Genomic DNA, 185,601 nt, shown 5'->3' with positions numbered 1-185,601 from the left:
GCTTTCGCGACAGAGTTACAGTCTGTTGGGTTTGACCGCTCCCCAACCCCACCTAGATTGCTTGATATAAAATCACTTTATTTTAAAGCAAATTCATAAAAAGCGACTTTGAAAGAGATGGTGCCGACTGCCGGGATCGAACTGGCGACCTACTGATTACAAGTCAGTTGCTCTACCAACTGAGCTAAGTCGGCTTGTTCTCTCAAAGTGGTGGCTATTCTATCAAATATTTTGACAGACGCAAGCCCTTTTTTGCTTTTTTTGCCTTTATTTTAACAAAAAATCCCAAGCACTTGATTATAATAGATTTTTTATTACGATTAAACAACCAATTTTATGATTCTTCATTAAACTATCTACTTTGTAATCCAAGAATATAAGCACTAGCTTCTTTTTTACTCACTATCTATTGCTTAATTCTCAAAATAATTATGTAAATTCATAAGCTATTAATACTGATAAGTTATAGCAAGTTCGATAAATACAGATAAAACTTGCCAATCATGTGCTGCTAAGATTTTATAGTGAGCTGACAATCACTTTTATCATTAGGCAGCACATGACTAGTATTACCTTATCATCAAAGACTGCCTATACCATGCCCGTATTAAATAACCATAACGCTAAGCCGATAATAATAATGGCAATAAACACCCATATAAACCAGCTGCCACTTGCTTTCTTTTCAACTTCTCCAGTATTAGCAGGGTTATCAAGCGCTTGATCGAGCGCATTGTTGCCTTTGGTACCTAAATCGCGAGGTTGACCTAGATTGGCTGTGCCCGAAAACTGTGACGTGGCTGCCTGTTTTGCACGCAGTACATCGGGATCCGCTTCTTCTTGCAAGACAGTTGTGGTGGTTTTATCATGCTCCAGCTCAACAGCTGATTGCATTATCTGTGTTTCATGTATAGGAGACGTTGTAGATGCTGATTCAGTCCCTACTAATGGCTCCGTTACAGGTGCTTCACGTAGCACGGCCTCATTGGGAATCACAGGCTCATCAGCTATGATAGGCTGCTCTGCTACTGATTCGTGATGAGCAACCACGCTAGGCATATCTGATTTTTCAACGGCAATAGAGTCTACTTCGCTGAGTACAGGTTCAGCTTTATCTGCGGCGGATAATATATCAGTAATACCTGTTTCTTTAATGACTGGCCCACCTGTCTTAGTGGCGCTATCCATTGGTTCTGCTTGCACAGCAGCAACAGGCGCAGCTTCTACAGCCAAGATCTCTGTGATAATCGTTTCTTTAACCACTGGCTCTGCTTCAACAATAGGCGCAATCTCAATATCAGGGCTCAACATCAACGTTGGTTTATCAGTCTCTACTTGCTCATGGATGACAATAGTAGAAACAGGGGCACTAACCTGAAAACTGAAGCTGGCGAATCCTAGTGTATCGCTGGTTGCTAAATGCTTCGATTCATTGGCGGCAATACGTTCATCATTGATAAATGTACCGTTTGACGACGCCAGATCTTTTACATATAGCTGACCATTTAAGATACTCAATTGCGCATGATTGCGTGACACTTCCTTGCTACCTAGCACCACATCGTTATCACTGCCTCGACCTACAGATAGGCTGTCAGTGACCGTTAATGTTAAGTCACCAAGTGCTTCTGTTAAGGCATTTAGCTGCCATGTGTTGGTTGCTAAGGCATTCATATTGTCCGTATCGTTTGTCATGTGATGACTCCTTATTTATTATTAAAAATTAAATACTTTTTATTAAATGATGCGTTAAATTATATGAGGCATTTATAGCTTTTTTATTGAGGAATAAAGCGTGGTTTTATGATACCGCCAAGCTTATTATAAGGAATGCTAAGCACTGGCATACCATAAGCATACGGACCAATAGCATAATGCTGATAACGAATATCAACGCCTTTATCCGTCAATGTCACGTTATCACTTAAAGTAAATGGCCAGTTTTTCTCGTAGTTTTTAGCATCTTTATCGACCGTTTTTACCCAGTCTTTATAAGCATTATAGGCAAGCGCCTTAAACTGTGATTTTTTACCACTTTGCAGCATATCTGCTAGCTTTACCTGCTTTTTGGTCTTTTGATCAAATACTAAGTATTCGCTATACGGCATGCCATGTGCGCCGCCAGTAAAGACATAAGAGCTTATCTCGAACGTCTCAAAATCACCGATATGACCCACATATTCAGGTGTCATCATTAGGCTGTAGGCAAATGCACTGTCTCTCGGTAGCTCATTAAGCTGTGAGGTAACAAAACCATCAAGGGCGCTTTTGACAGCGGTTGGAGTGGCCTTGATAGTGATAGGCGCAGATTCAGATGGTTTACTATTAACAACCAAAGTATTGATACGCTGATTGGCAATATCATTGATCCACTTGTGATTGGTCTTTAAATATTTAACTTCAATCTTAGGACAGTTATCACGCGCTGTACAGCTTTCTTGCACCTTGTCGGGTAACTGATAGTCCAGATATTCTGTGCTGCTAAAGAGGCTGCCAGCATGTGCTGAAATGCTTAAGGTGCCAAACAGCATTGCACCACTTAACAGAGATACTAGACGCAGCTTGCCAGCGCTCAGAGCCAATTGATTGAAAAATTCTGACTTACTAGTATGAGTTTGGAGTGCAGCTTTCATAGAGTCTCGTTAATATACAGATAAGGTTTATTGATATTCTACCGTAACATTCGCCTTGTATTGTAGGAACACTGTTTGTGTTTTTGCTTCAATCATAGTGATGAAAAGTAATAATATGCTATTTGATAAGCCAATAAAAAAGACACGATAACGTGTCTTTTAATATTGAAAATGTCGTGAATACCAACTGATTTTAATGCTCGCGCGTATTGCTAAAGGTCACTTCAGGATAGCGATCTTGCATCAGCTGTAAGTTCACCCGTGATGGCGCAAGATAAGTCAGATGACCCCCACCATCTAGCGATAGTTGGTCATGGGCTTTACGCTTAAACTTCGCTAACGCTACTTCATCATCACAATGAATCCAGCGTACTGTCGCAATTGATACCGGCTCAAAGATACATTGGACTTTGTACTCTTCTTTAAGGCGATGGGCAACTACTTCAAACTGTAGTACACCAACCGCGCCCAAAATTAAGTCGTTATTAATCTGCGGCATAAAGACCTGTGTTGCGCCCTCTTCACTCAATTGCTGTAGCCCTTTTTGCAGCGCTTTAGATTTGAGCGGATCCTTTAGGATAACACGGCGGAACAGTTCAGGCGCAAAATGCGGAATACCGGTAAAGTTCAGCTCTTCACCTTCCGTGAAACTATCGCCGATAGAGATGGTGCCATGGTTGTGCAAACCGATAATATCACCCGGATAAGCTTCTTCTAATGCTTCGCGATCGCCTGCCAAAAAGGTCAAAGCATCAGCGATACGTACGTCTTTACCCAGACGCACATGTTTCATCTTCATACCTTTTTCATACTTACCTGAGCAGACACGCAAGAAAGCAATACGGTCACGGTGGCGCGGATCCATATTGGCCTGAATCTTAAAGACAAACCCACTAAAGCTTGTCTCTGTCGCTGCCACTTCACGCTCATTGGTCGGATGCGCTTTTGGTGGTGGTGAGTATTTTACCAACGTATCAAGTACCATATTGACACCAAAATTACCCAGTGCCGTACCAAATAATACGGGCGTCATCTCTCCCGCTAAGAACGCTTCCACACTAAACTCTTCTAGTGCCATTTGTACAAGTTCAAGAGATTCTTCAAACGAGGCGAACATTAAAGCGCCTAAGCGCTCACGGATATCAGGATAATCATAGCCTTCGCGCGTCTCAGCGACCGTCATATCACCACCATGACCTTTCTCATAAAAATAGGTTTTATTTTCAGTCAGGTGATACACACCGACGAAATCTTGACCCATACCGATCGGCCACGTAAGAGGAATACATTTAATCTTCAGAACCGCCTCAATCTCACTAAGCAGCTCAAGCGGCTCACGGATTTGGCGATCGAGTTTATTAACGAAAGAAATGATAGGTGTATCACGCATCCGGCACACTTCCATCAATTTGATGGTACGCTCTTCGACGCCTTTTGCGCCATCAACCATCATCAGCGCACTGTCGACGGCAGTTAAAGTACGATAAGTATCTTCACTAAAGTCGGCGTGGCCCGGGGTATCAAGCAGGTTAACCATATGGTCTTTATACGGGAATTGCATCACTGATGTCGTGATAGAAATCCCACGCTCTTGCTCCATACTCATCCAATCTGATGTCGCGTGGCGGTCGGTTTTACGACCTTTGACCTCGCCTACTACTTGAATCGCTTTACCCCATAGTAGCAATTTTTCGGTCATCGTCGTCTTACCAGCATCAGGATGCGAGATGATGGCAAAGGTGCGGCGTTTGGCAACTTCTTTATTTAATTTCTTTGGATCTACGCTCATAATGAGTAACTTATCGTTAAATTTTGAAAGAAAAATAGCAAGATATAATAAAAGAGATAATATTAAATATGATGAATTTTGATGCGCGTATTGTAGCGGATTTACAGTCAAGATGCTATTTTTGCTGACTTTTATCAAGATGAAAGTCAGTACAATAAAACAATAAAAAAGGCGATAAAGTAGTATATCTAACTACTTTATCACCTCAATTTCGATTACTTAATATGTTTCAAGCATTATTATAACGAACTTATTTTCTATAACTATCTGCTATTTCTTTTGCTAAAAAGTCAGCGGCAACATCATTGTAAAGTGTACAATCAACTAATCCATTACGTTCATTTGCGTTCGGTCCAGTTGTGCCACTCGCAACATAATCAGTCTCGTATATACGGTTACTGGTGTTGTAGGCATAGACAACAGCACTGTAAATGTATTCCGCATCATTGTTTGTAGCAAAGAACTTAATCTGTGACGCTGTTTGACGATTACTTATTCCTACACCAAAGCCTTCTTTGGTTTGCGATGGACGATTGTCGTTAAAGCGATTTTTCGCGACATTAAGCCAGTCATTAAGCGTTCGATAGCTGGTTTCGTTTTTGGCATTAAAGGCTAAAAACTCACGCTCGCTGGTGGTTGCTGGTATATAACAGATAGAACCCTCTGGAAAGGCAATATTAACGTTATTAGCTGAGATTTCTGAGTAAGTATTTAAAGCGGTACGAATACCAGAGCTGTTTTTTGTATTGTTTCCAGCTTTATAGCTATCAGCTTTGCGTCCTGATAAATCCACTTTATTATAAGTAATTTTATAATCTACAACAGTATTGCTATTCTTAAGATAAATAGGACGTTTGACCGTAAGGCCATTCACCTCAATATATCTATTTTCTAGTGTTCCTTCAAAACTGTTCAGCAAAACTGTTTTATCGAGCGTATTAGTTCCTTGGCTACTATAATTCCCTATAATATTAACAACTTCGCTATTATGCTCTCCTGTGCGGTATTTTTCATTGATACGCGCGATATTGTTAGCGTTACCTTCAAAGCTGCTTACTATCAGCTCATTACTACTGCCCGAACCAAAAATAGCGTCTTCACCCTCACCGCAGCCCGTCAGCGCGAACGCCAATAACGAAAGTGCAATAGGTGTCATTATTAATTTATTCACTGTAGGGAATCCTTATTCTCAAAATGATTGAATCGATTTTTCATCTGTTTTCTATATAATTTTATGCACCTAGTTTACCCTACTGTAACTATGAGTTATAGCAGATTGACACTTTGGTTATTGAATGTCGAAATCTAAATTACAAATTTATACCATACTTTTACCGCGGCAATGCATGTCGAAGCTTATGGTCTGTTATGCTAAATGGGCTATTTTAAAACTAGCTATAACAAGACTTAAAAAACACTATCTAGAAAATGATAGACAATAATTCATATAAAAGGATAAATCATGGAAACCCTATATTCTACTAAAGCATCTGTAACTGGCGGTCGTGCCGGTAGCGCTAGCCTGCAAGACAGCGACTTGACCATTAATATGGTTGCACCTGGCTCTGGTAAAGATGGTAATAACCCAGAGCAACTATTCGCCATGGGCTATGCTGCTTGCTTTGATGGTGCACTTGCTGCAGTCAAAGGGGCAGAAAAAGCGAAATTTGACTCTACGACTGAAGTATCGGTAGATTTAATGAAAGGCGACGGTCTAGATTTTAAATTAGCAGTTAATATTCACGTAATTGGTGAAAATACAGAATTGTCTGCTGATGAATTCCAGCAATTGGTAGAAAAAGCCAATAAAGTTTGCCCATATTCTAAAGCGACTCACGGTAATGTCGATAGCGAAGTGACATCAGAAGTAAAATAAACCTTTGATATTTATAGTGCTGTTAAACTTAAAAAAGAACTCAGTTGATCTGGGTTCTTTTTTTATTGTCTGGCGTTTGAAATCGTCCACATCGTAACTCTCTATCTGCTTTATTCACTTTATTCGTTCATCATCCATTCGGCACACAGCGCTTTTATCGTTATAATGAAGGTATCTTTTTATTCAATACTTGCTACCAAATACTTGCTGCTCAACATTTAATAAGTGACTTTCTATGACTGCTAACGATCACAACTCCCACTCGCCCATCAATCCAAATACGCTACCGAACTTTGCGACGATGCCCAATGTGGCGACGATGGATACTAGCCATGTGGACAAAAACCAGCCACCTTTTATCTTGGTCGATGGCTCTTATTATCTGTTTCGCACCTATCATGCGCTACCAAAAACCATGCAAAATTCGCAAGGGCTAGTCACAAATGCCATACGCGGCACACTTAATGCGCTCCTAAAGCTGATGCGTCGCTATCATCCAACCCATATGGCGGTTTGTTTTGATACCAAATCACCAACCTTTCGCCATGCGATGTCAGAAGACTATAAAGCCAATCGTCCAAAAATGGATATCGAGCTTGCTGAACAAATTCCTTATATCCACAGTTTAGTCGCCGCTCTTGGGATTCCATTACTACGCATTGAAGGCGCGGAGGCAGATGATATTATTGGTACGCTTGCCTATCGGGCAGTCGCCGAAGGGCATCACGTGGTCATATCGACCGGTGATAAAGATATGATGCAGCTAATTAATGACTGCGTGATATTAGAAGACAGCTTTACGGGTAAAGTTACTGATAGCGCTGGTGTGGTCGAAAAATTCGGTATCAATCCTGAGCAAATGATTGATTTTTTAACCTTGATGGGTGATTCCTCTGACGGTATCAAAGGCGTGCCCGGTATCGGTAAAAAGACCGCCAAAGACTTGCTCAATGAATATGGCAATATCGACAATATGCTCAAAAATGTCGCCAATATTAAAGGACGTGCGGGCAAGAATCTGGTCGAATATGCCGATGATATTCCATTCAATGCGCAGCTGGCGACCATCGTCACTGATTTAGACATTGGTCAAGACTGGCAAGATTTAAAAATAAATACCGATCCTTGTGCCCATATAGATGAATTGCGTGATTTATATAATGAGCTTGAATTTAGAAACGAGCTGGCATCGCTTGATCACCCCAATCATCCAGCTAATGGAGCTCAAAGTGTCGCCCATAGTCAGGCTGATACTGAATCACAAGCGCAAATCGCTAAATCCCTCCAATCAAGCGCCATTAATGATATCACCGATAGTAAAAGTCACGATAGAGCTTGGCATACTATTTTGGACGAGCCTGCCTTCGACAGCTTGATTCAGTTATTAGAAGCTGCGCCGCATTTCGTTATTGATACCGAGACAACTAGTGTTTATTGGCGTCAGGCTAAATTGGTCGGCTTGTCTTTTGCTGTACAAGCGCACGAAGCTTATTATATACCACTAACCCATGCGCTAGAAGGCGACGAATTAACGGCAAATCAGCTCGACCGCGATACGGTATTAGCGCGTTTAAAGCCTATTTTAGAAAACCCAAATATCGGTAAAATCGGTCAGCATCTAAAATACGATGCCCATATTCTCAGCCTTTATGATATCGATCTAGTTGGTTCTATACACGAGCGTCCGAATAACTGGGCGATGGATACTATGCTTGCCAGCTACGTCATTAACGCGGCGATTACCCGTCACGGTATGGACGATTTAGCACGGCATTATTTGCAAACTCAAACTATCAGCTTTGAGAATGTCGCTGGTAAAGGCGCTAAGCAAGTAAGTTTCGATCAAGTAGCGATTGATATTGCTAGCGACTATGCTTGTGAAGATGCTGATATCACCTATCAATTATTCGAGCTATTTAGTCAAAAGCTTGCTGATGATGCCAATAACGCTAAGCTGCTACATGAGCTTGAGGTTCCAACTGCTGAAATACTCTGCCAAATGGAAGCAAATGGTATCTTAATTAAGCGTCCATTTTTAAACGAGCTGTCCAAGCGCTTTGACGAAGAAATCATTGTGTTAGAAAAACGCGCGTATGACGTGGCAGGCGAAGAATTTAACTTAGGCTCACCGAAGCAACTTGGCGAAATGCTGTTTGACAAGTTGGGCGTTCCGGGTGGCAAAAAGACCAAATCCGGTCAATATTCTACCGGCGAAGCAGTATTGTCAAAAATTGACCACCCATTAGTTGATATCACTTTAGAGTATCGCGGACTCTCTAAACTTAAAAGCACCTATACCGATGCGCTTGATAATGTCGCTGATAGCGAGACTGACCGTGTGCATACCAGCTATCACCAAGCATTAACCAGTACAGGGCGTTTATCTTCGACTGATCCCAATTTGCAAAATATTCCGATTCGTACCGCAACTGGTCGCTTGATTCGCCAAGCCTTTATTGCTCCAGAAGGTCGCGTAATATTAGCAGCGGATTATTCACAAATTGAGTTGCGTCTCATGGCACACTTCTCAGGCGATGAGAATTTAACCCGCGCCTTTAACGAAGGGCTAGATATTCATGCCGCTACGGCTGCCGAAGTACTTGGCAAGGATGTCGCTGACGTTACTGCTACCGAGCGCCGTAACGCCAAAGCCATTAACTTTGGTCTGCTGTATGGTATGAGCGCTTTTGGACTTGCCAAGCAGTTACAGATGAGCCGTAGTGAGGCGCAAGACTATATCGATATGTATTTTGAGCGCTACCCTGGTGTCAAAGACTATATGATTAATACTCGTGCCAGTGCCTATGAGCATAGCTATGTCGAGACAATATTGGGTCGCAAGCTTTACACCCCTGATATCAATCATAGTAATCGTATGGTTAAGCAAGGCGCTGAGCGGGCGGCGATTAATGCGCCATTACAAGGCTCAGCTGCTGATTTGATTAAGCTGGCGATGATTGCCGTCGACAAAGTACTACCAAAGCAACAAGCAAAAATGCTCCTACAAGTACATGATGAGCTAGTGTTTGAAGTCGATACCGATAAGGTCGATGAAATTAGCCAATTGATTACTGATGCCATGCAAGATGTCTTAACAGCGACGGCGGTTGAAAAAGGTTGGAACGTCAACTTTGCAGTGCCGCTATTGGTTGAGACGGACAGCGGTCAAAATTGGGATGAGGCGCATTAATCCCTTAGAAGGTTTTAATTAATTTTATAAACTTAATGCTATTTAAGATACTTGACACTGGTAGCGCAAACTAAAAAAACAGTCGCGTATTATCATTGTTGGTATAATAAACCTATCTTATTCCTTCACAAATTACCTTTTAGTCTAAAGTGAGCCGCCGCGCTCACTTTTTTTATTCTAAAAATCAGGAGCGCTTATTTTGGCTGCAGATGGCATTATCGAAATCCCCGGGATTATCTTACTGATAGTCTGTATATTACGTTGCACGCAGTACGTTCTACAGAGTAAGAGCAAGCAAGGTCTTTATTTTTGGCTGGCATCCGTATTGACATTTTTTGCAGTGATTCGTCGTGAGTTAAACTACTTACCCGAGCTGTTGATTGCCAGCGATTTTTCACTGCTAAATCACTCTTATGACTGGTGGGAAGATGCGGTTCTACTTATCACTTATCTGCTTATTATCGGTTTACTAGCGTATACATGGCGTTATCTGTGGGCAGTATTAAAATCGGTACCCGTTTATTTATATCTTATGATAGTCGGATTAGCATTATTAGAATATATGGGCGAAAATGCCATTATGATTCCTCAAGGTCTGGGAGAGATCGTTGAAGAAGTTGCAGAAACGGGCGTTTATGCGATTGCTTTGACCTACTTATGGCGTTTTAAACCGCTAGTATTTGAAGAAAAATTATCAGCTGATAAAGGCTATTCATCATGTCAAGCATAGCAATGACTGGTCAGGATAGCGTTTGTCTTAACGCTAACTTTTGCTAGATAATTTGCTATACTAAAAATTAGTGCATTTTTTAGGCATCATTCATCACCAATTATTAAGCGAGTCATTATGAATATACTCATTACAGGTGCATCACGCGGTATCGGCCTAGCGACAGCAAAACGACTGCTCGCTAAAGGTCATAGCGTCGGTCTTTTTGATATCGATACGCTTGAGCTTGAGCGTGCGATTAATGATAAAACCTTTAAAAAAGCACTCAAAGACAATCGTCTGGTTCATGGTCATCTAGATGTCACTGACCCTGAAGCGTGGGATACTGCCATCGACCATATGCTAGAGAACTTTGATAGTATTGATGTCTTGATTAATAATGCTGGCGTATTGGTAAGTGGCGCGTTGCCCAATACTGAATTGGATAAGCAATTGTCATTAATTGATATCAACTGTAAAGGCGTGCTTATCGGTTGTCATAAGTTAGCGCCGTATTTAGCGGATAGTAAAAATGCCAAAATTATTAACGTCTCTTCTGCCTCAGCGATTTATGGGCAATCTGAAGTAGCGCCTTATTCTGCCAGTAAGTTCTTTGTACGCGGTTTAACTGAAGGGCTAAATATCGAATACGCTGAACTGGGCATAAAGGTTATTGATGTGATGCCATTATGGGTGAAATCTGATATGACCAAAGACATCAGTGTCACCAGTATCGACCGTTTAGGTATTAACCTTACCGTTGACGATGTGGCTAAAACTTTGTGCAAACTAAGCGCTCAGCCAAATCGTAAGCTGTCACGGACTCACTATCCTATTGGCTTTCCCGCGAAAATGCTACATACAGCATCGCAAGTCGCTCCTGACTCCTTGATGCGCTTTATCAATAGTAAAATCGGTACCAAATAAAGCGGTATTATAAGCTACAGAATTCACATCAGAATATTTAAACGGCTACCAAATTAGGTAGCCGTTTTTTTGACTATAAAAAGGCTACTTCTTACATATTTTTAACATCCTGTGACACCTTACTACTAGAGGCAATGGAGATAAGCGGACAAAATAGCGATACGTCTACCTTTTAAACACTACTAGGCTTATTAATTATAAAAACTAAGGATAACAATATGGAACACTCAAAAACCCCACTACCAGAAGAAATGACTCATATCGAAAGCGATGACAGTCTTGATGATCCTGATAATCTTGATAACAGTAATAATGATGATCAAGAGAACCAACAAGTTGATTTAGACAATCCTATGTTACATGTCATCGATGAAGATGAATTTGAAGAGGATACAGGATTTAGAAGTTCGCAAGTTGGTGGTGATGCGACCCAAGGTCTAACACCTGTACACCATCAAAATATTGATGAATCACGCATTGATGAGTTGCTAGTCGAAGACCATCTAGATGACAGAAACTACCCCGATATTGTCAATATCGCTGACAGAGATGCGGCAAAATTAAGCAATGATAATGATTGATAAGGTATTCACTTTATAAGATTATGCATAGAAAATACCGAACGTAATGTTCGGTATTTTTTTGATTATTTATTTAGTGTTTATAGGTTTAGAGTATTTACGCCCAACCATCTAGCGTTCCCACCCAACCTTTTACCAATGGCGCACTCATTGCTTCCAACAAGTCTATATGTGCTTCATCAGCATTGAGCGCTGGAATATAATGATACTCTTGCCCGCCTGCATGAAGGAAGGTTTCGCGGTTTTCGATCGCCAATTCTTCCAAGGTTTCTAAGCAATCTGCCGAAAATGCAGGGCTAAGAATCTGTACCGAACGCACGCCCGACTTACCCCAGTCTTTAAGTACCACATCGGTATAGGGCTTAACCCATTCTTGCTTACCAAAGCGCGACTGAAAGCTGATAATCCATTCATCAGGTCCTAATCCTAACTCATGAGCGACTTGTGCGGCGGTACATTTACAACGTCTTGGATACGGATCACCTTTATCGGCATAAGGCTGAGGAATACCGTGAAAGCTAAACATAAGCTTTTCAGGTTTGCCATGTACCGCCTGAAAGCGGCGGATGCTATCTGCCAAGGCTTTGATGTATAAAGGATGAGCAAAGTAATCTTTAACTATCGTCATATTGGGCAAATTACGCTGCTTTAGCGACCATTTGGTCATCGCATCGTAAACAGCACCCGTTGATGTCGCTGAATACTGCGGAAATACTGGTAACATGACAAAATGGTCAACCCCTTCGCTACGCAACTTGTCCATTACATCAGGCAAACCTGGATTACCATAGCTCATCGCCGCGTGGACAGAGACGCGAAATGGCGTTGCACTTTCCGTTAAACGCGACTGTAACATCTCAACTTGACTGTTAAGGATATTACGCATCGGTGAGTCGCCATCCCAAATACTGGCATAGGCTTCTGCTACTCGTTTGGGGCGACTTGGCAGCACAAACAGATTGAGAATAATTGCCCATAAGAACTGCGGAATTTCAATGACGCGCGGATCTGACAAAAACTGCTTGAGATAACGACGGACGGCAGGCGCAGTCGGCTCATCTGGTGTACCAAGGTTGACAAGTAAGACAGCAATACGGGGAGGCAGTTCAGGTTTCATAGCAGCCCTGTTTTATAATTAAGTTGATTAGAAAAGCTCGATAAAAGATTGTTAAGACAATATTAAACAAGCATGCGCTTAGTGTAGCATTTTAACCCTTCATAACGCATTGCAAAAGCACCTTTATACAATTTGACACGCAGTTATTGCGACTTGCCTACGTCGATTGCGCCTAAATTTATAGCAATGACATATCATTTTTCCAATTGGCTAAATGATATAAAAACTAAGTGTAAAAGACTGCGCTTGAAGGTTGTACTCATATGCGCATCGCCCTACAATAGGCAAGCACATTGCCAAAGAAGCCGTGTAGATAAAAACCGTTAAAAAAACCATGTCGATCAAACAATCCAGCGACATAGTATCCTTTTTATTTTATTGATGATTGTTGTCTTGTGAGGTAGCTTTGAACGCACGCTCTGATAATACCACTGACCAGTCCGCTACAGATAAAACAAATACCACAGATGCAGGTAATACTAATGAATCATTGAATTCAGTAGGCATTGTTACGCCACAGACTTTCCATTTCGCTGAGCCATTAACCTTAGAGTGCAACCGCACTTTGCCCTCATTTGATTTGATATTCGAAACCTATGGTACGCTCAATAGTGACAAGTCAAACGCTGTTCTTATTTGCCATGCCTTATCAGGCAGCCATCACGCCGCCGGTTTTCATAACGATGATGATAAAAAAGCCGGTTGGTGGGACAATATGATTGGACCTAATAAGTCCATCGATACCAATCGATTTTTTGTTGTTTGCGTTAATAACATCGGTAGCTGTTTTGGCTCTACCGGCCCAACGACGATAAATCCTGATGGCAGTGACGCACAAGTATATGGACCTGACTTTCCACTGGTCACTATCAAAGATTGGGTCAAAACCCAAGCAATGTTATCAGACCGCTTAGGCATTGATGTTTGGCATGCCATCGTCGGCGGTTCAATGGGTGGTATGCAAGCGCTGCAATGGGCAGTGGACTATCCAGATAGATTAAAACGCTGTGTGGTGATTGCCTGTACGCCAAAGCTCTCCGCGCAAAACATCGCCTTTAATGAAGTCGCACGTCAGTCTATTTTATCAGACCCTGATTTTAAAGAAGGGCGCTACTTGCAGGCAGGTACTTATCCTCGTCGTGGGCTTATCCTTGCGCGCATGGTTGGGCATATCACTTATCTGACTGACGATGCGATGAAAGCCAAGTTTGGGCGTGATTTAAAATCTGGCAAGTTTATGTATGGCTACGACGTTGAATTCCAAGTCGAAAGTTATCTGCGCTATCAAGGCGAACGCTTTAGTGAAAATTTCGATGCTAATACCTATTTGCTCATGACCAAAGCGCTAGATTACTTTGACCCGACGCGGGATTATCCATCAGAGTCTGCTACAGACCTGTCTACGTTGCAGCCAGAATCGTTAGCAAACTCTATTGGTGATTCGGTAAAAGCTGATAATACCGAAGATGAATTAATAGAAACTCTAACCAACAGTACTGATATAAACAGTATTGAAGACAGCAATTACCAAGAACTTACCGCACTTAAAGCCGCCTTTGCTCATACTAAATGCCAATATTTAGTAGTGTCATTTACTACCGATTGGCGTTTTGCCCCTGAGCGCTCGCAAGAGATTGTCGATGCGCTGATGGCGACCGCCAAACCCGTTAGCTACATCAATATCGATGCGCCGCACGGCCATGACTCCTTCTTATTTGATATTCCGCGTTATATGGGCGCTGTTAAAGGCTTTCTAAATGCACCCTTTATGACTGACAACAAAAGCAAAAATAGCCAAAAAGAATCAGGAGTGCACTCATGAGAATGGATCATCAATTGGCTGAGCGCTGGATTGCCCCGCACTCACACGTGCTCGACTTAGGTTGTGGTAATGGCGAGCTGCTAGCACATTTACAGCAAAATCGTGGCGTGACCGGCTATGGACTTGAGATTGACGAGGAAAAAATCAATGAGGCGATTGCCAATGGTTTATCCATTGTCGAGCAAGACCTGAATGATGGCTTAGCACGGTTTGCCGATAATAGCTTTGATACCGTGGTCATGGCACGTGCGCTACAGGCAGTGAAGTCACCTGACCTGCTCTTGCTTGATATGTTGCGCGTTGCACGTGAAGCGGTGATTACCTTTCCAAACTTTGCTCATTGGCAAAACCGTATACATTTGGGTTTAAAAGGTATTATGCCAGTTTCAGAAGCATTGCCGTATGAGTGGTACAACACCCCAAATATTCATCTCTGTACCTTTAAAGATTTTGAGAAGCTGTGCGCGCAGCATGATATTCATATCATCAATCGCTTTGCGGTTAGTGATTCTGAAAATGCGCATTCAGCGCTAATGACAGCTTTGATAAGACAAGCACCCAATCTATTAGCAGATGTAGCAATTTATAGGGTTAGCAAACAAAAACCTGAATAATCCTAATTAATATCGATAATTTTTACCCTTTATCAAAAACGATATTGATGTTCATAAACATAGTTTTAACCTTAATCTAGTATTAAACTATTCTTACGCTTAAGTAACTCTATGATTTTGTTGAGGACAATGAGGTATAACTAAGCATTAAATCATGTAATTAGTATTTGAGTTTCGTAAGTTTGGGTGTTAAGCTAGCAAAATAGTGTCAATCGCACCCTGATAATGACCGTTCGTCAGCTTGATTGACCGCTATTGCCACATAAAACGATAAATTATATTGCTAATAATTAGGTCAGTAGTCACTGCAAGATATCGCCTAATTGTTATCACCGTTTAACTATCTTCAGCTTTAGCGAGAAAATGTTTAACGGGTCAACTCTTTGCTTATTAACTGCCTAATTTTGGAGCTGCTATGAAATTATTAAAAGCTGCGTTGTTTACCGCATTGTTTTCTTGTGCAGGTCTTGCCAACGCTGAGTTAATATCAAACGTGCCACTTGATACCTCACGTTTTGAGTTAATGCCTGTCAGTGAGTTATCTAATCGCGCGGCTCAAGGTAATGACCACGCTCAATTTTACCTAGCCAAGCGTTTGCAAAAAGGCGAAGGTATTGCCAAAAATACCCAACAAGCCGTTCAATGGTATACCAAAGCAGCTCAGCAAGGCGTTGCCCCTGCTCAGCTTAACTTAGCCATCATGTACTTGCGCGGCGAAGGCGTACAGCCTAACCTACAACAAGCACGCGGTTGGTTAGAAAAAGCCGCCATGCGTGGCGATAACCGTGCCAGCTATACCCTTGCCTTACTAGATGAGAAGCAAAAAAATCTAGTCGATGCTTATAAATGGTACGATTTGGCTGCACGTGACGGTATGCTTGATGAAAAAGTCCGTAACAAAGCCCGTGGCAAAATCGGTCAATTGGCATTGAACTTATCAACTGCTGATATCGCTAGCGCTCGTAGCAAAGCGGATACTTGGTTCCAGAGTAAATAAGTGATTTTTCAAGCGCTTATTTAATAAAAAAATCCAGCCTATAAGCTGGATTTTTTGTATTTATAGTCATACTCATTTAACAGGATTAGATAACGCTCACTTTCTTACCTCACGAGCCATCGTATAGAACTCTACATTAGACTGCATGTTCATCACGATTGCCATTCTATTAGACAAACCAAAGAACGCCGTAACACCACTAATGTCTAAAATATCTTCGTCATCATAACCGTGCTCTCGAAGTGCTGCATAATCTGAATCTTGAATCAGCTCTGGCGTCCGACATAGCTTGACAGAAAATGAGAGCATCGCTTTTTGCTTAGAGCTAATAGGTGCATGTAAATAATTGATGGCTATCTGGTCTGCTAACAATGGCTCTTTTGCAAACACACGCAGCAGGGCACCATGAGCGATGACACAATACTGGCAGCCATTCGCGGCGCTAGTAGCGACAATGATCATCTCTTTTTCAGCGGGACTTAATGTGCTCCCTTCTCGTTCCATAATGGCATCATAATAGGCAAAAAAAGCTCTAAACTCTGCTGGGCGGTAGGCTAGCGCTAAAAACACATTAGGAATAAATTTGGCTTTTTCTTGCACTGTAAGAATACGTTGCAGAATATCAGCTGGCAAGTTATCTAAATTCGGTACAGGATATTTGCTGATGGCTGGCTTAGTAGATACATTAATCGGTGTACTAGCTGGTTTACTCATATGTCATCTCCGTTGACGTTATTTTATTATTTACTTTCATGAGTCTACCTTTATAAATAGCTAATGAGTAGTCTAGAAAACCTTTAAGTACATACATCAGTCCCATATAAAACATTTAAAATCACTGCAAAATTTGTTAAACTACGCCCGCATTAGCCAAATCCACAATTGTGTTAGTGTTATAAGTTCATACACCCTTAAAACCCAATGCACTAGGTTTGCGACCTAGCCAGCAGGAGAAAAACATGAGTACCTCACAGACTGATAACGTTAAAGCACCAGCCCATGCAACCGAATATGACAGCGTCACTAATAATATCGTCGTTGCTGCCCTTTATAAATTCACACGCTTTGCTGATTTTGAGCAATACCGCGAGCTGATTTTAAATAATATGCTCGACAATGATGTCAAAGGCACCTTATTAATTGCTAGCGAAGGTATCAACGGCACCATTTCTGGCAGCCGCCAAGGGATTGATAACGTCCTTGAGTATTTACGTAGTATCGCCGCAATCGGCAGCTTTAACTTTAAAGAATCTTATACCGACGCTCAGCCTTTTTACCGCACTAAAGTAAAGCTTAAAAAAGAAATCGTCACCATGGGCGTAGAGAATATCGATCCATTACAGTCAGTTGGGCGCTATGTGAAGCCAAGCGACTGGAATGCACTTATCTCAGATCCTGACGTTATCCTGATTGATACGCGTAACGACTATGAAGTAAAGATCGGCACGTTTCAAAATGCCGTGAACCCAAATACGGAAACGTTTCGTGAGTTCCCAGAATACGTGGCAAAAGAGATGGACCCCGCTAAGCATAAAAAAGTCGCCATGTTCTGTACGGGCGGTATCCGCTGCGAAAAATCAACGGCATTTATGCGCGAGCAAGGCTTTGAAGAGGTTTATCATTTAGAAGGCGGCATCTTAAAATACTTAGAGGAAGTACCTGCCAGCGAATCTATGTGGGAAGGCGACTGTTTTGTGTTTGACAACCGTGTGTCAGTCAATCACAACTTAGAAAAAGGCAGCTATGAGCAGTGTTTCGCCTGCCGTATGCCAATTACCCAAGATGAGATGCACAGCCCTGCTTATATCAAAGGCGAGTCATGTCCACATTGTATCGATAAAGCCACTGACGAGCAAAAAGCGCGCTTTCGTGAGCGTGAACATCAAATGCAGCTGGCACAAAAACGTGGCGAAGCCCATATCGGTAGTGATGTGATTGATGTCATCGAGAAGCGAAAAGCAGCTAAAATCGAAGCACGCCGTCAAGCAGAGGAAGCCAATAAAACCAAAGCAGGGTAAAGTTAACGCCTATTTAAAAAGCGAAGCTAAAAAAAGAGAGGCCCCGTTAATCACTTAACGGGGCCTCTCTTTTTTATGCATTTAATTATCTTCGGATATCAATACTACAGGCTACTTTAGCTACCGCGATAGGTACTATAGCCGTATGCTGACAAAGTAATTGGCACATGATAATGTTTTTCGCCTTCGACATTGAAATTCACTTCAACATAAGGGTAAAAAGATTTTAGACCTTGATTTTGGAAATATGGCGTGGTCTCAAAAATCAGTTTATAAGTACCATCATGCGCTACGCCAGCTTCGTTAGGCAAAAAGGTACCAATACGACCATTGGCATCGGTCTTTTGGGTATTAACCAGTTTCCAGCTACCGCTCTTTTCTTGCATCATCAATCTTACATTCACATCTGGCGCAGGCTTACCAGTACTGATATCTAAGATATGGCTAGATAACTGATACTTATCTTGATCGCCTGCCGCATAACTCGCTGTCGCCGTCATAGCCAATACGCTACCAAGCGCAGCTGCCTTTATTATACTTGCTTTCATAAAAACCCTTATATAAGTTTGATTTGAGAATGCTAAACAGCAATGATAAAAATTCATTCACAAAGTAGTTTGATAAAAACACTTATCTATTAGCTATGATGAAATCTAAACACTAAGCACATTAGCAATACAGGCGTTTAGTATAAGTTATCATAGATACTTCATTGTAAAGAAAATGTTAATTTATATGATGAAGTTTTATGGTCAGTAATATTTGTGTTAACGAGTATTCAAACCAAAAAAAATGGCAGGCAATTTAATAAATTGCCTGCCATTTATATAACGATACTAAGTACTAACTAGCTATAACTTTTAAATAGACGAATAGGTGCTTAGAACAAAATACGCACTCGAATCGTTTCTTCGACATCTTTTAGCTGATCTAAAGCCGCGGTTGAGTCGTTATAATCAACATCCATGACGAGGTAACCCACATCACCTTCCGTCATCAAGCTCTGCGCTAAAATATTGATATGCGCTTCTGCAAATAGACGGTTGATCTGTGAAAGTACGCCCGGGACGTTTCTGTGGATATGTAACAGACGATGCGAGCCTTCTTTAAACGGTAAAGACACTTCTGGGAAGTTGACAGAAGTGGCGGTATCGCCTTGGTCAGAGTAGCGTACGAACTTATCTGCGACTTCTAGTCCAATATTTGCTTGTGCTTCTTGCGTTGAACCACCGATGTGCGGCGTCAAGATGACATTATCAAATTTACGCAGTGGTGACTCAAACTCTTCGTCAGCAGATTTTGGCTCTTTCGGGAACACATCAATCGCCGCGCCCAAGATTTTACCAGACTCAAGTACAGCAGCCAGATCATCAATCTCAACACAAGTACCGCGTGCCGCGTTAATAAAGTAGCTACCATCTTTCATGTGTGCAAACTGCGCCGCGCCCATCATATAGCGAGTACTTGGTAAATCAGGTACGTGCAAGGTGACGATATCCGCAGTCGATAGCAATTCTTCTAAACTGCTTACTTGTACGGCATTACCTAATGGCAATTTGGTCAAAACGTCATGATAGATGACTTTCATACCAAAGCTTTCAGCCAATACAGACAGCTGCGAGCCGATAGAGCCGTAACCGACGATACCGATAGTTTTGCCACGGACTTCATGTGAGTTGGTTGCAGACTTACCCCAACCACCGCGATGTACGGTCGCATTCTTTTCAGGGATACCGCGATACAGCATAATGGCTTCGGCAAGCACCAATTCAGCAACTGAACGGGTATTTGAATACGGGGCGTTAAAGACCGGAATACCGAACTCACGCGCAGCTTCCAAATCTACTTGGTTGGTACCAATACAAAAACAACCGATGCCGATAAGCTTATGTGCATGCTGCAGCACTTCACGCGTCAACTGGGTACGCGAGCGAATACCAATAAAATGAGCATCTTTAATCTTTTCAATCAGCTCGTCTTGATCCAATGCATGACTGATATTTTCGATGTTTTGATAACCAGCATCTTGCAACACCTTTAAAGCATTGTCGTGCAGACCTTCAAGCAATAAAAACCGGATTTTGTCTTTTTGGAGTGATAACGCCATGTGAGAACTGTCCTATAATTGTCTTATAAAAATCATCTGAGGGATAAGCTTGGATGAATGAAACGAAGAGAGCTTGGATATCTTACACAAAATTGGTCGACGATGTTAGCAGATTAGGTGAATTACCGGTTATCAAGCCTGAAAACTTTTTATGTTATAGTGAATCCTACTTTCTAAATCAAAAGCGTTAGCTTTTTTACGCTGCTTACCTCACTAAAGAGACAAACTCATAACGCCAGATCGTTGCCATGTCCATTAGATTGCAATAACATACATCACCGATATAATTTTAATTATATCTACCTTTATATAGACTTAGTCATAGCCATTTGGCTATATAATAACTCTTATAATAATCCCCTTTATACATAGCGCTCACGTTGATACCGAGATTTGACCATGACTTCTTTATCTAGCCAAACCCTATCTGAAACCCATGCAGCTACTGTTCAAATTATTCTGAGCACGTTATTTGATAGCCATCAATTTGACGCCAGCCAAATCAAAACTGATAGTGAAAGCCTCGAGCATTGGGGCAAAGACTGGACCAAGCATTTCGCGCCCGCTGCTGCAGCTATCGTATTCCCAAAGACCACCGAGCAAGTACAAACGATTGTATTACTTGCCAATGAACACAATGTGGTATTAACGCCAAGTGGCGGTCGTACAGGACTATCTGCGGGCGCGGTTGCCGCCAATGGTGAGATTGTCGTGAGTATGGATAAAATGAACCATATCGGACAGTTTTATCCTGCTGACCGTATGGTTGAGATTGAAGCTGGCGTCGTCACTCAGCAGTTGCAACAGTTTGCCGAATCAAAAGAGCTTTACTATCCTGTCGACTTTGCCTCAGCAGGCTCTAGTCAAATCGGAGGCAATATCGGCACCAATGCCGGCGGCATCAAAGTCATCCGTTATGGCATGACTCGCCAATGGATTATGGGTCTGACGGTGGTCACGGGTAAAGGTGATATATTGCAGCTTAACCGTGGTATGGTCAAAAACGCAACAGGTTATGATTTGCGTCAATTGTTTATAGGCAGTGAAGGCACGCTTGGGCTTGTGACCCATGCGCAAATCAAGCTTGAGCGTCAACCGCAAGATTTAAACGTTATGGTGCTGGGCATGGACAGCTTTAACGATGTCATGAATGTACTATCAGCCTTCCAAGCGAAGATTGATTTGACCGCTTTTGAGTTCTTTGATGATGTAGCGATTGATAAACTGATGGCACATGGTCAAGTACAAGAGCCATTTGAATCACGTACCAAGTTTTATACGCTATTAGAGTTTGAAGCGCCATACGAGCCGATCATGGATAAAGCCATGGCGATATTTGAAGAGTGCATGGAGCAAGGTTGGGTCGTCGATGGTGTGATGAGCCAAAATCTTGCACAAGCAGAAGAGCTGTGGAAGCTGCGCGAATACATCTCTGAAACCATTTCGGTATTCACGCCTTATAAAAATGACGTTTCAGTGTTAATAAGCTATGTTCCTGACTTTATCAATGAGATTGACCATATCGTCAGTAGCAACTATCCTGATTTTGAAGTCTGCTGGTTTGGTCATATCGGAGATGGCAATTTACATCTGAACATCTTAAAACCTGAGAATATGAGTAAAGACGATTTCTTTGCAGAATGCCAAATCGTGAATAAACACGTGTTCGAAACCGTACAAAAATATAGCGGTTCGGTATCAGCTGAGCATGGTGTTGGAATGACTAAAAAACCTTATCTACAGTATAGCCGCAGTGAGACTGAGATTGAGTATTTAAAAGAAGTTAAAAAAGTCTTTGATCCGAATAATATTATGAACCGTGGTAAGATTTTTGATATGTGAGTGTTCATTTAATTATGAATAATCTGACACAAAAAATGACGCTAAACATCAACGTTTAGCGTCATTTTTATATAGCCTACAGAATATTTTCGCTATCAATAATTATATATTTAGTAGTACAGACTATAAGAATAACAATAGCAGTGCTGCTACTAGTAATACGCTTAAAAAGCCTTGAACGATTAAGAAGGCTTGATGCGGGGCGGCGACATGACGCACCATGTTGCCAAGTGCATTGTAAGTAATGCCAGCAGCATTGATATGAGGCGGTGTATCAAACTCTTTGATGACCTTTAGAAACTGCTCAGTTTGTGCAGCGCTCCAATGATGCGGCGAAAATGGCAAAAATGGTGCGAGCTGTGTCGCTTGTTTTTTAGTCGCAGGCGACCATAGCCAGCGCTCCAAAAACAATAAGCGCATACGCCAATCAGAGAAGCTTCGCTGTTCAATGGTTTGCAATAGTAGTACTTGGACATCTTTATGACGTTTATCAGCAAAAATACTCTGCGTTAAATCAGCTACTTTTGCTTTTTCACCTTCAATACATTGTAAAAAATGACCATTACCATAACATAATGTCCCTGTGATACCTTGCTGCTCGTTATAATTGCGCGCATGACCTTCCACATCCTCAAATATCGAGGCATTCAAACGTGAGCTAAGCGTGAGACTGCTGACATAAAGCAGCTGTACCAATGCTATGTCTTCTATTTTATCTAATTTTTTGAATGCAGTGGTATGAGTTAAAGACATGATGAAAATCCTACAAAGTCACTTTTAAAAGTAACCGAACGAAAACCGTTGAATAAAATGGTACATAAGCCAATCGCATTGTCAGCTCACAAAAACCTAGCAAATACTTACAGCGTTTGACTGTTATTGACGCGTGAGCTTGATATTATAGCCATCGCGACGCATATCAAAGACTCAGTTGCTATATTTGTAGACTCATAAAGATGCTTTATTTAAAAAGGCACCTTATTAAAATAATACAAGACTATACTTCGATAACTTATTGTAAATACACAGATAAATGATTGTAGCGATTCTCAAAGCTTATTGATATGTTTTTATTAATATAATTGCACGAGAAACTGAGACATCAGACTTTGTCGCTACCCATACCCAATACCGTTATAAAAAATCAACCTAAATCTATGCACTAACGCATGTATTAAAAACACTTATCATCATACTTTTTAGAAACGACAGACAGGAAATTTATGAGCAAGATAGAAAAACCAGACGACTTTCATCTAACGATTGCTGAAATTAAGAAAAAAGACTATCCGCAATTAAAAGCCTTGATGGATCGCGTCTATGTCAACTTAGGCGGTGCATGGTCAAAAAACACGATCAATACTTTAATTGATGCTTTTCCAGAAGGACAGATTGCGCTATTTGATCACGATGAGCTGATTGGTATCGTCTTATCCATGCGCGTCGATTACACCAAATTTTCTAATCCGCATACCTATGATGACTTAATTGGGCAAAAAGAAATCATCAGGGACAATCCTGAAGGCGATGCCATCTATGGATTAGATGCACTTATTGACCCTGAATATCGTGGCTATCGCTTAGGTCGTAGACTTTATGACGCGCGCAAAGAGCTGTGCCGTCAGCTGAACTTCCGTGCTATTTTAGCCGGTGGTCGTATCCCTAACTATCATAATCATCAAGATTTGACGCCGGGTGAGTATATCGAGGCGGTTGCAGCGCGTGAAATCCATGACTCTGCGCTGTCTTTTCAGTTATCGAATGGTTTTATTGTTAAACGTATATTGACCGCTTATTTACCAGATGATAAGCAGTCTAAAGGCTTTGCAACCTTACTTGAGTGGGCAAATATTTATTATGAGCCAAAAGACTATAAACCTAATACGCGCAAATCTGAGGTTCGTATTGGCGGTATTCAGTGGCAGATGCGTGAAGTCGAGTCACCAGAAGAACTATTACAACAAGTAGAATTCTTCGTCGATATTATGGCCGACTACAACTCTGATTTTGCCTGCTTACCCGAATTTTTTAACGCGCCCTTGATGGGTTTGTGCGAGTCAACCGATCAAAACGTTGCCATTCGCTTTTTAGCAGGCTATACCGAATGGTTCAAAAACGAGATATCGCATCTAGCGGTCAGCTATAACGTCAACGTGATTACCGGCTCTATGCCGTACTTAGACGAAGAAGACACCTTATACAATGTCAGCTATCTGTGTCGCCGTGATGGTACAGTTGAAGAGCAACGCAAAATTCATATTACCCCGCATGAGCGTAGTGCTTGGGTCATTGAAGGCGGTGACGAAGTTAAGGTGTTTGATACGGATGCTGGTCGTATTGGGATTTTAGTCTGCTATGACGTTGAGTTTCCTGAGCTTGCACGTTTAATGGCACTTGATGATATGGATATTTTATTCGTACCATTTTGGACCGATACCCAAAACGGCTATCTGCGCGTACGCCACTGTGCCCAAGCGCGAGCGATTGAAAACGAATGCTATGTGATGATTTGCGGCTCGGTTGGTAACTTACCACAAGTTGAAAGCCTCGACATTCAATACGCGCAGTCATCCATCTTCTCGCCATCAGATTTTGCCTTCCCGCACGATGCGATTATGGCAGAAACGACGGCGAATACTGAGATGGTATTTTTCTCCGATGTCAATTTAGATAAGCTTATTCATGTCCGTAATGAAGGGTCGGTACACAATTTGCTAGATCGCCGTGACGATTTGTATAGCTTAAAATGGAAACGCAAAGCTAAAGTATCTGCCAGTAAGCTCACCGATGATGAGCTTCGAGAAAATTCAGGTAGTGTGCTGCTAGGCGACCCACTACAAGACCGTGCGCAAAAGTCTTAATTATCTCCATTAAAACCCTTAATGTATTGAGTAATACGGCTGACCATTCAGCCGTTTATTTTTATCTATTAAATATTATTAATAAAATCCATTTAGCAAAAAAGCAGCCATTATGACGACTGATATCGACAAGACGACTCAGAAACCTAAGAGAACAGCGCAGCAAAAAGCACTATCCACCCTTAAAACTTTATTATTATATGGTCTGATGTTTGCCATTATTTATACTGCCGTTAATTGGTGGCGTCAGCCGGTCATGCCAGCTAATCCACAACTACAGTTAACAGATTATCAAGGACAGAGCGTTGACTTGGCATCTATGAGTAAAAATAAACCTACGCTGGTTTATTTTTGGGGAACGTGGTGTCCGATATGTAGCGTGACTTCGCCGACTATCAATACCTTGGCAGTGGAAAATAACTATCCAATAGTCACTATCGCTATCAAGTCTGGCTCTAACCAAAAGCTAAATAGCTATCTTAATGAGCATAACTATAACTTTACGACGATTAATGACCAAGAAGGCGCTATCTTTGATGATTGGCAAGGACAAGTGACACCGTCTTATGTGATATTAAAAGATGGTGAAATGGCACAAGGACTGACTGGCATTCAGCCTCTATGGTCACTTAAATTGCGCTTGTGGTTGTCGTCTGTTTTCTAATTTTCTAGATCAAAAAGTCAGCTTCACTATGCTTATGGCATTTTTTAATATCTCTCTACTTTATCTTAAATAAATATAGCTAACCCAAGCTCATTATAGTTAATTCTAAATAAATCGATATATCTATACATTGATACATTCATAATACCGTGCTACTGGTGCTAATTTTCCTTGCTTGCTGTTCGCAGGTGTGACAGAGGCAGCGAAAAACCTACTCCAGTAGCACTTGTATTGGTTTTAAAGGAATTCAATTATAGCTGGCAAACATTTGTTATAGTAAACCTTCACTTAATCTTAATAATGGACTTGAGGTTTGAAAAATGAACTGGAAGAGTACTGATATCGCACTTGTTACGGCTACGTTAATCAGCATTTTAAGCATGACTTCAGCAAACGCCGAACTTAAAGATTATTATAATGAATGCATAAGCAAATATGAGACTATAAATAATTCAAGACTCTATGAATGTGCTGGATATGCCGATCCAAAATATAAAAGTGCCATGAATAAAGCTTACAATCAAATTTATAAATCGCTTAAAGTGAATGGACAAAACTCCAGTAATGCAGATAGTTTTGAAAAATCACAACTCGGTTGGCTAGATTATCGTGATAAGCATTGTGCTCTAGAAGGGAGCTATATTGGTAGTCCAGCACACCCGCTTTGTTTGGTTTCTAAAAACAAAGACCGTGCTGAAGAGTTAATAAGCTTCTCAGAGAATTTTTAACAGATATTTTTTTAAAATATATCAAAAACTGAATCTCAAACTAAAAACCTGCCAATCGAATGTTGGCAGGTTTTATTTAATTTAATAGAACACGCTTTGGCTAAAACGAACTGAACCTAACTAACGAAAGAAGCAAGCTGCTTATACTCATAACCCAGTGCTTCTGCCACGGCTTTATAAGTCATATGACCTTGCGTGGTATTAACGCCTTTTGCTAAAGCGGCATTATCATGACAAGCACCTTTAAAGCCTTTTTTAGCAAGAGCTTGGATATACGGCAAGGTAACATTAGACAAAGCAATGGTTGAAGTACGTGGTACAGCGCCAGGGATATTAGCCACCGCATAATGGATAATACCGTGCTTGGTATAGGTCGGTTTATCATGAGTGGTGATACGGTCTGTCGTCTCAAATAGACCACCTTGGTCAATCGCGATATCAATAATCACACCGCCATCAGCCATATCTTTGACCATCTCTTCAGTGACTAGCTTTGGTGTGGCTGCACCCGGAATCAATACGGCACCAATCACCAAATCGCTGTCTCTCACGCTATTGGCGATATTAACCTTGTTTGATATCAGCGTTTGGACATTGTTGCCAAACATCTCTGATAACTGTTTTAAGCGTTTAGGATCCAAATCTAAAATTGTCACACTAGCATGTAAACCAACGGCAATTTTTGCCGCTTCCGTACCCGATACACCGCCGCCGATAATAGTAACACTACCTTTTTTCACGCCGGGCACACCGCCAAGCAACATCCCCTTACCGCCATAAAAAGACTGCAAAAACTGCGCGCCAATCTGCGTACTCATGCGCCCAGCGATTTCACTCATCGGCGTGAGTAACGGCAGAGATTTATCGTCTAACTGTACCGTCTCGTAGCCGATTGCCGTCACTTTATTATCAATCAATACTTTAGCAAGCTCAGGCTCATTTGCCAGATGTAGATAGGTAAATAGGATTAAGCCGTCTGTTAAATATTGATACTCATCAGCTTGTGGCTCTTTTACTTTAACAATCAGCTCGACATCCCATACTTCAGCCGCGCTGTTGACGATAGTTGCGCCCACTTCTTTATAATTATCATCAGTAAATTGTGAGCCGATGCCAGCGCCTGTCTCAACGATGACTTCGTGACCATCATCAACCAAAGCACTAACGCCGCTTGGCGTTAGACCAACGCGATTTTCGTTATTCTTTGTTTCCTTGGGGATACCTATTTTCATAACTGCTCCATGTTATAGTGGTTTAAGATATTGATATATAAAAGACAAGCTTATAGCCACATGCGACGAGTATTATTTTTAATACGCGCAAAGGCGCTAGAGGCTATAAAAAACCTATATGAGTAGGCATGTATTACATTTCTTTAAGTCGAATTGAATCGGATATGATATGTGGTGCAGATTAAAATCAATGAATAAAAACAGTTAAATCAACAACGACGATAGACTACTGAGAGTAGGGATTATCGGAGGATAGTGATATGATGCTATCTTGCACACAAAGACAGCCTAGATATTGATTACTCAGTCTATTATCACCGTTATTATCCTAGCAGATATAAAATAAGTAGCAATCGCTCGTTAAATAAATTTTGTGACGATTTTAGCGGACGTAGAGACGATACTCGGCAGCTCTTTTTACCCCACTGTTTTTGTCATATAATAGCGAGTATTATCTACTCTCCATCCAATTATTACCTTACCTTTTGTAGCCAGCTTTACACGCACTTTTTAATTCAATTTACATTTTCATTACCATTCTAAAAGACGCCTTCTATGACTGATAAAAGTACTGATATGCCAAGCCAAGACTATAAAGACACTCTAAACCTTGCCGATACGCCATTTGCGATGCGTGCAAACCTTGCCAAACGCGAGCCAGATTGGCTGGCTGCTTGGGAAGCTGATGACGTGTATGGCAAAATTCGTCAGGCGCGTGCTGGGGCGACCAAATACATTTTGCACGATGGCCCTCCATATGCCAACGGACAGATTCACTTAGGTCACGCGGTCAATAAAGTACTTAAAGACATTATCGTCAAGTCAAAAACCTTATCAGGGTTTGATGCGCCTTATGTGCCCGGTTGGGACTGTCATGGTCTGCCTATCGAGCAAAAAGTCGAAGCTAAGTATGGCAAAGTTGGTCAAAAGGTTTCTGCAACCGAATTCCGTGGTCTATGTCGTGAATACGCCAGTACACAAATTGAGTTACAAAAATCAGATTTCAAACGTCTGGGTGTATTTGGTGATTGGGACAATCCCTATCTAACCATGAACTTCCACCAAGAAGCCAACATCGTACGTGCGCTTGCCAAAATTTATGACAATGGTCATGTGACGCGTGGCATGAAGCCGGTTAACTGGTGCTTGGACTGTAGCTCAGCGCTTGCAGAAGCGGAAGTTGAATACCAAGATAAAGTCTCCGATGCTATTTACGTCAGCTTCGATGTTTTAGACAGTGATAAAGTGGCAGCATTTGCTGAAATCGACGGCAATATCGCTGCTGTTATTTGGACGACGACGCCTTGGACATTGCCTGCTAACCAAGCAATTTCAGTACATCCTGAGCATGACTATAGTGTGGTCGCAACTGAAAACGGCAACTTACTATTGGCGACTGACTTGGTTGAGTCGGCGTTAAGTGAATTTAAACTTGATAATAAAGGTATTCTAGCTACCGTATCAGGTCGCGAGCTTGAAGGTCTACATGCTCAGCATCCGCTTATCGAAGCGCGCCAAGTGCCATTAATCTTGGGCGATCACGTAACGACTGATAGCGGTACTGGCTTAGTCCATACTGCACCGGGTCATGGTCTTGACGATTATATCGTTGGTCTAAAATATAATTTGCCTGTTGAAAACCCTGTCAGCGGTACGGGCGTTTATTTAGAAAGTGCAGCGGTATTTGCCGGTGAGCACATTTATAAAGCCAATCCACAAATCATCGCCACCTTACATGAAAATGGTCATTTAGTTAGTCATACCAAAATTGAACACAGCTACCCGCATTGCTGGCGTCATAAGTCACCGATTATTTTCCGTGCGACGCCGCAGTGGTTTATTAGTATGGAAACCAAAGGTTTACGTGAGCGCGCGCTTGCTGATATTCCTAATGTCACATGGACACCAGCATGGGGGCAAAATCGCATTGAATCGATGATGACAGGTCGCCCAGATTGGTGTATCTCTCGCCAGCGCACATGGGGTGTGCCGATTACTTTCTTTACCCATAAAGAAACGGGCGAGCTGCATCCAAATACGCTTGAGCTGATGGAAGTTGCGGCACAAAAAATTGCCGAGGGCGGCGTAGAAGCATGGTTTGATGCCAGTTGCGAGGATTTCTTAGGCGCAGAAGCTGCTGATTATGATAAAGCGACTGATACCTTAGACGTTTGGTTTGACTCTGGCACGACGCATTTTGCTGTACTTGAGCAGCGCGACGAGCTGACCAACCCTGCTGATATGTATTTAGAAGGCTCTGATCAACATCGCGGCTGGTTCCAGACTTCTTTACTAACATCAGAGGCTATGTACGAACGCCCGCCGTTTAAGCAAGTATTGACTCACGGTTTTGTCGTCGACGAAAATGGTCGCAAGATGAGTAAGTCACTTGGTAATATCATCACCCCGCAAGAAGAGATCAATAAAACGGGCGCAGATATGTTGCGCTTGTGGATTGCTTCGAGCGACTATCGTTATGAGATGAGCGCCGGTAAAACCGTCTTTAAGGGTGCAATAGATATGTATCGCCGCATCCGTAACACCCTGCGCTTCTTGCTTGCCAATACTGATGACTTTGATCCAGCCACCAATAGCGTTGATATCAATGAGCTGGTCAGCCTTGATAAGTTCATCATTGAGCGTACGCAAACGGTTCAAGCACAAATCATTAGTGCTTATGATGCGATGGACTTTCATCAAGTCACCCAGCATATCACCGCGTTTTGCTCGCAAGACTTAGGCAGCTTCTATTTAGATATTATCAAAGACCGCCAGTACACTACTCAAACTGATGGTCAACCACGTCGCTCAGCGCAAACAGCAATTTATCATATCGTCCAAGCACTTATTCGCTGGATTACGCCGATTTTGTCGTTTACTGCGCAAGAAGCGTGGGAAGTATTGTATGGCGCTAATAGCTATGTGTTCACCGAAGAATGGTACATTTTCCCAGAGTTTGAGCTAAGCGCTATTAGCAATGATGACTGGCAACGTATCATGCTCGCAAAAGATATGGTCAATAAACGTATCGAAACAGCGCGCGGTGAAAAAATCATCAATGCCAACTTATCAGCTGACGTCAATCTATATGCTAATGGTGCGATGCATGAAAGCCTAGCTAAGCTTGGCGAAGAGCTGCGTTTTGTCCTCATTACCAGTAATGCAACCTTAAAGCCTTTGAGTGCTGCTCCTGCTAATGTAGTAAACACCGATGAGCAAGCAGATAGTAGTAATACAGCCGCAGATTTAGTCGTTGAAGTGAACGCTGCAACGGGCACCAAATGCGTACGCTGCTGGCATATCCGTGATGACATTGGCACAGACAGCGCGCACCCTGAGTTATGCGCTCGCTGTGCAACCAACGTCAGCGGTGATGGCGAGGTGCGCTACTATGCCTAATTCAACGCCTAATCCCACGAACTTACCGGATGACAAACAGCCGCCTATCGACGTTGACAATACTCCAGAACCAGCTCACGCCACCACAGGTAGCTCATTGATGCCAAAAGGACGTTTAAATAAAGCGCCAAAGATGATGTCTAATGGTCGTCTTGCGCTTAATTGGTATCTGTTGTCACTGGTCGTAGTTATTTTTGATCAGTGGACGAAATGGTTAGCTAACACCAAGCTCACTTTCCTTGAACCAGTACCGGTGATTGAGCCGTTTCTCAATTGGACGCTTGCTTACAACTACGGCGCTGCTTTTAGCTTTTTGGCGGATGCTGGTGGCTGGCAAAAATGGTTTTTTGCAGGACTAGCGCTATTGATGTCGCTGTTCTTGATAGGCTATCTAGCTAAAGCGCCTCGACAAGCCAAGCTATTATCACTTGGCTTAGCCTTGGTATTAGGCGGTGCCGTGGGTAATTTAATCGATCGCTTATTACATGGTCACGTCATTGACTTTATCCATGTGCATTATGCCGACGTCTGGCATTATCCTATTTTTAATATCGCTGATATTGGTATCTGTATCGGTGTAGCACTGATTGTGATTGATATGCTATTTTTGGAAAAGAAGCGTGAAATTTAACGCCTATAACTCTAATTAGCTTATTAAAATATAGATAGCTGTCTCAATAAAAAAGGTGGGTTACGAATACGTAATTCACTTTTTTTTTGACTTTCATCTTTACTATTCGAAACCTATAACAACCCTTCCAAAAAATCTAAACCGCCACCCGCTAGTATAAATAACAACCCTGCCATATTAATAATGACGGTCAAATAATACGCTAAGCGAAACTCCGCTTTTTGTGACTTATGCCGCAAGTAAGTTTGCGCAACCATTGCCCCAACCCAGCCGCCAAGCGCACTTAACAGATGCAAGGTTGATTCAGGGGTGCGCCAATCGCCACTTTGAGCAGCTGCTTTGTCTTTGGCATACATCGCATAGGTTATGAATCCTAAAGCCACATACCAACCCACAACCAGCCAGCTTAGCTTATTCATGACCGCCAATAATATTAAGACGCCATAAAACCCAATACCAAGGAATAAACGCTTCTTTTGCCCTGCTTCAAATTCTGCTTGCGCACTGCGTTTATGATTACGCTGGCGAATTTGTTGATTCTTTTGCGCCATTTTTTGTTGTACAAAACCCAGCTCTTGCACCTCTTTTGCCTGCAGTCGTCTTTGATTATCGTAGCAAGCGGTAAAAACAACCTCTTCACCAATAGCAGGACGACGCTGGGCTTTAAATTCGCTGACATGAAAAAATACCGACTCGCCTGCTGTTGTTTCGATAAAGCCAAAGCCTTTATCATCTTGCCACTTTGTGACTCGACCTTGTTGTTTATTTGGCATGCTCACCTAATTTTTTAACATCAATTAATTTCGACAATTATTATATACTTTTCAGACGGATATAAAAAAGCTAAGAGCTTTACTCTTAGCCTTTTTACTACGTATAAAGTATTTTCTAATATATGGAGAATCATACCCCTCAAACAGCAGAGAAAGATATAAAGTAATCTCGATGATTTACTAGCTTTTTACTCTACAGCATTAGCTGATAAGAAAAGCGATTTTGATAAAGATGAGAAGAAGTCTTGATATATTTTAGGGTTTTCAATTGGCTTTAGGTTGTACTGCGCGTTTGCTCTAACGATTGTAGACTTGTTAGTAGATGAAGATCGTGCAGTTACCGTCATTCTAACCTTGTTACCATTATATAATCTGGTAGCTGAAACTGTACCAAGATCAGTGTCAGCTTTATCAATGACAAAGCTCAAGTCTTGTAACGTTGATATGACATTTCTGACAACAATATTTTTATCGCTAGTATCAAAAGATCTAGTTTGCATACTACGTAATTCTACTTGATTGTCTGCCCCTAAAATTCTAGCGTCATGGGTTGTAGCACAACCGCTAATAAGAGTTAGACCGGCTGTAAAGAAAGCTATTTTTAATAAGTTCATATTTCTTGAGCCTCTAAGAATACTGATTTGGATAGTTTGGTAAAGAACTCATTGTATAGCTCTTCTGTTTTCATTGTTTCGGCTCTGGTTTCTTGTCCCTGTGTGTTTATCACAATACGTTGGAAAGTGGCCCTAGCTAAATAACCGTTCTTATTATTTTTAGACGGCAACGTTACGAAACTAACTTTTATCTGTTGCTGGCTATCAATCGACATGTTTGCGCCGAGAAACACGGCTGCTAATACAGCACCTGCCATCTGCGCATTATTAGTAGCATCTACAGTTTTAGATGCAGTAACAACGCCAGATTTTGTTTCTGTCTCATCTATTGAATACCCCATGTCTTGCAACACGGCTACTCCAGCTGAAAGAAGTGCTATTTCATTGTTTGTTTCAAAAAATCTCGACTGCATTTGTCGATCTTGTAATGAAGTCTCTGCTACTTGGAACAAGTTTTCTGGTGCAGTTGTAGCACAACCTGTTACCCCTAAAGCGCAAGCAATAACTACGTATCTAAGCTTTTTCATTTAGTTTGCCTTTAGAATTTTGAGGAATGATAGGCAAAGTCTCTTACCAAGTTTTGCTCATCAAATTTTATTATGATGGTCAGTGTTCTTTGTGATCTAGAGGATGCTCCTGAACTAGTCTGTCCGCCAGCTAAAACAGCAAATACCCAGCCTGTACTTGATGATTGCACGGTATCTGTTGCTACTTTATCGTAAACCCAGACTTCTCTTCTTTGATCATCTGTAGACACCATGTTTGGTGAGCCAAGCGCTTGTAATACATCTGCGCCACTCATTCCAACTTTAATCTGTTTTTGGACAACACCCACAGATATATTACTGTTGCTTTGAACTTGCTCAGCATGCTGCGATGCAGAAACACAGCCGCCGATTGATAAAGCAGCAAGTAGCGTAAATACGACTTTCATTTTTCTTCCTTTAAAATTAATAAATAATTTAGCTATAAATCTCAACTCTCTATAGCGTTAAGCTTATTCAGTTATCTCAAAGAGATAAAGCTACTTAATAAAGCTTTTATAGAATACTTTATTCTTAAATTAGACAAACTTAGAGTGGTAACTAACTTGAAAACATAAATAGAAAGTAAAACCATGAAATTCTTAAAAATTAAGAATAATAATATTTCATCAATAATTTACATTATAAAAATAATATTAACATTTTAAGTACATTAAATAAACTTAAGTAAACAAAAAATTATTCTTAAAATGTAATTAAAGTTTTTATCTTGATATATAAGTATTTGAGCAATTCAAGTACTGCATCAGATAATTATAAAAATTATTTAGCTGTTTTAGCGTCTCCCAAAATCAGAATCGTGTTTAATCAAGCCATTATGATAAACTTGTCAATGTAATTAGCCCTATAAATCCTACTTAATGATGGATACTATTATCATGACCGACTCGCAATTTATCACCCCCAATGAAGATGTACGTATCACTTTTGGCAGCCTTGTTAAGCTGCATTTTGAAGTATCGCTCGAGAACGGTACGCTGATTGATTCTACTTTCAATCGTGATACGCCGGTGACGTTAACTATCGGTGATGAGAGCTTGATGCCCGGCTTTGAGCAAGTGCTAATGAATCTACGTGCAGGCGATACACGCTCCGCTCATCTCGAGCCAGAGCAAGCGTTTGGCGACTGGAATCCTGACAATATGCAACGTTTCAGCCCTACTCAGTTTGCCCTTATCGCGGACAATCCTGAAATTGGCATGCTAGTAGAATTTGAAGACAAAGGTAAAAATACTCTACCCGGCACGATTAGCGCCATCACTGATGACGAGATAGAAGTAGACTTTAACCATCCGCTTGCTGGACAATCCGTACTATTTAAAATCAAAATCTTTCAAGTAACCCCGCCTGGTGTCACTGGTATCAAGCTGATTTAGAATAAAGAATCATTTAGAATAAAATAAAAAAGGATAAATAGATGCAATATCAAACACTGCCACAACTCAATGAAAAAGTTTCTAAAATCTGTTTGGGAACGATGACTTGGGGACAGCAAAATAGCGAAAGCGATGCACACGAGCAGATGGATATGGCGCTTAGCGAAGGCGTAAATTTTTGGGATACCGCTGAGATGTATCCATCACCGCCAGATAAAAACAAGCAGGGTGATACCGAGCGCTTTATGGGCACGTGGTTTAATAAGACCAAACAACGCAACAAAGTCATTCTTGCCAGTAAAATATCGCCGATGGATTTTTTGCGTGATGGGCAAACGCGTTTTAATGCCGCACATATTAGTAGTGCTATTGATGGCAATCTTGAACGTTTGCAAACTGATTATATCGATATTTACCAATTACACTGGCCTGAACGTCAGACAAACTATTTCAGTCAGCGCGGTTATACCGAATCAATGGCAGCGCAGCCGCTTGATGATTTAACGCCATTTTTAGAGACCATCCAAGCGTTAAATAATGAGATTAAAAAAGGTCGTATTCGTGCTTATGGTTTATCAAACGATACCGCTTGGGGATTAATGCGCTACTTATGGGAAGCGGATAAAAACGGTTTGATTGCACCCATTACTGTGCAAAACCCATATAGTTTGCTTAACCGTTTATATGAAGTGGCGATGGCAGAGATTGCCCATCGCGAGAATGTCGGTTTACTTGCTTATTCACCGCTTGGCTTTGGCGTATTATCTGGTAAATATCTCGACGGCAAACGTCCAGCTGGCGCGCGTCTCACTATGTATGATCGCTTTGCCCGTTATAATAATGAGCAAGCACTATCAGCCACCGCTCAGTATGCCAAAATCGCAGCCGATGCAGGTTTGGATATGGCACAGATGGCATTAGCCTTTGTCAATTCGCGCTCGTTTGTGACCAGTAATATCATTGGTGCCACTTCTACCGAACAGTTAAAATCCAACATTGATAGTATCAATGTAACGCTAAGCTCTGAGGTATTAGCTGCTATCGAAGCCGTCCATACTCAGCAACCGAATCCTTCACCATAGTTTGATAGACGTAAAGCGTTTATAAATTAAGGCTTGGATATTTAGTAAGCAAAAAAAGGCACAAATCGCGAATATGTTCACTGCGATTTGCGCCTTTTTACACAATATTAACTAAGCAATTTAAAAATATAGCATTAAACTTTTGCTATTTTAGTCAAGACGCGCGAATGTAATTCAGCTAAGCCTTCTTGCATACGTGATTGTAATAAGTCCGTCAGCTGGCTTTTGGTCATATCTTTAGGATCGATCGCCTCTAGTGGTAAGACGTAAGCGGTGACATTTTTACTATCTAACACCTTCTTTAAGCTGTCTTTCATCGTCAGCTTGCCGTAATAAGGCAACTCCTCGCTTAAGGTACCGTCTTGATTGACATAAGCAATCACTAGCGGGCGTACAGGTACGTCAGCATCTATCGCCGCTTGTAGCAAGGTGCCATGAATGCGCTTGATTTTTTTGCCATCGGTGGTGGTTGCTTCAGGGAAGAATATAACCGAAAAGCCTTTGGTTAAAAAGTTAGCAATTTGCGACGCCACTGAACCGGCATCACCGGAGCCACGCTCGATAAATACCGTACCTGCCGCATGGGCTAATTTCCCAAAGATCGGCCAATCACCAATTTCGGCTTTGGATAAGAAAAAAGCAGGGCTGACGGTACCGACCACAGGGATGTCCATCCATGATACATGGTTAGAGACCCATAGCCCATGAAGTTGCTCCACGCGCTCAACGGCAATGACCTTGACGCCAAAAGAGCCTGCCATTTTGCGACAAAAAACTTGAATATAGCGTGGCAGTGTTTCGCGTGGTGGCTGCTTAAATGCCCCGATACGTTGGGCTGCGCGCATCCCACCAGCGATGGTGGTCGTCATGCCAGCAATTTGTTTGCCGCGTCCCAATTGTTGTTTGAGTGAGAAGCCTGACTTAGATTGGCTCATCTGTGTCCCTCGTGGTTAAAAACTTATGATTATATATTGTAAACAAACGCAATGAGTATAACAAAGTTTATTTAGTCAGTGACGACTTGTTCACTGAGTTATGAATGGTTTTTGTGAGTAATTTACCTCTGATGTCTCTCATTGATTTATTTTAGAAAGAATCTAGCACTGCTAGAATGAAATTCTGACCAATGATATCTGTAACATAAAATCATCACTAATTTTGTGAATACGCTTTAATATCAATTGATAAGACCACATATAAATAGTTATCTGAACGCGACTATTATGCTTATAATATTTATATTATCTTTGTTATATTTTATCGATAATTTATCCACTGTATCGAATAAAACTCAAATATTTAGAACAGTTATTTTGAATTAAGATTTAGAACCGATATGCAGAATAAGCAACGTTGCGATTTATTTACTTTATGGATAGGTGATACTCTTTGGAATATTTTGAAAGACATACCGGTGGCGAGCGCGCCATCATCGTACACTTAGACATCCGCCAAATTCAAGATCCTGATGATTTAGGTGAATTTGAGCTACTAGCAGATTCAGCAGGCGCAGACCGCTTAGCACTAGTCACAGGCTCGCGTGCGCGTCCCGATGCTAGATATTTCGTCGGTAGCGGTAAAGCAGAAGAAATAGCAGAATTGGTGCGCGAGCATGATGCGGATATCGTGCTTTTTAACCACAGCTTATCGCCATCACAAGAACGTAATATTGAAGCCTTGGTACAATGCCGCGTCCTTGATCGTACTGGACTGATTTTAGATATTTTCGCCCAGCGTGCACGTACCTATGAAGGTAAACTACAAGTAGAGCTGGCGCAGCTTAATCATTTATCGACGCGCTTGGTGCGTGGTTGGACGCATTTGGAACGTCAAAAAGGCGGTATTGGCCTACGTGGACCCGGTGAAACCCAGCTTGAGACGGATCGCCGCTTGCTCCAAGTACGAGTCACACAGCTTAAAAGTAGAATCGAGAAAGTTAGACAGACTCGCGCGCAAGGTCGAGCCCGCCGCCAAAAATCAGACGTACCGACTATTTCGCTCGTTGGCTATACCAATGCTGGTAAGTCTACTTTATTTAATCGCTTGGTCGATGAAAATATCTATGCGGCTGATAAGCTGTTTGCAACGCTCGACCCTACCTTGCGTCGTTTAGACTGGCAAGGGGTTGGACGCGTGGTATTGGTTGATACCGTAGGTTTTGTCCGTCATCTACCACATGAGTTGGTTGAATCTTTTCATGCGACCTTAGAAGAGACGCTAGAGGCTGATTTATTACTACACGTCATCGACTCCTCCAGTGAAGATATGCATGAGCAAATCGAAGCGGTCAAAGCTGTATTGGCTGAAATTGATAATGATGTGCCTGTGCTCAATGTCTATAATAAAATCGATTTAACCGATGAGCCTGTCCGTATTGGTTATGCCAGCGAAGGTCAACCAAATCGTGTCTACGTCTCTTCTCGTGAAAACCTGGGCATGGAAGAGCTGTCGTTAGCCGTGCAGCAGTTACTGACTGGCACCCTGACTACCTTTGATCTGACGCTACCCTATCATGCTGGGCAGTTAAAAAACGCCTTGTACGATTTAGGCGTTATTCAAGAAGAAAGCTATGATGACAGCGGTCATGAGTGCTTAACGATTCGCTTGCCAAGTGATAGACTGAGACAACTACTTGGTCAAGCCAATCTTGAGCCTTTAGATGTCTTGCCATTAGCACAAGCAACATTGCTGATGCCAATACTTGAAGAGTTTGAGCAGCCGGACGAAGTAGAAGAAAAAACCATGACGGACGCTGAAGAAAAAGCCTTTGCTGAATTTGAAGCATTAAATGCTGAAGATGAAAAATTGGTAGCAGATTTAAGTGTAAAAGATAGCCAAGCGCCCAAGTTGCAAAGCTAAGCTATTTCATCTATGTGTATGACTAGATCATAAAAGGACAGTATCGATTGATACTGTCCTTTTTTATATGTTATTCGCCTATCATGTCGCTATAGTTTTTTATTACCTGCTCAAGGAGAACCTAAGTCTTATTACCTTCTCACCTTTATTAGTTGGGTCACTCTATATATAATTACGCATATACTGCCTTCGTGGGTTTCTAACCACCACTCTTTTTAATCTCTAGTATATATCTGACATGGTCAACTTGCTTATGAAGTCTACCCATTCTTCAAAAATGCCCTTATGGATGGCGTTACTATTAACGCTCATCATGGTCATCACTGTGCGTGAGGCAGCGGTGATTGTCTGTCAGTGGGCAGGTATTGAAAAAGCCGCCAATATTGTCGGCTTATTAACGATGTTTTTCATTTTGATAGTTTGGCGATTTATAAAAGGAGTTCCAAGTTGGCTGACCCAAGCAAGTAATACCTTGCTAGTCGATAGTGGCTTTGCATTTTTGCCAGTCTCTGCCGGTGCAGGCTTGCTGTTATTTGGCTTAGGAGACGAGCTGTGGGGCTTTATGCTTACTATACTGATTAGCACACTAATACCGATTTGGGGATTTGCTGTATTGGCCAATCGTTGGCTAAATCGCGACGCTGATATGAAAGCTAATACCACTATCAACGAGCAAAAATGATAGCATTAAGCGCTATGAACAAAGGAATATTATGAGTTTTGATAGTATGTATGTGGCAACCTTTGCGGCGATATTACTGACTTTAGCCGCGCATATCATCGCTCGCATATTGGCACGCAAACTCTCATGGTTGCCGATGGTGATTACAGCATTGATACTGGTAGTTGTATTTTTATTTATTTTCCGATGGGATTACAATCATTATTATGGGGTTGCCAAACCCGTCTTTGATCATCTGTTAGGCTATGTCACGGTATTATTAGCAGTGCCTTTGGCAGCTATGAATTTCAAAGGCTTACCGATAAAAAAACTCTTCATCATTGTGGCGATGGCAAGTTTGATTGGTGCCTTATTACCGATGTCATTAGCATACCTATTGTCACTCAGTCACGATACCATACTTGCGTTTGCTAGCCGTTCAGTCACCACACCGATTGGACTTAGCATTGCAGATTTAATAAAAGCACCGTTGGCAATGGCAAACTTAATTATTATTGTTTCAGGTGTTATTGGTGGTACATTGGCGCGTTTCTTATTTCGTGGTATTGAAGATGACCGCGCTAAAGGCTTAGCGCTTGGTTTGGTCGCTCATGCGTTCGGAACTGTAGAAGCTTGGCAAATCAGTCATACAGCAGGGCGTTATGCCGCGTTTGGCTTGGCTGTTAACGGTTTGGTCACCGCTATCTGGGTGCCTATCTTTGTTACAGCAATGTCTATCTAAATACGTTTTAATATTTCATCCAATATGCAAACTTATCATGGTATTTCACTACTTTTTTGCCAGTATGAGCAATGGTAGCTCTCCTCTATTTTACCCTCATTTAAAATATCCTTTATTCACAGCTAAGCACGTGATCCATAAGCCGCTCTTCAATACCATATTGATTTCATTAAAAATTTTTACAATTTAAATATCTGTTTTGATGTTTTAAAAGGGCAATCAGATATAGTCCTAAGTTATTTTATGTTATAGTAAGCAACTATTATTTTTTGTATCTATTGCAATTGGTTTTGTTAACCATGGTTTTGCGTTGTAGCACTCAAGGTTAGTGACTATAAAATATTGCAGACAGGATAACCGCTTTGTTGCGCAAACCGATGCGTCCATGAGCAAGGCAATTTGCTACTACTCGATAAAAAGTGATAACCCTATGATAAATATTGCACCTCTAGTCACCCGCTGCTTGTCACCTATTTTACTCACCACCGTCGTCCTATCTAGTCTACCGATTGCCGCTCAAGCAGGCAATATGTACATCTATAAAGATAAAGGTGGTCAAGTACTCCTAACCAACGTCAATCCCAGTGGTAATTTTGATAAATTCACCAAAAAAGTAAAAGTCACTTATTATAAAGACTCTAATCTATATGATAGTGGAAGCAGCAGCGCTAGCAGCAATAACTATGGCAGTAGCTCTGCAAGCAGCAGCGGTACTCGCAACTCTTATGATAGCTATATTCTTGCCTCAGCCCAGCGCCACGGTGTCGATCCGGCACTTATGAAAGCCATGATGCATACTGAATCTGCCTTTAATCCTAACGCTCGCTCACCAGTCGGTGCACAAGGTTTGATGCAGCTGATGCCAGCAACGGCACGTCGATTCAAGGTGAGTAATCCTTGGAGCCCTGCTGATAATATTGAAGGCTCAGCCAAATATATCGCTTGGCTAATGAAACGTTTTAATAACAACGTAGAGTTTGCGGTTGCCGGTTACAATGCTGGTGAAGGTAACGTTGATAAATATAACGGCATTCCACCTTTTAAAGAAACGCGTAATTATGTCAAAAGTGTGATGAGCCGCTATCATAGTTTATATAAAAACGACTCAGGACTATCTGGCAATACGATGAATGCTAATAACAGCAATTCTACTAATACCAATAACGCTAGCGGCATGCAAAACGTCAGTTATGGCACCAGTAGTAATAGCGCCAGTTATGCCAATTCTGCTTATTTGGCATTACGTTAGTATTGATACTTGGCACCATACTAAACAGCTTAAAAATGCAGCATAAAAAAAGCCCGTTAAGTAAATAACGGGCTTTTTTGTGCGTGGCTGCTTCATAGTTATTAAATTAATATACGTGAAACGACTATAAAGCAAACCTATAAGTACTGAGCAAAAATATACTCAGTACTTATTGCATTCTAAAATTTACTTATTAGCTAGAGCTTGGGTTGCAGCAACTTCAGCAGCAAAATCTTCTTGCTTCTTCTCAATGCCTTCACCAACTTCTAGACGTTTGAAACCAAATACTTTTACGCCTTCAGCTTTTAGTACGTCACCAACTTTTTTCTCGTTGTCCATGACGTATGGCTGACGTAATAAAGTCACTTCTTCTAGGTACTTACGTAGGCCACCTTCGATCATTTTTTCAACGATGTTGTCAGGCTTGCCAGACTCACGTGCTTTTGCTTCAATGATATCTTTTTCGCGCGCTAATAAATCAGCAGCAACGTCTTCGTCATCGATAGCAACTGGGTTGAACGCAGCGATGTGCATAGCAAGGTTTTTACCAGTTTCTGCACTACCACCTTCATAAGATACCACTACGCCGATACGTAGACCATGGCGGTATGCAGCAATGTTAGCACCTTCAAGTACTTCAATACGGCGAATTTGGATGTTCTCACCGATTTTTTGAACCAAAGATACACGTGCTTCTTCAACAGTCTGACCATCGCCATACGGTAATGCAGAGATAGCAGCAACGTCAGTTACGTTGTTTTCTAGCGCAAGGTTAGCCGCTTTTTCTGCAAATGCCGTGAAGTTTTCATCTTTTGCAACGAAATCAGTTTGGCAGTTCACTTCTAACAAGAACGCTTTGTTTTCGCCTTGAGCGATAATGATAGCGCCGTCAGCTGCGATATTACCGGCTTTTTTAGCCGCTTTCGCTTGACCAGATTTACGTAGGTTATCAATGGCAGTTTCGACATCGCCGTTTGATTCTTCTAACGCTTTTTTACATTCCATCATGCCAAGACCAGTACGGTCACGCAATTCTTTTACCATTTTGGCAGATACTTTTACTTCTGACATAAGAGTTACCTTTTATTATGTAGGTGAATACTGTTATCTATGGAAGTGCAAAATCTTAAATGCACTTAAATTCTGTGTAACACTTTAACAATACTACTTTTGCTTAGTACTTTAACAATAAGGCATGACGAGTAACACTACATCATGCCTATTGTTTATATTTATGCTGTTAGTCATGTTATATGGCTGCTAATAGACAAACTATCAAGACAGCCTTACAACATTAAACCATATCTCTCAGCGATTTATTCTGCTGGAGTTTCCGCTTCTTCAGTTTGAGCATCAGCTGCTTCTTCAATAGCAGGTGCTTCTTGCTCAGCTTTACCACCAGCTTGAGTTTGTGCGTATTCTTTACCAGCGATGATTGCATCAGCCATAGAAGTTACGTACAAAGTCACAGCACGGATAGCATCATCGTTTGCTGGGATGATGTAATCAACGTTATCTGGGTTAGAGTTGGTATCAACGATACCAATAACTGGAATACCTAGATTTTTAGCTTCTTTGATAGCGATTGCTTCATGATCTACGTCTACAACGAAGATTGCGTCAGGTAGACCGCCCATGTCTTTAATACCGCCTAGTGAACGCTCAAGTTTTTCCATATCACGAGTACGCTCTAACGCTTCACGCTTAGTAAGCTTAGCGAAAGTACCGTCTTCAGCTTGTTTTTCTAGCTCTTTTAGACGATTGATTGACTGGCGTAGTGTTTTCCAGTTAGTCAACATACCACCTAACCAACGATGGTCAACATATGGCATGCCAGCACGTGCTGCTTGCTCAGCGATAACGCCGCTTGCTGCGCGTTTAGTACCAACAAATAATACTTTGTTTTTCTTAGCAGCTAAGCCGTTAACGTAAGTCAATGCTTCGTTAAACGCTTTTACAGTGTGCTCAAGGTTAATGATGTGAATCTTGTTACGGGCGCCAAAGATATATGGACCCATTTTTGGATTCCAAAAACGTGTTTGGTGACCAAAGTGAGCGCCGGCTTGTAATAGGTCGCGCATTTCGATTTTGGTTGGATTCTTTGTAGCCATGTTAAATGTCCTGTTGGTTGGGTTATGCCTCCACATCACAAAAACTGCCTATCTAGCGACACGCATTTGCTATGAGTTAGATGAAATAAAGCACCTAGCCGTGACGCAAATTAATCAAGTCGCCAAACACCCAGCAATTTTTTGCCATGATGTGTGTGTCATTGTTTGATGGGTTGATTGAAAAATTGAGCTAAGATTTGAATATACGAAATACTATATGATAAAAAATAGCTGGGCTGTATTTTATCATATAACGCTTAGTGACTGCTAGCGCTATATGGGCTTTAAGTGGATGATAATGCATAAAAAAACGACGTCTAAGCGTCGTTTTTTAATCAATTTAGAATAAGATTAAGCGATACTGATACCAATCACTGCTTTATAGCCTCGCCAAGTAAATGGCGTGACATAGCTTTGGCGGTCTTTTGGCAAATAAGGAATACTGGGTATACCCTCAATAATCTTGGGCGGTGAGATAATAAAATCAGCACCAAACTCGGTACGAGCATTACCAGAGATGGTATTTGCCATTTCACCAAGCAAATCCTTCATCATCGTTATGGAAGAATCGGGCTCTCCCATCGCTTTGATGACTTCTCGCAGCAGAGTGCTTGGAGCGCTGACATACACGCAGCCCTCAAGCGGTCCTGATATTTTAATCATGCCGCTATAATCATAACCGACTGCATTTTTATTACTATTCAAATAAGGCGTATCAAGCACCACAGGCTCATTATCAATCTGTGCGAAGAATGCACTGATTGAGCTTAAAAAGACGCCTAATTTCTCTACATTAACCATAATTCTTTATCATCCATATTTATCATCACGGGTTTGTGTATTTAATCTTGCAAACACACCACAATTTCCCCGACTTGAGCGCGCCAACTCACTGGAATGATAAAAGAACGTCCATTTTTTGGCAGAATAATACTTTGCGGTGAGCCTTTGCATACGAAAGGTACAGAAATGTGGAATTCTGGACCAAATTCATTACGAGCATTACCCGCAATCGTATTGGCAACCTCACCGACAAGATCTACCAGATTATCCTCACTTTTATCGGTCTCGCCCATACTATCTAAGATACTATGTAATAGCTCGCTGGTTGCAGAAAAATACACCACCCCTTTTTGTACCCCTGATATACCGATGACGCCAGTATAATCATGAACTTTAGGTTGTTGGTTTTCTAGCAAATAAGGCGTATCTACAATAAGCTCTTCATCACCAAACTGTTTAAAATAATTGGTAATAATACTCACAAAAATCTGTAACTTTTGCTCTTTCATAAGGTGTATTCTTTAATAAAATATTTACTTAAATTATTGGACAGTATTAGTCTTGTACCAACTCATACAAAGACTCTACCAGCTCTTCTTCTGAGAACGGTTTACACAAGAACCCACTCGCGCCTAATGACAATGCTTCAATACCAGTAGATTTATCAGACAAGGCTGATACCACTAAGATACGAACGTCAGGGTCGATAGCAATGATTTTTTCAATGCACTCAAGCCCGTCCATTTGTGGCATGGTTAAGTCCATAGTAACCACATCAGGACGATGAATATTGAATTTTTCTAGCGCTTGGACACCGCTGGTTGCCGTAGCAACCAACATAAACTGACCTGAGTCGTAAGCGCGCTGAATACGGTTTCGAATGATATTTGAGTCATCGACGATCATTAATTTATACATAGCTTGTTTATTGTCCTTAATTACGCGGCTGGCAAGGTAATGACGAAACGTGTCATTTTTCCAAGCTCAGTATTTACATTCAGCTTGCCGTTATGTTCTTTGACCAACGCCTTAATAACGTCTAGACCCACACCGCGCCCGCCATCTTCATCAGCATGCTCTTTGGTTGAAAAGCCAGAAGCAAACAAGGTCTTAAGCAAATCACCATGAGTCATTTGACTCGCTTCTTCTTGACCAAAACGACCATCGGCAATCAGCTTTTGACGAATGCCTTCGTAGTCAATACCTTGACCGTCATCTTGCAGAGCAATGATTAAGCTTTGATCGTCACGCTGCATTTCTAAATCGATACTACCGACCACAGATTTACCTGCTGACTGGCGCGCTTCAGGCGACTCGATACCATGTACCACAGCATTACGTAATAACTGAATGCTAATCTCTTTAATAGGCTGTTTGAGACGCTCAGGAATATTGATATTTGCTAAATTATGACCGTTAAGCTGTACTTGCTTACCTTGTCTGACCGCGATATCTTCAGCAAAATTTTGATAATAAGCCAAGTGCTCATCATCTGACTCATCATTTAAGTCAATCTCATTACCACCTTCAACGTTTATAGCTTTAAGAGCCATATTAGCTACTTGTGCTTGTGGCGCAGTCTTTATTGGTGCCACAGGTTTTGCATCACTATTTAAATTGCTATTTGAATTGTTAGCAGCGTTTGGCGTTGCTTGATTAATACGCTTACCTAAAGTTTCAATGGTATTCGATAAGCTGAGCAAGTCATCCAAATGTACCGCTAACTGTAAGAAGTTATTGCCCGATAATTTGCCTTGGTTTTGTAGCGCATCAAGCTTGTCTTCAGCGTCTGATGCAATCTTAGTAAAGCTATGCAATTTAAGTGCCGATGCCTCACCTTTTAGGCTATGCATTTCACGATAGATAGCATTTAGCTTACCTTCTAGCTCAAATTGCGAGCTACCAGGATTTTTCAAAATATTATTCATCTTCTCAATATGAGTTTTGGTATTGCTAATAAACTCGTTAATTATTTTTGGATTAACATTTAAGATGGTCGTCAGCATCTCAATCTGCATATCGTTTTGCGAGCGTTCTTTCTCTAAGCGCTGCTCTAAATAAACGGCATCTGAGACATCATTGACGTTGACCAAAATACGCGCAATGTCTTTATCTTCATAAACGCGTGAAAACTTAAAGTCTAAGAAACGACTGGTAGTACTGTCTTCTCCAGACGTATTGTGTAGCATGACTTTATGGAGTGGATTTAGAGAATCAACCAACTTTTCTTTGACGCGTGGGTTGTATAATTGCTCAATAAACTGGCGAGTAGTTTTCAAATCTTTATCTGAAATACGACCACGCAATACATCAGCAAAGTTCTCTCCTGACAATCTATCCGAACCGATAATGCCATTTAGAGCGCGAGAATGCTGCTGACCAATATTCAAATCTTTATCTAACAAGAACAGACCCGTATTAACCGTTTCCATGATTTCTTGTGTTTCGCGGCGCGCAGATAATGCTTCAGCATCAGTGTCACGCAGACGACGTACAAAGAAGAATACGAAAATTAGGAAGTAAGCAAAAATAGCGGCAACACCCAATACCTGAATGAGTCGGATAGTACTTGCTTGGCGTTCAGCGTTAATAAACACTTCATCGGTGAGCTGATCTAACGAATCGTTAATTAGTAGACTCGAGGTTTTTGCCTGTTCAACCGCTTGAATCAATTCATCAGATGAATCGACCATGATGTTGTCAGCGTCTTTAAGGTAAGTCTGAATCTTAGGCTCTAAAAGTAACCACTGCTCATTCGCCGCAGCAACTTTGGTTTGAGAGTTATTATTAATCTTCGGTAAGTCATAGCTTTTACCATCGACATCGGTAATTTCACCACCCTGTTCAATGGCAGTGATAGAGCTAGTAATAAGCGCTGTATTTTGCTCCAAACGTTCTAATACTCGTTGTATATGCGGCGAGTTGGTGTCTTCACCGTAGCTACTATCTAAGTCAAATAAATCCTTGATAACCGCTTGCGCACTATTAGCAACTTGGTTTGTTTTATCAATTAAGATCGTATTTCTTTCAAGTAAGCTTGAGGTATAAAAAGTAAAAGCTAGCAAAGCGCCAATCAAAGATAAAAACAGTGCAATCGAAATAATCAGACTGTGATAGCGCTTATTATCGACATTATGTGTGGTTGCCATCTTTATAGTCCCTTAGCTCGATTGCTGATTATTTGAAGTACTTTTAGTCGCAGGCTCAGTTGCACCTAGCCATTTTTGTTCAATCTCTTTAAATGTGCCTTTTGCTTTTAGCTTGGTAATGCCTTCATTTACAGTTTTGATCAGCTTGGTATTTTCTTTTGCCATTAACACTACTTGCTGTGCTGAAGGCGCATCTGCTGCTTCATAAGGTATAATCTTAACTTTATGTTCTGGATAACCTTTTATAATGTATTGCAAAACTGGCATATCATATAAGAACACATCAGTCTTACCTTGAACTAAGTCTTGATAAGCCAAAAATGCAGTAGATCTTGAAACCAGTTCAACTAAGCTACCCATCTCTTTTAGAGTGTCCTCTTCTTTAGAACCCTCTAAAGTACCTGCTTTTAGACCTTTAATATCGTTTAAATCTTTGATATCAAACTTTCCTTCCAAGTACATAATGGTAGCTGGATTAAAAAAGTACGGCGTTGATAGACCATATCTAACTGCTCGATCATCTTTATAAGAAATGCCTGATATAGCTAGATCACGTTTGCCCGATTCCACGCTATCGAACATGTCCTGCCACGACTCTTTATAGAATTCGACTTTAAAGCCTTGCTCTTCCCCAATGGCTCTAATCGAATCGACATCAGTGCCTTGCATGTTGCCATAATCGTCCTGAAATGAGAAAGGTGGTAAATCACCCGTCATTGCCACCTTTAATGTCGGTGCTGTATCAGGAAGTTTACTTACAAAATTGTCTTTATTTTCTGTTGTTGTACCAATTGCATTAGTGTTGTCTTGAGTAGATGAGTTACCACACCCAAACAACCCTACACTTAATATAATCGGTAACACTCGATATAATTGCTTCATTTATTATCCTTAAGCCTCAATTTTATTCAAAAAATCAGTTATAAAAACAATTCTGTAAATTTAAGTAAGATCGCAACAACACTTAATTACAGAAAATTACGTTAGATAATAAGCGAGCAACTCGACTAATGCAATCACTTTGTTTTGCTATACCATACAATTGTTTATAAGTAAGCATAAATATGTTTGTATTATAAAGATAAGGTTAAGTTAATTATTGAGAAACCTAACAGTAGCAGGTCTTGTACTAAAAATAATCTGAATTTTCCATATATAAAATAGGGCATAAAAAAAGCATTCAGACACTTAACGCGTACTGAATGCTTTTTTATAATGAATAACAATGAATTGAAGCTACCAGCTAATTAATCGGCATTATCTAGGTTTAAATTACGATCTATTTGCCAAATCAAATAGCAGCCAAGGCTCATCAGTGCAAACATCGCGATACCAATTTTCAATACTGGATTGACAGGAAATAAGTTTAATAATAGACCACCAAAGATACCCACTGAGAACATAAGTGAACCTTGTAACGCACTTGCCATACCGGCGCGGTGCTTTTGAAAAGCCAAAGCAATTGCTGAAGAGTTTGGCTGCGTCAAACCTAAACCAGCAATACAAAAGAAAATACAGGCTAAAACTAATAGCAACCAAGCATCGGTGCCAAACAAAATACCGAGGGTAAATAGTGCTCCGGCTGAAATAACTTGCATCATAGCACCAAAACGTAAAATACTTAAAATACGAAAACGGTTGGTTAGCCATTGGTTAAGCTGTGTCAATCCCACAAAGCCTGCCGCGTTCATCCCAAATAGCCAGCCAAAATGAGTGGCTGACATGCCATAGGTATCCATGATGAGCTCAGACGCCGAGCTAATATAGACAAACATTGCACCCATTAATAATCCGCCACCAATCGCTGGATAATTAAAGGTAGGATCTTTGAGCAACTCCCAGTATTGACTGAGTATCTCTTTAGCTGGACGCACATTACGGTTTTCTTCGCTAAGCGTCTCAAAAAAGAAAAATTTGGTGAGTAATAAATTGAGCATACCAAATGCCGCCAAAAACCAAAATATAGAGTGCCAACTAAAGAACTGTAAGAATACGGCGCCAAGTGACGGCGCTAATATTGGTGCCAAGCCCATTACCAATATCATGATAGAAAACGCTTTAGCAGTTTGTTTAGCGGTTAGGCGGTCACGAATCGCCGCACGGGTCACGACTGCGCCCACGCAAGCGCCAAGTGCTTGCAAAGTACGACCGGCGAACAGCACATATTCATTGTTGGTGGTCGCACATATAATAGAAGCAATCACATACAAGACCATACCTATATATAAAGGTTTGACGCGACCAACGCGGTCACTAAAGGGTCCATAAAATAACTGCCCAAATACCAATCCGATAAAGTAAGCAGGGACAGAGTTTGCCATAAAGGCTGTCGAGACACCAAAGTCATCCGCCATTGATGGTAATGCTGGCAGATACATATCAATGGATAAAGGCCCTACCGCAACGATAAGACCAAGCATCATAATCCAGGCGACAGGTAAATCAGCAGAGCGTACGCGGTCAGCAGCAACCGGCTTATTAGGAAAGGGAGATTTTGGGGCAGACATAGTTAAACCATTTGATCTAGTGATTGTTATTTTATTTTTATTGACGCACCGCTACGCAAGCAGACAGTCTTATATCGTACTGTCTGCCTAGATTTCAATAGATGTATCACTTTAATAAAACAAATTTTTTATCACTAAATCAATGATGCAACATAGCGCTGAGCTATCTAAAGGCTAAAATATTAGACTATCTTAACGGAATTGGCGTTTGCCAAATACCGTACTCGCTTGCTTGGCTTTTCTAAGGGCCAGTTTACGATTGCGCCCAAACATCATCTTTAATTGCCAGACTTTTTCTATATATAAAGTCAGCGCAGATTGCTCAAACATCGCATTGATAACACGCTTGCTTGCTAACACCGCATCTGGTGAACGTTGAGCAAATTCAGCAGCAAGTTGCTGCGCTTGCTCTAGTGGCGTCTCACTACAATGACTGACCAAACCTAAATCTTTACCCTGCTCGGCATCAATAATACGTGCGCTCATGGCAAGCTCTTTTAGAATATCAGCACGTACCACGCCAAAGCCAGATTGCGTCAAGCCCATGTCTGGCACCAAGCCCCATTTGGCTTCCATGATGGCCAACTGACACTCAGGATGGCTGATACGAATATCGCATGCCAGCGCTAGCTGTAAACCTGCGCCGATACAATATCCTTCAAGCACGGCAATAACAGGCACAGGTAATTCACGCCAAACAAGGCAAACGCGTTGAAACGAGCTCTGCCATGGTTTTATCAGCTCCCATAGAGCAAAGGCTTGGTTTTTTGGGTGATTTAAATCCCCTAGATCAATGCCTGCGCAAAAGGTGCCTTCAGCACCATTTAAAATTACTACCCGTATAGTTTTGTCTTTACTAATACGAGCAGCAACCGCTAGCAACTCTTCGACCACCTTAAAACTCATGGCATTCTTTTTTTCTGGGCGATTTATGGTTACAGTCAATATATTGTCAGTGCTACTGACTTGTAGTGTTTCATACTGGTAGGTGGCGATAGCGTGCATAATCATCCTTAATAATTGAAATAATAGCAGGTATATAGACTGATATTAACAGCCTTACTTCCACGCTACCTTATCAATATCTGACTGCTACGCTCCCTTTACCCTCTAATAATATGCAATCGTCTATTTAAATCATCTTCCAGTTCATATCATGCTCGCTTAATCGGTGATAGTTTAACTGCGTATAAGCCGATAAATCATGCGTTTGTAAGTTGTTTAAAGCCGTTAACAGCGCCTCGTAATAAGGCTCTAACATTACAAACTGTGCAGGCGTTGTATGTTGGATATTTAACAGGCACTTATCCTCTAAATCTTGACTGGCTTGGCGTAATTGAGGCACACCAGTATAACGACTACCACCTAATATACGGTGGGCAATCTGCGCCAGCATACTACGATCTCGCGCCTCCCATGCTTGGGTCAATGCCTGTTTTTCATCATTGATAGTATCAAGCATCATAATGATTAGTTTGGCAGCAAGATCTGGTTTATTGGCTGAGCGCGTCAGTGCATCTTGCCAATCTAAAATCTCCAAGCTATTAAACACAGAGGCGTTTACGTTATTATCTTGTGCCGAATAAGAGTTTTGTACCGAGCTTTCATCTACTGAAACTTCATCTTTATGGTCACTGAGCGTCTGCACAGGATAGGTGTCAAATACCGTTTGCTGTTGCTCTTGAAAGCGCAGATTTTCATAACGTGGCTGCGTTTCGCGTAGGGTTTCACGCCGATAATCTTCACGCGGCTGGCTATCACGCAAGTAATCATCACGTATTTTCTTTAGCGATAAAGGGCGCCGCACTCTTTTCTCATTGCTCATCTTAGCAGGTTTATGACTCTTAACCTGCTCTCTTCGAACTATTTGATAAGTAGGCGGTACAGCATTAGTAGGCGCAGATGACGAAGGTTGTAGCAGCGTATTTGATACTGAATCATTTTGAGAATTACTAGTTTGAGAGTCGATGATTTGTGGTCTTGATGCTTGCAAGTCGCTTGCTATACCAAGACTTTGTGTCTGCTCTGCATTATCTGCGGTTAATGGTGATGAAGAAGTACTGCGCCCTAGCCATTTCTGCAATACTTGTAGCAGCTGCGGCTGACTAATAGGCTTGCCAACATAGTCGTTGATACCACTAGCAATCAACTTGTCGCGCTCATCTGCCAGTCCATGTGCGGTGAGCGCAATAATGGGGATATGACTGTCTGCTGCTTCAATCTTACGAATTTGCCGTGCGGCTTCATGCCCTGACATACGTGGCATTTGGATATCCATAAAGATAAGGTCAATGCTGTCTTTATGCTGCGTATTACCCTTTTCTTCTATCGTAGCGTTTTCGATATGAAGCGCGTTGGCAGCTAGGGCTGGTTTACTGAGGTTATCGCGCGTGACTGCTTTTGAGATTTGAGTTTTTTTCGACAGACTCTGTTTTTCAGTTTTGACAGGTTTAATATTTTTCGCTTGTTGCTTACTAATCATCTCTATCGCATCAAAACCATTACTGGCGGTAATAACATGAATACCAAGCTCGCTCAGCAGTGCATCCAGTACCAGTAAATTTGGCAGATGGTCATCAACGGCTAATACAGTGACGCCCTTCCAACGTGGTTGCTGAATACCCGTAGGAGTCGCCCGCTTTTGCGTATCTAGCATCGCATAGAGCTGCCTTTTATCTAATGGTTCATATAAGATATTGGCATGGTAGCGATTGAGCAGTGCTTGGTCGGCGGCAACTTGATAACCAAATACCGCAAGCTTACCTTGATAATGCAGACGGATTTGCTTAAGCAGCGCCATCATATCGTCTTGGGTATCATCATCAACGATGACCCAATCCCAATAGTTACCGCGCTCTTTTAACGATTCGAGCAAGCCAGGTAACGAGTTGGCTTGGGTCAGTTTGATAGGTAGATGTTGCAAGCTAGCCTTTAGGACTTGTATAGATGCAGTATGGTTAATCCAAATAAGAACATTAAACTCATCGGTCGCACTTGCCAATGGCGCTAATACTGGCAATTCAATGGTCTGCCCTGTTGCTGCTTCTAATACATCGACATGTGCTGGCATCCGGAACCAAAATGTTGCGCCTTGATTTGAGATGTTCTCTTGCATATTGTCATAAAAACCAATATCACCGCCCATCAATCGCGTCAATTGCTTGGAGATGACCAAGCCCAATCCTGTGCCACCATATTGGCGCGTGATAGAAGGATCGCCTTGGCTAAAGCTTTGGAAGAGCATTTTTTGATCAGACAGCGAGATACCTTTACCACTATCTTGCACGCTAATCATCAAATAATTGTCTTGATAATCATCTAAACTAACGCGCACGACGACATCGCCGCTATCGGTAAACTTAATCGCATTACCAACGATATTGGTCAATACTTGCTTAAGGCGCAGGGCATCGCCATTGATACGCATCGGTACATCATTATAAAAGAGTACCGCCATGCGCAGACCTTTTTCTGCGGACACTGGCGACAGCATATCGACCACATCATAAATGGTGTCATAAAGGTCGAACTCATGACGATCAAGCACCAACTTGCCCGCTTCGATTTTTGAAAAATCAAGTACATCATTAACCAATGCTAATAAATGCGCGGACGATTTGCGGATGGTCTGTACATATAGGTCTTGTTCAGGATTGAGCTCACCATGACGCGCGAGCAAATTAATAAAGCCATCGATACTGTTGAGCGGCGTGCGTAGCTCATGGCTTATGTTGGCTAAAAATGCCGATTTAGATTGGCTGGTTGAGATTGCCGCATCACGCGCATTACGAATCGAGATATTCTGCATCTCCATCTCATCAAATGCTAGGCGCAAGTCATCCTCAGTTTGCTCTGCATGGTCTGTCAGCTCTTGAAAGCTGACATATAAACGGCGTAACGTTCTGACCAAATCTTGCTGTAGTAAATTTAGCTCACCGTTTGATTCAACGGGAATCGGCTGATAAAGGTTATCAACGTGAGTACGCTGTAATTGCAGACGCAGCTCATAAATAGGTGCTATCCAACGCTTTGAATAGATATTCAAACTTAATAGCAAGATTAAAAGGGTAAACAAACCCGTAATTACCAGCGCCATAGCGATACGGTAGCGCGCGATATACAGCGGCTCATTGTCCATATCAATCAACAACCATAGCTGCTGACCGTCAAACTCACCCAATATACTACCGTAAGCTGTTCCGATGGGCGTTGGCTGTTGCGCCAAAAAATTTGCCGACGGATTTATGGCAGGCCACGCCTCATTTGTACCATAGCCTACTGTCGCGAGTACCTCGTTAGCTTGATTGACAATAGCAATACGCTGGACATGTTGCTCCGCCCGCATACGCCCAAGTTTATCTTGAATACTCTCGAGCGTCTCCATTGCCACTTTTGATACTTTATCAGTGGTATTACCAGTCGCATTTTTATTATTGTTTTCTGACGTCTGTGTCTTGGCATCATTGTGCTCTAATAGCTCAGGAACAATCTCTGTAATCGTTGGCGCATAGCGGATAAGCACTGCCTCAGCCAACACTGCCTGCTCTGAGTTACTGGCACGCATGGTTTCATGAAACACCAAAATACCACCTACTGCCGCCAATAAGCAGATGGGCAAAAACACCAGTATCACCAGCTGACCATAAGCGCTACTGGTATCGAAACGTTTTTTATAAGCCATACTAGATATATTCTCCACTGCTGTTTTTGCGACAGATATTTTACACTGCTTTTATCAATTATTTATTTATCGTTGACCAATGACTACATATAGCTTTCGATTATCTTAACAGGATTCCATCAGTGGCGGTTAGACAATCCTCATTGAAGCTCTCTCCCTAAGGCACTGCTAAAACAAGATGATATAATGGTGCAAATTTTATTTATCATAATAAACACCTGACAGCCGCGTTGTATTCACTTATTATTGTTGACGCATTTAGCAATGCAGAGTTATTTAAGTTCTCGATACAACCATATATAGAATTATAAAAGCGCGACCGTTACCTTTAGAGCAGGGTTTTACAGACAACGGGTTACTATCTCGTTAAACTATTTAAAACTGATAGCACTTTTCAAATTAATAATACTTTTCAAACTGATATAACTAAGGATACTTTATGTCCGCTACGGCTCCGTTAAACGCCAGCTTTATTACTCAAATTACTGACCTTGCTGATTGCGTCGGTCAAACGCCGTTGGTCAAATTGCAGCGTTTACCTGAGCAAGAGCAGATTAACAATGGCGCTATCATGCTTGCCAAACTTGAAGGTAATAATCCTGCTGGTTCTGTGAAAGATCGTCCTGCCTTTAATATGATTTATCAAGCGGAGCTGCGCGGTGATATCAAGCCAGGTGATATGTTGATTGAAGCGACTAGTGGTAATACTGGTATTGCTTTGGCTATGGTGGCGGCGATGCGTGGCTACCCGATTACCTTGTTTATGCCAAGTAACTCAACCCAAGAGCGTAAGGATGCTATGACCGCTTATGGTGCAACGCTGATTGAGGTAGAAGAAGGCATAGAAGCCGCTCGCGATATGGCGCTACAGATGCAAACCGATGGCAAAGGTATTGTATTAGATCAGTTTAATAATCCTGATAATAGACAGGCACATTATCTGACCACAGGTCCAGAGCTTTGGACGCAAACCGAGGGTAAAATCACTCACTTTATTAGCTCTATGGGTACTACTGGCACCATTACCGGCGTGGCACAATATCTAAAAGAGCAAAATCCTGCCATACAAATCATCGGTTTGCAGCCGGATGAAGAAGCCTCTATCGCTGGTATCCGCCGCTGGCCCGCCGCTTATATGCCAGGGATTTTTGATGCCGACCTAGTTGATGAGATTATGGATATCGATCAGCGCGTCGCTGAAGTGTATATGCGGAAGCTTGCTAAAACCGAAGGGATTTTTGCAGGCGTCTCATCCGGTGCAGCAGCATGGGCAGCCACACAAGTTGCTAAGGCAAATCCTGATGCCGTTATTGCTTTTATTGTCTGTGACCGCGGTGATCGTTATTTATCGACCGGATTGTACAATGTTGATGATAGTGTTGACGACAGCTTAGATAACGTAAACTAAGATAATCTATATACAACGCACTCAATGTGTTTACTATAGCTTTATCAGCCCATAATCAGGTAGAGAACTCTATGTCACAAGCTTTTTCGTCTGACCCGATACTGGTCTTTGATATTGAGACAGTTGCCGATGTCGATGCTGCCCGCCGTATCTATCCGCAATTGGCAATGCTCAATGACGCAGACACGCTCAGTGCTTTAACTGCCATTCGCATACAAGAAGCGGGGCATGATTTTATGCGTTTACCATTACAGCGTATTGTCTGTATCTCTGCGCTGTATATCAAGGATGGAACATTTTCGTTATTTTCGCTTACTGCTGATAAATTTAGCGAAGAAGAAATTCTTGCTAAGTTTTTTCGCGCCTTTAATGATATTGCAAAACTACCTAAATTGATCAGCTGGAATGGCTCAGGTTTTGATATTCCTGTCCTTATTTATCGTGCCATACAATACAATTTGGCAGCGCCTTGGTTATTTGAAGAAGGCGAGCGTATCAAAAATATGCGTTTTGATAACTATGTCAATCGCTTCCATAGCCGCCATCTTGATTTGATGGATCGGTTTAGCCAATACGGCGCCAGTCGCCGCGAAGCAATGGATGTCGTTGCGAGCTTATATGGCTTACCCGGTAAGACGGATGTCGATGGTAGTATGGTTGGCGATCTGGTTAGTAATAATGAGTGGCAAATACTGTCCATATATTGCGAGTCTGATGTGATGAATACTTGGCTGATATATCTGCGTTGGCTACGCTTGACCGGTCAGCTGTCCTTGCCAGACTTTGCAGTTTGGCAGCAGCAAAGCCGCGATTATTTAACCAAATTTACCCAAGCTGATGGCACGCCTCGCCATCAGGCATTTTTGAATGATTGGGTTAGCATCTAAAAAACTTAGCAGATTTAACAGACTAACTTTTTGATAAATACTGTCTTTAAGCGATGATTATAGTTTTATGATCACCGCTTTTTTACTTTGTGAGCGCCTAATACCTTGGCTGCTTTCTATGTTAAAATTACTATTATTTTTAACACCTTCATTTTATAGGCAGGTTTATGCAACCCACCGATTCAAAGACTTTTAGCAATGTAGATGCGACCGAACAGGCAAATGAGACACAAAAAATTACGATTCCGCCTAATAAGAAAAAATCTAAACCCTCATCAAAGACACGTCGTCGTTTAAAAGATGCTGAGGCACTTCCCTTTACTATCGATGGCTTGTCGCATGATGGGCGCGGCGTTGCGGTATATGGTAATGGTTTTAGCGAAGCTGACGGTCATATCACTGACAAGCATGGCAAAAAAATCTTTGTCAGTTTTGCATTGCCGGGTGAAAGTGCGTTGGTCAAAATTACCAATAGCCGCACCAGCTTTGAAGAAGGCGATGCGGTGAGCATTACTGCCAATCCAAATCCTGAACGTACGGTACCGCCCTGCCCGCATTTTGGTGTCTGCGGTGGCTGTAACTTGCAGCATTGGCAGCCAGATGCACAAATTAACTTTAAGCAATCTGTCCTTGCTGAGATGTTGGTGCATCAAGCTAATGTTGCCCCTGATCAATGGCTTGAGCCGGTCGTCGGTGACCGCCTTGGTTATCGTACCAAAGCACGACTCGGCGTACGTTATGTCGTCAAAAAAGAAACGGCTTTGGTCGGTTTTCGCGAGCGTTCAAGTAATTTTTTAGCGGAGCTAAATGAATGCCATATCTTAGATCCACGTATTGGCTTTGAGATTGAAAACTTAAAAACCCTTATTAGTACTTTAGAAAGCCGTGACAAGATTGCCCAGCTTGAATTAGCAATGGGCGAGCATTTGCCAGAGCTACCTGATGGTAATCAACCAGTTGCACTGATTGTACGTAACCTCGAGCCATTGTCAGATGGGGATATCGACAAGCTCAAGGTATTTTTTGCAGCGCGTAATTGGCAGTTATATTTGCAATCAAAGGGTGCAGATAGCATCCAACGTATTGCTTTAAGAGATACAGATGATTTAAGCGAGCAGTTTGGCCGTTTATATTATCAATTGCCAGAGTATGATTTGACGTTTGAATTTATCCCTACCGATTTTACCCAAGTTAATCTATCAGTAAACCGTCAGATGACCAAACTTGCGTGTGACTTGCTTGATTTAAAAGCAGGCGAACGCGTGCTAGATTTATTTAGTGGTTTAGGCAATTTTAGCTTACCACTTGCACGCTTGGTTGGTGAAACTGGCTCAGTAGTCGGTGTTGAAGGTAGTGAGGCAATGACCGCACGTGCAGCTGATAATGCACGCCGCAATGGCATTAATAACACTGAATTTTATAGCCAAGATTTGACGCATGACTGTACGGATAAGCCTTGGGCTAATCAGGGGTTTGATGCACTACTTATCGATCCACCGCGTTCTGGCGCATGGGAGATTATGCAATATCTGCCTAAGTTTAACGCTGAACGGATTGTCTATGTTTCTTGTAATCCTGCTACGCTTGCTCGTGATACCAAAGCATTGCTCGAGCAAGGCTATCGTTTGACTCATGCTGGCGTGATGGATATGTTTTGCCATACGGGTCACGTTGAGTCCATTGCCCGCTTTGAAAAAGTCGCTGCTTAAACACTGTGTGATGGCAGCGTTTGGTATTAAACCATGACTTTTATAGCCATGAATAAATGCAAGATAACAATGATAGCTGTTTTATCTGCATAACGATGCTAACGCTATCATTACAGAGCCTTGCTTGATTTGTCATCGCAACATGCGATAATAATAACCACTGCTTTTATTATTTATAAAAACACAGTGAGTCTATGTACTCATGTTTCTATGCAAGATCCCTATAATTGATTTTATAGCTGCTAAAAAACGGATTTTTTAGCGGCTGTACTGATTTATAACTGACCATTTATCAATAGCAAGCTTATATCTAGCTCTAACACTGTAGATGGCGTTATTATCAAGTCAAATAGCTAAGAGGAGTGGGCTATGGTAAAAATTCGTGAAGGATTACCGCTGGTAGATGGACAAACCACGCAAGCCGATAGCGCAACTTTGGCGGCGCAACTGGTTGCGAGTCAACGCTCTCATCAGTCTGCCAATAGCTATGCCCAAATTCCACTGGATATAAAACATCAGCTCGCCACTCACAAACTCCATACTACCTTTGATCGCTCGGTTAATTATGCTTACTATAGTCATGACCCAAATCTTGAAAACGAGTTTTTAAGAAATAAAATCATTGATGAATCCGCAACGTTTTCTCAGCAACAGCTTGAAGCGATAGATTTAGATCAAATCAATATTGATGTACCTACTTGGCTTGACAATGTTGCTAAGCGTATTGGGCAAGAATCAGTGCCCAATCTTGGCGCTGCTTGTGAGTTTATCCGCAGGCATATGAATACTAGTGAGTCAGAGCGTTCAGGCGCTTACGTAACCGGTATTGGTATGACAGATATCCTAACTTACCTTTATCAAGATGAAGATGCCCTAGTCGCTGCTATGCTGTATCGTAGTGCGCGCAAATCAATTATCAGCCTTAGCGAAATCGAAAAAAAGTTTGGTGCTGACATCGCAACCTTGGTCAAAGATACCTTGGCGATGGGACAACTGTCTGAAATTATTGAAAATAATAAACGCTTAGAAGATCATTTCGTTAATAATCAGCGTGATCAGTTATCAAATATTTATAGTATGCTTATTTCGGTCACTAACGATGTACGTGTGGTATTAATTAAGCTTGCTGAGCGTACTTTTGCCATGCGCGAGCTGACTTTTTCTGATGAAGATCGGCAAAATCGTGTGGCGCGTGAAGTCATGACTATTTATGCCCCATTGGCACATCGTCTGGGTATTGCCCAGCTTAAATGGGAGCTTGAGGATTTAGCGTTTCGCTATCTTGCCCCTGATCGTTATAAAGAGATTGCCAAGCTGTTATCAGAAAAGCGTAGCGAGCGTGAATCCTATATTCAGCGCGTGCAAGATAAACTTAACGATTCTTTGGCAGCAGCCGGTATTGAGGGCGAAGTTTCAGGGCGCGTTAAGCACATTTATTCCATTTATCGAAAAATGAAGCTTAAAGGCTTGTCCTTTGATCAGCTATACGATATCCGTGCGCTACGTGTCTTGGTCACTAGTCCGTCAGACTGTTATCACGTACTTGGTCTGGTACATGGTTTATGGCGTTATATTCCTGAGCAATTCGACGATTATATTACCAACCCGAAGTCTAACGGTTATCGCTCCTTACATACTGCGGTTATTGCCGAAAATAAATCGCTTGAAGTACAAATTCGTACTCAAGAGATGCATTTTGAAGCTGAGCTTGGCATGTGTGCTCATGTCAATTATAAAGAAGGGCTAAAAAACAAAAAAGACAATTACCTTAATCAAAGAATCAGCTCTTTACGTCAATTGCTATCTATCAATAATCAGACGCGCACTTCCTCATTAACCGATGATGAGCTAGAGGAAGTTGAATTCGATGACGAAGAGCAATTGGTTGATTTTGATGAGCTCGAACGTATTTATATCTTTAGTCGTGACGGCGATATCACCGAGCTACCAAAAGGCGCGACGGTATTAGATTTTGCCTATTACGTTCATACGCAAGTCGGTAATCGTGCCCAAGCAGCACGCGTCAATCAGCGTTATGTACCGCTCACCTATCAGCTCAAAACCGGCGAGCAAGTTGAGATTATTACCAAGTCCTCACGTGAGCCCAATCGCGATTGGCTGGTGGCTTCACTTGGCTATATTCATACCAACCGTGCCCGCTCAAAACTGCGTCAATGGTTTAATAAGCAAGACCGTGATAAGAATATCGAAATCGGCCGTCAGATGCTGAGCAAAGAGCTTGAACGCTTATCAGTGCACCCTAATAGCATTGATTTAAACGACTATATCCAGCATTTTCATGTCAATAATACTGATGATATTGTGGTCGGTTTGGTGACTGGTGAAATTGGTCTCAATCAGCTGACCAGTCATATCTCTCGGCAGCTACATCTAGAACCTGAAAGGTCTGAAGAAGATTTTTCACCTATTATCGATAAAAGAGATTCAGGTAAACTTGATGCTTATAAAATCCAAATCGATGGCTTGGATAATATCGAAGTTGGTTTAGCGGGCTGCTGTCATCCCGTGCATGGTGAGCCTATCGCCGGCTACATTACTTTGTCGCGCGGTGTTAGCGTCCATAATCGCGGTTGCCCTGAGTATCTACGCTTAATAGAACGTGACCCTGAACGCGAAATTAAGGCAGCTTGGAAGGTTAAGTCAGGTCGCTATCAGCCAGTCGACATTCATATAGAAGCCTATGATAGACGTGGTTTATTAAAAGATTTGACCCAGATTATTGACAAAGAAAACGTCAATATTCGTCAAGTTGAAACGCTGAGTAATGATGACAATATTGCTTTTTTAAAATTTCATATCGAAGTTTCTGGGCTAGCACATTTATCAAAACTGCTTGCCAAGCTTGAACAGCAGCATGGTGTGTTACATGCTCGGCGTGCGGTTGCTTAATGACACTATTGATATCATTAATAGAAAAACTTCCAATTCTTAATAGAGATTATATAAAATACCATGCCTGAGTTACCAGAAGTAGAAACGACGAAAGCGAGTCTGACGCCATTATTAGGTCAAAAAGTCACTAAGGTAGAAGTATTCCAGCCCAAACTGCGTTGGTCGATACCTGATAATTTAGCAGACTTGGTTAATTACACGTTGGATAGCGTTGAGCGACGAGCAAAGTATTTAATCTTAAATTTTACGCCATTACCGGATAATAATATTTCTTCTATTCCACCTAAAGCATTGCAGCAACGACAACTTCTAGTGCATCTTGGCATGTCAGGTAGCTTGCAACAACACAGTCATGCAAGTGATAAGCGCAAACATGACCATTTGGTGATAAGCTTTATCGGTATCGATAATAACCAAACGCAGCTACACTACTATGACCCTAGACGCTTTGGTTCTATCTTATGGCTTGAGGATTATGGAGACAAACTATTAAACCATTTAGGGCCTGAGCCATTATCAGATGAGTTTACAGCGGACTATTTGTATCATCTCATCCAGCGCAGCGATAAATCTACTCAAATTCAAAAAACCACATCGACTAAGAAGCAGCCTATTAAACGAGCTATCAAATCAGTGATTATGGAACAGCAAGTTGTCGTCGGCGTAGGTAATATTTATGCTACTGAGAGCTTATATCTCTCAGGTATTCATCCTGCCACCCCAGCGAATCAGGTGTCATACGCACAAACAGTTATTTTAGTAGACCATATCAAAACGATTTTACAAAAAGCGATCAAGCTTGGTGGTTCAACACTGCGTGACTTTACGGTTGCTGACGGTCAAACAGGCTACTTCCAACAGACCCTAAATGTCTATGGTAGACAAGGCAAACAATGTCCGCACTGTGATTCGGTGCTAGAGAACATTAAGCTGAATGGTCGTGCTAGTGTTTACTGCCCTGTTTGTCAGCCTATCAATTAACTTGAAATTTTTTCTATGCAGAACTTAATATTGATTTCGGTAGGCTAGACCGAGACCATAGAGCAGTTCACCGCTCTTTAGCTACTAATCATTTGGAAAAAGTGATTAATAAACATACCCTCATATGCTGCGCATTTTTGTTGCTTATTAACCAACATATTGCTTTAATAGAGCCAGCACTTACATAAATAGTGCAAACCATTTATTTACCTGTAATATATATATATATATCATTTATCGTTGCTGTGATAATTTGGTTTATCTGAAAATATCGTAGCAGCTCTTCATCATACTATTTATGAGTTTTTAGGATATCATTATGACTGCTCAAGCTAACGTCAAACGCAGCGCAAAATATAAGCTATTATCTATTATGGTAAGTACTGGCTTAGTATTTGCTAGCATGCAACCTGCTTTGGCAGCGATAGAGATTGATGAAACAGATTTTGGTCCCTCTTATGAAACCATGGCGGTAGATACGATTGTTGGCAAGCCTTTACAGTTGGTTGCAGCGCTTGCAGGTACAGCCGCTTATATCGTCAGCCTACCCTTTTCTTTGATTGGTGGTAATGCCGACCAAGCTCAGCAAAAACTTTTCGTTGAGCCATGGGACGCTATGGGTCGCTGTTTAGGCTGTACTGTCGCAGAAGACAATTATTATAAATCACAGGTTATTAACAATAACGTCGTACGTATCGTGGTTGATCAACCGTCTGAGATTATCATTAATACCAATGATTATGTGGTCGTCAAACCTTAGGCAGAGTTACACTTCTACCCCTATATAGAAATCCGAATAAAAAAGGCTAACATGATGTTAGCCTTTTTGCTTTTTAACTAAAAATCAGTAAGCTAAGTCTACTTATTAATATTACCAAGCTTAGCACTGATTTCACGTAGCAACTGCACTTCCTCAGAAGGACCTGCTATCTCTTCCACAATCTCATCTTTACGGCGCAATCGATTGACCATTTTTATCATCATAAAGATAATGAACGCCAAAATTAAAAAGTTAATCAGTACAGTAATAAAACTGCCATATGCCAACACAGGAACGCCAGCTGCTTTGAGGGCGTCATAATTCCTCGCCACACCTTCAGGCGCATCGCCTAAGATAACAAACATATTTTTAAAATTAATTTCGCCGCCAGCAATAAAAGCAACGATAGGCATAATAATGTCCTCTACTAAAGAGGTTGTGATCGTAGCGAAAGCCCCACCGATAATCACACCGACGGCGAGGTCCATCACATTGCCCTTTAAGGCAAATTCTTTAAACTCAGATACCATACTCATAACTTTCCTCCTCAGAAATCTTATCTATCATAAGATAAGCGTATAAATCATAGATCTAGCCGATTTTAAACATTAACCTACAATGTGCTTATTATTTTAATAAACTATATTTGACCATTGTGTTTTTATTCTAGAGAAATTGCAAGACAAAAAAAAGCATAGAATGAGTCATATTTAACTCATTCTATGCTGTTTACTAGATATTGAATTTAATACCGATAGTGGCTATCAAAAATATCTATTAATACCGAACCAAATAATGTATTAACATTATTTATAGTCAAGTATTAAGCACCCTTCTTACGACCATAACGCTTACGTTCACTTTCAGTCAAATAGCGCTTACGCAGACGAATGGCTTTCGGTGTTACTTCAACCAATTCATCATCTTGGATGAATTCAAGTGCTTGCTCAAGCGTAAACTTAACTGCTGGAGTCAGCGTCAATGCTTCATCAGTACCACTAGCACGAACGTTGGTTAACTGCTTACCAGTCGTCGGGTTCACTGCCATGTCATCATTACGGGAGTTGAGACCAATGATCATACCTTCGTAAACTTCAAGCTGTGGCTCAGCAAATAACTTACCGCGTTTTTGTAGGTTAAATAAAGCAAAACCTAAGCAAACACCCTTCGCCATAGAAACCAAGACACCATTAGAGCGAGCACCAACCTCACCAACTTTCTGTGGACCATAATGTGAGAAGCTTGACGTCATGATGCCTGTACCTGAAGTCAGGGTTAAGAACTCAGAGCGGAAACCAATCAAACCACGGGCAGGCATAGTTGCTTCGATACGCATACGACCTTTACCATCAAGCTCCATATTAGTCATCTCGCCTTTACGCAAGCCAACCTGTTCCATGATAGGACCTTGATGCGCATCTTCGATATCGAAGACAACGTTTTCATACGGCTCTTGTAGCTTACCATCAACTTCTTTGACGATAACTTCTGGACCTGAAACGCCCATCTCGAAACCTTCACGGCGCATATTTTCGATCAATACAGATAGATGCAGCTCGCCACGACCTGATACTTTAAACTTATCAGGAGACTCTGTATCTTCAACACGTAGTGCTACGTTATGAATCAACTCACGCTCTAAACGCTCACGAATATTACGTGAAGTCACAAACTTACCTTCGCGACCAGCAAACGGTGAGTTATTTACTTGGAAGTTCATTGATACGGTTGGTTCATCAACCGTTAATGGCGGTAATGCTTCAACAGTGCTAGGATCACAAATCGTATCTGAGATATTAAGTGCATCGATACCAGTAATACAAACGATATCACCCGCTTGCGCATCTTCTACATCAATACGATCAAGACCATGATAGCCCATGATTTTTAGAATACGACCGTTACGAGTATTGCCATTTTTATCAATGACCGTTACTTGTGTATTGGTTTTTACTTTACCGCGCTGAATACGACCAATACCGATAACACCAACGAAGCTGTTGTAATCAAGGCTTGAGATTTGCATACGGAACGGCGCTTCAGCATCGACTTGAGGAGGCTGAACCACGTCAACGATCGTTTTAAACAGTGGTGTCATGTCTTCAGCCAAATTATCAGCTTCTAGACCAGCAATACCGTTCAATGCAGAGGCATAAACTACTGGGAAATCTAACTGCTCATCAGTCGCCCCAAGATTATCGAACAAATCAAAAATTTGATCCATTACCCAATCAGGACGTGAGCCTGGGCGGTCAATTTTGTTAATAACAACGATAGGCTTTAGGCCTTGCTCGAACGCTTTTTGGGTTACAAAACGAGTCTGAGGCATAGGACCATCGACACCGTCTACGACTAAAAGCACGCAATCAACCATTGACATAACACGCTCAACTTCACCACCAAAATCGGCGTGACCAGGGGTGTCGACAATATTGATACGGTATTCAGTACCATCAGTATCGTCAGTCCAACGGATGGCTGTATTCTTAGCCAAAATAGTAATACCACGTTCTTGCTCAATATCACCTGAATCCATTGCCCGCTCAGCAATGTTTGCTCGGTCGCCAAAAGTACCAGACTGATGTAATAGCTTATCAACCAAAGTAGTTTTACCGTGATCAACGTGGGCAATAATTGCAATGTTACGCAGGTGTTTGATATCGTTCGCCATATAAAATGCTCGTTTCGTCTTAAAAAATGCAGTAGCAGTAAGCACCGCTGGATAAGTTTTTGCCATTAATCAGATAAGTAGGATTACCCTATATCAAATGACTGTACAATGAGTAAAGCCATAAAATTAATAGAAGTAAAACAAAGACTTATGATGATAAATTCATCGTACAGATAGCTATGCTAGTGTACACTCTGTCAATTTACAAAGTGTCTGGGTCGCTAGTATAACATTATTGCATTATAAATTTATGTAATAACTCGATTTTATCAATACATAAATAAAAAAAAGCCACCTATTAGGTGGCTTTTTTGTAACTAAGAAATTATATAGTTATTACTTATTGAACAACCATATCTTTAGTTTGCTCTACGGTCATAGTTTTGTCACCAGTAATAATGGCATAAACACGACGGTTCATAGCGCGACCTTCTTCAGTGTTGTTATCAGCGATTGGTTGGTCATAACCATAACCAACAGTTGATAGACGGTTTGGTGCAATACCAAATTCGTTAGTCAACATAGATTTTACAGCAACAGCACGGGCTTCAGACAGACGTTGGTTATAACGTGCTGATGGACCAGTTTTAGACGCATGACCTTCAACACGAGCGGTAGAGTTAGGATACTCACGCATCTTCTCTGCTACTTTAGCGATTTCAGGTTTGTACTGGTTTTTGATAGCTGATTTATCGTTATCAAAGAATACACGTAGTTCCATTTTTAGCTCATCAGTAATATCTACTGGTACTGGGCAACCGCGCTCATCTACAACAACGTTCATTGGAGTACCTGGGCATGCATCGATGCTATCAGGTACGCCATCACCATCAGAATCAAGATCAGATTCTACAACAACGATTGGTGGAGTATAAACGTTAGGTTCTACCATTGGTGGAACCGCTACTGCAGGTGCTAAATGACCACCAAGTACTACTTCTAGACCGGCCAAAGCCATGCCTTCCCACCAGTTTTCATCAAAGTTATGAATCGCACGAGCTTCACCACGTAGGCTTAGCGCGTTATTTATGCGATACATAGCACCCAGACCTAGGTTACCAATGGTATCTTTAGAACCAGTAACGAAGTTACCTGCTGCATCTTCAAACTCAAGTTTAGACTGACCAGCACCAACTAAGATATATGGTTTAAGTGCGTTATCAGTATAACCAGTAAATTCCTCAGTACCAATCAAGAAGTTACCAGAGATCGTTTCTTGTTCAGCATCATAAGAACCAGTTAATCCTGGATTCTTACTTCCACCATCAGTATTTGATACACCGTATTCTACTTGAAACTGGGTAGAAGGAGTCAGTTCGATACCTAGTGCTGCACCAGTATACAAACCATCTTCTTTATAAAGGCCGCCGGTAGTTTCAGCTTGCTCATCAGAAGCACCTTCGCTGTAGTGATAACCAAGCAGTAATGGGCTGATAGTAACACCAGCGTTAGCTGCTAGTGGGGCTGCTGTAATGGCAAATAGTGCCAAAGCAATTTTATTTAATTTCATGAACTTCCTCCAAAGGATAATGTTAGTAATGCATTAAGCAAAACCGCTGCTCGAGATGCTTAGAAATAAACATCATTTACGAACTTAAAACTACAAAGCAAAACCAATTAAGCAGTAGCTTAGCCATTCTTAATTCAGATTACAACTTTTTTCGTAAACCAGCTACACATTATTACACGATAATGTCATAACTAAAACACATTCGCCTGCTTAACTTACTGAGAGCTAACACACTTTACATTCTTTATCTTTTGTATGTTAGATCGCAATAGATGATGAAACGATTCCTACCTATTGTTGCCACTCATTTTAATACAAGTAGTTAATTTTCTCTATTGTTAAAATCATCTATTCACGAATTGAAACATTCTTTGACACTAGACATATATTTGGTTTATATTACACCTTGTAATAGTGAACAATATTTCACTTACTATATTTAATAGTAATTTGGATATTTACTGTTGTGAATATTCAAATTACTAAAATCAACTGACCAATAAACATGAACAATTATCTCAAAATCATGATTAATAATTAAACCCATTTTAGCTATCCCTTTCATAATAGGTAGCAATACAATATGGTCAAATTATCTGAAAATTTTCTAAAGCCCTCTATATACTGTAACGAGCGAGGCTTTAGTTTAATAGAGTTGATAGTAACAGTTGCCATCTTAGCAATAATAGCGATGATTGCCACACCCTATATCTTAAGCCTATTAGCGAATATGGAAGCTAAACGTATCGCAGTGCAAATAGATACCACTCTGAAATTAGCAAAAGCCGAGAGTCATATTAGAAGACAAGATTTATTGGTTTGTTTATCTAATAGTGGTGGTCTTTGTCATAGAGACAGCTTTAAACAGTTATTACTATTCTCCGATAAAAACAATAATAACAATTTCGACGCGGGAATTGACTATCTAGTAGATGAACAGTCGTTAAACCCGAAATACAGTACTTTATATTTACGGGTTGGTAATAACCGTCACTATACTAAGTTTTGGGGCGATAGCGGCAGTCCTCGAGGGCATTTTGGACATATCAAATACTGTCCAACCTCAACCTACAATCACACCATGTATCAAATCTCATTTAGTCAAATAGGTCGTATTACTTATAAGCCCCATGAAAATTACCCGACCGGATGTGGTACTTGATAAAAGCTTTATATAAGCTGAGAATGAACTGTCGTAGCTGTTGCAATTATTCATGCATCGCCGTTTTCATCATAATAACGGCCTGCTCCATTCCCACAAACAATGCATCTGCTATCAAGGCATGACCAATATTTAGCTCATATATACCGTCAATTTGGGCAATTGCATTTACATTATCACGTGTCAGACCGTGACCGGCGTTGACCAACAGCTTACTATCCATTTTTTTAGCAATTATCACAGCATTTTTGATACGTTCAAGCTCTACACTTACTTTATCTACATCGCCTGCTAAACCTGCCTCAGCATAAGAACCTGTATGCAATTCAATAGCGTCAGCACCACAAGTAACTGCTGCCTCAATTTGCTTGTTTTCTGGATCAATAAATAGAGAAACTTTAATGCCTGCTGTTTGTAATTTACTGACATAATCTTTCAATAAATCTAGCTGTCCTGCTACATCAAGACCACCTTCTGTGGTCAGTTCAGCACGTTTTTCTGGCACTAGGCATACCCAATAAGGTTTGACTTCACAGGCAATCGCTAGCATTTCAGTCGTGGCTGCCATCTCTAGATTCATTCTCGTGGCCAACTGCCCTGCCATCTCATACACATCTGCATCTTGAATATGACGGCGATCTTCACGTAAATGGATGGTGATGCCATCGGCACCTGCTTTCTCACATAACAGGGCTGCCACTAACGGACTTGGGTAACTTACACCGCGTGCTTGACGTAAGGTTGCCACATGGTCAACGTTAACACCTAACAGTGGTTTGTTTGAAGTATTCTGTGAATTTTGCTCTAATGTAGTCGATAAAATCTTCGCTGTATCCGTCATAAAAAATCCTTTTATTTATAGTTAGATCATTTACTAAACATAGCTTGCAATATATTTACGATAAGTAACGTGTGGCGATACGCTATTATTCAAAACGCTTTATAGTTGATAACGCTGTTGCTGCTGCCAAAGTAAACGACTTTGTAGCGGTTGATAATCAAGCATATGATCAATCAACTGCCGATGCAAACGCGACCATGTGGTAAGCGTGCTATCACATAAACCTTGCTCTACCATCATCAAGATGTCCTTACCATTAAACACTGCCTGAGTCAGCATACTGTCGCTATTTTCTGTATTTAAGATTGGCACTAGACCTATATCAGGTAAAAATCGGTAAAATTGTTCAGGCTCAATAGGGTTTTCAAGGCTGTCTTGATATAACGTCAGTGAAAACCCTAACTCATCAAATAGATAGCTCTCAAACTGGCGCAAACATAAACGAAGCTTGTCAGCCGTTAAAGATTTTTTGAGCTCATATAGGCTATTTTGATAATGTTGCCATAATATTGGCATAGGATCTTCAGTAGGTAGTAAGCGCCATAATATCTCATTGAGATACAAGGCGGCATACTGGTTCTGACCTGTGATGCTTTCTTGATGCCGTAGTTCTGCATTCGTTACATCATCAGTTTCTTGAGAAACTAACTGTGCGACTGAACTAAAAGGGGCAATATTTATTTGGCTAAAGGTTTTTAGATCACGTTTGCCAGTCGCAAAGAGTTGTAACGGCATAAATAGTGGCGCGCCTTTTTTACCAACACCATGTATCACCCCATACTGCTGAGAAAATAAATAGTATAAGGCGCGCTTTTCTTGATAAGGGCGCTGGTGTAATAAATAACCAATTAACGCTTCGTTACGCATGGATTATTACCTCAGCTATAGTGAGCCCAACATAAAAGAGCGTTGCTATTAATATCCTAAACTGGTCAATGCGCGCTCGTCATCCGACCAGCCGCGTTTAACTTTCACCCACAGCGTTAACATGATTTTTTTATCAAACAAGAGTTCCATATCTTTACGCGCGTCCATACCGACTTGCTTGATACGTTGACCTTTATCGCCAATAACAATTGCCTTTTGACCGCTACGCTCAACATAAATAGTCGCATCAATAAAGGTACAAGCTTTACGTGGACGACCAGTTTTTGGATCAGTGTGAGCCGCTTCGTCTTTAAAACCATCAATTTGTACGGTTAAATCGTATGGTACTTCATCACCGGCGCTACGCATGATTTTTTCGCGAATGATTTCACTGGCTAAAAAGCGCTCTGAGCGATCGGTAATTTGTTCAGTATCATAAATTGGCGCAGCAACTGGCAAGTGTGATGCAATAACTTCTTGCAGACGATCTAAGTTTTGATTCTTTAATGCAGAAACTGGAACGATATCTGCAAAATCAAAGCTGTCATTAAAGGTTTCCATTAACGGTAAAACGCTGCCTTTATCTTTTAAAGTATCGGCTTTATTAATTACTAAAACTACAGTTAGATTGGTATCGCCAAGCTTTTGTAAAACCAGTAAATCATCGTCACGCCATTGGTCAGAATCAACCACAAATAAGACCAAGTCGACATCTATTAAGGCAGAGACAGCTGCTTTATTCATACGCTCATTGATAGCACGTACTTCGTTGCGATGAATACCTGGGGTGTCGACAAATACTGCCTGCATCTCATCATTAGACAAGATACCGTGGATACGATGGCGCGTAGTTTGTGGTTTACGCGAGGTGATAGAAAGCTTTTGACCCAATAAATGGTTCATCAAGGTTGATTTACCAACATTTGGGCGACCAACAATGGCGACATAGCCAGTTTTAAAGCCTTCAGCGGCAAGTTTACCAGTATCTGGTGAAAAAAATGCTTCGATTGCTGAATCGTTATCTACTGCGTTACTTTCTATTGTATCGTTTGTCACTACTCTATCTTCTACTACATTATTTTGGCTTGTATTCAGGTCAGTATTTTCGGTCATATTTGTGGCATTATCTTCATTATTTAATGGCAAGTCAGTGTGATTGCTCATAGGGTAATCCTGTGGAGGTTATCGTCAGTCAAACTGCTGTATACATATATAGCATAAAACAGCAGCACTGCTATTTAGTTAAAATCTATTCACTTAAAATCATTGGCTATCGCAATACTAATCTTTTAAAAAATGAGTATTTTAAAATGAAAGATAGTATAAAACTAGCTGCGCTTTTTAGGCACGCCTGGTAATTTATGAAGCTGGTTAATCATTAACTCTGCCGCTTTTTGCTCAGCGATACGGCGACTTTCGCCAGATTCAATGATATCAGGACAGTTAAGAATATTTACCTGACAGCGTACCACAAATATCTGATGCGGGGCATTGCCGCGTGTTTCCATCAACTCATAGTATGGCAAATCAAATTGCTTCGACTGCAACCATTCTTGTAAACGGCTCTTAGCATCTTTTAAAGCTTTTTGGTCGTTGACATTATCAATCAAATCGCCGTACCAAGAAAGTACACAGTCGCGCGTGATATTCATATCCTGACTGTCTAGATAAATAGCACCAATCAAAGACTCGACTGCGTCCGCCAGTATAGAAGCGCGATTACGACCGCCACCTTTACGTTCACCGACTCCCAATATCAGCTGATTTGACAGCTCTAAGTTTTGGGCAATGATGACCAAAGACTCTTGGCGTACAAGTGTGGCTCGCATACGGGTTAAACGACCTTCATTTTGGCTAGGATATCGATGGTATAGTGCTTCACCGACAATCATACCTAATAATGCATCACCTAAAAACTCCAAGCGCTCATAGTTCTTTTTACTATCGAATGAGCGATGGGTAAGAGCCAGCTTTGGTAGGCTTAAATCATTAAAAACATAACCCAACTTGCGCGTTAATATTGCTAAGCGTTGAATGAATTCTGAGCTAATAATAAGCGTGTCATCAGACAGGCTGTTCTTTGGTGGAGTATGATCCGCCTGAGTATACTGCGAAGTTGGTTTCATGCGCGGCTTATGATTATCCTTTTTGTTGCACTGTTTAAAATGATTAAATAGTAACGCTATTAAAATATAAAACACAAAAAACCAGCTCATAGACAACTACTTTCTAGAGTACTGGCTTTTTAAATAACTGCTGCTAAGATAGTTAAATTTATTCAGCTTTTGTAGGGTCAATATCGCCTTCAAAGCGATTCACGATATCAACGTTACCGAAGAGTTTATTGGTTACTTCATACTTTTTATAGACAGCCAATTGACCGGCTTTTTTATCTTTAAAGGTTAATACGTCTTCTGCTTTGGTATCGTAATCAGCATTGATAGACAGCTGCTTATCAACACGCTCAACGAACTGCTTAGCCGTCTCTTTATTATTATTGGATGCTTTAAGCTCAGCGCTCAAGGTTTTAGTCAGCTGATAATCACCAATTTGGGCCGGCACAATGGCAACAATCAACTTAACAACAAGGCCCAAAGCAATAATAATAAACACGATACTAGTGACACTAGCACCGCGCTGTGTTGATAAACCCGATAACTGTTGCACCATAATACCTCTCAGCAAAAAATAGCTATAATTTTATAAGCCTGTATTTCGATAAGTTTATCGAAAGAAAGTCATAATATTAGCACAAAACGTTTGTCGACGAATCAATCTGTAAAGCATTTATACTTTTAAGCAATAGTACTATTAAGCAATATGATCATTACTAATCGATAGCACCATTACGCGTAAAGCTAGGCATTTTAAGACCTGGTGGTTTATGCATCCAGATGTATACCGCTTTACCCGCTAAATTATCATCAGGCACGAAGCCCCAAAAACGTCCATCTGCGCTCCGATCACGGTTATCGCCCATGACAAAATACTGACCTTCTGGCACATTGATACGCCACTCACTGCCTTCTGAGCTCACTACTTCTGGTGATTTTTGCTGCAAAAACGGTGCGTATTGCGAACTGTTCATACCCTTTAAATAGCGCACAAGGTGTTCGTGCTTGCCTTGTGTTTCTTGAAAATACTGTGCTTCACCTTCTTCTTGTTGACCCATTGCCGCGGCATTCTCTTCTGAAAGTATTTGACCGGGCGCGATTTGTCCTGCGCCATATAGCTGTGAGGTCAGCTCTACATTGGCATCAAAATTCACCGCTTGGGTGGCAACAGGCACATCATTAATAGCAAGCTGCCCTTGATTATAACTAACCGTGTCACCGGGAAGCCCAATCACGCGCTTAATATAATAAATACTTGGATTTTCAGGATAGCGAAAAACAGCAACATCACCATGCTCAGGCGCGCCAGTATCAAGTACTTTGTTATAGCTTAATGGCAAGCGCACGCCATAAGCGTATTTATTGACGGCAATAAAATCGCCAGTATATAAAGTAGGTACCATAGAAGACGAAGGAATATTAAATGGCTCAATTAAGAACGAGCGTACAATTAATACTACCGCTAGCACAGGAAAGAAGTCATACGCCCAGCGTACCAACAAACTCTCTTTACCGCGACCCCGTGTTTGACGTTGTTTCAGTGTCAGCTTATCTAATAGCCAGATAATACCTAAACCAATGGTTAGTGGTACTAAAATTAAATTAAAATCGAAATCCATACTCAATTGCCTATTAACGAGCGACTTATCTGGCTATCTAAACTATCAACTATGCTACTGATTACACTATCAAAACTGGCAGTTGCCAGTAATTTAGCATCATTTATTCAGTAATGATTTAATCAACCTGCAACACGGCTAAGAAGGCTTCTTGTGGAATCTCCACATTACCCACTTGCTTCATGCGTTTTTTACCCGCTTTCTGCTTCGAGAGTAGCTTTTTCTTACGCGACACGTCACCACCATAACATTTTGCTAAGACGTCTTTACGCATGGCTTTTACGGTACTACGCCCGATGATCTGACTGCCAATTGCCGCTTGAATAGCCACATCGAACATCTGACGAGGTATCAACTCTTTCATCTTCGTGACTAATGCATTACCACGATAACGCGATTGGGTTTCATGCACAATCATGGCTAAAGCATCCACTTTATCGCCATTAATCAGCACATCAACTTTCACCAATTTATCGACTTGATAACGCTCGAAATTATAATCAAGTGAAGCAAATCCACGTGAAACGGACTTTAGGCGGTCAAAGAAGTCCATGACGACCTCACCCATTGGAATATCAAATATCAGCTGTACTTGACGACCCATAAAGCGCATATCAACTTGCACACCGCGACGCTCAATACAAAGCGTCATCACGTTACCCAAGTAATCTTGTGGTACTAAAATCTGACAGCGCGCAATCGGCTCACGGAATTCTTCAATATTATTCGGTTCAGGCAACCTTGATGGGTTATCAACGTAGATAATACTGCCATCTTTTTTTACAATCTCATAGATAACTGAGGGCGCTGTGGTAATCAAATCCAAGTCATACTCACGCTCTAGGCGCTCTTGGATAATTTCCATATGCAGCATACCGAGGAAGCCACAACGGAAACCAAAACCCAACGCATCTGATGTGTCAGGCTCAAAGAACAATGAGGCATCGTTGATTTGCAATTTTTGTAGCGCTTCACGGAACTTTTCAAAGTCCGTAGACTCAACAGGGAACATACCAGCATAAACTTGCGGCGTAATCTGCTTAAATCCAGGAATACGATCAACATCAGGCGTACTGGCATGCGTAATCGTATCACCAACTGGCGCACCGGCAATATCTTTAATACCGGCAATAATAAAACCCACTTCACCGGCTTGTAAGATACCCGTATCTAGCGGTTTTGGGGTAAAGACACCAATTGATCCGACTAGATGCGCATCTTTGGTAGATTTAATATAAAGTTTATCACCTTTTTTTATCGTACCTTGGCGTACCCGTACTAATGATACTACGCCTAAATAATTATCAAACCATGAGTCGATAATCAACGCTTGTAGTGGTGCATCACGATCACCCGTTGGCGCAGGGATAAATTCAACCAATGCCTCAAGTAATTTATCAACACCAAGACCAGACTTCGCGGATACGCGCGGCGCATCAACAGCATCAATACCAATGATGTCTTCAATCTCTTGAATAACACGCTCAGGCTCAACTTGCGGTAAGTCAATCTTGTTCAATACCGCCATGACCTCAAGACCTTGATCAACTGCAGTATAACAGTTGGCAACCGATTGTGCTTCAACTCCTTGCGCGGCATCAACCACCAATAGCGCGCCTTCACAAGCCGCTAGTGAACGTGAAACTTCATAAGAGAAGTCGACGTGACCTGGGGTATCAATAAAGTTTAGCTGATAGCGCTCACCATTGGGATGGTCATAATACAGCGTTACCGACTGGGCTTTGATGGTAATACCGCGCTCACGCTCAATATCCATGGAGTCGAGCACTTGCGCCTGCATCTCACGATCTTGCAGCGCGCCACACATCTGAATAAAACGATCAGCAAGGGTCGATTTGCCATGATCAATGTGGGCAATAATAGAAAAGTTACGAATATTGGCTAATGCAGTCACAAAGCGCCTACTAAATAATGGATGATGGAGTAATGAAAATAAATGCTGTTAGATGTAATCAATAGAATCTCCACTCATACTTAATACCAGCTAATACGCCAATACTATCGTGTTAAGTTAAAAAACCATCTCATCAAATTAAAAGCCCATGGCGCTTATTACTATTTATTAGCACTTATTGCTATGCGCAGGCATGTGAAGGTATTCTAGCAGTTTTCGGCTATAAAGTAAGTTGATTTTGTCAGTAAGCCTTGGTTTTATAAATAATGGTGAATAGGCTGAACCCAATTACAGAACATTTAATATTTTAGAACTACTATAAATTTCGTAGATAGCTATATTACTCTAAATAAAAAATGGGCAAAAAAAAGCCAATCACAGAATGATTGGCATTTTTAATATTACAGGTGTTGCTAAAAATGGTGGCGATGAAGAGACTTGAACTCTTGACCTCACGATTATGAGTCATGCGCTCTAACCAGCTGAGCTACATCGCCATTTAAGGCTCGGTATTATGCCGATATGAGTGACTTGCGTCAACCCCTAATTGGCTTTTTTTGCAAAAATATTGAACTAAATTCAAAATAAGCGCAATTTTAAAACACCAAACCGGTACTACTGTGTCTTTTTAAAGAAAAAATCTTAAAAAGATACGTTCAACAAACTGCTAAAAAGGTTGGTAAACCGATAAGCCGGGTTCTGTCGTGGACAATCATTCCTCTAGGCGCACAATCGCTCGTACGCTCAAGCAACCTACCCGCATCGAACGCGGGCCGCGCCATGCCGATGCCTATTTGGTCTTGCTACGCGTGGAGTTTACCATGCCGTGAACTGTTGCCAGCCACGCGGTGCGCTCTTACCGCACCCTTTCACCCTTACCGATGACATGAATATCTTGCGATACTCATATAAGCCAAAGGCGGTCTACTCTCTGCTGCACTGGTCGTCAAGTTACCCTGCCCAGCCGTTAGCTGGCACGCTGCCCTATGTAGCCCGGACTTTCCTCCCCTGCATGTCTGTTGCCAGTGTGCAGCGGCGATTGCCTAGTCTACCAAGCGCGCTAGTATAGCAAAATTCATTCTGCTTTCGGAAAGTTTTTTCAGCTTATTTTTAGTAGTAATTTATACAAAGTTTTGAGGAAGTATAAAATCCACATTACTGAAGCTATCATCTTCTTGCACCGGTAAAGATAACCAGTGCGTATTTGGATAATGCTCAGCTAAATAGTGTTGCAGAAAATCAATCGTGCTAGTCGCTATCTGTTCATCCGTCTGCGCAGCATTGTCATGAATATGATTATAAATAACGCTATGAACTTCTAGACCGCGAGATTTTATTGCCTCTAGACTAAGCAATGTATGATTGATACTACCAAGCCGTCCCGAAGTTACCAAGATAACCGGATAACCTTGTTCAACAATATAATCCAAGGTTAATAATTGCTCAGTGATCGGCACCAGTAAACCGCCCGCTCCTTCTAATAACACTACCTTATAATCCGCTTGCAGACTTCTTGTAGCGCTCGTAATCACATCAGGATTTAACACTTCATTAGCAAGTTTTGCAGCTAAATGCGGTGACGCAGGCTTCTCATAGCGATAAGGACAAGTGGTGCTATCAAAGTCACATGGCTGTAGAGGAATGCCCATTAACTGACGATGGCTAAGAATATCATCGGCAATACCTATCTCACCGTTATCTGGATTTATTGCCACGCCCGTCTGCACTAACTTTTGGGTAATGACGTTAATGCCTTGCTGCATAAGTGCTTTGGCAAGCATACCCGTAGCATAGGTTTTGCCAATATCGGTATCGATACCGGAGATAAAGAGCACGCTCATAGCGAAACTCTATCGGTCGTAGACATTTGACTTAAATAAGAAGTGACGACGGTTAGTAGTGACTGGCATAACGTCACCAACTCATCATTAGTAATGATATAAGGGGGCATGATATAGACCAACTTGCCAAACGGTCTGACCCAAATGCCATTATCAATGAGCAATGTTTGAAAGGTCGGCATATCAACGGCATCATTTAGCTCGAGTACTGCGACGGCACCCAAACAGCGCACCTCAGCAACGCCATCTAACATTGCCGCTGGGGCAAGCTGCTGTTCCATTATAGCTTGCATATTTGCCGTGCGCGCTTCGATATTATAAGACAATATCAGATCAATTGAGGCACACGCAACGGCACATGCCAGCGGATTACCCATAAAGGTTGGTCCATGCATCAATGCAGGATAATCACTTTGGCTAATGGTCTCAGCTATTTCTCGTGTACACAGGGTGGCAGCAAAAGTCATATAACCGCCTGTCAACGCCTTACCAATGGTCATAATATCGGGACCAATACCAGCATGCTCGCAAGCAAATAGCTTGCCGCTGCGCCCAAAGCCTGTCGCAATTTCATCAACAATCAACAGCACATCATGCTCATCACACAGCTGACGCAAGAGCTGTAAATATCGAGGACTATAAAAGCGCATCCCGCCTGCGCCTTGAATAATCGGCTCAATGATAAAACCGGCAAGCTTATCGCTATTTTTAGCAAAAAATGCGGTTAGCTCATCATGCTCGCTTTGGGTTAACTCACGCTCAAAACCCAGTGGTGGCGCTGATACAAAATACTGCAAAGGCAATTGATTGCCATATAAACCGTGCATACCAGCAACCGGATCACAAACACTCATCGCGTGCCAGGTATCACCATAGTAGCCAGAATGGGTCGAGGCAAATTGCTGCTTGCTTGGACGCTTAGCGGCAATTTGATATTGCAATGCCATTTTTAGCGCAACTTCCACCGCGATACTGCCACTATCGGTATAAAATATAGCATCGAGTCCAGCAGGTACGATAGAGAGTAGTTTTTTACCCAAATCTATCGCTGGCCGGTGCGTTAAACCCCCAAACATGACATGTGCCATCTTGCCCAACTGTTCAATCATCGCGGCATTTAATTTGGGATGATTATAACCATGCACACTCGCCCACCATGACGACATACCATCAATCAGGCGCGTGCCATCTTCGGTGACAATGTAAATACCCTCAGCATGGTCGATAACGATATTTGGATAACTGGGCGGCAAGCTGGCATAAGGATGCCAAAGATGTTGCTGGTCAAAGTCGTTGGTTGATTTCGCAGATGAGGCGGATAATGTTGTCATGTTTTATTTACCAGTAATACGCTTGTATTTTGACATCAAATCGCTTTCGGTTTCGACATGATTGGGATCATGAGGGATACAGTCGACGGGACAAATGACCACACATTGCGGTTCATCAAAGTGTCCGACGCATTCAGTACATAAATCAGGGTCGATCACATAGATATCATCGCCCTCTGATATGGCTTCGTTTGGGCAGGCAGGTTCGCACACATCACAGTTGATGCATTCATCCGTAATTAGTAACGCCATAAACTGCTCCTTATTTTGCTAGCAGTTGATCATGAGTGAATAGATAAAGTATTGAACAATAAACGTCTTATTTAATATTAAGCTTTTGGATAAAGGCTTCAGAAACACAAGGTGGCACAAACTTAGTCACATCACCGCCCAATTTAGCAATTTCACGAATCATCGTTGATGAGATAAATGAGTAATTCTGCGAAGGCGTCAAAAACACCGCTTCAAAGTTTTCATCAAGCTCGCGATTCATATTGGCCAGCTGAAACTCATATTCAAAATCCGACATAGCTCGCAGACCACGCAATACTGCTGTGGCATTTTTTTCGCGCATAAAATCGACTAATAGTCCTTCAAAACCAATCACCGATACTTGCGGTAAATCGGCAAATACCGTCTCTACCAAAGCCACGCGCTCTTCAAAGTCAAATAATGGCTTTTTATGATGGCCTGACGCCACCGCAATTACCACTTCATCAAACAATTTGGTCGCACGCGTAACTAAGTCGACATGACCATTGGTAATCGGGTCAAAGGTGCCAGGATATAAAATTTTGGTATGCAATTTTGAAGAAGTAGGAGAGCTCATAGCAGGACCAATAGGGTTGGTGATAATGTGGTTGGGAATAATAATGCATATGCTAGCAAATTTTGCCCAAACTTAATACTTATCTGCTACATTTGTCCTAACAGCGACGCTACATTTGCAGTGCCGGCTTTGTTACAATAGTCGGTTCGACTCATCCCTCTTATTATTTAATAAAAGACAATCCATATTAAAGGGTTCGGATGAGGACTGTTAGACAAGGGCAATATATTGTGAAGTCCTTATGGAGAAATTATGTCAAAAAAATCAAAAAAACCGGAAAATCAAATATGTGCCAATAAAAAGGCTCGTCATGAGTATTTTATTGAAGAGACTTTTGAGGCAGGATTGTCGTTACAAGGCTGGGAGGTGAAAGCCATTCGCGCGGGTAAAATGACGATTACGGAAGCTTATATCATCTTTCGTAATAATGAAGCATTCATATTTGGCGCACATATTCAGCCGTTGCTGAGTAGCTCAACGCACGTCAGTCCTGACAGTATCCGTACGCGTAAGCTATTGCTTAATCGCCGCGAAATCGAAAAGTTAATGGGTGCAGTCAATCAAAAAGGTTATGCTTGCGTGCCATTATCCTGCTACTGGAAAAACTCGTTGGTAAAATGTCAGATTGCCTTAGCATTAGGTAAAAAGCAGCATGATAAACGCAAAACGCTTAAAGACCGTGATTGGGAACGTGATAAGCAGCGCGGCTTTAAAAATGCCGACTAAATTTATTGTTTTAAGACTACTGTCTTAAGTTAATTATTTTTAGCGTGATAAAAAAGGACGATTCAACCAATTGGCTGAATCGTCCTTTTTTTATTTGGTTTACTCATCGTTTGTATAAATGCTTAAGCCGCGTGAGAAACTTTTGTCGTTTTCGATTGTTTATGAGCGCGGTGCAATTGACCAATACCATGCACAATCAAGCATACAATTCCAAGCCAAATTAAACCATAGCTATAAATCATTGATGATTGAAACGGATTACCCAATACCGTAATTGCCAAAATAAATAATAATGCTGGTTCTATATAACTCATCATGCCATAGACATTGACTGGCAGCATTTGACTGGCATCGACGTTGATTTTCATCGCTAACACGCTCAATATCCCCAGTCCTGTCAGCATCATTATAAAAAACCCAGAGCCGCTGACTAAACTTAAACTACTTGGCGCGACGAAAACTAAATAAGCCAAAGCAAATGGAGCAAATATCGTCAAATCTACCAAAAGTCCAGTCACTGCACCTATGCCTTGCAGGCGACGTAAAATATAATACAGTGGATAAGTGCCACAGACCCACAGTGTCGCCCAAGAGACGCTTTGTGTGCGCACAATCTCACTGCCAACGCCTAGTGCGGCAAAAGCAACGGCTAACCATTGCAAACGGCTTAACTTTTCACCGAATAATATGCAACCAAAGATTACCATCATCAATGGAAATAAAAAATAACCCATTGCTGTTTGCACGCCCTGCCCATTGACCGGTGCCCACATAAATAGCCAAAACTGACTTAAGAATATTGGCGTTGGCAGCAGCAACCAAGCCCACTGCTTTACAGTTTTCAATGCTTTTAATTCACCAACATGTAACCCCAATCGCCCGCTAATCAGCAAATATCCTATCAATGCTGCCCACATCGCCAGCATCCGCCAAATAAACACTTGTGTGCCTGATAACGGCGCTAAAAAGCTACTGTAAGCATAAAGCACGCCAAATAAGACGTTTGATAATGTCGCTAGCATGACACCCATAATTAAGGTGCGCTGCTGCTTGCTACCCGCTGTCCAGACTGCTGGTAGTGGTAAGCGTGAAGCGGTGCTTGTTAGCGTGTTACTAAATACAGTAGATAGAATTGAAATTGACATAAAACGCGCCGTAAATAGTAGATTTTAAATGAAACAGTGATAGCCTGTTATTATCAAAAACTAGCTTTGATTGATACGAGGTATTCTAATGTTTGTGGATGATATATCATCTCTATAAATGATATTTTTAGATTTTATTTCTCATTAAAATATAATAAAAATTACTATTTTCTCATTTTATGAAACATAGTAATAATAACCATATATATAATATCTTCTTTGGGGAAATATGCTGTGAGTCAAATTTTAGACTATACCGATAAAGCCATTTTAAATATGCTACAGGACGATGCGACATTGCCATTAAAAGCTATAGCAGCACAAGTGCACATCTCTATCGCTACTGCCCAGCGCCGCATTCAAGCATTAACTGACGACGGTGTGATTACCAAGCAGGTCGCTATCGTCGATCCTAATAAGGTTGGCTATGGTCTGACAGCAGTGGTGATGATAGAGATGTTGCGTTCAAATAACTCTATGCAGCATCGATTTGAGCGCTTGATGCACGATCAACCGCGAGTGATGAGCTGTTATGAAGTCTCGGGTGATGCGGATTTTATGTTGATGGTTAATGCCAAAAACATGAAAGACTATCATGAATTTACGCGTAACCTGCTGACATACGAGAATAATGTGCGCAGCTTTAAAAGCCAGTTTGTGATGAACTTTACCAAGAGTGGCACTAGGATTTTACTGGATTGAGTTTGTTGAGGGAAATATCACTATTACTGCTGTCATTAAAAAAACCAATACTAATAATAATGCGATGCACAGCGTTTTTTTATTTCACCCTGATTATATAAGCTATTAAACACTGCTAATATAAATTATAAGTAGATACAGGCAAGTTAAACAAGGTACGATATCAGGGATATGTTTGATAAATTTATAAGCTTATAGATATCAGTTAAAGACCAGCTCTAACTGTCATAACTCTAATAAACCACGTAGACAAGGAAGCCTTACCATGACTCAAAACTCAAATGCTACTTATCGAGAAAAAAATACGAAAGCAGGGTCAAAACACCTAAGCTTAAAAACGCTATTAACAGGCGCATCATTGGCGGCATTACTGGCCAGCTCAGGCTGTGCAACCAGCTCGTTATTAGAAAGCGGCAATCAAGTGGTGACCACTCAATCTACGAAAAATATCCTGTCAGAAGATCAAATTGTGGCGTTTGGTCGCCCAGCACAAGCATTACCAAAAATGCCCAATGCGACCATGGTTATCGTTGGCGAGAAGAATAGCTATGTACTGACCCAAGGCGGCACCGAGATGGTGAGTTTATTAACCAACTTAACGCCCAAAAATATCCAAGTTGATAATGAGATGAATTTTTATGTGCCCAATAACGATGGCTACTTTCAAGGTGAAATGAAACTATCTTATGCCAAATTAAAAGACGAATTTAAGCGTTCTGACTATCAGTTCTTTTTGCAAAATAATGGCAAAGAATGCACCTCAGCTAGTGACCAACGTATCAATGCACAGCGCTTTTGCTTTAGCGTTCCTGTCAAAGGCGCTATCTATCCGCAAGTAAGTAATTTAAGCTTAATCCAATCGAATTATCGCCCTTTAACCAAGCCTTATATGGTGAGCTTTTATACGCAAGCGCAGCAGAACCAAGTGACTCGTAGCGGCGCAAATAGCGCGCAAAAACTGGTCTTACTGCCTTTTGCTTTAGCTTTTGATGTTATTACTTTCCCTTTCCAGTTACTCGAACAATAAATTTACCCTAGCATTTCTTAATACATAACCAAGGCTTCTAAATTTTTAGGAGCCTTTTTATTTTTAGATTACTTACACTATCAAACACTTATCGCCAATCCTTTGTCTTCGTTTATGACATCGTTTATGACACCATGAGTGCGATTCATGTTAAAATGAGCGCTTTTAATTTAGCCATTATTATCATTTATTAATAGGGCTATATTTTCAGTGCAGTTTTTCTAATTAACAGGTCCGCTCATGTCTGCCGATACCATCGCCCGCACCGCCTTTAAACAAGGCACCAAACCGCTTTACGACTACGACAAACATTGGGCGAGCTGCTACGAGCCTGCGCCTTATTTACCGATGAGCCGTGCTGAGATGGACGCACTCGGTTGGGATGCCTGTGACGTCATTATTATCTCAGGCGACGCGTATGTCGATCATCCAAGCTTTGGCATGGCTATTATTGGGCGTTTATTAGAAGCACAAGGCTTTCGCGTCGGTATCATTGCCCAGCCAGATTGGAAAAGTAAAGACGCCTTTATGGAACTTGGCAAGCCAGTCTATGCTTATGGCGTAACAGCCGGCAACATGGACAGTATGATTAACCGCTATACAGCGGATCGTAAAATCCGTAGTGATGACGCTTACTCGCCGGGTAATGTCGCTGACAAACGTCCTGACCGCGCTGCTATCGTTTATAGCCAGCGCTGCCGTGAAGCCTATCCTGATGTGCCTATTATTTTGGGCGGTATCGAAGGTAGCTTACGCCGTATCGCGCATTATGATTACTGGTCAGATAAAGTCCGTCGCAGTATTTTGATCGATGCCCGTGCCGATGTCTTATTGTACGGTAATGCTGAGCGCGCCATCGTCGATGTGGTACATGGTTTATCAAAAGGCTATAGCTTTGAGCAAATGAGTAGCTTACGCGGTACGTCTTATTTATTGACCCCAACCCGTCGTCATTGGCAAGCAGGCATGACCGAAGTTGCCAGTAATGATGTCGATACCGTCGGTCGTGTCGATCCGATTATCAACCCATATGTCATGACGGAAGACGTTGACCAATGCTCAATTGAACAAGAAAAACCGTCTGACTCACCGGTTGGGCAAGCGCTTTCGGGAATGGCAGGGCAATATCCGGGCTTTGTGTCTGAGCCTGTGACCAATAAAATCCTAAATGCCGACCAAGTTGACGAAGAAACCCAAGTGGTACAAATGCGCGGCTTTGATAAGCCACAAACTGCGCGTAAGCATAAATTTAAAATGCCACCACGCGAGCAAACCGTCATTCGTCTGCCCGATTACGAGCACGTCAAATCTGATCCAGTTTTATACGCTCATGCCAGCCGTATTTTGCATCTTGAGACCAATCCGGGTAATGCGCGTGCATTGGTTCAGCGTCATAGCAGCGGCGCGGGTAACTCGCACACCTCTATCGATGTGTGGCTCAATCCACCACCGATTCCGTTATCGACGGAAGAGATGGATTACGTATTTGACTTGCCGTACGCGCGTCTGCCGCATCCAAGTTATGGCGATGCCCGCATTCCTGCTTATGACATGATTAAGTTTTCGGTCAATATCATGCGCGGCTGTTTTGGTGGTTGTACTTTCTGCTCTATCACCGAGCACGAAGGACGTATTATCCAAAACCGCTCAGAAGAATCTATCTTACGTGAAGTCGAAGCGATTCGTGATACCGCACCGAACTTTACCGGTGTCATCTCTGACCTTGGTGGTCCGACTGCCAATATGTATCGTCTAAACTGTAAAGATGAAACCATTGAAAAGAACTGCCGTAAGCCATCGTGCGTCTATCCTGATGTCTGTGAAAACCTGATTACCGATCATAGTAATTTGACTCAATTATATCGTAAAGCCCGTGATATCAAAGGCGTGAAAAAAATCCTTATTGCCTCAGGTCTGCGTTATGACTTGGCGATTAAAGATCCTGAATATGTCAAAGAATTGGTCAGTCATCATGTAGGCGGTTACCTAAAAATTGCCCCTGAGCATTCAGAAGAAAACGTTTTGTCAAAAATGATGAAGCCTGGCATGGGCAACTACGATAAGTTTAAAGCCATGTTTGAGCAGTACAGCCAAGAAGCAGGCAAAGAGCAATATTTGATTCCTTACTTCATCGCCGCCCATCCGGGTACCAAAGATGAAGATATGATGAATCTTGCACTTTGGTTAAAAGGTAATGGCTACCGCGCTGACCAAGTACAGGCGTTTTATCCAAGCCCTATGGCTACCGCGACGACCATGTATCACACCCATAAAGACCCACTGCATAAAATTAGCCGTGACGAAGGAGATATGGATATCGTCAAATCTGGTAAGCAGCGTAAATTGCATAAAGCATTCTTGCGTTATCATGACCCAAAAAACTGGGTATTGTTGCGTAAAGCGCTGCAAGATATGGGACGTGGTGATTTGATTGGTAAAAATCGTGGCTGCCTGATACCGCCGTTTAATGCCAGCTTAGAAGGTCGTGATGCTGTACAAGACAGCTACCAATCGGCACGTAAAAAGAATAGCCGTCTGGGTAATGATTCTGTGAAGCGCGAGAATAATAGTGCTAGCGCTCCGAAAAACACCTGGGGTAGAAATGCTAAAAAAGTAAGCAAAGGTAATTTCCAAACTCAGCATACCGGTCTACCACCGCGTAAAACTAAGTAATAAAATCAGCAGTAATCTGCTGTCATCCAGTGGATTAAAAAGTTTATTGGCTTATATCTATTAAAAAGCGCCTATCAGCGATACGTTGATAGGCGCTTTTTAATGTGGCTTTAAACTGATGATTTAAAATAGGTGATTTAAAATATATAATTTAAAGATATCTATCATCAGATTAGGAAAGCAAATCAGTAATCAAAATAAACGTTACAGTAATCAGTATTTAAGTAACGAAGTGAACACGTAACAAACAATTTCTAACATTCTTAAAGCGATGTTTTCGTTAATATATGCGCTATGTGCTTAACGCATAGTTAATAACAAATACACGATAATTTTATATTTTTGGAGAATGCCATGAATACCCTAACCAAACTTGCTACTGCTCTACCTGCGCTTGCTCTACTGAGTGCTTGTGCTACTACTGCCCCTACTACGCCAAATACGCCTGCTTCAGAAAGCGTAACCGACGCCGCTTATGACCGTATGGCACCAGCACCTTATACTTGTACTGATGGCAGCACTATCAACGCAAAACAGTCAATCAACAAAAAACAAGTGATGCTAAACGCTACCTTGCCTAAAGTAAACTGGGCAAATCAAGCAATCATCTTAAACGGTGCTGTGCAAGGCGATACAGCAAGCTATGTGAATGAGTCGAACCCAGAAGTGGTCTATGCCTGGCATATGAAAGACGATAAAGGTATCTTCGCTATGAAATGGGCAAACGGTAAAGAATATCAAGTAAATTGCCAAGTAGGTAGATAATAACTTTGGTTTAATCGTTCATTGATAACGATAAATCTATCATTGCTAAACTTAGCATTACTATAAACAGTCATCATTTGGTGGCTGTTTTTTTATGCCTACCATTTTGTATTAAGGTATAGATAACACCCTTTCTTAGCCGACCTCCTAAAATAAGAAACAGCGCTTTTTGAATTCTGCTAGAGAAGCGTAGAGAAAGCTGTCAAAATAACCCATCTATCAAAATATCTCATGACTTACCATAAATAGGATACCTCGATGCCAAAGCGTCTTATAACTATGCTCATCATTACGACTACCAGTATGTGGGCGCTGTCAGGCTGCGATAATAGTACGGATACTACTGCTAAAAAAGCTGATACGGTGATATCAGCGACGGATTCAGTGGCAGCAAAGACGATAGATTGGTCAGTTATGGACAGCGGTGAGAAGCCCGCCGATTTCGCTAACTATCAGTATCCGTTTGCGCTTGATAGCCAAAATGTACGTGACTACGCAGAGTATTTCAAGGTAGATAACGCCACTGCTCAGCATAACCTAACGGTAAGTATGGCAAGTAACGAGGCCCTATCAAAGGCTTTGGATCAGCTAAGTGAAAGCTATGTCTCGCATGAGCTAACTGATGATAAAGATATGAAGATGATTATTCATACCACATCTGACGTTAAAGCGAGTAATTATGACTATGTGTTAGCTGGGGATTTTGCAAAAGGACTGGTATTACCTATCGTGATTCAGCCAGATGGTAAGAAAGGTGATGTAAAGGGGCATGGAGAAAGTGAGCTGCAAGAGTAGAGATTTAACGGCGTGTGTTTTGATATATATGGCACACGCCAAGATATTAAGTCTGGCGATAAGGATTGTTTGAAAGCTCGATTTTGACATTAGTATCGCAGAGCAGCTTTGCTAAATAAGGCTGATATTGAGTTGCTGCTGGGGCAATATAAATCTTATCAATATGAGATTTGACATCTTCTTCATAATCAATATACAGAAACTTCCCAAACTCCATATGCACTTCATCCCTATTGAGCTATGCTGAAAAAACCGTACACCTAAACTTGGTAAACTAAGCGTATTAATCGGAGTTTATCATGACCAAGAAAATAAGAAGCTACAGTGACGAATTTAAAGCCGAGGCCGTCAAGAAGATAGCAGACAATAATGGCAATATCTCAGCGACCGCAAAGCAGCTTGGCATCGCCATGCAGACCTTATCTAATTGGCATAATAAAGCCAATCAAGGCAAGCTTATCGGCACAGAACAATATGATCCTGATCTTATGACGGCTCTTCAGGAAATAAAGCAGCTCAAACGACAGCTTAAAGTAGCCGAAGAGGAACGAGAGATATTAAAAAAGGCGACGGCGTACTTTGCCAAGCACAGTTAGTGAAGTACGCCTTTATCAAAAACAACGATCTCTTCTTTAGTATCACTACTATGTGTCGTGTACTAAAGGTTAAGCATTCTAGCTACTATGACTGGCTGAGTCTTGATATCAGTGAGCAACAGATACACCGTAACCAATCTGAGCTACTTGTCAGAGCGGCACATAGTGAAACAAAAGCACGTTATGGTGCTGATCGACTGCACGCAAAGCTGATAGAGCAAGGGCACGATATTAGCCTATATATGGTCAGAAGCATTAAAGAAGAACATGACATCAAATGCCGTCGTCACAAACGCTTTAAAATCACCACTGATTCCAACCATAACAAGCTTGTCTATCCAAACATACTAAATCAGCAATTTGATGCTAAGCATCCTAATGAATCGTGGGTCAGTGATATTACTTATATCTGGACCAATGAGGGTTGGTTGTATTTAGCTGGAGTCAAAGATTTATACACCAAAGAGCTGGTCGGGTATGCTATCAATAAGCGAATGACCGCAGATTTAGTATGTCGTGCACTCAATATGGCAATCAAAAATAAACGTCCAAGCCAAGGATTGATTGTGCACTCTGACAGAGGCAGCCAGTATTGTAGTCATGCCTATCACAAAATCATCAAGCAGCATAATTTCAAAGGCTCAATGAGTGGTAAAGGCAATTGTTTCGACAACGCACCCATAGAAAGCTTCTGGGGCACATTAAAGAATGAGCTAGTGTATCACCAAGACTATAAAACAAGGTTTATAGCAATCAATGATATCATCGGCTATATCGAGCTGTACTACAACCAAACGAGGATTCAAAAGAGTTTAGGCTATAAGTCGCCAAGACAGGTGTGGTTTGACTATTATCGTCAAGCTGCTTGATTCAAATCTCCCAAGTTTAACTGTACGGATTTGACGGCAGGGGTCATTTTCTACTATTCCTATTTCTTCAAACTTTTTACCCATATTGAACTGCGCTAAGGCATAAGCTTCATCCCCATCTTTTTCACGAGTCACTTTCTGCAACTCTTCAATTTCTTTTTTAGTTTCTTCATCCAAACCTTTCAAGTCATCAATATCCATTATTTTTCTTCCCCTACCAACGCCAAAAACTCTTCCTCACCTACAACCTTTACGCCAAGCTTTTCAGCCTTCGCCATCTTCGAGCCAGCCTTTTCCCCTGCCAGTAGAGCCGTAGTTTTTGCTGAGATACTACCTGACACTTTTGCACCGAGCGCTTGTAGTTTGGCTTTGGCTTCATCACGTGCCATGCTATCGAGTGCACCAGTGATGACCCATGTTTGCCCATCGAGTGGCAATCCTTCTGACAGCACTTGCTCAACTTTGTCCCAATGTACGCCAGCTTCACGTAATGCCGTGATAACTTCGATATTATGGGGTGCGCGGAAGAATTTATAAGCAAGTTCAGCAGTAATAGCGCCGACATCGGGTGTGAGTAACAGTTTTTCGATACTGGCAGACATTAAGACATCAAGGTCGCCAAATTGCTGCGCCAAATTCTGCGCAGTCGTCTCCCCAACGCCGCGAATACCAAGCGCATAAATAAAACGCCCTAGTGTCGTATGCTTACTGGCTTCAATGGCGCTGATGATATTTTGCACCGATTTTTCGCCTAGTTTCTCAAGCGTAATCAATTCTTCTAGATGATTATGAAGGTGATAAATATCAGCGACAGTCTTGACTAAGCCATGCTCAAAGAAGCTAATCAGCCAACTCGCGCCCAAGCCATCGATATCCATTGCTCGGCGCGAAACGAAGTGAATGAGCGCCTCGACCTGCTGCGCGGGACAAAACAAACCGCCAGTACAACGCGCCAATGCTTCATCTTTTGGTAACACCACAGGCGAGTCACATACTGGGCAGGTCGATGGTAGCTTGACAGGTTCTGAGTCGTCTAGACGTTGCTCGTGCCAGACGCGAGTGACTTTAGGAATGACATCGCCTGCACGGTGGACGCTGACCATATCGCCTGCGCGTACATCTAAACGTTGAATCTCACCAAAATTATGCAAGGTGACATTACTGACAGTGACACCACCTACTTTGACAGGCTCAAGCTTACCAACTGGCGTAATCGCGCCGGTACGTCCAACCTGCCAATCAATAGTATGCAGACGGGTCATGACGGTTTCGGCAGGAAATTTATACGCAGTTGCCCAGCGCGGCTCACGCGATAAAAAGCCAAGCTGCTGCTGCAATGCTAAGCTATTTACCTTGATAACTGTACCATCAATCTCAAATGGTAAGTCTGCACGCGTTGCAATCACTGATTCGTAATAGGCTTGCGCCTCACGTGGATTCTGCACTACTTCCACCGCACTGACGGTAAAGCCAATGTTCTTTAACCAAGCAAGGGCCGCTGATTGGGTTTTGATATGCTCAGGTAGACCTTGATTGACTGAATAACAGTAGAAGGCGAGTGGACGGCTGGCGGCAATGGCTGGGTCAAGCTGACGTAAACTTCCAGCGGCAGCATTACGTGGATTGGCAAAAGTTTTATCGCCCTTTTCGGCTGCTAAACGGTTAAGGCGCTCAAAACCTGCTTTCGGCATTAGCACCTCACCACGCACTTCTAGCAGCTCGATATCAGCAGCAGCTGCGAGCCAAAGTGGCAAATTACGGATGGTTTTGGCATTTTGGGTGATGTCCTCGCCCGTTTGACCATCACCGCGCGTTACCGCTTGTACAAATTTACCATAAGCATATTTGAGCGACACCGCCAAACCATCAAGCTTTAACTCTATTTCATATTCAGGATTTTTCTGAGAGACGCTTAGACGGTCATTGACACGGCGCATAAAATCACGCAGATCGTCATATTCAAAGACGTTGCCAAGCGAGAGCATGGGAATATCATGGGTGACTTGGGTAAAGGCAGACAATGGCATATCGCCAACTTGATTAATCGGACTGTCGGGCTGCACTAAATCTGGATACTCGCCTTCAAGCGATAATAAAGAGCGACGCAACTGATCGTATTCGCTGTCTTCTAAGATGGGATTATCGAGGACATAGTAGGCGTAATTATGCGTCTTTAAAGTATCAATAAGCGTACGCATTTGCGCAATGATAGCAGCATCATTTTCTACAGATTTGGTAATATTCATATTTTTGGTAGTAAGCGATAAGATAGGATCAGTCATAATCAGCGTCTTTTCTTTGCAATTCAAGATGCCGATATGATAACAAGTTTGCAGGATACTCGGATATCATTTTGTAGAAAATTAGAATGTACTTAGCGTTTTACAAATAAAACGCAGCGCTGATGGGATAGATTTTTCAAAGCCTCTGGAGTGCATAGCACACAGCAAGCGAGGAAAACCTATCCCAGTAAAGCGATGTTAAATGGGCGACTTTTTTATTTTAAACTGACTATAAGTAAAAATGAAAAAAGGCAAATAACGTCAATCGCTATTTGCCTTTTAGAGTAATACCAGTATGAATCCGTTTTGTCTTTATTAACCTTCTTAAGTATTAATCTTTGTACTTTTTAAACTTTGTGCCTTTTAAATCTTATAATCGCGCACTTGGTTGCGTAGTTGTTGCTTGTATTCAGGGGTGATTGGATCATTTTCTTCATCTAGCATCACGGCGTCTAAATCGCTTGCCATCATATAAGCAATGCTCATCATACTATCAAAACTGCGTAAGGCTTGTGGATGTGGCAACGACAAGAAAACCACTACACCATTATAATTATTGGTCGCGACACTATGCGGATCGAAAGGTGCGATACCACTATCAGTGATGCCCATCATGCTAAACCACAGCATGCCTGTACCGTCTTTTTGCTCATAGCGATGGAACATATTCATTGCCCCATAGCGCAGACCATATTTATCGATTAACGCCAATAAATCACGACCGCGAATCACCGCTGCTGGACGATCGCGATATTGGTGCGGCAAAATGGTGATATTGATATTGTCTTTGGCATTGATTAATGGACCGTTTTGCGCGTCATCGACAGGCTCTGATAAATGCTGATCGAGGATCGGACTATTATTATTAAAGCTTGGCTCTTCTGCCATATCAATCGATGGCATCAGATTATCAGTCGCCGACATGAGGCTAGAAAATGCATCCGGCTCTTGCTCGATATGCATTTGCTCAGCAGTTTCTAAAAATTCGCTATTATCGGCACGCTGCTGCTCTTGTTTCCAGCGCGCATAATCTTCTTCATCAATGATATTATCATCATCGATTGTATTACTATTTATAGTATCGCGTTCAGCCGTCAATTGCGTATCGACATTGGCATGTGGCTGGGTCAAAGGTTGTTCTTCAACCACCGCATTTAAATAACTGCGGTCAGGCGCGATGCTCATATCGCCAGCGATCGTATCATCCAAGTCTGGCTGATCGACGATATTGCGCTCGTGGCGCGGTATGATTGGAATACCATTTTTATCATAATTGACCGCAGCAGCCTCGGCATTTTTGCGACGCTTAAAGCTACGCATGACCATAATTAGCCCTGCAAGCACGATAAATGCGGCAATGGCGATCAATATAAACTGAATAGCGGTCATGAGAAATACATCCTAATATATGACAAAAGGGAATACACAAAGGGAAGAAATGGCAATAGTCTAGCATGGCTAATTAATATCGTCACCATATAGTCATCGTTTATCATCAGCCCGACATACTTGCGTGACGTTATGACTTTGTCCTTAACTATACCACTGACCATCGCTGCCAGTTATCAATTATTTGCGCTATTGAGCAATATAGCGTGCGGCCTCATCAAGCGAAACGCTGACCAAAGTAGAAATCCCCGCGCTTGGCATGGTAACGCCTTTTAGCTCATCCGCAATCTGCATCGTCAGCTTATTATGGCTGATAAAGATGAACTGTAAATCGTCTGCTAATTCATGAATCAAGCTGGTAAAGCGCGCGACATTGGCATCATCAAGCGGTGCATCGACCTCATCAAGCACACAAAACGGTGCTGGATGCTGCTTAAATATCGCAAAAATCAAACTCAGCGCAGTGAGGGTTTTTTCACCGCCCGACAATACAGCAAGGCGACTATTACGTTTGCCTTTTGGTTGTGCCATCAAGGTCAGTCCTGCACGCCACTGTTCTGACTTATGTTTATCAGCGGGTATATTGGCTGGCATATCATCAGTGTTGAGCGTTAGGCTTGCTTGCCCGCCACCAAAAACCTTGGCAAATAAATTGGCAAGCTCATTATTGACCGCATCGAGCGTCTGCATAAATAACGTCTTGGTGGTCTCATCAATAGAAGCAATTGCTTCGGTCAACGTCTGCATACTAGCGGCAATGTCTGCGGTTTGCTGCGCCAGTGGCTCTAGACGCTCATTAATTTCTGCCAACTCTGCCACTGCCGCCAGATTGACCGCGCCAATTTTGCTTAATTGCTGCTCAAGCTTGCTACGCTTAGCCTCAAGCTCAGCGATTTTGTCTGGACGTACACGGCGATCATGCGCGATAAAATCTGCCAATAGATTTGAAACACTCATTGTTTGTTGCGGTTGCTGCGACATGTCCGGTTGTGCTTTATATTTATGGCTCATATTATAGTAAGCATCTAACGCTTCTTGCGTATGGCTGCTAGCATCATCCAATCTTGCAGCGCTTAGTGCCAGCTCAGTCGAGTGATGGGCAAGCTCGCTTTGTTGTGTTTGCAATGACTGTTGCAGCGTCTCTAACTCAGTCTGCTGCTGTGCATAATCTTGTTTAAGCACGTTCAATGCGGTTTCGCGCGTCGTCAATAATGTTTGCTGCTCATCGCGCGCGATTTGTGCAGTTTGTAATACCGCTTGCAGTGCTGGCAGCTTGTTTTGCTGCTGCTCATAATTGGACTTTAGACTCTGCTCGCTTTCGAGCGACTTATCATGTTGCGCACTTGCCCGTGCCAGACTGCTAACGCTATGCTCTAAACGCATTTCGCTCTGCTGCATACGCAGTTGTAATGCTTGCCACGCATCATCATCTGCCTGACGCGTACGATTTAGCTCATTACGCTCGGCTTGTAGTTGCTGGCTTGTCGAACGGGCATCCACTATTTTTGGTGTCAGTGCGGTGATCTCACTTTGAATATGCTGCTGCTCAGCATTAAGCGCTTGGAGCTCTTGCGCCAATTCTTGCTGCTCTTGCTCAAGGGCTGCTTTATCAGTATTGAGACGCTGGTTATCTGCTTGCATACGTTCAGCATGAGCTTGTTGTGTAGTAAGTTGCTGCTGATATTGATGTTTATCGCGGGTTAATTGCTGCGCTTGAGCGCGTGTTTCTTCTACATTGACTGTCAATGCATCATAGTCATGCTGATTTTTAGCAATAGATTTTTGCTGGTCTTGTATCTTGGTTTCAATGTCATCAAGCAGCTCTTCTAGCGTCTGTAGACGAGTACGCTGCTGTAAACGCTGGGTTAAAAACTGGTTATTGCTCTCATTTTTCCCATTTTGCGCGCCAGCAAACTTACTTAGATTAATGGTACCTTGACGACTGATAATCCAACCGTCAGTGGTGAGCAGAATAGCTGATGATGGCAATGCTATTAAGATAGCAGCAATTTCTTTGAAGGCTTGTTGATTGCTTGCTTCAGTTGCTGCGACATATAAATAGCACTGCTGCCAGAGTGCTAACGCTGGCTGCGTAATCAGCTCTGTTAAAGGCAGGATTTTATCAGCCAAGTTATCTGGTAAATCACCAATAAATAGCTCTGCATTCACGTAATTTTGTTTAGCAGATAACCATAAGCTATAACCATTTGCTATTGATAACTTATCTTCTGTATTAGCGTGCTTCTTTTGTACAATCTGGTTTTGCGCATTTTGATAAATCAATAAATCGGTTAAGTCAGGCTCAAGCACCTGCCATAAGCTGTGCGTTTTCTCAGAGTCAGCGCTCGCGTTATCAACGCTTAGTTGGTTGGTTTGGTTAGAAATTAGCACATGGCTATCTAACCATAACGCCAATACACTATCGAGTAGCGCTGCATACTCACGTCCTTTTTCACTTAATTCAATCTGCTCACGCAAGGTGGTAACAGCCAAGTCGTATTGGTTATTGACAGCGTTACTTTCTAAACTAGTTTGCTCATTAACAGGCTGTTGAGATTTTGGCAGAGGTTTAGGATGCAATATCTGGTGTAAGGTATCGTATTCACTTGCCAATACGGCGTGGCGTTTTTCATTCTCGCTCAACTCACGCTGCTGCGTGTTCAAACGCTGGTGCAACTCATGCACTTGCGGTTGTAGATCGGACAGTCGTTCGTCGATGCTATATTGTTGGCGCTCAATCTGCTGCAATTGCTTATTCAGCTCAGCAACCTGTGTCTCTAACGTCTGCTGTAAATTATTCGCATCACTTTTCTTGCGCCCATCAGCACCATTATTAGTATCAATAGACGGTATAGATTGTTGTAATTGCTGCCATAAATTTCCCCAATTCTGCTGACGACGTTGCCATTTCTCATAGCTTTGCTGGTGACGTTTTTGGGCTTGATTATTGATGGCTTGTTGCTGCTCAAGCATGCGCGCATTGTCTTGCAGACGTGAGAGATGATTTTGCGCTTCATGCCATGCGCGCTGCAATGGTTGCTCGTTACGTTGATGCGACTCACGTTTATGCGTTAATGCACTAAGCTGTGGACGCAATGCTGCTAATGACTCTTGCTGCTCAATTTGCTCAGTCTTTAAACGCTCAATTTCTTCACTTGCTTGCTCGCGCTGCTGATGTAAGCTCGCAAGCTGCTGTTCGATGACGGTCAGCTGCGACTTTGCATCACTTAGTTGATGCTGCGCTTGTTGATAGCTTAATTGCTGCTGATAGTGGGCGCTTTGGGCATCGTCCTTTAACCATTGCTCTTGATTGATGTGAGCAGCCAACTTATCTTGCTTGGCTTTTAGCGTGTCGTAACTCGCTTGCAGGGTTGCGACTTCAGCAGCACTGCGCTCATGGGCTATTTTTTGCTGCTGCTGACTATGCTTGGCTTGATATAACTGCTGAATGGCGAGCTGCTGCTTAATATCAGCAAGTGTCAAGGCTAGCGCTTCGTAACGCTCAGCGCTGGCTGCTTGCTTAGACAAGCGCTTTTGTTGGCTGACCAATTCGCTTTGCATATCATATAGACGCGCTAAATTATCTTGGGTTTTTTCAAGCTTTTTTTGGGTCTCTTCACGGCGTGCTTGATAGCGCGACACTCCCGCTGCTTCTTCGATAAACTCTCGCAGCTGTAAAGGGCTAGATTCAACAATTCGCCCAATCATCCCTTGCTCGATGACCGCATAACTGCGTGCGCCAAGTCCCGTACCCAAGAATACATCAACGACATCACGGCGACGACAGCGCGTGCCATTGATAAAATAGTCCGAGCGCCCATCCAAATTTATCTGACGGCGAACGGACAGCTCTTGATAAAGATTAAACTCATGGCGAATGCCGTTCTGCTCGTCTTGGGTATGCTCAAAGGTCAGCTCAACACTAGCGACACTTTTGGCAGCTTTATCTTGCGTACCAGCAAAGATGACATCACTCATCGCCCCGCCACGTAACTGCTTGGCAGAGGTTTCACCAAGCACCCAACGAATGGCATCAATGACATTGGATTTGCCACAACCGTTCGGTCCGACAATGGCGGTAATGCCATGACGGAAAGTAAAAGTCGTTGGATTGGCAAAGGATTTAAAGCCTGCCAGCTTGAGAGATTTTAGGCGCATGAAGAATCAGTAAACTTAGCAAAAACAGGCGGCTATTCTACCTTAAATTGTGGGGGATTTTTAGGGTTAAAATTATAAGTGCATAAACGATTTTGATTGAATCCTTGTAGTAGTTTTTGCTCTACTTGGCAAACCTCCTGTTCATTCAAGTAACAGTTATTAAACTCTATTAGAGATTGCCACGTGATACTGGCAATCTCTAAATGTGCCACTACCTCTAGCAATTCATCTCTTAGTAGATGCTGATATTTTTCAGGCTTGCTTTGACACATGGCTATTTCTTTATCAACAAGGCTTTGCTTATCTTCTTTTAGAGCACTTCCACCAATGAATAGTAGTAAAAACTTTGTACCTTTATCAATGAAACCTATCTCTAATAAATACTCGTACATCAAACAGTACTTTAATATTTGGTCAGCATTTTTTTGACTATTAAGCTTTAATTCATTTGCCACCATTACATTAGCCTCATGGTTATAGGATAAATTATCCATAAACATAGCATTTAGTTCGGTACTATATTCAAAAATGCCACTATTGCCATGTGTCGACCATGAACCGCTTTGGTCGAAATTAATGAATTGCGCATATAATAGGTTTAGATAACTATCACTACATAAATTGAGAAAAATATCAAATTCTTTATTCAGGTAATCCTCAGAAAAAAACTTCACACGGCGAAAAGCTTCCCTAGCATTACAAATACCAGTCGTCTGTGTTGAATAAGTTTCTAACTGCTCAGACTCACTCATTTTTTGAATAAGTTTTTTACTGATAACTTTCTCAACTTCTTCAATACTTTTATTTTCCAATTCTGGAAGCCTTGCCCACTCAATAATTTGACGTACATATTGCTTTTTACTAATGCCAAGAACACGCTGCGGTTCCCATACCAAAAACTCTACCATATTAGATAAACCAGTCGTCCATGGTATCTGATCTTTTAAATGGCTAATTGAACCAAAAACACGACGATATTTTTCTGCTGCTTTCATACTTATAGTGTCCCGCAGTTAGCGTTCTGATTTTTATTGAAGTCTGAAAATTTTACAACACCCCAATCCCACTTAACAACAGCTGCCCACCCGCAAACAATAACAACACCCCAAAAGCGCGTTTTAGCATTAAAGCTGGCAATTTGTACGCAAGCTTTGCGCCGACTTTTGCCATCATAAAACTCACTACTGAAATACATAAAAATGCAGAAATATGCACGAAACCTATCGTGCCCTCAGGTAAGTTTTCGACATTCTGACCAAACCAAGCGAATCCTAGTGCCCCTGCAACGGCAATAGGCAGACCGCAAGCAGCAGCCGTACCTACTGACTGCTTCATCGTCAGCCCTGCCCAGTTCAAAAATGGCACCGTCAAGCTGCCACCACCAATACCAAAAATAGACGACGCCAAACCAATACCCGTACCAGCGCCAAACTGCACACCAGTAGAAGGTAGTGGTTTGCCCAGTTGTTCTTTATTAGAGAAAAATAGCATCTTGATAGCAACTAATAATGCACCGCCACCGATAATGGCTTTTAATGCTTGCCCATCAATCGACTCTGCAACGCCCGCACCTATTAAACTTCCAATGACTAAACCTAGTCCCATTTTACGCCAGATATCCCAACGCACGCCGCCACGCTTATTGTGGGCAGTCATTGAGCTGATTGAGGTGATAACGATGGTCGCTAATGAAGTGCCAATGGCTAAATGGGTGACCACTTCAGGAGGGAAATGATAAGCAGTAAAAATCCATACCAATGCTGGTACGATAATCATGCCACCGCCGACACCGAACAATCCCGCGCAGACACCCGCGAACGCCCCTGCAATCACAAACCATACATATAACATCATCGAATCAGCCTTTTATAATGCGTCTTTTTTATTAAAGTATTTATTTTATCATCACTTATATAACACATTTTTAATTGCATTTGCCAAATCATAAACTGAGCTTTATGCTGTCTACTTGATACTGTTTATTAGTGACAATTTTATTAACAACAGTCGCTCAGTATATCAAAGATTGTCCTTGCCACATTTGCCACCTTAACCACATCGACGAAAATTATGCCACCACTTATCCATTCATCTGACTGCCTACCTAATTCATTAGTGCTTGATCATTTACCTGAACTCAACCACCGCCATCTTATTAGTAACGGCTCTACCAATAGCGAGCTGATAGCAGATGTGCAAAATGGCACGCTCAATGCTGCTGAGATGCATCTATTAACTGCCGAAACACAAAGCTCAGGGCGTGGGCAACACGGGCGCTCATGGCAATCACCGCGTGGCAATGTCTATCTGTCGTTATATTATCCAGTGCATATGCCGATTAGTGGTTTATTGTCGTTAATTATTGGCGTTGAGCTGGCTAAGATGCCCGTTATTCAAACGCTAAATGAGCAATTACGTGCGAAAGGATTGACGCCGATTGGGGTAAAATGGGCCAATGATTTAGGATTTTATCAATATCCGTCTAACGCAGCGCAAGATGAATCTGAATCAGCAGCACAAACTCTACCCTTTCATAAGCTTGCAGGGATTTTGATAGAACCCGTCACCCAAGCTGGCAAGCTGGTTGGCGTAGTGATGGGCGTAGGACTTAATGTACAAGCAACACCGCAGCTAACGGCACAAACCTGTGAAGGCATGAGCTATCAAGCGATTAGCTTACAGGATATCGAGCGGATACTGCAGCCAAAAGCACCAGCCAGCAGTCTACCAAGCTTACGCGAGCTTTATCAGCAAATGAGTAAAGCATTAATGGCGGCGATGACGCGCTTTACGCATTTAGGGTTGGAAAAGCCTACTGGTCAAACATATAATTTGGACAGCTTTTTAAAACAGTTTGACTCGATGGATGCATTGGCAGGGTTACGCTTGCGAGTTACTCAAGAACATAACGGTCAGTTAGACACGCTAACAGGTCATGCTTGCGGTATTGATACACATGGATGTTTGCAATTACGCCAAGATAACGGTAATATTTCTGCGCTTTTTACTGGGCGCATCGACGTTATTAATAAGACGTAACGCTCTTACTTAACAAGCATTATATAAAGGGATTCTTATGCTCTGGCTTGATCTTGGAAACACCCGCCTGAAATACTGGCTAACCGATGATATCGGGCAGATAGTCGCGCATGATGCCAAGCAGCACTTGCAAGCGCCTGCCGAATTGTTAATGGGTCTGACCGATCGCTTTGAGCGTTATGCGCCTGATTTTATTGGCATCTCATCGGTGCTTGGTGACGACCTCAACACAAAGGTATCAGAGACATTAAGTCGGCTTAATATCCCGTTTAAATTTGTTCATGTCGATGCTGATTATCCGCTCATGAAGAGTGCGTATAATGACCAACAGCTTGGCTGTGATCGCTGGCTGCAAATGCTCGGCGCCGTGGATAAGACAAAACGTCAGTGCGTGATTGGCTGCGGTACCGCCGTAACGATTGATTTAATTGATCATGCTGAGCATTTAGGCGGTTATATTTTCCCGAGTATTTATCTACAACGTGAATCCTTATTTTCTGGTACCAAGCAAATTACCATTTCTAACGGCACTTTTGATAGCGTTGGTCAAGGCGTTACCACAAGGGATGCGGTTCATCGCGGGATTATGTTGTCTATTGTTGGGGCGATAAATGAGATTAGCACGCGCCATCCTAACTTTGAGATCATCATGACCGGTGGCGATGCAGCCATTATTGCCCAACACATCAATCGTCCAGTCAGGTTACGTGATGATTTATTGTTAAATGGTTTGGCACGCTATTTTGATCATACTCAACAATCTTAGCGATTTGATAGTTGTTATAAAATACATATAAAAAAAGCAGGACGTTATAAGCGTACTGCTTTTTTAGTTTCATCAAAACGTTAATACCTTCTATTTCGTCTCGTTAAACAATTCACGACCGACCAGCATACGGCGAATCTCACTGGTACCCGCGCCAATCTCATATAGCTTGGCATCGCGCCAGTAACGACCAAGCGGATATTCATTGGTATAGCCATTGCCGCCAAATATTTGAATGCCCTCGCCTGCCATCCAAGTGGCTTTTTCGGCGCACCATAAAATCACACTGGCACAATCTTTACGCACTTCTCGGCTATGACCGGCGCCGCGCGCGTCCAACATATCGAGATTTTTACCAACGGTATATAAGAAGCTACGACCCGCTTGCAAGATAGTATACATATCGGCAACTTTACCTTGAATGAGCTGGAATTCACCAATCGCTTGCCCAAACTGCTTACGGTCATGGATATAAGGCACGACGTTATCCATCACTGCTTGCATGATGCCGATAGGACCGGCTGCTAAAACGGCACGCTCGTAATCCAGACCGCTCATTAAGACTTTAACGCCTTCATTTAAACCGCCTAAGATATTCTCTTTAGGTACTGCAACATTATTAAAGGTCATCTCGCCAGTATGACTACCACGCATACCAAGCTTATCGAGTTTTTGCGCAGTGCCAAAGCCTTCCATACCTTTTTCCACGATAAAAGCGGTCATGCCTTTGGCGCCGAGCTCTGGATTAGTCTTGGCATAAACCACCATCACGTCAGCATCAGGACCATTGGTAATCCACATTTTACTGCCATTTAAAATATAGCTACCGTCTTTTTCTTCCGCTTTCAGTTTCATACTGACGACATCTGAGCCAGCGCCCGTTTCGCTCATCGCTAAAGCACCGATGAATTCACCGCTAATAAGTTTTGGCAAATATTTTTGCTTTTGCGCCTCTGAGCCATTACGTTTGAGCTGATTGATACATAGATTTGAATGCGCACCATAGCTCAGCGCCACTGACGCAGACGCGCGGCTAATCTCTTCCATCGCGACCATATGCGCGACATAGCCCATATCAGAACCGCCGTACTCTTCAGGAACGGTAATGCCATGTAGACCAAGATCGCCCATCTTTTGCCACAAATCCATTGGGAACTCATCACTGCTGTCTATCTCGGCAGCACGCGGGGCGATTTCTTTGGCGGCAAACTGTTGTACCACATCACGTAAAGCGTCGATATCTTCGCCAAGCTGAAAATCCAATCCAGGTAAACTCATAACCATTCCTTGTATTTTAATGTTTTAAATTTTAATCTGGTTTTTAAATCACTATCTTTTTAATGCTGTTTTTGATGTCATAGTCAATTCTAAATAAGATTGATACCTTAATAACCTCGTGCTACTGGTGTTAATTTTTCTTGCTTGCTGTTCGCAGGCGTGACAGAGGCTGCGAAAAATTTACTCCAGTAGCACTTATATTGGTTTTAAAGTGAATCAATTATATATTCATTAAGATTGACGTTTATTAATCAGCGCGCGTGCCACGTTTGAGCCGTTAGGACGACCCAAAAACTTACTGATACGCTCGCCTGCCACTACTAATCTTTCTAAGTCGATACCGGTACTGATGCCCATGCCATGCAGCATATAAACCACATCTTCGGTGGCGACATTACCCGTTGCGCCTTTGGCATACGGACAGCCGCCAAGCCCAGCGACTGAGGTATCAAATTCACTGACGCCCATCTGTAGTGCCGCTAAGGTGTTACTTAGTGCTTGACCATAAGTGTCATGAAAATGCCCTGATAGCATGGTGATATCTGCATACTCAAGTGCAGCCTGTAGCGCGCGCTGCACTTTCAGCGGCGTACCCACGCCAATCGTATCCGCAATACCGATTTGCTCTGCGCCAATTTCAAGCAAACGCTTGGTTACATACGCCACTTGGCTGGGGTCAATCTCACCTTCGTAAGGGCAGCCAACAGTACAAGAGATAACACCGCGCACCTTAATACCTTGCGCTTTTGCTGCTGCAGCAACGGGTGCGAAACGCTCAATGCTTTCATCAATACTGCAGTTGATATTTTTTTGGCTAAAGGTTTCACTAGCTGAGCCAAAGATGACAATTTCATCAGGGCGATGCAAGATAGCATTCTCAAAACCGCGCATATTGGGAACCAATACCGAATAGCTCACATCTGCTCGACGCGTAGACGCAAGTGCTTCGAGCAGCGCGCTATTATCGCCCATTTGCGGCACCCACTTTGGTGATACAAAACTAGTGACCTCAAGTTTTTTTACACCTGCTGCAATCAAGTCATCGATAAGCGCTTGCTTTACTGCCGTCGGCACCGTCATGGATTCGTTTTGTAAGCCATCACGTGGACTGACATCGACGATGGTGACGTGCTTTGGATATGAGATACTCATACTAACTGTCCTTTTTACTGGCTGTCTTCACTATCGATACGCAGCAGCTCATCACCATCAGCAACCAAATCACCTGCGCTGAATAACAATTCTGCCACTACGCCATCGGTTGGTGCCGTAATAGTATGTTCAATTTTCATCGCCTCAATGACGGCTAATGGCTCGCCCTTTTTCACGCTATCACCAACGGCTACTTTAAATGCTACTACCTGACCTGGCATCGGTGATTTCAAACTACCAACAGCCGCACTATCTTCGCCAACATGCGCCATGATATCAACGAGCCTAATCTCATCACGCCCATTATCGGTAAATACATAGATGGTTTCATGGTTTGTCCAGCTTTGGGCGTTGATACGCGCGCCATCTAACCACAAAGTATGAGTGTGTGCATCAATGCTGCTATAGCTGACTTGACCTTCATAGACAGTTTCTGTCTGGGCAGCTACGTTCGCGTTGCTATTATCTTGCGTGTGAGCAATTTCTTTTTCCATGACCAGCGTAAAGCTACTGAGGTTATCGCTGCCCTTTTTGCTCTCTGAACAATTAGCATTGTGCCAGTTGCTAATACGAGCGTTATAAAATTGCTCGGCGTAAACCAAGCTAAACGAGCGCGTATAATCGCTAAAGGCACGGAAACCTGTAGGCTTGCTAAAAGGATCCGCACCTATACCTTTATCTGCTGCTTCACTGGCAAGTTGCTGCGCAATAGCAGTAACCGCAAGCGTTGATAATTCAAGCGGATGCTGATCAAATAACTGCTCACGCTCACGCTCAATCAATGCCGTATCAAGATTAGCTTGGCTAAAAGACTCGGTATTTACGATGTAGCGCAAAAATGCGACGTTATTTGGTAGACCGACGATGCGTGTTTGCGCGAGTGCACGGTCAAGCTTGGCTAACGCTTGCTCACGCGTTGGTGCATGGACGATCAATTTGGCAATCATAGAATCATAAAAAGGGCTAATTACATCGCCTTCTCGTACACCGTCATCGATGCGCACATCAGCGCTATTCTTATTAATAACAAAGGTGCTATGTTTAGGTTTTTGATAAGTAAATAAAGTGCCCGTCGCTGGCAAAAAGCCATTATCAGGATTTTCAGCACAAATACGCGCTTCAATCGCATGACCATTTATCGCCAGCTCTTCTTGTTTTTTAGGGAGTGGCAAACCTGCTGCAACCAAGAGTTGCCATTCGACCAAGTCTACGCCAGAGATAGCCTCACTAACCGGATGCTCAACTTGTAGGCGCGTATTCATCTCCATAAAATAGAAATTCATCAAACCTTCGCGCTGCTCAACGATAAACTCAACCGTACCTGCGCCAAAATAGTTGACCGCTCGCGCTGCTTCGATTGCCGCGGTTCCCATCGCTTCACGCATTGCAGCATCGACACCCGGTGCCGGCGCTTCTTCTAGTACCTTTTGATGGCGACGCTGTACTGAGCAATCGCGCTCAAATAAATGGACATAATTGCCATGGGTATCACCGAATACTTGGATTTCGATATGGCGCGGTTTTAGGGCATATTTTTCAACCAATACTTGGTCGTTACCGAAGCTGGTAATCGCTTCACGGCGGCATGATTCTAACAAGCCAATGAAATCGTTGCTCTGCTCAACGATACGCATGCCTTTACCGCCGCCACCGGCGCTGGCTTTAATCAGTACCGGATAGCCAATGCTATCCGCTTGCTGCTTTAAGAATGTACCATCTTGATTTTCACCATGATAGCCAGGTATCAGTGGCACGCCAGCCGCTTCCATCAAACGCTTGGACTCAGATTTACCACCCATGGCACGGATAGCATCAGCTGATGGACCGATAAAGAACAATCCGGCATCTTGACAGGCTTGCGCAAAGTCCGCATTCTCACTTAAAAACCCATAACCTGGGTGAATCGCTTGTGCGCCAGTATCAAGAGCAATCGCAATGATAGCATCGCCTTTCAGATAGCTATCTTTTGGAGCAGAACCACCCAAATAAACCGCTTCATCACAGACCGCCACATGCTTGGCTTCACGGTCAGCATCAGAATAAACCGCAACGGTACTCACACCCAAACGCTTCGCAGTCGCGGCAACTCGGCAGGCAATTTCACCACGGTTGGCGATCAAAATTTTAGAAAACATAACTATCCCTGTATCTTATCGTTTTATCGTTTTATCGTTTTATCGTTGATAAATAATCAAATGGTAGGCTGATATTCACGTATGACCGTTTACGCTAGACTGATTTTATTATTCATTGGTAATTTAGCGAACATGTTTTTTATGACTATATACCTATTCTGCTAGTAGCCAATCAGGCTTACGCTTTTGCAAAAATGCTTGCACACCTTCTTTTCCTTGCTCTGACGAGCGGATATCGGCGATACCTTTAACCGTATCAGCAATCAATTCATGGGTAATATCTGCACCTGCGACGTCATGTAATAAACGTTTGCAGGTTTTGACTGCTTCCGGGCTATTTTTAACCACTTTTGCACAAAATTCTGCAACTGCATCGTCTAGTGACTCTTCACTAACGCGCTCATGAATAAAACCGAGCTGACGGGCTTTTTTACTATCAAACACTTCCGCACTGAGAAAATAACGCTGCGAGGCTCTGGCACCTAATGCGCGTATCACATAAGGACTGATAGTCGCTGGCGCTAAACCCAGACGCACTTCGCTAAGACAGAAATTGGCAATTCTTACAGCGATTGCCACATCGCAAACCGCAACCAAACCCATACCACCTGCATAGACGTCACCCTGTACCGCCGCTATCGTTGGTTTTGGACACTCATAAATGGTCTTGAGCATTTGTGCCAATTTATCGGCGTCCGCTAGATTTTCTTCATAGCTATAATCTGCCATGGCGCGCATCCAATTAAGGTCTGCTCCCGCACAGAATGCTTTTCCAGCAGCGGCTAAAACGATGACACGTACCTCATCGTTAGCGCCAAGCGTCTTGAATACCTCAGTCAAATCGGCAATCATCTCATCGTTAAAGGCATTACGAATTTCAGGACGATTCAAAGTTACAGTAGCTATATGCTGCTCAACGTTAACCAATAAACTTTTATAATTGTCAGGTTTTTCGTGAATATCTTTTGTCATAGCTTTCTCTATATTTTTTTATAAATGTGAAATGGCTAACAATCTTACATTCTGAAAACACCGAAAGTGGTTTCTTCGATGGGAGCGTTATGAGCGGCACTAAGGGCTAATGCCAACACGTTACGCGTATCAGCAGGATCAATCACGCCGTCATCCCATAGACGAGCGGTGGCATAATAAGGATGACCTTGCTCTTCGTACATCTCACGAATCGGCGCTTTAAACGCCGTTTCATCTTCATCGCTCCACATCTCGCCTTTACGATCAAAGTTATCACGCTTAACGGTTGCCAATACCGACGCTGCTTGCTCACCGCCCATCACAGAAATGCGCGCATTTGGCCACATCCATAAGAAGCGCGGACTATACGCACGTCCACACATGCCATAGTTCCCTGCACCAAATGAGCCGCCAACAATGACAGTAAATTTTGGCACTTTCGCATTCGCCACCGCCATCACCATCTTAGCGCCATGACGGGCAATACCTTCGTTCTCATACTTACGGCCGACCATAAAGCCGGTGATGTTTTGCAAGAATATTAATGGAATTTTGCGTTTACAGCACAGCTCAATAAAGTGCGTGCCTTTTTGCGCCGACTCACTAAAAAGAATCCCGTTATTGGCAATGATACCGACTGGCATACCTTCAATATGAGCGAAACCACAAACCAGCGTCGTACCAAAACGTGCTTTAAATTCATCAAAGGCACTGTCGTCGACGATACGCGCAATGATTTCTTTGATATCAAAAGGCTTACGTTTATCGGTTGGAATAACACCGTATAGCTCTTTGGTATCATAGCGTGGCGGACGTGGTTGGATTTGATTTGGAATGTGCTTCTCATGACGATTTAAATGGCTGACGATATTACGCGCTATCGATAACGCATGCGTATCGTTTTGCGCCAAATGGTCGACCACACCTGATAGACGCGTATGTACATCACCACCGCCCAAATCTTCAGCGGTGACCTCTTCACCGGTTGCTGCTTTAACCAATGGCGGACCACCCAAAAAGATAGTCCCTTGTTCTTTAACAATAATAGACTCATCGCTCATTGCTGGCACATATGCTCCGCCAGCGGTACAGCTGCCCATCACTACCGCAATCTGTGGAATACCAGCTGCACTCATATTAGCCTGATTAAAGAAAATACGCCCGAAATGCTCTTTATCGGGAAATACTTCATCTTGATTGGGCAAATTTGCGCCACCAGAATCCACCAAGTAAACACACGGCAAATGATTTTCTTGGGCAATTTCTTGGGCACGTAAATGCTTTTTGACCGTCATTGGAAAATAAGTACCGCCTTTTACCGTGGCATCATTACAGACAATCATACACTCGATACCGTTAATGCGACCGATACCGGCAATCACACCCGCCGCTGGGATATCTTCGCCGTACATATCATGCGCTGCCATCGGCGCCACTTCTAAAAATGGCGTTCCGACATCAAGCAAACGCTCGACACGCTCGCGAGGGAGCAACTTGCCACGGGCTAAATGCTTGGCGCGCGCACGCTCTGATCCGCCTTGGGCAACTTTACGCAAGTGTACATATAAGTCATCAACCACTTCTTGCATAGCGGCACTATTTTGCTGAAATTCAGTAGCGTTTGGACTCAATTTACTGATTATGATAGCGCTCATGATATCCCTTTTCTTTAATGCGTAAATGCGAGTAGCTTTTTATACGAATTATTATAACTACTGGTTATTTTAATACTTACTGACCAATTTATTAGTAAAACGAGCAATGAAACTGCTTAAGTTTTTATAATCCCAATTCTTCTTTCATTTGTTCAATAATTTTATATTTCTGAATTTTGCCAGTGATGGTCATTGGATACTCGGTCACAAAGCGATAATAGGTCGGTACTTTATAATGGGCAATATGCTCGCTACAGAACTGACGCACTTCTTCTTCGGTCAAGCTACCGTCTTCTTTAGGAATAATCCAAGCAGCCAGTACCTCGCCATAATGCTTATCGGGTATACCAACGATTTGTACATCACGGATTTTAGGATGACGATAGAGATAGTTTTCGATTTCGACCGGATAAATATTTTCACCACCGCGGATGACCATATCTTTACTACGACCGACGACTTTGACATAACCGTCTTCATCCATGGTTGCTAAATCACCCGTATGCATCCAGCCATCTTGAATGGCTTCACGCGTTTTAAAGCGGCTACCCCAATAGCCTTTCATTACTGAATAACCACGAGTAAGCAGCTCGCCAGTTTCGCCTAAAGGTACTATTTCACCTGTTTCGGTATCAATGACTTTGACTTCAAGTGCTGGCTGCACGAGTCCTACGGTCGAGACTTGTTTATCAAGTGGCGTATGTTCATTGGTCTGACAAGATACTGGACTGGTCTCGGTCATACCATAAGCAATGGTGACCCCTTTCATATGCATCTCATCAATGACGCGACGCATGACCTCAATCGGGCAGCTAGAGCCTGCCATAATACCGGTACGCAAGGTTGATAAATCAAAATTCTTAAACTCAGGATGGTCAAGCTCAGCGATAAACATCGTTGGTACACCATGGAGACCAGTACATTTTTCTTCTTCAACTGCTTTTAATACCGACAAAGGCTCAAAACCATCGTTCGGATAGACGATACAGCCGCCATGGGTGAGGATTGCTAAGTTACCGAGCACCATACCAAAACAGTGATATAACGGTACTGGAATACATAGCCTATCCTCTTCAGTAAGATTCATCGCCTCACCGATAAAATAGCCGTTATTCAAGATATTACGATGACTTAACGTTGCGCCTTTAGGGGTGCCAGTTGTACCACTGGTAAATTGAACGTTAATAGCATCTGTATTTCTCAGCTGCGCTTGGCGCTCGGCAACACGCGGGTCGTTGGCGTCACCTTCCGCCATCCATGCAGAGAACTTCTGCATAAAATTAAACTCTTCATTGCTGTCTGGCTCATCAATCCAAATGATACGTTCAATCGTTGGAATCTCAACCAAATCAAGCTGAGTATAGTCTTTATGATAAATTTCAGGACATAGTTCGCGAATTAATTGCGCATAGTCGCTGCTTTTGAAATGACGCATCAGTACCAATGCTGAGCAGCCTAATTTATTTAAAGCATATTGCAATTCAAAAGTACGGTAGGCAGGATTGATATTGACCAGAATGATGCCAACCTTTGCGGTTGCTAATTGCATGAGCAGCCACTCAGCATTGTTATGCGACCAGATACCGATACGGTCGCCAATCTCAAGCCCCATCTCAATCATGCTACTAGCCAGTTGATTGACCTGCTGCTGCAACTCACGATATGTCCAACGGATATTTTGATGACGAACGACCAACGCTTCACGCTCAGGATATTTGGAAACGATAGCATCAAAGAAATCGCCGATGGTTGCTTCAATCAGTGGCACATCGGGACCTTTATCATAGCTTTGGGTGAGGGGCGCATTTGCTGAGCGTGCACCCATGTTGATACTGGGAATATTATTAAGAATGCTATCGAAGTCAATGATTTGCGTCATAACGAGTCCTTTCGTTTTACTTTTTATGGCACGTATAAATTGTGCTTATGAATCGCCTGTAGACAAGTCTTTCTTCCTTGCGCAGGTCTTACATCGTAAGAGCTACTATAACGCTATCAATGAAAGACTGTCAATCATAGCAATACAATATGTATCATTTAATTAATTTCTAGAAATAATCACTCTGTAAAAGATACCATAAAAATATGGCAGATATTTGACACAAAAAAGCCAGTCATGCATTTAATGCACAGCTGGCTTTTTGATGACAATTGCGGTGATAAAAATTGCAGTGATGAGAATTAATCTTTACGTCTATTATCAACGTTAGATTACAAACCCTAGGTGTTAAATAAGATTTAACCTTGCAACCATTAAGCTTTAACCGTTGGCGGTGCTTTAATCGTTACTGTCGCACTGACTTCATTATTATCATCTAGCAAATCCATGATGAGCTCATCATCACTTTCAGTGGTTATTTGCCAATTGCCATTAGCTTGCGGTACACCTGTTACCATCACCGAAATCGCTTTATTTTTTAGGCGAATCATCGGTGGTTTATGGTCATAGCCGCTATGTTCTAACCCCAAGATATCATCAGCAATGGTGGCTGCTTGTGCACGCAGTGGTGCTACATAGCGGCAGGCAACGCCATTAATCGACATACAATCACCAATGGCATAAATATTATCGGTAGTGGTACGCAGCGTCGGTGCGTCAACCTCAATACCAGTGCGGCGGTTAAACTCAACCCCAGCGGCGGTTGGCAATGTACCATCGACCGTCAGACCTGTACTAGCAATCACCTGGTCGACGATTAATATATCAGATTGCTTAGATTCTGTACTTTCTTCGTTAGAAGCAAGCGGCTCATAGCTGACTTGTAACTTTCCATCATTGTTGCCGTTATTACTACCATCATTGATACGAATAACATCGGTTACCTGATAGCCACCTAAAAAGTTAATACCTTGTGATTTGACTGCCTCTGCAATACGCGCAGTCGCTTTTGCCGGTAACATTTGTGATAAAGGCGCATCATTTAAATCAATCAAGGTTACCTCATGACCTGCCTTTAGCAAGTCCTCGGCAATCTCAGTACCAACCATACCCGCTCCAACAATCGCAATATGCTGACTACCTGTTGCTAGCTTCTCTTGTAGCTGCCCAAAGCGCTCGATATGATTGACATGCCAGACCAGCTCCTCTGGTAAACTTTTCGGGAATATAGGATGTGCGCCCATCGCTAACACCAGCTTGTCATAGCTGATAGTGGCATAATTGGTATAGACAGGATCTGAGCGCAGCGCTGAAATAAGCTGTACCGTTTGAGCGGTAGCGTCGATATCCGTCACTTGCGTATTGGCAAGTAAGGTTACTTGGGCGGCTTTTGCTGCATCAGCACCAGTCGCCCGTACCAAATCTGAGGCTTGCTTGTTTTGACTGATTGCCATGGTCAGCATCGGTTTATGATAGCGGTCGCCACTGTCTATCGTGATTAAAGTAATCGGTACATCTTTGTCTTTGGCACGAATCGCATCAATCACGTGCCAGCCTGCTAAGCCTGCGCCAATGATAACGATACCTTTTGATGCTGCTGTTGTCGTTGAAAGTATAGTTTCTGAGCTCATACTGACTCCATGATGGATGAAAGATTATTTTATTTTTTATGGTAGTGACTGTTTATAATAGGCACTGTCTATAATAATGATTTTTTATGATAGTGGCTGTTATTGTATCAGTAAACAGGTATTCACTCACGTATTCAGTTACCTGCTTATTCACATCATTTTTTACACAATTTCTAGTAATAAAAAAGCGCCTATTAATAGACGCTTTAATGAACCAAAACTATATGACGCTATAGAAATTCAATAGTTAATGATTCAGAATTTTTGATAAGAACATCTGCGCACGGTCACTTTTTGCGCCTTCAAAGAACTCATCTTTACTACAGTTTTCGACGATATGACCTTCATCCATAAAGATAATCCGGTTAGCAACCTGATTAGCGAAGCCCATCTCATGGGTCACACACATCATGGTCATGCCATCACGGGTCAGCTCAATCATGACATCAAGAACTTCTTGAATCATTTCAGGATCAAGTGCCGAGGTTGGCTCATCAAACAACATTGCGACTGGATCCATCGCTAAGGCACGGGCAATTGCCACGCGCTGCTGCTGACCACCGGATAGCTCAGCGGGATATTTTGCCGCCTGAACCGTCAGCCCAACACGATCTAAGTAAGCCATGGCTTTCTTCTTAGCTTCTTCTTCTTTACGACCCAATACTTTAATTTGGGCAACAGTCAAATTATCAATAATTGTCAAATGCGGGAACAGCTCAAAATGCTGAAACACCATACCTACTTGACTACGTAACTTTGGCAAATTGGTCTTTGGTGCACCGACTGAGATACCGCTCACCATTATCTCACCTTTTTGAAAAGGCTCTAATCCATTGACAGTTTTAATGAGCGTTGACTTACCACTACCCGATGGACCGCAAACGACAACGACATCGCCTTTATGCACATGGGCGGTACAGCCAGTCATCACCTGAAAATCGCCATACCATTTACTGACATCAGTCATCTTGATGACAATCTCATCGCTAGCATGACCATTATCGGTGACCAGTCCGCCAAATTTATTTATATACGTGTCAGCATTATTCATCACTGGCTCCTAACCACGTTATTTTTATCATTATTTAATAAAGGCTTTCATACTGAGATTTTAATACTCAGCTTGTAACAAAAACTCTATTAAAATCTCAAACGCTTTTGTATTTGTTGCACGCCGATAGAGGCACTTAAACTGATAATAAAATACACAGCGCCTGCCCCTAAGATATAAGGCGTTAATAAGCCCATCAGTTCACCACGAACATAAGCGGCGCGGAAAAAATCTGTCAAGCCAATCGCAAATACTAATGTCGTGTCTTGAAATAAAATAATACATTGCTGCAAAATTAGTGGCAGCATCTTGCGAAATGCTTGTGGTAAGACAACCAAGCGCATCGTTTGACTATAGGTCATTCCCAGTGCTTTAGCGGCATTAACTTGTCCACTACCGATAGATTGAATACCAGCACGCACTACCTCTGAAAAGTACGCCGCTTCAAACATCATAAAGGCGACTACGCAGGAAGTAAAAGCGGTATCAAGTTGCAAATATTTACCAGCGATCCAAAAATAAATCATCGGTACCGCAAAATAAAACCACAGCAATACTAATAGTAACGGTACAGAACGAAAGTAATTGACGTATAGCTTAGCGGGTATCTCAAGTGCTTTGATACCAGACAAGCGCATCAATGCCAATACCGTCCCTAAGCTGATACCGCCTAATATCGCTAAAAACAATACCTTTAAGGTCGTTAGCATGCCACCCATCAAACCGGGATAAGCCGTTGCAAGTTCGGTCATCATATTCATTTTTGACTCCCTGCAATCAGCCCAGGTACACGCAATTTGCGTTCAATCAAACCCATGATGGCAATCAAAGAGAGATTAAACACCAAATAAATAATAGTAGCATAGGTATAAATCTCGAGACTATTTTGGGTATACTCGCTAATAGTTTTGGTCTGACTAATCAACTCCATGACCCCTACCAAAGACGCAACCGAAGCGTTTTTAAAGCAGTTGGTCAGCTCCGAGCTCAGTGGTGGCAAGATAACCCGAAACGCCTGCGGTAGTAGCACCTCTTTATAAGCTTGCGGGATGCTAAAGCCAAGCGCGTAGGCGGCGTTGATTTGTCCTTTTGGCAGCGACTCAATACCTGTACGTACTTGTTCGACAATACGGGCGGCGGTAAATAAACCAAGACCGATACTGGCTGACAGCATGGCTGAGGTATTTGGAGACAAGTCTTTATACCACCACTCTTGGATGGATGGCGTCAGCCAACCGGGGGCGATATAAAACCAGAAAAATAATTGTACCAATAAAGGAATATTACGAAAAAAAGTCACATAAGCGGTGCCAATAGCGCGTGCGCCTTTATTCGGTAAGGTGCGCATAATACCAAAAATGGTACCAACCACCATGGCGATTGCCCAAGCGATACTACCGATCAATAACAACCAGCCGAGACCCGTAATCATCCAATGGATATACAGCTCGCTACCGATGCCGGTCTGCTCAAAGAGCACACCCCAGTTCCAGCTATAATTCATAATTGTCTCTCCGAGCAACGATTAAAAAGCCCACGCCTCAGACTGCTATCAAGAAATCTGACAAACAATCTGAACGCGTAAGCATGCTATGTTGAGGGACAAGGGACGTTATTGTGCAGTGGCAACTTTTGGCTGATCGCTATCGTGTGGATTGGCAATCAAAGCTTTTAAGTTATCTGACATCTCAAATTTTAGGTTAACATTTTTTGGTGGAATAGGATTCATAAACCATTTGTCATAAATGCTATTGATCTCGCCTGATTTAAAGACATTGGCTAAGGCTTCATCAACCACCGCTTTAAATTCTGGATCGTCTTTACGCATCATACAACCATAAATCTCAAACGATTGTGGCTCACCAACGATAACCCACTCATCCGGATTTTTTGCTTTGGCTTTTTCGCCAGCCAACAACACGTCATCCATCATAAAGGCATCAGCACGACCGTTTTCTAGCATTAGGAATGCTTCGCCATGGTCTTTTGCTGAGATGATATTGATATTCATCTTTTTGTCATCGTTGTATTCACGGATATAACGTTCTGAGGTCGTACCGGCAGTCGTGACCAAGGTTTTGCCTTTTAAGTCATCAAAGCCTGTGATACCTGAATCTTTTTTGGTTAATAGACGCGTACCGATTTCAAAGAAGCCGTTAGAGAATGCCACTTGCTTTTGACGCTCTTCATTGTTGGTCGTTGAACCACACTCAAAATCTACCGTGCCGTTCTGTACCAATGGAATGCGGGTTTGCGAGGTAATTAAGTTATAGCGGATTTTTAAATCTGGCATATTGAGTTTTTCTTTAACCGCGTCCACCACTTTCATCTCTAAATCGTGCGCATAACCAATCGGCTGATTTGGGTCGTCGGCGATATAGGAGAACGGAATAGAGGAGTCACGGTGACCGACGACGATAGTGCCTGATTCTTTGATTTTATCTAAGGTGCCGTTGGTATTTGTCTTCGCTTCAGTGGTCGCACCATCTGCTGGCGTCGCCTCAGTAGTGGTTTGACTGCTGTTATTACAGCCTGCTAGACCTAATGCCATAAAGGCGACTAACGCTAAGGGTTTAGAAATAGAGGTAGAAAGAGGGTAAGTCATAAGATACGTCCTTTTATCACATTGCCACAAAATTTGAATGACATATAAGCGTTATGAGACCGTATAAAGACGCTATCAATCTGCGCCTATGAGCCTTATCGCCATGCATCCGTGCTGTTGCTGTTATTTATCACTATGCAACTTAATGTTACTGTACAACAAATTGACTGATGAGGGTAAACTTTTTTACTTAGCCAACTATTTTAGGTTTTTAATTTTTTAAACTAAGAATTCTTAAATAAAACAAGCTCTAACGTCATTCGTATAGGTAAGTGTTTACTAAAACGAATAGCGAAATTTATTTTTTATAAACGTCCTCTATTACGTCAGGAATATAGCAAATACGATTGATAAATCCGCATCTATCCCCATAAAGCTAGCAACTTCTTAATCTTATAAATGACCTATGACACAAGATACCCAAGCCCCGACTATCCTTGAGCCAAGCGCTGATTCTATGCACGATAATGATATTCGCCAACGCTTTTTTATTGAAGATTCACCTGTACGTGGTGACGTGGTTCGCCTGTCGCGTAGCTATGCAACCACCATTGCACAAAAGCCATATCCTGAAGCACTCAAACGCTTATTGGGCGAGATGCTGACGGCCGCAAGTCTGCTGATTGGCACGGTCAAAATTAATGGTCGCTTATCGATTCAGCTGCAATCATCGGATCCTGATAGCCTGCTTAACTGGGCAATGGCAGAATGTGACCAAGATGGTATTATCCGTGCCCTTGCCAGCTGGAAAACTGAAACTGACGAGCAAGTGCAAGCGTGGGACAATATGCTCCATGCCAAAGAAGCATTTTCTGAACTGGGCGCTACTGGTCAAGGTGTATTGTTCATCAATATCCAACCAGATGGCGGCGAGCCGTACCAAGGTATCGTTGAGCGTAGCCATGACAATTTGGCAGATTGCCTAGCTCATTATCAGAAGCAATCGGCGCAGATTCCAACGTTGATTAACTTGGCATCTGATGGTTTACAAGCTGGCGGTATCTTGGTACAAATGCTACCTCGTACTGCTCAAGAAACCTATGAAGTTGAGCAAAATCAAGATGCAGGTATTGATGATGACTTATGGACGCGTTTAAGCGTGTTAACGCGCACAGTAAAAGCAGAAGAACTGACTACCTTAGATACCAATGAGATTTTATATCGCTTGTATCATGAAGAAAATGTCGTTGCCCCTGAGCCCGTGTCGCTCACATTTGGTTGTACTTGCTCACGCGAAAAATGTGAGATGGCAATCGAGCAAATTGGTCAAGCAGAAGCTTTAGATATCGTTGCAGAACAGAACGGTAGCTTTGAGATGGATTGCGGCTTTTGCGGTGAGATTTATAAATTTAATAATGATGACATTGCGGCGATATTTACTGAGTAGTTTTTAGTATTATTTATTTAAGCATTTAGTCATAAAAAAACCCTCAAGTATGATGCTTGAGGGTTTTTGTTATCTTAAATCTCAAAGGGCTCAGGATATGAATAAATGCGTGGGTTCAGAGCATATTTTGCTTCATGAGCATCACCTAATCTATCATCTAATAACCAAGCAATGATTTGCTGATGTACCCTGTCATTGGTGATCAAATTCATATGATTGACTCCATAAAAGATCGCCTTATGTCCTTCTGGTACTGCTAATGTATGCTCTTCGGTATGCTCACCAAGTGCCGACTCTACCGAAACCAGTCCATCACCCAGTAAGCTTGTGGTCTTAAAATCAAAATTAGTTTCGACGATAGCCGCTGCGACCAGATAGGTATTCACATGCAATGGCAAACGGGTAGGATGGCGGAAATCTGCTGGCAGCACACTGCGCCCCTCTAATGCTTGCCAATCGGCATCTCGAATACTGCCGTAACGCAAATCAATAATACCCGCACTACGCATATCACCGAGCTTTGCCAGTGAGCCAGCAAAGGGTAATTGGGCGATTTTATCTTGGACAAAATTGCCAATCTGCTCTAGGCTAGCGCCATGATGCGGCGACCCTAGTGTCACTAAATTACCCACGCGTTTTACCCAGCTAAAACCTTGTTCTTTACCATAAAATAGCGCACTGCGGCTGACCAAACCACCCATACTATGACCGATTAAATTAATCTGACTGATATCTGGATGATCTTCAACTAGGGTTTCTAAAACTTTGGCAAAGCTACGTCCATTACTTGAGATACGTCGACCGGTATTATAATTTAGATACAATACGGTCGCTGCTGGCAAGGCATATTTAAGCGTTTCTGCTAAGTTATCCTCACCAGCCACTTGCCAACTTAAGTGGCTCAGGCATAACCCATGGCACAAAATGATAACTCGCCCTGATAGCGTGCCGCTTTGTACACGATTATCTGTATCATAGAGTACCATCGAGACTGCCAATGGATTGTGATGCGTAATTAGATGATCGCCCATTACCCCGTTCAAAATATTAACCGTGCGCCGTAGGTTCTTTGGTAACGGTCTAACCTTTTTTGGCTTTAAGACAGTGTTATAAAGACGCAGACCTGAAGCGACATTGTTACCAACCAATTGCATGGTATTACGCACCACGCCATAAATCCGCCCAGTAATACCGCGCTGCCAGTGCTCAAGATTGCCATCATTAAAGCGCCCCAAAGGTCGCAGTAGTATCTCACGATGAATGGCTTCTACAATGTCGGTCACCTCGACCACACCCATGGTCGCAAGCTGTGCTAATCCTTCAAAAAAATCAACCAATGAGAGTGGTTGATGCGGCGGTACCTCGCTATTATTAACACTCTGTTCAGTCAGCTCATCGACATAAATATATTCAAGTTTATCCAGCTCTTCATATACGTCGCCCTGAAATCCTCTATCAAGAGCAGATTCTGCATCAGATGGGCGGCGAGTTGTGGCAAATAAATCATGAATAGAGTTTACAGGTTTTGGACTGAGCATAGTTTTGATACATCAAGCAATTGAAAAGATTTTCCATACTATCCTGTAATTGCCACAAACAGAAGAGAATGATTTAACTATCAAGTATTTTTATTTTCAAAATAGTGTTCAATCTTCCAACATCAAAGATTACACACTAGGAGCTATCAACCAAAACATAAAAATCCAAAGCAATAACTTAGGATTTTTATGTTTATTAAGACGTATCATTGCTAATGCAAATGTTTAACTAAACAAATGACTCTGCCAGTATGACATCACCATCCTCGCGTGTAATCATGATGGTCGCTGAGCGGGGCGTACTACCGCCAGAAACTGCACCCCACGTATTGCCTGGATGCTGAATATTAATGAATAATGTCTTAAAGTCTGGGGTCATCGTAATGCCTGTGACTTCACAACCTTCAGGACCGACGAAGAAACGTTTGATATTGTCATTATTAGCAGCCATACCGACTCGGGTTTGTTGCCCCGCCGAAGTCGTGGTAAGGGTGCCATCGCTGACATTGCCCGGTAGCGCTGCTAGCAACATACAGCTACTGGTATCGGTATAAGCACCATCATCTGTTTGAATCCACAATACGCCACGTGGATCGAAGTACAAACCATCGGGTGAGGAAAAATCGTTATTATCATTCAGTTGCGATAAATTTTCTGCTGACAAATCACTCGGCGCAGCAAATAAATAAATATCCCATTCAAAACTCGTTGCCGCATGATCGCCGCCTGCTTCTGCCCAGCGAATAATATGACCATTATCATTGCCGCGCGTTTTGCCACCAGTCTCATAGCTGCGCGGATTGGACGCTGAAAGTGGCTGATCCTCTCTTACACCGCGATATTTATTATTGGTTAATGTCACATACACATCACCAGTTATAGGACTAACCGACACCCACTCTGGTCGATCCATTTTAGTAGCACCGACCACATCTGCTGCTGCACGAGCGAAGACCAATACCTCATCTTGTCCATTAAAAGGCAAAACAGTATTGGAGGCATCCAGTCCATTTTGACCATGAATCAATGCTTTCCATTCACCGCGACCATTTTCATTAAAGATGGCAACATAGAGCGTGCCATCATTCAAGTATTTGTCGCCTGCTTTTAATCCACCACCGATATCAGCATTTGACCATGTAGCTTTGGAGACAAACTTATAAATATATTCGCCCCGAGCATCGTCTCCCATATAAAATACCACCGGCTTGCCTTGTTCAACAGGCGCATAAGCGCAGTTTTCATGAGCAAAACGCCCTAATGCCGTACGTTTTTGCGGCACAGATTTTTGATTAAACGGGTCGATTTCGGTGATATAACCAAAGGTATTAAAGCCATGACGGTAATCATCGGCAGCACTGGCACCGACAGCGGTCATATCCCAGCGGGAAAATTCCTCGGCAATCACCGCATCTTTGGCGTCAGGCGTATGCCAAAGATATTCAAAGCCAGAGAAATTTTCCGTTGCGCCATAGCGCTTGCGACCGTAATTGTGTCCTGCACTCAACTGACTGGCATCTTGCCCACGGGCAAAGACGCCTAAGAAATTCTCTTCGGTCGTCAGATAAGTGCCCCAAGGTGACAAGCCTGCACCGCAGTTATTATTAATACCACGAGTCTGAAAGCCTGTCGGATCAAACTTGGTCTTAACCAAATCAGAACCAGCAACAGGACCTGCTAATTGCGTAGTTGTACTGCTGGTAATACGACGATTGTATTTTGAATTGGGCACCATCTCATAACCCATACCATTAGCGCGGCACTTCATCTCAACTACAGCAACGCCATGGCAATTGACTTCACGGCGCACGTCACTCGCGAGGCGGCGATTTTGAAAGATGGGCGCGGCATTACTATCTTGGATCACATGATAGCCAAATGGGCTCAGCTCACTACTATTGACGTATTCATGATTCATTACCAGCAGCCCATTTTCTGACGCTTTGGGGTCATAGGCGCCGCCCTTTTTACCAAAGAACCACATGCCATCATGGTTGTCACCCATGCGCCATTCGAATGACTCTGCTGACTGCTCGCGATTGTCTTTCCAATCATCGATACCAGATATTAGCGGCGTACCAAGAGGCAGTATTATCTCGGCTTTATAACCTGCAGCCACGCTCATCGTTTCGGCAGTGGAATGCGCTACTGCCGCAAACTTCAGAGTTTCGGGACGTTTGAGATTACCTTGTGCAGGGATAGCAGCATCATTGCCATTATTTTTAACAGGAATGCTGTCATCATCATCACTACAACCAACCAAGGGTAGTGCGCCAAAAAACGCCGCTGCCGTTAATCCTGTGCCCCCTTTTAAGATACTACGACGGTTTAAACGACGACTAATAATGGTTTGAAAATCGGTATTGTTGGTCGGGTTAGAATCCTCAACGACTTCATGGGCAAATTGTTGTTTGTTATTCAATAATGTCATTATCAGTCACCTTGCTGTTAGGCTTAATCGGCATAAAAGAGTTGATTGCAATCTTATAGTTGCAGTCATTAAAATACGAATTACGCCCAAGTCTACTGAGTGTTTATGACAGTACGTTGACATCCAAAGGATAATTTGATGACAGTCCCTTTTGATAACCTTATAAAATAAAAAAATCCCAAGTATTAACTTAGGATTTTTTTATAACTTCGATGCACTTAAAGATTAATATCATACTGCTGCTACAGTAAATTTATCGAACTTGCGACTGCCATTCATAGGTACCAAGCTTTAATGTCAGCGCAGCACCTGCCTGAAGTATCCCAACGCCACTTGGTGTACCGGTCATAATAACATCACCTGCTTGCAAACTAAAAGCATGACTGATATCGACCAACAACTCATGAACTGGAAATAGCATCAACGCGCTTGCGCCATTTTGCTTGAGTTCATTATTAATATAAAACTGATATTCGACATTCTTAAAGTCACCAAATGCTTGCGGATCAATCCAATCAGCTAGCACACAAGCACCATCAAAGCATTTGGCACGCTCCCATGGATGACCTTTGTCTTTTAGCTTGCTTTGTAGCTCGCGTAAGGTTAAATCGAGTCCCAAGGTTACGCCACCGATTGCTTTTTGCGCTTGCTCAAGCGTGGCTGCCGACAAGTCAGCTGCCAGTTGAATACACAGCTCGGCTTCATAATGAGTGTCACCATATATCGCTGGATTTGGACGGACAATCTCATTGTGCACGCTGACCACGGACGACGCGGGCTTCATAAATAAAATAGGCGATTTTGGTATCTCATTACCAAGCTCACGCGCGTGTTCTGCATAGTTACGGCCAACACAAATAACCTTGCCGATGGATGCTCGTACGCTATCGTTAACGGTGGCGATGCTCGCGTCATCATTGACACTGACAGCAATCGCGTCGACTATGGAGATAGGTAGTGATTGGCTCATACTAGGCACTCACAGCAAATGATTGATATTTTAAAAAGAGACAGATACTGCACTATTTAACACGACGTTTATCATAAGTTATTTTCATGACCACTTATTAGCCAACGGTATGCGTAGTTACATCTGGCGGTACATAGCTTGCGTGACGATTCATACGCTTTTCAAACATTCTAAAGCTAAATAAAATCACCCAAGATAATAAGAGATAAACGATACCGGCGGCGAAGAACAATTCCATCAAGGTATACGTGCGCGCACTAATAGTACGAGCAACGCCTGTAATATCCATCAAAGCAATCGTTGACGCCAGCGCACTGCCCTTTAGCATAAAGATAACTTCGTTGCTGTATGCCGGAATCACAATACCAAAAGCACGCGGTAAAGTAATACGGGTCAGCTTCTGCCATTTTGACATCCCAATCGCATCAGCAGCTTCAAGCTCACCCACCGGAATATTTTGAATCGCACCGCGGATAATTTCGGCTAAATAAGCACTGGTATTTAGGGTAAAGGCAATAATGGCACACCAGTAAGCTTGACTCAGGACTGGCTCCCATAGGAAAGAATTACGTACTGCTTCGAACTGCCCAAGACCATAGTAAATTAGAAATATCTGTACCAGTAGCGGCGTGCCACGGAAAAAGAAGATATATAAAAATGGTAGTACTTGTACTAGCCAATTTTTGGACAACCGCAGCAGCGCTAGAATCAAACCAAAAAATAACCCAATAATACCCGAGAACAAGACTAACTGCACAGTCAGTACCGCGCCACCGAGTAAATCAGGGATATGATCAAAAATAACCTGCCAATTCCAATCCATAGTATTTCTCCCTTTATCCTATGGTCGATTGACGATGAGTGGTTTGACGGCTGAGCTTTTTGGCATAACGCGCTGCCGGATTGGCACGCCATTCTAGCCACATCATAAAGCCAGTAATCAGCATGGTCAGACCCAAATAAATAATCGCCGCTGCCATATAAAAGGTAAACGGCTGCTGTGTTGACTGCGCAGCGCGTGAAGACTGATACATGATATCTTTAAGACCTACAACTGACACCAACGCCGTATCTTTTAGCAACACTAGAAATAAATTACCCAAACCAGGCAGTGCAATTTGCCAGACTTGCGGTAAAGTAATGCGATAAAAAGTCTGAAAAGGACGCATGCCAATCGCTTGCGCCGCTTCTCGCTGCCCTATCGGAATCTCTTGAATCGACATGCGAAAAATTTCGGTCGCATAAGCACCAAAAGCGATAGACAATGCCATCACGCCGCCCCAAAAAGCACTGATCTCGACATAGTCGTTATAGCCGAACTTTTTGAGAATGCTCATGAGCAATATAGAGCCGCCATAATAAATAAACAGCACCAATAATAGCTCTGGAATACCGCGCATGGTGGCAGTATAAACCGTCGCGATTTTGCGCAGCAGCCAGATATTAGACAGCTTTGCTGTGGCCCCGAGCAAGCCCAAAAACATGCCGATGACCAAGCTGGTCATGGCAAGCTGTATGGTGACGGTAGCGCCGCTTAATAAAAGCGCGCCAAATCCTTGTAAATCAAACACAATTATCCACTCAGTCTCTTTATATTAGCAAATTGCAAAATATGAGTTAAAAGAATCAGCATCAATAGCTGAGCGCTGCTAATAAACGTAGTTTAGACCAAACAGATATTAATCATTTGCGTCATAGATTGACGCTAAATACATACGATTATTGCCGCGGTAATTGACACAGTAGAAATGAGCGCTGATTTTATCATATTCATTCGCTGCGATGTTAATACTGACGTATAAAAGCATTACCTAAATAAATACTCTTACCTTTAAGTAGCTCTAAATGCAGCAAAATTATAGTAAATCTAATGTTCAATAACTTCTAAAAAAATAGTATACCCATAAATATCTGACACAAAAAAAAGGACATCGCCCATCTGGTAATGTCCTCTCTCACTATCAATACAATCTTAGCTAAAGAACTATTGAGCTTTTTCTGGCGTTACTGGTTGTTCAGAAGCTACTACTGGTGTACTTGTATCATTGGCACTAGCAGTATCTGTCGCTTGAGCAGAGGCTGGCACAGCAAAGTACTTTTGATTGATTTTATCGTAGGTGCCATTGGCTTTAATATTGGCTAATGCGGTATTAATTTTTGCTTGTAGCGCATCGCCTGGGCGTACGGCGATCGCAAAGTTATCATTGATATCAATATCAGTGCCTTTTAACACATAATCGCTACCAGATGTCGAGCTCAGCCATTCAACCGCCGGCAGTTTGTCCGATATCATGGCATCAACACGACCAGCACCTAAGTCCAGAAACGCATTGCTTAATGTGTCATATAGCTTCATATCCGCTTTTGGATAAGCATTCTCTAACCACTGCGAAGAGATGGTTGAGCGCTGGGCGGCGATAGAATGCGCATTAATATCAGTGACTTTAGCAGGATCAAAGCTACTGTCTTTTTTGGCTAAAAACACCAGCGCATTGCTAAAATACGGATCGGTAAAAGCCACTTGTTGCGCGCGCTCAGGGGTGACTGACATTGCCGCGACGATAGCATCATACTTACCCGCTTTTAAACCAGGGATAATACCATCCCAATCTTGCGCCATAATCTTACAAGTCACTTGCATATCTGCACAGATAGCATTGGCGATTTCAATATCAAAGCCGCCCAGTGTGCCATCGGTATTGGTATAGTTAAAAGGTGCATAAGCACCCTCAGTACCGATACGCAGCACATTATCATCTGCCGCAGCGACTGTTGTCTCAGCTGTTTTATTAGTATCTGAGCTAACCGTATCATTCGCTTCATTTTGACCGTTACTACAGCCTGTAAACGCTAAGAGCGCCGCCATTACTAGCATAGGTTTTGCAAGGTGCTTAGCAGTTACTGATATAAAGGCAGAACTGCTAGTCATTGAAGCGGTAACTGGGACAAAACGTGTGCTCATAATCATCCTTGATATTATTACGTCGTAAAATATTAATAAGCGTTGGCGCATAGAAATAGATGAGATGTTGCGCAAAAACTATGCGCAACATCTCATCTATTAACCAATACCCGTATTAGTATTAGTTCGTTGCCGCTTCTGCTTGCTCTTCTTTAGCAATCACTGCATTGGCATCAACATTACCTTTATCAACGACCACCACTTCTTTGACATCACTCGTTGCGACTGCTTTTTGAGCCGCAGCAGTTGAGCTGGTACCAAAATAGCTACCAGTGATTTGGTCATAAGTACCGTTGTCTTTTAACTCAGCCAAGGCTTTATTAAATTTGGCAACCAAAGGATCGCCTTTACGAAAAGCAATACCCATCGCATCATCACTGGTGCTGATCTCTTGACCTTTGACTTCATAGTCTTTACCGGCTTCAGTTTTTAGCCAGTCGATACCAGTCACTTTATCAGACATCATCGCTCGTACACGACCTGAGGTCAGATCTAGATAGGCGTTATCTTGGGTATCATAAAGCTTGATATCAGCATCGGCGTGTTTTTGTTGCAGATATTGCGAGGCAACGGTTGAACGCTGTGAGGCAATTGGCTGACCTTTTAACGCGTCAACACTGACATCATCGCCCTTTTTACCGATTAAAATGATGCCGGTATGGAAGTAAGGGTCGCTAAATTCGACCACTTCTTTACGCTCAGGAGTGATTGACATACCAGCAATCGCAGCGTCAAACTTCTGCGCATTCAAACCCGGAATCAAACCATCCCAATCTTGAGAGATAACTTCACATTTAGCTTTCATTTGCTCACATAAAGCATCGACCAATTCAATCTCATAGCCGATTAACTTGCCGTTTGCATCGGTATAGCTAAACGGTTTGTAGCTTGATTCTGTCGCAATTTTGATATTTAACGGCTCATCAGTGGCAGCATCTGTTTCAGTAGTTTCTACCGGTGCAGAGCTATTATTACAACCTGCCAGCATCAGCATAGCGGCACTTAATGGCGCTAACCACAAAGTTTTTTTGATAAGTGATGAGGACGTTGATGAAGTGATTGAAACTGTCATAGTGATTATTCCTTAATATATTTACCAGCCGTATATATATCCGCCGTTTAAGACGGACATTATCAATCAAAGCTATTGATTACAGCTTATTGACCAAAGTTTTGCTGTTCAAGGCGGGCAAGTTCACCGTTGCTACGGATCTCACTCAGCGCTTTATTGAAGTCTTCTTTGATTGAATCGCCTTTACGCACAGCAATGGCAATATTGTCATCATTATCAATCTCATCACCGACGATACCAAAGCCTTCTGGATTGTCCGCTAACCATGATTTTGCTGAGACTTTTTCAGCTAAAACTGCATCACTACGACCAGATTTTAGGTCCAAATAAGCATTGTCATAGTTATCATAGAGCTTAACGGTATTGCCATTTTTGCCTTCATAATTGTCTTGTAAATAAGCACCCGGTGTCGTTGAACGTTGACCGCCAAGCTTTAGGTCTTTAATGGCTTTAGGGTCAAAACTGCCTTTGGTGTCGGTTAGCCAAACCATGGTATTGGCAAAGTAAGGCTCACTGAAATCGACTTTCTCTTGGCGTTCAGCGGTAATAGACATACCAGCGATAACCGCATCGTATTTTTGCGCCAATAAACCCGGAATAATACCATCCCAGTCCTGAGCGACGATTTCACATTTGGCTTGCATCTGCTTACATAATGCATTGGCAACGTCGATATCATAACCCGCCAAACTACCATCAGCATTGGTATAGTTAAAAGGAGGATATGCGCCTTCAGTCGCGATACGAATGGTCTTGCCAGCAGTTTCTGCTGCCGGTGCATCTGCATTGGGTTCAGTAGCTTCATTGGCAGGTTGACTACAAGCACCCAACATGAGCGCGGCGGTAACGGTCATCGATGACCACAATAGACGAGAATTCGACATCGTACGTTCCTTAAATTCTGATGGGTGTTTACTATGATTTATAATATAGCGCTTTGATATATAAGTTTCTCTGACGTCCCTGCCAGAGTAAGTCACTCAGATTCAGGTAGTTGGATATTTAGGCTGTTCAATACTTATGCTATTAGATACTGATATATAGGCAAGCGCATTTAGCACCCGCCTACAGCTCTTTTGATAATACCTGAGTAAAATATCAAAAACAAACGTTTTGCATACCTACTGTGATTATCTAGTAATAATTCAAGCGCTAGACTTACTGATGGGCAATGTTGTTATTTTTAAATATTTATCAATACTCTATTCATAAGAATCACAGTCATAGATATCCAGATAGCCTTTAGACCGTTATATCAATGTTGACGATGTGAAGCCATAAAGTCTTTGACGCGCTGAGACTTGGGATGATCAAAAACTTGCTCAGGCGTACCAATTTCTTCAATAACACCTTGATGTAGAAACACCACCTTGCTAGAAACGTCACGAGCAAAACGCATCTCATGGGTCACAATCAGCATCGTGCGTCCCTCTGCTGCCAGCTCTCGCATAACGGCAAGCACTTCATTGACCAACTCAGGGTCAAGCGCAGAAGTCGGCTCATCAAATAACAAAACTTGCGGCTGCATCGCCAGGGCGCGCGCGATAGCAACACGTTGGCGCTGACCACCGGATAGATTCGCTGGATAAGCATCTTTTTTATCGAGCAAACCCACTTTATCCAGCAACTTTTCAGCATCGCTAATCGCTTGGTCTTTTTTTATTTTTAAAACTTGTATTGGCCCTTCGATAATATTGTCAATAATCGTTTTATGTGGCCATAAATTGAAATTCTGAAAGACAAAACCTACGCGCGCGCGTAAGTGTTCTAGCTGCTTGATATCAGCCGCTTGTAATTCTCCCGACTTAGACGGCTTTAGTATCAGCTCATCATTACCGATAATAATGCGACCTTGATTGGGCTTTTCGAGTAAATTAATACAGCGCAGCAAGGTCGACTTACCTGAACCGGATGAGCCTAAAATAGAGATAACATCGCCATCATAGGCAGTCAAAGATACCCCTTTAAGTACGGCCAATGAGCCGAAGCTTTTATGAATATCTTGTAAATCTAAAGCGATCGGTCGAGTCGGATTATTTGCAGTATCAAGCATGGTTTAGCAGACTTCCAATAAATATGAATGAAAATAAGAGTAAAAATGCGTGTAGGATAAAAAAGCGTTTGGCGATAATAATTTGGCAGTAATAAATAGCCTTTATAAAATAAAGCCCATAACGCACAATCCGTTATGGGCTTTATTTTATCATCTTAATAACGTTAGCGCTGTGTTATATACCATATTAGTAGCTTGAAACCTGCTGTTCGCTTTTAATATCGTCTATGCCATCTATTCAATTAGCGCTCCTACTCAGCAGTCGCCACTGCTACGTCATCTGTGCCATCCACTGCTGTATCATTATCAGCCGTTGCAACCGCCACATCGTCAGTACTATTCGCAGTGGCAACACCCGTAGCTTCATCTTCTACCGCTGTCTGGGCATCAACTGCTGCTGGCGTTTCTGCTGCTGGCTCATCATTTTTACCACAGGCGCTTAAGGTTAGTGCTGCGGCGACCAAGCCAACGCTTAACCAGTTTTGATACATGCTAGATTTTTTCATTTGTTGTTGCTCAATTGTCATGTTTATTCTCCAATATGGTTATTTACTATAATCAGTTTTTACTACAACCATAGCTGTCGTCCAGCCGAGTCATTCTATGAATAATACAGTACAGCGGGAACGAGTTTGCTTTTCTCAGCAATCACTATACGGACGATTGCTATCGACTACCTTAGTAGTTGCAGTCACTTTCTGTTAAAAATACGTAACCACCAATCTGTCTTTAAATAATGACTATTATATAGCGGCAAGACATCTCCATTGACAAAATCGGCTTTACTATCGACCTAATCTCCTCTATGTTAAATAGCAGAGCGCCACTAGAGCGCTAAATAACATTAACCTTTTTCTATTTATAACTATAAGGATGAAGTTTTATGAGTCAGACCAATAACGCAGATATTACCGCTTATATGCAGAACGTCGGTAAAGAGGCGCGCGCGGCATCAAGAGCACTGGCTGCTGCCAATACGGGCGATAAAAACGCTGCACTGATGGCAATTTTTGAGACATTAAAAAATGCCAAGCAAGATATCTTAGCCGCTAATAAAATCGATATGGCTAATGGACAAAAAAATAACTTAGATGCCGCGTTGCTTGATCGCTTGGAGTTAAATGACGCCCGCTTTGATGGCATGTTACAAGGCTTAAAAGACGTTGCTGCATTGCCTGACCCTATCGGCGCAGTCACAGACATGACGTATCGTCCGTCGGGTATTCATTTAGGCAAAATGCGCGTACCACTTGGTGTAGTCGGGATGATTTATGAGTCGCGCCCTAACGTCACCCTTGAAGCAGCCTCGCTCGCCCTAAAATCAGGCAACGCCATTATCCTACGCGGCGGCTCTGAAGCATTTGAGTCTAATCAAGCGATTGCCAAATGTATTTTAGAGGGACTAAAAAGAGTTGGTCTATCAGAATATAGCGTGCAAGTATTACAAACCACTGACCGTGCAGCGGTTGGCGAGCTTATCACTATGACTGATTATGTCGATGTCATCGTGCCACGTGGCGGTAAAGGCTTGATTGAACGGATCAGCCGCGATGCGCGCGTACCGGTGATTAAACATCTTGATGGTAATTGCCATACCTTTATCGATAGTGATGCCGATCCTGAGATTGCTATCAAAGTCAGTGTCAATGCCAAAACCCATCGCTATGGCACTTGTAACACCATGGAGACTTTATTGGTCGATGAAGCAATCGCCGCTGAGCTGTTACCCAAGGTTGCTGAAGCTATTGTAAACGCTGATGATGCGATGCAACTGCGCCTTGATAATAAAGCGCAGGCTATTTTAAATGACAATGCCATTCTGAAAGGTCATTTGTCAGCAGCAACCGATGAGGACTGGGATACCGAATATCTAGCCCCTATTCTAGCTATTAAAATCCTATCGGGTATTGATGAAGCGATTGAGCACATCAATACCCATGGCAGTCATCATACCGATGTCATCATTACCGATAATTATACCAAGTCACAACGCTTTATCCGTGAAGTCGACTCGGCAAGCGTGATGATTAATGCCTCTAGCCGTTTTGCTGACGGTTTTGAATACGGTCTTGGTGCCGAAATTGGCATCTCAACCGACAAGATTCACGCGCGTGGACCGGTTGGACTTGAAGGTTTAACTTCACAAAAGTGGATTGTTTACGGTCATGGCGAAACACGTATGTAACTTATTACGTCTTCAATACAATTTATAATACTGTTTGCAGTATAATTGTTACAGAACGTCAGCTTAATTGCTGGCGTTTTTTTTGTTATTAATAAATATATGTTATATCAAATATAAGCATTATTTTGTATGCTAAAACTCTATTGGTAGGACGATACGCCCATGCAAAGTGGCACGATTAAGCATTGGAATTCCGATAAAGGCTACGGCTTTATCGACGTTGACAATCAAAGTGAAGATGTGTTTTTTCACATAAAGTCAGTGCGATTATCACAGCCAATAAGCGAAGGGCAACGTGTCTACTTTAATAGCGAGCGTAATGATAAAAACCAATTGCGCGCCATCGAAGTTACTTCTAGTGAGCTGAGTATTTTAGAAGCTCCAACATTAAATTCAACAGCAAACTCAGCTCATCGTAGCCCAGATAATATTCAGCAAAAAAATAACCGAAACACGCAGCAGAAAAATAATCAGCATAAGAACAATAGTGCTAGTAGACAGAAAAAAAGCCGTTTCTCTACCCTATTTAGTTTGATTGCCATTATTGCTGTAGCGGTTTACTTCTTTGCTGATTTAAAAGCCAGTTTTTTTGTAGATAGCACACCATCGACTACTCTATCACAAAGTGCTACTGAAAGAAGCAGCCCTGTAAATGCAGCATCTATCACAGGTGATACGCAGATAGATCAAACCATTGCGCTTATTCAGCAAGGTGGACCGTTTCCTTATCCCAATAAAGATGGCACAACGTTTTATAATCGAGAAGGCAAGCTACCAGCGCAGTCGCAAGGCTACTACCGAGAATATACCGTACCTACACCGACAGTTTCTCATCGCGGCGCAAGGCGTATTGTCACGGGCGGTAATCCGCCAACCTACTATTATTTGACTGTGGATCATTACGACAGCTTTCAAAAACTGCAGGTGAAATGATATGAGAGAAGCCATTTATTATGTGACCAAAAACAGCATTGAGCAAAGCCTTATCGATAATAGTAGCAAAGCCGTTGTCGCTATACCTAAGCAGGCAATCCTTGTACCTATGGGCGATATACTAAATAAAGATACATTGTTAGATAGCTTAGCAAAGGCATGCGATTTCCCAAGCTGGTTTGGTCATAACTGGGATGCGGCGTGGGACTGTTTGACAGACAGCGATATTGAGTATTTAACTCTTGATTTGACAGCTACTTACAACATTAACAACGAAGATTTTAAGGTATTCAAAAGTCTCATTGAAGATGCTTTTAGAGACTTTGGCAAACCACAACTGTGGATTATTATGGCGTCCGACGATTCTCTTAGTCGCCCATAAGATAAGAATCTGAATTCGAGATAAAAACAGATTTATCCCGAATTCAGGTTAATTTATATTGATATTTATAGAAAGGATGAATATATGGAAGTTACCCTAAACGGCTATTACACTCTGATATTAGCCACACTGGTACTGTTGCTTGGACGCTTCTTGGTCAAGAAAATCAAATTCTTAGAAGACTTTAATATTCCAGAGCCTGTCGCGGGCGGTCTGGTTGCTGCCGCGATTGTATACTCGCTTAACTTGATATGGGGTTATAGTTTTAACTTCAATCAAGCGTTACAAACGGCGACTATGCTAATGTTTTTCGCCTCTATTGGTCTAAGTGCCGATTTTGGACGTCTAAAAGCGGGTGGCTCACCGCTACTCATTTTTACCATCGTTGTATCCGTTTTTATTATCTTGCAGGATGTGGTTGGGGTAGCAATGGCAAGCGCGCTTGGGCTTGATCCGCTGCTCGGTCTAGTCACAGGTTCTATCGCCTTAACTGGTGGACATGGTACTGCTGGAGCATGGGGTATTGTCTTAGAAGAACAATACGGCGTGGTTGGTGCCACGACTCTTGGTATTGCCGCTGCTACTTATGGTTTGGTAGCAGGTGGTCTGGTTGGTGGTCCTGTTGCGCGCAGATTAATCAATAAAATGGGACTTAAACCAACACCGGTAAACCCAAATCAAAGTGAAGTTGAAAAGCTTGCCGGTCAGCAGTCATTATATAGCACCAAACATGACGAAGATGGTGATGATAGACATGAAGAGATGTTTGAAAAGCCGGATAATATTCGTCTAATTACCGCTTCTTCTACTATCGAAAGTCTAGCATTGTTTGCAGGTGCTTTGGCGTTTGCCGATTTGATGACCATCGTTGCACAGGGCACGGCATTTGAGTTGCCTACCTTCGTTTGGGCATTGGCAGGCGGGGTGATTATTCGTAATGCGCTGACCATGGTCTTTAACTTTGATATGTTTGACCGTGCTATTGATGTGATTGGTAATGCCTCGTTAAGCCTATTTTTAGCCATGGCGCTACTGTCATTGAAACTGTGGGAGTTGACAGATTTGGCAGGACCGGTCTTGATAATCTTACTGGTGCAAACTGCGGTTATGATTGCTTATGCTTACTTTGTCACTTTCAGAATCATGGGCAAAGATTATGATGCGGCAGTATTGGCAGCTGGACACTCTGGTTTTGGTATGGGCGCAACGCCAACGGCTATTGCCAATATGCAGGCAGTGACCGATCGCTATCTACCCTCGCCTAAGGCATTTTTGATTGTACCGATGGTTGGTGCGTTCTTTGTCGATATCGTTAACGCGACGGTATTGCAAATATTCACTAAATTGCCGTTTTAATCCGCTACATTATCGACTCAGAAATAAAAAACCGCTTAGCATTTGCTAAGCGGTTTTTTGTTTTAGTCAGCTCTTAATAAATAAGAGCCATTCAAAACTACTGATTTTTAGCATATACAGGTAGCTCTTTACAGATAGCTTCCACTTTACCACGGACTTCAGCAGTCACTGCTTCATCGCCACGACTGTCTAGTACATCACAAATCCAACCTGCCAACTCGCTAGCTTGTACTTCGTTGAAGCCACGAGTCGTAATCGCTGGTGTACCAATACGGATACCAGAGGTCACGAATGGAGACTTAGGATCGTTTGGAACGGCGTTTTTATTGACCGTAATATGCGCATCGCCTAACCATTTATCCGCTTCTTTGCCCGTCATTTCTTGCTTCACTAGACTGATCAGCATCAGATGATTCTCGGTGCCGCCCGAGATGATTTCATAGCCACGGTCGATGATTACTTTCGCCATTGCTTGCGCGTTTTTAACCACTTGCTGCTGATAGGTTTTGAAGTTGTCTTCTAATGCTTCTTTAAATGATACCGCTTTGGCCGCGATAACGTGCATTAATGGACCGCCTTGGTTGCCTGGGAATACAGCAGAGTTTAGCTTTTTCGCTAGCTTCTCATCACGAGCAAGAATCATACCTGAGCGTGGACCACGTAAGGTTTTGTGCGTCGTCGTAGTAACCACGTCAGCAAATGGTACTGGGCTTGGATAAACGCCAGCAGCAACTAGACCAGCTACGTGAGCCATATCCACTAAAAGATAAGCCCCAACTTCATCAGCGATTTCGCGGAAACGTGCCCAATCAACTACTTGTGAATACGCTGAAAAACCAGCAATAATCATTTTAGGTTTGTGCTCACGAGCTAAAGCGTCAACTTGGTCATAATCGATAAGACCAGTACCTTCTACCAAGCCATACTGTACTGCATGGTAGTTTAGACCTGAAAAGTTAATATGCGCGCCATGCGTCAAGTGACCACCCGCATCTAAGCTCATACCAAGTACAGTGTCATTGGCGTCTAACAAGGCTAAGAAAACAGCAGAGTTTGCTTGGCTACCAGAATGCGGTTGGACGTTCACATACTCTGCACCAAACAATTCTTTTGCACGGTCGATTGCCAATTGTTCAACGACGTCAACATGCTCACAACCACCATAATAACGCTTACCAGGATAGCCTTCAGCGTATTTGTTGGTTAAATCAGTACCTTGTGCTTCCATCACTGCTTGTGAGCAGTAGTTTTCTGAAGCGATAAGCTCAATATGGTTTTCTTGACGCACGCTTTCAGCAGCCATGGCTTCAGCAAGTACTGGATCAAAATCTTTGATAGAGATATCTTTAAACATAGTAAGGTCCTAAGTAGTGACAGTCGTTAGTGATAACGGTCATTGAAAAGAAGCGAATAGCAAAAGACGTTTGAGACAGGCAAGCAAAAGCAGTAGGCTTGTTATTAGCTTGTCAGATTTAACGATAAATTCGACAGGCGTTTGCATCAATATCCTTGCTAGAGTTCAAGTGTAGCATGAAATTTTATGTGACGGACGCAAAAAAACCTCACCTGATATTGAACACATTACAAGATAATATTTTCTCTATATAAATCTAATTATATTAGATGGTTATAAATATCTTATTTGGATGAAGAACATAAATTAATTAGGAACGCCATTAGCAAAAATCTATTTTAATAAGCGTATAAAAATAGCCGATCAATTAGTCAGCTATTTTATTCTATTAATAAAGACTTTAAATTTTGAGCAATTTTTGACTAAATTGTGGCAAGAAAGTCTCACTAATAAGCAATTTACGCCCATACCAGTCATAAAGTGTCTGCCGTTGCCAACCGTCGCTCGTCTGTTCGATAGAACGTTGATTTGGCAAAGTACGACGGCGCTTAAATAACACATAGCCAATCGGCGTACTTTTTAATTGCTGTAGACGTCTGGCACTGCCTTGTAAACTTGATAACGGAAATAGGCTTTGCGCCTGCACCCATGGCTGCTCGTCATTGCCGTATAACTGTGCCTCACGTACCCACGCTAATAATGGACGGCTGAGCGCTGCGCCTTTCATACCTAGCTGCTTTTTTTGTGCCAAAGACAATAAGCGATAGCCCTCAAAACTACGTTCTACACGTAACGGCTGCCCTGCTTTTACCTCTAACATGGCGGTGAGAGAGCCTTCGGTATTTAGCCAAGATAATAGCTCAGTCGGAGGTGATGAATTGGTCAAGCAAGCAAGATGAGAGGTCATAGTTTATGGCTAATAACTGTTTTATGAAGTAGAAAAGGGTTAAAAAAATAACATTAATTGCCGCTATTAAAGGTTGGCATATTATCGATATTAAATGGCAATGCTTCAAATGCCTGCTCTCGATACTGCGCCATATGCAAACTATCTTTTTTACAGAAATCAGCAATCGCTGGTACAAAGCGGGCATCATAAATACGATGTAATGAGTGCGTAGTAGTTGGAATAAAGCCACGGATTAACTTGTGCTCGCCTTGCGTCCCTGGGTCAAAATAATGCAAGCCCTGTTCAATCGCAAATTCGATACCTTGATAATAACACAGCTCAAAATGTAAGCTATCGTACTCACCAAGCGCACCCCAATAACGACCGTATAGAGTTGCGGTTTTATTGTCAGGCGTATCGTATAAAAATAAACTACTGGCGATAATCTCACCACTAGCATCCAGTGCTTGCGCCAACATCAAATGCTCAGCCATAGTTTGCGCCAAAGCTTTAAAAAAATCCATGGTCAAATAAGGCTGTTGCCCTCGTATTGCATAGGTCATGGCATAGCAGTGATAAAAAATCTTCCAATCGGAAGCAGTAATCTCATCGCCACATTTTCGCTGGCAAGTGATACCTTGCTCAGCAACCTTGCGGCGTTCAGCACGAATAGTTTTGCGTTTTTTAGCTCTGAGAGTCGCTAAAAATCCTTCGAAATCCACAAACGGCTGATCGTTTTGACTGAGATTTTTATTTTGCCATAAAAACTGACAACCTTGACGTTCCAATATCGGTATCTCAATCGGTTCTACCGCTATGCCGTTTGCTTGATTTTTAAGCGCCATTCCTATATCAATATCAGTCGGCAGCGATACATTAGCGATAGTAGCCATTTCAGGCGTAACAAACAAACCATGCCAGCCTGACGCGCCCACTTGTTGTGCAATATCATCAACACCTGCGATGGCAGTCTTTATAATTTCAGCATTTAGCGTCTCACCGTCTGCTAACCATATACGCTGCCCAGTAACGGGCGTATAAGGCGCACTCGTTACCAAACGCGGATAATAATCGAGACCATACTGCGCATAAGCCTGTGCCCACGAATGGTCAAACACAAACTCGCCTTGATGATGACCTTTAATAAACACTGGCATCACGGCAACTGGCTGCTTCACATTTATAGAAGCTTCTATAGAAGACAGATTTTGCTGTACAGCAGAATTGTCATCTGCTTCTACACGATGTACCAAAATATAAATCGGTAACCAGCCTGCTTTTTCACCGATGGCACCGGTGTCAATAAGCGCTTGCCAAAAAGCAAATGACATAAAAGGCGTATCTGGTGTTTGCCAATCGCCTAGGCTTTGCCAACTAGTATCGTTGAGTAACGCATATTGTAAGGTCATAATCAGCACACTGTTTTTTTGATAACTTTTCTTGATGCTATAGCCTAGCAAATTGCTAATTTTTTGCTGTCACAATTTGCAAAAATTTTGCATAACTATTATAAAATCGGCGATAGCGTTTCAAAACAGCTCAGTTTTGGGATGTGCTATTGGTTATAGAAATCAAAATTGTGAAGGTAGAGGTGATAAAAATTGCCATTAAAAGCCATTAAAAACAGCCAAATTGCATGGAAAAGATGATATCAATCTTGATGACTGCTAGAATAAGAGTATTATTAGCTTAATATAATTCAGACACATGAGATATGAGCGAAATAGTATACTTAGTTCAATATACGAGATTGACATCATATCGAATTTATAGTGGATGAACTATAATATATTGACAGTCAGTTATCGTCAGGCAGTATCAACCATTTGTTCAACCCCCTCTTTTGGTGGTAAGTTTGTCATAAAGGTTAAAACAGCTTCCAAAAGATATGTTTGCAAAATAACGTCAACAGGCCGTCTCAAAGTTATTTGAATGCGTCGAAGCGTTTGAATATATTTTCCACGACTGGAAAAGTGACACGTGATGTACTTGATTTACGCCTATCACCCATTATGGTAATAAGGCGGCATAAAGATATTAAATAATATCTAGGCCTTACTTACCTTTTAATGACAACATAAAGGAATACACTACTACAATGTCAAAAATTATTTATACAAAAACCGACGAAGCGCCAGCGCTTGCAACCGTATCATTCTTGCCTATTGTTAAAGCATTTACTAAAACCGCAGGCATCGAAGTGGATACTACTGATATCTCAGTTGCTGCCCGTGTATTGGCTGAATTCCCTGAGTTTTTAAGTGAAGAGCAACGCGTTCCTGACAACTTAGCTGAGCTGGGTCGTCTGACACAAGATCCAAATACCAATATCATCAAACTGCCAAATATCAGTGCCTCTGTTCAGCAGCTTAAAGCAGCGATTAAAGAGCTACAAGGTAAAGGCTATGCGATTCCTGATTTTCCAGAAGATCCACAAACCGATGAAGAAATAGCCATTCGTCAGCGTTATGGCAAAAGCCTAGGCAGCTCGGTGAATCCTGTACTACGTGAAGGCAACTCAGACCGCCGCGCACCGAAAGCGGTTAAAAACTACGCACGTAAGCATCCGCATTCGATGGGTGAATGGAAGCAATGGTCACAAACTCATGTATCACACATGCACAGCGGCGACTTTTATGCCGGCGAGCAATCTATCACTTTAGATAAAGCCCGTACTGTGCGTATGGAACGCTTAGCTGACGATGGTACGGTGAATGTCTTCAAAACAGGCATCGCTTTGCTTGATAAAGAAGTCATCGACCTTATGTTCATGAGCAAAAAGGCACTGCTTGAGTTTTATGAGCGTGAAATGGAAGACTGCCGTGAAGCAGGTATTTTATTCTCATTGCACGTAAAAGCCACGATGATGAAAGTATCGCATCCTATCGTATTTGGTCATGCGGTTAAAACCTATTATAAAGATGCCTTTAACAAACATGGTGCTTTCTTTGATGAGTTAGGCATCAACGTTAATAACGGTATGGCAGACCTATACGACAAAATCTCAAAATTACCAGCCTCAACGCGTGAAGAGATTGAGCGTGATTTACATGCATGCCAAGTACATCGCCCACGTCTAGCGATGGTTGATTCTTCAAAGGGAATCACTAACTTCCATTCGCCAAGTGACATCATCGTTGACGCATCAATGCCAGCTATGATTCGTAATGGCGGTAAAATGTGGGGTGCTGATGGCAAGCCATATGATTGTAAAGCGGTTATGCCTGAGTCTACCTTTGCGCGTATTTATCAAGAAATGATTAATTTCTGTAAATGGCATGGCAATTTTGATCCAACGACGATGGGTACAGTGCCTAACGTCGGTCTAATGGCACAAAAAGCAGAAGAATACGGCTCGCATGACAAGACTTTTGAAGCAAGCGATGATGGTATTGCCCGTATTGTTGACGAAGAAACAAACGAGATTTTGCTTGAGCAGCGTGTTGAGAAAGGCGATATCTGGCGCATGTGTCAGGTTAAAGATGAACCTATCCAAGATTGGGTCAAGCTTGCCGTACGCCGCGCGCGCGAATCTAATACACCAGTCATCTTTTGGTTAGACCCGTATCGTCCACACGAAAACGAGCTGATCAAAAAAGTAAAAATGTATTTAAAAGATCATGATACTACTGGTCTGCATATCGAAATTATGTCACAAGTTCGTGCGATGCGTTATACCCTAGAGCGCGTTGCTCGCGGTCTTGATACCATTTCTGCTACTGGTAATATCTTACGTGATTACCTCACTGACCTATTCCCAATTTTAGAATTGGGTACCAGTGCGAAGATGTTGTCAGTTGTACCATTAATGAAAGGCGGCGGTTTGTTTGAGACTGGCGCTGGCGGTTCAGCACCTAAGCATGTACAACAATTGGTTGAAGAAAACCATTTACGTTGGGATTCATTGGGTGAATTCTTAGCATTGGCTGTGTCGCTAGAGCATTTAGCACAGAATGATGGCAATGCTAAAGCCCAAATATTGGCTGACACCTTAGACACAGCAACTGAAAAGCTGTTATTAAATGACAAGTCTCCATCACGCAGAACTGGTGAGCTTGATAACCGTGGTAGTCATTTCTACCTTGCTATGTACTGGGCACAAGAGCTTGCAGCACAAGATAAAGACAGTGAGCTTGCAGCACAGTTTGCGCCACTTGCGCAAAACCTTGCGGATAACGAAGTGGCTATTATTAAAGAGCTGAATGATGCTCAAGGTAAGCCTATGGATCTTAAAGGCTATTACCTAGCTGATGAGGCATTGGCTGAGCAAGCAATGCGTCCAAGCGCTTTGTTCAATGACGCCATTGCATCGTTATAATTAACTCATCTTATAAAAGTTAATTTATAGAAGTGCCATTAGCGTAAATGAAACACCCCAAATATCTTAGATTTTGGGGTGTTTTTTTATCTGTTATTTATTTATTTAGGCATTTTGAAATTTCAATATAATCTGAAGCAATGCCATTTGGTGGGTTAGCTATTTTAAGCTTGCTTAGCATTCTGTTATGCTAGCGGTATATGAGTAAGCCTCTTATATGTTCTATATTTTTAACAGCTTCTATGATTTATAAATACTATCTGTCATTTATTTTTGGGAAACGCACATTTATGACCAGCTCTAGCCTGATTTTGTTTAATAAACCTTACGGCGTACAAAGCCAATTCCGTGATGACAGTAATAATGACCATACTACCCTATCTGAATATTTTACTGACAAATCAGTCCGAGTCGCCGGCCGGCTCGATGCCACCTCAGAGGGGCTACTGATTTTGACCAGTGACGGAAGGATTAATAAAGCCATTACTCAGCCACCATCTATGAAGGGTTTTGCGCAAAACAAACAAAAACAAGGCAAGACTTACTTGGTACAAGTAGAAGGCATGGTTACTACAGCACAATTAAAACAATTGGCAAATGGGGTCATACTAAAAGATGGTAAAACATTACCCGCCTCTGCGGTATTAGTCGATGAAGCTGACTTGCCTATCAAACTGTGGCAACGCGATCCGCCTATTCGTGAGCGGAAAAACATCCCAACATCATGGCTAATGCTGACTATTTATGAGGGCAAAAATCGCCAAGTAAGACGCATGACTGCGCATGTAGGTCTGCCTTGTTTACGCTTAATACGTTGGTCAGTAGCGGGTTTTGAGCTTGGAGAACTGGCGGTTGGCAAGTTTGTACGCATTCAGCTAAATAGTGAGCAATGCCGCAAGCTTGGCGTCATAGGTTAGCTATCGTGCTACTTAGATAAAGACGTGCTCAAGATTTTTTTGCATTTAAGTTTGCGATTTACGACACCTTAAAAATAGCGTCTCGAAACAGCAAGGTTTATCTGTTACCATTGAGAGCTATGCAGTATATGAGTTGCATGCTTTTTCTACCCAGTTGTTTGTTTAATTTATAGTAAGGATATGTCATGACTGTTCTACATCGTTTTGCCTTATTTGCTGGTAGTATTTCTACTGCCCTATTACTCAGTGCTTGCCAGCCAGCAGCGGATGAGGGTAAGGTAAATATAGCACAAGACGATGTACAGCCTAGTTCAGAGCAGGTTGAAAATCCTGACGAGACGAACGCTCATGCAGGTCATGACATGACGACTGCTGACGCTATAGTAGACGAGACACCGATGACGGACATGCTTAAAGACTATACGAAGTCGATGACGGACATGCACAATGAGATGATGGTTGGTATGGCTTATAACGATCCTGATACTGCCTTTGCCAAAGGGATGCTTGGGCATCATCGCGGCGCAGTAAACATGGCAAAGATTGAGCTTAAATATGGGACAAATGAAGAAATGCGCCAGCTTGCACAAGATATTATCGATTCTCAACAGCTTGAGATTGATATCATGAATAAATGGCTCGCTAGCCATCCTGATGCGCCCAAACCGAAGCCCAATACCGAAGCGATGCAACAAGCCTATGCTAAAGGTATGGAAGCGATGTATGGAGATATGATAGCTGGTATCGCAGACCCTGTACCAGATATGGCATTTGCGCGCGGCATGCTACCTCATCATCGAGGCGCAGTAGATATGGCAATGGTACAGCTACAGTATGGTACTGATGAAGAAATGCGACAATTGGCACAAGATATCATCGATGTCCAAGAGCCTGAAATCGAAATAATGCAAGACTGGATTGGCAAAACATCATTTGATGCCAAAGAGACTAATAATCTAACTGATAGCGCTCAGTAGATGCTAGATAGGTAACTCTTAAAAACAACCTAACTCATTATAGATTTTTAATTTACAGATATTACCGCTTAACTGAATACTTAAACGAGGAAGTGGTATCATCCCCCACACGATATAATCCATAGAGGTCTGTATGTTAGTTAATCTTATACGAGAAGGTTTAGGACGAATCATTGCTGCTATCAGTATCTTGACTCAAGGTAAGCCCATGGCACGCAGTCAGGAACAGCAAGCGCAAGTGACTGCTGCCTGTAAAAATTTAGCGCTATATCAATTTCACGCCTGTCCTTTCTGTATAAAAGTGCGCCGTCAAATGCATCAATTAAATTTGCCCATCGAATGTCGAGATATCAAAAAAAATCCAGAATTTCGCAGTGAGCTTGAAGAAAATGGCGGGCGCGTCAAAGTACCTTGCTTACGTATTGAAGAAAATGGCGACGTTCAGTGGATGTATGAATCAAATGATATTATCGCTTATTTACAGCAACGCTTTGGCTAATGTTTCTGATAACTGAAAGACATTATCGGCTCGGGTTAGCAACAACGTAACCCGAGCATTTATTTATCAGATTATTTATCATATCAAGTCACGCGCATTTTTTACTAACCTTGCCCACTATTGCTATGCATTGATTTAAAAAAACCTATCCCTTTAAAACTTAACAAAGTCAGGCTTCAACCATTTATCAAACCCTAACTTTTCTAACTTTAGATTTACCTTATGTGGACTGCCTATGTCTGCTTTATCTTGTTGGCTATCCTTCATTTCACTTTCCGCATTTGCTGCTACGCTGATACACATCAGCTCATCACGGCGAAACAAATAACATTCAACATTTTGCGATACATCATTAAATAATGCCAACTGTTTGTTATCCGCCTTGATACCATCAATAGCAATGATGACATCATGGGCAGATATGCCTGCTTTAGCAGCAGCGCTTCCACGCCTTACCTGATTCACCATAAGTCCAGCAGGCGTTTCCGTACATCGTATGCCCCACGGTAGAGATTTATCAGCCTTTTCTTTAGTGTTGCTATGCAGCGTAATACCGTTTGCCTCAAGCAGCTCTTGCATCGGTAACTCTTCAACGCCATTGACATAACGCCGCTCAAAATCTTGCCAATCCGCTAACGGTATAAACTGCCCTATCACTGCACCCATGTCGGCACTACTGATACCGATGCGGTGGTTGTCAGTTTGCTTCGCTTGCTCATAAAAAGCTTTTACCACATCAAATACACGATAACAACCATCACTTTTTGCAAGCAGCGTTAAATCCAAACATAACGCCACCAAAGCGCCTTTATTGTAATAGCTGATACCTGCATTGCCAGTGTTTTCATCATTGCGATATAGCTTAATCCACGCATCGAAACTCGACTCTGCGACACTTTGATGGGCGCGACCAGGTGTTTGATAGTAGCGATTGATTTGCTCAGCCAATAGCTTCAGATAACTTGCCTTATCAATGACTTCTGACGCTTGCAGCATAAAATCATCAATATAAGAAGTAAATCCTTCAAACACCCAAAGCAAAGGCGTAAAAGCTTCATGACGCAAATCTACTTCTAGCATTACATCGGGACGGACGGTTTTTACCCACCATGCATGGAAATACTCATGGCTACATAAGCCTAAAAAGCGCTGATAATCGCTGCTCGGCAATGCCAGCTCATTGATACGAGGTAAATCACGGCGTGGGGTAATCAAACTGGTCGAATTGATATGCTCCAAACCGCCATAATCCTGCCCACTTGAATAGGTCATAAACGTATAGTCATTAAACGGCGCGTCACCCAACCAGTTAAGATAAGTTTGACAAATCTGAGTGAGGTCTTGCTGCAATCGCCCCATATTGGCAGTATGCTTACCCGCAAGGAAAAACTGATGACCAAGGGTCTGATGCCGATTGTCTTTAATAATAAAATCAAACTTCTCTTGTGGCGCAATCTCAAATGGATAATCAATCAGGTCATGATAGCTGTCCGCTTGTAAGCTATACAAGTCTCGTTCATCACTTTGCAAGTGGGTAGATTTTAAACCACATGCCAACAATACCTGTTCTTTATTTTTATTAATAAAAAATGCTTCAGGTACTATTAAACTGACTTGGACTGGTGATTGCTCTTGCCCATCAACCGCCAATGCCAAAGAAGTGAAATTGCCGTATAATCGTTGCTGATCGACATAAGCGGTACGCACTGATAAATCATAACAATATACTTCATAATATACGCTAATCGTTTGCCCTACCTTTGCTTCTGGCAACTGCCACGTATGCTTATCGGTTTTTTGCGCACGATAACGTTTAGGCTCTCTATTACTATTCGCAAGTTGACTATCTAATACCTCTCCATCAACAATTCGATAATGTACAGCCGTAATATTGCGAGCAAATTCACGGATCAAATAACTGCCCGGTATCCACGCAGGTAACCATAAGCTTGGCATATCTACATCTGTCGTAAATTTAAGCGTAACGTCAACCAAATGTTCTAAAAAACGCTCAAAGTCGAATTGATATTGAATATCAGATGGCTGATTATTGGCAGCATGAGAGAGTGAAGTCATATTTTTATCCTTATAGTTATTGCTATGGTAGAAGTCATTGCTCAAAAACGCAACTGGCGAACCTTAAACCAGCAACGCACTATTTGGTAAATATACTAAAAACATGGATTATTCTGTTCAATTACACGATTAATTAGCATTTTTTGTTGTTTTCACCTTGAAAATGATGTGAGTTATCGCAATTAAAGAGGCTAACTGCTAAAGTTACTCTAATAAACTGATGATAATTAACTGATGACGTGGCTATTTGGCTGGCTGATTGGCTTTTTTAGGTTTATTGCAACCGTATTTAATTTTTAATATCAATATATTTAGGATAATTTATGACTACTATCGCAAAAGACACTGCCGTCAAGTTTAACTACACGCTAAAAGATGACGAAGGTAATATCCTTGACCAATCTCCAGAAGGCCAACCACTTGCTTATTTGCATGGTCACAGCAATATCATCCCAGGTCTAGAGCAACAACTAGAAGGCAAATCTGCTGGCGAAAGAGTCAACGCTGTTGTTGAGCCTGCTGACGGTTACGGCGAATACCAAGAACAAGCGGTACAACATGTACCACGTGACAACTTCCAAGGCGTTGAAGATATTCAGCCCGGCATGCAGTTTCAGTCAGAAGCTGGCGGTCAAGTCATGCTAGTTACCGTTACTGCTGTTAGCGACAAAGAAGTGATTGTTGATGCAAACCATCCACTAGCTGGCAAGCGTTTGACTTTTGATGTTGAAATTCAAGAAGTACGTGCCGCTACTGAAGACGAACTAAACCACGGTCATGTACATGGTGCAGGTGGCGTTGAGCACTAATCATTGATTGATTATCGTGTTAGATGCATAAGCAACTATTGATGCTAGACATCATTTATTGCAAAGGGTCAGTAGATTTTTCTATTGACCCTTTTTTATGAGCAAATTTAGAAGGTTTTATCCATACTTATTTAAGATTAATGTCTTTAAGTTTAACGTCCTTTGGATATGTCGAAGACCAGACGTAACAAAGCCGCATAACGACTAGCATTATGCGGCTTTTATTACTAACCATCCATGTTACTGTCATTCAATACTTAATCCCGAAGTATTTTATAACGGTCGAGCATCCAGCCCTATCATCCCTAATCAGCAAACTACCCATCCCTTATGCGACTTTCCAGATACCAATCCCTAGTACCTCTGAACCTTTTCGTTCAATCGTGCCGTAGATGTATAATCGCAGATTGAGCCATAGTAAGTAAGAGGTCTAAACGTCAATGCATGTAAGCATATGCTTACGTGCATTTTTTAAGGTTTGGGAGGATGAATAAATACTGATTTATAGCTTTTCTTCAGGACTGCTCAGCTTCATTGGTTCAGCGCTAAGCATAATATAAGCCGCCTCATTGATAAAGGCTTCATCTTCTGGTAACTCTGGGCGTTCTAAAGCCTTCATCTGACTACGCTCTTCAAACTTCGCATCCATTGCCGCTTGATAAGTATTCCAATTGGCATAAGGGCGTTCACCCGATGCAATCTGACGCTTATTCTCAGCTTCTAGCGAGCGTTTTTCTATCAGCTGCATTTTGGCACGGCGTTTATTGATATCTAGCGCAACTGGTTTCTTCTCATCTTCCATATTACGGATATCATTCAGTGTCGATAAATAAACAAACTGCGGATTTTTCTCTTGGCGGACTTTTGATTGCTGATTTAGCGTCGCTAAAGTATTCGACGTAAATTTACCTTCAGGTTTGTATGGCGAAGTCTTTATCGTATCCCAAGGTAGAGCCTTTTTCTGCGCGCGCTCACCAAAGGTTGCATCATCATAGATATTAACCAATTCAATATCTGGTACCACGCCTTTGTTTTGCGTACTACCACCGGTGATACGGTAGAATTTACGCTGCGTCAACGTCGCTGAACCTAGCGCCAAACTGTCTAACTGGATTTGTGCTGAACCTTTGCCTGTGGTTGTACTACCAACCACCAATCCACGTCCATAATCCTGAATCGCGGCAGCAAAAATCTCACTAGCAGACGCAGAGGCAAGGTTAGTCAAAACGACTACCTTACCATCATATAACTGCTCACCACCGTCATCATCACGGTAGACTTGGATATTACCGCGATTGTCACGAATCTGTACTAGTGGACCACTCTTGATAAAGAAGCCTAGCATCTTGGCGACTTCATCTAACGAACCGCCTGGGTTATTACGAAGATCAACAACCAGACCATCAATGTTTTCTTTATTGAGCTCTTTTAGTGCTTTTTCGGTATCGATACTAACGCTGCGATAATCCTCACCATTACGGCGGGCGCGATAATTTAGATAAAAGCTTGGGATTTCAAGGACACCGATACGTTTTGGGGTTTTATCAATATTTGGACGCTGTACTTCCACCACACGCTGAGTGACGCCTGATTCTTCTTGCGCAATAATATCTCGAACCACAGTCACGTTACGGGCACTGGCTTCAGGGGTATTGGGCTGACGTACTTTGATCGTCACTGATGTACCGCGTTTACCGCGAATCAGACTGACGATTTCACGCGTTGACCAACCGACCACATCAGTCATGGTCTCGCCGTCTTTAGCAATACCAATAATTAGGTCGTTCGGCTTAATTTGACCGGATTTAGCAGCTGGACCGCCATCAACTAGGGTCACAATACGCGTATAGTCTGGATTTTTGCGGTCAGGACGAATAGATACCCCAATCCCTTCTAACTGTAAGCTAGATTGAATTTGCAGCTCGTTAGCTTGAATCGGTGCATAATAGTTGCTGTGCGGATCGTAGGTCAGCATCGCCGTATTTAAGATGGTTTCCATAATCTCATCATCTTTTAGACGGGTAAACTGCTCTTGCTGACGCGATAAACGATTAAGCAAAATCTCACTCGGCGTGCGCTCATCATTACGGACTAAGTCTTGACCGCGGGTAATATCTGGATTGTCTAAAAAGACTTTTTCTTTCGCCTTCTCATCTTCTTGACCCAAAGTAATACTCATCAGCTGAAACTTTAACTGCTTCGTCCAATAATCACGTTGCTCTTTTTTGGTCTTAAAGTGAGTGAGTTTTTCGCGATCTAGCACGATGGTATCTTTGCTGGTCAAATTAATATCGGTTTTCAGCATCTTTTTTGCCATAGCAAAGTATTCATTTGAGCGTTTACGATAGCGCTCAAATACCTCTACCCCAGCAGACAAATCACCGCGTTTTAGGCGGGCGCCAAACTCATCGGCATACTTTTTCTTAAATTCATCGACATCAGATTGCAAGAACAACGTATGGTTTGGATCAAGGCTATCAATATACATAGACAAAATCTCGCTGCCAGTCGCGGTATCAAGAGGCTGATTGAGATAATGACTGCGATCCAGCAATGCTGCTACTTGGCGCGTAGTAAGTTGTTGCTCAGGCGTCTGTTTAAAGCCGTCAGTATTGGTATCAGCCACCGCAGTACCATAGCTTTGGGTAAGAATTAAACCTGCGATACCCACTGATGCTGCACTGAGTAACCACTGTGCTGGTTGTTTTTTCATCATATCTACCTAATTATTTTAAGTGAAAAGTCTACATTTTTTAGCAAAATCAAAAATTTTCTATAAACAGCTGTCCATAAAATACTACTATTTTAGCTTTATTATATTTACCATTAAACCATGCATTACGCTAGTATTAAAAGCTCATAGCATAATCAGCTGTGAGCTTTTTTGCTTTTATTATCAAAAAATTAATACTAGCATGGCTATAAATAGCGCACTGTCTCAAACTGTATAAGCAATCTTACACGCTACGCGCGCTCATACCAAACTTTCTAGTTTATCCATAAGCGATGAATATATAAAAAATAAGAGTAAAAATATTGGACACTTCAATGTATTCATCTAGTGCATTATGCTCAGCCGATCATTACTGTCATAATACGACCATCATAATGATGGCTAACATTTAAAATTATAATGACAGTTTTCATTTAGCATTATTTTTAACTCAACTTATAATATAACAATAGATAACCCACTAAGGATATTCCTATGTATGGCGTTTTAATGATTGATATTGATAGTACTGCACTGACCACAGAAGATATCACCTTGCTCAAACAAGCCCAAGTGGGCGGTGTGATATTATTTGCCAGAAACGTCACAGATGCCGCGCAAGTACGTGCGCTGTGTGATGACATACGCTATCACAATGCCGATATTCTCATTGGAGTCGATCAAGAAGGGGGACGCGTTGCCAGATTGCGTAACGGTTTTACGCCATTACCGGCAATGGGTAAGCTTGGTGAATTATTTAATAAAGATCCTAGTCTTGCTTTAGAATGTGCTTATGATTGTGGTTACCTTATGGCAGCTGAAGTATTGGCAGTGGGGATTGACCTAAGCTTTGCACCAGTGCTCGATAGAGATGGTATTAGCCAAGTTATCGGTGATCGCAGTTTCCATCATGAGCCGCAAGCCATCATTGCGTTGGCAGCACAGTTTATGCGCGGTATGAAAGCCGCTGGTATGGCAACCACAGGCAAGCACTTCCCTGGTCATGGTGCGATAGCCCCTGATTCACACATAGCAGAAGCCATCGATGATCGTAGCTTAGATGAGATTATAAACAGTGATATGCAACCATTTGCGCAAACCTTGCCATGGCTAGACGCTTTGATGCCAGCACATGTGATTTTTTCGCAAGTAGATAATAAACCAGCAGGATTTTCTAAGATTTGGCTCAAAGACATTATTCGTGAGCAATTGAATTTTGACGGGGTATTGTTTTCTGACGACTTGTCGATGGCAGGTGCAAAAGCAGCGGGTGATGTCAGTGCGCGCGTCACAGCAGCGATTGAAGCCGGTTGCGATATTGCACTGGTTTGTAACGATAGAGTCGCTGCTCATGAGGCAGCAAAAGCAGCGCAAGACCTGCCCTATCCCAATCAAAAACGTATCAAGACTATGTGTGGACAGATACCGGCTTGGCAAGGCGACTTTGAATCAACTTGCCAGCAATTTGATCATTGGCAACAGGCAAAAGAGAATATCTCACAAACCTTCTTTCCTATTCAATTAGACGCTCAAATATCCGTTAATCTTGAGACAAAAGATCCAACCAATTATATTTAATAAGTAGCCATCAAGTTAATTTGATATAAAAACAGGCAAAATAAAAACCGCACCTTGATTAAGATACGGTTTTTATTTTATGATTTAATACACGATATTTTAATGCTTGGCTTAATTAGTTGCGGCTGGATCCAATGCTGTGCCACGGCTAGCATCATCAGCGTCTGGCATCAAATCATCATTATCGCTGTCTAATGGATTTAGATCTGGATCAAGCGCGTTATTATTAATCGCTAAGCCATCATTTACAGTATTAGCAGTTTCGTCATAAACCACAAACTCAATACGGCGGTTACGGAAACGACCTTGGTCTGTCGTATTGTCCGCAATAGGATCAGTCTCGCCCATACCTTTGGTCATAAGCTTACTAGGATCCGCACCTTGCGCTACTAAGTACTCTTTCATTGCTTGAGCACGCTCTTCTGACAGCTTCAGATTATACGCAGCATCTGCGGTTTTATCGGTATGACCAATAATCATCAGCTTCATATTGGGTACTTGCTCCATCAACTTCACAGCGCGGTCTAATAGTGCTTTGTTAGCGTCTGGAATCACGGCTTTATCAACTTCAAAGTTAACCACTTGCAGACTTAACGCACGAGCCACATCACGAGGATCTGGGTTTTGACCCAAGTTATCCATTGCTGCTTTAGAGGCCGTTAAGCTATCAGCAATCTCAGTTTTCTCATTCAGTGGACCTTCCGCAATAACCGTCATAGCTGGCGCTGCCGCTTGTAAATCTGCTACCAATTTGGTTAAGGCAGCGCTATCAGCAGCATTGACCGTAATCGTATCGCCTTGAATCAACATACTGGCATTTGGCACGTTTTTAAAGATAGGCAAAATAGTGGCTAGCTGCGCCGTCGCTGGCATGTCGATTGAGAAGTTATCATCGATATCTGCGCGGCAATTATTGGCGGCATCACCAAATACACCAGTCAGCTCAGTCATAACATTACTTTGTAGGGTGTCATTACCGACGTTCATACGGCAAGCATATAGCTCGTTATTTTCACTAGTGGCGATACGTAATGATGCCGGTGTAATAGCAGCAACAGCAGTTTTGCCATCGCTATCTACTGCTTGCTGTTCTGTAACAGGTTTACCGACTGGCTCAGGATTGTCTTGACAGCCTCTTAATAATGCCCACGCCAATGCACCCAAAATAATTAAACCAATAATAGGTAATAGCGCTTTCATAAAGCTGCCATCTTTTTCTTCCTCACGCTGTAGCGGCACAGTGCTTACGGTATCTGATATACGTGTGCCAGTAGCGGCAGGCGCAGCAGCAATCGCACCAATAGGCAATAAAGCCGTTGCCCATAAAGGAATATGGTGCTGATAACTGTCAATATTGTCGTTTAAAAATTGCGGTACAGGAGTCGTGCCTGCCAAGCTTTTAATTTCATGATAGGCAAGCGACGCTGCCATAGTAATCAGGCCACGAGTCGCTGTAACATCAACATTGTGCTTGCCAGCAAGCTCACGAGCGATTTGGTCACGATGCGTGTCTTCTGTCCAGACACGATCATAAAAACCTTGATCATCACGAGCAATATTTTCATGAGCAAAACGCTCATGGGTCTGATTGTCTGCTAAACGCGCAGCAAAAATCGCATAGAACTGTTCAAGTAGATTTTTCTTGGCAGGGTTGTGATCATCTCCAAGTACTGCAGGACTGACTGTCCGTGTCAAATGACTGATAATATCCATAGCATCCTTCCTCAACTTATCATTATTTTAAATAGCTTGTTTTAGGTGTTTTAAGCGCTAAAGAATAAAACGTTCATGTAGTTCTTTAGCGTTTAGTATTTTGAAATTAATAGTCTCTAATAGTATATAGCCACGCTATACAACGAGCGCTGACTAGACTTAGCTTTTGCCATTATAAAAGTATTAAGAAGGTATTCACAATCAACACGCTGTTGTGCAAATGCTACCGTAAGTAATATTTCAGTTGTTACTCGTAACTGGCACGCCTATAAAGTACAAACTGCTAACATACTGTCGATTTGATACTAGATTTGAACTTTAAGAGTGCCTTGTAAAAAAAATGCCTTACAAAATATAAAGCACCTTTTAATATGTCATAATCTTAAAAACGATACCGCCTTATCTTCTCACTTGAGCAGGTTCAACTACGATGACATTGCTTACCATATCGTCAACTTCAGATAAAGAGATAGGACCATTTGAGTTTGCAGGCGCGTTATTGGAGTTATTATTATTGCTATTTCTTACTGGTGAGGGCGGTGGTGCCACACTATCATTGGTATCATCGTCTGACGCTTGATACTCCACATTATTAGCGCTGTTGTTCGCATTGTTATTTGCAGGGGCGTTTTCAAGTTGGTTGTTATTAGTCGCCATACCATCTTGCTGCACGATACCGTTATTCATGCCACTGTTCATGTCACTAGGATTGCTAGGTAATGGTAGTGGCGCAGTAGTATCAATCATCATCGCTGGCAGCAATGTACGTGTATCTGTCATAAGGCGCTCTAGCTGCATGGTGCCTGGTGCCTCTAGAGTGATGCGATCATTTTGTAATTGTAAGCGTGCAAATGGCACAGACCTCAACAGTGTCAGCATATTGGGCAGTGACTCTATTGGCAGATTGGCAACGCTATTTGCAACGCCTGCAGTGACGCTCAGCTGACACATCCCTGCTTGCTCACCAAAGCTGGTATTCAGCGCTTGTTGCAACAGATTTTGTAGCGCGACATCACCTACTGACCCACTACAGTTATATAGGCTACCACTATTATCTACAGCAACAATCAGCTCAATCGGTGTCAATACTGGCGCTGCGATTTCAGGGGTCGGCACGACAACAGGCGTTGCCGCTACCGCTTCAACAGGCGTCGTATTATTAGGCTTAATTAACAATGCCCACACCAGTCCAATAACGGCGATTGCTGCTAGTAAGACAAACGTCCATAACAGCATGTCATTACGTTGATTGCGGGTACGGGTTTTTTCTCGCCTCAAATCATTGTTTTCTGCCAAATGGTGCTCTGCCGGACTGACATGAATGCTATCAGCATTAAGACGCTCATCCAACGTTGGTATCGGCGACTCTACCGTTGCGTTTTCGGCTGGCGTAATAATCTCGGTAGCTGCGGTATCGTACTTATTTAAAGACACTGGTATTACTGGCGCGACTATAGCACCCGCTTGTATACGCTGGCTCTGAAACAGCTCGTCGTCAGTGTGCTGTGGTGCACCAATAATAGGAGCCGACCAAATAGGCAAATAAGGACGCAATGACGCTTGCTGCCCTTGCAAAAATGCTGGTAAAAACTGTCCGTTTGCCAGTATTTTTAATTCTTGATAGGCAAGTGGTGCTGCATTGATCAGCAACTGCATCGTGGTAAATTCATCAATATGATGGGTCGATGCAAGCTCTTGAATCATGAGCCGACGTAAGCTTGCCGTTTGCCAAAGCTGCTCAAATAACGGTGGTTGGGCGACATGCTCATTGGTGACGACAGTATCATCACGCAGCACCTGCGAGTAAATATTTGGCAAGGCCAAACGCGACGCTAAAATGGCATAAAACTGCTCTAATAAGCTGACATGGGAGACGCTACCCTTATCGCCTAATATAGCTGCGGTCACCGTTTTCTCTAATTGTTCAATGATACTCATAAGTTACTGCCTCGGTCAGCATTCATGGTGCGCATATAGTTGTTATATTTTGATGAATGATAGTCTAAATCTTTACGGTCAGTATACGAAGCATTACTCACTGTCGCTCACACGATGTTATATTATTCGATATAAACAAATATTAAAGCATAATTTTGTCGCATATTGGTTTTTGCACTATGATTGCTGCTACTATTAGAAAGAATACGTAACCGTCTATTGGTCATGTTTAGATCATTATTTATAGAGCCTACGCTTTAAAGATTGTTCTATTTATTGATGCTATCTATCAGACCTAACCTAAGGACTATCCTTTGTTTAACCATACGACGCTTATTATTATCATTACCATTATTGTCAGTTTGCTAGCGTGGCAAAACAAAGCACTGTTTAATCGACTTATTTTCTATCCGCCAGCAGTGAATAACGGTCAATGGGATCGCTTTATTACTCATGGATTTATCCATGCTGATAGTATGCATCTGCTTTTTAACATGTTTACCTTATACTTTTTTGGGCGGGCAATTGAAGGCTTGTACCAGAAATTTTTGTTCGGCTATGGCTTTGTGCTTTTTTATGTACTGGCTATTATTGTTGCGATGATTCCTAGTTATATTAAGCACAAGCAAAGCGCCAGTTACTTAAGTCTGGGCGCGTCAGGCGGTGTCTCTGCAGTATTATTTGCCTTTATATTGCTTGCTCCTTGGGAAAAAATCTATCTATTTGCGATTATTCCTATCCCAGCTATCTTATTTGCAGTTGCTTATGTCGCTTACAGTATCTATGCCAATAAACGTGGCGGCTCAAACATCAATCATATGGCACATCTATGGGGCGGCGCGTTTGGAGTTATAGCCACGATTGTTTTAGAGCCAAAAGTACTACCGCATTTTATAAATGCGTTACTGTCACCTGGTTTTTAGATAGCTTTTTTAAATACCCTTCTTAAGTTAACCTTGATGCTTTATTATGATTATAGATGTTATTGGTGATGTTCACGGCTATGCAGAAAAGCTGGTCGGACTGCTACAGCAATTGGGTTATGTCCATAACGGTCAGCACTTTGTGCCGCCAGCTGGTCATCGTGCGCTATTTATTGGTGATTTAATTGACCGTGGCTCGCAGCAAGTAGCGACGTTAGAAATCGTTTTTGCCATGCTCGACGCGGATGTTGCTGATGCAGTAATGGGCAACCATGAATATAATGCCCTCGCCTTCGCTACGCCTGATCCTGATGATAATAGCCAATATCTACGTTCGCATAATGAAATACATACCCGCCAGCATAAGGCATTTTTGGCAGAAATCCCTTTTGGCTCAGACGTCCATCAATACTGGCTACAGCGCCTATATGAGCTTCCCTTGTGGCTTGAAACCGATTACGCTTGCTTTGTGCATGCTTGTTGGGATGTCGACAGCATGGCGATACTACAGCCATTACTAACACAGAGTAATTGCTTAACACCACATGGGCTGATTGCAACCTCTCGAGAAGATAGTGCCGCATTTGATGCATTAGAGCGTGTATTAAAAGGCGTCGAAACGCCGCTACCTAATGGATTGGTGATGGTCGACAAAGAAGGTACCGAGCGCACACGGGTGCGAGTACGTTGGTGGCTTGATGCACTGAATACCCGTAGCATTCACGAAGTGGCTCGCGCACCTTTATCAGCATTGGCACAGATTCCTAAAGATGCATTGGCTGAGAATATAGAATTTGCTTTAAAGACTCACAAGCCTGTCTTTGTCGGTCATTATTGGCTGACAGGCACGCCTGAACCACTCAGTGCGCAAATCGTCTGTACTGATTATTCAGCAGCGGTCGATAGCGGTTATTTGACCTGTTATCAGCTGGACAGCGAACAGCCTCTACCCTTAAAAATCAATAATTTTGTGCAATATCGTCACGATGAAGATAGCGCGATACTTAGTCATCTTTAAGCTATCTCATAATTTTTACGCCTGCTTTAACATTAAAGCGCAAACTTGGCTTTACGAGTGCAGCAAAACTTTTGTATGATGGTCTTTTTGAGGATATCAAAGATGAGCACCACATCCGCTACGGTTAACGCTGTTGATCAAAATGCACCGATCACCTCCCCTGCAGGTCAATCAAAAGTTGGCATTATAATGGGTTCTCAGTCTGATTGGGCGACCATGAGCGCGGCGGCACAGTTGCTTGCTGACTTTGATATCGCCTTTGAATGTGAAGTGGTATCAGCACATCGTACACCGGATAGATTGTTCGATTATGCTAAGAGCGCAAAAGCTAACGGCTTGCAAGTGATTATCGCTGGTGCTGGTGGTGCTGCTCACTTGCCTGGCATGTGCGCTAGCCAAACGCCGCTACCTGTCTTTGGTGTTCCGGTAAAATCCTCTATGCTTAGTGGTTGGGACAGCTTATTATCTATCGTTCAGATGCCTAAAGGCGTAGCAGTTGGCACCTTAGCGATTGGTTCTGCTGGCGCTTATAATGCTGCGCTGCTTGCCATTCAAGTGTTGGCGTTACATGACGAGTCGATTGCTACTAAGCTTGATCATATGCGTCAAACCCAAACTGATACCATCCTTGCCAATCCGATACCTGGTATTATCAATTCTTAATAACCAATAGTACTCAGTTCAAGTTAATAACAAGCAATTGTTATAGTAGCCATTATCATCATTCGCTTTAAAACTAAGCGGGCTGCACTTGATATTTACTTTTAGATAAGTTTTACTAAATATAAGGTGCATACAATGCACCTTTTCCTATTTTAATTCGTTAAACATTTATAGTCTTATACCTTTATATTTTTATCCATTGAAGCATTTAATCCATTATTTATTTAAATCAAAGAGCCTACCATGACCATAGCGAACGCTTATCCTGTTACTCAAACCATTCGTACCATCGGAATTTTAGGCGGTGGTCAGCTCGGCATGATGCTGGCACAAGCAGCTATGCCATTGGGCTATCAATGTGTGTTTTTAGAAGACAGTGCTGACTGTCCGGCAGGTCTCTATGGACGCGTTTTTAGCAGCGAGCAATTAGATGCCTTTATTGAAGCGGCTGACGTCTTTACTTTAGAGTTTGAAAATACCCCAACTGCGACTGTTGAGCAACTAGCAAACTTATCAAAATCTGGCAGCAAACAAGGGATGTTTCCGCCAACGATTGCATTAGATATCGCGCAAGACCGTTTAAAAGAAAAACAGATGTTTAATACGCTTGATATTGCAACAGTGCCCTTTATATCTATTAGCTCAGAGGTAGAGTTGCAGCAAGCTTGTGATGAGCTTGGACTACCTATCGTCCTCAAAACCAGCCGCGGTGGTTATGATGGTAAAGGTCAGTTTGTGATTAAAACCAATAGCGATATTAAAGCGGCTTGGCTAGAGCTAAAAGATGCGGTTACGGGTACAGGGTCACTGACGCAAACGCCAGCACCATTAATTGCCGAAGGTTTTATTCATTTTAGTCGTGAGCTTTCTATTATCGCCGCACGAGGTCAAAACGGTCAGGTACGCTGTTATGATTTGGTCGAAAACCATCATCATCAGGGTATTTTAGCCAAAACCCAAGCTCCAGCCGTTGGCACCAGTCATTTATTCCAGCAAGCAACTGATGCCATTACCAAGGTCATGAATCATTTGGGCTATGTTGGGGTGATGGCGCTTGAGCTATTTGTGACCAAAGATACTCGCGGCAATGACACTTTACTTACCAATGAGATAGCGCCGCGCGTACATAATTCTGGACATTGGAGTATTGAAGGCGCTGTTACCAGTCAATTTGAAAATCATATCCGCGCGGTGGTCAATCTGCCACTAGGTGATACTGATAATGTCCATCCAGCGATTATGCTCAATGTCTTAGGACAGTATCCTGATATCAGTGCAGTACTTAATATCGATGGCGTCCATTATCATAGCTATCATAAAGCAGAGCGCGATGACCGTAAAATTGCCCATATTACCTTGATGCCAAACGATGTAGCAGATTTAGAGCCTGCACTAGCTAAGCTGGTCGCCATACTGCCTAATAAAGTTGGTCTTGATAAAAAGGTAGCGCCCATCAGCAATCCAACAACTGCAGAAGTTAACTCAACGACTACTGAAGTAGAGACCGACGATAAAAATCTAAAAAACTCAGTACATGATTCAGTAAATGATAGCAGCGAGCAAAAATTTGCTAAGCCGACAAACATTAAAGCAGAGAAGGCTAAGAAATAATGCAGATTTGGGTAGATGCCGATTCGGTACCTTTAATTGCTAAAGACTTAATTATTAAGACCGCTGAGCGCACACAAACGATGGCGATATTTGTCGCCAATCAGCCAATTAAGCTGCGTAAGTCACCGCTACTGGTGATGACTGTCGTGCCTTCTGGCTTTGATAAGGCTGATGATTATATTGTTGAGCAGATTCAGGCAGGTGATTTGGCGATTACTAGTGACATCCCTTTGGCAAATGATATCTTGGATAAAGGTGGCATGGTACTAACAACACGCGGCGTTGTTTATGACAAAAACAACATCAAGCAAAAGCTCAATATGCGCGATTTTATGGATACTATGCGTGGTACTGGCGTGCTTGAGCTGCAAGAAATGAGCGGGCAAAAACCTTATGGCGACCGTGATAAAAAAGCCTTTGCTGATGGCTTAAATAAGCTAGTACGCTAATTTTCAAACCCTTTGTTTTTTAGTTTCTCGATTTCACTCTCCTTGCAAACCGTATACATTCCATAACTAAACACTATGCAATCGGCACGCTTCATAACGAAGCGTGCCGATTTTTCTTGTTACGCTACATTCAAGATTTAAAACAATAAATTTTAAAAATGATGATAACGTAAATAAAAACAGGAATAATTATGAAGATTTTAGTAGTTGGTGCTAGTGGTAGAGTAGGGTCAGATTTGGTTAAACAGCTATTAAAAGACAACTATCAAGTGATTGGCACGACCCGTCAAGAAGAAAAACTGTTTAATGATGACAATTATAGTCAGTTAGATTTAGATATCACCGCAGATAAAGATTCGATTCAAAAGCAAATCGATAAAGATATCGATGCCATATATTTCGTTGCCGGTTCTGGCGGTAAGGATGTTTTAGAGGTCGATTTACACGGCGCGGTTAAGACCATGCAAGCCGCCGAAGATAACGGTATTAAACGCTATATCATGTTAAGTACCGTATTTTCACTAGACACCAGTAAGTGGAACAATCCTGGTATTGCTGACCTAAAACAATACTATATTTGCAAACATTACGCTGACCAATGGTTGGTCAATAATAGCAGCCTTGACTACACAATCGTGCAAGCGGGTGCACTAAAAGAGCGAGCAGCGACGGGCAAAGTCACTATCAATGATGACAGTGCTGGTGAGAACTCAATTAAAGATGTGGCTACGACGTTGGCTGCTGTACTTAATGCTAATAATACGATTAAGAAAGTATTTAGTATGCAGAACGGTGAGACAGCAATTGATGAAGGGATTGCTAAATTATAATAGAGTGCAGGTATGCATTAATTAAAAAAAGTAAAAAGCGAGTAAGCCTAATGGGTTACTCGCTTTTTTCTAATAGACGTTCAAGTAGGTGATAACTACTTAAGTCATTCAAAAAATCATTAAGCCAAACCACTAGGAAATGCAATAACCTGTTCTAAGCTACTGGCACCTGTGGTTACCATCAGCAACCTATCTAAACCAACTGCAATCCCGCTACAAGGTATCAGCTCATCAGATGCGGCAATCAAGTGTTCATCCATTGGCATTTCTGGCAATTTATGACGCCATCGCAATCGATTATCCTGCTCAAACCGCTCTCTTAGCACCTGCCCGTCTGCTAGCTCGTCATACGCATTGGCAATCTCAATACCGTTAATATAAAGCTCAAAGCGTTTGGCAACTTCATTACCCTCTTTATCGACAGTAGTTTTCGCCAATGCAGCAGTCGCTGGCGGATACTCAATAATCAACGTTGGTAAATCGTGACCCAAATTTGGCTCAACAGCATGGCTAAATAGTAAGTCCAACCAGCTTTGACGAATATCTTGTTCATTATTAGTTTGGCTATTTTCTACACTATTAAAATCAAACCCTGTCAAACCTTTATCTTCCGCCACAGCTTGTAGTGCCACCAGACTAGCAGTCAGCGGATGAATACCAACAAAATCCATAAAAGCATCAACGTAGCGATAATGGCTCATGATTATCGGATGCCCATATAGCATCTCTAATAGCTCGCCAAGCTCTGCCGCCATCTCATCCAGACTGTAATTTGGCTGATACCATTCAAGCATGGTAAATTCAATATTGTGCCGCGCCCCAATCTCATTATCCCGAAAGACCGGACAGATTTGATAAATGGGCACCTGCCAGCTAGCAAGTAAGCGCTTCATGGCAAACTCAGGTGAGGTATGCAGATAATACGTACAAGGTTTGTCTTGATACGTGACCTGTGCGGCGACTGACTGCAAAAAGGTGTCGGTATTGCCAGCTTGCGATAATAACGGTGTTTGCACTTCTAGCACTTGGCGTTGACGAAAAAAATTTCGGATATGATATATAAATTGTGCGCGCTGCTGCGCCATCGCAAGGGTCATGGTTGGCGCATAGCTTGGCTTAGACAAAGGCTGATTACTGGCTTTACTCATAACAGATTACCGTGCCTCACAAAACACAAATATAGATACTTAGAATATATATAGTTAGACAGTCACACTGCTTGCCTATGCTTGCCATTCACGGCGCAAATGGTAATCACGGCGTAGCTGGTCAAAATCTGCGCCTTTTACCTTGCCTTGCGTCACTTTATTTCTTAATGCCGCATCGTCTTTTTTGATGTCATAAAACTTCTGTAATCTGTCTGGGTTTTCTTTTAGCTCAGACCAGAGATAAGTATTGAGCGGTAGCAGCTGATGCATCGACAATACAGGCAACACTGCTAACTTCTCACATAAGGCGTCATAAATAATTTGTGTACCGCGCAACTTGCCTTCTAAGGTATAACCGGCAATATGCGGAGTGGCAATCGCAAGTTTAGACAGCAAGCTCTCAGCTATTTGCGGCTCATGCTCAAATACATCCAAGACTACTTGACGGTTCGTCGCATCAATATCAGCTTCGATAGCAGTGGCATCTATCACAGGTCCGCGCGCGCTATTAACCAGCATGGTATGCGGCGACATCAATGCTAACGTTTCTGCATTGATTAAATGGCGGGTTGGATAGTCGCTGACGTTATTACTGATACTGTCGCTAACTACATCATTCGCTGCGCCTTGCGAATCTTTTTTATCCGTCAAAGGTACATGTAAACTCACCACATCGCTTTGGCGCAATACCTGTTCAAGACTAGCATTATTAATATCAGATGCAGCCAACAATGGGTCATAACCCAATACTTGCCAGCCTAAATCACTGGCATATCGCGCTAGTGTGCTGCCAATATTACCAAGTCCTATAATACCCAATGTGATTGGCGTGGTAGATTGCTGCCAATACTGCGGGCGCAAAGTCAAAATAGCGCTCACTACATATTGCGCGACCGAATGTTTGCTACAGCCAGCAGCATTGGCAAAGCTAATATTGCGCGCCGCCAGATAATCTTGATCAACATGGTCAGTACCAATAGTTGCAGAACCGACAAATTTGACACTATTGTTATTAGCCAATAGTGATTGGTCGATTACAGTTACTGAACGTATCAACAGCACATCAGGCTGCAAGTCCTCCAATAACTGCGCATTAATATCACGACCAGCAACGCGTATGACCTGTACTTGTTGCTCAGTATTTTGACCTAGTGCTACAGGATTAAAGAACTCATCAAGGCTTGCGATATTACTATCAGCCACAATAGTGAGATTTTTCATCGTATCTACCTTGTTTTTCATAGTACCCGCTACCGTCTCATTTAATATGGATAATTTTACAGATGACTCTAAATACTTTAAGCAATTTTTTAATATAAATGAGCTTATAAGGGTGTTTCTTGGCTTGGATGATTGACCTTCATCAGGCTTTTACCTTGATCTAACTCTTCTTGCTGGGCAAACAGCTCATTTTTGTGCTGCGATATCCATTCACGCCATACCGCAAGTCCGATTGCCAGTACCACAGGACCGATAAACAAACCCACAAAACCAAAAGCGGTCAGACCGCCTAGCACCCCAATGAAAATAATAATAAAAGGAATTTTGGTTGCGCCACTAATGACGATAGGACGAATAAGATTATCAACCCAGCTAATCACCAGAATGCCCCATAACGCCAAGCCTATCCCTTCAACCGTATGCCCTTGGCTCAGTAACCACAGTGAGACACCACCCCAAACGAATGGCGTGCCAAATGGAATTAAAGCAATGATAAACGTCACAATCGTCATCAAAATAGGACTCGGTGCGCTAGCAAAATAGTAACCAACACCAGCGAGCAGCGCCTGTGCTAATGCCGTCAATCCAATACCGTAAACCACGGCACGCGTGGTAGTACCAACCGAATCAATATAACCATCAATACGATTACCGATGATATTGCGCAGCGCTTGGCGAATTTGGCGAACTAAACTGGTACCATCGCGATAAAAGAAAAACAAGGTCATAAGCGCCATGCCAAGTTTGGCAAGACCACTGAAGACCACATCAAAGGCGATTTTTCCATAATACAGGTGCGACTGTACCCACAGACGAAATGCCTCTAGCGTCCCTTCAGGATTTTTATTAATGCGCCAAAGCACATCTTTAACCTGCTGACCTATTATCGGCAAATCTTTGACAGAGTCAGGCACATCCAAATAGCCAACCTTAATCCGATAAACTAAATTAGTAATCAGGCTTAATGCTTCTTGTTGCAAAATAAAAATACCGGCGACCAGAGGCACGCCTATCATTAACGTAATACTCACGGTCATAATCGCCGCGCTAAAATTTGAGCTGAACCTAACCCTTTGATGAAAAAAGTTATAAATAGGAAAGGTGACATATGCCAAAATCGCCGCCCACAGTGCCGGTACAATAAAAAACTGTACCACTTGAAAACACAGTACAAACAGCACGACCAATAAGGTAATCGCCAGCAAGCGCTGAATAATAAATTCTTTTGTCCAGTTTTCAATCATAGCGTATAAACCAAGGGTTGCCAGCAGAAACCTTGCGGCTCTACTATAAAGTTTATAAATGGGTCGTTTAAATCACAGGTTATGTTTGTAATTTTTATCCATTAGCGAAGGTTTTAGGCAGTGCAGAAGCAGATAAAGCATCTGCTTGTTAAAGATCAAGGCAAACCTATAACAAGCGGACATTATGCAGCAAAATCTCTCAAATAAATAAGGCTATGTTGTAACCTTTACTTACAACTTTATTGATAGAACATTTGCTCATGCGTTTATTGCTCCTGATATTGATGGCTAAAATAGTCAGTGTAGAATTATATTAGCAAAAAACACTTCGCATCTGCGATTTTTATGCCTTTTTAACTCTGTTATCTAGTAGGCTAAATCACTGGCTGATTCTATTAGTAGTATCAATTGGTGTTATACTAAAGGGATTAATTTACGCTTTTAAATAACGTTATATTGATTTGGCTGTATTTATTTTCATTAAAATAAGCCCTAAGCGTTTTAAAACGAATTATCTTTACTCTCATTTTTTGCTCTACTCTCAACGATATTTAACGTCAAATTTAGAGCAGCAATATATAAATTGAGAGAACAGATAAGCATGACATTCATGTTTATCTACGCTTGATTTTCATAGTATCGACGCTCTATTGAAGCATCGTACTTTGAATAAATAATTGAAAATATAGTTTGAATCAATTTCGGAAAACTATTTTAATTTGGTTTTATTTGAAACCAAAACACATTTAAATAACCTATTGATAGGAACAATAACAATGTCAAAAGACACCACAAAAGATACTGATAACCCTAACCTTACTGCTGCAACAGACGTTAATAAAGCTCCAAAATCGCAAGATAGCGTCACTTTTGCTTTAGCACAGTCTCATTTTTTAGTCGGTGATATCAAAGCTAACGCCGAAAAAATGCGCACGTTGGCCTTACAAGCCCGCGAGCAAGGCGCTGATGTCATTATTTTTCCAGAGCTTGGATTATTAGGCTATCCACCACAAGATTTATTGCTACGCCCTAGTCTTTCAGGTCGTATCAAGGCAGCGCTATCGACGCTAAGCGATATCGATGATATTGTCATGATTGTGGGCTATCCGCATGTTGATCATCATGGCACTTTTAACTCAGCCGCTATTTTGCATAACGGTCATCAAAAAGGCTTCTATCATAAGCAAATCTTGCCAAACTATGGCGTCTTTGATGAGCGCCGTTACTTCGATAAAGGTCGCAACCAAGTTCTATTTGACTATAAAGGCATCACCATTGGTTTGCTTATTTGTGAAGACTTGTGGGAAAAAGGACCTATTGCTGAGCTTAAAAAGCAAGGCGCTGACCTGATTGTGAGTTTAAACGCCTCGCCATTTGAGATTGAAAAGCAAGATACGCGCAAAACTATGCTTGCCAAACGTAGTCGCGAAAATAACTTACCGATTATTTATCTTAATGCCGTTGGCGGTCAAGATGATTTGGTATTTGACGGCGGCTCTATGGCGATTCAAGCGGACGGCAGTGTGGCACATGAAGCCTCACGCTTTATGAATCAATTGCTACTTGCCAGCTTTGATGTAAAAACAGCAAAATTTAACAGCCAAGTAAAAGCGCCATTATCATTAAGTCGTGAATCTGAGATGTATCAAGCGCTGGTTGTTGGTTTGCGTGATTACGTTAACCTTTCAGGCTTTACTGGCATTATTGTGGGCTTGTCAGGCGGCATTGATTCGGCATTGACATTATGTATTGCTGTCGATGCGCTAGGCGCTGATAAGGTTTACGCGGTTATGATGCCGTATGAATATACTTCACAAATCAGCTTAGAGGACGCGCAAGCTCAAGCTCGCCGTCTCAATGTCTCTTATACCGTTTGTCCTATCTTTGATGCAGTCGAAGGTATCCGTCATACCCTTGCGCCATTATTCAACAAATCGCCTGCTGATACCACCGAAGAAAATATCCAAGCACGCGCACGCGGTGTGGTACTGATGGCATTGTCGAATAAATTTGGGCATTTGGTTATCACAACTGGTAATAAATCAGAGCTAGCCGTTGGCTATTCAACTTTATACGGGGATATGGCAGGCGGTTTTGACGTTCTAAAAGACGTCTATAAATCACAAGTTTACAAACTGGCCAGCTATCGTAACCGTTTAGAAGATACGCCAGTTATCCCTGAGCGCGTCATTACGCGTCCGCCATCCGCTGAGCTGCGCCCTGATCAAAAAGACCAAGACAGCTTGCCTGATTATGATGTTCTAGATGGTATTTTAATGTCTTATATCGATGAAGATATGGGCTATCAAGATATTGTCGATAAAGGCTTCGATGCCGATTTGGTGGCTAAGGTTATCCAGATGGTCGATGGTAGCGAATATAAACGCTCACAAGCACCGATTGGCACAAAAATTAGCCATAAAGCCTTTGGTCGTGAGCGCCGCTATCCGCTAGTCAATAAATGGTCTATTAAAGGCTAAGCTTAGAAATAACATTTATCTTTATACTTTTAATGTGTTTTTAGAGGTTTGATAAATTTACCTTTCTGTGTTCTACATACTGCTTCATAATGAGCTGGGTGCATGCCCAGCTTTTTAGTTTTTATGTATAAATCCTTCCAACTATTCTTTTTCTCGTACTATTTTATTCATTATTATTAACTTCCCTACCCTATCTAATTATTCTTATCCGAGTCTTTCATGAGCTTGCTAACCGCCGCTGTGTGTATTTTTATATTAATTGCGCTAAGCGCTATTGTTTCTAGTTCGGAGTTGGCGCTTGCCTCCGCCCGCAAAATCAAGCTACAAGTCATGGCCAAGGAAGGCGAAGTTCGAGCACTCGATGTGCTCAATATGCAGGAACAACCCGGCAGCTTTATTACTGTGGTACAAGTGGCGCTCAACGCCGTAGCCATCCTAGCAGGGGTTATCGGTGAGTCAGCCGTTAGTCCCTATTTACAGCAGCTTTTTGGTAATGATACGGCCGCATCAGTGGTTTCATTTATCTTGGTCACCAGTGTATTTGTATTATTTGCCGACTTGATGCCCAAGCGTTTAGCGATGTCTAATGCCGAACCTATCGCGGTCAAAATGGTACGACCGATGATTTTCTTTATTTTTGTCTTTAAACCGATTATTTGGGTATTTGATGGGGCGGCAAACTTCCTCTTTAAACTGATAGGCGTCTCAACTGTACGCCAAGATGAGATGACCTCAGAAGATATTTATGCAGTGATGGATGCCGGTGCTGAAGCTGGCGTCATTAAACATCAAGAACATCATTTGATTGAAAACATCTTTGAGATGCAAGAGCGTACGGTGACTTCGGTGATGAATCCGCGCGAGCATATTGTCTATTTTGATACCAAAGCCAGTACCGAAGAAGTGGTTGCGGTCATGATTAAGCAACCACACAATAAATTTTTGGTTTGTAATGACGATGATTTAGAAGATATCGTCGGTTATGTAGAATCGCGTAGCTTTTTGGCCTCGGTACTTGAGCAGCAAGAAGTGTGCTTAACGGACAAAGCGTTATTGAAGCCAGCTCTTTTTATCCCCGATACTTTATCGTTATTTGAAGTGCTTGAAACCTTTAAATCAACAGGCGCAGATTTTGCCGTTATTGTGAATGAGTATGCGTTGGTGGTTGGGGTTATTACGCTTAAAGACGTGATGAGTATCGTTATGGGCGAGCTGGTAACCTTAGAGGAGCAGCCGATTGTGCAGCGTACCGACAACTCGTGGCTAATTGATGGCATGACACCCATCGAAGATGTCATTCGCTCATTGGGCATGGTCAATCTACCGCATAGCGAAAATTACGAGACCATTAGCGGCTTTATGATGTATATGCTACGTAAAATTCCTAAAAAGACCGACAGCGTCGAATATGCCAATTATCGTTTTGAGATTATTGCCACTGATAACCTTAAAATCACTCAGCTGCTAGTGACAAAATTTGAAGATGTCATTGAATAAATGCGGCACTTTATCTCTACTGTCACTCTATATATAAGAATAAGGCTGATATGGAAATATTAGCCTTATCATCTGCTTTCTAATCTACCATAAATGAAATGAGCTTCTTAAGCTATCAAGCACGTGTGCCGAATATGGCAGTACCAACGCGTACCATAGTCGAGCCATGCGCTATCGCCTCGCTCATATCATTACTCATCCCCATGCTTAGTGTGTCCCATTGACTCAGATCAGGATGGGCGCGCTTAACATTGTCAAATAACTGTTTGGTGCGTTCAAAGGCATTGGTGTTGGCTTTGGCAGGGATGATCATTAAACCGCGCAACTGTAAACGCTCATAAGCTTTTAAGCTTTCTATTAATTCAGGTAGCGCTTCTGGCAGACACCCTGACTTGCTGTCTTCTTGATCGATATTAACCTGAATCAACACATTTAATGGCGGCATATTAGCAGGGCGCTGCTCATGCAAGCGTTTGGCAATAATGTCCCGCTCAAGCGTTTGTACCCAGTCGAAATGCTCTGCTATATCACGGGTTTTATTGCGTTGAATGCTGCCAATATAATGCCAAACAATATCTTCAAAACCTACTTGCTCGCGTAACAACTGGATTTTCTCAATTGCTTCTTGGAGGTAGTTTTCACCAAAATCACGCTGTCCTTGACGCGCTAACGTCGCCACCATTTCAGCGACTTTAGTTTTGGATACTGCAAGTAAGGTCACACTACTTGGCACTCTCTGGGCTTGCATACATGCCTGCTCGACTTGTTGACTGACTTGCTGCCAATTTTCAATAAGGCTGATATTCTTAGCTTCACCTTCGCTATTTATAATATCAGCAGAGGCGTCAGTTGTATTTTCTTCAGGAGAACTAGTATTCATAAAATACTCTTATATATAAAACATTGAATTATTTTAAAAAATGATTGGCTTATGTTTTTTATTGTAAAGATAAATTTTAATAAAAAAGACGTTTATTGGTATAAATAAAATATTACCCGTAAGGCTATTTTTGCATTTTATTCAGTTAGTAGATGGTTAAATCAGTATAGTCTTGTTATGATATTGTTACATGGTTTAACATATGCTACCCAAAGCTATAGCTGTGGTAACAATTATGGTGAAACCTAGCTTATCTTAACAAGGTTAGCTCAAACACTGTCATAGAATCCTGCTTATTACCCGCCTTCTGTGCTGCCTTTGCACACTATTATTTATTGATAGGACTACCCGATTATGGCTGAACAAAATTTAAGCATCGAAGACCTACTACGTTTTACGGTCAAGCATAAAGCCTCAGATTTACATATTTCAGCCGGTATGCCTGCCATGATACGTGTTGATGGCGAAATGACGCGTATTAATATGCCAGAGATGAGCCATCAAGTGGTACATCAGCTCATTTATGACATCATGAATGATAGGCAACGTGCCGATTTTGAAGAATTTTATGAGACAGATTTCTCTTTTGAGATTCCAAATTTAGCACGTTTTCGTGTCAACGCTTTTAACCAAAACCGTGGAGCGGGCGCTGTCTTTCGTACCATTCCATCTAAAGTTTTGACGATGGAAGATTTGGGTATGGGCGAAGTCTTTAAGCGTGTGTCAGACTTTAAGCGCGGTGTGGTTTTGGTTACAGGTCCAACGGGCTCTGGTAAATCAACGACACTAGCGGCGATGATTGATTATATCAATGATACCCGTAAAGAACATATTTTAACCATTGAAGACCCGATTGAATTTGTCCACGAATCTAAAAAAAGTTTGATTAACCAGCGTGAAGTACACCGTGATACTTTAGGTTTCGATGCAGCACTACGTTCTGCCCTACGTGAAGATCCAGACGTTATCTTGGTAGGTGAGCTACGTGACCTTGAGACTATACGCTTGGCGTTGACTGCTGCTGAAACAGGACATTTAGTCTTTGGTACGCTACATACTAGCTCAGCCGCCAAAACTATTGACCGTGTCATTGACGTCTTCCCTGCCGCTGAAAAAGATATGATTCGAGCCATGTTATCAGAATCATTACAAGCGGTTATCTCGCAAACGCTGTTACGCCGTCAAACCGGTGGACGAATTGCCGCCCATGAAATTATGCTCGGTACGCCAGCTATTCGTAACCTGATACGTGAAAACAAAATTGCCCAGATGTACTCTGCGATTCAAACGGGTGCTGGTGATGGCATGATTACCCTTGATCAAACCCTTAAAAACTTGGTATCTAAAGGTACTATTAGCAAAGACGTTGCACGACCTTATGCTAAGCAGCCTGAAGCCTTTATATAAAAGCATTTATTGGCAGCCCTCAAAAGTTTATTAAAACAAATTTTACTCTATTTATTGCACATTTTATCGCAAATGCAGGTACATTATGGACATTGATAAACTTTTACAATTAATGATTAATAAAAATGGCTCCGACCTTTTTATTACCGCCGATGTTGCCCCTTCCATGAAAATTAATGGCAAAATTCTGCCCGTTGGTAAGACACCTTTGACGGCCGAGCAAACCATGAGGCTGGTCAAAGGCGTCATGACCGTCAATCAGCAAAAAGAGTTTGATGAGACTAATGAGTGCCAGTTTGCGATTACCGACCAAGCACAGCAAGCACGTTTTCGAGTCAGCGCATTTATACAGCGCGATATGGCGGGGATGATTTTACGGAAAATTGAAAATAAAATCCCAACGGTCGAAGAGCTTCGCCTGCCACCAGCGCTAAAAGAGCTAGCGATGAAAAAGCGTGGTATTATTTTGCTGGTTGGTGCGACAGGTACTGGTAAATCAACCACATTAGCTGCGATGATTGGACACCGCAATCAAAATTCACATGGTCATATTATTACTATCGAAGATCCTATCGAATTTGTCCATAAGCATCGTGGTTGTATCATTACCCAGCGCGAAGTCGGTATCGATACCCATTCTTTTGAAGCAGGTCTAAAAAACACCTTGCGCCAAGCGCCAGATGTAATTTTGATTGGTGAGATTCGTAATCGTGAAGTCATGAGCTACGCGATTCAATATGCCGAAACTGGTCACTTAGTATTTGCGACTCTCCACGCCAATAACGCCAACCAAGCGATTGACCGTATTATTCACTTTTTTGAGACCAGTCGCCATAATCAGCTGTTTATGGATTTGTCCCTTAACTTGCAAGCTATTATCGCTCAGCAACTTATTCCAACGCCTGATGGCAAAGGTCGCCGCGCCGCTATTGAAATCTTGTTAAACTCACAACTGATTAGTGATTATATCCGTAAAGGTGAAGTGCATGAAATCAAGGATGTGATGACGCGTTCACGTGATAGCGGCATGCAAACCTTTGACCAAGCGCTGTTTGATTTATATGAAAACGGTGAGATTACTTATAAAGAAGCCATTCTTCATGCCGACTCTCCCAACGATTTACGCTTAAAAATCAAGCTCAGCAGTAAAAACGGTAGCGCCAATTTAGATGAAGGCGCAGATAGTTTATCGTTAGATATTACCTAATTAGCTATTCTCAGCTGTAGATATTGTGTTTAATACTTAAAAAACAATCGTAAAAAAAGCCCTCATCATAATAAGAGGGCTTTTTTATATTTATCTTATCAAGATTTTAACCGCTATTTTACGCTGTCTTTGCACGCTTGATCATTACAGATACCATATAGTACCAATGAGTGACCCGATAGCTTAAAGCCATGCTCTGCCGCTGCTTTAAGCTGTTCTTCTTCGATTACTTTGTTATGAAATTCGACAATTTTACCGCAGTTATCACAAACCAAATGATCGTGATGCTCATCTTGGGTAATCTCAAACACGGACAGATTGTTTTCAAAATTGTGACGCTCAACAATACCTGCTTGCTCAAACTGAGTCAGTACTCGATATACCGTTGCTAGACCCACATCTTCGCCTTGCTCAATCAGTGCCTTATAAACCTCTTCTGCACTCATATGATGCAGCTCTGCACTTTCAAGTAGCTCTAAAATTTTGATACGCGGTAACGTTACTTTCAGACCCGCTCTACGTAAATCTTGATTGGTAAAAGAAGCCATAATATCCCTTCTGACTATGAAAGTCTTAGCAAATAGGTTCAAAAAACATCAGATACATAATGATCAATGATGATGAATCGTTAAGTATAAAAAGTTGCACTCATAAAAATTCAGTCGCTATCACAGCTATTTTTAGTGCATTTTCTCTAAAAAATAGTACGATAAGTCTATGAATTTACAATATAAATAAGAAATGATGCCAGTGCGTATTTAGTAAATAATGTCGTAAGTGGTAGGCAATTGCAAGTAAATGACGTATCATTTATCCAAGATTGTCGGTAAGACCAGCATCTATTGCCCTTAGCCGTACCTAACCCATTTTTTATGAGTCATCTTACCATGATAAAGACCTTAAATTTACGTCCGTTTTATTCTACAAGTTCATTACGCAAGATTGTCATGACCAGTATGTTGGGCGCGGCTGTTACGATGTCTGGCTGCTCATTACTCAGTGTTTATAAGATTGATTTGCCACAAGGTACTCCGATTACGCAAACTCAAGCACAAAAACTACAAGTGGGTATGAATCAAAATCAGGTACTTTATATTCTTGGTAGCCCAGCGATTCGAGACACTCTAGAGCCAAACCGTTGGGATTATATCTATGACTATAAAGCTGGGACTGAAGGTCGCCGTCAAGGTATCGCTGATGTCAAAAATGCCAGTCAGCACTTAAAGGTTTATTTTGATAATAATGGTATCGTAACCAGTATTCAGGGATTGGAAACACTTCCTCAATAACATCTAATTAAGTAGTCGCTTCAATAGCGAGTTTAAATATCAAGCTCAAGATAGATTTTATCTAGATTTACTTTTGCGCTGAGACATAGGATCAGCGCTTAAGCTTCTGTACACCTCTATTCGATCGAACGGCTGCAATTGATAGCTAAGCGGTTGCTTTTGCGCATAGATGCCAACGTGCCAACGTTTGGCTATCGGCACTGTTACCTCACTCATCTCAGCGCACCATGTTGCCAATCCATCAAACTGTATCAACCAGCCGGCCTGCTCTAATGCTGCATATAAGGTTGTGCCATCAACTACTTGCAAACTTAAATAGTGCTGCTGCTTCTCATATTCAGCATAGGCTAAATATACCGTTATCATAGCACCTTGTGAGGCAACAATGTCTGGAGGCATGTTAACCTTATCATTAGCCACTAGCTTAACCACTGCATACCCCAACCGATCAAGGCTAACAAAAGTGCCACTGGCACAATCAAACGGATCGCTATTCGCCACAAGTTATAAAAAGCTTCATTGCCAAAGTTCAAAGACTTACGCAAATGGCTGATCTTCATCTGCCAGCCTGCAAAAACTGACAACAATAATACGACAATGGTGCTGATAACGACCAATATACCTACTAGCCAAATAATCGGTATGGCAACGACCAATACTATGGCAATGACAGCCGTCATGACCAAGCTGATGAGCAGTCCAAACTTGTGCGTTAGCTGCTGGGCACTATAGTGTAACAAGTAGCTGGCGACAAATAACACCCCTACCCAGTACAGTAGCTGTCCGATTGGTGGCAGCGCCATACCACTGATAAATAAAGCCACTACTCCAACTAATAGCTGCAATATCCAAATAGGTAGCACTAGCTTGGTTGCTCGATACTCCTTTGCACTATCGGTATGCGAAGATGTTTGTGCATTGTGATTGTCAATGCCTACTGCCGTTGCTGCTTGTTTGCTGACCAGGTTTTGCCCAAACCAGTATAAGCCCGTACCAGCACCGACACTGACAAGTGCTAGTGCAACCGCGCGTGCCCATTCACTCAAACTGACATTGGTCATTGCAAAAGTAACATTAGGCAAGCCGTTGGCGACGCCAAATATCAAGCCAATCACCATTAAGCCGAGACCAATCGGTAAAGGGGTCACACCAAGCAAGCTTAATAATGCCGCAATGACCATCAAGCCTGCGGCAATAGCAAAACTTGGTATCTCAGGTGCGCTATTTAATTCTGTGAGCGCTGTTAATATGCCGGTGCTTGCCCCTGATATCACCAGCGCCGCAATGATGATAGATACCAGCGCCGCAAGCCAACCAAATCCACGCCATAAAGCGCTAGCATCCGCCTCTCGAGTGAGCTTTTGCATGCCCGCCAAAGGTGCCTCAGCACTACGATAAGCCAGTGCTATCTCAGCATAAATCACTGGTAGCGAGACTAATACCATAGCAAGCAGCCACAATAACCAAAAATCAATCTCGCCAATCGACGCCGGTGCAAACCAGCGAAAAAGCAATAATGGTAGCAGCGCTGCAACAAAATAAGAAGCATAGCGAATCATCATAATTTACATCCAAGCGATTCAAGGTGAATAACGTTGAGTCATACTAATTGAGAATATGCCATTATATAAGAACTGACAGTTATAAAAAAACCCCGAAATCGGGGTTTAGTAGCTCATTCAAAACCAATACAGGTAACGCTCTTATTAATAATAGTAATAAAGAACGCCAACCTTATTGGATATTAGTGAATAGCGCTTACATAATCTGACAAGATACGGATATCACGATCAGACAATTTAGAGGCGACAGTCTGCATCATGCCCATCTCGCCTTCTTTCGCTGCATCATTAGCACGCTTTTGATCGTCGCTATCGATATCATCTGCACGACCAGCAGCACGGAAAAGTTTCAGCTGAGTGGCGATATATTCAGCGTGCTGTCCGCCTAAACGTGGAAACGCTGCCCAAACATTACCTGCAGCATCTGGACCATGACAACCTGCACAACCGATAACACCGCGCGATTTATCACCACCTAAAAACAGCTTACTGGCTTCTTGCGTGGTTGCAGGATTACCGAAAGCAACGCCCCAAGGCTTTTGGCTTGAATAATAGCCTGCAACGTTGGCTAAGTCTTGCTGCGATAAGTTGGCTACTTGCGACTGCATGATACCGTTTTTGCGATAGCCTGCTTTAAAGTTGACCAATTGCTTATATAGATATTTGACGTTTTGACCACCAAGATTTGGCTGGGCTGGCACAGGGCTCACACCATCAACACCATGACAAGCAGCGCAGACAGTTTCTGCGATTTGTTTGCCGGCATTCAGATCATAATCAGGAACAGTGATAGCAGCTTGTACGCTGAAACTTGCAACACATAAGCTGGCGGCAGCGATTAACTTTTTCATTGATACAAATCCTACTAACTCGATGTAAGCAGTGTTTAGAGTGATTGCATTATTCGGACGGGTCATATTTACCAAGCCACAATGTTAGGGCTATTAAGGTCTAAGCCAAATATTTTCTCATCTTTATCACAAGCAGCCCGAAAGTACTTACTAATATCAGGGTTTATTTTGGATTATTATAGCAAGACTTTTTACTATTTGCCTACTTAATCGTAGTATTGGATAGTTTTTCTACTCACAGACTCAGTCTCTTGTTTACAAAAGACAAAAAGCGCAAAAGAGTTTAGACTCTTGCGCTTTATTTATCTGCTGTAGTTTAGGACTAATCGAACTTCTATAATTTTAATAAATCATTATTTAGCTGCCTACTTGCTCATATATTCGATAAGCTTGCGGTAATCGTCATTGCTACAATCTTCGCACAACCCACCCGCTGGCATCTGAATCATGCCATTTTTGACTGAACTAATAAGTGCGGGCATGCCCTTTTGCTTGATGAGCTGTTGCCACTTAGCACTATCCCCTTTCTTGACGGCATTCAAAGCACCGCTATCATGACAGGCTGCACAAGATTCGGTATAGGTGGCTGCAATGTCAGCTGCGCCTGCTCCAGTGACCATAGCGATACTGAAGACAACTGCGCTGATAGTACTGGCTAAAAAGCGACTGGTTGATGAACGATTACCTTTAGCAAAATTTCTGGTTGTTACTAACATAATACACCTCCATTAGCTCATTCATCCAGACGTTTGCTTCATTGCTTCTGTGCATTAGCGTCTGCGAGTGAACCTATTCTGATAGAGATTGTAACAATATATGTCGGGTTAATATATATAAATATGGTTTGACTTTGTTAACAAGCGTTTGGTAAAGCGACAAGTAGTCGCTAAGGACTGCTTTATTTAATAGTATTGCTATAATTAATATGTGGCTAATAGCCGTTATTTCAATAACTAAGCACATTAATAGTATAGAATAGTCGTTAATTTAAACCCCTTATTTTATGAAAAACTGCTTTCCGGTTGCTAGCTGTCAAAGAGGCTACAATAGTAGCTAAGCCATTGCAAATATTTTCACTATTTCATCTAAATTTCAAGTATCTAATTTTAACCGTAATGAGTCATTTATGAGTACCCCGTTCAATGATGTCGCCGCTAAGCATGCGGATTTTAACACCAAAGCCCGTCAGCGCATTCAGCAAACTGAATTCATGATGTCAGCGCCGACCTTTCGCCTTTGTCCTGCCGATATAGGCTTAGAGGTCGCATTTGCTGGGCGCTCAAACGCTGGCAAGTCTTCTGCCATCAATGCACTTACCAATCAGCGCCAATTGGCACGATCATCTAAAACGCCAGGGCGTACGCAGATGATTAACTTCTTTAATGTTGGTGATGCCGACAGACGTTTGGTAGATTTGCCAGGTTATGGCTATGCCGCCGTACCAATTGAAATGAAGAAAGAATGGCAGGTTGAGCTAGAAGAGTATTTGGTATCGCGCTCTAGCCTTGCCGGTCTGGTACTGATGACTGATATCCGTCATCCCTTGAAGTTCTTTGATGAGCAAATGCTGCGTTGGGCAAAAGATGGTGAGCTGCCCGTTCATATTTTATTGACGAAAGCAGACAAGCTGAAGTATGGTGCATCAAAAAATGCCCTGCTTAATACTCGTAAAAGACTGAAAGAACTGGGTTTAAACTGTAGCATTCAGCTATTTTCAGCCTTAAGAAAAGAAGGTCTTGATGAATTAGCAGGCGTTATGGGCAACTGGTATGAGTATCAGCTCGATGCAGACAGAATCATTGAGTCCTCTTTTGCGTTATTAGAAGGCGCTGAGCTAGAAGACGCAATCGAAAAAGATGCTATCCAACAAAAAAATAGTCCTAAAGAAGACGACAAATAAATCTCATCGTCTTCAATAAAAAAGCGCTTCCCTTGAACCGACCCCCATAAGTTGGACACAACTTATGGGGTATTTTTATGCGTTACGATTTAGACTTTAAGATGCAAGTCATCGCATACTATCGGCACGGCCATAGTAGTCACGCTACCGCTAAGAAGTTTAGCGTCAACCCAGAGTTTGTACTCAAATGGGTTAAACAATACCAAAGCGGTGGTATAAATGCGATCAAGCCAAAGACAAGTAAGGCCAAATACAGCAGTGATTTTAAATACAAAGTGCTAACCACCATGCTTAAGGAAAGTTTAAGTCAATCTGAGGTTGCACTGACATTTAACATCAGCTCACCTGCTTTAATTAGCCACTGGCACAAAGCATATCGACAACAAGGCATGTCTGGACTAATAACCAAGCCTAAAGGTAGAGCCACCATGAGTAAACCCTTTATTACAGGCAAACCAGATGATGAGAAAACCTTAGCAGAGCTTAAGCGTGAGAATGAATACCTACGTGCAGAGGTTGCCTACCTAAAAAAGCTTGATGCCTTGCTCAAAGCGGAGGAACAAGCAGGCAAAGAGCAAGACTCATCGAAGCATTGAGACAAGAGCACCCTTTATCTGCTTTGCTAAACATCGCTAAGATGGCTAAGAGTGTCTTTTACTACCATAGGTGTCAGTTTGACGTTAAAGACAAATATGCAGACTTAAAACAGCGTATTACTGAGCTTTACCATCAGCATAAAGGCAGGTATGGTTATCGTAGAGTCACGACTGCATTAAAGCAGCTAGATTGTCATCATAACCATAAGCTCATCACTAAGCTTATGCATGACATGAAGCTTAGCGCAAAGATAAGACGTCAGAAGTATCGCTCCTATAAAGGACAACAAGGTAAGATTGCGAAGAACTATTTAAAGCGCCAGTTTAATGCCGATAGACCGAACAAGCGCTGGCTGACCGATATTACTGAGTTTAAGGTGGGTGATGATAAGCTGTATTTGTCACCCATACTTGATTGTTATAACAATGAGATTGTCAGTTATACACTCTCAAAGAAACCCACTTATGACTTAGTTGGCAAGATGCTAGGGGATGCTTTAGCAAAGACGAAAGCGTGCCGTGATAACAAGTTAATACTGCACTCTGATCAAGGATGGCATTATCAAATGAGACCGTTTGGACAGGTGCTGAAGCAGCATGGTATTAAGCAAAGTATGAGCAGGAAAGGTAATTGCTTGGATAATGCGCTGATGGAGGGGTTCTTTGGTACCCTAAAGTGTGAGACGATTTATATTGAAAAACCTAAAACCATTGAGCAGTTAGAACGACAGATTCATGAATATATTCATTATTACAATCATGAGCGTATTCAAATGAAACTAAAAGGACTAAGCCCTGTTAAGTACAGAACTCAGTCCTTGTTATAAGCCAACCTTCCAATATTTGGGGGTCAGTTCAATCGTTATATCGATAAACCCTTTTTATTGTCATTCTTTACCGTTTAAGTAGATTATCATTTACATCGATTTTTATTTAAGCACATAATAATTCAGCCAACGCTTGAGGTGTATCGACCTGATAGGTAGGCTGCTGTGCGACAAGCTCGTCGCTGCTATAGTCAATCTTAGATAAAACCGATACGATATTTATAACCAATTTATTTAGTGAAATAAACGATGACCTATTCAATCGACTTTTGCAAACAAGTGTTACGAAGCATTAAAGGTGACATGACCATTCGAGAAGCTGCTAACTTTTATCAACTTAGCACAAGCTCGATTCACAGCTTAACTCCTAATTGGCGCAGCAGCAACTGCTGATGGCGTATTGAACAAAAAAACTAAAGAGCCTATTGTCCTAGCATTGGCAGTTGGCGCACGCTGTGATGCTTGTATCGGTTTCCATACTAAAGCCTTAGTGCAGCTCGGCGCAACCGAAGAAGAAGTCGCTGAAACACTGGGTATATGTATCTATATGGGTGGTGATCCTTCAATGACGTATGCTGCTGAAGCCGTCGCGTCATTCAACGAGTTTAGTAAAGAAAGCTAGTTTTTATGTATTTTTTAGTTATATAGCCATAATAACTGCCAATGGTCAAATGACTGTTGGCAGTTTTTTTATATTTATATTGACGGAAAAACAGAAAACCCGAAGCTTATGAGCAAAAAATATGCTAAACGATAAGAGGTTTAGCGAAAGGTTAATGCTTAGATTCATAAGGACAGCAGCTGGTTTCATAGAGTTGAATTTAAGTCAAAAAGCATGAATCATATTAATATGCTGAATGATATTCAGCTTAATAATATAGATACACCCATAAACATCTTTATACTTGCCAGCCAGTTCCGGCCTGTGTCAGTATTGACCTCATAAAATTATTTCGAATTGATAATATTTTGAATCAATAGTTAGCTAATAGCCAATAGTTAAAAAATCCCCATTAATCGTTTATAGCAGTACAGCAGGAGCTGGCGTTTATGAGTGAATTACCCGAGCAAAATTTGGATAAAAATAATAAACACTATCGTTATTTGGTATTTATCGGGCGTTTTCAGCCCTTTCACTGTGGTCATAAAGCAGTTATTGATGAGGCATTAAAGCGTGCTGACAATGTCATTATGCTGATCGGTTCTGCCAATCTGCCACGCAGCTTACGCAATCCATTTAGCGTTGCTGAGCGCGCGGCGATGATTAAAGGCGCCTATTCAGCAGAGGAAGCAGCGCGTATCCACTGCGTCGGGCTTGATGATGCGCTCTATAATGACACGCGCTGGCTGCAGTATGTGCAAGCGGGTGTAAAATCTGTCACCGGTGACTTGCAAACCGATATTGGTTTGATTGGTCATTCAAAAGACAGCTCATCTTATTATTTATCCCTGTTCCCAAACTGGGCTTCAGTTTCGGTTCCCAATTATCATAATTTATCCGCCACGCCTATTCGTGATAGCTATCTGATGGGGGCTACGCCTACGCCCGAGCGTACTCCTGAATCAACGCGCGAAGTCCTGAATGATTTCAAAAAAACCGATGGTTATCAGCAGCTGCATGAAGAAGCAGATTTTGTTGATAAGTATAAAAGACAGTGGGAATCTGCTCCTTATCCACCTACTTTTATGACCGCTGATGCGCTAGTCGTACAATCAGGGCATATCTTATTAGTAGAGCGCCGCAGTATGCCAGGGCAAGGATTGTGGGCTTTGCCGGGTGGCTTTTTGAATCCAAAAGAGACCTTATTTGATGCTTGTATCCGTGAGCTACGCGAAGAAACTCGTCTTAAAGTTCCGGAACCAGTCCTGCGTGGCTCTTGTCATAGTCAACACACCTTTGACGATCCGTATCGCTCGGCACGTGGGCGCACCATTACTCAAGCATTTTACTTTCAGCTAAAAAACGACCCAAAAGGTTTGCCAAAAGTAAAAGGTGGCGATGATGCAGCCACCGCATTTTGGTTACCACTCGCTGAGCTTGATGCCACCATGATGTTTGAAGATCATTATGCGATTATCACCAAAATGGTCGGCTTGTAGAATTTTATTAGACGATAATCCAATTTATTATTAACACTTTTCCACGCCCAAACCGATAGACGGTAAAGGCATCTCGCCGCCATCGTTGCGGCATCTCAAAGCAGAGGAGTTCTGTGATGTATACCAGTAATTTAAATAATTTAATCCTAAATAGCGACAGCTATAAAACCTCACATTGGGTGCAGTATCCAAAAGGTAGTGAGTATCTCTCGAGCTATATTGAGGCGCGTAAAGGCGATTACGATGTGGTGTTTTTTGGGCTACAAGCCTTTATCAAAGAATATCTAAGCACACCAATTACCCATAAAGATATAGATGAAGCCGAAATTGTCATTCAAGCGCATGGCTTGACCTTTAACCGTGTTGGTTGGGAGCTATTGGTCGATAAGCATGGCGGTTATTTGCCATTGCGCATCGAAGCAGTCACTGAAGGTAGCGTCGTGCCAGCATCAAACGTGGTCTGCCAAATTATCAATACCGACCCTGAGTTTTATTGGTTACCAAGCTATATTGAAACGGCGCTATTACGTGCGATTTGGTATCCATCAACGGTCGCTAGCGTCTCGCACTATTGTAAAGGTATCATTCGTCAAGCGTTAGAGAAATCAGCAGACAATACAGAATCGCTCATTTTTCGTCTGCATGATTTCGGCTCACGCGGTGCCTCCAGTCAAGAATCGGTAGCGCTTGGCAGTCTTGCACATTTAGTGAACTTTGCCGGTACCGATTCGATGACGGCGTTGGTCGCTGCCAGTCGCTGGTATCAAATGGATAAGGACATGCCTGCCTTTTCTATTCCTGCCGCTGAGCATAGCACCATGACAGCATGGGGACGCGACGGTGAAACTGCCGCCTTTGCCAATATGATTGAACAGTTTGGCGGCGCAGGCAAAAGCTTTTCTGTAGTCTCTGATAGCTACGACTTATGGAATGCTATTGACAATATTTGGGGTGGTAGCCTAAAAGACGATGTCAAAAATATGGGCGGCACCTTAGTCATCCGACCAGATAGTGGTGATCCAGCTAAAGTAGTACGTGAAGCATTAGAGCGTTTGGCAGTAAAATTCGGTACAACAGTTAATAGTAAAGGCTATAAAGTGCTGCCCGATTATGTCCGCGTTATTCAAGGTGACGGTATCAGCCCACAAAGCTTAAGTAAGATTATCGATGTGGTCATGAAAGCGGGCTTTAGTGCTGATAATGTGACCTTTGGTATGGGCGGCGGATTATTGCAACAAGTCAACCGCGATACCATGAGCTGGGCGATGAAAGCCAGTGCCATCTCTATTGATGGGATATGGAAAGATATCTATAAAGACCCTGTGACTAGCCGCTCAAAACGCTCAAAAAAAGGACGCTTGGCACTAATCAAACACAGTAATGGACAGCTAAAAACCATTAAAGCTGATGAGCTTGCTGCTGAGAGCGATAACCTACTGCGTGAGGTTTATGTTGATGGCAAATTACTTATAAATGAAAGTCTGACTATGATTAGAGAGCGTGCAGGATGGTAGCGAATAAACAAATACCGAATAAGATAGCCGCTGTTGCAAAGGATGTATTGTTTGCTCCTGTGTACCTTTATCAAGGTCGCAAAATCAAACGAGATATCGTACGTTTGCCTGAGCCAAATGGAGAAAGACATGGGTCTGTGCAACTGGATCACGCTAGTAACGAATTAGCGGCGCAGGATAAGCCTGCACTAAATATTATGATTGTCGGTGATTCAGCAGCGGCTGGAGTTGGTAGTGAAACTCAGCAAGAAGCACTCGTTGGTAAGCTCATCCCTATCTTACAACAGCAGCCAGCCATTCATGCTCAGTTTGCGGTATTACATTGGTCACTGCAAGCAACAACGGGTCACACTAGCTTTGATATTTTACGCAGGCTATATATTATGCCAGCGCCGAACGAGCCTATCGATGTAATGATATTGAGTGTCGGGGTCAATGATACGACATCGAGTGTTGCTGTAAATAAATGGCGGCAGCAAATTATGGATATTATTGCCATTGCCCAGCGTAAGTTTGGCGTGCGTGAGTTGGTTTTCTTGAGTTTACCGCCCATGGCACAAATGCCTGCCATACCTGCCCCACTCAGTCACTTTGTGGGTGCTAAAGCTTCTATTCTTGATAGCACATTGCAGCAAATCTGTGCGAATCATAACCACGTTACTTATATGGCCACGGATTTCCCACGCATGATCGCTGAGCACTCTAATGGGTCGCCAATCGATATTAAGGTGATGTTTGCCAGTGACGGCTTTCATCCAAGCAGCCTGATGTATGGCTATTGGGCCCAGCAAGTATCAGAGCTGATCACAGAGTTGATTGACTCTTCTAACACTTAGCTCATTAGCCAAAAATAGAACAAAAAAAACCGCTGAATAGTCAGCGGTTTTTTTATATTCTTAATAATATCACACAATACGGGTGAATTACTCTGCAGCGTCAGTATCAGCAGCTTTCTTACGGCCACCAAACGCACCAAAGCGTTTGTTGAAGCTTGCAACACGACCTTCAGTAGAAGTTTTACGTTGTTCGCCAGTATAGAATGGATGCGACGCACTTGAGATATCAAGTGGGTAGTATGGATATTCTGTACCTTCGTATTCACGAGTCGTTTTGGTTTTAACCGTTGAACGGGTTAAAAAGAACACGTCCGCGTTAGTGTCATGGAACAAAACTTCTTGATAATTAGGGTGGATATCTTTACGCATAATAAACTCTCTATGTCCGATGTATGTATAACGCCTTTGCAAAACGACATTTTAATGATGTATTAGGCAAATGATGACATACGTAACTGAGGCACTAAGGACATTCTCAGTCTGGCAACTGCGTCACTGGCTTATTCCAGCACCCAATACCACAACTCTGCTCGCTTAGCCTTTCCCCAGCGGGAAAATTAAACCGAGATTTTACCGGTTTTTGGGGTTTGATGCAAGCAGCAGTTTTGAGCATTATTAGTGCTAATTTGTCACTAGCATATGGGTACTATTGAGGTGGACATACAAGCTGAGTATAATGACGCGTTAGATAAAATAATCAATAGCTATTATTTTTGTAGATTAATTTAATAATCTTTCTTAATTATTATTGATGCTTCACCTATCAGAACATCTAAAACATAAATACTCAACTCAGGATAATATAATGAAAAATACGATAATAAAGAATAGTGCCAAAGCCCTGCTTATCAGCTCAGCACTAGCGATAACGACATTAGCAAGTGCGGCGCTGCCAACCCAATGGCAGCTAGATGACTCGCATACCCGCGTCGGGTTTTCTGTGAATCATTTAGGATTTTCGACCACTATGGGTCATTTTAATGACGTCAAAGGTATGGTTAATTACGATATCAAAGCGCCAAATAAAGCCAATATGAACTTTACTATCGCTACAGCTAGCATAGATACCAATTGGGATGCACGTGATGCGCATTTAAAAAAGGATGAGTTTTTTAATGTGGCGAAATATCCTACTATGACTTTTAAGTCGACTGAAGTGACATTCACCAATCCGCAACAAGCGAAAGTAACGGGTGATTTCACCATGCTTGGTCAAACCAAACCATTAACATTAAATGTGACTTTAAATAAAATCGCCAACAGTCCGCTTACCAAAGAGCCCGTTATTGGCTTCCGTGCAACTGGTAATATTGACCGCGCGGCTTATGGCATGACTGCTTTTGCGGATGGCATTACCACCAATGTACCGATTCAGATCGATGGTGAATTGATTGAGAAAAAAGCTGCTACGAAGAGTAAAGCAAAATAATTCTACTGGATTATGTCGCTGACTTACTTCAAAAAGTATAAAATACTGCCAGAAATTTTAGTAAGAAATAACCTTCAATAAAAACAGCATATTAAAAAAGCAGCCGTTTAATGGCTGCTTTTCTAAATCCAAATAAAGTTATTGTTGAACTTTATCTGGCGGTTTTCACGATATGCCAAACGCCAAGTTTATTATCACCATCTTTATCACCAACTTTTGTATCGTTGGCATAGAAATATAATGGCTTACCACTCATTGCCCATTGATACTTACCATCTTCACGTTGGAAGGCAGCAAACTGACCCGAGGCTTTAGCGTTACTAGGTGCCATAAATGCCGGCCACGCTAGCATACAAGCGCTACCACATTCTGACTTATTCATTGAATCTTTATCAAAGGTATACAAGGTCATATGATTGCTAGAATCGACCAACATACCGCCTTTACTCATGACTGGTGCAGTGTTTTTATTGGTAGCTTGCACGTCGTGCATACCAGAATCGTCATTGCCGACCATATTATTTAATGTAGAGCAACCACTAAGTGCTAACATGCCACTAAGCGCAGATAATAACAGTATATGTTTCATAATAACTTCCTTGTCATTGTTGTCATAGATTATTAGTTGTTATCGGGTTTTTATCATTCTAGGATTTCAACTTTATTAAAATAAAGCCAATACCTTAAACCTCATATCGAATTCTAAATATAGCATAGGATTTATAGCCATTATTCTCATCCTTATATAAGTTTACAAAAGTGCATAAATATTACAAATTAGATAACAGAGTTCCTTTACGCTGTGGATTACTAACACTATTCGTTGACAAAACTCATGCATCTATTTACCAATTTGCCATTCTATTCTTTGTAGTTTTTCGTACAATAACATCATGAAAGTTAAGTACGACTACACAATGATAAATATGACTATAGCGGATTGTTATTACTATTGAAGTTAACTGCCTCTGCACGCATATTAATGCCTATAAGCGATACATATCAGCCATCTCATAAATATAACAAGTACTATCTCAAGTGACGCTTGATGCAAATGCTATTAAGGATATAACCACGACCATGACTGACTCTTTTACAATTAAGCAAACAGCTACAACTCAACGCGTCGGTATCCTCGGTGGTGGTACAGCAGGGGCAACTATTGCCATTCGCTTAGCAGCGCTAGGGCTTGAAACTTATGTGTTTGAAAAAAATAAATCGCTAATTGATGGTCCGCCAATGTGCCATTTGCATGCCGGTGGCAACCTCTATCGTGAAATTCCTGACGAAGATTGCGTTGCCCTGCTTAAACAATGTATCGATATTTTGCGTCTTTATCCTTATACCATTGATGTACGCCCAACGGTATTTGCCGTGCCGACTCGCGATGAGGGCTTGCCAGCAGACTTGCTACCGCGGCTTGAAATATTAACCGCAGCGTATCGCGAGCTGATTGCTCAAGATCCTAAAAATAAAGTGTTGGGCGAGCCGGAAGATTATTACCAGTTATATAGCCATGAACAACTGCTTGAATTGTCTGAGCGTGAGCAAGTTATAGTACCAACGACGGTTGACGAGTGGGTGATACCCGTTGCTAAATATCTGGACTTAAATAAAGTTAAATTCCCACTAATTGTGGTACAAGAATATGGCTGGAATATCTTTCGCTTAGCAGCTTCTGCGCAATTGGCATTAGATGGCTATGAGCATGCGCACGTGTTTACCGATACTCAAGTAAAGCAGGTGATGCCGGTTGATTGTGAGAACTGCACAAACGCTGATCATCATGTGACCAAATGGCGTATTGACTATCAGCAAGGCGCTAGTTTAGCTGCTGAAGCGCAATCTAATAGCAAGATCGAATCTATTGAAGTCGATTATCTCGTCAATGCCTGTGGTTTTCGTACAGGGGTGATTGATGATATGGTCGGCGTCAAAGTTACCCGTATGGTCGAGTTTAAATCCTCTTATATTACCCACTGGAATGACACTGGCGGACAGATACCAGAGATTATTGTCTATGGTAATCGTGGTACGCCTCAAGGAATGGCACAACTAACACCTTATCCGGGAGGCTACTTTCAGATACATGGTATGAGTAAATTTATCACCTTGTTCGATGATGGGTTGGTTGCTTCTAATAAAGACAGCGCACAGCCTGAGTTGCCGCCGCAATATGTACACTATATCGAAGATGGCTGGGACAAAGCGCCGCTGCAAGCGCGTAGCCAGCAAGCGATTGATTATGTCGCAGATTTTATACCGACTTTTCATAGCGCTCGTACTATCGGTAACGCCTTATATGGTGGTCAGCAAATCCCTGGTGAAGACGATACGCTGCGGGTCGCTGATGTAAGCTTATATTCTAACATTCGTTATGCGCGTGCTGAAAACGTCAAAGCATCCTCGACTTTGATAGCAGCGGATCAAATCGTTGATGAACTGAGCGAGCTTGGCTTAATTGATAAGGATACGCAGGCAAACCGCCAGCGCTATACCCATGAGTGGGCGTATTTGGCACACAATGATAGTACGAGCATTCATGCAGTCGCTCGTGACTTAGCAAAACAGCGTAGCTTCCCAGTAGCGATGGCAGGTGTTAATTGCGATATTAATGGTATTCACGAGGCAACATTAGCGGATTTAAATGCAAATAATGATTCGAGTACTACTGAAATGTAAGAGCATTATTTTTAATTTTTAAATAAAAAAGGGAGAGAATGGCTTATCGTTAGCCCTTCTTTCCCTTTTTTTATATTTGCTTTTAGTTACCAGCCATCTTTTCTGTATTAACCGCCTCGTCTATTTTGACTAGGGTCTGTAGTAAATCAATCGCCTCACCAATCGTATTACAGACTACCAAACGCTCAAGGTCTTGCTGCTTCATAAACCCTTGCTCAGTAGTATATTTCAAATGCTCAATCATACGGTCATAAAAACCATTAATATTTAAAATAATCATCGGTTTTTCGTGCTGATAAAGCTGACGCCAAGTAGCGATTTCCATGATTTCTTCTAAAGTACCAAGACCGCCCGGCAAAGTAATAAACGCATCGGCATACTCTGCCATGACCGTTTTACGAGTGTGCATGGTATCCGTTAGATGTAGACGCGTTAGACCTTCATGAGCTATTTCGTGCTTAAGCATAAAAGTTGGAATGACACCGACTGCTTCAGCGCCGCCTTGAATCACTTCATCAGCGACAGCGCCCATTAGCCCGATGCTCGCACCGCCATATACCAAGCCCATGCCATTGTCTGCTAGCGCCTGACCAAGCTCACGCGCTGCTTTCTCATATACGACATCATTGCCTAAACGTGAGCCACAATAAACGGCCACTAGCGGCATGGTTAATGCTGATTTGTCCACGGCTTTTTCGATATTGGTGATATCTTGACTGGTAATCACTTCATACGTGTCATTGTTAATTTTCATTTGCATAGAACTTCCTTAATTCTTATAGTAAAATTTTTATCAGTAATTTGTTCAGGGTATTGTGGATGGCATTATTAATAGGTTTTCAGTCACCTTGTACGGATAGTTAAAATAAG

Annotated in this window: 155 protein-coding genes, 2 tRNA genes and 1 other RNA gene; 68 read left to right on the top strand and 90 right to left on the bottom strand. The window is 42.2% G+C overall.

Annotated elements, in window-relative coordinates:
- Window positions 1-118: 118 nt before the first annotated feature.
- From ACMHKH_RS01675 to ACMHKH_RS01655, 5 genes are all read right to left on the bottom strand, one after another.
- Window positions 119-194, bottom strand: a tRNA-Thr gene (locus ACMHKH_RS01675).
- 397 nt (window positions 195-591) lie between these two features.
- The gene (locus ACMHKH_RS01670) at window positions 592-1,695 is read right to left on the bottom strand and encodes an FHA domain-containing protein (RefSeq protein ID WP_413518949.1); all 1,104 of its coding nucleotides are present in this window, start codon (window positions 1,693-1,695) and stop codon (window positions 592-594) included.
- Between the two features lie 83 nt (window positions 1,696-1,778).
- On the bottom strand, window positions 1,779-2,633 hold the full coding sequence (locus tag ACMHKH_RS01665; RefSeq protein WP_413518948.1) for an RsiV family protein: 855 nt from the start codon (window positions 2,631-2,633) through the stop codon (window positions 1,779-1,781).
- A gap of 193 nt (window positions 2,634-2,826) precedes the next feature.
- A complete protein-coding gene (locus ACMHKH_RS01660) occupies window positions 2,827-4,422 on the bottom strand; it encodes a peptide chain release factor 3 (RefSeq protein WP_413518947.1) in 1,596 nt (531 codons plus the stop codon).
- Between the two features lie 250 nt (window positions 4,423-4,672).
- Window positions 4,673-5,593, bottom strand: a complete 921-nt coding sequence (locus tag ACMHKH_RS01655; RefSeq protein WP_413518946.1) for a hypothetical protein — start codon at window positions 5,591-5,593, stop codon at window positions 4,673-4,675.
- Window positions 5,594-5,884: 291 nt separating this feature from the next.
- On the opposite strand from ACMHKH_RS01655, the gene ACMHKH_RS01650 reads away from it, so the two are divergent.
- From ACMHKH_RS01650 to ACMHKH_RS01630, 5 genes are all read left to right on the top strand, one after another.
- On the top strand, window positions 5,885-6,298 hold the full coding sequence (locus ACMHKH_RS01650; protein ID WP_413518945.1) for an Ohr family peroxiredoxin: 414 nt from the start codon (window positions 5,885-5,887) through the stop codon (window positions 6,296-6,298).
- A 235-nt stretch (window positions 6,299-6,533) separates the two neighbouring features.
- Window positions 6,534-9,488, top strand: coding sequence for a DNA polymerase I (gene polA, locus ACMHKH_RS01645; RefSeq protein WP_413518944.1), 2,955 nt, complete (start codon window positions 6,534-6,536; stop codon window positions 9,486-9,488).
- A gap of 199 nt (window positions 9,489-9,687) precedes the next feature.
- Window positions 9,688-10,218, top strand: coding sequence for a hypothetical protein (locus ACMHKH_RS01640; RefSeq protein ID WP_413518943.1), 531 nt, complete (start codon window positions 9,688-9,690; stop codon window positions 10,216-10,218).
- Between the two features lie 117 nt (window positions 10,219-10,335).
- Window positions 10,336-11,124, top strand: coding sequence for an SDR family NAD(P)-dependent oxidoreductase (locus ACMHKH_RS01635; protein WP_413518942.1), 789 nt, complete (start codon window positions 10,336-10,338; stop codon window positions 11,122-11,124).
- 218 nt (window positions 11,125-11,342) lie between these two features.
- Window positions 11,343-11,705 (top strand): hypothetical protein, encoded by a 363-nt coding sequence (locus ACMHKH_RS01630; RefSeq protein WP_413518941.1) that lies wholly within the window; start codon window positions 11,343-11,345, stop codon window positions 11,703-11,705.
- Window positions 11,706-11,802: 97 nt separating this feature from the next.
- Here the strand turns inward: ACMHKH_RS01630 and hemH are convergent, their stop codons facing one another.
- Window positions 11,803-12,822 carry a ferrochelatase gene (hemH, locus tag ACMHKH_RS01625; protein WP_413518940.1) on the bottom strand — a complete coding sequence of 340 codons (1,020 nt, stop codon included), beginning with the start codon at window positions 12,820-12,822 and terminating at the stop codon, window positions 11,803-11,805.
- 490 nt (window positions 12,823-13,312) lie between these two features.
- Here hemH and metX point away from each other — a divergent pair, with 490 nt between their 5' ends.
- The 3 genes from metX to ACMHKH_RS01610 all read left to right on the top strand — a co-directional run bounded on the left by metX (window position 13,313) and on the right by ACMHKH_RS01610 (window position 16,255).
- Window positions 13,313-14,644: a homoserine O-acetyltransferase MetX gene (gene metX, locus ACMHKH_RS01620; protein WP_413518953.1), complete on the top strand. Its 1,332-nt coding sequence runs from the start codon at window positions 13,313-13,315 to the stop codon at window positions 14,642-14,644.
- The gene (gene metW, locus ACMHKH_RS01615; RefSeq protein WP_413518939.1) at window positions 14,641-15,258 is read left to right on the top strand and encodes a methionine biosynthesis protein MetW; all 618 of its coding nucleotides are present in this window, start codon (window positions 14,641-14,643) and stop codon (window positions 15,256-15,258) included. Before metX ends, metW begins: the two co-directional genes overlap by 4 nt.
- A 415-nt stretch (window positions 15,259-15,673) precedes the next feature.
- The gene (locus ACMHKH_RS01610) at window positions 15,674-16,255 is read left to right on the top strand and encodes a tetratricopeptide repeat protein (RefSeq protein ID WP_413518938.1); all 582 of its coding nucleotides are present in this window, start codon (window positions 15,674-15,676) and stop codon (window positions 16,253-16,255) included.
- A 96-nt stretch (window positions 16,256-16,351) separates the two neighbouring features.
- Here ACMHKH_RS01610 and ACMHKH_RS01605 read toward each other — a convergent pair whose 3' ends face one another.
- The gene (locus ACMHKH_RS01605; RefSeq protein WP_413518937.1) at window positions 16,352-16,969 is read right to left on the bottom strand and encodes a peroxidase-related enzyme; all 618 of its coding nucleotides are present in this window, start codon (window positions 16,967-16,969) and stop codon (window positions 16,352-16,354) included.
- A gap of 245 nt (window positions 16,970-17,214) precedes the next feature.
- Here ACMHKH_RS01605 and ACMHKH_RS01600 point away from each other — a divergent pair, with 245 nt between their 5' ends.
- Entirely contained in the window at window positions 17,215-18,273 is a 1,059-nt protein-coding gene (locus ACMHKH_RS01600) for a rhodanese-related sulfurtransferase (protein ID WP_413518936.1), read from the top strand.
- Window positions 18,274-18,389: 116 nt separating this feature from the next.
- Here the strand turns inward: ACMHKH_RS01600 and uraH are convergent, their stop codons facing one another.
- Window positions 18,390-18,821 carry a hydroxyisourate hydrolase gene (uraH, locus tag ACMHKH_RS01595; protein WP_413518935.1) on the bottom strand — a complete coding sequence of 144 codons (432 nt, stop codon included), beginning with the start codon at window positions 18,819-18,821 and terminating at the stop codon, window positions 18,390-18,392.
- 332 nt (window positions 18,822-19,153) lie between these two features.
- On the bottom strand, window positions 19,154-20,380 hold the full coding sequence (serA, locus tag ACMHKH_RS01590; RefSeq protein ID WP_413518934.1) for a phosphoglycerate dehydrogenase: 1,227 nt from the start codon (window positions 20,378-20,380) through the stop codon (window positions 19,154-19,156).
- Between the two features lie 399 nt (window positions 20,381-20,779).
- Here serA and ACMHKH_RS01585 point away from each other — a divergent pair, with 399 nt between their 5' ends.
- Complete coding sequence (locus ACMHKH_RS01585; protein ID WP_413518933.1) at window positions 20,780-22,222, top strand: FAD-binding oxidoreductase; 1,443 nt, start codon at window positions 20,780-20,782, stop codon at window positions 22,220-22,222.
- Between the two features lie 123 nt (window positions 22,223-22,345).
- Here ACMHKH_RS01585 and ACMHKH_RS01580 read toward each other — a convergent pair whose 3' ends face one another.
- The gene (locus ACMHKH_RS01580; RefSeq protein WP_413518932.1) at window positions 22,346-22,975 is read right to left on the bottom strand and encodes a BLUF domain-containing protein; all 630 of its coding nucleotides are present in this window, start codon (window positions 22,973-22,975) and stop codon (window positions 22,346-22,348) included.
- A 470-nt stretch (window positions 22,976-23,445) separates the two neighbouring features.
- On the opposite strand from ACMHKH_RS01580, the gene ACMHKH_RS01575 reads away from it, so the two are divergent.
- The 3 genes from ACMHKH_RS01575 (at window position 23,446) to ACMHKH_RS01565 (ending at window position 26,475) form a co-directional block, all read left to right on the top strand.
- Window positions 23,446-25,083 (top strand): nitrilase-related carbon-nitrogen hydrolase, encoded by a 1,638-nt coding sequence (locus tag ACMHKH_RS01575; protein WP_413518931.1) that lies wholly within the window; start codon window positions 23,446-23,448, stop codon window positions 25,081-25,083.
- A gap of 112 nt (window positions 25,084-25,195) precedes the next feature.
- Complete coding sequence (locus tag ACMHKH_RS01570; RefSeq protein WP_413518930.1) at window positions 25,196-25,747, top strand: protein disulfide oxidoreductase; 552 nt, start codon at window positions 25,196-25,198, stop codon at window positions 25,745-25,747.
- 320 nt (window positions 25,748-26,067) lie between these two features.
- A complete protein-coding gene (locus ACMHKH_RS01565) occupies window positions 26,068-26,475 on the top strand; it encodes a lysozyme inhibitor LprI family protein (protein WP_413518929.1) in 408 nt (135 codons plus the stop codon).
- Window positions 26,476-26,591: 116 nt separating this feature from the next.
- On the opposite strand, the gene ald is transcribed toward ACMHKH_RS01565, so the two are convergent.
- Window positions 26,592-27,707: an alanine dehydrogenase gene (gene ald / locus ACMHKH_RS01560; RefSeq protein ID WP_413518928.1), complete on the bottom strand. Its 1,116-nt coding sequence runs from the start codon at window positions 27,705-27,707 to the stop codon at window positions 26,592-26,594.
- 555 nt (window positions 27,708-28,262) lie between these two features.
- Between ald and ileS the strand changes: the two genes are divergently transcribed.
- Window positions 28,263-31,106 carry an isoleucine--tRNA ligase gene (ileS, locus tag ACMHKH_RS01555; RefSeq protein WP_413518927.1) on the top strand — a complete coding sequence of 948 codons (2,844 nt, stop codon included), beginning with the start codon at window positions 28,263-28,265 and terminating at the stop codon, window positions 31,104-31,106.
- Window positions 31,099-31,737: a signal peptidase II gene (gene lspA, locus ACMHKH_RS01550; RefSeq protein ID WP_413518926.1), complete on the top strand. Its 639-nt coding sequence runs from the start codon at window positions 31,099-31,101 to the stop codon at window positions 31,735-31,737. The genes ileS and lspA overlap by 8 nt, the downstream gene beginning before the upstream one ends.
- A gap of 113 nt (window positions 31,738-31,850) precedes the next feature.
- Here lspA and ACMHKH_RS01545 read toward each other — a convergent pair whose 3' ends face one another.
- The 4 genes from ACMHKH_RS01545 to ACMHKH_RS01530 all read right to left on the bottom strand — a co-directional run bounded on the left by ACMHKH_RS01545 (window position 31,851) and on the right by ACMHKH_RS01530 (window position 34,058).
- Window positions 31,851-32,510 carry a DUF1294 domain-containing protein gene (locus ACMHKH_RS01545; protein WP_413518925.1) on the bottom strand — a complete coding sequence of 220 codons (660 nt, stop codon included), beginning with the start codon at window positions 32,508-32,510 and terminating at the stop codon, window positions 31,851-31,853.
- Window positions 32,511-32,698: 188 nt separating this feature from the next.
- A complete protein-coding gene (locus ACMHKH_RS01540) occupies window positions 32,699-33,124 on the bottom strand; it encodes a hypothetical protein (protein ID WP_413518924.1) in 426 nt (141 codons plus the stop codon).
- Complete coding sequence (locus ACMHKH_RS01535) at window positions 33,121-33,651, bottom strand: hypothetical protein (protein ID WP_413518923.1); 531 nt, start codon at window positions 33,649-33,651, stop codon at window positions 33,121-33,123. The genes ACMHKH_RS01540 and ACMHKH_RS01535 overlap by 4 nt, the downstream gene beginning before the upstream one ends.
- Window positions 33,652-33,662: 11 nt before the next feature.
- Window positions 33,663-34,058 carry a hypothetical protein gene (locus tag ACMHKH_RS01530; RefSeq protein ID WP_413518922.1) on the bottom strand — a complete coding sequence of 132 codons (396 nt, stop codon included), beginning with the start codon at window positions 34,056-34,058 and terminating at the stop codon, window positions 33,663-33,665.
- A 489-nt stretch (window positions 34,059-34,547) separates the two neighbouring features.
- On the opposite strand from ACMHKH_RS01530, the gene ACMHKH_RS01525 reads away from it, so the two are divergent.
- Both ACMHKH_RS01525 and ACMHKH_RS01520 read left to right on the top strand, forming a co-directional pair.
- Complete coding sequence (locus ACMHKH_RS01525) at window positions 34,548-35,045, top strand: FKBP-type peptidyl-prolyl cis-trans isomerase (protein WP_413518921.1); 498 nt, start codon at window positions 34,548-34,550, stop codon at window positions 35,043-35,045.
- A gap of 41 nt (window positions 35,046-35,086) precedes the next feature.
- On the top strand, window positions 35,087-36,127 hold the full coding sequence (locus ACMHKH_RS01520; RefSeq protein ID WP_413518920.1) for an aldo/keto reductase: 1,041 nt from the start codon (window positions 35,087-35,089) through the stop codon (window positions 36,125-36,127).
- 134 nt (window positions 36,128-36,261) lie between these two features.
- Here the strand turns inward: ACMHKH_RS01520 and ACMHKH_RS01515 are convergent, their stop codons facing one another.
- The gene (locus ACMHKH_RS01515; RefSeq protein WP_413518919.1) at window positions 36,262-37,062 is read right to left on the bottom strand and encodes a lysophospholipid acyltransferase family protein; all 801 of its coding nucleotides are present in this window, start codon (window positions 37,060-37,062) and stop codon (window positions 36,262-36,264) included.
- Window positions 37,063-37,516: 454 nt separating this feature from the next.
- On the opposite strand from ACMHKH_RS01515, the gene hflX reads away from it, so the two are divergent.
- The 4 genes from hflX to ACMHKH_RS01495 all read left to right on the top strand — a co-directional run bounded on the left by hflX (window position 37,517) and on the right by ACMHKH_RS01495 (window position 41,638).
- A complete protein-coding gene (hflX, locus tag ACMHKH_RS01510; protein WP_413518918.1) occupies window positions 37,517-38,986 on the top strand; it encodes a ribosome rescue GTPase HflX in 1,470 nt (489 codons plus the stop codon).
- Window positions 38,987-39,239: 253 nt separating this feature from the next.
- Window positions 39,240-39,668, top strand: a complete 429-nt coding sequence (locus ACMHKH_RS01505) for a CidA/LrgA family protein (protein WP_413518917.1) — start codon at window positions 39,240-39,242, stop codon at window positions 39,666-39,668.
- Window positions 39,669-39,699: 31 nt separating this feature from the next.
- Window positions 39,700-40,389, top strand: coding sequence for an LrgB family protein (locus tag ACMHKH_RS01500; RefSeq protein WP_413518916.1), 690 nt, complete (start codon window positions 39,700-39,702; stop codon window positions 40,387-40,389).
- A gap of 430 nt (window positions 40,390-40,819) precedes the next feature.
- Entirely contained in the window at window positions 40,820-41,638 is an 819-nt protein-coding gene (locus tag ACMHKH_RS01495; protein ID WP_413518915.1) for a lytic transglycosylase domain-containing protein, read from the top strand.
- A 186-nt stretch (window positions 41,639-41,824) separates the two neighbouring features.
- Here the strand turns inward: ACMHKH_RS01495 and tsf are convergent, their stop codons facing one another.
- The 10 genes from tsf to ACMHKH_RS01445 all read right to left on the bottom strand — a co-directional run bounded on the left by tsf (window position 41,825) and on the right by ACMHKH_RS01445 (window position 54,869).
- Window positions 41,825-42,709, bottom strand: coding sequence for a translation elongation factor Ts (gene tsf / locus ACMHKH_RS01490; RefSeq protein ID WP_413518914.1), 885 nt, complete (start codon window positions 42,707-42,709; stop codon window positions 41,825-41,827).
- Between the two features lie 245 nt (window positions 42,710-42,954).
- Complete coding sequence (gene rpsB / locus ACMHKH_RS01485) at window positions 42,955-43,749, bottom strand: 30S ribosomal protein S2 (protein ID WP_413518913.1); 795 nt, start codon at window positions 43,747-43,749, stop codon at window positions 42,955-42,957.
- A 351-nt stretch (window positions 43,750-44,100) separates the two neighbouring features.
- Window positions 44,101-44,550: a chemotaxis protein CheX gene (locus ACMHKH_RS01480; RefSeq protein WP_413518912.1), complete on the bottom strand. Its 450-nt coding sequence runs from the start codon at window positions 44,548-44,550 to the stop codon at window positions 44,101-44,103.
- Between the two features lie 41 nt (window positions 44,551-44,591).
- Entirely contained in the window at window positions 44,592-45,041 is a 450-nt protein-coding gene (locus ACMHKH_RS01475; protein WP_413518911.1) for a chemotaxis protein CheX, read from the bottom strand.
- 46 nt (window positions 45,042-45,087) lie between these two features.
- Complete coding sequence (locus ACMHKH_RS01470) at window positions 45,088-45,450, bottom strand: response regulator (RefSeq protein WP_011512755.1); 363 nt, start codon at window positions 45,448-45,450, stop codon at window positions 45,088-45,090.
- Window positions 45,451-45,470: 20 nt separating this feature from the next.
- On the bottom strand, window positions 45,471-47,681 hold the full coding sequence (locus tag ACMHKH_RS01465; RefSeq protein ID WP_413518910.1) for an ATP-binding protein: 2,211 nt from the start codon (window positions 47,679-47,681) through the stop codon (window positions 45,471-45,473).
- 12 nt (window positions 47,682-47,693) lie between these two features.
- Complete coding sequence (locus ACMHKH_RS01460) at window positions 47,694-48,563, bottom strand: transporter substrate-binding domain-containing protein (protein WP_413518909.1); 870 nt, start codon at window positions 48,561-48,563, stop codon at window positions 47,694-47,696.
- A gap of 365 nt (window positions 48,564-48,928) precedes the next feature.
- Window positions 48,929-50,188 carry a multidrug effflux MFS transporter gene (locus ACMHKH_RS01455; protein WP_413518908.1) on the bottom strand — a complete coding sequence of 420 codons (1,260 nt, stop codon included), beginning with the start codon at window positions 50,186-50,188 and terminating at the stop codon, window positions 48,929-48,931.
- A gap of 192 nt (window positions 50,189-50,380) precedes the next feature.
- Window positions 50,381-51,193 carry a crotonase/enoyl-CoA hydratase family protein gene (locus ACMHKH_RS01450; protein WP_413518907.1) on the bottom strand — a complete coding sequence of 271 codons (813 nt, stop codon included), beginning with the start codon at window positions 51,191-51,193 and terminating at the stop codon, window positions 50,381-50,383.
- Between the two features lie 127 nt (window positions 51,194-51,320).
- On the bottom strand, window positions 51,321-54,869 hold the full coding sequence (locus tag ACMHKH_RS01445) for an ATP-binding protein (protein WP_413518906.1): 3,549 nt from the start codon (window positions 54,867-54,869) through the stop codon (window positions 51,321-51,323).
- A 439-nt stretch (window positions 54,870-55,308) separates the two neighbouring features.
- Here ACMHKH_RS01445 and cysM point away from each other — a divergent pair, with 439 nt between their 5' ends.
- The 6 genes from cysM to ACMHKH_RS01415 all read left to right on the top strand — a co-directional run bounded on the left by cysM (window position 55,309) and on the right by ACMHKH_RS01415 (window position 63,527).
- Entirely contained in the window at window positions 55,309-56,277 is a 969-nt protein-coding gene (gene cysM / locus ACMHKH_RS01440) for a cysteine synthase CysM (RefSeq protein WP_413518905.1), read from the top strand.
- A 71-nt stretch (window positions 56,278-56,348) separates the two neighbouring features.
- Window positions 56,349-57,164: a 3'-5' exonuclease gene (locus ACMHKH_RS01435; protein ID WP_413518904.1), complete on the top strand. Its 816-nt coding sequence runs from the start codon at window positions 56,349-56,351 to the stop codon at window positions 57,162-57,164.
- Window positions 57,165-57,331: 167 nt separating this feature from the next.
- The gene (gene rlmD / locus ACMHKH_RS01430) at window positions 57,332-58,873 is read left to right on the top strand and encodes a 23S rRNA (uracil(1939)-C(5))-methyltransferase RlmD (RefSeq protein ID WP_413518903.1); all 1,542 of its coding nucleotides are present in this window, start codon (window positions 57,332-57,334) and stop codon (window positions 58,871-58,873) included.
- A 369-nt stretch (window positions 58,874-59,242) separates the two neighbouring features.
- Window positions 59,243-61,783 (top strand): RelA/SpoT family protein, encoded by a 2,541-nt coding sequence (locus ACMHKH_RS01425; RefSeq protein WP_413518902.1) that lies wholly within the window; start codon window positions 59,243-59,245, stop codon window positions 61,781-61,783.
- Window positions 61,784-61,846: 63 nt separating this feature from the next.
- Entirely contained in the window at window positions 61,847-62,767 is a 921-nt protein-coding gene (mutM, locus tag ACMHKH_RS01420; protein WP_413518901.1) for a bifunctional DNA-formamidopyrimidine glycosylase/DNA-(apurinic or apyrimidinic site) lyase, read from the top strand.
- A gap of 319 nt (window positions 62,768-63,086) precedes the next feature.
- Window positions 63,087-63,527, top strand: coding sequence for a hypothetical protein (locus ACMHKH_RS01415; protein WP_413518900.1), 441 nt, complete (start codon window positions 63,087-63,089; stop codon window positions 63,525-63,527).
- A gap of 98 nt (window positions 63,528-63,625) precedes the next feature.
- Here ACMHKH_RS01415 and mscL read toward each other — a convergent pair whose 3' ends face one another.
- The 3 genes from mscL to ACMHKH_RS01400 all read right to left on the bottom strand — a co-directional run bounded on the left by mscL (window position 63,626) and on the right by ACMHKH_RS01400 (window position 67,708).
- The gene (gene mscL / locus ACMHKH_RS01410; protein WP_413518899.1) at window positions 63,626-64,063 is read right to left on the bottom strand and encodes a large conductance mechanosensitive channel protein MscL; all 438 of its coding nucleotides are present in this window, start codon (window positions 64,061-64,063) and stop codon (window positions 63,626-63,628) included.
- 287 nt (window positions 64,064-64,350) lie between these two features.
- The gene (gene typA / locus ACMHKH_RS01405; protein ID WP_413518898.1) at window positions 64,351-66,198 is read right to left on the bottom strand and encodes a translational GTPase TypA; all 1,848 of its coding nucleotides are present in this window, start codon (window positions 66,196-66,198) and stop codon (window positions 64,351-64,353) included.
- 340 nt (window positions 66,199-66,538) lie between these two features.
- The gene (locus ACMHKH_RS01400; protein ID WP_413518897.1) at window positions 66,539-67,708 is read right to left on the bottom strand and encodes an OmpA family protein; all 1,170 of its coding nucleotides are present in this window, start codon (window positions 67,706-67,708) and stop codon (window positions 66,539-66,541) included.
- 583 nt (window positions 67,709-68,291) lie between these two features.
- Here ACMHKH_RS01400 and ACMHKH_RS01395 point away from each other — a divergent pair.
- Complete coding sequence (locus tag ACMHKH_RS01395) at window positions 68,292-68,870, top strand: Tfp pilus assembly protein FimT/FimU (protein WP_413518896.1); 579 nt, start codon at window positions 68,292-68,294, stop codon at window positions 68,868-68,870.
- Window positions 68,871-68,916: 46 nt separating this feature from the next.
- Here ACMHKH_RS01395 and ACMHKH_RS01390 read toward each other — a convergent pair whose 3' ends face one another.
- The 13 genes from ACMHKH_RS01390 to coaD form a co-directional block, all read right to left on the bottom strand.
- Complete coding sequence (locus tag ACMHKH_RS01390; RefSeq protein WP_413518895.1) at window positions 68,917-69,711, bottom strand: pyridoxine 5'-phosphate synthase; 795 nt, start codon at window positions 69,709-69,711, stop codon at window positions 68,917-68,919.
- Window positions 69,712-69,810: 99 nt separating this feature from the next.
- Complete coding sequence (recO, locus tag ACMHKH_RS01385; RefSeq protein WP_413518894.1) at window positions 69,811-70,578, bottom strand: DNA repair protein RecO; 768 nt, start codon at window positions 70,576-70,578, stop codon at window positions 69,811-69,813.
- Window positions 70,579-70,626: 48 nt separating this feature from the next.
- Window positions 70,627-71,742 (bottom strand): GTPase Era, encoded by a 1,116-nt coding sequence (gene era, locus ACMHKH_RS01380; RefSeq protein ID WP_413518893.1) that lies wholly within the window; start codon window positions 71,740-71,742, stop codon window positions 70,627-70,629.
- Between the two features lie 164 nt (window positions 71,743-71,906).
- On the bottom strand, window positions 71,907-72,704 hold the full coding sequence (gene rnc, locus ACMHKH_RS01375) for a ribonuclease III (protein ID WP_413518892.1): 798 nt from the start codon (window positions 72,702-72,704) through the stop codon (window positions 71,907-71,909).
- 148 nt (window positions 72,705-72,852) lie between these two features.
- Window positions 72,853-73,248 carry a DUF4845 domain-containing protein gene (locus ACMHKH_RS01370; RefSeq protein WP_413518891.1) on the bottom strand — a complete coding sequence of 132 codons (396 nt, stop codon included), beginning with the start codon at window positions 73,246-73,248 and terminating at the stop codon, window positions 72,853-72,855.
- A 160-nt stretch (window positions 73,249-73,408) separates the two neighbouring features.
- A complete protein-coding gene (lepB, locus tag ACMHKH_RS01365; RefSeq protein ID WP_413518890.1) occupies window positions 73,409-74,311 on the bottom strand; it encodes a signal peptidase I in 903 nt (300 codons plus the stop codon).
- 118 nt (window positions 74,312-74,429) lie between these two features.
- A complete protein-coding gene (lepA, locus tag ACMHKH_RS01360; RefSeq protein ID WP_413518889.1) occupies window positions 74,430-76,226 on the bottom strand; it encodes a translation elongation factor 4 in 1,797 nt (598 codons plus the stop codon).
- A gap of 420 nt (window positions 76,227-76,646) precedes the next feature.
- Window positions 76,647-76,723: transfer RNA gene (locus tag ACMHKH_RS01355), tRNA-Met, on the bottom strand.
- A 175-nt stretch (window positions 76,724-76,898) separates the two neighbouring features.
- Window positions 76,899-77,281, bottom strand: an RNA gene (gene rnpB / locus ACMHKH_RS01350) — RNase P RNA component class A.
- A gap of 66 nt (window positions 77,282-77,347) precedes the next feature.
- Window positions 77,348-78,067 carry a dethiobiotin synthase gene (bioD, locus tag ACMHKH_RS01345; RefSeq protein ID WP_413518888.1) on the bottom strand — a complete coding sequence of 240 codons (720 nt, stop codon included), beginning with the start codon at window positions 78,065-78,067 and terminating at the stop codon, window positions 77,348-77,350.
- Window positions 78,064-79,398, bottom strand: coding sequence for an adenosylmethionine--8-amino-7-oxononanoate transaminase (gene bioA, locus ACMHKH_RS01340; protein ID WP_413518887.1), 1,335 nt, complete (start codon window positions 79,396-79,398; stop codon window positions 78,064-78,066). The genes bioD and bioA overlap by 4 nt, the downstream gene beginning before the upstream one ends.
- 3 nt (window positions 79,399-79,401) lie before the next feature.
- Entirely contained in the window at window positions 79,402-79,650 is a 249-nt protein-coding gene (locus ACMHKH_RS01335) for a YfhL family 4Fe-4S dicluster ferredoxin (protein ID WP_011279634.1), read from the bottom strand.
- Window positions 79,651-79,717: 67 nt separating this feature from the next.
- Window positions 79,718-80,227, bottom strand: a complete 510-nt coding sequence (coaD, locus tag ACMHKH_RS01330; RefSeq protein ID WP_413518886.1) for a pantetheine-phosphate adenylyltransferase — start codon at window positions 80,225-80,227, stop codon at window positions 79,718-79,720.
- A 252-nt stretch (window positions 80,228-80,479) separates the two neighbouring features.
- Between coaD and smpB the strand changes: the two genes are divergently transcribed.
- A complete protein-coding gene (gene smpB / locus ACMHKH_RS01325; RefSeq protein ID WP_079690859.1) occupies window positions 80,480-80,953 on the top strand; it encodes an SsrA-binding protein SmpB in 474 nt (157 codons plus the stop codon).
- A 122-nt stretch (window positions 80,954-81,075) separates the two neighbouring features.
- Here smpB and rarD read toward each other — a convergent pair whose 3' ends face one another.
- A complete protein-coding gene (gene rarD / locus ACMHKH_RS01320; RefSeq protein ID WP_413518885.1) occupies window positions 81,076-82,098 on the bottom strand; it encodes an EamA family transporter RarD in 1,023 nt (340 codons plus the stop codon).
- A gap of 234 nt (window positions 82,099-82,332) precedes the next feature.
- Here rarD and ACMHKH_RS01315 point away from each other — a divergent pair, with 234 nt between their 5' ends.
- From ACMHKH_RS01315 to ACMHKH_RS01295, 5 genes are all read left to right on the top strand, one after another.
- Window positions 82,333-82,800: an Lrp/AsnC family transcriptional regulator gene (locus ACMHKH_RS01315; RefSeq protein WP_413518884.1), complete on the top strand. Its 468-nt coding sequence runs from the start codon at window positions 82,333-82,335 to the stop codon at window positions 82,798-82,800.
- Window positions 82,801-83,065: 265 nt separating this feature from the next.
- Entirely contained in the window at window positions 83,066-83,827 is a 762-nt protein-coding gene (locus tag ACMHKH_RS01310; protein ID WP_413518883.1) for a hypothetical protein, read from the top strand.
- Window positions 83,828-84,067: 240 nt separating this feature from the next.
- Complete coding sequence (locus ACMHKH_RS01305; protein WP_413518882.1) at window positions 84,068-86,500, top strand: YgiQ family radical SAM protein; 2,433 nt, start codon at window positions 84,068-84,070, stop codon at window positions 86,498-86,500.
- A gap of 354 nt (window positions 86,501-86,854) precedes the next feature.
- Complete coding sequence (locus ACMHKH_RS01300; RefSeq protein ID WP_413518881.1) at window positions 86,855-87,265, top strand: hypothetical protein; 411 nt, start codon at window positions 86,855-86,857, stop codon at window positions 87,263-87,265.
- A 258-nt stretch (window positions 87,266-87,523) separates the two neighbouring features.
- The gene (locus ACMHKH_RS01295; RefSeq protein ID WP_413518880.1) at window positions 87,524-88,060 is read left to right on the top strand and encodes a hypothetical protein; all 537 of its coding nucleotides are present in this window, start codon (window positions 87,524-87,526) and stop codon (window positions 88,058-88,060) included.
- Window positions 88,061-88,106: 46 nt separating this feature from the next.
- On the opposite strand, the gene ACMHKH_RS01290 is transcribed toward ACMHKH_RS01295, so the two are convergent.
- Window positions 88,107-88,277, bottom strand: a complete 171-nt coding sequence (locus ACMHKH_RS01290) for a hypothetical protein (RefSeq protein WP_413518879.1) — start codon at window positions 88,275-88,277, stop codon at window positions 88,107-88,109.
- An 82-nt stretch (window positions 88,278-88,359) separates the two neighbouring features.
- On the opposite strand from ACMHKH_RS01290, the gene ACMHKH_RS01285 reads away from it, so the two are divergent.
- Window positions 88,360-89,525 (top strand): IS3 family transposase gene (locus tag ACMHKH_RS01285; protein WP_413518878.1). Its coding sequence is split into 2 segments (ribosomal slippage): window positions 88,360-88,618 and window positions 88,618-89,525, totalling 1,167 coding nucleotides; the frame shifts between segments, so codons are not numbered across the junction.
- On the opposite strand, the gene ACMHKH_RS01280 is transcribed toward ACMHKH_RS01285, so the two are convergent.
- From ACMHKH_RS01280 to ACMHKH_RS01255, 6 genes are all read right to left on the bottom strand, one after another.
- Window positions 89,469-89,726: a hypothetical protein gene (locus ACMHKH_RS01280; protein WP_413518877.1), complete on the bottom strand. Its 258-nt coding sequence runs from the start codon at window positions 89,724-89,726 to the stop codon at window positions 89,469-89,471. The genes ACMHKH_RS01285 and ACMHKH_RS01280 overlap by 57 nt on opposite strands.
- The gene (ligA, locus tag ACMHKH_RS01275; RefSeq protein ID WP_413518876.1) at window positions 89,726-91,807 is read right to left on the bottom strand and encodes an NAD-dependent DNA ligase LigA; all 2,082 of its coding nucleotides are present in this window, start codon (window positions 91,805-91,807) and stop codon (window positions 89,726-89,728) included. The genes ACMHKH_RS01280 and ligA overlap by 1 nt, the downstream gene beginning before the upstream one ends.
- Before the next feature lie 363 nt (window positions 91,808-92,170).
- Window positions 92,171-93,196, bottom strand: a complete 1,026-nt coding sequence (locus tag ACMHKH_RS01270; RefSeq protein WP_413518875.1) for a cell division protein ZipA C-terminal FtsZ-binding domain-containing protein — start codon at window positions 93,194-93,196, stop codon at window positions 92,171-92,173.
- A gap of 189 nt (window positions 93,197-93,385) precedes the next feature.
- Complete coding sequence (locus tag ACMHKH_RS01265; protein ID WP_413518874.1) at window positions 93,386-97,354, bottom strand: AAA family ATPase; 3,969 nt, start codon at window positions 97,352-97,354, stop codon at window positions 93,386-93,388.
- 32 nt (window positions 97,355-97,386) lie between these two features.
- The gene (locus ACMHKH_RS01260; RefSeq protein WP_413518873.1) at window positions 97,387-98,349 is read right to left on the bottom strand and encodes a hypothetical protein; all 963 of its coding nucleotides are present in this window, start codon (window positions 98,347-98,349) and stop codon (window positions 97,387-97,389) included.
- A gap of 52 nt (window positions 98,350-98,401) precedes the next feature.
- Complete coding sequence (locus ACMHKH_RS01255) at window positions 98,402-99,205, bottom strand: sulfite exporter TauE/SafE family protein (protein WP_413518952.1); 804 nt, start codon at window positions 99,203-99,205, stop codon at window positions 98,402-98,404.
- Between the two features lie 219 nt (window positions 99,206-99,424).
- On the opposite strand from ACMHKH_RS01255, the gene ACMHKH_RS01250 reads away from it, so the two are divergent.
- A complete protein-coding gene (locus ACMHKH_RS01250) occupies window positions 99,425-100,393 on the top strand; it encodes a biotin--[acetyl-CoA-carboxylase] ligase (protein WP_413518872.1) in 969 nt (322 codons plus the stop codon).
- A gap of 37 nt (window positions 100,394-100,430) precedes the next feature.
- Entirely contained in the window at window positions 100,431-101,159 is a 729-nt protein-coding gene (locus ACMHKH_RS01245) for a pantothenate kinase (protein WP_413518871.1), read from the top strand.
- A gap of 90 nt (window positions 101,160-101,249) precedes the next feature.
- Here ACMHKH_RS01245 and ACMHKH_RS01240 read toward each other — a convergent pair whose 3' ends face one another.
- The 11 genes from ACMHKH_RS01240 to ACMHKH_RS01190 form a co-directional block, all read right to left on the bottom strand.
- Window positions 101,250-102,437 carry an isovaleryl-CoA dehydrogenase gene (locus tag ACMHKH_RS01240; protein ID WP_413518870.1) on the bottom strand — a complete coding sequence of 396 codons (1,188 nt, stop codon included), beginning with the start codon at window positions 102,435-102,437 and terminating at the stop codon, window positions 101,250-101,252.
- Between the two features lie 231 nt (window positions 102,438-102,668).
- The gene (locus ACMHKH_RS01235; protein ID WP_413518869.1) at window positions 102,669-103,589 is read right to left on the bottom strand and encodes a hydroxymethylglutaryl-CoA lyase; all 921 of its coding nucleotides are present in this window, start codon (window positions 103,587-103,589) and stop codon (window positions 102,669-102,671) included.
- A 14-nt stretch (window positions 103,590-103,603) separates the two neighbouring features.
- Window positions 103,604-105,724 carry a biotin carboxylase N-terminal domain-containing protein gene (locus ACMHKH_RS01230; RefSeq protein ID WP_413518868.1) on the bottom strand — a complete coding sequence of 707 codons (2,121 nt, stop codon included), beginning with the start codon at window positions 105,722-105,724 and terminating at the stop codon, window positions 103,604-103,606.
- Window positions 105,725-105,877: 153 nt separating this feature from the next.
- Window positions 105,878-106,696 (bottom strand): enoyl-CoA hydratase/isomerase family protein, encoded by an 819-nt coding sequence (locus ACMHKH_RS01225; protein ID WP_413518867.1) that lies wholly within the window; start codon window positions 106,694-106,696, stop codon window positions 105,878-105,880.
- Window positions 106,697-106,740: 44 nt separating this feature from the next.
- Entirely contained in the window at window positions 106,741-108,351 is a 1,611-nt protein-coding gene (locus ACMHKH_RS01220) for a carboxyl transferase domain-containing protein (protein WP_413518866.1), read from the bottom strand.
- A gap of 124 nt (window positions 108,352-108,475) precedes the next feature.
- The gene (locus ACMHKH_RS01215) at window positions 108,476-110,230 is read right to left on the bottom strand and encodes an AMP-binding protein (RefSeq protein WP_413518865.1); all 1,755 of its coding nucleotides are present in this window, start codon (window positions 110,228-110,230) and stop codon (window positions 108,476-108,478) included.
- A gap of 374 nt (window positions 110,231-110,604) precedes the next feature.
- Window positions 110,605-111,861 carry an FAD-dependent oxidoreductase gene (locus ACMHKH_RS01210; protein WP_413518864.1) on the bottom strand — a complete coding sequence of 419 codons (1,257 nt, stop codon included), beginning with the start codon at window positions 111,859-111,861 and terminating at the stop codon, window positions 110,605-110,607.
- A 247-nt stretch (window positions 111,862-112,108) separates the two neighbouring features.
- Window positions 112,109-112,828, bottom strand: a complete 720-nt coding sequence (locus ACMHKH_RS01205) for an amino acid ABC transporter ATP-binding protein (RefSeq protein ID WP_413518951.1) — start codon at window positions 112,826-112,828, stop codon at window positions 112,109-112,111.
- A gap of 173 nt (window positions 112,829-113,001) precedes the next feature.
- Window positions 113,002-113,673: an ABC transporter permease subunit gene (locus ACMHKH_RS01200; protein WP_413518863.1), complete on the bottom strand. Its 672-nt coding sequence runs from the start codon at window positions 113,671-113,673 to the stop codon at window positions 113,002-113,004.
- Entirely contained in the window at window positions 113,670-114,416 is a 747-nt protein-coding gene (locus ACMHKH_RS01195; RefSeq protein ID WP_201546208.1) for an amino acid ABC transporter permease, read from the bottom strand. The genes ACMHKH_RS01200 and ACMHKH_RS01195 overlap by 4 nt, the downstream gene beginning before the upstream one ends.
- Window positions 114,417-114,524: 108 nt before the next feature.
- The gene (locus tag ACMHKH_RS01190) at window positions 114,525-115,517 is read right to left on the bottom strand and encodes a glutamate/aspartate ABC transporter substrate-binding protein (protein ID WP_413518862.1); all 993 of its coding nucleotides are present in this window, start codon (window positions 115,515-115,517) and stop codon (window positions 114,525-114,527) included.
- A 406-nt stretch (window positions 115,518-115,923) separates the two neighbouring features.
- Here ACMHKH_RS01190 and ACMHKH_RS01185 point away from each other — a divergent pair, with 406 nt between their 5' ends.
- Window positions 115,924-116,904: an Hsp33 family molecular chaperone HslO gene (locus ACMHKH_RS01185; protein WP_413518861.1), complete on the top strand. Its 981-nt coding sequence runs from the start codon at window positions 115,924-115,926 to the stop codon at window positions 116,902-116,904.
- Window positions 116,905-116,978: 74 nt separating this feature from the next.
- Here the strand turns inward: ACMHKH_RS01185 and ACMHKH_RS01180 are convergent, their stop codons facing one another.
- The 10 genes from ACMHKH_RS01180 to ACMHKH_RS01135 all read right to left on the bottom strand — a co-directional run bounded on the left by ACMHKH_RS01180 (window position 116,979) and on the right by ACMHKH_RS01135 (window position 128,457).
- Window positions 116,979-118,442, bottom strand: a complete 1,464-nt coding sequence (locus ACMHKH_RS01180) for an alpha/beta fold hydrolase (RefSeq protein ID WP_413518860.1) — start codon at window positions 118,440-118,442, stop codon at window positions 116,979-116,981.
- A gap of 229 nt (window positions 118,443-118,671) precedes the next feature.
- On the bottom strand, window positions 118,672-120,873 hold the full coding sequence (locus tag ACMHKH_RS01175) for a PhoX family protein (RefSeq protein ID WP_413518859.1): 2,202 nt from the start codon (window positions 120,871-120,873) through the stop codon (window positions 118,672-118,674).
- Between the two features lie 253 nt (window positions 120,874-121,126).
- The gene (locus ACMHKH_RS01170) at window positions 121,127-121,843 is read right to left on the bottom strand and encodes a fumarylacetoacetate hydrolase family protein (RefSeq protein ID WP_413518858.1); all 717 of its coding nucleotides are present in this window, start codon (window positions 121,841-121,843) and stop codon (window positions 121,127-121,129) included.
- A gap of 97 nt (window positions 121,844-121,940) precedes the next feature.
- Window positions 121,941-122,666: an ABC transporter permease gene (locus ACMHKH_RS01165; protein ID WP_413518857.1), complete on the bottom strand. Its 726-nt coding sequence runs from the start codon at window positions 122,664-122,666 to the stop codon at window positions 121,941-121,943.
- A gap of 13 nt (window positions 122,667-122,679) precedes the next feature.
- Entirely contained in the window at window positions 122,680-123,414 is a 735-nt protein-coding gene (locus ACMHKH_RS01160) for an ABC transporter permease (RefSeq protein ID WP_413518856.1), read from the bottom strand.
- 413 nt (window positions 123,415-123,827) lie between these two features.
- Complete coding sequence (locus ACMHKH_RS01155) at window positions 123,828-124,772, bottom strand: transporter substrate-binding domain-containing protein (protein ID WP_413518950.1); 945 nt, start codon at window positions 124,770-124,772, stop codon at window positions 123,828-123,830.
- Window positions 124,773-124,926: 154 nt separating this feature from the next.
- Window positions 124,927-125,877, bottom strand: coding sequence for a transporter substrate-binding domain-containing protein (locus ACMHKH_RS01150; RefSeq protein WP_413518855.1), 951 nt, complete (start codon window positions 125,875-125,877; stop codon window positions 124,927-124,929).
- A gap of 86 nt (window positions 125,878-125,963) precedes the next feature.
- Window positions 125,964-126,761 (bottom strand): transporter substrate-binding domain-containing protein, encoded by a 798-nt coding sequence (locus tag ACMHKH_RS01145; RefSeq protein WP_413518854.1) that lies wholly within the window; start codon window positions 126,759-126,761, stop codon window positions 125,964-125,966.
- Window positions 126,762-127,132: 371 nt separating this feature from the next.
- Window positions 127,133-127,930, bottom strand: a complete 798-nt coding sequence (locus ACMHKH_RS01140) for an ABC transporter ATP-binding protein (RefSeq protein WP_413518853.1) — start codon at window positions 127,928-127,930, stop codon at window positions 127,133-127,135.
- 251 nt (window positions 127,931-128,181) lie between these two features.
- Window positions 128,182-128,457, bottom strand: a complete 276-nt coding sequence (locus ACMHKH_RS01135) for a hypothetical protein (protein ID WP_413518852.1) — start codon at window positions 128,455-128,457, stop codon at window positions 128,182-128,184.
- A 356-nt stretch (window positions 128,458-128,813) separates the two neighbouring features.
- On the opposite strand from ACMHKH_RS01135, the gene ACMHKH_RS01130 reads away from it, so the two are divergent.
- The 4 genes from ACMHKH_RS01130 (at window position 128,814) to gltS (ending at window position 132,786) form a co-directional block, all read left to right on the top strand.
- Window positions 128,814-130,115: a glutamate-5-semialdehyde dehydrogenase gene (locus tag ACMHKH_RS01130; protein ID WP_413518851.1), complete on the top strand. Its 1,302-nt coding sequence runs from the start codon at window positions 128,814-128,816 to the stop codon at window positions 130,113-130,115.
- Window positions 130,116-130,277: 162 nt separating this feature from the next.
- On the top strand, window positions 130,278-131,048 hold the full coding sequence (locus ACMHKH_RS01125; RefSeq protein WP_413518850.1) for a ribonuclease domain-containing protein: 771 nt from the start codon (window positions 130,278-130,280) through the stop codon (window positions 131,046-131,048).
- Window position 131,049: 1 nt separating this feature from the next.
- Entirely contained in the window at window positions 131,050-131,430 is a 381-nt protein-coding gene (locus ACMHKH_RS01120; RefSeq protein ID WP_413518849.1) for a barstar family protein, read from the top strand.
- A gap of 84 nt (window positions 131,431-131,514) precedes the next feature.
- Window positions 131,515-132,786 carry a sodium/glutamate symporter gene (gltS, locus tag ACMHKH_RS01115; RefSeq protein WP_413518848.1) on the top strand — a complete coding sequence of 424 codons (1,272 nt, stop codon included), beginning with the start codon at window positions 131,515-131,517 and terminating at the stop codon, window positions 132,784-132,786.
- A 97-nt stretch (window positions 132,787-132,883) separates the two neighbouring features.
- Here the strand turns inward: gltS and glyA are convergent, their stop codons facing one another.
- The 3 genes from glyA to ACMHKH_RS01100 all read right to left on the bottom strand — a co-directional run bounded on the left by glyA (window position 132,884) and on the right by ACMHKH_RS01100 (window position 136,438).
- Window positions 132,884-134,140 carry a serine hydroxymethyltransferase gene (gene glyA / locus ACMHKH_RS01110; protein ID WP_413518847.1) on the bottom strand — a complete coding sequence of 419 codons (1,257 nt, stop codon included), beginning with the start codon at window positions 134,138-134,140 and terminating at the stop codon, window positions 132,884-132,886.
- A 400-nt stretch (window positions 134,141-134,540) separates the two neighbouring features.
- Window positions 134,541-135,047: a chorismate--pyruvate lyase family protein gene (locus tag ACMHKH_RS01105; RefSeq protein ID WP_413518846.1), complete on the bottom strand. Its 507-nt coding sequence runs from the start codon at window positions 135,045-135,047 to the stop codon at window positions 134,541-134,543.
- 53 nt (window positions 135,048-135,100) lie between these two features.
- A complete protein-coding gene (locus ACMHKH_RS01100) occupies window positions 135,101-136,438 on the bottom strand; it encodes a GNAT family N-acetyltransferase (RefSeq protein WP_413518845.1) in 1,338 nt (445 codons plus the stop codon).
- Window positions 136,439-137,127: 689 nt separating this feature from the next.
- Here ACMHKH_RS01100 and ACMHKH_RS01095 point away from each other — a divergent pair.
- The 4 genes from ACMHKH_RS01095 to ACMHKH_RS01080 all read left to right on the top strand — a co-directional run bounded on the left by ACMHKH_RS01095 (window position 137,128) and on the right by ACMHKH_RS01080 (window position 141,740).
- On the top strand, window positions 137,128-139,347 hold the full coding sequence (locus ACMHKH_RS01095) for an NADP-dependent isocitrate dehydrogenase (RefSeq protein WP_413518844.1): 2,220 nt from the start codon (window positions 137,128-137,130) through the stop codon (window positions 139,345-139,347).
- Between the two features lie 290 nt (window positions 139,348-139,637).
- Complete coding sequence (locus ACMHKH_RS01090) at window positions 139,638-140,264, top strand: rRNA large subunit pseudouridine synthase E (RefSeq protein WP_413518843.1); 627 nt, start codon at window positions 139,638-139,640, stop codon at window positions 140,262-140,264.
- A 185-nt stretch (window positions 140,265-140,449) separates the two neighbouring features.
- Window positions 140,450-141,241, top strand: coding sequence for a DUF305 domain-containing protein (locus ACMHKH_RS01085; RefSeq protein WP_413518842.1), 792 nt, complete (start codon window positions 140,450-140,452; stop codon window positions 141,239-141,241).
- A gap of 133 nt (window positions 141,242-141,374) precedes the next feature.
- Window positions 141,375-141,740: a glutaredoxin domain-containing protein gene (locus ACMHKH_RS01080; RefSeq protein ID WP_413518841.1), complete on the top strand. Its 366-nt coding sequence runs from the start codon at window positions 141,375-141,377 to the stop codon at window positions 141,738-141,740.
- A gap of 153 nt (window positions 141,741-141,893) precedes the next feature.
- Here the strand turns inward: ACMHKH_RS01080 and ACMHKH_RS01075 are convergent, their stop codons facing one another.
- Entirely contained in the window at window positions 141,894-143,816 is a 1,923-nt protein-coding gene (locus ACMHKH_RS01075; protein WP_413518840.1) for a M61 family metallopeptidase, read from the bottom strand.
- Between the two features lie 323 nt (window positions 143,817-144,139).
- On the opposite strand from ACMHKH_RS01075, the gene ACMHKH_RS01070 reads away from it, so the two are divergent.
- Window positions 144,140-144,625 carry an FKBP-type peptidyl-prolyl cis-trans isomerase gene (locus tag ACMHKH_RS01070; RefSeq protein ID WP_413518839.1) on the top strand — a complete coding sequence of 162 codons (486 nt, stop codon included), beginning with the start codon at window positions 144,140-144,142 and terminating at the stop codon, window positions 144,623-144,625.
- Window positions 144,626-145,127: 502 nt separating this feature from the next.
- Here the strand turns inward: ACMHKH_RS01070 and ACMHKH_RS01065 are convergent.
- Complete coding sequence (locus tag ACMHKH_RS01065; RefSeq protein WP_413518838.1) at window positions 145,128-147,338, bottom strand: carboxy terminal-processing peptidase; 2,211 nt, start codon at window positions 147,336-147,338, stop codon at window positions 145,128-145,130.
- Between the two features lie 495 nt (window positions 147,339-147,833).
- Here ACMHKH_RS01065 and nagZ point away from each other — a divergent pair, with 495 nt between their 5' ends.
- Entirely contained in the window at window positions 147,834-148,916 is a 1,083-nt protein-coding gene (gene nagZ / locus ACMHKH_RS01060; protein WP_413518837.1) for a beta-N-acetylhexosaminidase, read from the top strand.
- Between the two features lie 111 nt (window positions 148,917-149,027).
- On the opposite strand, the gene ACMHKH_RS01055 is transcribed toward nagZ, so the two are convergent.
- Both ACMHKH_RS01055 and ACMHKH_RS01050 read right to left on the bottom strand, forming a co-directional pair.
- On the bottom strand, window positions 149,028-150,629 hold the full coding sequence (locus tag ACMHKH_RS01055) for an OmpA family protein (protein WP_413518836.1): 1,602 nt from the start codon (window positions 150,627-150,629) through the stop codon (window positions 149,028-149,030).
- A 399-nt stretch (window positions 150,630-151,028) separates the two neighbouring features.
- On the bottom strand, window positions 151,029-152,567 hold the full coding sequence (locus ACMHKH_RS01050; RefSeq protein WP_413518835.1) for a hypothetical protein: 1,539 nt from the start codon (window positions 152,565-152,567) through the stop codon (window positions 151,029-151,031).
- Window positions 152,568-152,881: 314 nt separating this feature from the next.
- Here ACMHKH_RS01050 and ACMHKH_RS01045 point away from each other — a divergent pair, with 314 nt between their 5' ends.
- From ACMHKH_RS01045 to ACMHKH_RS01020, 6 genes are all read left to right on the top strand, one after another.
- Window positions 152,882-153,490: a rhomboid family intramembrane serine protease gene (locus ACMHKH_RS01045; RefSeq protein WP_413518834.1), complete on the top strand. Its 609-nt coding sequence runs from the start codon at window positions 152,882-152,884 to the stop codon at window positions 153,488-153,490.
- A gap of 46 nt (window positions 153,491-153,536) precedes the next feature.
- The gene (locus ACMHKH_RS01040) at window positions 153,537-154,508 is read left to right on the top strand and encodes a metallophosphoesterase (protein WP_413518833.1); all 972 of its coding nucleotides are present in this window, start codon (window positions 153,537-153,539) and stop codon (window positions 154,506-154,508) included.
- A gap of 102 nt (window positions 154,509-154,610) precedes the next feature.
- A complete protein-coding gene (gene purE, locus ACMHKH_RS01035) occupies window positions 154,611-155,171 on the top strand; it encodes a 5-(carboxyamino)imidazole ribonucleotide mutase (RefSeq protein ID WP_413518832.1) in 561 nt (186 codons plus the stop codon).
- Between the two features lie 243 nt (window positions 155,172-155,414).
- Window positions 155,415-156,782 carry a 5-(carboxyamino)imidazole ribonucleotide synthase gene (locus tag ACMHKH_RS01030; RefSeq protein ID WP_413518831.1) on the top strand — a complete coding sequence of 456 codons (1,368 nt, stop codon included), beginning with the start codon at window positions 155,415-155,417 and terminating at the stop codon, window positions 156,780-156,782.
- On the top strand, window positions 156,782-157,231 hold the full coding sequence (locus tag ACMHKH_RS01025; RefSeq protein WP_413518830.1) for a YaiI/YqxD family protein: 450 nt from the start codon (window positions 156,782-156,784) through the stop codon (window positions 157,229-157,231). The genes ACMHKH_RS01030 and ACMHKH_RS01025 overlap by 1 nt, the downstream gene beginning before the upstream one ends.
- A gap of 191 nt (window positions 157,232-157,422) precedes the next feature.
- On the top strand, window positions 157,423-158,061 hold the full coding sequence (locus ACMHKH_RS01020; RefSeq protein WP_413518829.1) for an NAD(P)H-binding protein: 639 nt from the start codon (window positions 157,423-157,425) through the stop codon (window positions 158,059-158,061).
- Between the two features lie 119 nt (window positions 158,062-158,180).
- Here ACMHKH_RS01020 and epmA read toward each other — a convergent pair whose 3' ends face one another.
- The 3 genes from epmA to ACMHKH_RS01005 all read right to left on the bottom strand — a co-directional run bounded on the left by epmA (window position 158,181) and on the right by ACMHKH_RS01005 (window position 161,674).
- A complete protein-coding gene (gene epmA / locus ACMHKH_RS01015) occupies window positions 158,181-159,209 on the bottom strand; it encodes an EF-P lysine aminoacylase EpmA (protein WP_413518828.1) in 1,029 nt (342 codons plus the stop codon).
- Window positions 159,210-159,284: 75 nt separating this feature from the next.
- Window positions 159,285-160,430: a 4-phosphoerythronate dehydrogenase gene (locus ACMHKH_RS01010; RefSeq protein ID WP_413518827.1), complete on the bottom strand. Its 1,146-nt coding sequence runs from the start codon at window positions 160,428-160,430 to the stop codon at window positions 159,285-159,287.
- 104 nt (window positions 160,431-160,534) lie between these two features.
- Window positions 160,535-161,674 carry an AI-2E family transporter gene (locus ACMHKH_RS01005; RefSeq protein ID WP_413518826.1) on the bottom strand — a complete coding sequence of 380 codons (1,140 nt, stop codon included), beginning with the start codon at window positions 161,672-161,674 and terminating at the stop codon, window positions 160,535-160,537.
- Between the two features lie 776 nt (window positions 161,675-162,450).
- Here ACMHKH_RS01005 and ACMHKH_RS01000 point away from each other — a divergent pair.
- Window positions 162,451-164,154 carry an NAD+ synthase gene (locus ACMHKH_RS01000; RefSeq protein WP_413518825.1) on the top strand — a complete coding sequence of 568 codons (1,704 nt, stop codon included), beginning with the start codon at window positions 162,451-162,453 and terminating at the stop codon, window positions 164,152-164,154.
- A gap of 219 nt (window positions 164,155-164,373) precedes the next feature.
- Window positions 164,374-165,651: a hemolysin family protein gene (locus ACMHKH_RS00995; protein ID WP_413518824.1), complete on the top strand. Its 1,278-nt coding sequence runs from the start codon at window positions 164,374-164,376 to the stop codon at window positions 165,649-165,651.
- Between the two features lie 115 nt (window positions 165,652-165,766).
- On the opposite strand, the gene ACMHKH_RS00990 is transcribed toward ACMHKH_RS00995, so the two are convergent.
- Window positions 165,767-166,531 carry a YggS family pyridoxal phosphate-dependent enzyme gene (locus ACMHKH_RS00990; RefSeq protein WP_413518823.1) on the bottom strand — a complete coding sequence of 255 codons (765 nt, stop codon included), beginning with the start codon at window positions 166,529-166,531 and terminating at the stop codon, window positions 165,767-165,769.
- Between the two features lie 354 nt (window positions 166,532-166,885).
- Between ACMHKH_RS00990 and ACMHKH_RS00985 the strand changes: the two genes are divergently transcribed.
- Window positions 166,886-167,938 (top strand): type IV pilus twitching motility protein PilT, encoded by a 1,053-nt coding sequence (locus ACMHKH_RS00985; protein ID WP_413518822.1) that lies wholly within the window; start codon window positions 166,886-166,888, stop codon window positions 167,936-167,938.
- A gap of 85 nt (window positions 167,939-168,023) precedes the next feature.
- Window positions 168,024-169,145 (top strand): PilT/PilU family type 4a pilus ATPase, encoded by a 1,122-nt coding sequence (locus ACMHKH_RS00980; protein WP_413518821.1) that lies wholly within the window; start codon window positions 168,024-168,026, stop codon window positions 169,143-169,145.
- Between the two features lie 113 nt (window positions 169,146-169,258).
- Here ACMHKH_RS00980 and fur read toward each other — a convergent pair whose 3' ends face one another.
- Window positions 169,259-169,693 carry a ferric iron uptake transcriptional regulator gene (fur, locus tag ACMHKH_RS00975; protein WP_413518820.1) on the bottom strand — a complete coding sequence of 145 codons (435 nt, stop codon included), beginning with the start codon at window positions 169,691-169,693 and terminating at the stop codon, window positions 169,259-169,261.
- Between the two features lie 324 nt (window positions 169,694-170,017).
- On the opposite strand from fur, the gene ACMHKH_RS00970 reads away from it, so the two are divergent.
- Window positions 170,018-170,434, top strand: a complete 417-nt coding sequence (locus ACMHKH_RS00970; RefSeq protein ID WP_413518819.1) for an outer membrane protein assembly factor BamE — start codon at window positions 170,018-170,020, stop codon at window positions 170,432-170,434.
- A gap of 57 nt (window positions 170,435-170,491) precedes the next feature.
- Here the strand turns inward: ACMHKH_RS00970 and ACMHKH_RS00965 are convergent, their stop codons facing one another.
- From ACMHKH_RS00965 to ACMHKH_RS00950, 4 genes are all read right to left on the bottom strand, one after another.
- On the bottom strand, window positions 170,492-170,833 hold the full coding sequence (locus tag ACMHKH_RS00965; RefSeq protein WP_413518818.1) for an RnfH family protein: 342 nt from the start codon (window positions 170,831-170,833) through the stop codon (window positions 170,492-170,494).
- Window positions 170,834-170,853: 20 nt separating this feature from the next.
- Complete coding sequence (locus ACMHKH_RS00960; RefSeq protein WP_413518817.1) at window positions 170,854-171,996, bottom strand: hypothetical protein; 1,143 nt, start codon at window positions 171,994-171,996, stop codon at window positions 170,854-170,856.
- A 182-nt stretch (window positions 171,997-172,178) separates the two neighbouring features.
- Window positions 172,179-172,847 (bottom strand): c-type cytochrome, encoded by a 669-nt coding sequence (locus ACMHKH_RS00955; protein WP_413518816.1) that lies wholly within the window; start codon window positions 172,845-172,847, stop codon window positions 172,179-172,181.
- Window positions 172,848-173,212: 365 nt separating this feature from the next.
- Entirely contained in the window at window positions 173,213-173,563 is a 351-nt protein-coding gene (locus ACMHKH_RS00950; RefSeq protein WP_413518815.1) for a c-type cytochrome, read from the bottom strand.
- Between the two features lie 410 nt (window positions 173,564-173,973).
- On the opposite strand from ACMHKH_RS00950, the gene yihA reads away from it, so the two are divergent.
- From yihA to ACMHKH_RS00915, 7 genes are all read left to right on the top strand, one after another.
- Window positions 173,974-174,747, top strand: a complete 774-nt coding sequence (gene yihA, locus ACMHKH_RS00945; RefSeq protein WP_413518814.1) for a ribosome biogenesis GTP-binding protein YihA/YsxC — start codon at window positions 173,974-173,976, stop codon at window positions 174,745-174,747.
- A 77-nt stretch (window positions 174,748-174,824) separates the two neighbouring features.
- A complete protein-coding gene (locus tag ACMHKH_RS00940) occupies window positions 174,825-175,343 on the top strand; it encodes a helix-turn-helix domain-containing protein (RefSeq protein ID WP_413518813.1) in 519 nt (172 codons plus the stop codon).
- Window positions 175,340-176,170: an IS3 family transposase gene (locus tag ACMHKH_RS00935; RefSeq protein ID WP_413518812.1), complete on the top strand. Its 831-nt coding sequence runs from the start codon at window positions 175,340-175,342 to the stop codon at window positions 176,168-176,170. Before ACMHKH_RS00940 ends, ACMHKH_RS00935 begins: the two co-directional genes overlap by 4 nt.
- Before the next feature lie 400 nt (window positions 176,171-176,570).
- A complete protein-coding gene (locus tag ACMHKH_RS00930; RefSeq protein WP_413518811.1) occupies window positions 176,571-176,792 on the top strand; it encodes a carboxymuconolactone decarboxylase family protein in 222 nt (73 codons plus the stop codon).
- Between the two features lie 428 nt (window positions 176,793-177,220).
- Window positions 177,221-178,270 (top strand): bifunctional nicotinamide-nucleotide adenylyltransferase/Nudix hydroxylase, encoded by a 1,050-nt coding sequence (locus ACMHKH_RS00925; protein ID WP_413518810.1) that lies wholly within the window; start codon window positions 177,221-177,223, stop codon window positions 178,268-178,270.
- 116 nt (window positions 178,271-178,386) lie between these two features.
- Window positions 178,387-179,784, top strand: coding sequence for a nicotinate phosphoribosyltransferase (locus ACMHKH_RS00920; RefSeq protein WP_413518809.1), 1,398 nt, complete (start codon window positions 178,387-178,389; stop codon window positions 179,782-179,784).
- Window positions 179,778-180,620, top strand: coding sequence for an SGNH/GDSL hydrolase family protein (locus ACMHKH_RS00915; protein ID WP_413518808.1), 843 nt, complete (start codon window positions 179,778-179,780; stop codon window positions 180,618-180,620). The genes ACMHKH_RS00920 and ACMHKH_RS00915 overlap by 7 nt, the downstream gene beginning before the upstream one ends.
- 87 nt (window positions 180,621-180,707) lie before the next feature.
- Here the strand turns inward: ACMHKH_RS00915 and ACMHKH_RS00910 are convergent, their stop codons facing one another.
- Window positions 180,708-180,989 carry a type B 50S ribosomal protein L31 gene (locus tag ACMHKH_RS00910; protein WP_201546507.1) on the bottom strand — a complete coding sequence of 94 codons (282 nt, stop codon included), beginning with the start codon at window positions 180,987-180,989 and terminating at the stop codon, window positions 180,708-180,710.
- A gap of 436 nt (window positions 180,990-181,425) precedes the next feature.
- Here ACMHKH_RS00910 and ACMHKH_RS00905 point away from each other — a divergent pair, with 436 nt between their 5' ends.
- On the top strand, window positions 181,426-182,049 hold the full coding sequence (locus tag ACMHKH_RS00905) for a YceI family protein (protein ID WP_413518807.1): 624 nt from the start codon (window positions 181,426-181,428) through the stop codon (window positions 182,047-182,049).
- A gap of 151 nt (window positions 182,050-182,200) precedes the next feature.
- Here the strand turns inward: ACMHKH_RS00905 and ACMHKH_RS00900 are convergent, their stop codons facing one another.
- Window positions 182,201-182,638: a hypothetical protein gene (locus ACMHKH_RS00900; protein WP_413518806.1), complete on the bottom strand. Its 438-nt coding sequence runs from the start codon at window positions 182,636-182,638 to the stop codon at window positions 182,201-182,203.
- A 491-nt stretch (window positions 182,639-183,129) separates the two neighbouring features.
- Here ACMHKH_RS00900 and ACMHKH_RS00895 point away from each other — a divergent pair, with 491 nt between their 5' ends.
- On the top strand, window positions 183,130-184,731 hold the full coding sequence (locus ACMHKH_RS00895) for an FAD-dependent oxidoreductase (RefSeq protein ID WP_413518805.1): 1,602 nt from the start codon (window positions 183,130-183,132) through the stop codon (window positions 184,729-184,731).
- Window positions 184,732-184,813: 82 nt separating this feature from the next.
- Here ACMHKH_RS00895 and ACMHKH_RS00890 read toward each other — a convergent pair whose 3' ends face one another.
- Entirely contained in the window at window positions 184,814-185,491 is a 678-nt protein-coding gene (locus tag ACMHKH_RS00890) for a TIGR00730 family Rossman fold protein (RefSeq protein WP_413518804.1), read from the bottom strand.
- Window positions 185,492-185,601: the final 110 nt, after the last annotated feature.

Origin of the sequence: Psychrobacter glacincola, assembly GCF_965118485.1 — a bacterium.
Taxonomy (GTDB): domain Bacteria; phylum Pseudomonadota; class Gammaproteobacteria; order Pseudomonadales; family Moraxellaceae; genus Psychrobacter; species Psychrobacter glacincola_D.
The sequence above is the reverse complement of the archived record's forward strand: the minus strand, read 5'-3'. Positions and strand labels throughout refer to the sequence as shown.

Bases quoted from the DNA above. Each gene is read 5' to 3' on its own strand.
- ACMHKH_RS01670 (WP_413518949.1), bottom strand. From the start codon at position 1,695: ATGACAAACGATACGGACAATATGAATGCCTTAGCAACCAACACATGG.
- ACMHKH_RS01665 (WP_413518948.1), bottom strand. From the start codon at position 2,633: ATGAAAGCTGCACTCCAAACTCATACTAGTAAGTCAGAATTTTTCAAT.
- ACMHKH_RS01660 (WP_413518947.1), bottom strand. From the start codon at position 4,422: ATGAGCGTAGATCCAAAGAAATTAAATAAAGAAGTTGCCAAACGCCGC.
- ACMHKH_RS01650 (WP_413518945.1), top strand. From the start codon at position 5,885: ATGGAAACCCTATATTCTACTAAAGCATCTGTAACTGGCGGTCGTGCC.
- polA (WP_413518944.1), top strand. From the start codon at position 6,534: ATGACTGCTAACGATCACAACTCCCACTCGCCCATCAATCCAAATACG.
- ACMHKH_RS01635 (WP_413518942.1), top strand. From the start codon at position 10,336: ATGAATATACTCATTACAGGTGCATCACGCGGTATCGGCCTAGCGACA.
- ACMHKH_RS01630 (WP_413518941.1), top strand. From the start codon at position 11,343: ATGGAACACTCAAAAACCCCACTACCAGAAGAAATGACTCATATCGAA.
- hemH (WP_413518940.1), bottom strand. From the start codon at position 12,822: ATGAAACCTGAACTGCCTCCCCGTATTGCTGTCTTACTTGTCAACCTT.
- metW (WP_413518939.1), top strand. From the start codon at position 14,641: ATGAGAATGGATCATCAATTGGCTGAGCGCTGGATTGCCCCGCACTCA.
- ACMHKH_RS01610 (WP_413518938.1), top strand. From the start codon at position 15,674: ATGAAATTATTAAAAGCTGCGTTGTTTACCGCATTGTTTTCTTGTGCA.
- ACMHKH_RS01605 (WP_413518937.1), bottom strand. From the start codon at position 16,969: ATGAGTAAACCAGCTAGTACACCGATTAATGTATCTACTAAGCCAGCC.
- ACMHKH_RS01600 (WP_413518936.1), top strand. From the start codon at position 17,215: ATGAGTACCTCACAGACTGATAACGTTAAAGCACCAGCCCATGCAACC.
- uraH (WP_413518935.1), bottom strand. From the start codon at position 18,821: ATGAAAGCAAGTATAATAAAGGCAGCTGCGCTTGGTAGCGTATTGGCT.
- serA (WP_413518934.1), bottom strand. From the start codon at position 20,380: ATGGCGTTATCACTCCAAAAAGACAAAATCCGGTTTTTATTGCTTGAA.
- ACMHKH_RS01585 (WP_413518933.1), top strand. From the start codon at position 20,780: ATGACTTCTTTATCTAGCCAAACCCTATCTGAAACCCATGCAGCTACT.
- ACMHKH_RS01580 (WP_413518932.1), bottom strand. From the start codon at position 22,975: ATGTCTTTAACTCATACCACTGCATTCAAAAAATTAGATAAAATAGAA.
- ACMHKH_RS01575 (WP_413518931.1), top strand. From the start codon at position 23,446: ATGAGCAAGATAGAAAAACCAGACGACTTTCATCTAACGATTGCTGAA.
- ACMHKH_RS01570 (WP_413518930.1), top strand. From the start codon at position 25,196: ATGACGACTGATATCGACAAGACGACTCAGAAACCTAAGAGAACAGCG.
- ACMHKH_RS01565 (WP_413518929.1), top strand. From the start codon at position 26,068: ATGAACTGGAAGAGTACTGATATCGCACTTGTTACGGCTACGTTAATC.
- ald (WP_413518928.1), bottom strand. From the start codon at position 27,707: ATGAAAATAGGTATCCCCAAGGAAACAAAGAATAACGAAAATCGCGTT.
- ileS (WP_413518927.1), top strand. From the start codon at position 28,263: ATGACTGATAAAAGTACTGATATGCCAAGCCAAGACTATAAAGACACT.
- lspA (WP_413518926.1), top strand. From the start codon at position 31,099: ATGCCTAATTCAACGCCTAATCCCACGAACTTACCGGATGACAAACAG.
- ACMHKH_RS01545 (WP_413518925.1), bottom strand. From the start codon at position 32,510: ATGCCAAATAAACAACAAGGTCGAGTCACAAAGTGGCAAGATGATAAA.
- ACMHKH_RS01540 (WP_413518924.1), bottom strand. From the start codon at position 33,124: ATGAACTTATTAAAAATAGCTTTCTTTACAGCCGGTCTAACTCTTATT.
- ACMHKH_RS01535 (WP_413518923.1), bottom strand. From the start codon at position 33,651: ATGAAAAAGCTTAGATACGTAGTTATTGCTTGCGCTTTAGGGGTAACA.
- ACMHKH_RS01530 (WP_413518922.1), bottom strand. From the start codon at position 34,058: ATGAAAGTCGTATTTACGCTACTTGCTGCTTTATCAATCGGCGGCTGT.
- ACMHKH_RS01525 (WP_413518921.1), top strand. From the start codon at position 34,548: ATGACCGACTCGCAATTTATCACCCCCAATGAAGATGTACGTATCACT.
- ACMHKH_RS01520 (WP_413518920.1), top strand. From the start codon at position 35,087: ATGCAATATCAAACACTGCCACAACTCAATGAAAAAGTTTCTAAAATC.
- ACMHKH_RS01515 (WP_413518919.1), bottom strand. From the start codon at position 37,062: ATGAGCCAATCTAAGTCAGGCTTCTCACTCAAACAACAATTGGGACGC.
- ACMHKH_RS01505 (WP_413518917.1), top strand. From the start codon at position 39,240: ATGAAGTCTACCCATTCTTCAAAAATGCCCTTATGGATGGCGTTACTA.
- ACMHKH_RS01500 (WP_413518916.1), top strand. From the start codon at position 39,700: ATGAGTTTTGATAGTATGTATGTGGCAACCTTTGCGGCGATATTACTG.
- ACMHKH_RS01495 (WP_413518915.1), top strand. From the start codon at position 40,820: ATGATAAATATTGCACCTCTAGTCACCCGCTGCTTGTCACCTATTTTA.
- tsf (WP_413518914.1), bottom strand. From the start codon at position 42,709: ATGTCAGAAGTAAAAGTATCTGCCAAAATGGTAAAAGAATTGCGTGAC.
- rpsB (WP_413518913.1), bottom strand. From the start codon at position 43,749: ATGGCTACAAAGAATCCAACCAAAATCGAAATGCGCGACCTATTACAA.
- ACMHKH_RS01480 (WP_413518912.1), bottom strand. From the start codon at position 44,550: ATGGTTAATGTAGAGAAATTAGGCGTCTTTTTAAGCTCAATCAGTGCA.
- ACMHKH_RS01475 (WP_413518911.1), bottom strand. From the start codon at position 45,041: ATGAAAGAGCAAAAGTTACAGATTTTTGTGAGTATTATTACCAATTAT.
- ACMHKH_RS01470 (WP_011512755.1), bottom strand. From the start codon at position 45,450: ATGTATAAATTAATGATCGTCGATGACTCAAATATCATTCGAAACCGT.
- ACMHKH_RS01465 (WP_413518910.1), bottom strand. From the start codon at position 47,681: ATGGCAACCACACATAATGTCGATAATAAGCGCTATCACAGTCTGATT.
- ACMHKH_RS01460 (WP_413518909.1), bottom strand. From the start codon at position 48,563: ATGAAGCAATTATATCGAGTGTTACCGATTATATTAAGTGTAGGGTTG.
- ACMHKH_RS01455 (WP_413518908.1), bottom strand. From the start codon at position 50,188: ATGTCTGCCCCAAAATCTCCCTTTCCTAATAAGCCGGTTGCTGCTGAC.
- ACMHKH_RS01450 (WP_413518907.1), bottom strand. From the start codon at position 51,193: ATGCACGCTATCGCCACCTACCAGTATGAAACACTACAAGTCAGTAGC.
- ACMHKH_RS01445 (WP_413518906.1), bottom strand. From the start codon at position 54,869: ATGGCTTATAAAAAACGTTTCGATACCAGTAGCGCTTATGGTCAGCTG.
- cysM (WP_413518905.1), top strand. From the start codon at position 55,309: ATGTCCGCTACGGCTCCGTTAAACGCCAGCTTTATTACTCAAATTACT.
- ACMHKH_RS01435 (WP_413518904.1), top strand. From the start codon at position 56,349: ATGTCACAAGCTTTTTCGTCTGACCCGATACTGGTCTTTGATATTGAG.
- rlmD (WP_413518903.1), top strand. From the start codon at position 57,332: ATGCAACCCACCGATTCAAAGACTTTTAGCAATGTAGATGCGACCGAA.
- ACMHKH_RS01425 (WP_413518902.1), top strand. From the start codon at position 59,243: ATGGTAAAAATTCGTGAAGGATTACCGCTGGTAGATGGACAAACCACG.
- mutM (WP_413518901.1), top strand. From the start codon at position 61,847: ATGCCTGAGTTACCAGAAGTAGAAACGACGAAAGCGAGTCTGACGCCA.
- ACMHKH_RS01415 (WP_413518900.1), top strand. From the start codon at position 63,087: ATGACTGCTCAAGCTAACGTCAAACGCAGCGCAAAATATAAGCTATTA.
- mscL (WP_413518899.1), bottom strand. From the start codon at position 64,063: ATGAGTATGGTATCTGAGTTTAAAGAATTTGCCTTAAAGGGCAATGTG.
- typA (WP_413518898.1), bottom strand. From the start codon at position 66,198: ATGGCGAACGATATCAAACACCTGCGTAACATTGCAATTATTGCCCAC.
- ACMHKH_RS01400 (WP_413518897.1), bottom strand. From the start codon at position 67,708: ATGAAATTAAATAAAATTGCTTTGGCACTATTTGCCATTACAGCAGCC.
- ACMHKH_RS01395 (WP_413518896.1), top strand. From the start codon at position 68,292: ATGGTCAAATTATCTGAAAATTTTCTAAAGCCCTCTATATACTGTAAC.
- ACMHKH_RS01390 (WP_413518895.1), bottom strand. From the start codon at position 69,711: ATGACGGATACAGCGAAGATTTTATCGACTACATTAGAGCAAAATTCA.
- recO (WP_413518894.1), bottom strand. From the start codon at position 70,578: ATGCGTAACGAAGCGTTAATTGGTTATTTATTACACCAGCGCCCTTAT.
- era (WP_413518893.1), bottom strand. From the start codon at position 71,742: ATGAGCAATCACACTGACTTGCCATTAAATAATGAAGATAATGCCACA.
- rnc (WP_413518892.1), bottom strand. From the start codon at position 72,704: ATGAAACCAACTTCGCAGTATACTCAGGCGGATCATACTCCACCAAAG.
- ACMHKH_RS01370 (WP_413518891.1), bottom strand. From the start codon at position 73,248: ATGGTGCAACAGTTATCGGGTTTATCAACACAGCGCGGTGCTAGTGTC.
- lepB (WP_413518890.1), bottom strand. From the start codon at position 74,311: ATGGATTTCGATTTTAATTTAATTTTAGTACCACTAACCATTGGTTTA.
- bioD (WP_413518888.1), bottom strand. From the start codon at position 78,067: ATGAGCGTGCTCTTTATCTCCGGTATCGATACCGATATTGGCAAAACC.
- bioA (WP_413518887.1), bottom strand. From the start codon at position 79,398: ATGACAACATTATCCGCCTCATCTGCGAAATCAACCAACGACTTTGAC.
- ACMHKH_RS01335 (WP_011279634.1), bottom strand. From the start codon at position 79,650: ATGGCGTTACTAATTACGGATGAATGCATCAACTGTGATGTGTGCGAA.
- coaD (WP_413518886.1), bottom strand. From the start codon at position 80,227: ATGAGCTCTCCTACTTCTTCAAAATTGCATACCAAAATTTTATATCCT.
- smpB (WP_079690859.1), top strand. From the start codon at position 80,480: ATGTCAAAAAAATCAAAAAAACCGGAAAATCAAATATGTGCCAATAAA.
- rarD (WP_413518885.1), bottom strand. From the start codon at position 82,098: ATGTCAATTTCAATTCTATCTACTGTATTTAGTAACACGCTAACAAGC.
- ACMHKH_RS01310 (WP_413518883.1), top strand. From the start codon at position 83,066: ATGACTCAAAACTCAAATGCTACTTATCGAGAAAAAAATACGAAAGCA.
- ACMHKH_RS01305 (WP_413518882.1), top strand. From the start codon at position 84,068: ATGTCTGCCGATACCATCGCCCGCACCGCCTTTAAACAAGGCACCAAA.
- ACMHKH_RS01300 (WP_413518881.1), top strand. From the start codon at position 86,855: ATGAATACCCTAACCAAACTTGCTACTGCTCTACCTGCGCTTGCTCTA.
- ACMHKH_RS01295 (WP_413518880.1), top strand. From the start codon at position 87,524: ATGCCAAAGCGTCTTATAACTATGCTCATCATTACGACTACCAGTATG.
- ACMHKH_RS01290 (WP_413518879.1), bottom strand. From the start codon at position 88,277: ATGGAGTTTGGGAAGTTTCTGTATATTGATTATGAAGAAGATGTCAAA.
- ACMHKH_RS01280 (WP_413518877.1), bottom strand. From the start codon at position 89,726: ATGGATATTGATGACTTGAAAGGTTTGGATGAAGAAACTAAAAAAGAA.
- ligA (WP_413518876.1), bottom strand. From the start codon at position 91,807: ATGACTGATCCTATCTTATCGCTTACTACCAAAAATATGAATATTACC.
- ACMHKH_RS01270 (WP_413518875.1), bottom strand. From the start codon at position 93,196: ATGACCGCTATTCAGTTTATATTGATCGCCATTGCCGCATTTATCGTG.
- ACMHKH_RS01265 (WP_413518874.1), bottom strand. From the start codon at position 97,354: ATGCGCCTAAAATCTCTCAAGCTGGCAGGCTTTAAATCCTTTGCCAAT.
- ACMHKH_RS01260 (WP_413518873.1), bottom strand. From the start codon at position 98,349: ATGAAAGCAGCAGAAAAATATCGTCGTGTTTTTGGTTCAATTAGCCAT.
- ACMHKH_RS01255 (WP_413518952.1), bottom strand. From the start codon at position 99,205: ATGTTATATGTATGGTTTGTGATTGCAGGGGCGTTCGCGGGTGTCTGC.
- ACMHKH_RS01250 (WP_413518872.1), top strand. From the start codon at position 99,425: ATGCCACCACTTATCCATTCATCTGACTGCCTACCTAATTCATTAGTG.
- ACMHKH_RS01245 (WP_413518871.1), top strand. From the start codon at position 100,431: ATGCTCTGGCTTGATCTTGGAAACACCCGCCTGAAATACTGGCTAACC.
- ACMHKH_RS01240 (WP_413518870.1), bottom strand. From the start codon at position 102,437: ATGAGTTTACCTGGATTGGATTTTCAGCTTGGCGAAGATATCGACGCT.
- ACMHKH_RS01235 (WP_413518869.1), bottom strand. From the start codon at position 103,589: ATGAGTATCTCATATCCAAAGCACGTCACCATCGTCGATGTCAGTCCA.
- ACMHKH_RS01230 (WP_413518868.1), bottom strand. From the start codon at position 105,724: ATGTTTTCTAAAATTTTGATCGCCAACCGTGGTGAAATTGCCTGCCGA.
- ACMHKH_RS01225 (WP_413518867.1), bottom strand. From the start codon at position 106,696: ATGACAAAAGATATTCACGAAAAACCTGACAATTATAAAAGTTTATTG.
- ACMHKH_RS01220 (WP_413518866.1), bottom strand. From the start codon at position 108,351: ATGAGCGCTATCATAATCAGTAAATTGAGTCCAAACGCTACTGAATTT.
- ACMHKH_RS01215 (WP_413518865.1), bottom strand. From the start codon at position 110,230: ATGACGCAAATCATTGACTTCGATAGCATTCTTAATAATATTCCCAGT.
- ACMHKH_RS01210 (WP_413518864.1), bottom strand. From the start codon at position 111,861: ATGAGCTCAGAAACTATACTTTCAACGACAACAGCAGCATCAAAAGGT.
- ACMHKH_RS01205 (WP_413518951.1), bottom strand. From the start codon at position 112,828: ATGACTGATGTCAGTAAATGGTATGGCGATTTTCAGGTGATGACTGGC.
- ACMHKH_RS01200 (WP_413518863.1), bottom strand. From the start codon at position 113,673: ATGAATATGATGACCGAACTTGCAACGGCTTATCCCGGTTTGATGGGT.
- ACMHKH_RS01195 (WP_201546208.1), bottom strand. From the start codon at position 114,416: ATGAATTATAGCTGGAACTGGGGTGTGCTCTTTGAGCAGACCGGCATC.
- ACMHKH_RS01190 (WP_413518862.1), bottom strand. From the start codon at position 115,517: ATGACTTACCCTCTTTCTACCTCTATTTCTAAACCCTTAGCGTTAGTC.
- ACMHKH_RS01185 (WP_413518861.1), top strand. From the start codon at position 115,924: ATGACACAAGATACCCAAGCCCCGACTATCCTTGAGCCAAGCGCTGAT.
- ACMHKH_RS01180 (WP_413518860.1), bottom strand. From the start codon at position 118,442: ATGCTCAGTCCAAAACCTGTAAACTCTATTCATGATTTATTTGCCACA.
- ACMHKH_RS01175 (WP_413518859.1), bottom strand. From the start codon at position 120,873: ATGACATTATTGAATAACAAACAACAATTTGCCCATGAAGTCGTTGAG.
- ACMHKH_RS01170 (WP_413518858.1), bottom strand. From the start codon at position 121,843: ATGAGCCAATCACTACCTATCTCCATAGTCGACGCGATTGCTGTCAGT.
- ACMHKH_RS01165 (WP_413518857.1), bottom strand. From the start codon at position 122,666: ATGGATTGGAATTGGCAGGTTATTTTTGATCATATCCCTGATTTACTC.
- ACMHKH_RS01155 (WP_413518950.1), bottom strand. From the start codon at position 124,772: ATGACTAGCAGTTCTGCCTTTATATCAGTAACTGCTAAGCACCTTGCA.
- ACMHKH_RS01150 (WP_413518855.1), bottom strand. From the start codon at position 125,877: ATGACAGTTTCAATCACTTCATCAACGTCCTCATCACTTATCAAAAAA.
- ACMHKH_RS01145 (WP_413518854.1), bottom strand. From the start codon at position 126,761: ATGTCGAATTCTCGTCTATTGTGGTCATCGATGACCGTTACCGCCGCG.
- ACMHKH_RS01140 (WP_413518853.1), bottom strand. From the start codon at position 127,930: ATGCTTGATACTGCAAATAATCCGACTCGACCGATCGCTTTAGATTTA.
- ACMHKH_RS01135 (WP_413518852.1), bottom strand. From the start codon at position 128,457: ATGACAATTGAGCAACAACAAATGAAAAAATCTAGCATGTATCAAAAC.
- ACMHKH_RS01130 (WP_413518851.1), top strand. From the start codon at position 128,814: ATGAGTCAGACCAATAACGCAGATATTACCGCTTATATGCAGAACGTC.
- ACMHKH_RS01125 (WP_413518850.1), top strand. From the start codon at position 130,278: ATGCAAAGTGGCACGATTAAGCATTGGAATTCCGATAAAGGCTACGGC.
- ACMHKH_RS01120 (WP_413518849.1), top strand. From the start codon at position 131,050: ATGAGAGAAGCCATTTATTATGTGACCAAAAACAGCATTGAGCAAAGC.
- gltS (WP_413518848.1), top strand. From the start codon at position 131,515: ATGGAAGTTACCCTAAACGGCTATTACACTCTGATATTAGCCACACTG.
- glyA (WP_413518847.1), bottom strand. From the start codon at position 134,140: ATGTTTAAAGATATCTCTATCAAAGATTTTGATCCAGTACTTGCTGAA.
- ACMHKH_RS01105 (WP_413518846.1), bottom strand. From the start codon at position 135,047: ATGACCTCTCATCTTGCTTGCTTGACCAATTCATCACCTCCGACTGAG.
- ACMHKH_RS01100 (WP_413518845.1), bottom strand. From the start codon at position 136,438: ATGACCTTACAATATGCGTTACTCAACGATACTAGTTGGCAAAGCCTA.
- ACMHKH_RS01095 (WP_413518844.1), top strand. From the start codon at position 137,128: ATGTCAAAAATTATTTATACAAAAACCGACGAAGCGCCAGCGCTTGCA.
- ACMHKH_RS01090 (WP_413518843.1), top strand. From the start codon at position 139,638: ATGACCAGCTCTAGCCTGATTTTGTTTAATAAACCTTACGGCGTACAA.
- ACMHKH_RS01085 (WP_413518842.1), top strand. From the start codon at position 140,450: ATGACTGTTCTACATCGTTTTGCCTTATTTGCTGGTAGTATTTCTACT.
- ACMHKH_RS01080 (WP_413518841.1), top strand. From the start codon at position 141,375: ATGTTAGTTAATCTTATACGAGAAGGTTTAGGACGAATCATTGCTGCT.
- ACMHKH_RS01075 (WP_413518840.1), bottom strand. From the start codon at position 143,816: ATGACTTCACTCTCTCATGCTGCCAATAATCAGCCATCTGATATTCAA.
- ACMHKH_RS01070 (WP_413518839.1), top strand. From the start codon at position 144,140: ATGACTACTATCGCAAAAGACACTGCCGTCAAGTTTAACTACACGCTA.
- ACMHKH_RS01065 (WP_413518838.1), bottom strand. From the start codon at position 147,338: ATGAAAAAACAACCAGCACAGTGGTTACTCAGTGCAGCATCAGTGGGT.
- nagZ (WP_413518837.1), top strand. From the start codon at position 147,834: ATGTATGGCGTTTTAATGATTGATATTGATAGTACTGCACTGACCACA.
- ACMHKH_RS01055 (WP_413518836.1), bottom strand. From the start codon at position 150,629: ATGGATATTATCAGTCATTTGACACGGACAGTCAGTCCTGCAGTACTT.
- ACMHKH_RS01050 (WP_413518835.1), bottom strand. From the start codon at position 152,567: ATGAGTATCATTGAACAATTAGAGAAAACGGTGACCGCAGCTATATTA.
- ACMHKH_RS01040 (WP_413518833.1), top strand. From the start codon at position 153,537: ATGATTATAGATGTTATTGGTGATGTTCACGGCTATGCAGAAAAGCTG.
- purE (WP_413518832.1), top strand. From the start codon at position 154,611: ATGAGCACCACATCCGCTACGGTTAACGCTGTTGATCAAAATGCACCG.
- ACMHKH_RS01030 (WP_413518831.1), top strand. From the start codon at position 155,415: ATGACCATAGCGAACGCTTATCCTGTTACTCAAACCATTCGTACCATC.
- ACMHKH_RS01025 (WP_413518830.1), top strand. From the start codon at position 156,782: ATGCAGATTTGGGTAGATGCCGATTCGGTACCTTTAATTGCTAAAGAC.
- ACMHKH_RS01020 (WP_413518829.1), top strand. From the start codon at position 157,423: ATGAAGATTTTAGTAGTTGGTGCTAGTGGTAGAGTAGGGTCAGATTTG.
- epmA (WP_413518828.1), bottom strand. From the start codon at position 159,209: ATGAGTAAAGCCAGTAATCAGCCTTTGTCTAAGCCAAGCTATGCGCCA.
- ACMHKH_RS01010 (WP_413518827.1), bottom strand. From the start codon at position 160,430: ATGAAAAATCTCACTATTGTGGCTGATAGTAATATCGCAAGCCTTGAT.
- ACMHKH_RS01005 (WP_413518826.1), bottom strand. From the start codon at position 161,674: ATGATTGAAAACTGGACAAAAGAATTTATTATTCAGCGCTTGCTGGCG.
- ACMHKH_RS01000 (WP_413518825.1), top strand. From the start codon at position 162,451: ATGTCAAAAGACACCACAAAAGATACTGATAACCCTAACCTTACTGCT.
- ACMHKH_RS00995 (WP_413518824.1), top strand. From the start codon at position 164,374: ATGAGCTTGCTAACCGCCGCTGTGTGTATTTTTATATTAATTGCGCTA.
- ACMHKH_RS00990 (WP_413518823.1), bottom strand. From the start codon at position 166,531: ATGAATACTAGTTCTCCTGAAGAAAATACAACTGACGCCTCTGCTGAT.
- ACMHKH_RS00985 (WP_413518822.1), top strand. From the start codon at position 166,886: ATGGCTGAACAAAATTTAAGCATCGAAGACCTACTACGTTTTACGGTC.
- ACMHKH_RS00980 (WP_413518821.1), top strand. From the start codon at position 168,024: ATGGACATTGATAAACTTTTACAATTAATGATTAATAAAAATGGCTCC.
- fur (WP_413518820.1), bottom strand. From the start codon at position 169,693: ATGGCTTCTTTTACCAATCAAGATTTACGTAGAGCGGGTCTGAAAGTA.
- ACMHKH_RS00970 (WP_413518819.1), top strand. From the start codon at position 170,018: ATGAGTCATCTTACCATGATAAAGACCTTAAATTTACGTCCGTTTTAT.
- ACMHKH_RS00965 (WP_413518818.1), bottom strand. From the start codon at position 170,833: ATGCCTCCAGACATTGTTGCCTCACAAGGTGCTATGATAACGGTATAT.
- ACMHKH_RS00960 (WP_413518817.1), bottom strand. From the start codon at position 171,996: ATGATGATTCGCTATGCTTCTTATTTTGTTGCAGCGCTGCTACCATTA.
- ACMHKH_RS00955 (WP_413518816.1), bottom strand. From the start codon at position 172,847: ATGAAAAAGTTAATCGCTGCCGCCAGCTTATGTGTTGCAAGTTTCAGC.
- ACMHKH_RS00950 (WP_413518815.1), bottom strand. From the start codon at position 173,563: ATGTTAGTAACAACCAGAAATTTTGCTAAAGGTAATCGTTCATCAACC.
- yihA (WP_413518814.1), top strand. From the start codon at position 173,974: ATGAGTACCCCGTTCAATGATGTCGCCGCTAAGCATGCGGATTTTAAC.
- ACMHKH_RS00940 (WP_413518813.1), top strand. From the start codon at position 174,825: ATGCGTTACGATTTAGACTTTAAGATGCAAGTCATCGCATACTATCGG.
- ACMHKH_RS00925 (WP_413518810.1), top strand. From the start codon at position 177,221: ATGAGTGAATTACCCGAGCAAAATTTGGATAAAAATAATAAACACTAT.
- ACMHKH_RS00920 (WP_413518809.1), top strand. From the start codon at position 178,387: ATGTATACCAGTAATTTAAATAATTTAATCCTAAATAGCGACAGCTAT.
- ACMHKH_RS00915 (WP_413518808.1), top strand. From the start codon at position 179,778: ATGGTAGCGAATAAACAAATACCGAATAAGATAGCCGCTGTTGCAAAG.
- ACMHKH_RS00910 (WP_201546507.1), bottom strand. From the start codon at position 180,989: ATGCGTAAAGATATCCACCCTAATTATCAAGAAGTTTTGTTCCATGAC.
- ACMHKH_RS00905 (WP_413518807.1), top strand. From the start codon at position 181,426: ATGAAAAATACGATAATAAAGAATAGTGCCAAAGCCCTGCTTATCAGC.
- ACMHKH_RS00900 (WP_413518806.1), bottom strand. From the start codon at position 182,638: ATGAAACATATACTGTTATTATCTGCGCTTAGTGGCATGTTAGCACTT.
- ACMHKH_RS00895 (WP_413518805.1), top strand. From the start codon at position 183,130: ATGACTGACTCTTTTACAATTAAGCAAACAGCTACAACTCAACGCGTC.
- ACMHKH_RS00890 (WP_413518804.1), bottom strand. From the start codon at position 185,491: ATGCAAATGAAAATTAACAATGACACGTATGAAGTGATTACCAGTCAA.